Source organism: Streptomyces sp. NPDC008163 (assembly GCF_042956885.1).
GTDB classification, from domain to species: Bacteria; Actinomycetota; Actinomycetes; order Streptomycetales; family Streptomycetaceae; genus Streptomyces; species Streptomyces drozdowiczii_A.
Genome location: NZ_JBIBHG010000004.1, coordinates 228144 through 458829 on the forward strand (window position 1 = coordinate 228144; position 230686 = coordinate 458829).

A 230686-nucleotide genomic window follows, 5' to 3' on the forward strand; every position below is an offset into this window, starting at 1 on the left:
CGGCCGCCCCGTCGACGTCACCCGCAGCGCCGCCCACCGCTTCGTCGGCTACGCCCAGACCCACGACCAGATCGGCAACCGGGCCCTCGGCGACCGGCTCGCCGCCTCCCTCTCCCCCGGGCTGCTGGCCTGCGCGGCGGCCCTCGTGCTGACCGGGCCCTTCACGCCGATGCTGTTCATGGGCGAGGAGTGGGGCGCCCGCACACCGTGGCAGTTCTTCACCGACCACACGGACCCGGAGCTGGCGGAGGCCGTACGCACGGGCAGGCGGCGGGAGTTCGGGGCGCACGGCTGGGCGGAGGAGGACATCCCGGACCCGCAGGACCCGGCCACCCGGGCCCGCTCCTGCCTGGACTGGGACGAGCTCCACCGCGAGCCGCACGCCCGGCTGTGCGCCTGGTACCGCGAGCTGATCGCCCTGCGCCGCACCCTGCCGGACCTGCGCGACCCGGACCTGGGAAGCGTCAAGGCCGCGTACGACGACGGGGCGCGGTGGCTCGCGGTGCGCCGGGGCGACCTGAGGATCGCGGTCAACCTCGGCGGGGGGCCCGCCGCGATCCCGCTGGGCAACGGGCGGCACCGGGGCGGTCCGGGGCGGGTGCTGGCCGCGTGGCTGCCGGTGGACCCGCCGGGCCCGGACGGGACGCTGCACCTGCCGCCGGAGTCCTGCGTGGTGCTGGCCGACGACTGACCGGCGTCACTCCACGATCGCGAGTTCGCGGGCGGTGGCGTTGAGCCGGCGCCCGCCGTCCTCGGTGACGGTCACGATGTCCTCGATGCGGACGCCGAACCGGCCCGGCAGATAGATGCCGGGCTCCACCGAGAAGCACATGCCGGGCACCAGCGGCTGCTCCTCGCCCTCGATCATGTAAGGCGGTTCGTGGGTGGTGACGCCGATGCCGTGGCCGGTGCGGTGGATGAAGCGTTCCCCGTAGCCGAACTCGGTGATGACGGCGCGGGCGGCCCGGTCGATCTCCTGGCAGGCGGCGCCGGGGCGCACCGCCGCGCAGCCGGCCTGCTGCGCCTCGCGCACGATGTCGTGGACCCGCTGCTCCTCGGCGGTGGGCTCGCCGACGTGGACGGTACGGGAGGTGTCGGAGCCGTAGCCGTGCTTGAGACCGCCGAAGTCGAGGACGATCATGTCGCCGTGCTCGATGGTGCGCTCCCCCGCCTCGTGGTGCGGGTTGGCGCCGTTGGGGCCTGAGCCGACGACGGTGAAGTCCACCTGGGAGTGCCCGTGCTCGGTGAGCAGCCGGGCCAGGTCGGCGGCGACCTCGGTCTCCTTCCGGCCGGAGAAGCGGACCTTCAGGATCTCCTCGTAGGCTGCGTCGGCGGCGGCCCCGGCGGCGGCGAGCCGTTCCAGCTCATGGGCGTCCTTCACCGCGCGCAGCATCGGCAGCGCCTGGGTGAGCGAGGCGTACGAGGTGCCGGGCAGCCGCTGCTGGAGGCCGAGCAGGTGCATCGCCCAGGCGTTGTCGCTGATCCCGAAGCGGCCCTGCCCGTCCAGCAGCGGGGCGGTGACCTCGTACGGGTCCTTGCCGTCCGTCCAGTCGCGCAGGGTCAGGGCGGGGGCGCCGACGGCCTTCTCCGCGTCCGGTGCCTCCAGGGTCGGTACGACGAGGACGGGGTCCCGGTCCGCCGCGAGGACGAGGAGGGTGAGGCGTTCGGTGTCGGCGGGCGGCGCGTAGCCCGTCAGGTAGACCATGTCGGGCCCCGGTGCGACGAGCACCCCGGCGAGCCCGGCCCCGGCAGCGCTCTCGGCAGCCCTCGCCATCCTGGCCCGGTAGTCGTCGGCGGTGAACGGCACGGGCTGGCTGGTGCTGGACATGCGGGTCCTCCTGACGGCACGGGACGGCCCTCCCCATCCTGCCCGGCCCCCGGTGCGTGCGCGAGCGGGTTAGCGGACGACGAGGTCGGCCAGGTCGCGGCCGGCCGCGACGAGCCGGGCGTTGGCCTCGTCGGACCGCGCCACCCAGCGCTCGGCCTCGGCCCGGCCCTTCCCGTACCGCACATGGCGCGCGACGAGCCGGGGCACGCGCACCGCGTCGTCGGGGTCCAGGTACCACGCCTCGTCCAGCAGCCCGCGCACCGGGGCCCAGGGCCCTTCCCCGTACAGCAGGTAGTTGCCCTCGGTGACGACGAGCGGGACGTCCGGGGATACGGGGATCGCCCCGGCGACCGGTTCCTCCAGGGCCCTGTCGAAGGCGGGGGCGTAGACGACGGTCCCGGGCTCGGGGGCGCGCAGCCGGCGCAGGAGGGCGGCGTATCCGGCGGCGTCGAAGGTGTCGGGCGCGCCCTTGCGGTCCGCCCGGCCGAGCCGTTCCAGCTCCGCCCGGGCCAGGTGGAAGCCGTCCATGGGCACGAGGGCGGCGAGCGGGCCGAGCGCGTCGGCGATCCGCCCGGCCAGGGTCGACTTGCCGGCTCCGGGCGGCCCTGCGATGCCGAGGACGCGCCGGCCGCCGGTGCGGGCGAGGCGGTGCGCGCGGGCGGTGAGGTCGGGGAGGTCCATGCGGCTAGTGTCGCGCCCGGGGCCGGCGCCCCGCCGCCCTGCCGCACCACGAGGAGTTCCATGCCGCACATCGCCCTGGTCACGCTGGTCGTCCGCGACTACGACGAGGCCCTTTCCTTCTACACCGGCGCCCTCGGCTTCGACCTGGTCGAGGACACCGACCGGGGCGACGGCTCGCGCTGGGTGGTGGTGCGGCCCCGGGGCGCCGAGGGCACCGGGCTGCTGCTGGCCCGCGCCAGGGACGAGGCGCAGGCGGCGAGCGTCGGCGCCCAGACGGGCGGCCGGGTCGGCTTCTTCCTGCACACCGAGGACTTCGCGGCCGACCACGCCCGGATGACGGCGGCCGGGGTGCGCTTCCTGGAGGAGCCGCGCCACGAGGTCTACGGCTCGGTCGCGGTCTTCGAGGACCTGTACGGCAACCGCTGGGACCTGCTCCAGCCGGCGTGACGGGGGGGGACGCCGGGCGGCGGGGGCGGGAGGCGGGGCAGCGCCGCTCAGCCCGCCGCGCCCGCCAGCGCTTCCAGGACCGGTGCGATCAGCGGGTGGGCCTCCGCGCCCCGGCGGACCGCCGCGAAGACCCGGCGGGTGGGGGCGGTCCCGCGCACCGGGCGGACCACCACACCGGTCAGCGGCATGCCGCGCAGGGCGGTGCGCGGCACCAGGGCCACTCCGGCCCCCGCTCCGGCGAGGGCGACGACCGCGTGGAAGTCGTCCGAGGAGTGTTCGAGGTTCGGGGCGAATCCGGCGTACTCGCAGGCCAGGACCACCACGTCGTGGCAGGGGTTGCCGGGGTAGGGCCCGATCCAGGCGTCCTTGGCCAGCTCGGCGACAGCCACCTGCTCCTGGCCGGCCAGCCGGTGCTCCACCGGGAGCACGGCGTCGAACGGCTCCGAGTAGAGCGGTACGCGGGTGAGCCGGCGGTCGTCCTCGCCGGGGGCGCCCCGGTACTCGACGGCGACGGCGACGTCGACCTGGCGGTCCAGGACCATGGGGACGCTCGCGTCGCCCTCGGCGTCCTGGACGCGGACCTTGATGCCGGGGGCGGTCCGGCTCAGCGCGGCGATGGCGGGGGCGAGCACCAGGCCGATGCCGGTGGCGAACGCGGCGACCGTGACCGTACCGGCCTCGCCCGAGCCGTACGCGGCGAGCTCGGCCTCCGCCCGTTCCAGCTGGGCCAGGACCGCATTGGTGTGGGTGAGCAGGATCTCGCCGGCCGGGGTGAGCCTGGCGCCCCGGGAGCCGCGTTCCACGAGCCGGTGGCCGGTCTCCTGCTCCAGGGCGGCGAGCTGCTGGGAGACGGCGGACGGGGTCAGGTACAGGGCGGCGGCCGCGGCGGTCACCGTGCCGTGGTCCGCCACGGCACGCAGCACGCGCAGCCGCCGGGCATCGATCATGTGACCCATTGTCCCAGGTCGCGGGGGCGCCCTGACCGCCCCCGCGACCGCTCGGGGACCGCCCCTCAGCCCTCCAGCTCGGCGCGCGCCGCGACGAACGCGTCGACCGCGCGGTTCACGTCCGCCGTGGAGTGCGCCGCGGAGAGCTGGACGCGGATGCGGGCCGCGCCCTGGGGGACGACCGGGTACGAGAACCCGATCACGTACACACCGCGCTCCAGGAGCAGCTCCGCCATCCGGCCTGCCTTCGCCGCGTCCCCGATCATGACGGGGGCGATGGCGTGGTCGCCGGGCAGGATGTCGAAGCCCTCCTCGGTCATCCGGGTGCGGAAGAGCGCGGTGTTGGCGTTGAGCCGCTCGCGCAGCTCGCCGGCGGACTCCAGCAGGTCGATGACCTTGAGGGAGGCGGCGGCGATGACCGGGGCGAGCGAGTTCGAGAAGAGGTACGGGCGCGAGCGCTGGCGCAGCAGGGCGACGATCTCGGCGCGGGCCGCGACGTAACCGCCGGAGGCACCGCCGAGCGCCTTGCCGAGGGTGCCGGTGATGATGTCGACGCGGTCCATGACCCCGTGCAGCTCCGGCGTACCGCGGCCGCCGGCGCCGACGAAGCCGACGGCGTGCGAGTCGTCCACCATGACCATGGCGTCGTAGCGCTCGGCCAGGTCGCAGATCTCGCGCAGCGGCGCGACGTAACCGTCCATGGAGAAGACGCCGTCAGTGACGATCAGCCGGCGCCGGGCCCCGGACGCCTCCTTGAGCTGGGTCTCCAGGTCGGCCATGTCGCGGTTGGCGTAGCGGAAGCGCTTGGCCTTGGACAGGCGGATGCCGTCGATGATCGAGGCGTGGTTGAGGGCGTCGGAGATGACCGCGTCCTCGGCGCCGAGGATCGTCTCGAACACGCCGCCGTTGGCGTCGAAGCAGGAGGAGTAGAGGATCGTGTCCTCCTGGCCCAGGAAGGAGGAGAGCCGCTGCTCCAGCTCCTTGTGGACCTCCTGGGTGCCGCAGATGAAGCGGACCGAGGCCATGCCATAGCCCCAGCGGTCCAGCGCCGCGTGCGCGGCGGCGATCACCTCGGGGTGGTCGGCGAGGCCCAGGTAGTTGTTGGCGCAGAAGTTCAGCACCTCGCCGGGGCGGCCCCCCGCGGTGACGGCCACGGTCGCGGACTGCGGGGTGCCGATGACGCGCTCGGGCTTGTGCAGCCCGGCCGCCTCGATCTCTTCGAGGGTGGTGCGCAGGTCGTCGCGTACGGAGTCGAACATGCCGGATTCCTTAAAGAGGTGAGGAGGTCAGACGGTCCAGTCGAGGATGACCTTGCCGCCGCGCCCGCTCGCCGCGTCGTCGAAGGCCGCCTCGAAGTCGCGGTAGCCGTACCGGCCGGTGATCACGGGGGCGAGGTCGAGGCCGCCCTCCAGCAGCACGGACATGGCGTACCAGGTCTCGTACATCTCGCGGCCGTAGATGCCCTTGACCGTGATCATCGAGGTGACGATCCGGGCCCAGTCCACGGCGAACTCCTCGGAGGGGAGTCCGAGCATGGCGATCCGGCCGCCGTGCGTCATGTTCGCGATCATGTCGCGCATCGCCTCGGGGCGGCCGGACATCTCCAGGCCGATGTCGAAGCCCTCGCGCAGGCCCAGCTCCTTCTGGCCGTCCGCGATGGTCGAGTCGGCGACGTTGAGCGCCAGGCTGACGCCGACCTTGCGGGCCAGTTCGAGGCGGGCCTCGCTGACGTCGGTGATGACGACGTTGCGGGCGCCGGCGTGCTTGGCGACGGCGGCGGCCATGATGCCGATCGGGCCCGCACCGGTGATCAGGACGTCCTCGCCGACCAGCGGGAAGGACAGCGCGGTGTGCACGGCGTTGCCGAACGGGTCGAAGATCGCGGCGACGTCGAGGTCGACGGGGACCCGGTGCACCCACACGTTGGAGGCGGGCAGCGCGACGTACTCGGCGAAGGCACCGTCGCGGCCGACGCCCAGGCCCAGCGTGGAGCGGCAGAGGTGGCGGCGGCCGGCCAGGCAGTTGCGGCACTTGCCGCAGACGAGGTGGCCCTCGCCGCTGACCAGGTCGCCGACGGCGATGTCGGCCACGTCCGGGCCGATCGCGGCGACCTCGCCGACGAACTCGTGGCCGAGGACGAGCGGGGTGGTGATGGCCTGCTGCGCCCAGCCGTCGTAGTTGCGGATGTGCAGGTCGGTCCCGCAGATGCCGGTGCGCAGGACCTTGATCAGTACGTCGCCGGGGCCGGTCTCGGGCTCGGGGACGTCCATCAGCCAGAGCCCGGGCTCGGCCTTCTGCTTCACGAGTGCCTTCACGGCTGCGGCTCCCTGTACGGCGTTGAGCTCCCCGGGCCGGGGGCATGCCTGAGGAAGCCTGCGGCCCGGGGAAGGATGAGAGGGACGGCATGGCAGCGCGCTCGCACCGGCTGCCGCGCACCATCCTCCGCCGTCACGGAGAAATCTGCCGTACCCCGCGCCCCAGGTCCATCGAGGTTTTCTTAAGCGGGACCGCAGCTCCGCTTCACGCCGCGCACGCGCCCCGCCGTACGGCTCAGTCGCGCGGCCACGGCCGCCCGTCCAGGCGTTCGATGTCGCGGTTGAGGCGGGCCAGGTCGTCCGCGAAGCGGGCGGCCTCCTCCGGGGTCCACTCGGCGAGGACCCGCTGCAGCCCCTCGCGGTTCTCGGCCCGGTCCTTGTCGAGGCGGCGTTCGCCCTCGTCCGTGATGACGAACTTGCGCGCGATCCCGCCGTCCGGGTCGGCGATGCGGTCGACCACACCGGCCCGGAGCATCGCGGCGGTCTGCCGGTTCAGGGTCGAGGTGTCGAGGCCGAACGCGTCGTGCAGTTGGCCGATGGACATCGGGCCCTGGACCCGGATGCGGCTGAGGAGGATGTACGCGCTCCGGTCGAGCCGGCCGCCGCCGCGCGAGGTGAGCAGGCTCATGTGCCGGCCGAGCAGCATCGTCTCGAACTCGATCCGGTCCACAGGCATGTCCACGCAAGGCTCCCTACGACTGCGGCACACCTCCCCCACCGGGACGGCGACCTCTCTGTACACATATACCACGGAATGTGTGCACGATGCACGTATCATGCATGATGCACAACGAGCATCGCGCGGCCGGGAGCGGCCGGGAGGTTTGAACGGCGACCGCCACTCGAAACGGTTGTCCTGCCCGCCCGGGGGGCCGGACAATCCGCTTCTCCGGGAACCGTTCGCACGCCCGGCCGTAGACTCGCCGGATGGCGAAGTATTTCGACGTACACCCCGAAAATCCCCAGCAGCGCACCATCACCAACGTGGCCGAAAGCATCCGCTCCGGGTCGCTCGTCGCGTATCCGACGGACTCCTGCTACGCACTCGGGTGTCAGCTCGGCAACCGGGACGGCCTGTCCCGCATCCGGGCGATCCGCGACCTCGACGACCGCCACCATTTCACGCTGATGTGCCAGAACTTCGCCCAGCTCGGGCAGTTCGTGCACATCGACAACGACGTGTTCCGTACGGTCAAGGCGTCGACGCCCGGCCAGTACACCTTCATCCTGCCGGCCACGAAGGAGGTGCCGCGCCAGCTGCTGCACCCCAAGAAGAAGACCGTCGGCGTGCGCATCCCGGACCACCCGGTCGTGCAGGCGCTCCTGGCCGAGCTGGGCGAACCGCTGCTCTCCAGCACGCTGTTGCTGCCCGACGAGGCCGAACCCCTCACCCAGGGCTGGGAGATCAAGGAGCGCCTGGACCACGAGGTGGACATCGTCATCGACTCCGGCGACTGCGGTACGGAGCCGACGACGGTCATCGACTTCTCGGGCGGCGAGCTGGAGATCGTACGCAAGGGAGCCGGCGACATCTCGCGCTTCGAGTAGCCCGGCCGCGCCCACCACCCCGGCTGCAGCGCCTCGCCGCGTCGGCGGGACGCCCGCAGACATCGAGTATGCGGGCGTCCCGGTCCGACCGGCGCGGGCCTAACCGGGCCCACTGGCGACGAGGTCCGTGTCCCCGTCGCCGACCAGCGACCAGGGAGCGGAGCGCAGATGCGCGACGCTGCGCCGGTCGCGGAGTGCTGAAGGCCCATCCGCCGCCTTGCCCACCGCCACCATGGAAACGATCGCCCAACCCGGGTCCGGGTTCAGCTCTGTGGCGAGCCCTTCCAGGTCGAAGGCCCGGAACTGGTGCGCGGCGAGTCCCATGGCCTGGGCCTGAACCGTCATATGGGCGACGGCTTGGCCAAGGTCGTAGTCCGCGAATTCGGAGTAGACCACCTGCGAGTCCTCGACGTATCGGCGCGTCAGCGTCACGATGAGGAGGCTCGCCTCCTTCGCCCAGGAGGCCGAGCTCGGCGCGAGGTAGGGCAGCACCCGGTCATGCTCCGGCTCACCGTGCCTGCCGGTGAAGAAGCCCCAAGGCTGGGAGTTCCCCGCCGACGGTGCCCACCGCGCGGCTTCCAGCAGCAGCTCGAGGGCGCGGTCGTCGACGACTGCCGACCGGTCGAACCGATAGGGGCTGAAGCGCCTTGCGAGGAGTGGGTGTATGCCGGTGTCGGACTCTCGAAGATCATGCACGCTCTGCGCCAACCGGCGGCCATGAGTCCGTATTCCGGCCGGTGCGAGCGCTCGCCGCGCCGGCGAACCGTCCGCCCGATTCCGCGCGGCCCGGAACGGGCTGTGGTGGTGCGGCTATTGCCATACGACTGCCACGACCGCCGCAGCTGCTGTGAAGGTCGCGACGGCGTAGAAGGCCCATGCTTGTCTGTTGCGCATGCCTATCAGCGCCGCCACCGCCACCAGGAGGTCCAGGGCCAGTTTCACGCCCATCTTGGCGTGCGGCACGGGCAGGTCCATGGATGTGCGGGTCCAGATCAACCCGGCGCCCGTGACGAGCTGGATGACCGCGCTGGTCACCATGTAGCTGCCGGCCACCGGGTCCTTTCCCCGTACCTGGTAGAAGATGCCGCCCAGGAGCGCCGCGAATCCGAAGAGGTGGAAGACGAGGAACGTGTAGCGGAGGGATTCCATGAAATGACCTTTCGTAGAGGCAGATCGGTGTATTACTGGCAGTTCATCGCAGGGTGAGCGGGGTCTCGGACGTGATGCGGGACAGCTTCTCCGGGTTGCGGACGACGTAGAGACCGGTGATGCGGCCGTCCTCCGCACGAGCCGCGATGACGGCGTCCAGCTCTCCGTCCAGGTGGATCGTCAGCGCCGGGCCGCCGTTGACCACCGTGGGGCCGAAGACAGGCGGGACGCTGCTCCTGCCCAGGCTGCCGGCCAACAGGCGCGCCACCTTGTCCGCTCCGACGATCGGCCTCAACGCGGCGTGCTTCACACCCCCGCCGTCACCCATGTAGACGACTTCGGGCGCGAGCACGTCGAGCAGGCCCTGCAGGTCCCCGCCTTCCAGGGCCCGCAGGAACGACTCCAGAGCCGCCTGGGTCTCGCTCCGGGAAACCACCGTGCGCGGGCGCCGGGCATCGACGTGACGACGGGCCCGGTGTGCGATCTGGCGGACGGCCGCCGGGGTCTTGTCGACTGCTGCGGCGATCTCGTCGTAACCGACGTCGAAGACCTCGCGCAGCACAAAAACGGCCCGCTCGGTCGGCGACAGCGTCTCCAGGACCAGCATCACCGCCATCGACACGCTCTCGGCGAGCTCGGCGTCCTCAGCCACGTCGGGCGTGGTCAGCAGGGGATCCGGCAGCCACGGGCCGATGTACGACTCCTTGCGCCGGGACATCGCGCGCAGCCGGTTGAGCGCCTGCCGAGTCGTGATCCGGACCAGGTACGCGCGCTGGTCGCGCACCTGCTCCAACTCGACGTCGACCCACCGCAACCAGGTCTCCTGCAGGACATCCTCGGCATCGGCGGCCGAGCCCAGCATCTCGTACGCGACAGTGAAGAGCAGGTTGCGATGCGCGACGAATATCCCGGTCGCCCGGTCTACGGCGTGATCATCATTCATGCCGTGATCATCTTCCCCCGGGCCCGCCCGCGTCTAGGAATTCCGTTCGCCCACACCCACGTTGGGCACTTCGGCCCTCAGGGTCTCCAGCGCCCGCCGGCGCCCCGAACCGCCCTTCATGCGGTGCAGGGTGTAACCGCCGGGCTTGTGCGCCTCGTCGGCCAGGTGCTTCACGATGCCCTTGCACACCCCCTCCTTCATCTTTGCGCCGAGGCGGCCGTCGATGTGGTCGTAGCCGATCCGGCCTCCGTTCCCCAGCTCCACACCGCGCCCGGCCGCGTCGATCCTCGTCACGCTGTCGACCACCAACCGCACCCCCTGCGCCAGGACCTCCTGGTACTCGACGACGGCGGCGTCGGTCCCGCCCACCAACTGGTGCAGGCGGACTCGGTGGACGAAGGCCGGTCGCGGATTGATCAACGTCACGTTCACGTCGCCTCGCAGGGTCAGGCGGTTCGCCGCCATGACGCCGGCGTAACCGCCGCCGATCACTACCGCCTCGGTGCTCTCAGCCATGGTGTCTCCCTCGATTCGAGCGTTCCGCGCACAAGACACCGCGTGACAGGCCCCTGTGACAGCATGTGAGTCAGATCACCAGGCAGATCGATGAGGGGTGGCGGCGACCGAAGGATCGGCCGGCCGCCGGCGTACGCCGCGGTTTCGGAAGGCGGTGCAGGGGCAACCGGCGTTCATGGACGCCAATGAGGGAAGTGCGGAAGTGGTTCCTACGCAGGGGGACGAGCACCATGTCGTCCTCAGCGCCGACACCAACGGGGACGGTAAGCCCGACGTCTGGATGACGGACACCACCGGTGACGGCAAAGCCGACCTCTACCAATTCGACACCACCGGCGACGGGGTGATCGATGTGACCGTGGTCGAGGGGGCAGAGGCTCCCGGCACCGACCGGCTCGTGGTCGAGGGCGACGGAGGCCATCCGCAGCCCGTCTGAACCGGAGTCACCACCGGTCGGTGACCGGACAGGGGTAACCGCCCGGTGCGCGGCCCCGGATGAATTCCGGGGCCGCGCACCGGGCGGTCCGCTGTCGGATTCAGCGACGGCCTCCGACGACGTCTAGTCGTAGAAGAAGAGCTTGAGGTCCTCGATGGATCCGGGCCCGTTGAAGAATGCCTCGGCTTTCGACACCTCGTACTCCGGGGGCAGTTCGCCCGCCAGGAGCCGGCCCATCCAGATCTCCCCCTGCTCGGCCACCACGTAGATGCCGGACAGCAACGCGGTCATTCCGGCACGGGGCGGCGGGTTGCGCCCGGCGACCGGTTGGAGCACCCAGCCGCCCGCCCGCGCCGCGAGCCGCAGCACTCCGGCCCAGTTCGCGATCCTCCCCAGGCGCATGTGCCACGAGTCCTCCGTGAACGGGGCCGCCCGCCCACCGTGAAGTGGGTTGGTGGCGGCGCCGATGTCCAGGATCACCTGCCGCTCCACGGCGTCACGGACCCACCGCCCCTGCTGTGCCTCTTCGACGGCTGCGTCCCACCATGCCCACCCGGCGTCCAGTCGGTCTGCGAACGTGTCCATGGGCAGATGCTTCCAGTCACGCTGCGGCAGATGGCCGGAGGGGCAGGGCTTCGCGCGCGTGGAGGTGGCCTGCGACGGAACCCTCCGGGTGTCGCGTGCGTCGGTCCAGGGCATGAACGATCAATTGCCTGCGCTTCCCGAGAGCCATGCCGAACTCGCATCCGATCTGAGCGGGATCGTCTGTGACTATCCCTCCGTCGATCCGGCGGAGGCACTGACGGCCCTCGCAGCGGACGCTGCTGAGGCCCTCGGCCGGCGCGACACACCCGCGGGGCTCCGAGAGGTGTCCGGCTTCACCGTGCTCCTTCTCGCCACGTCCTGGTACGCCGCGTCCGGCCGCGTCCTCGACCGTCGTCTTCTCGACACCTACGCCGATGTGCTGGACAGCATCCGGGTGACTCTCGCCCCGGCCGTGTGCCACTGCCCGGAAGGCCATCCGGACGACGTTCTCGGCGACGACCCCGAGCACTTGGTCGAGTACGGCGTGAGCCTGCTGACCGAGGCCGGAAGGCAACTCCTGGCCGAGGACTACGAAATCGAGGACGCCGAACTGGCCGTTCTGGACTGCCCGGCCTTCCTGACCGATCTCGCCGACCAGGCCGCCGGGACCGTCCACATGGGCGCCAGGAGGCTCTTCGGTGAGATCGATGTCTCCGGCCTCGATACCGCGTTCCTCGACGACGGCCGCATCGACTTCCCCGCCGTCCAGGACGCGCTCGCCCGTACCTGGGAGGACAACGCCGGTCCGGTAGGGCTGTGGTGCGCCCGGCGCTGGCTGGCCGGACAGGTCGCGGAGGACGAACGGATCGGCGTGATGCTGTGCCTGCGCATGGTCGTCCAGAACTCGTACGAAGGGCTGCCGCCCTCCTACGCGCACGCCATGCAGGCCGCCTTGGAGACCATCGACCTCGACGCCTCGTGCGACCACCGCATCCACCCATGGTCCGCGGTCGCGGACCGCCGCGCCGCGGTTCTGCACCTCTACGCGCCCGCGGACCACCCGGAACCGGTGGTCCCCCCGGAGCTCGCCGGACGTGAACTGTGGGAGTGTCCGGGGCAGTACGCCGAGCTGGCGCGGGCGGGCCTGCGCACGATCGCCCGGTGGCACTCCGCGACGAATTCCGCAGGTGGTGACGGAGCGCGCTGAGGCGCTGCCGGAGCGGCGGAAGCATGCCGCTGCACGAACGCCTCGATGCTCAGCGGAAGTTCCCCCTTGCGGAAGCCGTCGCGAGGTCGACGCCCCGGACCGAAGCCATGAAGCGGCAGGCTTCCCACCGGATCCCCACGTGGGCCCGATTCAGCCACGCGTCCGGCGGCCCGGCGGCGGTCCCGTGCCCCCGGGCTTCCGGCCCACAGGGGCACCAGGGCGTGTCGCTCCTTGATAGCGTCGCCCCAGCGACTGCGGAGCACTCCCCGCCGGGGTCGCCGCTCTCTGCCGGGACGGCGCTGCCACCGCGAGGGCGGGTGCGGGTGGCAGGGGATCTTCAGGCAGGGACGAAGAGAGCCGACGCATGAGCCTCGCGCAGTTGCACTACACCTCCGCGGACGGGGACGGAACCGGCGAGGACGGGCCGACCGCCGCCCGGTTCACGTCGGTTGACGCCTCGATACCCGCGTCCGTGCTGACCGAGGCCGGACCGCTGCTGGCGTACGAGGCGCCCCGCGGCACACCGGACCGGCTCACGGACACCGCCCTGCGCGCCCTGCCCGAGGCGTACAGCTTCAGCGTGCTCTCCGACGGCAGCGGGCTGCTGGCCCGGACCGTCGCGGTGCGCTCCCCCCGGACCTCCGCCGTGGGCTTCCACGCCCACGCGGTCCACCTGCCCCCCGGTGCCCGGCTCCCCGAGGGGACGTTGCCGCTCACCGCCTGCCGGTCCGCCCGCTGGGCCGCCGCGACGCCGGACCGCCCGCTGCCGGGACCGCTCGCCGCGCTGCCCGCCCAGCCCGGCCACGAAGCCCGCGAGCGCGAGGCGCTCAACGACTTCGCCGTCTCACGCGGCCCCTGGCTCGCCGCTGTGCTGTCCGACCTGCGCCGCCTGCACGGCCCCGACGGACCGGAGCGGGTCGTCCTGGCCGAGCGGCAGAGCGCGGACGTCGCCCGGTGGATCGCGCTGGCCGGGCTCGCGCTGCCGGACGGGCTCGCCGGGCAGCTGACCTTCACCACGTACACCCGCCGCCCCCGTGAGGCGGCGCAGCGGGTGGTCGGGGTGCTGCCCGAGGACGCCGAGGAACTGGCCGACTCCGGGCTCCGTGTGCATGTGTGCGCCGGTCCGCGCCCGGAAGGGCCGGTGGGCGACACCTGGGCCGAGACGGCGGCCCGGGTCTGGCGCGGCCGGGCGCCGGAGCTGTTCGGGGAGGCGGCCGCGCTGCCCGGGGAGCCGTTCGCGGCGGGCCCGCTGGCGGTGACGGCCCTGTGCGCCGGCATACCGCTCGGCACCGAGGAGCGCGCGGCGGCCGCCGACTGGGCCGCCGAGCGGCCGTACGCCCTGGACGGGACCCGGACCCGCCGGCTGGTCGAGGCGCTGACCGCGCCCGGGACGGACCACCGCTCCGGTCCCGAGTTCGACGCCGCCGGGCGGCTCTTCGCGGCACTCGACGGCCGCTCCCCCGCGACGACCACCGCCCCGCTCGCCGCGATGCTGGTGACCGAGGCGGTGCGCGGCGGCAACGGCTCGCTGGAGCTGCCCGGCCGCACCGCCTTCAGCGGCCCGGAGGGCGCGGCCGTCGCCGGGGTGCTCGGGCCGGAGATAGTGACCGAGCTGAGCGGCGCCGGGGTGGGCCTGGACGTGGCCCGTACGGTGCAGCTGCTGCGGGTGGCCCGGCTGCTCGGGGTGGACTGCGCCGGGCTGCTGCCCTCCGTGGTCGACCGGCTCGCGCCCGCGCTGCTGACGGGCGGCGAGGAGGACGCCCCGGGCTGGGCGCCCGCGCTCCTTGAGCTGATGGACGAGCAGTTCGATGTGCGTACGGCGCTGCTCGGCGCGCTCGACCGGATCGCGCCGGACCGTCCGGCCGACGTGGCACGGCTGCTGAGCCGGGTGCCGTTGCCGTTCACCGGCACGCAGGCGCTGCCGCATCTGCGGATGTGCGCCGGGGCGCCGGAGGCCAGGGCCGGCTGCGGCGACGACCGGGTCGCGACGCTCCAGCGGATCCTGCGGGCCGGCGGGGTCTCCCCGTTCGCGGAGCCGCTCGTGCTGCGGACGGCGGCGGGCCTGGTCTGGGACGAGGGGGCGCCGACGGCCGCCGAGGCCTGGCAGCTCCTTGAGGCGGCGACGTCGGACGCGCACCGGGCGGCCGGCACCTGGTCGCTGCTGGTGGCCGCCGCCCTCGCGGCCGGCCCCGACGACGGGGCGGCCCCGGAGCTGGCCCACGACCTGCTGCGCGGCTTCCCGCAGGAGACCGGGGGCCGGGTGCGCGCGGCGCTCCAGCTCCTGGAGTTCGCCGGCGAGGTGCGCTCGGGCGCGGCGGAGCCGGACTGGGCCGAACGGGTGCGGGCGCTGCGCGCGGAGGCGGAGCCCGTGGAGCCGGGGGTGCTCGGGCAGGCGTGCGACGCGGTCGCCGGGCGGCTGCTGGCGCCGGAGCGGCCCGACGAGGAGCTGTACGCCCTGGTGCAGAGCGGGGACGCGGACCTGATCGCCGCCTACGCCCGGACCGCGCGCGGTGACGGCGTCCGGGCCCGGCTGGCCGCCGACCCGGCCTACGCGGCCGACTGCTTCACCGTGTGGACGGCCCACCCGCACGCCGGCGCCACGTGGACCGGGGCGGCGACCGGGCTCCTCGACGAGGTGCTGCGGCCCGTGGTGCGGGCGCTGCCCGCGGACCGGGTGGCGGCGGTCGAGGACGCGGTCGGCCGGTCGGGCAGCAGCGGCCGGGCGGACGCCTTCCGCGACTGGAACCGCCGCGAGCGCGGCACCCTGGGCCGCCTGGGCCGCCGCATCGCGGGGCGGGTGCGGCGGGGCTGAGAGGCCTTACGGAGCCGGGCGGGCCGGCTCCGTGACGCGGGAGGGATCAGGCGTCCGGCGTCAGCCGCAGCGAGATCGAGTTGATGCAGTAGCGCTGGTCCGTCGGGGTCGGGTAGCCCTCGCCCTCGAAGACGTGGCCCAGGTGGGAGCCGCAGCGGGCGCAGCGCACCTCGGTGCGGACCATGCCGTGGCTGCGGTCCTGGATCAGCTCGACCGCGTCGGTGTCCTTCGGGTCGTAGAAGGACGGCCAGCCGCAGTGCGACTCGAACTTCGTGTCGGAGCGGAACAGCTCCGCGCCGCAGGCCCGGCAGGAGTAGACGCCCTCGGTCTTGGTGTCCGTGTACTCACCGACGAACGCGGGTTCGGTGCCGGCCTTGCGCAGCACCGCGTACTCGGCGGGGGTGAGCTCCTCCCGCCACTGTTCGTCCGGCTTCTCGACGTCGTACGTCACGGTGGCTCCTTCAGCTCGACAGGTGGTCCAGGATCCGCGGGCCGAGGTCGGTGACGTCGCCCGCTCCCATGGTGAGAACGAGGTCCCCGGGCTTCGCCATTCCCGCGACGACCTCGGGGACCCGGTCCTTGTCGTGGACGGCGGTGACGTCGGCGCCGGCGGCGGTCGCGGCGTCGATGATCAGGGCGCTGGTGACGCCGGGTACCGGGTCCTCGCGGGCCGGGTAGATGTCCAGGACCACGGAGGCGTCGGCGAGCGCGAGGGCCTGGCCCATCTCGGTGCCGAGCTCCTGGGTACGGGAGAACAGGTGCGGCTGGAAGACGACGAGGAGGCGGGCGTCGGAGGCGGCGCCGCGCATGGCCTCCAGGTCGGCGGTCATCTCCGTGGGGTGGTGCGCGTAGCTGTCGATGACCTGGACGCCGGCTGCCTCGCCCTTGAGCTGGAGGCGGCGCTTGACCCCGGTGTACTTGCCGAGGGCCGAGGCGAGGTTGTGAGCGGGAATGCCGAGGGCGATCCCGGCGGCGAGGGCGGCGACCGCGTTGAGCGCGTAGTGGCGGCCGGGCACGGACACCGTGAAGGTGAGGAACTTGCCGCCCAGGATCACCGTGACCTCGCTGGCCAGGCCGCGCGGGGTGATCTTGTGGACGCGCACGTCGGCGGTCTCGGACTCGCCGTAGGTGACGACGGTGAGCGCGGGCAGGGCCTCGCTGACCCGGCGGGTCAGCTCGACGGCGCCGGACTGGTCGGCGGAGACGACGAGGGTGCCCTCGGGGACGATCTTCCCGGCGAAGGTCTCGAAGGACTCGTAGATCTCGTCCATCGACGCGTAGTTCGCGTGGTGGTCCAGCTCGACGTTGAGGACGATCGCGACGTCGGGGTCGTACTTCTGGAAGCTGCGGTCGCTCTCGTCGGCCTCGGCGACGAAGATGTCGCCCTCGCCGTGCGTGGCGTTGGTGCCGGGCCCGGCCAGGTCGCCGCCGATGGCGTACGAGGGGTCGAGGTCCAGCTCGCTCAGGGCCACGGCCAGCATCGAGGTGGTGGTGGTCTTGCCGTGGGTGCCGGCCACCGCGATGGAGCGGAGCCCGCCCATCAGCGAGGCGAGGGCGTCGGAGCGGTGCACGACGGGGACGGACAGCTCCCCGGCGCGCACCAGCTCCGGATTGTCGGCGCGGATGGCGCTGGAGACGACCACACAGCTGGCGTCGTCGGCCAGGTGTCCGGCGGCGTGCCCGATGTGGACGGTCGCCCCCAGCGCGCGCAGCGCCTCGGCCGTCGGGGACTCCTTGGCGTCACTGCCCGCGACCTTCGCGCCGCGCTGGGCGAGGATCTTGGCGATGCCCGACATTCCGGCGCCGCCGATGCCGATGAAGTGCGGTCGTTCCATGGCGGCGGGGATGCCGGGTGCCATACGTGTCTCTCCCAGGTGCGTACGGGTAGGGGCTCCCAGCCTATTCGCTGTGCGCGAAGAGCTTGAGCACCGGGACGCCGACCTTGTGCCGGGCGCGGGACGCCCAGTCGCGGTGGAAGAACTCCTCGACGTAGTGGGGCGCGGTCAGGACGATGACCTCGTCGGCCCCGGACTCCTCGACCACCGAGGTGAGCTTGTCCAGGGGGTGGCTCTCGATCACCTGGCCGACGGCCTCGGAGCCCGCCTGGCGCAGGGCCTCCAGGGACACTTCGAGGGCGAGCCCGGCCGACTCCCTGGCGCTCCTGCCCTCGGGCTCCTCGCTCTCGCGGGCCGCTTCCTTCAGTTCGCCCATCGCCAGGTCGTCGATGGCCCGCAGCAGGACGTCCGCCTGGTCGCCGCGCGGCTGCATGAGGACGACGAAGGAGGTGCGCTCCTCCCCGTGCAGGGTGGTGACGAATTCGACGTCCCCGGAGGTGAGGGCCTTCTCGATCATCAAAACGCTGGTGAACACCACGGAGCCCTTCTCTTCAGCGGCCGTTCGCCGGTCGCTGCCGAAACCATCCTTCCCCGCGCTCGCACGGGGTCTGCGAGATCCATTCTGCCCACGGAACGCTAACCGGAACATGATATTCCGCTCATTGCCACCGCATGGGGCGGTACGGGGAGGGCTCTGGGGCGTACGGGGGCCGCGGGGTCTCAGGACCGGCGGTAACGGGTGAAGAGGAAGCCGTCCTCCTCCAGCAGCGCGGCCAGGGCGAATCGTTTCGGCACCTCAACGGCGGGCCCGCCCGCGATCCGCTGGGCGTCACCGGCCGTGAGCATCGGCGCGACGGTCAGGCACAGCTCGTCCAGCACCCCTTCCGCCACGAACTGGCCGAGCAGCCGGGGACCGCCCTCCGTGAGCAGCCGCCGGTGCCCCCGGTCGGCCAGCTCCCGCACGGCGCGCGCGGGGTCGACTCGCGCCCCCTCCCCCGCGATCACCACCTCGGCGCCCGCCTTCCGGGCCGTCGCGATCCGGTCCGGGGGCGCGCCCGCACCGGTCAGCACCAGCGTCGGGACCAGCGGCGAGACGAAGAGCGGGAGCGAGAAGTCCAGGTCCAGGCTGCCGCTGACCACGGCGACGGCCGGGGCCGGGGTCTGGCCGTCCGCCGCCCGCCGCGCCGCGAAGGCGTCCCGCGCCCTGGCCGGCCGGTAACCCTCCTGGCGCACCGTCTCGGCACCCGCGATCACCACGTCGGCCAGGCCGCGCAGGGTGCCGAAGATCCGCATGTCGCTCTCGCAGGAGATCGGCTGGGAGCGGCCGTCGTGCTGGGCGGCCCCGTCCAGCGTGGACACCATGTTGGCGCGCAGCCACGGGCCGTCCGCGGCGGGGTAGGCGTAGGCGTCGGCGAGGCGGTCCAGGCTCCATTCGCCGGAGGTGTCGGCCGCTGTCAGGTCGGTCACAGGGAACAGGCGTCGCATGTCCGGCAGTCTGACACGGGCCGTAAGCTTGACGGTTGTGTCGTCCTCCCACGCCGTGCCGGGGTCCAGCCCCATAGCCGAAGCGGCCCCGCTGTCCCTGTGCGCCCGCGAGCCGCACGTCCCCGCCGACCGTCTGGTCGCCGAGATGGTGCCGCCGCCGCGCTTCGACTCGGTGCGCTTCGATACGTACGTGCCCGATCCGAACCAGCCGAGCCAGACCGAGGCGGTCCGGGTGCTGAGCGACTTCGCCGCCGGGCTCGGAGGGGCGCACGCGATGGGGGCGGGCAAGCGGAAGTGGTTCGGCCGGAAGGCGGCTGCCGCGCCCTCAGGCCCGCGCGGGGTGTATCTCGACGGCGGGTACGGGGTCGGCAAGACCCATCTGCTCGCCTCGCTCTGGCACGCCACCCCGGCCGCGCCCTCGCTGAAAGCTTTCGGCACCTTCGTGGAGCTGACGAACCTGGTGGGCGCGCTGGGCTTCCAGCAGACCGTGCGGACGCTGAGCGGGCACCGGCTGCTGTGCATCGACGAGTTCGAGCTGGACGACCCGGGCGACACCGTGCTGGTCTCCTCGCTGCTCAGCCGACTGGTCGAGGAGGGCGTGGCGCTGGCCGCGACCTCCAACACGCTGCCCGGCAAGCTCGGTGAGGGCCGGTTCGCCGCCGCCGACTTCCTGCGCGAGATCCAGGGCCTGTCCGCGCACTTCCGCCCGCTGCGCATCGACGGCGAGGACTACCGCCACCGCGGTCTGCCCGAGGCCCCGGCGCCGTTCTCGGACGAGCAGGTCACCAGGGCCGCGTACGCCACGCCGGGCGCCAGCCTGGACGACTTCCCGGCGCTCCTCGACCACCTGGCCCGCGTCCACCCCAGCCGGTACGGGGCGCTGACGGACGGGCTGAAGGCGGTGTGCCTGACCGAGGTGCGGGCGGTGCCCGACCAGTCGACCGCGCTGCGGCTCGTGGTGCTCGCCGACCGGCTGTACGACCGGGAGGTGCCGGTCCTCGCGGCCGGGCTGCCCTTCGACCGGCTGTTCAGCGAGGAGATGCTGAACGGCGGGTACCGGAAGAAGTACTTCCGGGCAATCTCCCGTCTCACAGCGCTGGCGCGTGACGCGAAGGGGCTGGTGGCGCAGTAGGTTCGGGGGCGTAAGGACGTACCACCGGCGGCGCACGACGCGGTGTCCCGCCGTCCCCGTACCACCGCGCATCCGTTCGAAGGGAACCAGCATGGCTACCACGCGTCAGGCTCACACGGTCTGGGCAGGCAATCTGGCCGAGGGCTCGGGCGTCGTCACGTTCGACTCCTCCGGGATCGGCGACTACCCGGTCTCCTGGCCGTCCCGCGCCGAGCAGGCGAACGGGAAGACCAGCCCGGAGGAGCTGATCGCCGCGGCCCACTCCAGCTGCTTCTCGATGGCGCTCTCGCACGGCCTGAGCGGCGCCGGCACCCCGCCGGCCCGGCTGGAGACCAAGGCCGACGTCACCTTCCAGCCGGGCACCGGCATCACCGGCATCCACCTCACCGTCGTTGGCGAGGTGCCGGGTCTCGACGAGGCCGGCTTCGTCAAGGCGGCCGAGGACGCGAAGGCCAACTGCCCGGTCAGCCAGGCGCTTTCCGGCACCACGATCACCCTGAGCGCGTCGCTCGGCTGATCGCTCTTCCGCTGTGTCCCCGGGCCGCCGGTCCGGGGACACAGCTGTTTCGCACCGGCCGCGGTCTCCGTCCGGCCCTACCCCGGAGCGTCGGCGCGGGTCCGTAAAGCGTGGCGTGACAACGTTCACGGATGGCCTCGGATGGGCAAGGCTGCTTTTGACGATGCCATGCCACCTGTCCCCCACGCAGGGAGTTGCCCATGTCTGTCGCACCTCGCCCCACCGCCTCCCGACGAAACGTTCTTGCCGCGGGCGCCGCCGTCTCGATCGCCTTCACCGGCGCGTTCACCGAACTCTTCGCGGGCAGCTCCGCCGCACGCGGTCACGACGCCTACGGCCCGCTCGTGCCGGACCCGGACGGCCTGCTCGACCTGCCGAAAGGCTTCCACTACCGGGTGCTGTCCCGGGAGGGCGACCGGCTCCGCTCCGGCGAGGGGCAGGTGCCCAGCCACTGCGACGGCATGGCCGCGTTCGCCGCCCGGGGCGGGCACGTACGGCTGGTCCGCAACCACGAGAACCGGGTGGACGCCGCGATTCCGGTGCCGCTGGTCGAGGGGCTGACGTACGACCCGATGGGCAAGGGCGGCTGTACGGCCCTGGAGCTCGACGGCCACAACCGCGTGCTGTCCGAGCGCGTCGCCATCGCCGGTACGGCGGTGAACTGCGCGGGTGGGCGCACCCCCTGGAACACCTGGCTGACCTGTGAGGAGACCGAGGACAAGGCCGGCACCAACGGCTACACCAAGGACCACGGCTTCATCTTCGAGGTGGACGGCGCCGATCCGCGCCGCACGGGCGCCGTGCCGTTGACCGCGATGGGCCGCTTCCAGCACGAGGCCGTCGCGATCGACCCGCGCGACGGGACGGTGTACGAGACGGAGGACGCGTTCGAAAAGCCCTTCGGACTGTTCTACCGCTTCCTGCCGAAGAAGCCGCTGGGCGGTACGGGTTCGCTGCGTGCGGGCGGCCGGCTGGAGGCCATGCGGGTGCCGGGAGTGCCCGACCTCTCGGCCGTGCGGGAGACCGGGACGGTCTTCGAGGGCGTCGAGTGGCTGCCCGTGCCGGACCCGCAGGCCGCCGAAACCCCCATCCGCTTCCAGGACTTCGGCCGGAAGGGCATCACCCACGGCCAGAAGCTGGAGGGCTGCTACTGGGGCGGTTCGTGCGTCTACTTCGTCTCCAGCTTCGCGCACAGCGCGGAGGGCTCGGCGGCGGACCACTACGGGCAGGTCTGGCGCTACGACCCGCACCGCCGCCGGCTCACCCTGGTCGTCGTCTTCGGCCCGGACACCGACCTCCAGCTCCCCGGCGAGTCCCCCGACAACATCACCCTGGCCCCCGACGGCGGCCTGATGGTCTGTGAGGACGGCGGCGGCGCCCAGCACGTGTTCGGTCTCACCCGGCGCGGCGAGGTGTACGCGATGGCGCGCGGCCGGCAGAACACCGGGACGCCCGAGGAACCGGAGTGGGGCGAGTTCGCGGGCGTCACGTTCGCACCGGATTACGGGACGATGTACGTGAACGTCTACACGCCGGGCACCACGTTCGCGGTCACGGGTCCGTGGCGCTGACGTACTGAGCGGAACCGCGGCGCACCCCGCCGCGTCTTTGCATACCGCAACATGGGGTTTGATCCATCCGGGTGTGCCGGGGCAGGATGACAGGGTGTGCTTCGGTGCGCCCGCGCTTCGGCGCGTCGGGCGCCCGGACGCTCAGTGGAAGCGATTCTTGACGGGGGGGGGGCACCGTGACCAAGTGGGACATCGACCCGAACGGCGTTCGTCGGGTCCTGAAGAATACCGCCGAGGTCGGCGGGGAGTTCGAGAAGGAGTTCACCTCCTACAACGACCACCTGGTGGGGTCGGCGACCTCGGCGGGCACGATGGTGCTGGGCGGGACCGAGATCCCGAAGGGGGGCGCGTTCGGGCCGGTGGCCCAGGCGTTGCAGGAGTTCCAGGAGCACACGCTCGACGACCTCAAGTTCCTTCCGGTGCGGGCGGCGAAGTCCATGACGGGGGCGCGGCTCGCCACTGAGGCGTATCTCGCGGGCGACCTGGACATGGCGAAGAACAAGCAGGAGCAGTACTCCAAGGCGCCGACCCCGGAGGAGCTGAAGGGGAAGGGTCCCAAGAAGTGATCGACCTCGCGAAGATCCCCTTCTACACCGGCAATCTGGAGGCCCTGGAGAAGCACGCGGCCACGCTGAAGACGACCGCCTCCGACATCCGGACCACGGGCAAGGACGCCCACACGGCCTTCCAGGCGCTGGACCCGGTCTATGACGCCCCGGAGCAGGAGGAGTTGCTCGACTCCACGATTCCGGTACGCGACAAGGCGGACGCGTTCGCGGACAAGCTGGAGTCGGTGAGCGGGGCGCTCTCGGGTTTCGCGACGGCGGCCCGGCCGCTGGTGGCCCGGATGAACCGGCTCCGGGAGGACGCGGCGCGGTTCGTCGCGGAGAACAGGGACGACGACGACTGGCAGCAGGACCAGGACAAGATCGACGAGAACGCCCGCCTGGTCCACGAGGTCGGCACGACGTGGGTGGCCTTCCAGGGCGCCGAGCGCGACGCGGCCAACAAGATCACGGCGCTGGTGGGCGGGACGCACTTCGTCGTGGACGACGGTTCGCACAAGGCCGGGATGTACGGCTTCAAGGCGGACGACGTCAAGGACGCCGGTGAGACGCCGTGGGGCACGGTGGACGAGCGCGAGTACACGGGGCTGCGGGCCGCGTGGGAGTGGACGAAGAAGAACGTCGGCGGTGCGCTGAAGGGCTTCTTCGTGGACGGGGTCTGGGGCACGATCAAGGGCCTCGGCAGCATGGTCAACGTCTTCGACTGGGACAACTTCAAGAAGACCTGGTCGGGCATCGGTGACGTCTTCGGCGGCATCAGCGCGTACATCATGACGCCGTACGACTGGGCGATGGACAAGATGTTCGGTCCGGTGGACCACAGCGACACGGACCGCCAGAAGGCGGCCCTGCGCAACTTCGGCAAGTCGCTGGTCGCCTGGGACGAGTGGGGCCACGACCCGTCACGCGCCTTCGGTTCGGTGCTGTTCAACGTGGTGACCATCGGTTCCGGTTCTCTGTTGAAGCTGGGCAAGGCCGGCAAGCTGGGCGTGGTCGCGGACGCGGCGTCGGTGGCGGGCAAGGCGGGTGCGCTGGTCGACCCGATGAGCTACCTCGGCAAGGCGGCGGGCGTCACCAAGATCAAGGTCGGCGACCTGATGGAGAGCCTGAGGACGGGCTCCGCGGGCGTGGACGACATGGCCCGTACGGCTCCGACCGGCACGGCCCCGCACCCGACGACCGAGACCCCCGGCTTCCACTACACCGACCACAACGGCAACCCGCGCGTGGTCGGCGACGACGCGGTCATCCGCGACGAGCACGGCAACCCCGTACCGGACACCGAGCCGGTCCCGGAGCCCCACAAGAACGAACTCCCGGACACGCACGAGCGCGTCCCGGACCACGAGAAGGTCCTGGAGGGCGCGGGGGGCCCGAGCCACGTGGAGAACTCGGCGAAGCCGCCGCACTCCTCGCCGGAGGGCACGACGCACCACACGACCCCGTCGACGGGCGGGCATGTGACGGAGCATCCGACGGGGTCGGGCGGAGGCGAGTCCGGAACGGGGTCGCACACCGAGACCGGTGGCGGCAGCAGCGGCGGCGGTTCCGACACCAACACGCCGGGCGGTGGCGGTGGCCACGGCGACGGAAACGACGGCCCCGGCGGCGACGGCCACTCGGACGGCACGCACGGGGGCGGCGAGCGCCCGAACGAACCGCTGCCCGCGTTCACACCGGAGGAACGGGCAGCCCACTGGGGCCACCTGGACGAGGTGGAACAGCGGGCCCCGGAGGAGTTCGACCATTTGAAGCACGACCCCGATCACAAGGGCCAGGTCGACGACAAGTCGATGGATGAAGCCCGCGTCGGTCTCGACCTCCGGGAGAGCGGGCGCCTGCCGGAGGATATCCGGCGACCGGACGGTGCGGACAAGGGTGAGTTCTACTCCGAGACCACCGGTGAGTACTATGACATCAAGGGTGTCCACTCCGACTATCCACCCTTCAATAACGTGCGCGACAAGTCGCAACCGTTCAAGGGCGCGTACGACCCCGCCAACAATGGCGCCTGGGTCAAGAAGCAGCTGGCGAAGCAGATCGAAGTCCGAGGCCGCATCGTCATCATCGATGTCCGTAACGCAAATCAAGCAGCGATAGACAGCGTCAAGGCAGCCGTCGAAAGCAATGGTTGGGGAGACCGTGTCATCTGGTATCCGTAAGAACTGGAAGCCTGCCGCGCTCCCCGCCGACCCTGCGGCCGCAGAGCAGCTCCGTGAGTGGCTCGCCTCGGAGGAATACAACCTCAACGGGATGGGGCGGGACTTCCGGGGCGCGGACCTCTCGGGTGGGGATTTCTCGAATTGCTGGTTCACCGACGCCGTAATGGTCGATGTACGGCTCGTCGGAGCTTCCTTCTACCGTGCCGATCTCCAGTCGGCGGACCTGACGCGCGCGGACCTGACGGCAGCGGACCTGGTGAAGGCGAACCTGGATGAGGCCGTTCTCCGGTCGGCGGTTCTCGACGGGGCGGACATGGTCGGGGCCTCGTTGTCCGACGCGGACGCGAGGGGAGCCAGTTTTCGCGGAACACACTTCGTCGGCGCGGAGTTGCTCGACACCGATATGCGGGGCAGCGATTTGTCCGATGCCGTGGTCGAGGAGAACTACTTCGAGATCAAGGTGGACGACACCACGGTCCTTCGCGGCTTGCGGGGCACGGTCTTCGGCCCGATCACCGTTGTCGGCGACGGTTCCTCGCGCGAAGTGGGCGGCGCGGAACTCGAGGAGTGGATCAGTGCGCGGGGCGGGCAGGTTCAGGTGATCCCGCCGCGCCGACCGGCAGTGGGTAGGCCTTGAGCAAGCCCATTCAGACCGACCCGGATTTCACGAACTTCTTCCGCGTGCATCTCGACCTTGAGTGCGGATATGAAATCCTGGGCGACTTGAGGCCCACATTGTGGAGCTTCAGCGATTCCTACGTTGACTTGATCCGCTCCGGATTCGAGCAGATCATGGCAGATGGGAATTTCGGGCCTGCCGAGTACGAGCGGCTGACCGACATCGAATTCCCTGACAAGGAGACACTGCACGCCTATCTCCGAGACATGTACGACTACCTGTTCGGCGATGCGCCGGAACAGCCGATTCCCCCGGGTTAGTTCGAGGAAGAGGACCGCTTGGATCAGGAACGCGACCGCGTCGCCGCGCTCATCCGTGTGATGAACGATCCCGGCGCCCCGGCTATGGAGCGGTTTCTGGCGTGCCGGGATCTGACGGAAGCGGGCGAGGCGGCCGGGTTCGAGGCGGTGATCCGGGCGGCCGGTGACCCGGAGGGCACCCCGTGGTACGAGTTCTCGATCGACCGGAAGTTCTCCGTGGACAGCACGTTCTCGCAACTGGCGCTGGCCGTGGACGTGAGCCACTACCAGGTCGAGGAGAAGGGCACGGCGGCGCTGCGCGAAGAGGCGTTCCGGGCGCTCGTGCGGCTCGCCGACACCCAGTACTTCGAGGACCGGCTCGGCGAGCTGATCGACAGCGCCACCGTCAGGGCAGCGCTCGGTGAGATCAGGGAAGCCATCGGCCGTGGCGTGCGCGCCCTGGCCGCCGGCGAGAAGCAGCGGTTCGACCTGGCCACCCAGCTGGTGGACCTGGCGTGCGCCGTCGCCCCCGTCGACGGACCCATGTCGGTCGAGCTGGCCATGAGCGTGCTGCGGGTCACCGCCTCACCCCGCACGCTGGAGCACGCCGTCATCCTCGTCTACCGGGCCGAGGGGCCGGAGATCCGGGAATTCGGCGGCTACCTCACGACGGTCGGCAACGACCGCGTCCGGAGGAAAGTCCGCGAAGCGTTCGAGGGCGCGCGGTGACGGAGACGCCGTTCATGGAACCGGCCCCGTGGCAGCCGACCGCGTTCCCCGCAGACCCTGCGGCGGCGCACCAGCTGAGGGAATGGCTCGGTGACACGAGCTACGCCCTCTACGGCGTCGGGCACGATTTCCGGGGTGCCGGTCTCGCGAACGGCGACTTCTCCGGCGCGTGGCTCAACGAGGCGGTGCTTACGGGCGTGGAGCTCGGGAGTGCCTGCCTCTACCGTGCGGACCTCAGCGGGGCGGACCTGACCGGGGCGAATCTGGCCGGCGCCGACCTCGTCCGGGCGAAGCTCGACCGGGCCGTGCTCCGGTCCGCCCGGCTCGACCGGGCCGACATGGTCAAGGCGTCACTGCACGACGTCGACGCGTCGGGAGCGAGCCTGCGCGGGACGCGCATCATGGGCGCCTCGCTGTACGACGTGGACCTGCGGGGCGCGGACCTGACGGACGCCGTCCTGTTCCAGAACACGTTCAAGGTCACCGTGGACGACACCACCCTCGTACGCGGCCTCACCGGCACGGTCTTCGGGCCGGTCACGGTGGTCGGCGACGAGGGCCCCCGGCAGCTCACCGGCCCCGGCATCGAGGCTTGGATCGCCGAGCGCGGCGGCCAGGTCCGCGTCATCGAACCCCACCACACCCGAAGGACCCCCGCATGACCCAGGACGTCGTCGCACTCACCCGGCGCATGCCCGACTCGCTCAGTGTGCTGGCCGGGTTGCTCGCCGGCGGGCCCGACCTGCGGGTGGGGACCACCGGGGACGGGGCCGTCGTGCAGTTGTGCGACGACGAGGGGCGGCCGCTCGTGTCCGTGGAGGTGCCGCTGTTGATCCAGGTACCCGGGGAAGCCGTTCGGCTGCTCGGGGCGGAGGCCGCGCCGGAGGGGGACGGGCCCTGGTGGTGGGTCGAGGCGCGGGCCGCCGCCGGGGTGGACCGCGCCGAGGAACTGGCCGGGGCCTTCGCCGCGCGGCTCACGCTGCTGCTCGGCGGCAGGGTCTGGCCGGCCGACGCCCCCGGCACCACCGGCGCCGCCCGCCCCCTGGACGTCTCGGGCATCACGGCCGTGCCCTCTCCCGCCGCCGCGCAGCCCGCCGTCGACATGCTCACCGACAAGGCGGCCGTCGTCATCCAGGACCGCCCGGTCGTCCCCATGACCAGCTGGATGACGGAGGCGCTGCGGGCGACCGTGGAGAGCGAGCGGTCGCTCCAGATCGTCACCCCGCCGCGCTGCACGCTCTCGCTGCCGACCCGGCTGCTGCTCCAGTCCACCTCCTCCCGCTGGGTCGTCCAGGACGAGCGCTGCGGCTACTACGACGGGCTGACCGGCGCCGTACTCCGCTGGCAGGACGACGCGTTCGCACCGGACCGGCGCGAGGACGGGCAGACCCCGGTCGCCGAGGCGTTCACCGAGGCGGAGCCCACCGGTGAGCGGCAGCTCGTCGTGTCGCTCCGGACCGTGCACCGCCCCACCGCCGACCTCGTGCTCGGCGGCGCCCTGGAAGCCGCCTGGGAGGCGCTGACCGGCGCGCCCCCGGCCGGCTGGGGGACCTCGGAGCCCGCAGGGCTCACCTGGTCGCGGCGGCGGCTGACCGACCTGGCGTACGAGCGCGCGCCCCGGCCCACCTGGCTGGTGGCCGTGGGCAGCCCGGACCGCCCCGCCGTCGCCACGCTCCAGGTGAGCCGCACCCCGGACGGGGTGGAGGAGGAGATCACCCTCGTCCTCGGCTACGGCCCCGACGAGGCGCCCGCCCTGGACGCGCTGCCGGGGCTCGCCGACGAGCTGGTGACCCGGCACGGGCTGCGGACCATGCTCTGCCAGCTGGGCCACGGCCGCCGCGACCTGAACGCCCCGCCCCGCTTCGAACGCCCCCCGCTCCCGTACTCCTTCGCGCTCGGCTCCCCCGAGGTGACCGAGGTGGGCCTCGACACCGCCTCCCGGACCCCGCTCAAGGAGGCGCCGGTGCGGCTGGGCCCGGGCGGCCGGCCCGGGTACTACTACCCGCTCGGCGACGGCGAGACCGCCGAGGGCTGGGCGGCCCTGGAACAGCTGATGCGCCATCTGCGTGGGGCGCCGCCGGTCTAGCGCGCCAGCCCGGGACCGGTTCCGGACGATCGGTTAGCGTCCGAAAATGATCAGATTTACGCACAAAATGACCGTTCTGGGGGTGCTGGGTGCGGTCCTCGTCGGCTGCGGCCAGGCACAGCCGACGCGTACCGCCGTCGAGCGGCCGCCCGCCCCTCATGTCACAAAAGGGCCCCCCGTCATGGCCCCCGGCCCCGGCGGCCGGACCCCCGTCTTCACGCGCGGGCCGCAGCGCGCCGCGAAGGTCGTCGCGCTCAGCTTCGACGCCGACATGACGGCCGACGAGGGGCCGCGAGCGGCGGCCGGTGAGCACTTCGACAACCCGGAACTGATCGCCCTGCTGCGCCGCCTGAAGGTGCCCGCGACGGTGTTCATGACCGGGCGCTGGGCCGAGGAGTATCCGGACCAGGCGCGTTCCATCGGCACCGATCCCCTTTTCGAGATCGGCAACCACTCCTACAGCCACTACGCGTTCACCACGCCCTGCTACGGGCTGCCGACGGTGGAGGAGGGCGCGGTGCGCGAGGAGGTCCGGCGGGCCTTCGGGGCGATCCGGGCGGCCGGCGCCCGCAATGTGGTGCCGTACTTCCGCTTCCCCGGCGGCTGTTACGACGACGCCACGCTGCGCGCCCTCGGGCCGGAGAAGGTGACCGCCGTGCAGTGGGACGTCGTCAGCGGGGACGCCTTCGCGACGGACGCGGACGCCGTCGCCGAGCAGGTGCTCGACGGGGTGCGGTCCGGTTCGCTCGTCGTCATGCACTGCACCCGCAGCGCGGCGCCGGTCACCGCCGACGCGGTCCGCCAGGTCGTGCCGGAGCTACGGAGGCGCGGCTACCGCTTCGTCAAGGTGTCCGAGCTGATGGGCGGCTGAGGCGCCTCAGCCGGAGCAGGCCGTGCGCTGGGCCTCCTGCCACTCGCACACCGGGCACAGCGTGATCCCCTTGACCGACTCCGCGTACTCGGTCGGCTTCCGGCACAGCACGCACTCGGCGTACGGCGGCCCCTCGGCCCGCTCCGGCGACTCGGCGGGCGGCGTCTCGCAGTAGGGCCCCGGTTCCTCACTCATACGTACGAGCCTACTCAGCCCCGTACCGAAGTGAGCCGGCAGACGAGCGCGAACGCGGCGGCCGTCACGGCGGCGGCGCCGAGCAGCGGGAGCACCGGTACGTGGACCGTGCCGGTCAGCGAGCCGGTGACCAGGCCCGTCACCGCGTACTTCGCGGGCGATCCGGCGGTGACCAGCGCCAGCAGCGCCGCGAGCACCGTCGCCGCGAGGGACCAGCCGCGCCCGCGCAGCAGCGGCCGGCCGCACAGCGCGCCCGCCGCCGCGCCCAGCAGCACGCAGCACGCGGTGGCGAGAATTCCGGCGGCTCCGGCGAGCGGCAGGGGCACCCGCACCGAGTGGCCCGTGCTGGCCGGGTCGCTGATCGCCAGGACCACGGCGGTGGCGGCGGTGCCGAGCAGCGCGGCGCCGCCAAGACCGGTGAGCAGGGCCGCCAGATGGGCCCGGGGCTGCCCGCCGGCCGCCGCCGCGACGACCGCCCGGGCGGCAGGCGGCTCCTGGGTGAGGCAGACGCGCACCAGCCAAGCGGTGACCGGGAGCATCCCGGCGGCGGTGTAGCCGAGCGAGTCGAGAACGGGCTGCCCGGAGCGGATGCCGACGGCGAGGAAGGCCAGGTAGAGCAGGACCGGGGCCAGCCAGCGCTGGGACCGCACGAGCAGGTCGGCCTGGTAGCGGATGAGCGCGGTCATGAGGCGGGGTCCCCGTCCGGGGTGGGTGAGCGGTGCGGTGCGGGTTCCGGTTCGGAGCGGGGGCGCGTACGGGCCTCGCCCCCGCCGCCCGCATCCGGCCCCCGCACCGGCCCCACCCGCCCGATGTGCCATTGCGGCCGGGCCGACAGCAGCGCGCCGAGCAGGGCGTCGGAGTGCGCCGCCGAGACCGTGAGGCGGGCCGTTCCGTCGCCGGTCAGGGTGTACGCGGGAGCCCCGGGCAGTCCGGACGGGAGCGGGGTCCCCGGCGGGGCCGTGGCCTCGATGCGTACGCGGGGCTCAAGGTCCGTCGCGAGCGGGGCGGCGGTCAGGCCCAGCCCCTCGACCCGGAACGCCGCGTCGACCGCGCCCGCCAGCCGGCGCGGGTCGTGGTCGACGTACACCACCGTCGCCCCGGCCGCGACGCGTTCCGCCACGGCCCGGTCCAGCACCTCGCGCGCCTCGGTGTCGAGGCCGGTCCACGCCTCGTCCAGGACCAGAAGTTCCGGTTCGGCGAGGAGCGCCTGGGCGACGGCGACCTTCTGGCTGGTGCCCTTGGAGAGTTCGGCAAGGGGCGTCCGGGCGTGCGCGGCGGCGCCGAACCGGGTGAGCCAGTGGTCCGCCCGGTCGGCCGCCCCAGTGGCGCGCAGCCCGTGGACGCGGCCCAGGTGGACGAGATACCCGGCGGCCGTGAACGGCAGGGCCGCCGGGAACCGCTCGGGGACGTACGCGGTGCGCGGGCGGCCCGTGATCCGGCCCTCGGAGGGGGCGTCGATCCGGGCCAGCAGCCGCAACAGGGTCGACTTGCCGGTGCCGTTGGCGCCCTCCACGCGGACCAGGGCGCGCGTGGGCAGGGCGAGGTCGACCCCGCGCAGCACCCAGGGGCCGGTGAGCCCGTACCGCCGGCCGACTCCCCGCAGCCGCAGGACCTCCGTACCGGTGCTCAGTGGGACGACGCCTTCTCGGGCTTCAGCTCGCTGGGCCGTACGATCACGAATCCCTGCCCGTCCAGGCGCAGTTGGACGGCCTCCCCCGAACCGCCCCGGATCATCGAGCCGAGGCTCTGCGAGCGGTGCAGCGAGGTGTTCAGCTGGGCGCTCCAGCCGACGACGGCGTCCGTGTCCACGAAGACCGGCTGCTGCGGGGTGACGGGGATGACGATGGGATATCCGTCGCACATCAGGCCCAGCTTGCCGTAGCCGGTGAAGACGCTGTTGAAGAGGCCGCCGCCGGTCATCCCGGCGCCCTTGACGGTCTTTATCTCGTACGAGAGCGACGCGTCGAAGCACAGCACGTTGCGGCCGTTGATGGTGAGGGCGTCGCCCTGCTCCATCTCCACGATGAAGCAGTTCGCGGCCTCGTGCGCGAACCACGCCTCCCCCTGGCCGCGCACCGCCATCAGCGGCAGCCCCTCGCCGGTGACCGCCCGCTTGAGGAGGCCGCCGATGCCCTGGCTCTTGTGCTCGAACTGGAGGTTCCCGCGGAAGGCGACCATCGATCCCTGGCGGGCGTGCATCTCCCCGTTGACCGCGTATTTGATGGACTTGGCGTTCTGCAGCGTCATCCCGGGGACGGTCGCCTGCTCGGCCATGTGCTCGCTGGAAAAGAGATCGCTCTTCATGGACGGCATCCTCGCCCGGAGCCTTCCATTCCGCCAAGAACGGTGTCCGGGGCGGCTGGCAGACTGGGCGGGTGAGCAGCAACGACATCCCCGCGTCCCCGTCCGCCGAGCCGGCCCCCGAGCCCGTGGACAGCCCCTTCCGGCCCGAGCGGACGGACCGGGACGAAGCACCCCAGTACGTACTGCCGTTGGTGGTGCACATCGAGAAGGCCGCGCCGCCGGCCCGCACCGACGCCCTGCGCACGGCCGCCCGCGCGGTCCTCGTGATGCTGTCCGACGAGCGGTCGGTGGGCGAGGGCGAGTGGGCGCGGGTGATGCGGGACTGGCAGGACGCCCGCATCCGCAAGGTGGTCCGGCGGGCCCGGGGCGCGGAGTGGCGCAAGGCCTCGGCCCTGCCCGGGATCACGGTGACGGGCGAGGAGGCGGAGGTGCGGGTCTTCCCGCCGGTGCCCCTGGACGGCTGGCCGAAGGAGCTGGCCAAGCTCCAGGTCTCCGGGACCGACCTGGACGACCCGGAGCCGCCGGCCGCGCCCGACCCGGCGCACCCGGTGCTCTGGCTCAACCCGGAGCTCGGCATGTCGGCGGGCAAGGAGATGGCGCAGGTCGGGCACGGGGCGCAGCTCGCCTGGTGGGAGCTGACGGAGACCGAGCGCAAGGCGTGGCGCGAGGCCGGGTTCCCGCTCTCGGTGGCCACGGCGGAGCCGGGCCGCTGGGCGGAGCTGACGGTGAGCGGGCTGCCGGTCGTACGGGACGCGGGGTTCACGGAGATCGCCCCGGGCTCGTGCACGGTGGTCGCCGACCACCCGGCGCTGCGGCGACGTCGCTGAGAGAACAGGGACCGGCGGAACCTCAAATGAAGCTCTGAACGTCCTCCCTTGCGGATTCAGGGCCGCGCTCCGGGGCCATCACCCCTGCACGGAACGAGGGGGAAGCGACATGGGGGACGGTATGAGGCTGGGCATCGGGATCGGCTGGCGGCCGGAGATCGCCGGCGAGGTGGAGGCGCTGGAGGGGATCGACTGGGTGGAGGCGGTCGCGGAGAACCTCTGCGCCGACCACCTGCCGGACTCCCTGGTACGGCTGCGGGAGCGCGGGGTCACGGTGGTGCCGCACGGCGTCTCGCTGGGTCTCGGGGGCGCCGACCGCCCCGACCCCGCCAAGCTCGCGGACCTCGCCGCCCGGGCCACGCTGCTCGGCGCGCCGCTGGTGACCGAGCACATCGCCTTCGTACGGGCGGGCGGGCCGCGCACCGGTTCGCCGGTCCTGGAGGCGGGCCATCTGCTGCCGGTGCCGCGCACCCGGGCGGCGCTGGACGTGCTGTGCGAGAACGTGCGCATCGCGCAGGACGCGCTGCCGGTGCCGCTGGCCCTGGAGAACATCGCGGCGCTGGTCTCCTGGCCGGACGAGGAGCTGACCGAGGGGCGGTTCCTGGCGGAGCTGGTCGAGCGGACCGGGGTGCGGCTGCTGATCGACGTGGCCAATCTGCACACCAACCACGTGAACCGGGGCGAGGACCCGGTGGCCGCGCTGGACGGGCTGCCGGTGGAGGCCATCGCGTACGTGCACGTGGCGGGCGGGGTCGAGAAGGACGGCGTGTGGCACGACACGCACGCCCACCCGGTGACCGCCCCGGTGCTCGACGTGCTGGCGGAGCTGCGCTCCCGGGTAAACCCGCCGGGGGTGCTGCTGGAGCGGGACGAGGCGTTCCCGCCGGCCGGTGAGCTGGCGGGCGAGCTGGACGCGATCCGGGGGGTGCTGGCGAAGGGCGGGGGCGCCACGGCCGCTTGGGTCCCCCCGGAGGTCCCGGCCGCCCCGCCGGTCACGGAGGCCGTACGGGACGGGGTCGCCGTGGCCCAGGCCGCCCTGCTGTCCGCCCTGGTCGCCGGCACGCCCGCGCCGCAGGGGTTCGACCCGGCCCGGCTCCGGGTGCAGAGCCGCGCCCTCGCCGCGAAGCGCGCCGACGTCGTGGCCAAGGTGGCGCCCGAGCTGCCGGAGATCCTGGGCGACGGCTACCGGGCCGCGTTCCTCGCGTACGCCGGGGCGCGGCCCATGACGGCGGGGTACCGGCGCGACGCGCTGGACTTCGCCGAGCACCTGCTCATCGCGGGCCGCCCGGAGGACGACGCGGCCCGGCACCGGCTGACGCGGTGGTGGCGGGACCGGGCCGCGCCACGGCCGCCCGGCCGCGCGACCCGCCTGGCCCGGGCGGCCCGCTCCGTCCTGGTGGGGCGGTGACCGGCGTGGACGGGATGCTGGTGTTCCTCACGCTCGCGGTGATCGCCTCCTCCACCGCGCTGATCGTCGGCCTGGCCCGCTCCCGCCGAGGGGTGGGCGGTCCGGCGCACGACCTGTCCGAGGTGGCGTTCCTGAACGGCGGGCCGGGCCGGGTGGCCGACACCGCGCTGGCGGCCATGCACGCGGACGGCCGGCTGGCCATCGGCGGTCCCGGCATCGTCGCCGTGCTCCGGCCGGTCGCCTATGACCCGGTGGAGCGGGCGGTGCTCCATGAGCTGGCCGCCGCGCCGAGCGGGGCGCTGCCGGCGCTGCGGGCGGCCGTGATGCGGCATCCGGCGGTGCAGGAGACCGGCGACGGCCTCGCCGCGCGGGGACTGCTGGCCCCGCCCCGCGCGAGTGCCGGGTGGCGCATCTGGGGTCTGTTGCAGATGCTGTTGTGCCTCGCGTCCGGCCCGGTCACCATCGGCCTGGCCATCGCCCGGTTCATGGAGGGCGACGACGGCGCCGGCTGGAGCTACCCGTTCGCGGTGGCGATGATCCCGGCCGTCGTCGTCGGCTTCGTCTCCGGCCTGGTCTGCGCGGGGGTGGCCCGGTCCCGGGTCACCCGGGCGGGGCGCAGGGCGGCGGCGGAGTTCGGGACCGCGCACGCCCACCGCACCGACCCGGGGTTCCTGGTGGCGACCCGGGGGCTGCGCGGCGTCCCGGACCCGGAGCTGCGGACGCACCTGATCGCGGCGGCCAGGACCCGGCCCACCGCCTCCTCGTACACCCCGTACGGCTCCTCGGCGGTGCTGGTGGCGCCGGCCGTGTGGTGCGCGGGGGCGAGCCCGGGCGGCGGCTGCGGCAGCTCCTCGGGCAGCAGCTGCGGCGGAGGCGGCGGATCGGGCTGCGGGGGCGGCGGATCGGGCTGCGGTGGCGGCAGCGGCTGTGGGGGCGGCGGGTCGAGTTGCGGGGGTGGCAGCAGCTGCGGCGGCGGTTCCAGCTGCGGCGGCGGATCGAGCTGCGGCAGCAGTTCCTGAGACGGCCGTCCACTTACTGGACGAGCTATGGCGCCACCGGCGGTGCTGGCATAGAACACCGGCATGGTGCCGTTTCTGTTGCTGCTGGTCGCGTGGGGTGCGGCGGGTCTTTCCTGCGCCCGGCTCTGTCTCTCGGCGGCCCGCGCGGCCCGTCGGCCGGTGAGCGGGGCCGGCGGGCGCGGGCGGCAACTCACGCTGTACGAGGCGGCGTTCCTGGCGGGCGGACCCGGCCGGGTCGCCGACCTGGCGCTGGTCTCCATGCATCTGCGGCGCCGGCTGCTGCTGGCCCACACCGGCTGGGCGACGGTCGTGGACCCCGAGGGCCGCGACGAGGTGGAACGTACGGTGATCCGCGCCATAGGGCCGGAGGGCCAGTCGCCGATAGCGCCGGTACGCGCGTCGGCCGCCGCTGCCGACGCCGTGCGCGCGGTGGCCGACCGGCTCGTCGCGGCCGGTCTGGCGGTCCCGCGCGGGGCGGACGTCGCCTCGGCGGTGCGGGGGGTGCGCGGGGCGGCGCTGCTGGTGGCCGCGCTGGGCGCCGCCGCCCTGCTCGCGCCCGGCGACGGGGGCGCGGCCCCGATGCCGGTGTGGTTCGCGCTGCCGCTCGCCCTGACCCTGGGGTGCCTGGCCTTGGCCCGGATCGAGGCGCACCCCTACGGTGCGTGGGCCTCCCCGGACGGGCAACGGCTGCTGGCGGCGTGTGCGGTGCCGGGGGACGGCGCGACGGGCGACACGCTGGTGACGGTCGCGGTGCGCGGGGTGGACGCGGTGGACGACCCGGCACTGCGGGCGGCGCTGACGGGCCGGTCGGGCGTACGGAAGCTGCTGGGCAGCCACGAATGACGAACGGTGCGGCGCGCCCGAAGCGCGCCGCACCGCTGAGCCGAACCCGGTGTCGCTGGACCAGCGGACGGCACGAGGTGCCGTGGGCCCGCCGTCTGATCTTCCGGGTTGGGGTGGTCGGAAGCCCGCTCGCTACGCGAGCCCCGCCACCAGGTCCGCGACCGACTTGCGCCGGCCGGTGTAGAAGGGGACCTCCTCGCGGACGTGCATCCGCGCCTCGGAGGCCCTGAGGTGACGCATCAGGTCCACGATGCGGTACAGCTCGTCCGCCTCGAAGGCCAGCATCCACTCGTAGTCGCCGAGCGAGAAGGAGGCGACGGTGTTGGCGCGCACGTCCGGGTAGCCGCGGGCCATCTTGCCGTGGTCGGCGAGCATGCGGCGACGGTCCTCGTCGGGCAGCAGGTACCAGTCGTACGAGCGCACGAAGGGGTAGACGCTGACGTAGTTGCGCGGCGTCTCGTCGGCGAGGAACGCCGGGATGTGCGACTTGTTGAACTCGGCGGGGCGGTGCAGCGCCATGTTCGACCAGACCGGCTCCAGGTGGCGGCCGAGCCGGGTGCGACGGAAGAGGTTGTACGCCTCCTGGAGCTCGTCCGCGGTCTCCGCGTGCCACCAGATCATGAGGTCCGCGTCGGCGCGCAGGCCCGAGACGTCGTACGTGCCGCGGATGGTGATGTCCTTCGCGGCGAGCTGGTCGAACAGCTCCTGGACCTCACCGGAGACGGCCGCGCGGTCCGTGTCGGCGGGCAGGACGTCGCGCAGCTTGAAGACGGACCACAGCGTGTAGCGGATGACGTCGTTGAGGTCCTTGGCCTTCTTGCCGGCGTTCGGAACCTTGCTTGATGTCGCAGTCTCAGGAGCACTCATACGGCTATTGTCCCGCCTCGCTCCGAGTGCCCTGAACCAGGGTCGGCGTGGCGATGATCTCCCCGCCGAGATCCCCGGCGATCTCGTCCGCCGCCCGGTGGGCGCTCGCCACGCAGGCCGGGATGCCGACCCCGTCGTACACCGCGCCGCAGACCCGCAGCGCGGGCAGCTTGGCGACCTCGTCCCGGATGCGGGCGACCCGGGTGAGGTGCCCCACCGGGTACTGCGGCAGTCCGCCGATCCACCGGGTGACCTCGGTCGCCACGGGCCGGGCGGAGAGCCCGGTCGCGGCGGCCAGGTCGCGCAGCGAGACGCCGACGAGCTCGACGTCCTCGCGGTGCAGGTGCTCCTCCTCGCCGTACCGGCCGACCGAGGTCCGCAGCACGAAGAGGTCCGGGGCCGCTTCGGCGACCCACTGCCACTTGTGCGTGGAGAAGGTGGCGGCCTTGATGGTGTGCCCGTCGACCGGCGGTACGAGGAAGCCGGAGCGCCCGTCGAAGGCCGTACCGGTCACGTCGGAGCGCCGGAACGCCATGGTGACCAGCGCCATCGACGCGTATTCGACGCCCGCCAGTTCGGCGGAGGCCCCCGGTGACTCGGCGGCCAGCAGCGTGGCGGCGGACCAGGCGGGCACCGCGAGCACGAGGCCGTCGGCGGAGACGACCCCGGTGTCGGTGCGGACGTCCCAGCCGTCGGCGTTACGGGTCAGGCCCAGCACGGGGGTCTCGGTGAGGATCGCGCCGCCCCCGGCCCGTACGGCGTCGGCGACGGCCCCCGGAAGGGTGCCGATGCCTCCCTCGATGCCCTGGAAGACGGGTCCGGTCTGCTGCCGGGCGGCGGCCCGCTCCTGGAGCCGGGTGACCCCGTCGAGCAGGGAGCCGCCTTCCCGGGCGGCCTCGAAGAGCTGCGGTACGGCGGCGCGCATCGAGATCCGGTAGGCGTCGCCCGCGTACACCCCGCCGAGCAGCGGCTCCACCAGCCGGTCCACGACCTCGCGGCCCAGCCGCTCCGCCACGTACGCGCCGACCGCGACGTCCTCGCCGACCGTCGCCGGGGGCAGTGCGCGGTCCTCGGCGATCCGGGCCAGCCCCTCGGCCGACAGCACCTCGCCCAGGACGGACGGGTCGCCCGGGACACCCATGACATGGCCCTTGGGCATCGGGCGCAGCGCGTCACGCGTCCACAGCGCGGCGGTGGCCGTGGCCGGCGGCTGGAGGCGGTCGCCGAGGCCCACGGCGCGGGCCAGGGAGACGGCCCCCGGGCGGCGGGCGAGCATGGACTCGGCGCCGAGGTCGACCCGGACACCGGCGACCTCTCCGGTCATGAGCTTGCCGCCGAGCCGGTCGGTCGCCTCCAGGACGGTGACCCTCAGCCCGGCGCCGACGAGCCGGTGGGCGGCCGCGAGTCCGGCGATGCCGCCGCCGATGACGACGACATGACGGGGGGCCCGGTCCGCGCGGTGTGTGGATGGCTGCATGGCTCCACTCTCTCAAACCGGTTCCGAGTCCCGACCGTGACCGGTTCGAAACCGGATTTCCGGGTCCGTCCGCGCACCTCGCCACGTCCCACCGCCGACATCAATCACCCGTCCTGGGGGGACAGTTATGCGAGGAACACCTTTCGTACGCACCGGCAGGCGCGTGTCCGGACCGGCCGCCGTGCTGCTGGCAGCCGTGCTCGCGCTGAGCGGCTGCGGCGCGGCCGGCGAGGATTCGAGTGCGAGCGCCGACCGGGGCGTCGCCGGGGCGCAGCAGCAGAAGAGCGGCAAGGCCGGTGCGCCGGCGGCCGACGCGGAGCGGCCGGAGCAGCCGCGTAAGAACCCGACACCGTCAGCGACCCACGTCATCCGCACCGCCACGCTCTCCGTCGAGGTGAAGGACACGTCGAAGGCGGCCGCGAACGCCCGGGCGACGGCGCAGGACGCGGGCGGGCTGGTCGAGAAGGAGACCACCGAGCGGATCGACGGCACCAGGGAATCCTCGAACCTGGTCCTGCGCGTACCGCAGGAGTCCTACGACGAGGTGCTGCGGGAGCTGTCCGGGGCGGGGAAGCTGGTCTCCCGCACCTCGGCGGCCAAGGACGTCACCGACCAGGTCGTGGACACCGACAGCCGGATCGCCACCCAGCGGGCGAGCGTGGCGCGGGTCCGCAAGCTGATGGACCGGGCCGGCAAGCTGGCCGATGTGGTCACGCTGGAGGGCGAACTGAGCAGCCGTCAGGCCGAGCTGGAGTCGCTGCTCGCCCAGCAGGCGTCGCTGAAGGACCGGACGACGCTGGCGACCATCACGCTCGATCTGGTGGAGCCGGAGACGGCGGCCGAGGGGGCCGACGACGACCCCGGCTTCGCGGACGCCGTCGCCGGGGGCTGGCACGCCTTCGTGACGATGCTGCGCTGGCTGGCGATGGCGGTCGGCGCCGCGGCCCCGTTCCTCGGCGTGGCGGCCGTTCTGGCCGTGCTGTGGCGGCTGCTGCACCGCCGTCGCCGGGGCGCGAAGGGCGAGTGAGTACGCCACCGGCGCGGCCCGCGCCGTAGCGTGGGTCCTTTCGGAGACGTTCGGAGGGACCGGCATGGCGGCGGAACGACTGGTGGTCATCGGCGGGGACGCGGCGGGCATGTCCGCCGCGTCCCAGGCACGGCGGCTCAAGGGCCCGGACGAGCTGAGCATCACCGCCTTCGAGCGGGGCCACTTCACCTCGTACTCCGCGTGCGGCATCCCGTACTGGGTCAGCGGCGACGTCTCCGACCGGGACGACCTGATCGCCCGCACGCCCGAGGAGCACCGGTCCCGCGACATCGATCTGCGCACCCGCACCGAGGTGACGGAGATCGATGTGGCGGGGCAGCGGGTGCGCGCCCTGGACCGGGAGTCCGGCGAGACGTACTGGACCGGGTTCGACAAGCTCGTGATCGCCACCGGGGCCCGCCCGGTCCGCCCGGAGCTGCCCGGCATGGACGCGGCCGGGGTGCACGGGGTGCAGACCCTGGACGACGGGCAGGCCCTGCTGGACAGCCTGGACCGCACGGAGGGCCGGCGCGCGGTCGTCGTCGGTGCGGGGTACATCGGCGTCGAGATGGCCGAGGCGATGCTGAAGCGCGGCTTCGAGGTGACCGTCCTCAACCGGGGCGCGCAGCCGATGGCCACGCTCGACCCGGACATGGGGCGCCTGGTCCACGAGGCGATGGACGGGCTCGGGATCACCACGGTGAACGGGGCGGCGGTCACCGCGATCCGGACCGGCGACGACGGCCGCGTCACCGAGGTCGTCACGGACGACGCGTCCTACCCGGCGGACATCGTGGTCCTCGGCATCGGCGTCGAGCCGGAGACGGCCCTCGCCCGGGAGGCCGGGCTGCCGCTCGCGCCGCACGGCGGGCTGCTCACCGATCTGGCGATGCGGGTCCAGGGCCACGAGAACATCTGGGCGGGCGGCGACTGCGTGGAGGTCCTGGACCTGGTGGCGGGCCACACCCGGCACATCGCGCTCGGCACGCACGCCAACAAGCACGGCCAGGTCATCGGCTCCAACGTCGGCGGCGGCTACGGCACGTTCCCCGGTGTGGTGGGTACGGCGGTGAGCAAGGTGTGCGACCTGGAGATCGCCCGGACCGGGCTGCGCGAGAAGGACGCCCGGGCGGTGGGGTTGCGGTACGTCACGGCGACGATCGAGTCGACGAGCCGGGCGGGCTACTACCCGGACGCAGGGCTCATGACGGTGAAGATGCTCGCGGAGTACCGCACGGGGCGGCTGCTCGGCGTGCAGATCGTGGGCCGCGAGGGCGCGGGGAAGCGGGTGGACGTGGCGGCGGTGGCGCTCACCGCCCGGATGACGGTCGAGCAGATGACCGCCCTGGACCTGGGCTACGCCCCGCCGTTCTCGCCGGTCTGGGACCCGGTCCTGGTCGCGGCCCGCAAGACGGTGTCGGTGCTGCGGAAGGCGGGCACCGACTGAGCGGCGCCCGCCTGCGCGGGGTTCAGCGTGCGGTGCTGGTGTGGACGTACTCGACGAGGCGGGAGAGCGCGTCCGGGTCCATGTTCGGCATGACGCCGTGGCCCAGGTTGAAGATGTGGCCCTCCAGACCGGCGGCCGCGTCCAGCACCTCCCGGGTCTTGGCCTCCACCGCGGAGGTCGGCGCGAAGAGCACCGCCGGGTCGAGGTTGCCCTGGAGTGCCTTGCCGGGGCCGACGCGGCGGGCGGCCTCGTCCAGCGGCACCCGCCAGTCGACGCCGACGACGTCCGCCCCGGCCTCGCCCATCAGGCCGAGCAGTTCGCCGGTGCCGACGCCGAAGTGGATGCGGGGGACGCCGTACCCGGCGACGGCGTCGAAGACCTTCGCGGAGGCGGGCAGCACGGAGCGCCGGTAGTCGGCGGGGGCCAGGGCGCCGACCCAGGAGTCGAAGAGCTGGACGGCCGAGGCGCCGGCCTCGATCTGGACCTTGAGGAAGGCGCCGGTGATCTCGGCGAGCCGGTCGAGCAGGTCGGCCCAGAGCTCCGGGTCGCCGTACATCATGGCCTTGGTGTGCTCGTGGTTGCGGGAGGGCCCGCCCTCCACGAGGTAGCTCGCGAGGGTGAACGGCGCGCCCGCGAAGCCGATCAGCGGGGTCTCCCCCAGCTCGGCGGTGAGCAGCCGGACGGCCTCGGTGACGTAGGGGACGTCCTCGGGGGTCAGGTCGCGCAGCCGGGCGAGGTCGGCACGGGTGCGGATCGGCTCGGCGATGACGGGGCCGACGCCGGGCTTGATGTCGAGGTCGACGCCGATGGCCTTCAGCGGGACGACGATGTCGCTGTAGTAGACGGCGGCGTCGACCTTGTGGCGGCGGACGGGCTGCATGGTGATCTCGGCGACGAGCTCCGGCATCGTGCAGGATTCGAGCATCGGGATGCCTTCGCGCACCTTCAGGTACTCGGGCAGCGAACGCCCCGCCTGGCGCATGAACCAGACCGGCGTGTGCGGGACCGGCTCGCGCCGGCACGCCTTGAGGAACGCCGAGTCGTAGGTGGCGGAAGTCTTCGTCTGCGGCCCGGAGGGGCGGTCGTTGGCACTCACGCACAGAATCTTCGCACGCGTGGGCAACGAGCCCGGCCCCGCACGGGTGTCCTTCCGCGCGCGGAGCTCCCGTTCCGCCTACTCTTCCCCGCATGGCTGCGGCTCAGGGACACATCTCCGGTCAATCCGATGGCGCTGACGGCACGGACGGTGCGGAGGGTGGTGCCGTCCCGTCCGCGTTCCGTTCGGCGGTGGACGCGCTGCGCGCGGCGCGGCTGCGTCCCGAGCTGGAGGTGGAGCCGACCCGGCCGCCGAAGCGGCTCGCCCCGCACGCGTACGCGCTGGAGGCGGCGGTCGTCGACGGCGAGGACGACCTCGCGGACGGGCGGCTCGTCCTGCTGCACGACCCGGCCGGCCACGAGGCGTGGCAGGGCGCCTTCCGGCTCGTCACCCTGGTCCGCGCCGAGCTGGAGCCGGAGATGGCCGCCGACCCGCTGCTCCCCGAGGTCTGCTGGTCCTGGCTGACCGGCGCCCTGGAGGCCCGCGGCCTGTTCTACGGGGAAGCGGGCGGCACCGTCACGATGGCGGGCTCGCACTACTTCGGCGCGCTGGAGACCCGGCGCCCCGCGACGCAGATCGAGATCCGGGCCTCCTGGACGCCGCGCGAGGGCCTGGGCGGGGCACCGGACGCGGCGGCGCACCTGGTCGCGTGGGGCGACCTGCTCTGCCAGATCGCGGGCCTGCCGCCGTCGGGCCCTCTCGACGCGGCGGTGGTCACGCTTCCACAGCGCCGGGGCCCGCAGGGGCCGTAGTCCCTGCCGTGAGCGGGACGAGCGGGGCGGCCTCCGGGCCGCCCCGTTTTCCGTGCCGTCGGGTCGTGCGATTTTCCGTGACACCGCGTCATGCGATCACTTTCGGCCAGCGGAAAACGCTCTCAGGAATCGATCGAGAACCCCATTTGCCCGAATTGTTACTCAACAAATCGTGATCTTCCCCTAAAGGAGCAGGGGTCTGCTGCCGAAGGAGTCAATGACCCTTCAAGCACGGTTCGCCCCGGCTTCATCCCCGAGCCGGCCCGTCCCGCCACTCCCCAGGAGGCCTGGTGTCCGTTCTCCTCGAGCAGCCCGCAAGCCTGGTCGCCTACCGCCCGAACAAGCCGACGGCCATGGTCGTCGTGGCCGACCCGCGCGTCCGTTCCACCGTGACCCGTCATCTGTGGGCCCTCGGAGTTCGTGACGTCATCGAGGCGTCGTCCATCGCGGAGGCCCGTCCCCGCGTCGGCAACCCGCGCGACATCTGCGTAGCCGACGTCCACCTGCCCGATGGTTCCGGGCTGACCCTGCTGTCCGAAACCCGAGCCGCCGGCTGGCCCAACGGTCTCGCCCTGTCCGCCGCCGACGACATCGGTGCCGTGCGCAACGCCCTCGCGGGCGGCGTCAAGGGCTACGTCGTGACCGGCACCCGTACCAACATCGGCCACCCGGCCCGTCCCGGCGTCGCCCCCATCGGCGCCACCGCCGCCCGTATGCACCGCCGGCCCCCCGGCACCCCGAGCCACCCGGGCGGCTACCGCGAACTGTCCGGCCGCGAGGTGGAGGTCCTGCGGCTCGTCGCCGAGGGCCAGTCCAACAAGGCCATCGGCGTCTCCATGGGGCTGTCCGCCCTGACCGTGAAGAGCCACCTCGCCCGCATCGCCCGCAAGCTGGGCACCGGCGACCGCGCCGGCATGGTCGCGGTGGCCCTGCGGACGGGCATCATCCACTGACCCCCCGCCCCGGCCGGTGCCCTGCGTACGGAACCGGCTGGATTACGTGCATCGGCGGCTGCCGACGGAACGTTCCGTCGGCAGCCGCCGCGCACACACAGATACCCTTGACACGTGACCGACGCCCAAGAGACCGCAGCAGACACATCACTGCGAACCACCGGGGGCGCTCCCCCGGACGACGTCGCCCCGGCGCCGATCCCCTTGCTGGAACCGCGCGAGGGCATTCCGCCGGTGGTGGCGTCCGACGACGCCCTGGCCGGGGTGATCGCCGCATTCGCCGCGGGCTCGGGCCCGGTGGCCGTGGACGCCGAGCGGGCGTCCGGCTACCGCTACGGCCAGCGCGCCTACCTCGTGCAGCTGCGCCGTGACGGGGCGGGCAGCGCGCTCGTCGACCCCGTCGGCTGCCCCGACCTGTCCGGGCTCGGCGAGGCCCTGCGCGGCACCGAGTGGATCCTGCACGCGGCGACGCAGGACCTGCCCTGCCTGCGCGAGATAGGGATGACACCGACCGGGCTCTTCGACACCGAGCTCGCCGGACGGCTGGCCGGCTTCCCCCGCGTCGGCCTCGGGGCCATGGTCGAGAGCGTCCTCGGCTACTCGCTGGAGAAGGGCCACTCCGCCGTCGACTGGTCCACCCGCCCGCTGCCCGAGCCCTGGCTGCGCTACGCCGCGCTCGACGTCGAGCTCCTCATCGACCTGCGCGACGCGCTGGAGGACGAGCTCGACCGGCAGGGCAAGCTGGAATGGGCCCAGGAGGAGTTCTCCGCCATCGCCTCGGCGCCCCCCGCTCCGCCGCGGCAGGACCCGTGGCGCCGCACCTCCGGGATGCACAAGGTCCGCCGCCGCCGCCAGATGGCGGTCGTCCGGGAGCTGTGGAACGCCCGGGACCAGATCGCCCGGCGGCGCGACATCTCGCCCGGCAAGGTGCTCGGCGACGGGGCGATCATCGAGGCCGCGCTCGCGCTGCCGGCCAACACCCAGGCGCTGACCGCCCTGCCCGGCTTCGGTCCGCGCATGGGCCGGCGCCAGCTGGAGCAGTGGCAGGCGGCCGTGGACCGGGCCAAGGCGCTGCCCGACACGGAGCTGCCGCAGCCCGGCCAGGCCCTCGCGGGTCCGCCGCCGCCGCGCGCCTGGGCCGACAAGGACCCGGCCGCCGCCGCCCGGCTCTCGGCGGCCCGCACCGCGGTCTCCGCGCTCGCGGAGCGGCTGCACCTGCCGCAGGAGAACCTGATCACGCCGGACACGGTGCGCCGGGTCTGCTGGGAGCCGCCAAAGAACCCGACGCCGGAGACGGTGGAGTCGGCGCTCGCCGGGTACGGCGCCCGGCACTGGCAGATCGAGCAGGTGGCCCCGCTGCTGTACCAGGCGCTCACGCAGCCCTCGTAGCGGCACGGCGACCCTCGTTGCGGCATAGGACAGGGGCGTAATCACGCCAGGTTCCGCGCCGCCCCGCGCGCCTCGCGAATGGCCCGGACGGACTCGAAAACGAGTCCGTCCGGGCCATTCGCCGTGTGCGGAGGGGTGCTCTCCGGGCAGTTTCCGCGTGTGACCTTCGCCGCTCCGGCACCAGGGGGTGGGCAGTCTGGTTACCCGCAAGTAGCATGACCGGAGCGGCGTGCCTCCGGGCGCGCCCCGCAGCAGTGCCATCCCGCAGCTTGGAGGAGAGCCATCGTGCCTCGTACCATCCGGGACGTCGTCTTCGTAGACGGCGTCCGCACCCCGTTCGGCAAGGCGGGCCCGAAGGGCATCTACCACGAGACCCGCGCCGACGATCTCGTCGTGAAGGCCATCCGGGAGCTGCTGCGCCGCAACCCGGACCTGGACCCCAAGAAGATCGACGAGGTCGCCATCGCCGCGACCACGCAGATCGGCGACCAGGGTCTGACCCTCGGCCGCACCGCCGGCATCCTGGCGGGTCTGCCGCAGTCCGTCCCGGGCTACTCCATCGACCGCATGTGTGCGGGCGCCCTGACCGCCGTCACCTCGACGGCCGGCTCCATCGCCTTCGGCGCGTACGACGTCGTCGTCGCCGGCGGTGTCGAGCACATGGGCCGCCACCCGATGGGCGAGGGCGTGGACCCGAACCCGCGGTTCGTGTCGGAGAAGCTGGTCGACGAGTCCGCCCTGTTCATGGGCATGACTGCGGAGAACCTGCACGACCGGTACCCCACGATCACCAAGGAGCGCGCCGACGCCTACGCGGTGCGGTCGCAGGAGAAGGCCGCCAAGGCGTACGCCAACGGCAAGATCCAGCAGGACCTGGTGCCCGTCTCGGTGCGCCGGACCAACGCCGAGGCCGGTGAGACCGGCTGGGGCCTGGTCACCGCCGACGAGCCGATGCGCCCGGGCACCACCATGGAGTCCCTGGCCAACCTGAAGACCCCGTTCCGCGCCCACGGCCGCGTCACGGCCGGTAACGCCGCGGGGCTCAACGACGGCGCCACCGCCTCGCTGCTCGCCGCCGAGGACGTCGCCCGCGAGCTGGGCCTCCCGGTCAGGATGCGCCTCGTCTCGTACGCCTTCGCGGGCGTCGAGCCGGAGGTCATGGGCTACGGGCCGATCCCGGCCACCGAGAAGGCTCTCGCCCAGGCCGGTCTTTCCATCTCGGACATCGGCCTCTTCGAGATCAACGAGGCGTTCGCCGTACAGGTGCTGGCCTTCCTGGAGCACTACGGCATCGCCGACGACGACGCCCGCGTCAACCAGTACGGCGGCGCGATCGCCTACGGTCACCCGCTGGCCTCCTCCGGCGTCCGGCTGATGACGCAGCTGGCCCGCCAGTTCGAGGAGCACCCCGAGGTCCGCTACGGCCTCACGACCATGTGCGTCGGCTTCGGCATGGGCGCCACGGTCGTCTGGGAGAACCCGCACTTCGAGAACGCCGGAGGCGACAAGTGAGCACCACCACCGAGCTTCTGAAGGGTGCGGCCGAGCTGTTCCCGGACGAGGTCGTCACCCAGGCGCACGTACGCCACCTGGACCTGCCGGCCGGTGCGGGGCGCTTCGCCCTCATCACGCTGGACAACGGCCTGGATCACACCAAGCCGACCACCTTCGGACCGCAGTCGCTGGCGAACCTCGACGCCGCGATCGACCAGGTCGAGAAGGAGGCCGCCGACGGCGCGATCACCGGCGTCGGCATCACCGGCAAGCCGTTCATCTTCGCGGTCGGCGCCGACCTCAAGGGCGTCGAGCTGCTCAAGGAGCACAAGGACGCGCTGGCCATCGGCAAGGGCGGCCACGACGTCTTCCGCCGGCTCTCCGGTCTCGCGGTGCCCACGTTCGCGTACTACAACGGCGCGGCGATGGGCGGCGGTGTCGAGGTCGGGCTGCACTGCTCGTACCGCACCGTGTCCAAGGCGCTGCCGGCGTTCTCGCTGCCCGAGGTCTTCCTCGGTCTGGTCCCCGGCTGGGGCGGCTGCGTGCTGCTGCCGAACCTGATCGGCGCCGACCGCGCGGTCTCGGTGATCATCGAGAACTCGCTGAACCAGAACCGCCAGCTCAAGGGCAAGCAGGTCTTCGAGCTCGGCATCGCGGACGCGCTCTTCGAGGGCGCGGACTTCCTGGAGCGGTCCCTCGTCTGGACCGCCGACGTGCTCAACGGAACGGTCACGGTCGAGCGCCCGGAGATCGACCGCGGAGACGCCTGGGACCAGGCCGTCGCACGCGGCCGGGCCATCGCCGACTCCAAGGTGCACGGTGCGGCCCCGGCCGCGTACCGCGCGCTGGAGATCGTCGCCGCGGCCAAGGACGGCGACCTGTCCGCCGGCTTCGACCGCGAGGACCAGGCCCTGGCGGACCTGATCATGGGCGGCGAGCTGCGGTCCGGGATCTACTCCTTCAACCTCGTCCAGAAGCGCGCCAAGCGCCCGGCCGGGGCCCCGGACAAGAACCTGGCGCGCCCGGTCACCAAGGTCGGCGTGGTGGGCGCGGGCCTGATGGCCAGCCAGCTCGCCCTGCTCTTCCTGCGCCGCCTGGAGGTGCCGGTCGTGCTGACCGACATTGACCAGGAGCGCGTCGACAAGGGTGTGGGCTACGTCCACGCCGAGATCGAGAAGCTGCTCGGCAAGGGCCGCATCAACCAGGACAAGGCCAACCGCCTGAAGGCCCTGGTCTCCGGTGTGCTGGACAAGGCGGAGGGCTTCTCCGACGCCGACTTCATCATCGAGGCGGTCTTCGAGGAGATCGGCGTCAAGCAGCAGGTGTTCGCGGAGGTCGAGGCGGTCGCCCCGGCGCACGCGATCCTCGCCACCAACACCTCGTCCCTCTCGGTCACCGAGATGGCGTCGAAGCTCAAGAACCCCGAGCGGGTCGTCGGCTTCCACTTCTTCAACCCGGTCGCGATCCTCCCGCTCCTGGAGATCGTGCGCGGCGAGCAGACCGACGACGCCTCGCTGGCCACCGCCTTCGGTGTGGCCCGCAAGCTGAAGAAGACCGCGGTGCTGGTGAAGGACGCCCCGGCGTTCGTCGTCAACCGCATCCTCACCCGCTTCATGGGCGAGATCCAGAACGTCATCGACGAGGGCACCCCGGTCGAGACCGCGGAGAAGGCCATCGAGCCGCTCGGTCTGCCGATGTCCCCGCTGGTGCTCCTTGAGCTCGTCGGCCCGGCGATCGGCCTGCACGTCTCCGAGACTCTGAACCGCGCCTTCCCGGAGCGCTTCACCGTCTCCGAGAACCTGGCGGCGGTCGTGAAGGCCGGCAAGCGCGGCTTCTACGTCTACGACTCCGGGAAGCCGGAGCTGGACCCGGAGGTCGCCGCCCTCCTCAAGCAGGGCGACACCGTCCTGACCGAGGAGCAGGTCCGCGACCGCGTCCTGGACGCGGTGGCGCAGGAGATCGGCCTGATGCTGGACGAGGGCGTCGTGGCCGAGGCCCAGGACATCGACCTCTGCCTGATCACGGGCGCCGGCTGGCCCTTCCACCTGGGCGGCATCACGCCGTACCTGGACCGCGAGGGCGTCTCGGAGCGCGTGAACGGGAAGAAGTTCCTGGCGGCGGGCGTGGCGAGCGTTCCGGCGTAACCGGGGAATCGCCTCAGGGGCGGCGGGCCGTACGGGATCGATCCGTACGGCCCGCCGCACTGTCCGGTCCCGGAGGTATGACAAGATCTCCTTCTCCGCCTGAGGCGGGAACATCCGGACGTGCCATGTGGCGGACGCGGGGAGCGGAACGGCCCATGGAGCGGCAGCGGGAGTACTCGCGCAGGAGAGTGCTGTGGGCGGCCGGTGCGGGGGCCGCGGGCGTGGCGCTGGCGGCGGCGACGGGCAGGGCGTGCACACGCCGCCCGGCCCTGCTGCGGGCCGGGGACTTCGATCTCGCCGACGCGGCGGAAATCCTCGCCCCCAGCCCCCTGTACCACAGGACGGTCGCCCAGTCGTTCGCCTTCGACGACGAGCGGGGCGAGATCTACACCGTGCAGATCGTCCAGGGAGGCGTACGGCTGCCCGGTGAGGCGCGGGCCGTCACGAGCGCGTCCCGCAGCGCGAACGGCGATCTGTGTGTGACGAGACTGGCGGCCGACGGTCGTCGTACGGGCCACATGTACCTGCGCGGCTTCGGCCACGGTGTCTCGATCGGCGTCGAACCGCACGGCTCCGGCGTCCTGTTGTGGACCGAGTCCCAGGCTCATCCGAACACCGGTTACGGACGGGCCGTCGCGCGCTTCCCCTTCCGCGGTGGCACGGTGCTCGACACCACCGACTCCCGGCTCCGCCACCACCGCCCGGTGCCCGGCTCCCTGGTGAACCAGCCGTCGCTCGACCTCGTCCGGCGCCGTGTGCTGGTCGGCCACTGGGCGGCGACCGGCAAGGGGTACGAGCAGCGCTACGCGGTCTACGGCCTGGACGACTTCGTACGCGGCCGCTACGAACCACTGCACCTCGTGCGGCCGGCCCAGCTGGGACCGGACGAGACCTACCAGGGCTGTGCGCTCCATGGCGACCACCTCTACCAGCTGACGGGCGACCCCTACTCGGGCCCGTCCGGCAGCAATCCGCCGTCGTCGGGCGGCAACGTCCGCGTGCGGGCCATCCGCCTGGCCGACGGCCGGACCACCGAGGACGTACGGGTCACGGTCGCGTCCGACCTGGCGTACCGGGAGCCCGAGGGCCTTGCCGTCCGGCTGGCAGGCGGTCCGCGGCTGTGCACGGGGTTCGCCACCGGCGCGGCGGGCGACCGTCAGCTGGCGATCCACGCGTTCGCCTCGGTGCGTCGATGACGCAGGGCGCGTGACGCGTCGGCGCCCCGTCAGGCCCCGGGCAGCGGGCGGCGCTCGGACACCTCAAGGGTCAGGTTGCCGGCCTTCGTGGCGTAGAGGTGGCAGACCCGCTCCAGGCCGGACGCGTCGGTGGGAGCCACGACGACGCCCTGCTTCGTGCGGTCCTGGAGGGTCTGGGCCCGGCTGCCGCCCAGGCGGACCTCCTTGCCCACGCCCTGGTAGCAGATGTAGAGGTACATGTCCCACAGGCCGGGTCCGATCGGCCGGTGGCCGTCGGCCGCCGAGAGTTCCAGCTTCGCCTCGAAACCCGCCTGGGACCGGTCGATGCGGGTGGCGGCGTTCAGCTTCGGTGACGGGGTGGAGAACACCCGGAAGCGGTGCTCGGCACCGGTGCGGCGCTCGCGGAGGACGACCTTGACGCCGGGCACCTTGGTGCTGAGCTGTTCGAAGTACCCATGCCCGCCCAGTTGCAGGAGGGTGCCGCTCCAACTGGCCTTGTTCAGCCGGTGCTTGGCCCGGAGGGTGTGCGTGATCTCGTAGACCTCGTCGGCGAGGCCCACCTCCGGGTCCCGGAAGAAGGGGTAGCGCCGGTAGACGCGTCCCCCCTCGACGAGCATCTCCGCCTTCTCCTTGTCCACCTCGAACGAGATCAGACGCTCCGCCTCGGCGAACCGGCCCAGCCTGATCAGCTCCATGCGGACGGAGAGCGGCCGGGGCAGCCTGGCGATCACACCGGGGGTCACGTAGGCGTCCAGCACCTCGCGGGCCTCGGTCAGGATGCGGTGACGCTGCTCCGGGTCCTCGCACTTGAGGTACGCGGCTCCGGTGGCCTTGCCGAGTTCCAGCTCGACGTGGCGGGCCATCAGGTGGTCGCGTTCGGCGCCCGGCCGGACCCGCTCGGCGACCATGGCGGTCATCTGCCGGGTCAGCAGCATGCGTTCCACGGCCGAGCCCGCGTACCGGGAGTGGTTCACGCCGGCGATCCTGCGCGCCTGCAGCACGCACTCCTGGTCGGCGACGACGGCGATCCGGTCCGCGTAGAGGTAGCCGAGCGCTGTGAAGACCTGGTCCTCGCCGACCCTCCAGTCGGTGGGGAAGCGCAGGAAGCAACGCTCGACGAGAGAGCGCCGGAACAGCTTGTCCGGGCTGAGCGACCAGTAGACGCGCGAGGTGTAGACGTCGGCGTCGGCCGCGTTGCGGGCGAACATCGACGTGCCGACCTTCTGCCCGTCGAGTCCGGCCACCTTGCCGAGCACGACGTCCGCCTCCTCGGTCTCGGCCGTCTCGGTCATCCGCCGCAACGCGCCCGGGACGAGCCGGTCCGTGCCGTTCAGGAACAGGAGGAAGCGGCCCGATGACTGCTCGATGCCCGCGTTGCGCGCCTCGGCGGGTGTGTCGGACGGGGCGACCACTCCGCAGCGCAGTTCGGCGGGGCGGCCGGCGGCCCACTGCTCCAGGGTCTCCCGGGTGCCGTCGCGCGACCCCCGGTCGAAGGCGAGCACCTCGACGCGGAAGCCGTCCTCGTTCTGGGACAGCACCGATTCGAGGCAGGCCCCGATGGATTCGGCCGAGTTCAGCGCGTCGACGATCACGCTGACGTCGGGCTGTTCCTTGGGGTGGCGGGCGGAGGGGTTCACGGCGCTGGTCACCAGACTTCGTTGCGTACGGGGGACGGTCCGGACGTCAGCCGGAGAGGGAGGCCGCCGGCCAGGGCAGCGGTCCGGAGACGCTGGTCCGGGACCACGAGGCGTGGACGGTGGTCCCGGAGCCGTCGGGCCGGGGCGGCGTCAGGAGTCCCGGGGCCGCGGACAGATCACCGATGTGGACGACGACCCGGCCCTCGGCCCGTTCGCCGCCGGGTGCCTGGACCGTGTATCCGAAGTGGTCGTAGCCCATGGCTCCGGGGGCCGCCTCGAACAGCAGGGCACCCTCGGCGGTCACCGAGACCCGGCCGTTGCGCGGCTGGCCGTGCCCGATGAGGGCGGTGCCCGCCGGGAGCCCGGCGCACACGTCGATCAGCGCCGGCGTGTGTGCCGAGTGGGGCGCGATGGCCAGGGCTCGTCCGGGTGCGAAGAAGCCGCGGATGCGGACGCCTTCCTGGGCCTGCGGCTCGGCACGCAGCAGCTTGCGCGGGTCCCGGCCCGGGATCGCCGCCCCGATCGCCGGGCGGAGCGCGGGCTCGGTCGTACCGGGGCGGACGAGCAGCGTCAGGACGGCCGTGGTGGCAGCGCCCGCGTCGGCACGCACCCGGTAGCGGCGCAGGGTCGCGGAGTACTCGGCTCCCTCGACCGCCACGACGTCGGCGGCGGCCACGACGGAGTCCTCGTCGAGGTAGCCGTACGCGTGCCGGGCGCCCTGGTCGGCCTGCACGGTCAGCGCGACCCGTACGTGCCGGCCGGGCATGACGAAGCCACGGGGATGGGCCTCGCAGTGGAGTGCGGCGCGGGCCGCGTTGTCGGGGGCGCCGGACTCCTGGACCCTGACGACGGTCAGCAGGTACGTCACGTGTCCGCTCCGATCCGTGCCGACTCGGGCACCGGGGCCACCCGTTCCTTGGTCAGCCGGTTGAAGGTGCCGGTGTCCAGCCAGCCGATCTCGTCGGTGGTGAACTCCATCCGCTCCAGGCTGTGCACCCAGTGGGCGGGCACGATCTGCTGGTCCCTGAGCGCGCGGACGATGAAGCGGGCGAACTCGACCGCGGCCTCGGCCCTGCAGTGCGTGTCGTCCCAGCCCTTGAGGTTCGCGACCGGGTTCTCGTCCGGCTTCAGGTAGGCGAAGAGCTCCCGGGTGGCCTCGGGGCCGAGGCTGTCCCACCATTCCAGGCTCTGCGCGTACAGGTCGACCAGCGGGGCGCAGGTCTCCTCCGCGATCTCCCGCATGGCCATGGGGTACACGTGCAGAAAGCGCTGCACGTTGTCGTACGCGTCGAACTTGCGCCGCTCGTGGGTGAGTACGAGGACGGGGTGGGCCTGGGCCTCCCTGGTCAGGCGCACCATCTGCCGCAGATAGTCCTGGTACTCCCCGAAGGGCTCGGTGAACAGGCCCTTCTCCGGCTCCCAGTCGACCTGGCCGAAGCTGATGATCACGTAGTCGCCGGGCCGCACGTTGTCCATGATCCACTGGAAGCGGCCGCGGTCGTAGTAGCTCTTCGAGCTGGCCCTGGCCCGCGCGCAGTTGACGATCTCCACCTCCGGGCCGAGGAACAGGTTCAGCACCTGTCCCCACCCGGCCATGGGCAGGTAGTCCACCGAGCGCGTGACGACGGTGGAGTCACCCGTCACGAACATCCGCCTGCGCGGCGGGCCGTCCCCGTACACAGCCGTCACCGCCGTCAGATCTCGTCTTCGGCGGGCAGCACGGCCGCGATGGCCGCCGGGTCGGACACGGACTTGAACGGATCCTGGCGGCGGACGTCGATGACGTGTCCGGTCAGCCGCGAGATGAGCACGTCCACCGAGGTACGGGCCACCGCTTCCGAGGTGAGCAGGGTCTCGGCGGGCTCCAGACCGAACGCCTTGGTCCGCATCGGCGTGGCGGTGCGCTCGGGGTTGATGCAGTTCACCCGGATGCCGTCGGCCGCCCACTCGTCGGCGAGCGCCTGGGTGAGGTTGACCGTGGCGGCCTTGGCCGAGGAGTAGAGGCTGTAGCCGGACCGGCCGCGGGTGTAGCTGCTGGAGGTGTAGAGGAGCAGCTGGCCCTGGGACTCGGCGAGGTACCGGTGGGCGGCGCGGGCCATGTGGACCGGGGCGAGGTAGTTGACCAGGGTGGCGTTCTCGATGGTCGCGCTGTCCGTCTCGGCCAGCTTGCCGGTGTGCAGGACGCCGGCGGTGTTGACGACGTAGTCGATGCGCCCGGCGGCGGTGTACGCCTCGGCCAGCGCCTTGTCGATGTGCTCCGGCACCTCCACGTGGGTACCGGTGCCGGACCTGCTGTAGCGGAAGACCCGGGCCCCGTAGGACTCGGCCATGTCGGCGATGTCGGCGCCGATGCCGTAACTCGCCCCGAAGACGACGACCGACTTGCCCTCCAGCGCGGACCGGTAGCCGGCCTCGTCCGCCGCGGCCGGGGCGGTGTGGTGGGCGAGCTGGAAGAGCTTGTCGGCGATGAAGATGTCGACGGGGTGCGTCACCTTCATGTTGTGCTCCTCGCCGTGCACGACGTACACCGGTACGTCCGGCAGGTAGCGCAGGACCACCGAGCAGTCGTCCGTGGCCTCGAAGTTCGGGTCGCCGGCGGCGACCGCGTAGGCCCGGCGGATCGTGGACAGCAGGAACGCCTGGGGCGTCTGGCCGCGGCGCAGCCTGGAGCGGTCGGGGATGTCCGTGATGAACTCGCCGTCGTCACCGTGCGTACGGGTGACGATGATGGTGTCGGCGGACGGGATCGCCACGTCGACGGCCTCGAACCTGTCCAGTGCGCGCACACAGTCGTCGATGACGCGCTGCGAGAGCAGCGGGCGGACGGCGTCGTGGAAGAGGACCTTGGGGTCCGCCTCTCCCTCGGCGAGGCCGGCGGAGATGGCCTCGATGGCCCGGCAGGTCGTCTCGTTCCGGGTGGAGCCGCCCGCGATGACGTCCGTCACCTTCGCGAGGCCCGCGGCGGAGATGATTGCGCGGACCTCCTCGATGTGGTCCGGGTGCATGACGACCAGGACCTCGTCGACGGAGGCGGTCGCCTCGAAGACCTCGAGCGTGTGCTCCAGGATCGTCCGGCCGGCGATCTTCACCAGTTGCTTGGGTATCGGCAGGCCGACCCTCTGGCCTGTTCCGCCTGCGAGAACGACAGCGACGGTACGGGGGCTGCGGGACAAGTCGGTTCCTCCAGGAAAAAGGCGGGCGCGAAGTACGGGTGCGGTCGCCGGGCGGATCAGAAGTACTGGTTCATCGACTGCTGCGGACCGAGTTGCTGTCTCATCCAGCCGAGGTGACGGATCTGCATGGTCGCGTCCGTCTCCTGCCCGGGGGCGGCCGCCTGGGTGAAGGGGTTCGCCAGGATCGGCTCCGCGGTGTCTCCCGGCGGGAACTCCTCCATGCCCTTGGCGAACAGGGCGTTCACCGCGTCGTTGAACCGGACCATGGAGTCCCCGTCGCCGAGCAGGTAGCGCTTCAGGATCTCCCGGTGCTGCGCCAGGCGGTCCCGGCCTCCCGACCGGGCCGCGTCCACGCAGAGCGGGAGCTCCTCGCACGACGGGCCGAGGATGTAGGCGGCGGAGGCCGCCGGGTTGAGCTGCTTGAACAGCTCCGGGTCCATGTCCGACGGGTTGGAGACCGCGTACGGCTTCTCGCTCGCGACGAAGTCCGACACCACACTGGAGATGTCGCTGATCAGCAGGTCGGCCTCGTTGAAGCAGCTGTACAGGGAGGGGAGCTGGCCGGTGACCACCTGGTGGCGTTCGCCGCCCCTGGACTCCCAGAACGTCTCGTGCCACTGGGCCTGGAGGTCCTCCCAGGACTCCTTCGGCGGCCGGGCGAGCGCCGCCCGGTCCTTGTCCCAGACGCCGTAGACGCCGACCACGGTCCAGGCCTTCAGCCGGCCCATCCGGGACTCCAGGTCGGCGAGCCGCTTGTCGCCCTGGGCGAGCGCCGAGCGGGCGCCGCGGCTGTCCTGGCGGTCGCGTTTGGCGTTGTCCGCCTCCAGCATCGCGACGATGCGCCGGTGCACCCGGGTCGCCTCCGCCGACCGCTTCCCGGTCAGCGGGTGCGGCTTGTAGAGGATGCGGACCGGCTCCGACTGGTTGAGCAGCATCCGCATGATCTTCTCGCCCATCAGGATGAGCGAGGTGTGGTACGGGTCCGCGGTCCACCCTTCCCAGGTGGGCGCGTACAGCACGGTGGGCATCCGCTCGGGCGGCCGGACGGTCACCGACTCGACGGCGCTGAGCTGCGGCCGGCCCACGGGCACGATCGCCGAGCCGGGGATGGTGCCGCGCAGCCGCTGGTAGCGGTCCTCACCGCCCTTGCCCGCCGTCCATATCTCGTCGAACACCTTGCTGACCCGGTTGCTGCTGGCCAGCTTGTCGCTGTCGCCGTGGCCGATGAAGACGTGCTTGGCCTCGGCGACGCGCAGCATGTGCACGTTCTTGCCGGCGTTGGCGGGATACAGGATGACGCGGACCTCGGGCAGGTCCAGCAGGCTCAGGTCGTCCGCCTTGGGAAGGCAGACCACGGGCAGCGGGGTGTACGCCAGGAAGCGCAGGGTGGTCACTTCGCGGAGCACGATCAGAGGCCGGCGGCCCAGCCTGGAGAGAGTGTCCAGCCACATGTTGACCTGGTACGCGGAGTCGCGTGCCCCGGCCGCGTAGCTGAAGTAGAGGACGACCTCGGGGCGGTACTCGGCGACCTGCTTGTTCAGGATGCGGAAGGTGCGCTCGTGGCTGGGCACCCGGCGGCACTGGTTGATGGTCGGCAGCAGGATGACCATGCCGAGGAGCGCCAGGGTGATGGCCACCGCGCCGCCCAGGACGCTGAAGCCGACGAGCCCGGTGTAGTCGGAGGCGAGCGCGCCGACGATGATCGACGTGTCGAGGTACAGGAGCTTGCGCTCGTGGGCCCGGAAGGCGATGGGCGGGGGCGGCTCGGGCATCCGCAGGGAGCTCAGGTCGAGATTGCGCACACGCACGGGGAGCGCTCGGCGGCGCTTGATGAACATGCAGAGGAACGTGTAGAGGAGCCGCAGGGCGTGCACGGCGACGAAGCCGAGGAAGACCACCGTGAACATGTCCCGGTCGCCGCCGGCGATGTCCCGCATGAGCACCAGGACGGCCAGTTCCCGCGTCAGGACGCGGATGCTCAGCCCCCACTTGAGCTTGCCCAGGAAGCGGATGAGGTCCGGCTCGGTACGGTGCAGGTAGAGGTCGGTCGCGTAGCTCAGGACCAACGAGCCGGCGAAGGCCCAGAAGACGTCGAAGACGCCCGCGACCAGCATCCCCAGGTAACTGGCCATCAGCAGGAAGAGAACGAGGACGTTCTTACCCTTGCTGATCTCCGCATGGCGGATCAGAGCGGCGATCAAACTCGTCTTCTTTCTTCGTGAGCGCACCGCTCACGAAGGAACGACGTCCCCCGTGCGCGCGCCTCTCCCCAGCCCGGAATGGCCCAACAGCCTCGGCTTGAGCCCGAGCACGGTGGCGGGGTGGCGACGAGGTCCCCCCGGACATCGCGCGTACGGACCCACTCGGGTCCCGCCCCCTGACAGGAAGAAGCCGCGCCCACACCGGCGTGGGTCACGGCGCCACTGTGACGGCCAAGCACTCAGGATCCACTCAGAACCTTCACCTGAGCTTTACCTGAAGTAATGATATTACCCGCCCGGATGTCACAGCCAAGACACAGTGAGATCACACCCTGCGCACTTCACGCATGAATGCTTGCCGCCGTGATCGGTGTCGACCGGTCAGGACCGGGCGCGGACCCTAGTGCGTGCCCGAAAAGTCCCACGGTTCGAGCATGAGACCGCGCTCGCCTTCGGCACGGCGCGTCGTGGTCAGCCGGGCCGACCCGTCGAGGGCGGCGACCGTGACCCGGCCGTGGCGGTCCGGCGCCACGGCCGGCGGCACCAGGCACCACTGATCCGTCGCCGTCCACCACACGCCCGAGTCGTGGCGGCCCTCCACGTGGAAGCCGATCAGGCAGCACCCCCGCCGGTCCGTCGACGCGAGCACCGTGCAGAGCCAGCCATCCAGGTCGACGCCCGTCATGCCCCCGACCCGCGCCGCAACGTCCGGGCCGTGCAGGGCCGTCGGACCGTAGGCGCCCCACTGCCACTGACACAGCTCACCCGTCTCGGCGTACGTGTAGCGCAGCGCGCCCGCCTCGGGCGCGGCGGCCAGCGTCCCCGGGTAGGCGTGCACGTTCGGGCTCAGGTCCTCCGCCCAGGCGTTCTTCGCGGTGCGGCTCCAGCGGGCGACTCCGGGGGCGTCCCGGAGGCGGGCGAAGAGTTCCGCCGTACCGTCGGGGGCCCGCATGGCCACCATCTCGTCGGCGGTCTTGGCGCCCCTCAGGTGCCGCCACGGCGACCAGACTCCGTCGTCTCCCTGATGACGCGTGTTCACGGTGTGCTCGTCGTTGCGGACGAAGACGTGCACGGTGCCGTCGTCGTCGAACGCCGCCACCGGCAGGGCGACGAACCGGCCCCGCTCGGGCTCGGCGCGGTGCGGATTGCCCAGCTCGTGCCAGGGGCTGAGCGGCCGCCCGGTCTGGTACTGGGTGGCGCAGACGATCTCCGTGGCCACCGTGCCGTCACCCCTCTCGGTGCGACGCAGTCCGACGAGCCGCACATAACCGTCCGGACCCTGGGCCACGGTGAGCGCGGGCAACAGGCCGGGCACGTCGAGCAGTTCGGGGCCCGTCCAGCCGCCGTCCACCCGCTCGGTCCAGCGCAGCACCGCCCCGGCCGTCGGAAGGTAGGCGGACAGCCTGCCGTCGTTCCCCCGGACCAGCCAGTTCGCCGGGAAGCGGTAGCGGGGCCGGGTGCCGGATCCGTCCGTCGCGCGGGGGTCCAGGACCCGGCAGTCGACGAAGACCGGCCGGCCCGACTCCCGGTGGTACGCCTCGACCGCGCGGAACACGGCCAGTGCGGCGGCTTCGTGCGACCCGTCCGGGTCTGCCGGACCCTGGTCCGCACCGGTGGTCAGGATCCGCCCCGGGCCCAGGGCGCGTACCTCGGCCAGGACCGCCGAGGCGGCGTCGCCCCCGGAGGGAAGGACGCGCACCTCGTCGTCGGCCCTGCCGCCCTGACGTCCCACCGCGGCCACGGCACGGGCGAAGGCCGCCCGCCCCTCGCCGTCACCGCCGGTGAGGCACAGCGCGCCGACCCGGACGGCGCCTCGCGCCTCGGCCATGAGCAGGGCGGCTTCCGCGGGTGAGGGTGCGACGATCAGGACCCGCGGCCGGCCGGAGTCAGCGGCCCCGGCCTCACGGAGACGGCTGCCTCTGGGCGCGCCGGTACGACGTCCGGTTGATGCCACCATGATCCGTTCGACCCCTCTCACCGCTGAAATCGCGGCCCCACCCCGCGCTGTCGAGCACGATAGACGTACACTCGTTCGCCAAACACATTTGCCTATATGCTCTGATGTCAATCGAAACCGGCGGCAACGACGCCCCCCATTTGCGCTGTCGCACGCGGCTGACCGCCAGTCCCCTCCTAGGTGCGGTCGTCAATATCTCACAACCGCCGATTCTCGGGATCAGAGGACAAATACGGCATGACTCAGGCCACCACCGCGCCTACCCGTTCGCGCAGAGCTCCGCGCAAGGCCCGTAAGCACAAGGGTCTCAAGATCACGCTCATCGTCATTCTCGTGCTGTTGCTCGCCGCGGGCGGTACCGCGTGGTGGTTCTGGAGCCACCTCAACGGCAACATCAAGGGCGTCGACATCAACAAGGCGCTCGGTGAGGACCGTCCCGAGAAGCTGCCCACCAGCGGGCAGAACCTGCTGGTCCTCGGGTCCGACTCGCGGGCCGGCGCGGAGAACAAGAAGCTGGGCGGCGCGGTCGGAGTCAGCGGGGCCCGCTCCGACACGGCGCTCGTCGTGCACATCCCGGAGGGCCGTGACAAGGCCGTCGCCGTGTCCATACCGCGCGACACCCTGGTGACCCGGCCCGACTGCACCAAGGGCGACGGCTCCACGGTGGCGGGCAGGGACCGTGTGATGTTCAACTCGGTGTACTCGCAGGTCGGTCCGGCGTGTGTGGTCAAGACCGTCGAGAAGATGTCCGGGGTGCGCATCGACCACTACCTGGAGATCAACTTCGCCGGCTTCAAGGGCCTCGTGGACGCCATCGGCGGCGTGAACATCGACGTCAAGGAGCCGATCCACGACAAGAAGACCGGGCTGGACGTCGACGCCGGACCGCACAAGTTCGACGGCACCGAGTCCCTGAAGTTCGTCCGGACCCGGTACAGCCTCAGCGACGGCACCGACCTCAGCCGGATCGGCCTCCAGCAGCAGTTCCTCATGGCGCTGCTCAAGGAGGTCAAGAGCCAGGACCTCCTCGGCAGCCCGACGAGCGCCTACAAGATCGCCAACTCCGCGACGGCGGCCCTGACCACCGATGACGAGCTTGCCTCGCTCACCTCGCTCGCGAAGTTCGCCCGGTCCATGAACGGGGTCGACCCGGACACGATGGAGACGGTCATGCTCCCCGTCGAGTACGACAAGATCGACCACAACCGCGTCGTGGCCGTGAAGTCGCGGGCGGACGCGCTGTGGAAGGCGATCCGCGAGGACACCCCGATCCCCGAGTCCGCCAAGAAGTCCCCGGCGCTCGGGCAGGGCTGAGCACCTCATGGCGTACGGCCCCGGGAGCGGTCCCGGGGCCGTAGTGGTTCACACCCGCTGCGCCGGTCCCAGCGCGAGCCCGGGCTCGTCGTTCTGGCGGGCCACGTACAGCCCGCCGCGCTCGCCGATCAGCGCGAGCACCACGCGCCCCTGGCCGTCGAGCGCCAACGCCGGGGGCGCCGAGGTGCGTTCGCCCGTCGCCGCCCACCACAGGCCGCCCGCCTCGTTCTCCGTACCGCAGGCCGCGAGCAGCACGCGGCCGTCGCGGGTGCGGTGGGCGAGCACCGTGCAGTCGTAGTCGTCCAGCTCGGCGCGGAGCACCGCGACCGGGCCCTCGGCCGGGGTGTCCCCGATCGTGATGGGCGGGGTGTCCAGGCGGTGGGCGACCAGGGAGCCGGTGGTGGCGTCGGTCCAGTAGAAGGTGTTGCGGTCGGGCGCGGTCTCCAGCACGCTCACCGCGCCGCCGGCGATCTTGACGGTGAGGTTGTCGCCCTTCTGGAAGGCGCCGCCCGGCTCGGCCTGGGCCCACCGCATGGCCTTGTTGGTGCCGGGGACCAGGAGCTCCATGCGGCCCGACTCGGCGACCGCGACGGCCATCGTCTCCTTGCCGAGGGTGCCCCTGAGGTCCTTCCACCCCTCCCACTTGCCGTTCTTCGCCTCGCGGCGCAGCATCATGCCGCCGTTGGCGTTGCGGACGAAGACGTGGACCATGCCGGTCGGGGCGACGGCGGCGGCCGGCGGGCCGATGCGGGCGGCGCGCTCGTCGCCGTCCTTGTACGGATTGCCCACGGTCCGCCACGCGGTGACCGGACGGCCGGTCTGGTACTGGATGGCGTGCACGAGGTCGACCTGCGGCTCGTCCTCGTCGCCGTGGACCGCGCGGCGGCCGATGAAGTGGACGTAGCCGTCCGGGCCCTGGGCGAGGCCGAGGTGGGTCAGGTCGGCGACCGGGAAGAATTCGGGGCCCTCCCAGCCGGGACCGCCGGGGCGCTCCTCGGTCCAGCGCAGGAGCCCGTCCTCGTTGCGGGCGTAGGCGGTGAGCCTGCCGTCCTTGCCACGTACGAGCCAGTGTCCGTCGACCGGGGTCTCGCCGGTCCCACGGGTGCTTTCGACGTCTCGCAGGGCATCGTCGCCCTTGCCCGAGGCGCTCCCCTGGGCACGTCTCGACCTGACTCGCATGTCGTGGCGTCTTCCTTCCGTGATGGTCCGCCCCCGATCTGCGGCTTTGTGTCACGACCGGCATCCGGAAGGCGGGGAGCACCCATCATAGAATCACCGTTCGAACCCTTGGAATCACCGCGTCCGCACCGCTTGCGCGGCACTTCGGCACACCCCCGACATGACAGGGTGGCCCCATGTCGAATCAGCTGCCCCTGGTGATCGTCGACGCCGCCAATGTCGTCGGGTCCGTCCCGGACGGCTGGTGGCGGGACCGGCGGGGCGCGGCCGAGCGGCTGCGCGACTCGCTGGTGCCCTACGCCTCCGACGGCCTGCCCGGCACGCCCGGCCCCGTCGATCTGGTGCTGGTGGTGGAGGGGCGGGCCCGGGACGTCGCGCCAGTGCCCGGCGTCCGGGTGGAGGCGGCCCCGGGCAGCGGTGACGACCTGATCGCCGAGCTGGCGGCACGGGCCGCACCGCGCCCCTGCGTCGTCGTCACCGCCGACCGGGAACTGCGCCGCCGGGTCGAGGCGCACGGGGCGCGGTGCGCGGGGCCGCGTACGGTGCGGCCCGTCGCCTGAGGGTCAGACCCGTTCGCGGTTCACCCGGCTGTGCGAGCGGCCGTACGCGAAGTAGATGACGATCCCGATGACCATCCAGACCGCGAACCGCAGCCAGGTCTCGGCCGGCAGGTTGAGCATCAGCCAGACCGAGGCGGCCACCGACGCGATCGGGACCAGCGGCACCCACGGCGTGCGGAAGGCGCGGTGCAGGTCCGGGCGGGTGCGGCGGAGCACGATGACGCCGAGGGCGACGACCACGAAGGCGAAGAGGGTGCCGATGTTCACCAGCGTGGCGAGCTCGTTGATGCTGGTCACCCCGGCGACGACGGCGATGATCACGCCGAGCAGGATGGTCGGGCGGTACGGGGTGTGGAAGCGCGGGTGCGTTTTGGAGAAGAACCTCGGGAGCAGGCCGTCGCGGCTCATCGCGAAGAAGACCCGGGTCTGGCCGAGCAGCAGGATCATGCAGACCGTGGTGAGGCCGACGGCCGCGCCGAAGCTGATGACGCCCGCGTAGAAGGGATGCCCGACGGCCTTGAAGGCGTCGGCGAGCGGGGCGCTGACGGACAGTTCGGTGTAGTGCTGCATGCCGGTGACGACGATCGACACGGCGACGTAGAGCACGGTGCAGATGAAGAGCGACGCCAGGATGCCGCGCGGCATGTCGCGCTGCGGGAGCTTCGTCTCCTCGGCCGCGGTGGCGACGACGTCGAAGCCGATGAAGGCGAAGAAGACGATGGAGGCGGCGGTGAAGATGCCCATGACGCCGAAGTTCGTCGGGGCGTAGCCGAAGATCAGCTGGACCAGCGGGGCATCGAATCCGGACCCGGAGGGCTGCGGCTCGGCGTCCGGGATGAACGGCGAATAGTTGCTGGTGTCGATGAAGAACAGGCCCGCGATGATGACGATCAGGACGACGGCGACCTTGACGGCGACCACCACCGTGGTGACCCGGGCGGAGAGCTTCATGCCCAGCACCAGGATCACGGTCAGGACCAGCACCAGGGCGAAGGCCAGGATGTCGAAGCCGAAGCCGTCCGCCACGTCCGGCCCGGACAGCACGTCCGGCAGGTGCCAGCCCGCGTTGTCCAGCAGCGAGCGGACGTAGCCGGACCAGCCGACCGCGACCACCGCCGTACCCAGCGCGAACTCCAGCACCAGGTCCCAGCCGATGATCCAGGCGACCAGCTCGCCGAGCGAGGCGTACGAGAAGGTGTACGCGGACCCGGCGACCGGCACGGTGGACGCGAACTCCGCGTAGCACAGGGCGGCGAGCGCGCAGACGACGCCCGCGACGACGAAGGCGAGAGCGGTAGCGGGGCCCGCCGTCTCCTTGGCGACCTTGCCGGTGAGGACGAAGATGCCGGTGCCGATGACGACGCCGACCCCGAAGACCGTGAGGTCGAGGGCGGAGAGTGACTTCTTGAGGGCGTGCTCCGGCTCCTCGGTGTCGCGGATGGACTGCTCGACCGTCTTGGTCCTGAACAGCCCGTTCCCGCTCGGGGGCAGGTCCTGCTGCGTGCTCACCGGCGTACCTCCACGCACTCGTCGTGCGTGCCATGTTGCGGACCCGGACCCACCACCCGTTCGCGGCACGCCTGTCGCGGCCGGATTTCACGCGAACGGGCCGGTCGGACCACTCGTTACGGGTGGTCCGACCGGCCCGTTCGGCCGAAACGGGCTGCGCGTCAGTCCCGGACGCGCTCCGTGGCGCGGTTCTCCGCGTCCGTCCCGTAGCGCCCGTCCAGCTTGGCGACCAGGCCGGTGACCTGGCGGGCGATGTCCGGGGCGGTCAGCCCGATCTCGGCCATGACCTCCTTGCGGGAGGCGTGGTCGAGGAAGACCGGCGGGATGCCGAAGTCGCGCAGCGGTACGTCGACGTCCGCGTCGCGCAGCGCCTGGGAGACCGCGGAGCCGACGCCGCCGGCCCTGCTGTTGTCCTCGACGGTGACGACGACGCGGTGCCGCGCGGCGAGCGGGGCCAGGGCCTCGTCGACGGGCTTCACCCAGCGGGGGTCCACGACGGTCGTGGAGATGCCCTGGGCGTCGAGCAGGTCGGCGATCTCCAGGCACATCGGGGCCAGCGCGCCGATGGAGACGAGGAGCACGTCGGGCCGGTCGGTGCCGGGCTCGCGGAGCACGTCCATGCCGCCCACCGTGCCGACAGCCTTCACCGACGGGCCGACGGCGCCCTTGGAGAAGCGGACGACCGTGGGTGCGTCGTCCACCTCGACGGCCTCGCGCAGCTGGGCGCGGACCTGGTCGGCGTCGCGCGGGGCGGCGATCCGCAGCCCGGGCACGACCTGGAGGATCGACATGTCCCACATGCCGTTGTGGGAGGCGCCGTCCGTACCGGTGACGCCGGCCCGGTCCAGGACGAAGGTGACCCCGCACTTGTGCAGGGCGACGTCCATCAGGACCTGGTCGAAGGCGCGGTTGAGGAAGGTGGCGTACACCGCGAAGACCGGGTGGAGGCCGCCGGTGGCGAGGCCGGCCGCGGAGACCGCGCCGTGCTGCTCGGCGATGCCGACGTCGTAGATCCGGTCCGGGAACTCCTTCTCGAAGCCGGTCAGGCCGACCGGCTGGAGCATGGCCGCGGTGATCGCGACGATGTCCTCGCGCTCGTGGCCGAGCTTGACCATCTCCTCGCCGAACACCGAGGTCCAGTCGAGGCCGGAGGTGGCGACGGGCAGGCCGGTGTCGGGGTGGATCTTGCCGACGGCGTGGAAGCGGTCGGCCTCGTCCTGGAGGGCGGGGGTGTAGCCGCGGCCCTTCTCGGTGAGGCAGTGCACGATGACCGGGCCGCCGAAGCGCTTGGCGCGCTGGAGGGCGGACTCCAGGGCCTCGATGTCGTGGCCGTCGATGGGGCCGACGTACTTGAGGCCGAGGTCCTCGAACATGCCCTGCGGGGCGATGAAGTCCTTGAGGCCCTTCTTGGCGCCGTGCAGCGTCTCGTAGAGCGGCTTGCCGACGACGGGGGTGCGCTCCAGGAGGTCCTTGCCGCGGGCCAGGAAGCGCTCGTAGCCGTCGGTGGTGCGCAGGGTGGCCAGGTGGTTGGCGAGGCCGCCGATGGTGGGCGCGTAGGAGCGCTCGTTGTCGTTGACGACGATGACGAGGGGGCGGTCCTTGGCGGCGGCGATGTTGTTCAGCGCCTCCCAGGCCATGCCGCCGGTGAGGGCGCCGTCGCCGATGACCGCGACGACGTGGTCGTCCTTGCCCCGGACCTCGTTGGCCTTGGCGAGGCCGTCGGCCCAGCCGAGGACGGTCGAGGCGTGCGAGTTCTCGATGACGTCGTGGTCGGACTCGGCGCGCGAGGGGTAGCCGGAGAGGCCGCCCTTGCTCTTGAGTCTGCTGAAGTCCTGGCGGCCGGTGAGGAGCTTGTGCACGTAGCTCTGGTGGCCGGTGTCGAAGAGGACCTTGTCCTTCGGCGAGTCGAAGACCCGGTGCAGGGCGATGGTGAGCTCGACCACGCCGAGGTTGGGTCCGAGGTGTCCGCCGGTCTTGGAGACCGCGTCGACCAGGAAGGTCCGGATCTCCTCGGCGAGCTGCTCCAGCTGCTCGGGAGTGAGCCGGTCGAGGTCACGCGGTCCGCCGATGCGGGTCAGCAGATCCCATCCGTCGCCCACCACCGCCCGTGCGTGACGCGCTTCGCGCGGCTGAGTCACCGTGCCTCCTTGCGATTGTGCTGGTCGAGCATGCCGATCCGATGAGTCTAACGGCCTCCCCCCGAAGCGGGAGGCGGGGCGTGCTGCCCCTTCCGTGCCGGTACGTGCCGGAGCCCGGCGCCCTCCGTGGGGGCGCCGGGCTCCGGCGGGTACTGCGTACGGCGCGCGGCCTGCGGTGTTGCGTGTCGCGGCCGGGTCGCTAGGGGGTGTCTTGCCGATATGGCCGGATCCGACCCTGATCGACAAGTCACCCCCTAGGCGCGCCCTGCGGTCTTCTGCGTCTTGCGGGAGACCGAGTCGATGATCACAGCGATGAGGAGGACCGCACCGGTGATCATGTACTGGATCGCGTTGGACGACAGGTTCATCTGGTTGAGGCCCTGGACGATCGACTGGATGACCAGGATGCCGAGGAGCGCGGACCAGACCTTGCCGCGTCCGCCGAACAGGGACGTACCACCGATGACGGCGGCGGCGATGCACATCATCAGCTGGTTGCCGCCACCGAGCGAGCGGTCGGCGCCGCCGGTCGCGGAGGCCAGGAAGAGACCGCCGACCGCACCGAGCGTGCCGGAGATCATGAACACCGAGATGCGGATCCAGGACACGTTGATACCGGCGCGGCGCGCGGCCTCGACGCCACCGCCGACCGCGAAGACCTGACGGCCGTACGTGGTCCGGCGCAGCACGAAGTCGGTGATGACCAGGATCGCGAGGAAGATCACCAGGGAGAGCGGGAGGCCCTGCTCCTGGTTGAACGCGTACGCGGCGAGGAGCGACAGGACGGCGAGCAGCGCGGTGCGCAGGATGATCTCGCTCTGCGGGCGGGCCGGGAGCTCGGCGGCCTTGCGGCGCCGGGCGTCGCGCAGCTGCGTGAGGTAGAAGGCGACGATCACGACGATGGCGAGGCCGTAGGCGGCGGCGACATCCTCGAAGTAGTAGCTGGTCAGGTCGCGGACGAAGCTGCCGAGCGGGGTGGTGATGGTGGACTTCTCGCCCATCACCCAGGTCTGCATGCCGGCCCAGCCCAGGAAGCCCGCCAGGGTCACGACGAACGCGGGCACGCCGATCTTGGCGAAGACGATGCCGTGGAAGGCACCGATGACCGTGCCGGACAGGATGCCGACCAGAATGGCGAGGCCGTCGGGCATGTCCGAGCCGAGGACGGCCCAGACCGCGCCCGCGAGACCGGCGACGGAGCCGACCGCGAGGTCGATCTCGCCGAGCAGCAGGACGAAGACGATGCCGACGGCCATGATGCCGGGGCCCGCCGCGTACAGCGTGATCTGGTCGAGGTTGTACGAGGTGAGGAAGTTGCCGGTCTCGGCCTGGAAGACGATGCCGATGATGATCAGGCCCACCACGACGGGCAGCGAGCCGATCTCGCCCGAGCGCACCTTGCGCTTGAACTCGGTCCAGTAGCCCTTGAAGCCCTGCTCGCGGACGAGCAGCCGGGGGTCGACGACCCGCACCGCGCCCTCGGCCGCCGCGGGGGCCTCGGTGGTCTCGGGGGCCTCGGTGGTCTCCGCCTGGGCCGGGATCTTGGCCGAGGTCTCGTTGGTGTTGCTCACTTGGATGCCTCCGCGCTGCGCGACTTGCGGCGGGTCACGGCGTTGTCCGTGGCGCCCGTGATCGCGGCGATGATTTCTTCGTGGCTGGTCGTGGCCACGGGGAAGACGCCGTTGTTGTGGCCGAGTCGCAGCACGGCGACCTTGTCGGCCACGGCCTTCACATCGGCCATGTTGTGGCTGATGAGGATGACGCCGAGGTTCTGCTCGCGCAGCCGCTCCACCAGGTCGAGGACCTGGGCGGTCTGCTCGACGCCGAGGGCCGCGGTGGGCTCGTCCAGGATCACGATCTTGGGGTTGCCGACCAGGGCGCGGGCGATGGCGACGACCTGGCGCTGACCACCGGAGAGCGCGGCGACCGGGATGCGGACGCTGGGGATGCGGATGGAGAGGGTGGACAGGAGGTCCTGGGCCCGCTTCTCCATGGCGACCTCGTCGAGGACGCCGCCCTTCTTGATCTCGCGCCCGAGGAAGAGGTTGGCGACGACGTCGAGGTTGTCGCAGAGCGCGAGGTCCTGGTAGACGGTCGCGACGCCGAGGTTCTGGGCGTCGTGCGGACGGCTGATGTCCACCTTCGCGCCCTCCCACTCGATGACGCCCTCATCGATGGGGTGCACGCCGGCGATCGTCTTGACCAGCGTGGACTTTCCGGCACCGTTGTCGCCGACGAGGGCGACCACTTCTCCGGCGTGGACTTCGAGATCGACACCGGAGAGGACCTGGACCGCTCCGAATCGCTTGAAGACTCCACGCAACGCCAGCACGGGCGTCTGTGACACGTGAACCATCTCCTTCGCCGCCTGACCGGCGGGGATGTGCCGCCTGACCGGCGGAGACGCCGCGCCGCGAGGGCAGCGTCGACATACGGGAAGCACTGGGGGGGGGTGAAGAGTGTCCGGCACCCGGCCGGAAGCGGGGTGTGAGCCGGCCGGGGCCGGACAGTCATGGGGGCGGGGTGGTTCCGCCGTGCGGGGCGGAACGGACCCGCACGCGCCAGGGCCGGCCGGCCCTGGCGCGAGGAGGGACTACTTGATGCCCAGCGCGGTGCACTTGGCGGCGATGTCCTTGACGCAGACGTCGGCGACCTTGTAGATGCCGTCCTTGATCACGGTGGACTGGATGTTGTCCTTGTTCACCACGGTCGGCTCCAGCAGCGTGGACGGAACGCCGTCCGTCTCGCCCTGGGCGCCGATGTCCTTGCCCTTGAGCAGGTTGACGGCGAACTGGGCGGCCGCGGGGGCCAGCTGCTTCGGCGACTTGTAGATCGTGAAGGTCTGCGTACCGGCGATGATCCGCTGGATGCCGGGCAGCTCGGCGTCCTGGCCGCCGACCGGGATGTCCTTGATGCCGGCGTTGCTCAGCGAGGTGATGATGCCGCCCGCCATGCCGTCGTTGGCGGAGTAGACGGCGTCGATCTTGCCCTTGCCGACCGAGGAGATGGCGGCGGTCATCTTCTCGCCGGCGATCTTCGGGTCCCACTCGCCGGACGCCTCGTAGGCGATCTTGATCTTGCCGTCGAGGGACGCGTGGGCGCCCTTCTTGAACAGACCGGCGTTCGGGTCCTTCTCGTCACCGTTGATCATGACGAGGTTCGCCTTGGCGGCCTTGGCGCCGAGGGCGTCGAGGACGGCCTGGCCCTGGAGGCGGCCGATCTTCTCGTTGTCGTGGCTGACGTAGGCGTCGGCACCGGCGATGGCGCGGTCGTACGCGACGACCTTGACGCCCTTCTTGTGCGCGGCTTCGACCCAGGCGGCGGACTTCTCGGCGTCGACCGAGGAGATCGCGATGACCTTGATGCCGTCGGCGATCTGCTGCTCGAACTGCTGCTTCTGCTGGCCGACGTCACCGGCCGCGTTGTTGTAGACGACCTCGCAGTCGGCGCAGTCCTTCTTGACCGCCTCGATGAACAGCGGCTTGTCCAGCGTCTCGTAGCGGGCGGTCTTGTTCTCCGGGAGCAGCAGACCGATCTTGGTCTTGCTGCCCGAGTCCGCCGAGTCCTTCTTGTCGTCGCCGGCCTTGCCGCAAGCGGCGAGGGAGACGGCCATCGAAACGGCGGCCGTGCCTATGACGATGCGTCGCGTCATTGCGTTCATTGGGGGTTTGCCTCCCTGACGAGGCCGCAACGTCGCGGCCGAGGTGGCTGGAAGTCAACTCGGCCGCGAGGGCGGCGTCAAGGAGTAAATCCTTAACGAGATGACAACGGTGCCATTCGTTATCTAAGTGAAGGCAGGAGTGGCCGCGGGGAGGGTGCTCTCCAAAAGGGTCGAATCCCCCATCTCGCTCAGGACGAGCGCCAGCGCGCCCAGCACCTCCGCGCGGCCCCCCAGGGCCCCCGGAAGCACGGACAGCTGCCGGGCCGCGCTGGGGATGGCGTAACGCGACACGGAGTCCCTGATGGGCCCCAGGACCAGCTCCCCGGCCTCCGCCAGCGAGCCGCCCAGCACCACGCGGCTCGGGTTCAGCAGATTGCAGAGGTTGGCCACCCCGCTGCCGATGTGGCGCCCGACGTCGCCGATCACCCGCCGGCACCCCGGATCGCCCTCGCGGGCCAGCTGGACCACCCGCTCCATGGTGAGATCGTGGCCGTGGCTGGGCTGGAGCAGGGGCAGGACGTAGCGGGCGGCCGTGAAGGTCTCCAGGCAGCCGCGGTTGCCGCAGCGGCAGACCGGGCCCGATTCGTCCAGGGTGATGTGGCCGATCTCGCCGGCCGTGCCGCCCGGGCCCCGGTAGATGTGCCCGTCGATCACCAGACCGGCGCCGACACCGCTGGCGACCTTGATGTACGCGAGGTCCCGGACCCCCCGGCCGCTCCCCCACACCAGCTCGCCCAGGGCCCCGAGGTTGGCGTCATTGTCCACGTAGACCGGCACGCCGAGGCGCGAGGACAGCTCCTCGCTGGGGTTGATGCCCGTCCACCCCGGCAGGATCGACGTGGAGCCCAGGGTGCCGGACTCGACGTCGATCGGGCCGGGTACACCGAGACCCACCCCGATGACCTTGCCGGGGCTGATCCCGGTGGTCTCGATCAGCCGGTTGACCAGCTGTTCCGCCCGTCCGAAGCCCTCGGCGGAGGAGGCGTCGACGTCCAGCGGCTCGGACTCCTCGGCGAGCACCTGGTGGGCCAGGTTGCCGACGGCCACGCGCAGGTGGGTGTGGCCGAAGTCGACGCCGATCACGATGCCCGCGTCGCCGCTGAGCGAGACGCTGCGGGCCCGGCGGCCGCCCGCCGAGGTGGGGGTCACCTCGACCGTGCCGCTGTCCTTCAGTTCGCGAACGATATTGGAGACGGTGGCCGCGGAGAGACCCGTACTCCTGGCGATCTCCGCCTGGGTGAGCGAACCAGCCATGCGTACGGCGCGCACGACCCGCTCAAGGTTGGCGCGATGCAGAGACGTCTGCGACCCCGGAGTCTCCATCGACTCTCTCACTCCTGCCATATTCTCCAACATGTGAACTCTAAGCTGACCGTTTTCCGGCGTGCCCCGTCAAGACCTTGAGCAGTCGGAGCCACCGATGAGCACCGCTCCTCCACCCCGCGCCCCGGGCGAACTCCCCCGTACGCAGACGAACCGCCCGCCGGCTGGGGTGCCGGCGGGCGGTCCGCTTGTTCGTGAAGTGCGTTCAGGGTGTACGGGGCGTTACTTCACCGCTCCCGCGGTCAGCCCCGCCACGACCTGGCGCTGGAAGATGATGTAGGCCGCGAGGACCGGCAGCATCGCCATCACCAGACCGGCGAAGAGTCCGGACCAGTCGCCCTTGTAGCCCTGGCTGTTGGCCAGTTCGACCAGCCCCTGGGAGAGCACCCGGTAGTTCGGGTCCGTGTTCAGCACCGTGGGCAGCATGTACTGGTTCCACTGGCCCAGGAAGTTGAAGATGCCGACGCTGATCAGGCCGGGCTTGGCCATCGGCAGCATGACCTGGAAGAACGTCCGGGTGTGCGAGGCCCCGTCGATCATCGCCGCTTCCGCCACCGACCCCGGTAGCGTCCGGAAGAACGAGGTGAGGAAGAAGACGGTGAAGGGCAGCGAGTACGCGATGTAGACCAGGATCAGCCCGTGCCGCGTGTTCAGCATCCCCATGTTGTTCATCACGAAGAACAGCGGGACCAGCGCCAGGATGATCGGGAAGCTCATCCCGCCGATGAACAGGTAGTAGATGAAGCGGTTGCCCGGGAAGTCGAAGCGGGCCAGCACATAGGCCGCCATCGAGCCGAGCAGCAGCGTCCCGATCAGCGAACAGCCCACGACGACGATCGTGTTGAAGAAGTAATCGCTCATGTGCGCCTGGCTCCAGGCGCGCGACCAGTTGTCGAAGTGGAGCTTGTCCGGCAGCTTCCACGGCGTCGACAGGATCGAGTCGTCGGTCTTGAACGAGGACATGATCGCCCAGAGCAGCGGCAGTACCACCAGGATCGCCCAGATGATCAGCACGCCGTGCGAGAAGACGTTGAGGACCTTGCCCTCGCTGCCCTTCTCGGCCTTCTTGCCGCCCGGGGCGGGCGACTTGGACACGGGGGCCGGATCCGTCGCCGCGACCGCGGGAGGGGTTTCAGTGGCCTTCACGCGTGCTCACCTCGTACTACTGTCGAGCCGGCCGCCGCGGCCGGGCTGTCTTGCCTGCTGGGGGTCCGGGGAACGCGTCCCGGGAAGCGCGGCATCAGAACTCCAGCCGCTCGCGCCGGCCCAGCCGCATCACGACGGCGGCGAACGCCATGGTGACGATGAGGAGTCCGACACCGATCGTCGTCGCGTAGCCGGCCTGACCGTCGCGGAAGGCGGTCTGGTAGACGTACAGCGGCAGGATCGTGGTCGAGTAGTCGGGACCGCCGGGGCCGACCGTCATGACCTGGACGGCCGTGAACGCCTCGACGCCGAGGGCCAGGATGCCCATGTACACCCAGCCCGACTGGATGGTGTCCCAGAGCAGCGGCACCGTGATCTTGAAGAACGTCGTGATGCGGCTGGCCCCGTCCAGGAGCGCCGCCTCGTAGAAGTCCTTGGGAATGGACGCCATTCCGGCCGAGAAGAGGACGACGAAGAAGCCGACCGTCGACCAGACCAGCACCACCATGACGCAGATCAGCGCCAGATTCGGATCACCCAGCCACTCCGGCTGCACGGAGTCCAGGCCGATCCCCTTCAGCGCCGAATTCAGCATGCCCGAACGCGGGTTGAAGGCGAACTGGAACAGCAGGGCGACGATGACGATCGACAGGACCTGCGGGAAGAAATAGGCGATCTTGTAGAAGCCCGATCCCCGCACGCCGGAGACAGCGGCGTTCTTCCGCCGACGGCCTCCGACGTTGAGCATGAAGGCGAAGAAGAGCGCGAGGCCCAGCGTCACCAGCGGCAGCACCAGCACGAGAATCACGCTGTGCTGGAGCGACTTCCAGAAGATCTCGTCCTTCAGCATCCTGGAGTAGTTGCCGAAGCCGACCATCTTGAAGTCGGGGCTCAGTCCGGTCCAGTCCGTGAAGGAATAGTAGATGGCCTGGATGAACGGCCAGATGACGAAGACCGCATACAACACCAAGGGGACTACCAGGAACCCCACAATGAACCGGTACTTGCCGTGCTGCATCGTTTACCGACCCCGATCTTTCCGCGGGTGCCGCCGCTGGTGACGGTTGCTCACTGGTGCTTGTAGTGCTTGATGGACTGGTCCTTGGCCGCGGCGTCCGCGTAGGCCTGGATCTTCTTGATGGCCTCGGCGGGCGTCAGACGCCCGGCCATCATCTCGCCGAGGCCGGCGCCGATCTGCTCCTTCTGGAGCTTCACGTACCAGTCCTGCATGCGCGGGTTCACCACGTTGTCGCCGGCCTTCTTCAGCGCGTCGACGCCGGCCTGCATGGCCGTGGAGAGGGTCAGACCGTCGGTGCCGCCGTTGTAGGCGCTCAGCGACTTGACCTGCTTGGTGAAGTTCTTCGAGGACTCCTCGGAGAGCATGATGCGGAGCTGCTCCATGCCGCCCTGCGGGTTGGCCGCCTTGGCCGGGACGACGAAGGGCTCACCGCCGGAGGCCCAGATGGTGCCGAAGGGCATCTTGTCGGACGAGTCCAGGCTGGACGGGGCCGAGACCATCATCTTGAAGTCCTTGGGCGTGGTCGGCGCCGCCTCGTTCTCCACCCACGAACCATTCGGGAGGAAGAGCGCCCTGCCCTTGGTCCACTCGGTCTGCGACTGGATGTGGGTCAGGCCCGTGGTGCCGCTGAGGATGTAGCCCTTCTGCTTCAGCTCGTAGTACGCCTCGAAGGCGGCCTTGACGGCCGGGTCCTTCCAGGCGTTCGGCTCCAGGTTGTCGATCTTGTCGAGGACTTCCCGGCCGCCGATCTTGGCGATGAACGGGTAGAGGGAGAACGGCAGGTAGTACGGGTACTTACCGGCGTACGTCCAGCCCGCGATGCCCTTCTTCTTCGCCTTGGCGCAGAGGGCGAGCATGTCGTCCCAGTTCTCCGGGTACTCCGCGTCCAGCTTCTCCAGGTTGGTCTGCGAGTACCACACGCCGTACACGGTGTACGCGTAGTACATGATCCAGACCGGGTCGCCGTCGAACTGGCCCATCTCCAGAACGCCCGGACGCAGCGTGTCACGGACCTTCTTGTTCGGGTCGTCGTAGGACGGGGCGTCCATCAGCGGGGTCAGGTCCAGCAGCTGCTTCTTGCCGACGAGGACACCCATGTCCATCTGCTCGGCGCCCGAGTTGTCGATCAGGTCCGGCGGGGTGCCGCCGTTGAAGCGCGGCTGCAGCTGCGACTGGATCTTCTGCGTCGCGGTGTGCTTGACCTTGGCCTTGGGGAAGGCCGTGGAGTACACCTTCTCGGCGTCCTTCGCGTACTGCTCGCCGAAGCCGCCGTTGAAGATGACCACGTCGAGCGCGGCGCTCTCGTTGACGCCCAGCGGGTTCTTCGCGCTGGTCTTGCCCTTCTTGACGGGCTCGTCGCCGCCGCTGTCGCCGCTCGCGCAGGCGGACAGGAAGCTCATGGTCGGAACGGTGATCAGACCGAGTGCGGCAGAACGCTTGATCACATCGCGACGGCCAAGGCCCTCATTGTTGTGGGCGGAGGTGGATCCCATGCTCAAGTCCTCGCCTTCTCCAGGACTCAGGCGGTGTGTACCGGTCGCCCCGTCGTAATTCGCCTCAGCGAAGGGCCCCGCCACCGCGGTCAGTTGCGCTTGGGTGGTACAGATTTCAGGCTAACGATTGCCGTGGGGGGCGCCGGGGGACCGAACAGGCGACACACCTGCGGCGTCGCGTTGTCCTGCCCCCGTGTCCCCCAGCCGCACAACCGGTGAACCAGCTGTGCGGACGCCGACAGGTATAGTCCACTTGCCGCCAACTGAGCAAGATCGAAAGCAAGGTTGCGCAGCAGTCTTTCCCGAGTTGAGACCTCGCGGATACCTCGACACTCCGGACCCTCCTTCGGATGTAACGATTTCCGCATTCCGGTCGATTCGGTGGCGGGCCGCGATCCAACTCCCTTGACACCATCAGCCACTTGCCTCCCTACTTGTTCCTGCGCATCTTCTGACAACGTTGTCCAAGCGCACACTTCCCCGGGAGGAATGGCTCGGCATGCACCCCCGACACCGTTCTCGCACGAGACGAAGCAGCACGGCAGCGCTGATCGCGGCCTCTTTGGTCCTGGTCGTGACAGCCCCCACGGCGGCCGCCGCTCAATCGGCCGGGTCTGGCCCGAGAGGCCAAAGGCCCACGGGTGAACGAACGTTCAGCACGTCCTTCGAAGAAGACGAAAAGCAGCCGGACTGGCGCAATTCAGTGGAAGAGGGCCCTGACGGAAAGAAACGGTCATCGGGTGTCGATGGCGGATTCTCCTCCGGAATACCGGGCAATGTGACCGACCGGGTCACCGACGTCCGCGCCAGCGACGAGAACACCGGCGGCGGCGAGGTGAAGGAAAACCTCGTGGACGGCGAATCCGGTACGAAGTGGCTGTCGTTCGAGCCCACCGCCTGGCTGGAGTTCGACCTCACCGAGCCGGTGAAGGTCGTGACGTACGCGCTCACCTCCGCCGACGACCACGACGAACGCGACCCCAAGGACTGGACGCTCCAGGGCTCCGACGACGGCAAGACCTGGACGGACCTGGACACCCGGACGGGCCAGACCTTCAGCGAGCGCTTCCAGACCAAGTCGTACGACTTCGAGATGGACAAGGCGTACCAGCACTTCCGGCTGAACATCACCAAGAACAACGGCGCCACCGACGCCACCCAGCTCGCCGACGTCCAGTTCTCCGACGGCGACACCTCCGCCCCCGCGCCCTCCGACATGCTCACGCAGCTCAGCAACGGCCCCTCCGGTTCCCCCACCGCAAAGGCCGGCGCGGGCTTCACGGGCAAGAAGGCGCTGCGGTACGCGGGCACCCACAAGGCGGACGGCCGGGCGTACTCGTACAACAAGGTGTTCGACGTCAACACGCGCGTCGAACGGGACACCGAGCTGTCCTACCTGGTCTACCCGCAGATGGGCGAGACGGACCTGGCCTACCCGGCCACGCACGTCGCGGTGGACCTGGCCTTCACCGACGGCACCTACCTCAGCGACCTGCACGCCACCGACACCCACGGCGGGCTGCTGACACCGCAGGGCCAGGCGGACGCCAAGCGGCTCTACGTCAACCAGTGGAACAAGGTCGAGGCCGGGATCGGCTCGGTCGCCGCGGGCAAGACGATCGACCGCATCCTGGTCGCGTACGACTCCCCCAAGGGCACGGCCAAGTTCCAGGGCTGGATCGACGACCTGAAGATCGCGCCCACGAAGCCGGAGAAGCGCAAGGCGCACCTCTCCGACTACGCGTCCACCATCCGGGGCACCAACTCCAGCGGCTCCTTCTCGCGCGGCAACAACTTCCCCGCGACGGCCGTCCCCAATGGGTTCAACTTCTGGACGCCGGTCACCAACGCCGGCTCGACCAGCTGGCTCTACGACTACGCCCGGGGCAACAACGAGGACAACCTGCCCACGCTCCAGGCGTTCGCCGCGAGCCACGAACCCAGCCCCTGGATGGGTGACCGGCAGACCTTCCAGCTGATGCCCTCGGCGGCCTCCGGCACCCCGGACGCCTCGCGCACGGCCCGCGCGCTGCCGTTCAGGCACGAGAACGAGACGGCGCGGCCGCACTACTACGGCGTGACGTTCGAGAACGGCCTCAAGGCCGAGATGACGCCGACCGACCACGCGGCGCGGATGAAGTTCACGTATCCGGGCAAGGACGCGAGCATCGTCTTCGACAACGTCTCCAACGACGGCGGACTCACCCTGGACCCGGCGACCAGCTCGTTCACGGGCTTCTCGGACGTGAAGAGCGGCGGCTCCACCGGGGCGACGCGGCTGTTCGTGTACGGCGTCTTCGACGCGCCGGTCACCGCGAGCGGCAAGCTCTCGGGCGGCGGCGGTGACGACGTCACCGGCTACCTGCGCTTCGACGCGGGCAAGGACCGCACGGTGAACCTGCGCCTGGCGACCTCGCTGATCAGCATCGACCAGGCGAAGAAGAACCTGGCCGCCGAGATCCCCGCCTCGCGCTCCTTCGGCCGGGTCGAGGACAAGGCCCAGGACGCCTGGGACGAGCTGCTCGGCAAGGTCGAGGTCGAGGGCGCCACCGCCGACCAGCTGACCACGCTGTACTCCAGCCTGTACCGGCTCTACCTCTACCCGAACTCGGGCTTCGAGAAGGTCGACGGCAAGGACAAGTACGCCTCCCCGTTCTCCCCGCAGACCGGCTCGGACACCCCGACGCACACCGGCGCGAAGATCGTGGACGGCAAGGTGTACGTCAACAACGGCTTCTGGGACACCTACCGGACGACCTGGCCGGCCTACTCGCTGCTGACGCCCGAGAAGGCCGGTGAGATGGTCGACGGCTTCGTGCAGCAGTACAAGGACGGCGGCTGGATCTCCCGCTGGTCCTCGCCGGGGTACGCCGACCTGATGACCGGCACCTCCTCGGACGTGGCGTTCGCCGACGCGTACGTCAAGGGCGTGGACTTCGACGCGAAGGCGGCGTACGACGCGGCCGTGAAGAACGCGACGGTCGTCCCGCCGTCCTCGGGCGTGGGCCGCAAGGGCATGGAGACGTCCCCGTTCACCGGGTACGCCGACACCACGACCCACGAGGGCATGTCCTGGTCGATGGAGGGCTACGTCAACGACTACGGCATCGCCAAGATGGGCGAGGCGCTTTACAGGAAGACGCATGAGCAGCGCTACAAGGACGAGTCCGAGTACTTCATGAACCGGGCCCGCGACTACGTGGAGCTGTTCGACGACAAGGCCGGCTTCTTCCAGGGCAAGGACGCCAAGGGCGACTGGCGGCTCCCGTCGGGCCTCTACGACCCGCGCGTCTGGGGCTACGACTACACGGAGACCAACGGCTGGGGCTACGCCTTCACCGCTCCGCAGGACAGCAAGGGCCTGGCCAACCTGTACGGCGGCCGCGACGGCCTCGCCAAGAAGCTGGACACGTACTTCGCCACCCCGGAGACCGGCACCCCGGAGTTCGCGGGCAGCTACGGCGGGGTCATCCACGAGATGACGGAGGCCCGAGACGTACGGATGGGCCAGTACGGGCACAGCAACCAGGTCGCCCACCACGTCACGTACATGTACGACGCGGCCTCGCAGCCGTACAAGACCCAGGAGAAGGTCCGCGAGGTCCTGGGCCGGCTGTACACAGGCAGCGAGATCGGGCAGGGCTACCACGGCGACGAGGACAACGGCGAGCAGTCGGCCTGGTTCCTCTTCTCCTCGCTCGGCTTCTACCCGCTGGTCATGGGCAGTGGCGAGTACGCGATCGGCTCGCCGCTCTTCACCAAGGCCACCGTGCACCTGGAGAACGGCCGCACGCTGGTCGTGAAGGCGCCGAAGAACAGCGCGAAGAACATCTACGTCCAGGGCCTGCGGGTCAACGGCAAGAAGTGGACCGCCACCTCGCTGCCGCACGACCTGCTCGCCAAGGGCGGCACGCTGGACTTCGACATGGGCCCGAAGCCGTCCGCCTGGGGCACCGGCAAGGACGCCGCGCCGGTCTCCATCACCAAGGACGACCAGGTGCCGTCCCCGCGCAAGGACGTACTGAAGGGCGAGGGCCCGCTGTTCGACAACACCTCGGCCACCACCGGCGCCGCCGCCACGGTCGAGCTGCCCGTCCCGTCCGCCGCCAAGGGCGTCCAGTACACGCTGACCTCGGCCGCCAGGGCGACGGCGCCGAAGGGCTGGGTGCTCCAGGGCTCGTCGGACGGCAAGAGCTGGAAGGACCTCGACCGGCGGTCCGGCCAGTCCTTCGCCTGGGACAAGCAGACGCGGGCCTTCTCCGTGAAGTCCCCCGGCTCGTACGCGCACTACCGGCTGGTGTTCGACGGTGAGGCGTCGCTCGCGGAGGTGGAACTGATCGCCTGAACCCGCCCCGCGCGAGCGGACGGCCGGCAGCTCCCCGTGGGCTGCCGGCCGTCCGCGTTTCTCAGGCGTGCTCCGGCTTCTCCGGGACCGCCGCCGGGAACAGGCTCTCCGGCAGCGTGACGTTCCACGCGGTGATGACCGGGTTGCCGTGTTCCCGGCCCAGCCGGGACACGGCGCCGGTGGCCAGCTGGAAGAGGGTCCCCTCGGCCGGGGTCAGGCGCAGGTAGCGGGCGGTCAGGACGCGCAGGAAGTGGGAGTGGGCGACGAGCACGACGTCCTCGTCACCGGCGCGCCCGGCCGCCTCCGCCACCTCGGCCAGCACCCGGTCGGCCCGGGCCCCGACCTCGGCAGGGGTCTCGCCGGGGTGGGCCTCCGGGCCGGCGCCGACCCCGTCGGTCCAGAGGTTCCAGTCGGGCCGGGTGCGGCGGATCTCGTCCGTGGTGATGCCCTCGTAGCCGCCGTAGTCCCACTCGCGCAGCTCCGGTGCGATGCGGGGCGCGGCGAGCCCGGCGAGTTCGGCGGTGCGCCGGGCCCGGACCAGGGGGCTGACCAGGGTGAGCCCGATGGACCGGTCGGCGAGCAGGGGGGCCAGGGCGCGGGCCTGGCGCTCGCCGAGGGGGGTCAGGGGCAGATCGGTGTAGCTCGTGTGCCGCCCGTTGCGGGACCACTCGGTCTCGCCGTGCCGGATCAGGATCAGCTCGCCCATGTGAAGGCCATCCGCTCTCAGTGCTGTTCACGTTCTGTACTGGCGCCAACCCGCCGACCCACGATCGCATTCCTGCCGGGGCGGCGAGAGCGGGCGCGCCCGTAGGTGGGACGAAAGAGCCTACGGTCGGCGTCGGCCGACGCCTCGGCGAAGGCGGGGATCAGCGGGGTCTCCGTCGCGGTGCGCCGGGCCTGGGCCCGGGGTGGCGCGCCGAGATCGACGCGGACCTCGCCGAGGGGCTGCGGCGCCGGCCGCCGTGGCTCCGCGTCCTGTTCGTGCCGGTCGGTCACCGGAACAGCCAGTCGCTGCCGCTCCTGAGGCGGGTGATCGCCTGGGCGAGGGAGCACGCCCATGAGTACGGTGCCGACGCTGTTCGTGACAGGCCGTTCGGCGGGCGGCCACACGGGCGCGATCGCCGCGCTGACCCCTGTACCCCTCGCTCCGCTTCGACGCGGTGGTGGACGCGGTCGAGGCGTACACGGCCTGGGTGAGGTCGCGGGAGCGCCCGTCCCGCCCGTGACCTCCACCGCCTCCTACGGCCGGTCCGGGCCGGCGGTGGCCGGGTCCGACGGACGACATGACGGACGCCCGGCCCGGCCGCTTCTCGCGGCCGGGCCGGGCGTCCGTCATGTCGTGCCGGGGGTCAGGCGCGTCGTCGGGCCCACACCGGGCTGATGAAGGCGATGAGCACGGCGGCCACACCGATCTGGAAGATGTGGCGGATCCAGTCGATGCCGCCGGTGTCACGCACGCCGAAGGCGGTGGCGAGGGCGTTGCCGGCGAGGCCGCCGACGATGCCGAGCAGCACGGTCAGCCACAGGGGAATGGGCTGACGGCCGGGAACGACCAGCTTGGCCAGCAGGCCGATGATGAGTCCCGCGATGATGGCCCAGAGAAATGACACGACAACTCCTCTTCTACCGCTGTCCGACTGGTTTCGGGAAGCTGACTTCCGCCTGCCCGGCATGCACCGGGGTACGCATGCCGCCGCGGGCAAAGGACGGCCGGAGCCCCTGCGGTGTCCGCATACCGGGGCGAAGTCCGTGCGTCGGCCTCATTTCGACAAACCCTTGGAGACGTGAGGGAGTCGTGAAAGGATCACCCTCAATTCCGTGGCGTGTCCCCGTATCCCGCGGCGCGTCACGCCTCGTCCCACCATCCATGGAGAACACACGTGGCCAAGATCTCTGGCCGTCGGCCCGGACGGGCAGTCACCCGTCTCGCCGCCGCCGCGATAACCGCGGCCCTCGTCGCCACCGGCGCTGCCGCCACTTCCGCCTCCGCCGCCGAGGTCGGCGACGCGCCCCTGTTCGGCCTTCAGGGCATCGACAGCTCCGGCAACGCCTACACCTACGCGCCCCAGGGCGACGGCACGCTCTCGTCGCGTGTCGCGTTCGACACCGGCATGACGGGCCTCGCGTTCGTCGGCCAGGTCGACCACGACGCGGACAACCTCGCGGACGGCCGCTGGCAGCTCGGCACCTCGGGCAACATCTGGTATTACGCCGCCGACAACTCCGCCGCGGTGAAGGTCGGTTACGGCTGGGACACCTACAACACCGTTGTCTCGGTGGGCCAGTTCGGCGGCGCCGAGGCCGGCGACCTGCTCGCCCGCGACAACAAGGGCGACCTCTACCTGTACCTCGGCTACGGCGACGGCACGCTCACCAAGCGCCTCAAGGTCGGCTACGGCTGGGACACCTACACCCAGATCGCGGGCAACGGTGACCTCGACGGCGACGGCAAGGGCGACCTGGTCGCGCGCGACAAGGCGGGCGTCCTGTGGCTGTACAAGGGCACCGGCGACCAGAAGGCCCCGTACGCCAAGCGCTCCAAGATCGGCAGCGGCTGGAACCAGTACAACACCCTCTTCGCCGCCGGTGACCTGAACATGGACGGCCGGACCGACCTGGTCGCCCGCAACGCCAAGGGCGAGCTGTACCTGTACGCGGGCACCGGCAACGGAGCCGCCCCGTACAAGGCGAAGGCCCTCATCGGGACCTCGGGCTGGAACACGTACCGCCTCTTCTTCTGAGCCGGTCACCGTCACGGTGGTTACACACTCATGACGAAACGTGAAGGATTCACGCACGAAATCGTGACACGATTTCCGTGAATCGGTGGCCCGTCGCCAACGTGCGGCGGGCCACTCCCACTTCACGATCCATGGAGTACTTGTGGCCAAAACCACTGGCCGGCAGCACATGCGCATAGCCGCTCGCGCGGCAGCCGCGGCGCTCACCGCCGCCCTCGTCGCCACCGGCACCTCCGCCGTGGCCGCCGACGCCCCGCAGCCGTCGCTCGGTGCCTCGGCAGACCAGCCGGCAGCGGCTCCGGCCGCCGCGGCCGCCGCCGCCAACCCGCACTTCTCGCTCTACGCGGTCAACTCCGCGGGCATCGCGTACGCCTACGGCCCGAACGGCAAGGGCGGACTCACCGCCCGCAAGCAGTACGGTCAGGGCTGGACCGGCGTCACCTCGATGATGCAGGTCGACCACCAGAACGACGGTGACAGCGACGGCCTCTGGTTCCGTGAGAGCAACGGAGACCTGGGCTGGCTGCCGTTCGACTCGTCGGCCGTCAAGGTCGGCTACGGCTACAACACCTACAGCAAGCTCGTCTCCCCCGGCCAGATCGGCGGAGCCGCCGCCGGTGACATCCTCGCCGTCGACACCAAGGGCGACCTGTACGTCTACCTCGGCTACGGCAACGGCAAGGTCACCAAGCGCATCAAGGCCGGTTACGGCTGGAACATCTACAGCGAGATCGCCGGCAACGGCGACCTCAACGGCGACGGCAAGAACGACGTCGTCGCGCGCGACAAGTCGGGCGTCCTGTGGCTGTACAAGGGCACCGGCAACCAGAACGCGCCGTTCGCCAAGCGCACCGAGATCGGCAGCGGCTGGAACCAGTACAACCGTCTGATCTCCACGGGTGACATCGACCTGGACGGCAAGACCGACCTGATCGCCCGCAAGGGCGGCGCGCTGTACCTGTACAGCGGCACCGGCAACGCCTCGGCCCCGTACAAGGCGAAGAAGCAGATCGGCACGAGCGGCTGGGACAGCTACAAGTTCCTGTTCTGATCAGGCCGTGAGAGACAGAGAGGGCCGCACCCCCGTCGCCGGGGGTGCGGCCCTCTCGCCGTACTGCGGCTGATCCCTACTTGCGGATCAGGCTGCGGAGCACGTACTGCAGGATGCCGCCGTTGCGGTAGTAGTCCGCCTCACCGGGGGTGTCGATGCGGACGACGCCGTCGAACTCCACACCGGTGTCGGTGGTGACCTTGACCGTACGCGGGGTCGTGCCGTCGTTCAGCTCGGTGACACCGGTGACGGAGAAGGTCTCCTCGCCCGTCAGGCCCAGCGTCGCGGCGGTCTGGCCCTCCGGGAACTGGAGCGGCAGGACGCCCATGCCGATGAGGTTCGAGCGGTGGATGCGCTCGTAGGACTCGGCGACGACGGCCTTGACGCCGAGGAGCGCGGTGCCCTTGGCCGCCCAGTCGCGGGACGAGCCGGAGCCGTACTCCTTGCCGGCCAGGATGACCAGCGGGGTGCCGGCGGCCTGGTAGTTCTGCGAGGCGTCGTAGATGAACGACACCGGACCGCCGTCCTTGGTGAAGTCGCGGGTGAAGCCGCCCTCGGTGCCCGGCGCGATCTGGTTGCGCAGGCGGATGTTGGCGAACGTGCCGCGGATCATGACCTCGTGGTTGCCACGGCGCGAACCGTAGGAGTTGAAGTCACGGCGCTCGATGCCGTGCTCCGTGAGGTACTGACCGGCCGGGGTGTCGGCCTTGATCGCACCGGCCGGGGAGATGTGGTCGGTGGTGACCGAGTCGCCCAGCTTGGCCAGGACCCGGGCGCCGGTGATGTCCTCGACCGGCGAGGTCTCCATGGTCATGCCCTCGAAGTACGGGGGCTTGCGCACGTAGGTGGACTCGGCGTCCCACTCGAAGGTGTTGCCGGTCGGGATGGACAGCGCCTGCCACTGGGCGTCGCCCGCGAAGACGTCCTGGTAGGACTTGTTGAACATGTCCTCGCCGATGGCGTTCGCCACGACGTCGTTGACCTCGGCCTCGGAGGGCCAGATGTCCTCCAGGTGGACGGGCTTGCCGTCCTGGTCGACGCCGAGCGCGTCCTTGGTGATGTCGACCTTCATCGAACCGGCGATGGCGTACGCGACGACCAGCGGCGGGGACGCCAGGTAGTTCATCTTGACGTCGGGGTTGATCCGGCCCTCGAAGTTGCGGTTGCCGGAGAGCACCGAGGTGACGGCCAGGTCGTGGTCGTTGACCGCCTTGGAGACCTCCTCCGGCAGCGGGCCGGAGTTGCCGATGCAGGTGGTGCAGCCGTAGCCGACGAGGTTGAAGCCGACCTTGTCGAGGTACGGGGTCAGGCCCGCCTTGTCGAAGTAGTCGGTGACGACCTTGGAACCCGGGGCGAGGGTGGTCTTGACCCACGGCTTGCGGGTCAGGCCCTTCTCGACGGCCTTCTTCGCCACGAGCGCCGCGGCGACCATGACGTACGGGTTCGAGGTGTTGGTGCAGGAGGTGATCGCGGCGACGGTGACGGCGCCGTGGTCCAGCTCGTACGTGGTGCCGTCGGGGGCGGTGACGGTGACCGGGTTCGACGGAACGCCGTTGGTGGCGGCCGGCGAGTCGGAGGCCGGGAAGGACTCCTTGCCCGCCTCCTCGTCGTCGTCGACGTAGTTGCGGACGTCCTGGGCGAACTGGGCCTTGGCGTTGGCGAGGACGATGCGGTCCTGCGGGCGCTTCGGGCCGGCGATGGACGGGACGACCGTGGAGAGGTCGAGCTCCAGCTTCTCGGAGAAGTCCGGCTCGGCGGCCGGGTCCAGCCAGAGGCCCTGCTCCTTGGCGTACGCCTCGACGAGGGCGACCTGCTGGGCGTCGCGGCCGGTCAGGCGCAGGTAGTTGAGGGTCTCGTCGTCGATCGGGAAGATCGCGGCGGTGGAGCCGAACTCCGGCGACATGTTGCCGATGGTGGCGCGGTTGGCGAGCGAGGTGGCGGCCACGCCCTCACCGTAGAACTCCACGAACTTGCCGACGACGCCGTGCTTGCGGAGCATCTCGGTGATGGTCAGCACGAGGTCGGTGGCGGTGGTGCCGGCCGGCAGCTCGCCGGTCAGCTTGAAGCCGACGACGCGCGGGATGAGCATGGAGACCGGCTGGCCGAGCATCGCGGCCTCGGCCTCGATGCCGCCGACGCCCCAGCCCAGCACGCCGAGGCCGTTGACCATGGTGGTGTGCGAGTCGGTGCCGACGAGGGTGTCGGGGTACGCCTGGCCGTTGCGGACCATGACCGTACGGGCCAGGTGCTCGATGTTGACCTGGTGGACGATGCCGGTGCCGGGCGGGACGACCTTGAACTCGCTGAACGCGGTCTGGCCCCAGCGCAGGAACTGGTAGCGCTCCTTGTTGCGGCCGTACTCCAGCTCGACGTTCTGGCCGAAGGCGTCCTTCGTACCGAACTTGTCGGCGATGACGGAGTGGTCGATGACCAGCTCGGCCGGGGCGAGCGGGTTGATGCGCTCCGGGTCGCCGCCGAGCTCCTTGACGGCCTCACGCATGGTCGCGAGGTCCACGACGCAGGGCACACCGGTGAAGTCCTGCATGATCACGCGGGCCGGCGTGAACTGGATCTCCTGGCTGGGCTGCGCCTGGGAGTCCCAGCCGCCGAGCGCGCGGATGTGGTCGGCGGTGATGTTCGCGCCGTCCTCCGTGCGGAGCAGGTTCTCCAGCAGGACCTTCAGGCTGTAAGGGAGGCGCGCGGAGCCCTCGACCTTGTCCAGCTTGAAGATCTCGTACGACTCGTCGCCCACGCGCAGCGTGCTGCGGGCGTCGAAGCTGTTCGCCGACACGACAGTCTCCTTCATCAATGTGCGCGTAACTCCGCGCCGCGCCTCACCACGGCGGGCGCCGCGTGGTGCCGCCTCGGACCACCGGACCATCCGCTAAGGTAAGGCTTAGTTAGGTAACCCTTACCTGGGGCGGCCCGCTGTGCGCCTTCGGCATATATCTCGATGTCGAGATAACTCTAGTACATGACCGCGGAAGGGTCATGTCCGGGCGCCCCGTGTCCCCTCCCGGCGCGGACAGCGGCCGGTACACCGTCGAGCCGCCGGCCGCCCTCCTGACGGGCACGGGCGGTCACGGTGCGGTGCGGCGGCGGACGGCCTCCTTCGTCTCGTCGGGCAGCGCGTCGGCGACGAGGAGGCCCGGCAGCAGCTCCGGCTCCAGCGTCGTGGCCCGGAACTCCAGCGCGACGGTCACCTCGTGAGCGGGCCGGTGCACGATCTCCAGGCGGTCGCCGGACCGGATCTCGCCGGGCTCGATCACCCGGAGGTACGCGCCGGGCAGGGCGGCCCGGGTGAACCGCTTGATCCAGCCGTCCCGCTCCAGCCAGCCCTGGAACGTCCCGCACGGGATCCGCGCGCACGACACCTCCAGGACGACGTCCGGCCCGATCCGCCAGCACTCCCCGATCAGGGCGCCGTTGACATCCACGCCGACGGTGGTCAGGTTCTCGCCGAACACCCCGTTGGCGAGCGGCCGGCCGAGCTCGGCCTCCCAGCCGTCCAGGTCCTCGCGCGCGTAGGCGTAGACGGCCTGGTCGGTGCCGCCGTGGTGCTTCACGTCGTAGACCCGGTCGCCGGCCAGGCCGACGGCGCCGGTGCCCTTGGACCCGGGGGCGGTCACCGCGACCGGCCCGTCGACGGGCCGCTTGTCGATGCCCGTCGCGCTGATCCCCTTCCAGGGATTGGGACGGGGACGGCCGATGTTGACGGAGAGCACGTGCGTGCCGCGGGCATCATCCATGGGGCGGGACCCTACGAGCCACCGGGCGCGGACGCGAGGGAGTTTCGCCCATCACCCTGCACTCCGCCGTCCCCTCCGGCACACCACTCTCACCCGAACGGCACACCCCCACGCGAGTGCAATCTCATATCTGAGATAGCCTTTCGGCATGTCAGATGACTACCTCGTACGTATCGGCAAGCTCATCCGTGACGCCCGCCAGCACCGGGGCTGGACGCAGAGCCAGCTCGCCGAGGCGCTCGGCACCAGCCAGAGCGCGGTCAACCGCATCGAGCGCGGCAATCAAAACATCAGCCTTGAGATGATCGCCCGTATCGGTGAAGCACTCGACAGCGAGATCGTCTCGCTCGGCTACGCCGGTCCCATGCATCTGCGCGTGGTCGGCGGGCGCCGCCTCTCCGGCGCCATCGACGTGAAGACCAGCAAGAACGCCTGCGTGGCGCTGCTGTGCGCCTCGCTGCTCAACAAGGGCCGTACGGTGCTGCGCCGCGTGGCCAGGATCGAGGAGGTCTACCGCCTCCTCGAAGTACTCAACTCCATCGGCGTGCGCGCCCGCTGGATCAACGACGGCACCGACCTGGAGATCGTGCCGCCGGCCCGGCTCGACATGGACGCGATCGACGCGGACGCCGCCCGCCGCACCCGCTCCATCATCATGTTCCTCGGCCCGCTGCTGCACCGCATGGACGCGTTCAAGCTGCCGTACGCGGGCGGCTGCGACCTCGGCACGCGGACGATCGAGCCGCACATGATCGCCCTGCGCCGCTTCGGCCTGGACATCGCCGCCACCGAGGGCATCTACCACGCCCGGGTGGACCACTCCGTCACGCCCGGCCGCCCGATCGTGCTGACCGAGCGCGGCGACACGGTGACCGAGAACGCCCTGCTGGCCGCCGCCCGCCACGACGGCACCACGGTCATCCGGAACGCCTCGTCCAACTACATGGTCCAGGACCTCTGCTTCTTCCTGGAGGCGCTGGGCGTACGCGTGGACGGCGTCGGCACGACGACCCTCACGGTGCACGGCGTGCCCGAGATCGACGTGGACGTGGACTACTCGCCGTCCGAGGACCCGGTCGAGGCGATGAGCCTGCTGGCCGCCGCCGTCGTCACGGAGTCCGAGCTGACGATCCGCCGGGTGCCCATCGAGTTCCTGGAGATCGAGCTCGCGGTCCTGGAGGAGATGGGCGTCGACTGCGACCGCACCGCGGAGTACGCGGCGGACAACGGCCGCACCAGGCTGGTCGACCTGACGGTCCGTCCCTCCAAGCTGGAGGCGCCGATCGACAAGATCCACCCGATGCCGTTCCCCGGCCTCAACATCGACAACGTCCCCTTCTTCGCGGCCATCGCGGCCTCGGCGCACGGCCAGACCCTGATCCACGACTGGGTCTACGACAACCGCGCCATCTACCTCACCGACCTCAACCGCCTGGGCGGCCGCCTCCAGCTCCTGGACCCGCACCGCGTCCTGGTCGAGGGCCCCACCCGCTGGCGCGCCGCCGAGATGATGTGCCCGCCGGCCCTGCGCCCGGCGGTGGTCGTCCTCCTCGCGATGATGGCGGCGGAGGGCACGTCGGTGCTGCGCAACGTGTACGTGATCAACCGCGGCTACGAGGAACTGGCGGAGCGGCTGAACTCGGTGGGGGCGCAGATCGAGATCTTCCGGGACATCTGATACATCGAGGCCGGCGCGCCCCTCCCCGAGGGGTGCGCCGGCCCAGGTGGTTCAGTGCTGGGTCAGTTCCCTGAGCGCGGTGTTGAGTTCCAGGACGTTCACGCGGGGTTCGCCCATGAAGCCGAGGAGCCGGTCGGTGGTGTGGTTCCGGACGAGGCCCTCGACCTGCTTGACGTCGAGTCCGTTCTTCTCCGCGACCCGGTGGACCTGGAGCTTCGCGTACGCAGGTGAGATGTCCGGGTCCAGGCCGGAGCCGGAGGACGTGACGGCGTCGGCGGGTACGTCCCGGGGCTTCACCCGGTACGTGGGCGTGGAGTTGTCCTTGACCACGGCCGCCTTGGCGTCCTTCACCCACCGGATCAGCTCCGCGTTGTCGCCGGAGCGGTTGGTGGCGCCGGAGAGGATCAGCGAGTAGCGGGTGTTGACGCTGTTGGTCCCGAGGCCGTTGGAGGGGCGGGGCTGGAACCACTTCAGGTCGGGGGCGGGGGTCTCCTCACCCTTCTTCAGGGGGAGGTCGTACCGCTGTCCGATGAGGGAGGAGCCGACGACACGCCCCTTCGTGTCCTTGATCTCGGAGCCGTTGGCCCGGTCGTTGAAGAGGGCCTGGGCGACGCCGGTGACGGCGAGGGGGTAGATGACCCCGCAGACCAGGGTGAGGACGAGCAGGGCCCGCAGTCCGGCCCCGAGCACGCGCGCGGTGGTGCTGACGGTGTTGTTGGTCATGGCGGATCAGCCGATTCCGGGGATGAGGGAGAGGAGCAGATCGATGAGCTTGATGCCGATGAACGGGGCCACGATGCCGCCGAGTCCGTAGACCGCGAGGTTGCGGCGCAGCATCCTGTCCGCACTGGCGGGCCGGTAGCCGACGCCCTTGAGTGCGAGCGGCACCAGGGCCACGATGATCAGCGCGTTGAAGATGACGGCGGAGAGGATCGCGGACTCGGGCGAGGTCAGGCCCATGATGTTGAGCTCGTCCAGCGACGGGTACGCCACGGCGAACATGGCGGGGATGATCGCGAAGTACTTCGCGACGTCGTTGGCGATGGAGAAGGTGGTGAGGGCTCCCCGGGTGATGAGGAGCTGTTTGCCGATCTCGACGATCTCGATGAGTTTGGTGGGGTTGGAGTCGAGGTCCACCATGTTCCCGGCCTCCTTGGCGGCCGAGGTTCCGGTGTTCATCGCGACGCCGACGTCGGCCTGGGCCAGGGCGGGGGCGTCGTTGGTGCCGTCACCGGTCATCGCGACCAGCTTGCCGCCCGCCTGTTCCCGCTTGATGAGGGCCATCTTGTCCTCGGGCGTCGCCTCGGCCAGGAAGTCGTCGACCCCCGCCTCCTCGGCGATCGCCTTCGCGGTCAGCGGGTTGTCGCCCGTGATCATGACCGTCCTGATGCCCATCCGGCGCAGCTCGTCGAACCGCTCCCGCATGCCCTCCTTCACCACGTCCTTGAGATGGATCAGCCCCAGGACCCGCGCGCCGCGAGCATCTTCCACAGCCACCAGCAGCGGCGTGCCACCAGCCTGGGCAATCCGCTCGCTGAGCGCCTGCGCGTCCTCGGAGGCACTCCCGCCCCGCTCCTTCACCCATGCCTCGACGGAACCGGTGGCGCCCTTGCGGACCTTGCGGCCCGCCAGGTCGACGCCCGACATCCGGGTCTGCGCGGTGAACTCCACCCACGCGGCGCCCGCCAGCTCGCCCTGGTCCCTCTCCCGCAGCCCGTACTTCTCCTTGGCCAGCACCACGATCGACCGGCCCTCGGGCGTCTCGTCGGCGAGCGAGGAGAGCTGGGCGGCGTCGGCGAGTTCCGCCTCCCCCACACCCTCGACCGGGACGAGTGCGGCCGCCTGCCGGTTGCCGAGGGTGATCGTGCCGGTCTTGTCGAGGAGCAGCGTCGACACGTCACCGGCCGCCTCCACGGCGCGGCCCGACATGGCCAGGACGTTGCGCTGGACGAGCCGGTCCATCCCGGCGATCCCGATCGCGGACAGCAGCGCCCCGATCGTGGTGGGGATGAGGCAGACCAGCAGGGCCGCGAGCACGATCAGCGAGGTCTGGCCGTCGGCTCCCGCGTAGATCGCGAACGGCTTCAGGGTGACGACGGCGAGCAGGAAGACGATCGTGAGGGACGCCAGGAGGATGTTCAGGGCGATCTCGTTGGGGGTCTTCTGCCGGGCGGCGCCCTCGACCAGGGCGATCATCCGGTCGATGAAGGTCTCGCCCGGTTTGGTGGTGATCCTGATGACGACGCGGTCGGACAGCACCTTCGTGCCGCCGGTGACGGCCGAGCGGTCGCCGCCGGACTCGCGGATGACCGGAGCCGATTCCCCGGTGATCGCGGACTCGTCGACGGAGGCGACGCCCTCGACCACGTCCCCGTCGCCGGGGACGACGTCGCCGGCCTCGCAGACCACCAGGTCGCCGATGCGCAGGTCCGTCCCGGCGACCCGCTCCTCCTTGCCGCCGACGATGCGACGGGCGACGGTGTCGGTCTTGGCCTTGCGCAGGGTGTCGGCCTGGGCCTTGCCCCGGCCCTCGGCGACCGCCTCGGCGAGGTTGGCGAAGACCGTGGTCAGCCAGAGCCAGGCGGTGATCGCCCAGCCGAACCAGTCGGCCGGGTCGGTGACCGCCAGCGCGGTCGTGACCACCGAGCCGATCAGCACGACGAACATGACCGGTGACTTGATCATCACGCGCGGGTCCAGCTTGCGCAGCGCGTCCGGGAACGACTTCAGGAGCTGCTTCGGGTCGAAGAGCCCGCTGCCGACCCGGCCGGCGGTCCCATGGCCGCCGGTCGGCGGGATGTCTCCGTGCGGAGCTCGGGTGGAGGTGGCGGTGCTCATGAGGCGAGCCCTTCGGCGAGCGGACCCAGCGCCAGGGCCGGGAAGTAGGTGAGTCCGGTGATGATGAGGATCGTGCCGACGAGCAGCCCCGCGTAGAGGGGTTTGTCGGTGCGCAGCGTGCCCGCGGTCTCGGGTACCGGTTTCTGTTCGGCGAGCGAACCGGCCAGGGCGAGGACGAACACCACCGGCACGAACCGGCCGAGCAGCATCGCGATACCGATGGTGGTGTTGAACCACTGGGTGTCGGCGTTGAGCCCGGCGAAGGCGGAGCCGTTGTTGTTGGCGCCGGAGGTGTAGGCGTAAAGGATCTCGGAGAAGCCGTGCGCGCCGGAGTTCGTCATCGAGTGGGCGGGGGTCGGCAGAGCCATGGCGACCGCGGTGAAGCCGAGCACGAGCGCGGGGGTGACGAGGATGTAGCAGGCGGCGAGTTTGATCTCGCGGGTGCCGATCTTCTTGCCGAGGTATTCGGGGGTGCGGCCCACCATCAGCCCGGCGATGAACACGGCGATGACCGCCATGATCAGCATGCCGTAGAGGCCGGAGCCGACACCGCCGGGAGCGATCTCGCCGAGCTGCATCCCGAGCATCGTGATGCCGCCGCCGAAGCCGGTGTACGAGGAGTGGAAGGAGTTCACCGCGCCGGTCGAGGTCAGCGTCGTGGCGACCGCGAAGAGGGACGATCCGGCGATCCCGAAGCGGGTCTCCTTGCCCTCCATGGCGCCGCCGGCGATCTCGAACGCCGGACCGCGGTGGGCGGACTCGGTCCACATCATCAGGGCCGTGAAGCCGATCCAGATGACGGCCATCGCACCGAGGATCGCGTACCCCTGGCGCAGCGATCCGACCATGCGGCCGAAAGTCCGCGTCAGCGCGAACGGGATCAGCAGGATGAGGAAGATCTCGAAGAGGTTGGAGAGGGGGTTCGGGTTCTCGAAGGGGTGGGCGGAGTTGGCGTTGAAGTAGCCGCCACCGTTGGTGCCGAGCTCCTTGATGGCCTCCTGGGAGGCCACCGCGCCGCCGTTCCACTCCTGCGTGCCGCCCATGAACTGGCCGACCTGGTGGATGCCGGAGAAGTTCTGGATCGCCCCGCAGGCGACGAGGACGAGCGCGCCGATCACCGAGATCGGAACGAGGATGCGGACGGTGCCGCGGACGAGGTCGGCCCAGAAGTTGCCGAGTTCGCCGGTACGGGAGCGGGCGAAGCCCCGCACGAGGGCCACCGCCACGGCCATGCCGACCGCCGCGGACAGGAAGTTCTGCACCGCGAGGCCGCCGGTCTGCACGACGTGGCCCATGGCCTGCTCGCCGTAGTACGACTGCCAGTTGGTATTGGCGACGAAGGATGCGGCGGTGTTGAACGCCTGGTCCGGATCGATCGAGGAAAAGCCGAGCGAGCCCGGCAGCGATCCCTGTATCCGTTGCATCAGATACAGAAAGAGAACGCTCACCGCCGAAAAGGCGAGCACCCCGCGCAGATAGGAGGGCCAGCGCATTTCGGCGGCCGGATTGGCGCCGATGGCCTTGTATATCCACTTCTCCGGCCGGTAGTGCCTCTCGGAGGAGTAGACCTTGGCCATGTAGTCGCCCAGCGGGCGGTAGGACAGGCCGAGCGCGACGATCAGCGCCATGAGCTGGAGCGCACCAGCGATCTGGGGACTCATATCAGAACTCAGAACCTCTCCGGATACAGGAGAGCGAGGATGAGATATCCGAGCAGGGACACGGCCACGACGATTCCGACGATGTTTTCTGCGGTCACAGCTTGGTCACCCCCCGGGCGATGAGAGCCACCAGCGCGAATATCGCGACCATGGTGACGACGAAGGCCAGATCGGCCATCGCGAACTCCTGATTGGCGTGAGGAAGGGAATTGGCCTTTTGGCCGATACGAGCAAACCTCGGTTTCCCCCCGGGGATGAGCCACCTTGACGGGGCCCATACGAGGAGCGTGAACCCTTTGACGCCGGCCTGACGCCGTCGGCCGCCCCGCACCACGAAAAGCACCTGCCGCCTCACCCGGAGTGACGGCACCGGCCGGGGGGAGATCCCGACGGGCAGGTCGACCGATGCCAGGAGATCGGTGGGGACAGTTCGTTCGCGCGGCAACCCCCCGCGTCGTGAGCAGGCCGGGCGCGGCGTCGGCACCGATCAGCAGCGGGGAAGAAGTACGGCGACGCCAAGGGCCGAGCGGGCGCTGCCGGCCCGCTCCCGGTTCTCGGTACGGGCCGGCACCCGTGAAGCGCTCACTGTTCCTGCTCCCGCGCCATGAGCGGCAGGCGCCACGCCGTGCGGCGTGCCGAGGCCAGTTCGGCTTCGAGGGGATGCGGAGGGACGGCGAGTACGGGGCAGGGCGCGTGTGCCAGGCAGTACCGGGCCACCGGTGTCCGTAGTCCGGGAAACCGCCGGCCCCGTGATCCCATGCCGACGACCAGGAGATCGTCGGCCGACCGGACCGCGTCGACGAGCACCGCTCGCGGATCGCCGCGCACCGCGAATCCGGACAGGGCGATGCCCGGTCTCTCGACGGCGAACGCCATGTCCAGGGCCGCGCACAACTCCGCCCGCGCCGCCGCACGGCACTCCCTGAACGTCTCGGCGCCGAGGCCGCCGGTACGGCTGCCGAGCCCTCCCCCGGGCAGCTGCCAGGCCAGCACGGCACACAGCTCCGCACCGCGCTCCCTCGCCTCCGACACGGCCTGGTGCAGAGCCGTCAGGCTCCCCAGCGAACCGCTCACGCCCACCACGACCCGCTGCCGCATCGGGTGCCCTCCTGACCGTCCTGTTCCGGACTTCCATTGAAGGGCGGCCCCGGGGCTCCGCATATCAGCAGTCCGTATGGACTGGGCGCCGGCCGTCAAGGTTGCGTCAGCCGGCAGGGCTCGCGCCGGGGAGGCGGGCATAGCTTCGGCGTCATGCGTCGGCGAGAGTGCCGGTCGCGACTCCCCCGGAGGAAAACCCATGTGCCTCTTCCTGTACGACGACGAACCGGACCCCGACGAACAGGTCCCGGCGGGGCTCCTTCACGTGCCCGTCCACCGGCAGGCGACGGGCTTCGTGCTGCGGACCTTCCGCACCCCGCTGGGTGAACGCACCGCGGTCGCCTTCACCGGCCGCGCCCGGCTGGCCGCGACCCTCGGCGCCGGTCAGGCCTCCATCAGGCTCGCCGAGCCCGCCCTGCGCGCCCTCGCGTCACCGCTCGGCATCGGCCGGCTCGTGCTCGACCCCGCCCTCTCGGCGCCTGCCGTCACCACGGAGCCGGTGCGTTCCGAAGCGCCCGTCGGCACGCTGTGACCCGCCCGCTGCCCTTCGCCCGTCGAGGAGACGTCCCCGTGTCCGCTCCCTCCCCCACCCGCCCGGCGGGCCTGGACGACCTCTCGGTCTGGCCCGCCTCCACCACCCGCCTGCCGCATGGGCAACTGGCCGTGGGCGGGGTGCCGCTCGCCGACGTCGCCGCCCGGTTCGACACCCCCGCGTACGTCCTGGACGAGGACGAGGTACGGACGCGCTGCCGGACCTACCGTGCGGCGTTCCCCGACGCCGACGTGCTGTACGCGGCCAAGGCGTTCCTCTCCCGGGGCATGGCGCGCTGGATCGAGGAGGAGGGGCTGGGGCTCGACGTCTGTTCCGCCGGCGAACTCGAACTCGCCCACGCCGCCGGGTTCCCGCCGGCACGTGTGGTGCTGCACGGCAACGCGAAGTCCCCGCGCGACCTTGAGACCGCGCTGCGCCTCGGGGTCGGGCGAATCGTCGTCGACAGCCCCTCGGAGATTGCCCGGATCGCCGCGCTGGCCGGGCCCGAGCGGCGGCAGAAGGTCATGGTCCGGGTGGTTCCGGGCGTCTCCGCAGGTGGTCACGAGAAGATCCGGACCGGTACGGACGACCAGAAGTTCGGCCTGTCGTCGACCGACGGGTCCGCCCAGCACGCCGTCGCCCGCGTGCTCGGCCAGTCGCGGCTCGAACTGACGGGCCTGCACTGCCACATCGGCTCCCAGATAGCGGAGGTCAAGCCGTATCTGGTGGCCGTCCGCCGGATGGTGGGGCTGATGGCCCGGATCAAGGAGAGCCACGGCGTCACGCTCGCCGAACTCGACATGGGCGGCGGCCACGGCGTCGCCTACCGGCCCGGAGACCCCGCGCTGGACCTGACCGCCCTGGCTCGTCGGCTGAACGCCGAACTCACCGCGGGCTGCGCGGCGGCCGGACTGCCCGTGCCCCGGCTCGTCATCGAACCGGGGCGGGCGATCGCGGGTCCGGCCGGTGTGGCGCTGTACCGGGTGCTCGCCGTCAAGCACACCGGGGAGAAGGTGTTCGTGGCCGTCGACGGCGGCATGAGCGACAACCCCCGGCCGGCTCTGTACGGGGCCCGCTACGCGCCGCGCCTGATCAGCCCCCGGCCGGCCGCCGAGCCCGTGGTGGCCACGGTCGTGGGCCGGCACTGCGAGGCCGGCGACGTCCTCGCGGCCGATGTCCCGCTGCCCGGCGACGTACGCCCCGGCGATCTGCTCGCCGTACCCGTGGCGGGCGCCTACCAGCTGTCCAGGGCGTCGGGCTACAACCTGGTCGGCCGGCCGCCGGTCGTCGCGGTGCGCGCGGGCGCCGCACGTCTGCTGGTGCGGCGCGAGACCCTGCAGGACCTGCGAGGCCGTGACGTCGGGGACTGACCGGGGACTAACTCGGGTCGGGACGCGGCTGCTCCAGCTCCAGGGCGGCGCGTGACGCGGTGGTGGCCTTCGCGCGTTCGCGGGCCGCCTGCTCGGGGTGGCGGCGGCGCCAGTAGGGGTTGTCGTGGGAGAGCTTGCTGGACACCCGGCCGTACATCCCGAACGTGGCGATGACCAGCCCCATGACGAAGCTGAAGATCACGTTGCTCATGCCGAAGTCGAGGATGTTGGCGGAACGGTCCAGCACGAAGATGTGCGCGAAGCCGCTGAGGACGAAGAGCCCGCCGACCGTCATGTTCAGGACGGAGGCGAAGTTGCCGCCGATCACCGCGCCGGCGAGCAGCGCGAGGCCGACGACCGTGGAGATGACGCTGAGGGCGACGTTGGTGGTCATGCCCGCGATCGTGTCGCCGGCCGTGTCGAGGGGGCTCAGCGCGTCGGCGAAGCCGAGCCCCGCGAACGCCAGCAGGATGAGGCCGCAGACACCCGCGCCGTAGCGGTAGACGGTGGCCAGATGGTGGTCGAGAGGCAGTTCGTCCTTGAGGTTCATGACAGTGATTCGGCCCGTCCGCCCGCTTTGGATGCATACGGGATGATCCGGGTCGCGACGAGCGCGGTGGCGCCGGGGGCGCCATGATCGGTCGGTAGGGGGGCGGGCCCGCCCGCTCGGGCCCGCCCGCCTCGGCCCGCCCGCCGCCGCGACTGAGGAGACACCGCTGTGCACTGGCTCTTCGGCGACCAGCTCGGCCCGCACTTCCTCACTCCCGGCGGGGACGGGGACGGGCCCGGGCGCGACACGCCCCTGCTGATGATCGAGGCCCGTTCCGTGTTCCGGCGGCGCCGGTTCCACCGGGCCAAGGCCCACCTGGTCCTGTCCGCGATGCGTCACCGCGCGGCCGAACTCGGCGACCGGGTCACCTATGTGCGTGCCGACACCTACCGCGAGGGCCTGGACCGGGCCGCCCGCGGGCGTGCCGTCGGCGTCCATCACCCCACCTCGCACGCCGCTCTCCGCCTGGTGCGGGACCTGCCGGGGGTGACGGTGGGCCCGGCGCGGGGGTTTCTCGTACCGATGGCCGAGTTCACCGCGTGGGCGGACGGCCACGGCGGGAAGAAGCTGCGGCAGGAGGACTTCTACCGCTGGGTCCGCCGCGGCCACGACCTGCTGATGGACGGCGACCGGCCGGCCGGGGACCGCTGGAACCTGGACCACGACAACCGGGAGGCCCCGCCCCGCGACACCCCCGCCCTCCAGGCCGGCCGTCCGTACCGGCCGCGCGAGGACGACATCGACGCGGAGGTCCGCCGCGACCTCGACCGCTGGGAGCGCGACGGGGACGTCTCCTTCGTCGGCCGGGACGGGCCCCGCCTGTTCCCCGCGACCCGGGCGGAGGCGCTGCGGGCCCTGCGGCGCTTCGTGGAGCACCGGCTCACCCTGTTCGGGCCGTACGAGGACGCGATGCTGGCCGCCGACCCGGTCATGAGCCACAGCCTGCTCTCCTCCTCGCTCAACCTCGGTCTGCTCGATCCCGCCGAGTGCGTCGAGGAGGCGGAGAAGGCGTGGCGCGCGGGGCGGGCGCCCCTGAACAGCGTGGAGGGCTTCGTACGCCAGATCGCCGGCTGGCGCGAGTACGTCTGGCAGCTCTACTGGCACTTCGGCGAGGGCTACCGGCGCTCCAACGAGCTGCGGCACACCGCTCCCCTGCCCGACTGGTGGAACGATCTGGACGCGGACGCGGTCCGGGCCAACTGCCTGCGTACGGTCCTGGCCCAGGTACGGGACACGGGGTGGACGCACCACATCCCCCGGCTGATGGTCCTCGGCAGCCACGCGCTCCAGCGCGGCTGGGACCCCGCGGCCGTCACGGACTGGTTCCACCGCTGCTTCGTGGACGGCTACGACTGGGTGATGCTCCCCAATGTCATCGGCATGTCCCAGTACGCCGACGGCGGGCGCATGACGACCAAGCCGTACACCTCGGGCGGCGCCTACATCCACCGGATGAGCGACCTGTGCGGCCCCTGCGCCTACCGGCCGGGCGACCGCACCGGGGAGCACGCGTGCCCGTACACCGCGGGCTACTGGGCCTTCCTCGACCGGCACCGGGAGCGGCTGGCCGGCAACCAGCGGGTCGCCCGGCCGGTCCGGCAGCTGGACCGGCTCGCCGACCTCGCGGACGTCCGCGAACAGGAGCGCGCCCGGGGCGACGCGCCACCGTGACGCGTCACGGCCCGTCCGGTGCCAGCGCGGCGACCGCCTCGGCCAGCCCCGGCGGCCGCGCGAGACCGGCCACCGCCTGCCCCGCCCAGCCCGGGCCCAGGGTCAGGACGGCCGGACTGCGGCGGGCCCCGCGCACCCCCCACTCCATGGCGGCCACGTGCTGGGCCAGCGGCCGGCTGGCGGTGGCGCGGGACTGCGCCCACAGGGCGACGGCGGCGGGCCCGGTCCTGCGCACCGCGGCGAGCAGCGGATCGACGGGCAGGGCGCCGCCGAACATGCGCACCGGGACGCCCCGCTCCGTCAGCGCGGCGGACAGCACCTCCAGCGGCAGCGTGTGGGTCTCCCCCGGTGTGCAGGCGAGCACCACGGTGGACCCGGGCCGGTCCGGGACGGTCCGGGGCGCGGCCTGCCGCAGCGCGCCGGAGACGTGCCAGGACAGGAAGTGCTCGACCTCGACGTACTTCTCGCCCGAGTTCTCCCATTTGCGGCCCACGGCCTGGAGCGTCGGCACGATCACCTCGGTCCAGGCGGCCACCAGCCCGTGTCCGGCGATCGCGGCGGTCAGCAGCTCGTCCAGGGCCGCCGCGTCCAGCCGCAGTGCCGCACGGGCCACTCCCCGGCACTCCTGCCGTACGTCGCCGAGCCGCAGGCCGCTCCCCGTCCGGCTGCGGCGCCCGGCCGGAGCGGGCCCGGGGCCGTCGGCACGTACGGAGTCCGCCGCCGGTGGCCCGGCGCCGCGCGCGAGGCGGGCCGCCTCGGCCGGGGGCAGCCCGGTCGCGGTCAGGGCGCACATCCGCTCCAGCTTCGCCACGTCCGCCGGGGTCCAGCGCCTGTGCCGGCCGCCCGTGTGCGCTTCCGGGCCGAGTCCGTACCGGCGGTCCCAGGTGCGGACCGTGGTGGGAGCGACCCCGAGGCGTCGGGCCACGTCGCCGGTGGTCAGCCCTGCGGCCGGGGGGCCGCCGGAGCCGTCCCGGTCCTCACCGCTTCGTCCGTGTGCGCTCACCTTTCCCACCTTACGACGCATGAACGACGCATGTTGCCTGCGTCGTTTGTGCGTCCAAGACTGGAGGCCAGGCAGGAGGCACGGCCATGGACACCGATGCGCGACCGACCACCACCGTCGTCCCGCACGTGCGGGAGACGCGGTACGAGGAGGATCTGGCCGACGGTCTCCTGCGCGCCGACGAGGAGACCTTCGCGGCCATCTACCGGCGCTGGGGCTCGCTGGTGCACACCATGGCGACCCGGTCCCTCGGTGACACGCACGAGGCGGAGGACGTCACCCAGCAGGTGTTCATCGGCGTCTGGCGCGGCCGGCACGGCTTCCGGCCCGAGCGCGGCACGCTCGGCGCCTGGCTGGTGGGCATCACCCGCCGCAAGATCGTGGACGCGCTGGCCGCCCGGGGCCGGCGGCTCGCCCTGGTCGAGTCGGCCGCCCGGGACGCCGCACCCGCCCGGCCCGACCGGCAGGCTCCGGAGGAGGTGCTCGACCGGGTCCTGCTCGTCGAGGCCCTGTCCAGGCTGCCGCACGCCCAGCGCGAGGTGCTGTGCATGGCGTTCTACGAGGACCTGACGCAAGCCCAGATCGCGGAGCGCACCGGGGTCCCCCTGGGCACGGTCAAGAGCCACACACGCCGTGGCCTGCACCGGTTGCGCACCGTGGTCGACCTGGGCGGCGCACACCACCCGGGCGGCTGAGCGGACCGGGAAGGCGCGACCCGGGTGCATCCGCCGCGCCGCCGCCCCGCGAAGCAGGAGTGAGAGACCCAGCACACCGGACTCCCCCCGAAGGGATGATCCCCATGACTTACCGGACCACCATCGCCGCCGCCGCTTCGGCCGGGGCCTGCGCCCTGGTCCTCGGCGCCGCAGCCCCGGCCGCCATGGCCGCTCCCGAACGGGCGCAGGACAAGGGAATGGTGTCCGTGTTCCACGGCATCCCCGGAATGACGGTCGACGTGTACGCCGACGGTGACCCGCTGCTCAGCGACTTCAAGCCCGGCACGGTGACCGAACCGCAGGCGCTCGACGCCGGTACGCACGACATCAAGGTCTTCGAGGCCGGCAAGAGCCCCGACGGCACACCCGCCCTGGAGAAGCAGGTGAAGGTGACCGAAGGCGGCAACGCCACGGTGGCCGCCCACCTCTCCGCCGACGGCGACCCGCAGCTCACGGCCTACGCCAACGACGTCTCCGCCGTGAAGTCCGGCGAAGCGCGCCTGACGGTCCGCCATGTGGCGGCCGCGCCCGCCGTGGACGTACGCGCCGGAGGCCAGCCCGTCTTCAAGGACCTGACCAACCCCAAGGAGGACACCACCTCCGTCAAGGCCGGCACGGTGAACGCCGATGTCGTCCTGGCCGGGACGGACACCGTGGCCGTCGGACCGGCCGACCTGAACCTCAAGCAGGGCACGAGCAACGTCGTCTACGCCTGGGGCAGCGCCAAGGACAAGAGCCTCGCGCTGGCCACCCAGACGTTCGACACCAAGGACATGAAGAGCGGCGCGGCACACGCCGGTATCGCGCCGAACTCCTCCGCCGGGTGGCTGAACTGGGTCGCTGCGGCCGGAGCGGTCACGCTGACGGGCGTCGTGGGGGCCCGCCTGGCCGCCGGACGGCGCGACTGACCTCGCGCCGCCACCCGGGTGGCCGTCCGCACAGCCACCGTCGGCCGGGGTGAGGTGCCCGGCCGACGGTTCCCCGTACGCGCGTCAGACCAGGCGCAGGCTGCCGCGGGCCGTCGCCGCCGAGCTGGTGCCCGTGTAGACGTCGATACGGCCGCGCTCCAGGACGTACGTGCCCGACGGGTCGTTGGTCCAGAAGCCGAGGTCCTCCGCGCCCAGAGTGAAACGCAGCCGGCGCTCCTCGCCCGGGGCGAGGGTGACGCGCTCGAAGGCGCGCAGCCTGCGGACCGGCTGGACGACGGACGCCGCGACGTCGTGGATGTAGAGCTGGACGACCTCGTCGCCGGTGCGGTCGCCGGTGTTGGCGACGGAGACCGTGACCTCGACGGTCTCGCCGCGTTCCAGGGCGTCCACCGCGATCTCGGTGCGGCTGAGCTCCGGTGCGCCGGTCGCGAAGGTGGTGTAGCTCAGCCCGTGGCCGAAGACGAACTGCGGGCCGTCCGGCAGGTCCAGGTACTTGGAGACGTACTTCTCCGCCTCGTCGTACGGGCGGCCCGTCGACTCGCGGTTGTAGTAGACCGGGATCTGGCCGACCGTCCGGGGGAAGGAGACCGGCAGCTTGCCGCCCGGATTGACCGCGCCGAACAGGATGTCCGCGACCGCGTTCCCCGCCTCGATGCCCGCGTGCCACGCCTCCAGGACGGCCGGTGCGCGGTCCGCCCAGCCGCCGATGGTGAGCGGGCGGCCGTTGACGAGGACGACGACGAAGGGCTTGCCGGTGGCCGCGACGGCCTCGATCAGCTGCTGCTGGCCCGCGGGGAGGTCGATCTCGCTGCGCGACGCGGCCTCGCCGCTGATCGCGGAGTCCTCGCCGGCCACGACGACGGTGACGTCGGCCGCCCAGGCGGCTGCGGCGGCCATCGCCGGGTCGCCGCCGGAGTGCCGGACGTCGGCGCCCGGGGCGGCGGCGCGTACCGCGTCGAGCACGCTCACCGTGTCGAACACCAGCCGGCCGGGGCCCGCCCAGGTGCCGTGCTGGTCCGTGGAGTCGGCGTGCGGGCCGACCACGGCGATCGTGCCGCCCGGTTTCAGCGGCAGGACACCGCCCTCGTTCTTCAGGAGCACCATCGACCGGGCCGCGGCCTCCCGCGCGGCGGCCCGCGCCTCGGTGGTGGGGCCGGCGATCTCCGCCGCCTCGTCGGTGTACGGGGCGTCGAAGAGGCCGAGGGCGTACTTCAGGCGCAGGATGCGGGTGACGGCGTCGTCCAGGCGTTCCATGCTGATGCGGCCCGCGTCGAGCAGGTCAGCGCCGTGGTCCGCGATGTGCGTGGACACCATCTCCATGTCCAGGCCGTGCGTGAGCGCGAGCTCCGCCGCGTGCGCCGCGTCCTCGGCGTAACCGTGCGCGACCAGTTCCATGACGCCCGTGTAGTCGCTGACCACGAAGCCGTCGAAGTCCCACTCGCCCTTGAGGATGCTGTTCATGGTGTGGCTGTTGGCGTGCGCGGGGACGCCGCCGACGGTGTTGAACGCGGCCATCACCGTCGCCGCGCCCGCGTCCAGCGCGGCCTTGAACGGCGGCAGGTAGTGGTTGCGCAGCCGCTGCTCGGAGAGGTCCACGGTGTTGTAGTCCCGGCCGCCCTCGGCTCCGCCGTAGGCCACGAAGTGCTTGGCGCAGGCCGCGACGTGCTCCCCGGACCGGAGCCCCGAGCCGTCGGCCGGTCCCTGGTAGCCGCGCACCTTCGCGACGGCCAGGACCGCGTTCAGGTACGGGTCCTCGCCGCTCGATTCGGCGATCCGGCCCCAGCGCGGCTCGTTCGTCACGTCCATCATCGGCGAGAACGTCCAGCGCACGCCCTGCGAGCGGGTCTCGGCGGCGGACACCCGGGCGTCGGTCTCGGCCACGGCCGGGTCGAAGGCGGACGCCTGCGCGAGCGGGATCGGGAAGGTCGTCCAGAAGCCGTGGATGACGTCGAAGCCGAAGAGCAGCGGGATGCCGAGCCGGGACTCCTCCACGGCCAGCCGCTGGAGGTCGTTGGTCCACTTCGCACCGTGCAGGTTCAGCACCGAACCGAGCCGCCCGGCCCGGGCCAGCGCCTCGATCTCCTTGGTCTGGCCGCCGCCGGGACCCGTGTCCCCGGTCCAGGTCAGCTGCTGGACCTGGCCGAGCTTCTCCTCGGTCGTCATCCGGCCGAGGAGTTCCTTGACCTTGTCGTCGTGCGATCGGAGCATGTCGGGTCCTTCGTGGCGGAAAGCGGGAGGTGAGCGGGCCCTTGCCGGACGGAACAGCTGGGGCTAACGTCGCTCGCAGCAAGAAATGTAAGCGCATTCAGACGAGGGGGCAAGGAGTCATGGCCCCTCGTGACAGAATCGATGAGTCAGCACGGGAGGCATCCATGGCCAACAGCGCGTCGGCCCTGCGCGTCATGAGCTTCAACCTCCATGTGGACTGGGACGGTTCGCCCCGTCCCTGGTCCGGGCGCCGGGACGCGGTGGCGGCGGTCCTGCGGGCGGAACGGCCCCGGCTGCTCGGCACCCAGGAGGGCCGCCCGCACCAGATCGCGGACGTGCTCGCCGCCCTCGGGCCGGGTTACGCGAGGACCGGCGGGGACCGCGACGGCGACGGGACCGGCGAGCACACGGCCCTCTTCCACGACCGCGACCGCCTCGACGCCCTGGACCACGGCGACTTCTGGCTCTCGGACACGCCCGAGGCGCCCGCCTCCGAGACCTGGGGCGGCGCCTGCCCGCGCATGGCGACCTGGGTCCGCTTCCGCGACCTGGCCACCGGGGGCGCCTTCCTCGCCGTGAACACCCACCTCGACCATGTCAGCGCTTACGCCCGCACCCGGGCGGCAGGGCTGCTCGTGGAACGGTCCGCCGCGCTCGCGCCCGGCCTGCCGGTCGTCGTCACCGGTGACTTCAACACCCCGGCCGGGGACCCCGAGGTGCACGGGGTGCTGCTCGCCGAGGGCGGCCTCGACGACACCTGGGACCGGGCCGCGGAGCGCGGTGCCTCCTACGGCACCTTCCACGACTACCGCGCACCGGTCGCGGGCGGACCGCGCATCGACTGGATCCTCGCCTCGCGCGGCACCCGCGTGCGGGAGGCGTCCGCCGTGCTGCCGGGCCCCGTCGCGCCGAGCGACCACCTGCCCGTGCGCGCCCTGATCGAGCTGCCGTCCGCACCCGTGGGGCGCTGAGCCCGCACTCCCGCTACACCCTTACCGGAGGAATCCGCATGTCATCCCCCCGCCCGGCGACCGAATGGCTCGCCGACGCCGTCCTCTACCAGATCTACCCGCAGTCCTTCGCCGACTCCAACGGCGACGGGATCGGGGACTTCGCGGGGATCGAGGCGAGGCTCGACCATCTCCAGTGGCTCGGGGTGAACACCGTGTGGTTCAACCCGTGCTTCGTCTCGCCCTTCGACGACGCCGGTTACGACGTGGCCGACTACCTCAACGTCGCCCCGCGCTACGGCACCAACGAGGACCTGGCCCGGCTCACCGAGGCCGCCGGCCGGCGCGGCATCCGGGTGCTGCTCGACCTGGTCGCCGGGCACACCTCCGACCAGCACCCCTGGTTCCAGGCGTCCGCGAACGACCCGGCCGACCAGCGGTTCATCTGGGCCGACACCGAGCAGGCGCCGCCCGGTTTCGTCGCCTCGCCCGGCAGCCGGCCCGGGTTCTACCAGCCGAACTTCTTCGAGTCGCAGCCCGCGCTCAACTTCGGCCACGCGCGCAAGGACCCGGCGGAGCCCTGGCGGCTGCCCGTCGACGCCGAGGGGCCCCGCGCCAACCGGCAGGCGCTGCGCGAGATCATGGACCACTGGCTGGGCCTCGGCCTGTCCGGCTTCCGGGTCGACATGGCCGCCTCGCTGGTCAAGGACGACCCGGGGCACGCCGAGACCGCGAAGCTCTGGACCGAGCTGCGCGGCTGGCTGGACCGGGCGCACCCGGGGGCGGCGCTGCTCTCCGAGTGGGGCGACCCGCAGGTCTCGGTCCCTGCCGGGTTCCACGCGGACTTCTTCCTGCAGTTCGGTCCACGCGGTGACGGGCTGCCGCTGCGGTCGCTCTGGAACAACTGGGAGGGCACGGTCAGCGAGCCGTGGGAGCCGCTGGAGCCGTATTTCGGGGCCCGGGGCGAGGGCGGGTTCGCCACCTTCCTCGACGCCTGGCGCGAGGCGACGGGGATCATCGGCGACGCCGGGTTCATCTCGCTCCCCACGTCCAACCACGACTTCTCGCGCCTCGCCACGGGCCCCCGCACGGCCGAACAGCTGCCCGCCGCCTTCGCGTTCCAGCTGACCTGGCCGACGCTCCCCGCGATCTACTACGGGGACGAGATCGGCATGCGGTACGTGCCCGGCACGCCCACCCGCGAGGGCAGCCGGCTGGGTCCACGGTACGACCGGTCCGGGTCCCGTACGCCCATGCAGTGGGACGACTCGCCGAACGCGGGCTTCTCCACCGCGCCCGCCGACGCCCTGTACCTGCCGGTCGACCCCGACCCGGCCCGTCCGACGGTCGCCGCCCAGCGCGCCGACGAGGGCTCCCTCCTCCACCTGGTCCGGCGCCTGATCGCGCTCCGCGGGGCCACCCCGGAGCTGGGCGCCGGGGGCTCCACGGAGGTGCTGCACGACGGCTATCCGCTGGTGTACGTCCGGGGCGGGCGCTACCTCGTCGTGGTCAACCCGCGCTCCGAGGCCGCCGAGACCGCCGCGCCCGCCGGGCGGGCCACCGCCGTGGAGGCGCGCGGGGTCACCGTCGCGGAGGGCCGCATCCGGGCCGAGGGCTTCGGCTTCGGGATCTTCGCGCTCGACGCGGGCTGAGCGGTTGCGGGATGCGGCTTCGCCCCCGCCCGGGGTCCGGGCGGGGGCGAAGCCGTACGTCAGCCGGGGGTGTCCCCGTAATGCGCTTGCAGCGCCGCCAGTTCGGCGGTCAGCTCGGCGACGAGGTCCTGGTACGCCGGGTCCTCGTACCGGTTGTGCATCTCGTCCGGGTCGGCGACCAGGTCGAACAGCTCCCACTCGGGGGCGCGGGCCTCGTCCTTGGCGCCCGGCTGGCCGGAGCCGTGGCCCGGGTAGTGGATCAGTTTGTGGGTGTGCGTACGGACGCCGTAGCTGGCCTGGACGTTGTGGCAGACGTCCAGGTGCTCGAAGTACCGGTAGTACACCGACTGCCGCCAGTCGTCCGGCCGTTCGCCCCTGAGCAGCGGGACGAGGCTGCGGCCCTGCATCCGTGGATGCGCTTCCACTCCGGCGAGGTCCAGGATCGTCTGGGCGTAGTCGACGTTGATCACGAGCTCGTCGCAGCTGCTGCCCGGCGGGGTGACGCCCGGCCACCGCACCACCAGCGGGATGCGCAGCGAGGGCTCGTACATGAACCGCTTGTCGAACCAGCCGTGTTCGCCCAGGTAGAAGCCGTGGTCGGAGGTGTACGCGACGGCCGTGGACCGGTCCAGGCCGGTGATGTCGAGGTAGTGCAGGACCCGGCCGACGTTCTCGTCCAGGGCCGCGATCACGCGTAGGTACTCCTTGATGTAGCGCTGGTAGCGCCACTCGCGTTCCTCGCGCTCGTCCAGACCTTCGGGGACGGGTGCCTTGAGGTCCTGCGGGAGCAGGTCCCGCATCCGCATCTCCGCCTCGGCGGCGGCGCCCGCCCGGTGGCTGTAGTCGTCGTGGAGGGTGCCGGGCACCGGGATGTCCACGTCCTCGTACAGGTGCCGGTGGCGTTCGGCGGGTTCGAAGGCGCGGTGCGGGGCCTTGTGCTGGATGAACAGCGCGAAGGGCTTCTCGCGGTCGCGTCGGTCGAGCCAGTTGAGCGCGAGGTCGGTGATGAGGTCGGTGACGTAACCGGTGTGCTGCCGCTCCCCGTCGCGGGTGACGAACGCCGGGTCGTGGTAGACGCCGTGTTCCGGCAGCACCTCCCAGTGGTCGAAGCCGACCGGGTCGGAGCAGCCGCCGTGGCCCAGGTGCCACTTGCCGATGATCGCGGTCTGGTAGCCGGCCTCCTGGAGCATGCGCGGGAAGGAGGGCTGGGTGGCGTCGAATTTCTGGCCCTCCTGTTCGAGCGTCGTCATGCCGTTGACGTGGCTGTAGGTGCCGGTCAGGAGGGACGCGCGGGCGGGCGAGCAGATGGAGTTGGTGCAGAAGGCGTTGTCGAAGCGCATGCCCTCGGCGGCCAGCCGGTCGACGGCGGGCGTCCTGTTGATGACGCTGCCGTAGGCGCCGATCGCGGGCACGGCGTGGTCGTCGGTCATGAAGAAGACGAGGCTGGGGCGCTCGGTGCCGGTGGTGCTCATGGCCCGGGGTCCTCCTTGGCTGGGTGCGGGCGGTTCCGGTCCGGGGCGAGCCGCAGCGTGCGGCTGCCCGGCATGGGCAGGTCGAGCGTGGTGCGTACGAGACCGTCCGGGCCGGTGTGCGCGAGGGCTTCGGGGCCGGTGTCACCGGCGGGGCGCAGCCGGTAGCGGGCGCCCGGGTCGAGCCCGGCGACCTCCACGGTGACGCGGCGGCCGAGCGCCGGTACCGGTGTCGCGCAGGGCCGGTCGGCGGCGGCGTTGACCACGCGCACCTCGACCGTGCCGTCGCGCGCGGTGGCCGTCGCGGTCACCAGTGCGCGGGCTCCGTCGCCGGTGAGGTGCGCGGGGTGGTGCGGGGCGTCGGCGTCGATCCGGACGCGGACGCCGGGGGGTGCGCTGCCCGGGGCGAGCGCGCAGCCGCGCACGGGGCCGGGCAGCGGTGGCTGGGGGCCCTCGGGCGTCCTGGGCGCGATCCGGTACCAGTAGCCTCGGCCGGGCTCGGCGTGCGTGTCCGCGTACGGCGGGAGGACCGGGCCGGTGTGCAGGGGGGCGTACGGGCCCTCGTAGTGGTCGGAACGGTGTACGACGTAGCCGGCCGTCCCCGGCGCCGGCACCCAGTCGAGCAGCACATGGCCGATGCCGTCCGTGGAGAGCAGTGCCGTGCCGGGCGGGGGCAGGACGGCCGCCGGGGCGAGGCCGGGGCGCCCGTTCACTTCAGGCCGGAGGTCGCGATGCCCTGGGTGAAGTGCCGCTGGAGGGCGATGAAGACGGCGACGACCGGGAGCACCACGAGGAAGGCGCCGGCCATCAGCACACCGTTGGAGCCGGCGGCCTTGGTGGGGTCGGTGGCGAAGGTGGCCAGGGCGACGGGCAGCGTGTACTTGTCGGGGTCGTTGGTCGCGACGAGCGGCCACAGGAAGTTGTTCCACGAGCCGAGGAACACGAAGATCGTCAGCGTGGCGAGGGCGGGCTTGACCAGCGGAATCACGATCCGCCAGAAGATGTACCACTCACCGGCGCCGTCGATGCGGGCCGCTTCGAGGAGTTCGTCGGGGATCGCCGCCATGAACTGCCGCATCAGGAAGACCCCGAACGCCCCTGCCGCGAAGGGCAGGATGAGCCCCGCGTAGCTGTCGAGCAGCCCCATCTTGCTCATCATCACGAACTGGGGCAGCAGCATCAGGTTGCCCGGCACCATGAGGGCGCCCAGCACGATCGCGAGCACGCCCCGCTTGCCGAAGAAGTTCAGCTTGGCGAGCGCGTACCCCAGCATCGAGCAGAACACCAGGTTGCACAGGGTCACGACGACGGCGACCACCGCGGAGTTGAGGAAGTTCCGCGCGATGTCCATCAGGTCGAGCAGTTCGCGGAAGTTCGCGAGGGTCCACTCGGTGGGGATCCAGACCGGCGGGCTGGCACCCAGGTCCTGCGGGGTCTTGAAGGCGGAGACCGCCATCCACAGGAAGGGCGCGGCCATCACGATCAGGCCCAGGGCGAGCAGCGTGTACGTGAGGGCCGAGGTGCCCGGCCTGCGCGAGGTGGCGGTGCGCCGCCTGCCCGGGGCGCTCGTGGTGGGGAGGTCGGTGGCGCTCATCAGGTCTTGTCCTTCAGCAGGCGGAACTGGAGCAGCGTGACGGCCAGGACGATCGTGAAGAGGACGTAGGCCATGGCGCTCGCGGAGCCCATGTGGAAGAAGCTGAATCCTTCCTTGTACATGTCCAGCGACACGGTGAGGGTGCTGTCGCCGGGTCCGCCGTCGGTCATCACGAAGGGTTCCTCGAAGACGTTGAGGAAGCCGATGGTGGTCATCACCGCGACGTACAGCATGGTGGGCCGCAGCAGGGGGACCGTGATCCGGCGGAACTCCTGGAAGGCGCCGGCGCCGTCCAGCTTGGCGGCCTCGCGGACCTCGACCGGGATGGCCTGGAGTCCGGCGAGGAAGAGGACCATCGCGGTGCCCATGTTGCGCCAGACGGCCATGACGATCAGGGACGGCATGGCGAGCGCCTTGGAGGCGAGGAAGTCCGGCGTGGAGAAGCCGAGCTGCGCGCCGAGTCCGGCGATCAGGCCCTCCGAGGGGTCGAGTACGAACCGCCAGATGACGGCCACCGCGACGATGGCGGTGACCACGGGGACGTAGAAGCCGACCCGGAAGAAGGTCCGGAAGCGGTCGATGCCGGAGTTGAGGAGCACGGCGGCGACCAGTCCGCTGCCGATGGTCAGCGGGACGCCCAGCACCACGAAGTAGCAGGTGTTGAAGAGCGCGCGCATGAACTTCGGGTCGTCGAACAGCGCGGTGTAGTTGTCGAAACCGACGAAGTTCGCGTCGAGCGGGTGCGTGACGTTGCGCAGGCCGAAGTCGGTGAAGCTCATGAGGAGCGTCGCGACGATCGGGAACGCCATGAAGGTCAGGAAGAGGACCAGGAAGGGCGTCGAGTACAGCCAGCCCGCGAGGTTCTGCCGGGAGAGCCGGTCGGGGCGGAGCGCCCGGCCCGCCGGATCCTGCTGTCCGGAAGGGCCGCCGGCCTGGGCCGGGGCGCGGTCCAGGCCGGCTCCGGCCCGGGTGGCGGCGGTCTTCACCGGGAGATCAGCCCCTCCGTGGTGGCCTGGAGCTTCTTGGCCTCGGCGGCCGGGTCCCCGCCCTGCGCGATCTTCTCCAGGGTGCCCTCGATGGCGGCGGCGATCTCGTTCCACTTCTCCAGGGCTGGGATCTCCTTGCCGGTGTCCAGGGCCTGGCGGAAGACCTTCAGGCTGTCGGCCTCGGCGCTGTCCTTGATCTCCGGGAGGTCGTAGGCGGCCTTGTTCGCGGGCAGCGACTTGGTCGCGCCGTACCAGGCGGCCTGGGTCCCGGGGGTGGTCAGGTACTGGGTGAACTTCTCGGCGGCGGCCTTGTGCTCGCTGTCCTTGAAGGTCACGAGCGAGGCGCCGCCGACCCAGGAGACGGAGCCCTTCGGGCCTGCGGGCAGCGGGGCGGTCTTCCACTTGCCCTTCAGCTGGGGCTGCTGCTCGTTGAGGTTCTGGACCATCCAGGGGCCGGACATGAACGTCGGCTCCTCGCCCTTGGCGAAGGTCTTGGCCACGTCCGCGCCGGGCACGAAGTTCTTCTTGGCGAGCCCGTCCTTGAAGTAGCTGCCCCACGTCTCGAACGCCTTCACGGCCTCCGGGGAGTCGAGCGCGGCCTTGCCGTCCGCGTCGACCAGGCTGCCGCCCTCGGAGTACAGGAACTGCAGCCAGCTCTGCCAGGCGCCGGTGTTGCCGGGCTGGAGCGCGGTGCCGTACTGGGCGCCGTGCTTCTGGTACGCCTCGGCGAGCTTGTGGTGGTCGTCCCAGGTGACGGGGGCCTTGTCGATGCCGGCCTGCTTCGCGAGGTCGGTGCGGTAGTAGAGGCCGCGTACGTCGGCGTACCACGGGACGCCGTAGGCGGTGCCGTCCACGACGTTGCTGTTCCAGGTGGCGGGGAAGAAGTCCGCCTTCTTGAAGGTCTTGGTGTTCACCGGCTCCAGCACGTCGAGCGCGATGTACTGCCCCATCATCGTGGAGCCCATCTGCGCCATGTCGGGGAGCTTCCCGGCAGCGGCGGCGGCGGTCATCTTCTGGCCGACGACGTCCCAGCCGATGGGGGTCACCTTGACGGTGATGTTCGGGTTGTCCTTCTCGAAGTCCTTGGCGACCGTGGCGAGCCGCTTGGCCTCCTCGCCCATGCCCCAGACGGTCAGGGTCTGCTTGGCGTCGGCGGACTGCTGCGCGCCGCCGCCACCGCCGCAGGCGGTGAGCGACAGCGCGGCGGCCACTGCGACGGAGATACCTGTGACGGTCTTGGCGGGGCGTGCCATGGAGCTCCTCCTCGAGCTGTGTATGCGCTATCTGAAAGCGCATACAGGACTCTGCAATACGGGTCAGGATCGCTCAAGAGGGATGGGGTAACGCTTGGATAACGTAAGGGGTGGTGGGGTTGACCGGGGTGTACGTGAGGGGGTTCACACCGCGGGTACGAAAATGGGCGCGCTGGGTCCGCGTACGCCCCTGACCTGGGCGTACGGGCTCGCGTCCCGCCCCTACGCCGACGCGCCCTCCGGGCAGCCGCAGCTGCGGCGCAGCACTGCCGAGACGGGCAGGAGCCGCTCCTGCGGGGGTCTGTCGCGCTCGGAGAGCCGGGCCACGAGCAGTTCGACGGCCTCCACGCCCAGCAGGCCCATGGGCTGCCGGACCGTCGTGAGCGTCGGCCGTACGAGCCGGCTGAGCGGGATGCCGTCGAAGCCGGTCACGGCGATGTCCCCGGGCACGTCGATGCCGCGCGCCTCCAGGGCGTGCAGCGCGCCGACGGCCATCTGGTCGTTGGCGAACACCAGGCCCTGGGGCCGGGGGCCCTCCCCGGTCGCCCCGAACAGCGTCTCCACCGCCTGGCGTCCGGCGGCCTGGGTGAGGTCGCCCCGCAGGTCGGGGGCCTTGGGCAGCGGGAGACCGGCTTCGAGGTGGGCGGCCTGGTAGCCGAGGAACCGGGCCTCGCCGTCCGGGGAGTCCTCGGGCCCGCCGACGAACGCGAGCCGCCGCAGCCGGTGCGGGCCGAGCAGGTGCCTGGTGATCTGCAACTGCCCGTCGAAGTTGGCCACCTTCACGTGGTCGATGCCGTCGTACGGCTCCCCCGCGAGCAGCACGACCGGGACGCGCCGGGCCACCATCTCCAGGGTCTCGTCGGGCACCGCCTGGGCGAGGACGGCGAGCCCGTCCACCCGGCCCGCGACCTCGGTGAGCCGGGCGCCCGCGTCGTCGGCGTGCGAGGAGGCGATGAGCAGCGCGTAGCCGTGGCGCCGCGCGGCGCGCTCCATCCCCCTTATGACCTCGTCGGAGTAGAGGGTGACTTCGCCCGGGTCGGCGGCGGGCGCGCTGTCGGCCTCCGCGTCGTGGAAGTCCGGGTAGCACAGGCCCAGGACCCCGGTGGAGCGGCTGGCGAGGCCGCGGGCGCTGCCGCTGGGCACGTACCCGAGTTCGCGGGCGCTGGCCAGTACGCGTTCGCGGGTCTCCCCGCGCACCGATTCGGGGCTGCGGTACACCCGCGACACCGTGGCGATGGAGACCCCCGCCCGCTCGGCTACGTCGTACACCGTCGGAGTACTCATCGCGCCGCGTCACCTCTCTTCCGCTGTGGTGGAGAGATGTTCCCACATGCGGGGCAGGTGTATGGAAGCGCATTCACACACCCGGCCGCCGAGGTGCCGGGCACGCAGAATTCGCCCGGCGTTCCCGCACCGTCCTTCCGGGGGACGGCGTTCCGTTCGGCCGGGGCCGAGAACGTCGGGCCGCCCGCCTCCTCACGACCTCAGGATGGATTCCGTGACCGCACGACTCCCCCGCCGACGGCCCCGCGCCCTCGCCCGCTTCCTCGTCGCCGCGCCGCTGCTGGCCGCCGGTGCGCTCACCGGTGTTCCGGCGGCGCACGCGGCCCCGGCCGACGACGTGCGTATCAACGAGGTGGTGACCACCGGCGATGTGAACGACTCCGTCGAGCTGTACAACAAGGGCGGCTCGTCGGTCGACGTGTCGGGCTGGGTCCTGAAGGACGACGACAACAGCCACACGTACACGATCCCCTCGGGGACGACGCTGGCGCCGGGCGGCTTCCGGGCGTTCGACGTCAGTGGCGCGTTCGGGCTGGGCTCGGCGGACCAGGCCCGGTTGTACCTGGCGGACGGCAGTACGCAGGTGGACGGCTTCTCGTGGAGCAAGCACTCCGGCCCGTCCTGGTCCCGCTGCCCCGACGGCACCGGCGCCTTCAAGCAGGCGGCGTCGGTGACGCTGGGCGCCGCGAACGCCTGCGGCACTGGCGGGGGCTCGACGACCCCCGTGGCGTGGCCGGGCGGCAGCGCGGTCGCCACGGCGGACGGTTCGAATGTCTTCGGCGAGGACCTGAGCGGCCTCTACCAGGACGGCAGCGTGCTGTGGGCGGCGCAGAACAGCGGCAAGCTGTGGCGCCTGGTGCGGGACGGGTCGGGCGGCTGGAAGCCGGACACCGCGAACGGCTGGTCCTCGGGCAAGACCCTGCGCTTCCCGGGCGGCTCCGGCAGCCCGGACGGTGAGGGCGTCACCGCGACGGGCGGCGCGGTCTTCGTCGCGAGCGAGCGTAACGGGGACGCTTCGGGCACGAGCCGCCTGTCGGTGCTGCGGTACGACGTGAGCGGTTCCGGTTCGTCGCTGACGGCCGCCAAGGAGTGGAACCTCACCTCGGACCTCCCGTCGACGGGCTCCAACCTCGGCCTGGAAGCGGTCACTTGGATTCCGGACAGCGCGCTGACGGCGGCCGGCTTCAAGGACGCGTCGACGGGCGCGGCGTACGACCCGTCCCACTACGCAGCCCACGGCAACGGCGTCTTCCTCGTCGGCGTCGAGGGCACGGGCATGGTCTACGGATACGTCCTGGCCGACTCCGGCTCGTACACCCGGATCGCCTCCTTCAGCAGCGGCCTGTCCGGCGTGATGGAGCTCCAGTGGGAGCCCCAGGCATCCCGGCTCTGGGCGGTCTGCGACGACACCTGCGACGGCCGCCACCAGACCCTCACGGTCAACGCGGCAGGCGCGTTCGCCGTGACCGGCGCGTACAACCGCCCGTCCGGCATGCCGAATTACAACAACGAGGGCTTCGCGCTGTCCGGCGCCGACGAGTGCGTGTCGGGCTCGAAGCCGGTGTACTGGTCGGACGACGCGAATGACGGCGGGCACGCGCTGCGGAGGGGCAGCGTCAGCTGCTGAGGGGCGCGGGTGCGCACCCGGTGATGCCGCGCTGGTCCGCCAGCCGTTCCCGCAGGCGTCGGGCGGCGAACTCGATGAAGGGGCGGCTCTCCATCAGGCGGCACTCGGCGGCACCGATCACACCGACGCGCACCAGCCCCGCGTCCTCCGCCTCCGCGCCGACCCCGGGAAAGTGCCGGCCGTTGTCGTCCCCCACGTCCGGCACTTCCACCCAGACCCGTTCGCCGTCGACGACGTACGGGAAGCGGCGCAGCTTGCGGCGGTGGTCGGGGATCAGGGACTCGGCGTAGTGCAGGAACGAGTTGCGGTTGTGGCCCACGCCCAGCAGGAGGATGTGGGCGCCGAGTTCGTGCAGCCGGTCGAACGGCGAGCCGCGCCCCACCGCATAGGCCAGCGGCTGCCGGGCGGTGATGTCCCGGGCCAGCGGCCCCAGCGCGGCGACGGACACCTGCGGGTGGGAACTGCGCAGCCGCTGGGGGTCGGCGAGCACGGCGGTGGGCACCGCGCCCATGAGAGTGGGCAGCCGGTCGTGGAACAGCGGCACGCCCGAGCGGTCCGCGTCGGCTCCCGCTCCCGGGTGCGGGTCCCGTACCGCGTCACCGGTGAACGCGGGCACCACCACGGTGCCCTGTGGACCGAGGTGCTCACGCAGCGCGCCGAGGACCGTCGCGACACCGCCGTCGACACGGCCGAAGGCGGACAGGGAGGCGTGCACGATGACCGTCGCGCCGACGGGAAGGCCGAGCGCCTCGAATCCGGCGCGCAGGTCGTTTCCGGTAACGCTCTCGGTGGCGTCATGGTGGGGGCGGTACGGGGGCAAGCGCTGCTCCTCGGGGGCGAGTGCCGGATGCGGCGGACGGGAGAGGGGGAGGCGGACTACAGGCCGAAGGGGTGCTTGGAGAGCCAGTTCTGATGGGCGGCTCTCAGCGCATCCCTGGTCGCGCTGTCGGGTGCGACGACGTCCCCGCCGCCGTCGTAGGGGTGGTAGAGCCAGCGAAGGTCGAACGGAGCGAGGGTGACTCCAGCGACGACGTCGTCAGCGACCAGTCGCAGCAGAGGATCCAACGCGCTCCTCGTGCGTGGTCGGCGGTTGACGTATTCATGCTCGTAGACGATGTCGTCGGGGAACTCGTCGTCGTGGACGTGGCTGCCCCAGTGCTCCGCGCCGGGATCGGCGGCCTCCAGTTCGCGCCGGCGGGCGGCCGGAGCCGGAACTCCGCTCCACTCCCGGGTGACCACATAGAGCTCCTCGTCGTCCGGCCCCAGTTCGCTCAGCAGCGTGTGATGCCGCTCAAGAATCACGGCGTACTCGGCCTCGTCGTCGGCATAGCGTTTGGACTCGGGCAGGCTGTGGAAACGCACCCACCGGTCCGCATACGCGTGACGCATCCGAGGGTCGCCCACCTGCGCCGGCCACTGCCGCGACCACCGCTCTGCCAGGGCGTCGAGATCGATTCTGCTCACCGCGTCACTATCCGGCACGAGGGACGACACCGTCGAACGGTTTGCGCACGGCTTCCCGCTCCCCCGTCCTCAGGTGCCTCGCGCAAGTCGCCTGGACCTCCTTCGCCTCGCAGCGCGGTGTCCAGCGCGGTCATGAGCTGCGCGGTACGGCGCCTGCCGGTAAGCGCAGGCGGATACCGGCGGAGGACGTCGGTCAGGGCGGGGGCGGCTGGGGGGCATTCAAGTGCCCGGTCCGCCGCCCCGGGGTCCTCGATCTCAGCGGTGCGGGCCGCGTCGGCCGCCGCGCGCAGGATGCGGGCGACCTGGTGAGCCTTCGACGCCGGTCAGCAGCGCGTGGACGCGACGCCACGCGTCGGCTGCCGTGGCCGGATCGGCCTGCAGGAAGCCGTGCCCCGTGTCGGGGTAGACGACCACCTCATGGGGTACTCCCGCCTTGAGCAGTGCGTCCTCGATCTCGCGCCGCTGGGCGGGCGGGACGACGTGATCGTCCTCGCCGACGAGGAAAAGCACACGCCCGGTGATCTTCGGAGTCAGCGACAGGGTCGGCTCGGGCCGGCTGATCGGGATGTCGGTGCTCGGCAGCCAGCCACCGTAGAAGACGGCGACCGCGGCGAGGTCGAACTCGGTGGCCGCGAGGTAGGCGATGTGACCGCCCAGGCTCAGCCCCACCATGCTGACGTGTTCGCTGCCGCCCGCGCGAAGGTGGTCGATGCCGGCGCCCACGTCGCTGAGCACGGTGGTGCGCGTCATCAACCCCAGCAGATCGAAGCCTCGTTGCCTTCCCTCGGGGTCGCGGGGCAGTTCGCTGCCCGGGGCGGTGCGGTGGTGGAAGTCCGGTGCGAGAGCCACGAACCCGAGCCGGGCAAGGCGGTCGCAGACCTCGCGGACACCGGCATCGACGCCGAAGAGTTCCATGCCCACCAGGACGCCCGGGAACGGGCCGGAAACCCTTGGCCGGGCGGCGTAGGCCCCCATCGGCGGCCCGTCGCCCACCGGGATGCCGACGTGTTCCGTTCGGATGGCATACGGCCCGGCAGCCGTAAGAGAATTCGCGTTCATGGCCTTCATGGCGCCAACGTAGCCACGGCCTAGAGTGGTATCCACAGGATGTTTTTCCTAGTAATGGAAGTACCTGGATGCCTCAGTCCACGCCACGGGCCAAGGAACTCGGAGAGCTGCTGCGTTCCCGCCGCGAGCGGCTCCAGCCCGCCGATGTCGGTCTGCCCACGGGGGCTCGACGCCGGACCCGGGGTCTGCGCCGGGAGGAGGTGGCCCAGCTGGCGGCCATTTCCTCGACGTACTACGCGTACTTGGAGCAGGGCCGCGACATCCGTCCCTCCCGTCAGGTGCTCGACTCCCTCTCGGCGGCCCTGCGGCTCGACGCCGCCGAGCGCAGCCACATCCACGAACTCATCCACGGTGCCCCACCCGCCGAGAAGCCCGCCGCCGCTGAGAGCCTCGCCCCTGCCGTCGTCGCGCTCGTCGACCGGCTCGACCCGTGCCCGGCGTATGTCACCGGCCGGTGCTGGGATGTCCTGGCCGCCAACCGGGCCGCCCGCACTCTGTGGACCGACTGGCCGACCCGGGCGCCGGATGCCCGCAACCTGCTCTGGTGGATGTTCACCGACCCCGGCGCCCGCCAGGTGATGGTCGACTGGCCTGCCGAAGCATCCGCGCTGCTCGGCCGATTCCGTTCCGCCGCGGCACGGCATCCCGGTGATCCGGACTTCAGCACGCTGCTCGAACGCCTGCGAGCGGCCAGCCCGGAGGTACGCGCGTGGTGGCCGCAGCACAGGGTCGTCCCACTGGGCTCCGGCACCAAGCGACTGCGTCATCCGGTTCTCGGAATACTGGAGTTGGAGCACGTCGTACTCCAGCTAGCCGACGATCCGGAACAGAAGCTCGTCACCTTCAACGCCGCCGCCGAGGACCAGGCACGGATCTCCCGGCTGATGCGGATGAGTCCCGCAGACGCCGATCACGTTGCCTGAGCGTCACCCACCGAACCCGCGGAGGACGGCATCCAGCGCGGTCATGAGCTGCGCGGATCGGCTCCTGCCGGTGGGCGCGGGCGGATACCGGCGGAGGACGTCGATCAGGGCGGGGGCGGCTCGGTCGCGGGCGCATTCAAGTGCCCGGTCCGCCGCCCCGGGGGCCTCGATCTCCGCGATGCGGGCCGCGTTGGCCGCCGCGCGCAGGATGTGGGCGACCTGGTGGGCCTTCGCGATCGGGTGCAGGTAGGCGGCGGAAGCGGCGTCGCCGGCTGCCTGGGCGGCGAGGCGGGCGGCCTCCGTGGCCGCGTCCTTCGCGGCGCGGTGGGCGTCCATCGAGGTGACGCGCTGGAGCCGGGTCCTGGGCGCGCCGCCGATGAACTCCCGGGCGGCCTCGATGGCGGCCCGGGGCCGGTCATCGCCGGGGTGTGCGGCCTCGAACACCGGCAGAACCCCCTCCGCCGCCTCGGTGGCGTACCGCGCGACGACGCGCAGCTCACTCATGGACAGCTCGAAATCCCCGCTCACACCGGTCATTCGAGCGATCGTCGCACATGCCCCAGGTGTGGGCTTACGGCTCCGAGGGGCCGCCCCGTCCGCCGGGGCGGCCCCGTCCGTGCTCAGGTGAGGTGTCCGGCGGTGTACGCCTCGATGGCATCGCGCTGGAACGCGGCGAGGCCGGGGGCGACGGCCTCGTAGGCCGCGCGCCATTCGGGGTTGTCCACGACGGAGCGGCCCATGGCCAGGTGCTCGTCGGCGGTGACGGGGCGCAGGGCGGAGAGCAGCTGGTAGTGGGCGTCGATCTCGGCCTGGACGGGGGCGGAGTCGGCCGCGTGGCCGGCGGCCCGGAGTTCGGCGAGGCGGATCATCCTGGCCGTACGGTCGCGCTGCCCGGCCTCGATCTCCTCGGGGCTCATTCCGTCGACATGCTCGGCGACCCGCTCGGCGTGGGCGGGGAAGTCGCGCAGGCTCTCCTGGTACTGGTCCGGCTGTACGCCCTCGAAAAGGTTCTCCGGTCGGTTGATGGTCATGGGTGCGTCGTCCTTCCTGGACTGTTCGAGTTCGGCGATCGTGCGCGAGACGGTGGCGGCCAGCGTGTCGAGCCGGTCCCGTTCGGTCAGGAGCCGCCGGTGGTGGCCGCGCAGGGCCTCCACCGCGTCGACCTGCTCGGCCAGGACGCGCCCGATGTCCCCCAGCCCGAGCCCCAGCTCCCGCAGGACGAGGATCTGCTGAAGCCGCAGGAGCTGGCGCTCGCCGTAGTACCGGAGCCCGCCCGCCCCTGTCCGGGCGGGCGGCAACAGCCCGATCGCGTCGTAATGCCGCAGCGTCCGGGCGGTCACCCCGGACATCCGCACCACTTCGGCGGTCGGCCACTCCATCCCCTGTCACCCCGCGCTCTCGCCGTACCGGGCCGGTGTCTCCGGCCCTGTCCCATGAACGTAGAAGCTGCCGTTGCGTCAGCCGCAAGGCGCTCATATCACTGTGCTCTAGGATTCCGGGATGAGTGACGAGCCTCTTCGCCTCACGGTCCTGGGCTGCGCGACGCCCTATCCGAGCGTGGACAATCCCTGCTCCGGCTATCTGGTATCGAGCGGGAACACTCGCATCTGGGTGGACGCGGGCAGCGGGACGCTCGGCCCACTCCAGCGGCATGTACGGCTGGATGAGCTCGATGCGATCTGGATCTCGCATCTGCACGCCGATCACAGCGCGGACCTGCTCACGGCGTACTACGGAGCCCTGTACGCGGACATCCGCCTCGCAGCGCCCATCCCTCTCTACGGTCCGCCCGGAATCGCCGACCGGCTGGCCGGCTTCCTCACCAACACTCCGGCCCGCAGCCCGATCGAATCCGCCTTCGCCGTCAACGAGTTGCACGACGGGCATCAGGCAGCCATCGGCTCGCTCCGGCTGACCAGCCGGGCGGTGTCGCACGGCATGCCGGCCTTCGCCGTGCGCATCGAGGCGGCGGGCAGATCGCTGGTGTACTCCGGGGACACGGCACCGTGCCCCAGCCTCACGGAACTGGCCGAGGGATGCGACGCGCTGCTGTGCGAAGCCGAGAGTGCACAGGCACCGGTGGAGGGCGAACAGGTGCACCACACACCCGAGGACACCGGCGAGACGGCGAGCGCGGCCAGGGCGGGCCGCCTGATCGTCACGCACGTCGGCCGCTTCCTCACGCCGCAGCAAGCGGTGGCGCGCGCCTCGGCACGGTTCAGCGGTCCCGTCGATTACGCCGCACCCGGCGCCACCTTCCCGATCGGCTGAGCGCGGTGGAAATGGGTGTGCGGACTAGGGGGACGCCCCCTAGGGGCTCTCGCACGGGCGGTGAACCGCACCATCGTTCGTGAGGGCGAAGCCCAGCAGGGGGATCTCGTCCGGTCTGTGCCGGTGGCGGGTCGTAGCGCCCAGCTTTCCGGGCTCCGTCGCAGGCTTGCGCTGTAGTTCCGCCGCCGTCTTCGCGGCGGGCCTGGGCGTCGTCATGCCCCAGGCCAATGCGATCTCGGCAGGCCGTCGTTGCCCATGTGGGTGCGCCGCCACAGCCCCGTCCAGTTGTACGGGGTCTGCGGGACGACCGGGTGCCGCTGCCCGCACGGGCAGGGCGCCAGCACCCATGAGCACCCGGGGCACAGCTCCACCCAGCCGTGCCCGGACGAGTGGGAAACCGGTGGTCGCTCGTCCCCGCAGGCGGGGCAGCCGGGCAGGTCGGCGCCGTCCAGCAGCGCGTTCTGGCGCCGGACGTACTCGGGCAGCCGCAGCGGCGGATGGCGAAACGGGTCCTCGTACCAGCCGCGGTTCGGGCTCTCCGACCAGCTCCGCAGCCACCACGGTCGCGGGCTCGCCACGGCCCGGCGCCCCGCCCGCTTCTCCGCCCGGCGCTGCGCGGCGTACTCCTCCGTCCGCGCGAGCCACAGCACCCGCGCCTCGTGCAGTTCCTCCACCGCCCGCACGAGGGCGTCCAGGTCCGCCTCCAGCCGCCGGGGGATCGCGGCGCTGAGGGTGAGGTGGTGGTACGTCGCCCGGAAGCCGTACGGAGCGAAGACGGTGAGGCAGGTGCGCAGTGCGTTGTGGCGGCGGTGGACCGGGAGACCGGCATCGTGCACGTGCGCTCGGTGGGTCAGGAAGCTGGTCATCGTGTGCCCACCAGGCCCCGGGCGACCTCGCCGTTCACGTACGCCGACTGTGTCGTCTTCGCTCCCATGCCCCCACGCTAATCCGCGCCGCCGACCGTCAGGTCGTACTCCGCCCACACCGTCTTCCCCGGTGCCTGCGTCCTCGGGTACCAGCCCCAGCGTGTGGCCAGGCCCTCGACCAACAGCAGGCCGCGGCCGTCGTCCGCGAGGCCCGCCGCCGGGAGCTTGCCCGGGCGGGGCGGGACGCGTTCGCCCCGGGTGTCGGTCACTTCGATCCGCGCGGTCGGACCGGGGCGCTCAACGACGCGCAGCAGCAGGTGGAAGTCCCTGCCCTCTACGTGGCCGTGGCGCACCGCGTTCGCCGTCAGTTCCGCAGCGATCAGGACAACCGCTTCGTGCGTCTCCGTCCCGTACGGCAGACCCCAGGCGTCCAGCCGGACCGCCGACAGGCGGCGAGCCAGCCTGGCGCCCCGGGGCGTGGAAGTGAACCGCATGTCGAAACTCGGGGTGCCCAAGTGGGGGAAGTTGAGGATGCGTTGCATGGGGCGGCGGGGGCTGTCGATGTTGCTCGTCATGACCACGAGACTCCTCGCCGTGGCGTAGCGTGACCAGTGGTGACGCACCGACGCGATCTCCTTGTACGCGCGCTGTCGGCACCGGTACGCGGACACGGCGCGATCGAGCGAGGCAGGGTGCGATGACGGCTGAGCGGGTGGACCCCGGAGAGATGGAAGGCCCTTACGCGCCGGACAAGGCGGGTCAGGGAGTTATCTTCGCGTTCGGGCAGAGCCTGAAGACCTTACGGCTGCGGGCCGGCATCGAGCGGGAGGAACTGGGCCGTCGGCTGGGCTACTCCGCGTCGACCATCGCCTCATTCGAGCAAGGGCGCCGGATTCCTCCGCCGCGAGCGATCGACCGTGCGGACCTGGAAGTGGATGCGGGCGGCCTGCTGGTCCTGTGGAAGGAGCAGGTCGAGAAGGCGCAGTACCCGGTGTTCTTCCAGGGGATGGCGCAGCTGGAGAAGCAGGCGATCGAGCTGCTGTGCTACGACACGCTCGCCGTCAACGGCCTTCTTCAGACTGAGGGGTACATGCGCGCAGTGCTCGCCATGCGGCGCCCCGCTCTGGACACGGAGGTCATTGAACAGCGCGTCACGGCCCGACTGACCCGCCAGGCGATCTTCGATCGCCGTCCGGCGCCCCTGCTGAGCTTCGTCATGTGCGAGTCGGTCCTGCGTCGCAGATTCGGCGGCGACGACGTGCTGCGAGGCCAGTTGGAACACCTCCTCCTCATCGGGCAGCGGAGCAACGTGGAGTTGCAGGTCATGCCGCTCAGCTCGGAGGAGAACTCGGGTGTGGACGGACCGTTCACCGTCGTCACTCGCGAGGACGGCAAGAAGTTCCTGTACGTCGAAGCCCAGGGCACGAGCTCTCTGGAGACCGACCCGAGGCAGACGGTTCTGGCCGCAGCACGCTATGGGATCATCCGTTCACAGGCTCTCAGCCCGCGAGAGTCGCTGGCGTTCATCGAGAAGTTGCTGGGAGAACTATGAACAACACCGAACCCCTCGCATGGTTCAAGAGCAGCTACAGCGGAGCCGAGGGCGGCCAGTGCATCGAGGTCGCAGCCAGCGCCGGAGCCGTGCACGTGCGTGACTCCAAGGACGTCGCCGGGCCCGTCCTCCACCTGTCGCACGACGCCTGGGCCGGGTTCGTCGGACTCGCCACGGCGGAGTAGTACAGGCCGCGTCTGTACGCATCAGAGCCCCGCCGGACCGCAATGGACCGGCGGGGCTCTCGCCTGTGGGGACCAGGCCTGGGACGCTCCGATGAAGCGATCTGTCGGCGGCGCGCATCGCGGCCGCGCACCGCATCTCCGTACGGCATCCGTACGCCGTGCTGTCCCCGGGGATGTCGCCCCGGGCCTGGCGCGATCGGCATCACCGCTGCGGGTGAGTCCGGTCGCGCCGGACCGGGGCGTCGGGTGTTACGCCAGCGTCCAGGACTGGTTGGCCGTGCCGCCGCACGTCCAGATCTGGAGCTGGTTGCCGTCCGTGGTGCTCCAGTCCGTGACGTCCAGGCACTTGCCCGAACCGGAGTTCACCAGGCTGCCGTTGGCACCGGTCGTCCATGACTGGGCTGCGGAGCCGTTGCAGTCGTAGAGCTGGACCTTCGTGCCGTTGGCGGTGCCCGCCGCCGTGACGTCCAGGCACTTGCCGAGGGCGCGGAAGGTGTTGCCGTTGCGGGTCCACTGCTGGGCCGACGTGCCGTTGCAGGTGTAGAGGTCGACCTTGGTGCCGTTGGCGCTGCCGGCTCCCGCGACGTCGACGCACTTGCCGCCGTAGCCCTTGATGGCGGTCGTGCCGGCCGGTGGGTCGACGGGGCCGCCGCCGCCCGTGATGGCCTTGAAGGTGTTGGTGAACTGCCAGGTGCTCTGCGGGGTGCCGCTCTGGCCCTGGTTGTCGCGGCCGAGGGACCAGAAGGTGAGTTCCTGGATGCCCTTGCTCGCGGCGAAGGCTTCGAGTTCCTGGGCGTCCTGGACGGTGAAGACCTCGGCGGCGGTGTCGTTGATCCCGATCATCGGGCAGTTGCCCTCCATCGCCCAGAGCTGGGCGGAGGACTTGTCGGTCCAGATCTGGCCGAGCTGGGTGTGCAGCCCGTTCGCGGCGCTGATCGCGGCCTGGCCCATGTCCATGGCGGGGCCGTAGTCCATGGTCATGATGTTGACCAGGTTGACGTTGAGGTTGTGGCTCTTGGCGTTCTTCAGGAGCGCGATGCCGTTGGACTCCAGGCCGCTGGGGCTGACCGGGAGGGTGAAGTCGACGTCCAGCTTCCGGCCCTGGGCCGCGTAGTCCTTCTGGAGGTTGGCCAGCGCCTGGTTGCGGCGGTCGTTGGCGGCGGTGTTGTCGAGGGTGCTGCCCTCGATGTCCAGGTCGATGCGGGTCAGGTTGAACTGGTCGATGACCTTCTTGTACTGGGCCTGCATCGCGGACACCGAGCTGCAGGAGGCGAGTTCGCTGCCGCTCGCGCCGCCGAAGGACGCGATGACGTCGCCGCCGACCGCGCGGAGGCTGTTGATCGCGTTGTTCCAGCCGGAGTCGGTGACCGGGGTGTCACCGTTGATGGTGGCGTTGCAGGTGCCCTGGCTGACGATGAAGGCGAGCGTGTAGTACTTGTTGCCGGTCGCGTTGTACGCGTTCATCAGGCTGGACGGGCTGTTCCACATCTCCGCGTACGGGGCCGCGTAGTGCGCGGGGAAGCCGGGGCCGGGGTTGGCGGCGGCGGAGGCGGGGGCGGCGGCCGTGGCGACCAGGCCGGCGGCGGCCAGGGGCAGCGCGCCGATCAGGGCGGTGAGCCATCTGCTGCGGGATCTGGGCATGGGGGGTCCCTCCGGTTTACGGGTAGGTGGTGAGGTACGCGACGTTGCTGCTGGGCGTGACCGCCGCCCCGGTGCTGTTGATGATGTGGCTGATCGTTCCGGCGCCGCCGAGGACGACGGTCACCATGTCGTGGAACTTCACGCCGGAGGTCTGCGGCACCTCGAAGGAGTGGTCCTCGACCACGGACGGGTTGACGTTGAAGTACGCGTAGCTGCCGAGGCCCCACGCTTCGTGGCTGGTCACGGACGCGCCGACCTTGTACGCCGGGTAGCCGTTGGTGTTCCCGTTCTTCCAGGCGCTCTGGTTGGGCGGGTCGTACGGCAGCTCGTTCTGGAAGAAGTACGTGCGCCCGCCGTTGCCGTTCCAGATGACCTGGGTCTTCTGGTAGTGCTCCACGAACAGCCCGTACGCGGTGACGTTCTGGCCGTTGACGACGAGCCCGGTGTCGGCGGTGTTGGTGTTCCAGCCGACCGTGCCCCCGTTGCCGTGGTCGGCGCGCCAGATCCAGGTGTGGTCGATGATCGTGTTGCTGGTGTTGACGACCAGCGACTGGGTGGCCTTGCCCACGGTCGCGCCGCCGATGCGGAAGAACACGTCGTTGAGCGTGACGGGGTTGGCGGCGTGGTTCGCCGACGAGCCGTCGGGCCCGATCCGCATCAGCGTCTGGGAGTTGGTCGTACCGGCGTCGACCAGGACGCCCGCGATCTTGATGCCGTCGACGTCGGCCGTGGTCAGCGCGGTGATGCCGTTGTCCGGGATGAGCGTGGCGAGGCCCATGCCGAGGACGACGGTGTCGGGGCGGGTGACGTTGAGTGTCTGGTTGAGGTGGTAGACGCCGGGGGTGACGAGGAGGTTCTTGCCGGCGGCCAGGGCGGCGTTCATGTCGGCCGCGCTCGCGCCGGGCTTGGCGATGTAGAAGTCGTCCAGCGGCAGCGAGGAGCCCGCCTGGGTCTTGCCGCTCCAGGTGGTGGCCGAGGCGTTGGTCTGGGCGGCGGGGACGAACACCTTCCAGGCGCCCGCGTCGTCCACGTACAGGAAGGGCTTCTCCCGGTTGACCGGGGCGGAGGCGACCGTGGTGTAGGTCGGGAAGGACTGGGCGGGGGCGCCCTGGTCGCCGACGAAGACCATGTTCCAGTTGGAGCCGGACCAGGAGCCCATCCTGGTGTTCTTGGTCAGGAACTGCTGCTGGCTGCCCGACTGGATCTGCCCGTCGATCTTCGAGTCGGAGATGAAGCCGCCGCTGGACCAGCCGCCGTCGTCCAGCTTGAGGTTCCCGCGCACGTGCATGCGCCGGTACGGTGCCGCCTGCGAGACGGCCCAGCGGTCGCTGCCGCCGTTGGGCGTGACGGAAAGGTTCTCGGCGTCGCGCCAGAAGTTCTGGGTGGCGTTGCCCTGGAACCAGTCGGCCTCCGCGTGGACGGCGCCGTTGATGTTCACCGCGTCCGGGGAGAGTCCGAGGCCGGCGACCTGGGTGTAGAAGCCGACGTTGACATCCGCGCTGTACGTGCCCGGCTTGAACAGGACCGCGTAGCGTTGGGAGCCGAACTGGTTGGACTGCTGCTGGTTGAAGATGCTGTTCAGCCTGGACTGGATGGACGAGGCCGACATCGACGGGTCGAAGATCACCGTGTTCGGGCCGAGGTCCGGGTTGTTCCCCGTGGGCGGGTCCGTGGGGTCGGTCGGGTCCACCGCGCCGGAGAAGCTCCACTTCTGGTTGCCGGTGCCCGCGCAGTCCCAGATCTGGAGGCGGGCGCCGTCCGCGTTGCTGTTGTCCTTGATGTCCAGGCACTTGTTCGCGGCGGTGTTGACCAGGTCACCGGCGGAGGACAGCCGCCACTTCTGGCTGGCGACGCTCCCGTAGCAGGTCCACAGGTGGACGGCGGTGCCGTTGGCCGTGCCGTTGGCGGCCAGGTCCAGGCACTTGCCCTTCGCGGTCAGCGAGCCGTCGCTGTTCAGGGTCCAGCTCTGGTTCTGGCTGCCGGGGTAGCACGTCCACATCTGGGCGGGCGTGCCGTCGGCGGTCGAACCGTCGGTGACGTCGAGGCACTTGCCGTTGCCGGTGTTCGTGAGGGCGCCGGGGGTCGCGGCTCCGGCGGTCCCCGAGCCGAGGGCGACGAGGGCACCGGCTGCGGCCAGCGAGGCGGACAGCGCCATGGCCAGGGGTGCGGTTCGCCGTCTGCGGCGATGGGGTGAACGAGGCATGGGGAGCCTTCCTGTGGTGGGGGTGATGGATCAGGTGCATGACAGGAACTCGGCCGGCGCCTTATTTCAAGCCGTGAAGCTAGAGGCGGCGTCGACCGCCCGTCAACCCCCTTGCATGACCCGGTTATTCACCTTCTGTAGGCACTCTGTCCACGATCACGGGAAACCGCAGGACCCTCATACGCCTTCTGAAGTCGCAGGTCAGCTGCGCTGACATGCAGTGTTCGAGTTGTGCGCGATTTTCTGCCAGGAAAGTTTCCTGACAGATGTCTTGACGGGCTGTCGTGTCCACGCGCAGACTCCGGTCTGCTCGGCCGCTGCGCTCCTCCGCCCACCTCGGGAGTCCCCCATGCGCGTCAGACACGGCACCGCCCTCCTGCTCCGGCTCCTCGCCCTCGCCGCGCTCGTACTCGGCTTGCAGGCGGCTCCGGCCCATTCCGCCCCCGCCGCCGGCACCTTCCGCGTGCTGGCCTTCTACGACGGCACGTACGACGCCGCGCACATCAGCTTCGACCACGAGGCGAACACCTGGTTCGCCCAGCAGGGCGCCGCCCACGGCTTCACGTACACCGCCACGACCGACTGGAGCCGGCTCAACAGCAGTGAGCTGGCCGGCTACCAGGTGGTGATGTTCCTCGACAACTACCCGCACACCGCCTCGCAGCGCTCCGCCTTCCAGTCGTACGTGCAGAACGGCGGCGGGTTCGTCGGCTTCCACGTGTCCGCGTTCAACACGGACACCAGCGACTGGCCCTGGTACCACAACACCTTCCTCGGCACCGGCACGTTCCGGTCCAACACCTGGGGCCCCACGCAGGAGACGCTGCGCGTGGACGACCCGGGGCACCCGGCGACGGCGGGGCTCCCCGCCACCATCACCTCGTCGGTCAGCGAGTGGTACAGCTGGCAGAACGACCTGCGGAAGAACCCCGCGATCGACGTCCTGGCCTCGATGGCGCCCTCGACGTTCCCCATCGGAACCGACCCCAACCAGACCTGGTACAGCGGGGATTACCCGATCGTGTGGTCGAACCGCGACTACCGGATGGTCTACAACAACTTCGGCCACAACGCGATGGACTACGCGACGAACACCGCCCTCTCCTCCACCTTCGCGAGCGACCGGCAGAACCAACTCCTGCTCCAGGAGATCGCCTGGGCCGCCGGGCAGGACGGCGGCCCGGTCACCCCGCCCGAGGGCACCACCGGCCGGATCACCGGCTACGGCGGCAAGTGCGTCGACGTGGCGGGCGCGAGCTCCGCCAACGGCACGGCGGTCCAGCTCTACGACTGCAACGGCTCGGGGGCCCAGCGCTGGACGGCCGGGACCGACGGCACGCTGCGGGCGCTCGGCAAGTGCCTGGACGTCGCCTCGGCCGGGACCGCGAACGGCACGAAGGTCCAGCTCTACGACTGCAACGGCTCCGGGGCGCAGGTCTGGCAGCACCGGAGCACCGGCGAGCTGGTGAATCCCGCGTCCGGGAAGTGCCTGGACGCGACCGGGCCCAGCTCGGCCAACGGCACCCGGCTCCAGCTCTGGACCTGCTACGGCAGCGGCAACCAGCTCTGGACCGGCCCGGCCTGACCGGGGTGGGCGGGGGCGGTCGCGGCGAGGGGGCGGACCCCGCCGCGGCCGCCCCTCCGTCCGGGTGGCTCCGTCCCGCCGCCCGGCGCAACGCCTCGTGTCGCGCGCGCGGAGCGGGGGCCCGGACCGCCCAGGATGCCGGTATGAAACCCATGCCCGAACGCCTCGCCGCGCTGCGCTCCCGCGTCCGCGCCACGGGTGCGGCCTGCGCCGTCCTGGCGACCGTCGTCCCCGTCTTCTCCCTCGGCCTCGGCGCCACCACGGCCGCCGCCGCCCCCCTCCCCGGCGGGCTCGGGCCCTGTGTGCCGGGCGACTGCCCGGACCCGTTCCCGCCGGTCAACAACGGGGACATCGCCGGCCGGGACGACGCGATCAACATCTTCGTGGGCGACGACTTCCTCGTCCGGGGGCGTGCGGCGGAGGCCGAGGGCCGGGTCGTGGTGCTCGACGACTTCGACCAGAACAAGGACGCGGCGGCGGGCGGGCTGTACAACCTCGGGATCGTCGGGGTCGGCTCGCGCGTCGCGCCGCCCGTCGACTCGGACTTCCTGGCCGCCGGCGGGAACGTGACCATCGCGCCGGGGCAGACCCTGGACACGACGGGCGGTCTCGTCGACGAGGTGGGCACCGTGCGCTACGCGGGCACGCTGACCGGGACCGTCACCGGGACGACGGTCCAGGACGACGACGCGACGGCCCCGTACGTGGGCCTGCGCGACGAGCTGACAGCGGCCAGCCAGTGCTACGCGCGCCCGGACGGCACGGCCCGGACGCCCACCGGGACCGCGGTCAACGAGGGCTACCGGACGCTGTTCACCGGCGACGGAACGTCTCAGCTCCAGGTGTTCAACGTCGACTTCGACCTGGTCAACCCGAACTCCCCCAACGGAAGCCAGTCCATCGAGTTCGCGGGCATCCCCGACGACGCGACGATCCTGGTCAACGTGGTCGGCGAGAACCGGGTCATCAACACCACCAGCGGGAGCGACACGCTGGGCCAGTACCGCGAGCGGCTGCTGTGGAACCTGCCCGACGCCACCACGGCGTCCTTCCAGGGGTCCGGGCAGTTCCAGGGCAGCGTCCTGGTGGGCGAGCAGGCGTCCATGACCACGGTGAGCCTGCCCGGGATGAACGGCAGGTTCTTCACCACCGGCTCGCTCACCCACACCAGCGAGAACGCCGGCGTCGAGTTCCACGCCTACCCGTTCGACGGTGACCTCCCGGACTGCGCCGGTCCGCAGCCGGTGACGGGTGCGGTGAGCGTGCTGAAGACCGACGCCGAGACCGGTGACCCGCTGCCGGGGGCCGACTTCGAGCTGTGGCGCGAGACCAACGACGTACCCGGCCTCCAGACCGACGGCGCCGACCCCGACACCCACGTCTCGGACTGCACCACCCCCGCGAACGGCGTCTGCTCCGACACCACGACCGCGGGCACGTACTACTGGCGCGAGACCTCGGCCCCGGACGGCTACGACCTGCCCGACCCCAACGTCTTCGGACCGCTCGTCCTCACCGAGGACAACGCGGACCAGGGCGTCCAGGTCGAGGCCGTCAACAGCCGGACGCCCGTCCCGCCGGTGACCGGCGAGGTCCGCGTACGCAAGACGGACGCCGACACGGGGGCCCCGCTCGCCGGGGCCGACTTCGAGCTGTGGCGCGAGACCAACAACACCCCGGGTCTCCAGACGATCGGCATCAACCCCGACACCCACGTCACCGACTGCACCACCCCGGCAAGCGGCGTCTGCACGGCGACCACCGTCCCGGGCACCTACTACTGGCGCGAGACCCAGGCCCCGGACGGCTACGAGCTGCCCGACCCGAACGTCTTCGGGCCGCTGACCCTCACCGAGGACGACGCGGAGGACGGCGTCCAGGCCGAGGCCGTCAACACCAAGGAGCCGGTGCCGCCGGTGACCGGTTCGCTGACGCTGGACAAGACGGACGCGAAGAACGGGGAGCCGCTGCCCGGGGCCGTCTTCGAGCTGTGGCGCGAGAGCAACGACGTGCCCGGCCTCCAGACGGGCGGGGCGAACCCGGACACCCTCGCGGACGCGGGCTGCTCCACCGACCAGGACGGGCAGTGCACCTTCGACGACCTGCCGCTCGGTGAGTACTACCTCCGCGAGATCGCCGTCCCGGAGGGCTACGTCCTGCCGGCGAACCCCGTCTCGGGTCCGTACGAGGTGACGGAGGAGAACAGCGGGGAGGGCGTCACCGTGGAGCTGGCCAACGACCGCGGTGAACCGTGCAAGGGCAAGGACTGCAAGGACGACACGCACAGGGCCGCTCGCGGCTGACACGGTCACCCGCCCGGCCGCCCACTCGTGGGCGGCCGGGCGGTACGTACGGCCCCCGTTGATCCCGTAGGAGGTCCCGTCTTGTCCCATCCCCACCGTTTCGCCGGTGCCGCCGCCGCGGCCATGGCGCTGCTGTGCACCGCGGTCCCCTCGGCCGCGTCCGCCGGCCGCGACGCCGCGTGCACCGCCCCGGCCGGTCCGTATCAGCGGCAGTTGGAGACCCACCTCGGGCTGCCCGTGGACGGCCGTCAGTCCGACGCCGACTGCCGGGCGATCCGGGCCTTCCAGACCGACCGGGGCCGCCCGCACCCGGACGGGTTCGCCGACCTCGGTACATACCGCGCGATGCTCGTCGTCGAGGCCACCCCGCATCCGAACGCCGCCGGGAACTGCCCCGTCGAGACCGGGCGGGTGACCTGCGTCGACATGGACCGCCAGCTGCTGTGGGTGCAGAAGGGGAAGGACGTCGTGTTCGGACCCGTGCCCATCCGTACGGGCCGCGACGCGGAGGAGACGCGGCCCGGCCGTCACACCATCTACTGGCGCGACCGCGACCACGTCTCCGACATCTACGACGACGCCCCCATGCCGTACTCGCAGTTCTTCGACGGCGGCCAGGCGCTCCACGGGCACCCGGGCGACCTGTACGACGGGGGCGGGTCGGCGGGCTGCGTCAACCTCACGGTGGACGACGCGGCGAAGCTGTGGGATCTGCTCGCGCTCGACGACGTCGTGTACGTGTGGGGCGTGAAGCCCGGGACCGCCGATTAGGGCTTTCCGGTCGCTTCCCTCACAGCCCGTGCGCACACCGGTGCCCGGTGGCTCAAGCCACCGGGCACCGGCGCGTCACTGGTCTCGTGGTCTGCTCACGAGGGCGTCATCAGCAGCCCGCCGTGCACGAGCCGTCGGTCCAGGTTCTGTTCCTCGTGGTCTGCCAGGGACTGGGCATGGAATCCAGACCGTTCGTGCTGGCCATCAGGTCCGTCGCGATCACCCGGGGTGCCTGGTTCTTGCGGTACTGCACGACCTCCATGTCGGGATAGGCGTCGCCGTTCCTGGTGACCGTGACCGAGTCACCCTTGGCCTTGATGGTCACCTCGTTGTCCACCGCGAAGAGGGGGGCGAGGCTGTTCACTCCGTGCACACCGAGATCCAGCTCCTCGGACGAGACGTGGTTCCTGTCGAGGATGTTGTTGCGGCCCAGAGTGTCACCGGGGAACGCGTCCAGCTTGAACGGGTTCGCGGGGATCATCGTGGGCGGCGTGTCCTGCAGGCCGAATCGCGCCTTCGCGAGCTTGTTGTACGTGTGTCCGGGCTTGTGCGACGGCGCGATGGTGAAGGTGACCTGTCCCGTCTTGGTGTTCCAGAACAGGTTCATCCGGAACAGCGCGGTCGGATCCGTGGACCAGGAGCGGTTGTCGCCCAGCAGCATGCCGATCATGGCCCTCTTCGTGTGGATGAAGAACCGCATCATGATGACGCCACGGTCCTTGCCCGCCCCCACGTTGAAGGAACCCCGGCTCTCGCCCCTGCCGGCGGCTCCGAAGCCCTGCTGGAGTGCGACGTAGTAGCTCTTCAGCTCCTCCGCCTGGCGTATGGCCTCTCGGAGAGCCCGGTCCCTCTCCTTTTCTATGGCCTTCTCGAAGTCCGACAGGGCGTCCATGCCCGACGGGTCACTGAACATGATCGGGTTGTTCATCGAGTAGGTGTACGCGCTCAGGTTCTGCGGCTTGTACGGGGTGGTCAACTCGTCGCCCGAAAGGAAGCGGCCCAGCGCGGCGTCGTACATGCGGGCGCCGAGCATCGAGAGTCCCGTACTGTCGTCCTCCGGCTTGCCGAGGAAACCCCGGTCGGAGCTTGCGGGAAGGTTTCCGCTGCGCTGCTTGCCGAAGGGTGTGTATCTGCGGCGCGTGACGACTCCCGCCATCGTGATCGTCAGCTGGGTCGAAGCCTGCGAGTCACTGAGCAGCCAGGTCAGGGTGCCATTGGCAGAGGAGGAGGCGTCAGCCGTGCGCGTGGCGATCTCGGTGCCGTTCGCCGTGTAGTGCCGCGTCACCGTCAGGGCCGTACCGGCCTTGTGGAGTTCGTGGCCTTCCACGTACAGCACGGCCTCCGCCTTCGAGGTGCGCAGCAGTGTGTTGCCCTCGGCGTCGTAGACGTAGGTGGACACCTCGTCGCCGGTGCTCTTTTTCTGGGTGACCTTGCTGAGCCGGTTCTGCGCGTTCCACTCGAGGGAGGACGCCACTCCGTCGACCGTGCGGGACGTCATCTGGCCGGCGTCGTTGTAGCCGAAGCTGTCGCTGCCCGCCTTGGTGACGGCGTGCGGCCTGGGCTGGTCGGGAGTGTAGGTCTGCTCGTCGGCGCTGTACCCGGGATAGGTGTAGTCCCGGGTCTTGGAGCCGGTCGCGGTGGTGTCCGTGACCGCCTGGATGTTGCCGATCCGGTCGTAGGAGTACTTCGTCTGGTAGGGATCAGGACCCGTGAAGTCCGACTTGGGGGTTGTGCCGCAGGTGGTGGACGCGATGGTCCACGCGTCGGTGAGACGGTCCAGATCGTCGTAGACGTAGCACTGCTGCTGGTTCGCGGTGTTCTCACGTGCCGCCGTGATCTGACCCGCCGCGTCGCGGGTGAACGTGTCGTCCTGGACCTTCTTGGCCACTCCTCCCACCAGGGTGTTGGTGACGACGTTCTTGAGCCAGCCGGTGCCGTTGGTGTCCTCGTAGCCGAACGTACGGGTCACCTGGGTGCCACTGCCGCTGTTGCCGAGCGAACGGGACAGCAGTCGGCCCCGGTCGTCGTACCCGGTGTCGGCGAGGTAGGTGCCCAGCGTGCCCGTCAGTGACGTGAGCCGGCCCTGGCCCGAGTATCCGGTGGTCACGGTCTCGGCGGGCAGTTTGCCCACGGCGGGGTAGGCGACCGACGTGAGGTGGTCGGCCATGTCGTAGCCGTAGCCGAAGGTGTACGTGCCGTTGAGCCCGGAGCCGTCGTCCGGGATCACCAGCTGCCTACCCTTCAGCCGGCCCCGGGTGTCGTACCCCGTCATCTTCTGGACGTACGCCCTGCCTCCCGCGTAGGTGGTGGATGTCGCCGGCTGCCCCTTGCCGCCGGGAGCCGAATCGTAGGTCTTCTGGGTGAGGGTCGTGCTGCCCTGCTTGGTGCTGATGAGCCGGTTCGCGTCGTCGTACGTGTGGGTGAGTGTGCCGGACGGACCGGTCACGGTCTCGACCTCGCCGTTGGCGTTGTAGCCGGTGGTCGTGGACCCGGTGTCGGGGTCCTCGGCCAGCACCCGGTCACCGGCCCAGTTGTAGGCGTAGTGCGTGGTGTTGTCGCGTGAGTCGTGGATGTACTTCAGCTTGGCGCTGCGCGTGTATTCGTAGCGCGTGGTGTACGACTCGGCACCCTGGTGCTCGACGACGCGTTCGGTCTGGCCGTACACGTCCGTGTAGGTGTCGCTCGGGCTGCCGGTTGCCGGGAACACCTGTGCCAGGTCCGCTCCGCCGTAGCGGTTGACGGTCTTTCCGGCCGCCTGGGCGACGCCCTTGGCCTGGATCTGCGCGAGCGTGGTGCGTCCCGCCCAGTCCACCTGGAGATCGTTGTACGACGGGATGTCCGCGACCGCCGGGTTGACCGGACCCGAGCCCGGCGTACCGGAGTTGTAGAAGGCTCCCGACGTCCCCGCGACGTTGCCCGACGAATCGTAGCGGGTCACCGTCACGATGCGTCCGGTACCGGACGGTGCCGGTTCCTGGTTCTCCCGGGTCCTTCCGAGGCCGTCGAGATACGTCACTGACTTGACGTATGTGGAGCCCGACTGGAGCGTCTCCGACGAGACCCGCAGCGCCGCTCCGGTGGCCACGTTGGGCACACCCGTTTCGGACGGGGCGACCGGGATGGTGTAACTGAATCTCAGGGACGGGTTGCCGTCCGGGTAGTTGGCGCTCTCGGTGGGCCGGAACACCTGGGAGATGCGCCCCACCGCGTCGTAGACCACGCGCGTAGTGTTTCCGTTGGCGTCCACCGTCTTCCAGGGTTCACCGAAGAAGCGCGACGGGTAGACCGTGGAGATCAGCGAGGTGCCCGCACCTGAACCGTCCGGGTCGGGGCCGGTGGTGGTGACACCGCTGACCGGCCAGGAAGTGGTCGGCTGATAGGCCGTGGTCGTCAGCTTGTCCTTGCCGTCCCAGGCCTTGATGACGCGGCCTGCGGCGTCGTAGTCATTGCGCGCCGAGCGGTAGGCGGTCTGGTCCGTATAGACGCGGGTCTGCGTCGGATTGCCGTCGGTCAGCTTGGTGTCGTTCTCCGTGAACGAGGTCGCCCCGTCGAAGAACGTCACCGTCCGCCTGTCCTGGTGCAGGGTGTCGTTGCCCGCGGCCTGGTCCTCGGCCTGGGCGGTGCAGGAGACGCTGTAGTGCCGCTCGTCGTCCTGGGCGACCATCCAGCGCTGCGTGCCGGTTCCGTCGAGCTCGCTCGTGTTGTACGCGCGCCCGTACTCGGTGCACTGGTTGTCCGAGACGTCCGTCTCACCCCAGTCGTCGACCCGCATGGGCAGACCGAACGTGGTACTGGCCGCCTCGGTGTCCTCGTACTCGTTCTGCACGACGTGCTCGCGCCAGGTCGAGAGGTCGGCATCGGTGGAGTCGTGGACCTTCTCCAGGGTGCGGACCTCGGACTCGCGGACGAAACGGGCGTCGGGGAGGCCGGTGTACTGAGCGGTGTTGTGGGACCAGTACTTGTGCCACTCACGCTTCTGCGACTTGCCCGCCTCGTCGCGGACCGAGGTCTCCAGGGTCTTGCCGGCCAGCCACGCGTAGTCGGTCGACTCGACGTCCTCGGAGTCCTTGACCTTCACCGAGCGGGTCGCGGCCGGGTCGGTCTTGGAGGTGCGGTCGCCGTCCAGGCCGCGGTAGAGCCAGTGGTACGTGGAGTGCTTGTTGCTGCTCGCGCCGGTGGTCACCAACACCTTGCCGTAGCCCCGCCACTCGGACCAGGACTCGTCCTTGTCCGGGACCATCGGGTCTGCGGTGTAGCGCCAGCCCGGTGCGCCGTCGTACTCGTACGTCGTGGTCATCGCGGGGTTGCCCTCGGACAGGTCACCGGGATCCACCACCACCTGCTTGACGACGAACTTCTTGAACCATCCTGTCTTCTCCGTCTCCGAACCTTCCGGCTGCCACTTCTGCCAGAAGCATTCATAGGCATTGCTCGACTCGGACGGCAGGTGGGCGGCGTCGCACTGTCGGCTGACCGTGCCGCCCTCGTCCGTGGCGTGGCCATAGGTGACCGCGACGGTGGAGCCGGTGTCGGTGAACACCTTGTTGATCCGGCGGAAGTTCATCGCGCCGTCGCCGACCTTGTTGTCCTGCCACTCCCCGTTGAAGTTGATGGTCGGCATGTCGATGTCATCGCCGGAGTAGCCGCGTCGCTGGATGTAGTCCAGCCAGAGCTGGTCGCCCACCGAACCCTCGGGGTTCATCAGCGCGTACTTCATCTGGTACTGGCGGACGGTGTCCCAGGCGGCGGTGTTGTTGTCGCGCACCTTCACGTTGATGTCCCACAGCATGCCGCGCAGGAAGAACGTCGGGTGGTACGTCTTGCCCCGGCAGCTCTCACCGTCCTCCGGGCCGTCGCAGATCAGGTCCACCGGTACGTCGGGATACGATTCGGGCTTCGCGTCGATCGTCGGGCAGTCCGGCGTGGCTTCGTTCAGCGGGTCCTTCTCCGCCATGTGTTCGACGCAGCGGTTGACATGCTGGAAGTCCACCTGGGCGGGAAGTTGCGCGCCGGGCAGCTGGGACGACCAGCCGTAGTCGATGCGCTCCAGGTATGAGCCCGCGTCGTAGGAACGGGCCTTGTCCGCGGCGGCCACCGAGCGGTAGTAGTTCTGCTCCTTCTTGTAGAAGTAGGCGTTCTCCACCTCGTTGGGCGTCACCACCCGGTCGAGGTTCCAGCGCCACGCCTGCTTGCAGGGGTTGGGGAACGACGAGAAGCAGGGCTCTCCGGCGTCATCGCCGATCACCGGCACGGTGAGGACCGAGTTGGTCTTCTCGTGCTCGTTGTCGTTGTTGAGCCGCTCGGTGCGGCCCCACCCGAAGTAGTGCCGGGTGCCGTCCTGTTCGGTGACGACCCAGAACTCGTCCGTGTTGTCGGAGCCGTAGCCGCCGTTGAGCTTCTGCACCCGCCAGCCGGGATCGTCCTTCAGGTGGAAGGCACCGGTGCCGGTGTTGTCCTGGACCAGCTCGGACGTGACCCCGTTGAGGTTGATCACGTAGTTCGCGCCCTTGGCGTCCTTCTCCGAGTTGGGCGAGTCCCAGCACAGGTCACCGAAGGTCGGATGGCCGTCCTGGCTGCAGTTCTTGTAGCGGCGCTCGATGTAGCCGACGTTCAGGTCCCACCCCATGCCGACCCACGACGCCTGGTTGTTGGTCGCCGAGGTGCGGCCGTCCACGGCCTGGGAGTTGTAGCTCAGGGCCAGGTCGGGTGCCTCGCCCATGGGCGGCTTCGGCACGTCGATCGGGATCGAGTAGGTGAAGGCTCCCGAGCCGAGCGACACGTCCCACTTGCCGGTCGGCGACAGGGTACTGGCCCGGTAGTCGCCCTTGTCGGACGAGGAACCGGACGTGAGTGCGTACACAGCGGGCTGGGCGATCGGGGCCATCCCCGAGATCTGCTCCACCTGTGGAGCCGCCTCGACTGTGGCGGTCAAGGTCCCGGAGGAGGGATCGTTGTGCACATCCGCCGGGTCGACGTACGTGCCGCCCTGGCACTGCGTGGCGTGCGGTGTGGTCGCCGCACAGGCGGGGAGCCGGATCAGGCGCAGGCGGGACGCGAAGTCGCCGCCGTACGCGTGCGCGAACCCCGAGTAGTCGATGGTGATGTCCACGGGACCGGCCGTGACGCCACCGTCCTTTCGGGCGACCCGGACGCCGAGTCCGAGCCCGCCGGCCTCCTCCACCTGCGCACGGTCCAGGACTTGGACGTCCACCTTCGTCGGGCCCCTGTCGGCGGGTCCGCCGCTCACGCGGGACGGGGTCTTGCTCCCCGCGCCGGCCTGCGGCTCGGCCCCCCGCACGGTGACCACAGAGATCCGGGCGGGATTCGACGACGTCAAGTCGACTCCCTCGTGAGCCCGTTGCGGCCACTTCACCGCAGGCGCCCGGGTCGAGGTCGGCTCGGTGGCCTGCGGCACCGGGCTGTCGAGCCGTTGGGACGGGACGCTGGCCATGGTGCCGTCCGGCACCGCCAAGGCCACCGCCGGCTGCGTCAGAACGGCGGAGGAAAGCAGCCCGCCCACCAGCCCCTTCGCCAAGAGCGCGGCTATGCCACGCGAACGCAAGGATTTCACGGAAATACCCCCCACTGGGTCATTTGCTCTGCTCCGAGAGCGCCCGGGTCCCACGCCGGGCGCTGCGTAATACCGGCCGTGAAGATCGCCGGTGTGTCGGCAGAGGATAGAACAGCACCCCATCCGGCCGTCCAGATTTCTGCGGCAAGGTCCTACGTGCTGGACTTTGCCTTTGCTGTGCGTGGCCTTTTCGCGGACTATGTGCCAAGATCGCCCATCGGTCGACGAATTGAAGGCCGATGAGGAAGAGATGCGGACATTGACACCCAGCCGGGTGCGTGTCCGGCAGAGGGGGGAAAGTGGATCAGATATTCGGATTCAGGCCACGAACGGGGCTTCCGCGCCGATCCGCACTCGCACTGAGTGCGCTACTGCTCGCTGTCTGTCTCGGCTGGGGAACAGCACCCGTCGCGTCGGCCGCCGTGATCGAGGGCCCGGTCTTCAACAAGCCGACCGGCACCGCCGCGGAGCAGTACGCCATCCGTGACCGGCTGCTCGCTTACATAGGCTCCGCCGCGCCGCAGTCCGACGTCAAGGTCGCGATGTACCACCTGTGGGACGAGGGGGTCGCCCAGGCGCTGGCCGACGCACACACGGAGCGGCAGGTGAACGTACAGGTCATGCTGGACTCCACAAGTGCGGCCGCAACCACCGACTCTTCGTACGCGATCCTTCGGGCAGCGCTCGGCACGGACCGCTCGCAGCAGTCCTTCGTCGGCACGTGTCCGACGGGCCGGTCGTGCCTCGGAGACCCCGACGCGCTTTCCAGTGCGGGAATCAACCACAACAAGTTCTGGCTTTTCTCGCAGGTCGACGGAGCCTCCGACCTGGTAGTCCAGTCGTCATCCAACATGACGCCTTCCGCGTATACGCGAATGTGGAACGACGCCTACGTGATGCCCTACAACGTGTCGATGTACACGGCTTATGCGAATTATTTCGAAAAGCTGACGAAGATGGACTGGGCCAACTGGAAGTACACCAGCGTGACGGCCAGTCCGTTCAAGGCGTATTTCTTTCCCTACCCAGGTTCAGGTAATTCCAAAGACACCATCTGGAATATTCTGGACGGTGTGACGTGCACGTACAAGAGCGGCACGGCGACCCTGAAGACGAAGGTCAGGGTCGCGGTGCTCAAGCTGACCAGGCAGGGCGTCGCCGAGAAGCTGACGGCGCTCCAGAAGGCGGGCTGCGCGGTGGAGGTCGTCTACGCGGAGACGGACAGTCTCGCCGGGTCGGGTACGGCGGGCACGTGGGAGGCGCTGCATGCTTCCGGGGGTCCGAGCGTGCGCTGCTACAACCACGACGAGGACGGAGACCCGGACACGACCAACTCCGTGGTCCACTCCAAGTACCTGCTGATCGACGGCATGTACAGCGGGGCGGTCAACAAGGTTCTGTGGACCGGTAGTCACAACTACTCGGGCCCCGCGCTGCGTGAAAACGATGAAGCGCTCCTGAAGGTGGACAGCTCGACAGCCCATGACGCCTACGTTGCGACTTTCAACTCCCTCAAGAGCGCTGCCATTCCCGGGACCGCCGACACCACCGACGAGTGCAAGGGGGTGAAGCACACAGAGGACTGATCGCGGGATCGAACCACCGCCGTGTGTCTCCCGCGAAATGAATCAGTGTGGGAATGGTGCTGATTCCGAACGGTCCTCGCACGATTCCGTGCCCCTCAAGTCGCTTGACGCGTACGACGTGAGGGGCACTCGGGCGCCCGCAATCCAGCGCGAGGGCTGGGGAGCCGTTCCAGCGGGTGGCTGGACATGCTCCCGGACGATCGCTTACTCCTCGCCCTCCAGGTTTCCCTCCGTCTCCAGGAACACCTGGCGCAGCGCCTCCAGCACCGCCGGGTCGGGCTTGGCCCACATGCCGCGCGACTCCGCTTCCAGAAGGCGTTCCGCGATGCCGTGCAGGGCCCACGGGTTGGCCTGTTCCAGGAAGGCGCGGTTGGCCGGGTCCAGGACGTAGGTCTCGGTCAGCTTGTCGTACATCCAGTCCGCGACGACGCCCGTCGTGGCGTCGTAGCCGAAGAGGTAGTCGACGGTCGCCGCCAGCTCGAAGGCTCCCTTGTAGCCGTGGCGGCGCATCGCCTCGATCCACTTGGGGTTGACGACGCGGGCGCGGAAGACGCGCGAGGTCTCCTCGGTCAGCGTCCGCGTGCGGACCGTCTCGGGGCGGGTCGAGTCCCCGATGTACGCCTCCGGGGCGGTCCCCTTCAGCGCGCGGACCGTGGCGACCATCCCCCCGTGGTACTGGAAGTAGTCGTCGGAGTCCGCGATGTCGTGCTCGCGGGTGTCGGTGTTCTTCGCGGCGACCGCGATGCGCTTGTACGCGGTCTCCATCTCCTCGCGGGCCGGGCAGCCGTCCAGGTCGCGGCCGTAGGCGTAGCCGCCCCACGTCGTGTAGACCTCGGCGAGGTCGGCGTCGGTGCGCCAGTCGCGGGAGTCGATGAGCTGGAGCAGCCCGGCGCCGTACGTGCCGGGGCGCGAGCCGAAGATACGGGTGGTGGCCCGGCGCTCGTCCCCGTGCTCGGCCAGGTCCGCCTGCGTGTGCGCCCGTACGTGGTTGAGCTCGGCGGGTTCGTCGAGTGAGGCGGCCAGGCGTACGGCGTCGTCCAGGAGGCCGATCGTGTGCGGGAACGCGTCGCGGAAGAAGCCGCTGATGCGGAGGGTGACGTCGATGCGGGGGCGGCCCAGCTCCTCGGCCGGGATCGCCTCCAGGCCGGTGACGCGGCGCGAGGCGTCGTCCCAGACCGGGCGCACGCCGAGCAGGGCGAACGCCTCCGCGATGTCGTCGCCTGCGGTGCGCATGGCGCTCGTGCCCCAGAGGGACAGGCCCACGGACACCGGCCAGTCGCCGTTGTCCTCGCGGTAGCGGTTGAGGAGCGAGTCGGCGAGGGCCTGCCCGGTCTCCCAGGCGAGGCGGGAGGGGACGGCCTTGGGGTCGACGGAGTAGAAGTTCCGGCCCGTCGGGAGCACGTTGACCAGGCCCCGGAGGGGTGAGCCGGAGGGGCCTGCGGGGACGAAGCCGCCCTGGAGGGCGTGGACGCAGTGGGTGAGTTCGTCCTCGGTGCGGGCCAGGCGGGGGACGACCTCCTGGGCCGCGAAGTCGAGGATGGCCGCCACGTCCGGGGCCAGGTCGTGGAGCGGTGTGCGGGTCGTGGGCTCGGGGCTCTGCCCCGGACCCCGCTGCTCAATCGCCGCAGGGGCTTGATTGGGCTGATCGCCCGCCGTAGGCGCTTGAAGTGCTGCCGGGTCCCAGCCCGCGTCCTCCATCGCCTGGACCAACGCCCGCGCCCGGTCCTCCACCGCGTCCGCGTCCGTGCGGGTCGCCGCCGACTCGTCCAGGCCCAGCGCCTCGCGCAGACCCGGCAGGGAGGTCGTGCCGCCCCAGATCTGGCGGGACCGGAGGATGGCCAGAATCAGGTTGACGCGGGCGGCCCCGGTCGGCGCGGCGCCCAGGACGTGGAGGCCGTCGCGGATCTGGACGTCCTTGATCTCACAGAGCCAGCCGTCCAGATGCATGATGAAGTCGTCGAAGCCCTCGTCCTCCGGGCGGTCCTCGACCCCCAGGTCGTGGTCGAGCTTCGCGGCCTGGATCAGGGTCCAGATCTGGGCCCGGATGGCAGGCAGCTTGGCCGGGTCCATGGCGGCGATCTGGGCGTGCTCGTCCAGGAGTTGTTCGAGGCGGGCGATGTCCCCGTAGCTGTCGGCCCGGGCCATCGGCGGCACCAGGTGGTCCACGAGCGTGGCGTGCACCCGGCGCTTGGCCTGGGTGCCCTCGCCCGGATCGTTGACGAGGAACGGGTAGATCAGCGGGAGGTCGCCCAGCGCCGCGTCCGGGCCGCAGGCGGCGGACAGGCCCGCGTTCTTGCCGGGCAGCCACTCCAGGTTGCCGTGCTTGCCGAGGTGGATCATCGCGTCGGCGCCGAAGCCGTTGTCGTCGGCGCGGGCGGCGATCCAGCGGTAGGCGGCCAGGTAGTGGTGCGAGGGCGGCAGGTCCGGGTCGTGGTAGATCGCGATCGGGTTCTCGCCGAACCCGCGCGGAGGCTGGATGAGGATGAGGAGGTTGCCCCGGCGCAGGGCGGCCAGGACGATGTCGCCCTCCGGGTTGCGCGAGCGGTCCACGAACATCTCGCCCGGCGGCGGGCCCCAGTGCTCCTCGACGGCCTCGCGGAGTTCGGCGGGGAGCGTGGCGTACCAGCGGCGGTAGTCGGCGGCGGGGATGCGGACCGGGTTGCGGGCGAGTTGTTCCTCCGTGAGCCATTCCTGGTCGTGGCCGCCCGCCTCGATGAGGGCGTAGATCAGCTCGTCGCCGTCGCCGGAGGCGAGACCGGGGACCTCCTCCGTACCGAAGTCGTAGCCCTCCGCGCGCAGTCGGCGCAGCAGGGCGACCGCGCTGGCGGGGGTGTCGAGTCCGACGGCGTTGCCGATACGGGAGTGCTTGGTCGGGTACGCGGACAGGACGAGCGCGACGCGCTTCTCGGCGTTCGGGATGTGGCGCAGCCGGGCGTGGCGGACGGCGATACCGGCGACGCGGGAAGCTCGCTCGTCGTCGGCGACGTAGGCGGGGAGGCCGTCCTCGTCGATCTCCTTGAAGGAGAACGGGACGGTGATCAGGCGGCCGTCGAACTCGGGGACGGCGATCTGGCCGGCAGCGTCCAGCGGGGAGACGCCCTCGTCGTTGCCCTCCCAGTCGGCGCGGGAGCCGGTGAGGCAGAGCGCCTGGAGGATCGGCACGTCGAGAGCGGTGAGCGCGCCCGCGTCCCAGGACTCGTCGTCACCGCCGGCCGACGCGTCGGCGGGCCGGGTGCCACCCGCCGCGAGGACTGTGGTGACGATCGCGTCGGCGGCGCGCAGGGTCTCGATGAGTTCGGGTTCGGGGGCGCGCAGCGAGGCGACGTACAGCGGGAGGGCCTTCGCGCCCTCGGCCTCGACGGCCCGGCACAGGGTCTCGATGAACGCGGTGTTGCCGCTCATGTGGTGGGCGCGGTAGTAGAGCACCGCGACCGCGGGGGCACCGTCCGGGGTGTCCCGGGGGGTGCGGTCCAGCGGGCCCCAGGAGGGTGCGGCGGCGGGCGGTTCGAAGCCATGGCCGGTGAGCAGGACCGTGTCGGAGAGGAAGCGGGCGAGCTGGTCCAGGTTGGCGGGGCCACCGTGCGCGAGGTAGGCGTGGGCCTCCGCGGCGATCCCGATCGGAACGGTGGAGGCGGCCATCAGCTGGGCGTCGGGGGCCTGTTCGCCGGTGAGGACGACGACGGGGCGGCCGGTGGCGAGCAGGTGGTCGAGGCCGTCCTGCCAGGCGCGGACACCGCCGAGGAGGCGTACGACGACAAGGTCGGCGCCGTCCAGGAGGGCGGGCAGGTCCTGGAGCGGGAGGCGGGAGGGGTTCGCGTACCGGTAGCGGACGGGTCCGTCGGAGGCGCGGGCGCTGAGCAGGTCGGTGTCGGACGTCGACAGGAGCAGGATCATGCGGCGTCTGGCCTTCCTCGGGGTGTCCACGCCCCGGGCGGTGTCGAGAGCTCCCCTGCTCGGACCTGCCGAACGTGCGGGGAAGGGAGTTCCTGACTCGCCCGGCCTGGTGGGGCCGGGCTCACAGTGGCGGGACCGCGCCGGAATCGCACCGGGCTTCCTCCCCTGTCGCCGTCTGTGGCGACGACGGACCCGGAGGTCCGCCGGGGTCCGTCCGCGAAGACGGGCCCCGCAGGCATAGTACGGGCCGGGGTGCCCGACCGGTCATACGGATCGGAAGACGGGTCATACGGATCGGATGAGATGGTCGGTATGCTCGCCGCCATGCCTCCCCCAGCCCCCCTTTTCGCCCAGCCCGACGACGCCCGTTTCCGGTCGCGCGGCGACGCCTGCCCCGGTGCGCTGCGGCTGCACCGGGCGGACGACGGGGCGTTGGCGCGGGTCCGGGTGCCCGGTGGTGTGCTCGCCGTGGAGCAGGCGGACGGGCTGCGGGAGTTGGCCGGCGAGCTGGGCGATGGTGAGCTGTATCTCACTTCGCGCGGCAATGTTCAGCTGCGCGGGCTGGACGCGGAGTGCGGGGGCGAACTGGCGTCACGCATGTACGAACTGGGACTTTTGCCCTCCGAGCGGCATGAGCGGGTCCGCAATGTGGTGGCCTCTCCGCTGTCCGGGCTCGACGGGCTCGGCGCGCGCGACGTCCGCCCGTGGCTGATCGCGCTGGACGCGCTGGTGTGCGCGAGCGAGGAGGCGGCCGGGCTGTCGGGGCGGTTCCTGTTCGCCCTGGACGACGGGCGCGGCGACGTGGACGCGCTGGGCGCGGATGTGGCGCTGCGGGCGCGGGCGGACGGGGACGCGGAGCTGCGGATCGGGGCGCTGGATTCGGTGGCCCGGATTCCGGCGGAGGGGGCGCCGCGCGCCGCGCTGCTCGCGGCGACGGTGTTCCTGTCCGCGGCGGCCGGGTCCGGTGCGTGGCGGGTGGCCGACCTGCCCGGGGGCGCCGGTCCGTTGTTCGACGAGGTGGTACGGGGGCTGGGTGCCGCCGGGCTGCCCGTCGCCCTCGGGACCGTACCGGTGCCGGACGGGACTCCCCCGGCGCTCGGCGTGGTGGCGGGGTCCGGGGACACGGACGCACTGTCCGTCGGGCTGCCGCTCGGGCGGGCGGACGCGGTGCGGTGGCGGGCGCTGACGGACCTCGCCCGGGACCACGGCGCCGGCGAACTGCGGCTCACTCCGTGGCGCGGAGTCGTCGTGCCCGTTGTCCGGCGGGAGCGGGCGTCCGAGGCGCTCGACGCGTTGGAGGCCGTGGGCCTCGTCACCGGGGACCGCTCACCGTGGTCCGGCGTGGGGGCGTGCATCGGGCGGCCCGGGTGCGCGAAGTCCCTGGCAGACGTACGGGGTGACGCGGCGTCAGCTCTGGGCGCCGGGTCGCCGGACCGCGCCCTGCCCGTCCACTGGTCCGGGTGCGAGCGGCGGTGCGGGCACCCGCGCGGTGCGTGGGTCGACGTCGTCGCGGGACCGGACGGCGGCTACCGGGTGTCCGTCGTGCGGGACGACGGGCGTCGCGCGGAGCCGGTCCGCGTGACCGACGGTCCCACTGCGCTGGCCGACGCCGTGGCGGCGGCCCGTCACCCTCACACCTGATCCCCCTCCCCACACTTTTCCGACCGACCCCCCGCCCTGAGAAGAGAGCGACACCACTGTGTACGAGTACGAGAAGGACGGACCGGCCATCTATCGCCAGTCCTTCGCCACCATCCGGGCGGAGGCGGACCTCGCCGGGCTGCCCGCGGACGTGAGCCAGGTCGCGGTCCGGATGATCCACGCCTGCGGCATGGTCGACCTCGTACGCGACCTCGGCTACACGCCCGGCGCGGTCGCCCGCGCCCGCGCCGCGCTGCGGGCGGGCGCGCCCATCCTGTGCGACGTGGCCATGGTCGCCAGCGGGGTCACCCGCAGGCGGCTGCCCGCGGACAACGAGGTGGTGTGCACCCTGTCCGACCCTGCCGTGCCCGGGCTCGCGGCGGAGCTGGGCACGACCCGCTCGGCGGCCGCCCTGGAGCTGTGGCGGGACCGGCTCGACGGGGCCGTCGTGGCCGTCGGGAACGCGCCGACCGCCCTGTTCCGGCTGCTCGAAATGATCGAGGAGGGGGCCCCGCGCCCCGCCGCCGTCATCGGGGTCCCGGTCGGGTTCGTCGGGGCCGCCGAGTCCAAGGACGCCCTGGCCGCCCATCCGTCGGGGCTCGACCACCTGATCGTGCGCGGCCGGCGCGGCGGGAGCGCCATCGCGGCCGCCGCGCTCAACGCCATCGCCAGCGAGGAAGAGTGACCGTGAGCGAGCAGCAGACGGGACGGCCGGGCGAGCGGCGGACGGGACGGCTGTACGGGGTCGGGCTGGGCCCCGGCGATCCGAGCCTGATGACCCTGCGGGCGGTGGAGGTCATCGCGGATGCGGACGTCGTCGCCTATCACAGCGCCCGGCACGGCCGGTCCATCGCCCGGTCCATCGCCGCGAAGCACCTGCGCGCCGACCACATCGAGGAGGCCCTGGTCTACCCCGTCACGACGGAGACCACGGACCACCCGGGCGGCTACCGGGGGGCGATGGAGGACTTCTACGCCGAAGCGGCGGCCCGGCTCGCGGTGCACCTGGACGCGGGGCGCACGGTCGCCGTGCTCGCCGAGGGCGACCCAATGTTCTACGGCTCGTACATGCACATGCACAAGCGGCTGGCCGACCGCTATCCGACCGAGGTGATCCCCGGGGTGACCTCGGTCAGCGCTGCCGCCGCCCGGCTCGGGGCCCCGCTCGCGGAGGGCGAGGAGGTCCTGACGATCCTGCCCGGCACCCTGCCGGAGGAGGAGCTGACCGCCCGGCTGGCGGCGACCGACGCGGCGGTGGTGATGAAGCTGGGCCGCACCTTCCCCGCCGTGCGCCGCGCGTTCGAGGCGTCGGGGCGGCTGCCCGAGGCCCGCTATGTGGAGCGCGCCACGATGGCCGGCGAGCGGCTGGGCGAACTCGCGGACACGGACGCCGACTCGGTGCCGTACTTCGCGGTCGCCGTCCTGCCGAGCCGGATCGACGCCCGTCCGGATCGCGCCCCGGGCGACGGTGAGGTGACCGTCGTGGGCACGGGTCCGGCCGGTCCGCTGTGGCTGACGCCCGAGACGCGCGGGGCGCTGGCCGCCGCCGACGACCTCGTCGGCTACACGACCTACCTGGACCGGGTGCCGGTCCGGCCGGGTCAGACACGGCACGGCTCGGACAACAAGGTGGAGTCGGAGCGGGCGGAGTTCGCGCTCGACCTGGCCCGGCGCGGGCGGCGGGTCGCCGTGGTCTCGGGCGGGGACCCGGGGGTCTTCGCCATGGCGACTGCGGTGCTCGAAGCCGCGTCGCAGGAGGAGTACGCGGACGTGCCGGTGCGGGTGCTGCCCGGGGTGACGGCGGCGAACGCGGCGGCGGCCCGGGCGGGTGCGCCGCTGGGCCACGACTACGCGACGATCTCGCTGTCGGACCGGCTCAAGCCGTGGGAGGTCATCGCGCGCCGGCTGTCGGCCGCCGCCTCGGCGGACCTGGTGCTCGCGCTGTACAACCCCGGTTCCCGGAGCCGGACCTGGCAGGTCGGCAAGGCCCGGGACCTGCTCCTGGAACACCGCTCGCCGGACACGCCCGTGGTCCTGGGCCGGGACGTCGGCGGGCCGGGCGAGCGCGTTCGGACCGTGCGCCTCGGGGACCTCGATCCGGCCGAGGTGGACATGCGGACGATCCTGATCGTCGGGTCCTCGCAGACCCGGTGGGGGCGGCGGGGCGACGGCACGCCCATCGTGTGGACGCCGCGCCGCTACCCGGAGGACTGATCCGTCAGCCAGACCAGGGCCTCCCGCGGGGTGCCGGCCACCGCGCCCCCCTCGGGGACCGGTGGCCGGCGGACCACGACCACGGGGATGCCGGCCTCGCGGGCGGCGGTCAGCTTGGGGGCGGTCGCGGCGCCGCCGCTGTCCTTGGTGACGAGGACGTCGACGCGGTGGCGGCGGATCAGCTCGCGCTCGCCCTCCAGGGTGAAGGGGCCCCGGTCGAGCAGGGTCTCCATCCGCGCCGGGTACGGCGGTTCCGGGGCGTCCACGGACCGCATCAGGAACCACAGCCCGTCCAGGCCCGCGAAGGCGGCGAGCCCCATCCGGCCCGTGGTGAGGAAGACCCGCCGCCCCAGCGCGGGCAGCGCGTCGGCCGCCTCGGCCAGGGAGGAGACCGGGTGCCAGTCGTCGCCGGCCCCGGGCACCCAGCCGGGGCGGCGCAGCATGAGCAGGGGAACATGGGCGGCGGCGGCCGCGGCGGCCGCGTTGAAGGTGATCGTCCCGGCGAAAGGATGGGTGGCGTCGATGAGCGCGTGCACCCGGTGCGAGCGGAGCCAGTCCGCGAGCCCGTCGGCCCCGCCGAAGCCCCCGATCCTGACCTCTCCCGGCGGCAGCTTCGGCCGGGCCACCCGGCCGGCCAGGGAGCTGGTGACCCGGCTCCCGGCGGGCAGCTCCGCCACCAGCAGCTCGGCGAGGCGGCGGGCCTCCGTCGTCCCGCCCAGAATCAGTACGTGCACAGGGACCATCCATGAGTGAGGCGAAAGGCGGGCGCGGCGCCCAACTCAAGCACACCGGTCTGCGGCCGGGCTGGACGACCGGGGCGTGTGCCACGGCCGCCGCGACGGCCGCTTACACGGCGCTGCTGAGCGGGGACTTCCCGGACCCGGTGACCATCACCCTGCCCAGGGGCCAGACCCCGGCGTTCGCGCTCGCCGTGGAGGAGCTGGGCGACGGGCGGGCGACGGCGGGCGTGGTGAAGGACGCGGGTGACGACCCCGATGTGACGCACGGCGCCCTGGTGCGGGTGGGCGTGCGGGCGCTGCCGCCGGGCTCGGGGGTGGTGTTCCGGGCCGGACCCGGCGTCGGCACGGTGACGCTGCCGGGGCTGCCGCTGGACGTCGGCGAACCCGCGGTGAACCCGGTGCCGCGCCGGATGATCCGGGACCACATCGCGCGGGTCGCGGCGGCGCACGGCGGGTCCGGGGACGTCGAGGTGACGGTCGGCGTGGACCACGGCGAGGAGATCGCCCGCTCCACCTGGAACCCGCGCCTGGGCATCCTGGGCGGGCTCTCGGTCCTCGGCACGACGGGGGTGGTGGTGCCGTACTCCTGCTCGGCGTGGATCGACTCGATCCGGCGCGGGGTGGACGTGGCGCGCGCGGCCGGGCACACCCATGTCGCCGGGTGTACGGGGTCCACCTCGGAGAAGACGGTGGTCGCCGAGTACGGGCTGCCGGAGATCGCGCTGCTGGACATGGGCGACTTCGCGGGCGCGGTGCTGAAGTACGTACGCCGCCACCCGGTGGACCGGCTCACGATCTGCGGCGGGTTCGCCAAGCTGTCGAAGCTCGCCGCCGGCCATCTGGACCTCCACTCGGGCCGCTCCCAGGTCGACAAGGCGTACCTGGCGGAGCTGGCCCGGCGCGGCGGTGCCGACGAGGCCCTGGCCGCCGGGATCGCCGTCGCCAACACCGGTCTCGCCGCACTGCAGTTGTGCCAGGCGCAGGGGGTGCCGCTGGGTGATCTGGTGGCCGTGGCGGCGCGGGACGAGGCACTGTCGGTGCTGCGGGGCGCGCCGGTGGCCGTGGACGTGATCTGCGTCGACCGGGCGGGGACCGTGGTGGGGCGCAGCTCCGTACGCTGACCCGCCCGGACACCCCCTAGCAGGTGTGGCGGTCGCGGGCCGGTGAGTAGAGGTGGCTGTCGTGGAACTGCTCGGCGCCCAGGGTGCGGCCGACCATGATGACGGCCGTACGGATGACTCCCGCGGCCTTCACCTGTGCGGCGATGTCGTCCAGGGTGCCGCGCAGGACGAGTTCGTCGGGGCGTGAGGCCATCGCGACGACGGCGGCCGGGCAGTCCGCCCCGTAGTGCGGCAGGAGTTCCTCGACGACGCGGTCCACGTAACGGGCCGCGAGGTGCAGGACGATCAGGGCGCCGCTGCGGCCGAGCGTCGCCAGGTCCTCGCCCTCGGGCATGGCGGTGGCGCGCTGGGCGATCCTGGTCAGGATGACGGTCTGGCCCACGGTCGGCACGGTCAGCTCGCGCTTGAGGGCGGCGGCCGCGGCCGCGAACGCGGGCACGCCCGGGACCACTTCGTACGGCACGCCCGCCTCGTCCAGGCGGCGCATCTGCTCATTGACCGCGCTGAACACCGAGGGGTCGCCGGAGTGCAGCCGCGCCACGTCGTGGCCGGCCCGGTGCGCGGCGACCAGCTCGGCGGTGATCGCGTCGATGTCGAGCTGCGCGGTGTCCACCAGACGGGCGTCGTCCGGGCACTCGGCCAGGAGTTCGCGGGGCACCAGGCTGCCCGCGTACAGGCACACCCGGCAGGCGGCGAGCGTGCGCGCGCCGCGCACCGTGATCAGGTCGGCGGCGCCGGGGCCCGCACCGATGAAGTACACGGTCATCTGTCGTCTCCTGAGGGTTGTGCGGGGTCCGTGGTGGGCTTGCGTACGGACCACTGGGTGACGGGCATGGCCTGGCGCCAGCCGGTGAACGTGCCGACCGGCACCGCGTGCGAGACGGCGAGGCGGGTCAGCTCCCCACCGTGCGCCTTGTGCCGGTCGGCGAGCAGCGCCTCGGACTCCAGGGTCACCGTGTTGGCGACCAGCCGGCCGCCGGGCGGGAGCGCGGCGAGGCAGGTGTCGAGGAGGCCCGGTGCGGTGAGGCCGCCGCCGATGAACACCGCGTCCGGAGCGGGCAGTCGGTCCAGGCAGTCGGGGGCGCGGCCGGTGACGACGCGGAGGCCGGGCACGCCGAGCCGGTCGGCGTTCTCCGCGATGCGCGCCGCGCGCACGGGGTCGCGTTCGACGGTGACGGCCCGGCAGGAGGGGTGGACGCGCATCCACTCGATCGCGATGGAGCCGGAGCCGCCGCCGATGTCCCAGAGGAGTTCGCCGGGGGCGGGGGCGAGCACGCCGAGCGTGGCGGCGCGGACGTGACGTTTCGTCAACTGGCCGTCGTGCGCGTACGCCTCGTCCGGCAGGCCCGGTACGGCGCCGAGGCGCAGCGCCCCGGGCACCCTGCGGCACTCCACGGCGACGATGTTGAGCGGGTCCCCCGCCGGGTGGTCCCAGGCGTCCGCCGTGCCCTCGGCGCACGCCTCGTCCTCGCCGCCGAGCTGTTCCAGGACCCGCATGCGGCTGGGCCCGAAGCCGTGGTCGCGCAGGAGTGCGGCGACCGTGGCCGGGGTGGTGGCGTCGGCGCTGAGGACGAGGATCCGGCGCCCTTCGTGGAGGGCGGCGGCCAGCCGGGCGGCCGGGCGGCCGACGAGGGTGACGACCTCGGTGTCCTCCAGCGGCCAGCCGACGCGGGCGCAGGCGTAGGAGACGGACGAGGGGTGCGGCAGGACGTGCAGCCGGTCCGGGCCCAGGACCTCGGTGAGCGCGCGGCCGATCCCGTAGAACATGGGGTCGCCGCTGGCCAGGACGGCGATGCGGCTCCCCGCGTGCGCGGCGAGCAGGCCGGGGACGGCGGGGCGCAGGGGCGAGGGCCAGGGGACGCGGGTGCCCGCGCACCGGGGCGGCAGGAGGGCGAGTTGGCGCTCGGCGCCGATGAGGACCTGGGCGTCGGCCAGGGCCGCGCGCGCCGGTCCGGTGAGCCCGGCCCATCCGTCGGCTCCGATCCCGGCCACGGTGACTGCGGGCGGGCGGGGGTGCTCGGGGGTCACGGACGGTACCTCGGGTCTCGGGGGCTGGCGCACCCGCACTCTACTGGCCGCCCGGGGGCGGCCCCGAGGCGGCTAGGAGCTTCCTCCAGGGAGCACCGCAGCTGCCATGTGTTTTCCCATGGAAAGCTGTAAATGCGATGTGATCACCCATAGTCTTTGGCACATGCTGCTCTCCATGACCTCTGCTTCCACTCAGCGCGCCGCCGCGGCCCTCGTCGTCGTGGGCCTGCTCACGCCCCTCACCGCGTGCGGCAGCGACGACGACACGAAGGACGCGGCCACCGGCTCCAGCGCCTCCGCGTCCGCCTCCGGCGCGCCCGCCGCCGATCTGACCGTCCTCGCCGCCGCCTCCCTCACCGATGTGTTCAAGGAGGCGGGTGCGGCGTACGAGAAGGAGCACCCGGGCACGAAGGTGACGTTCTCCTTCGCCGGGTCCCAGGAGCTGGCCGCGCAGGTCAAGCAGGGCGCTCCCGCCGACGCGCTGGTCACCGCCGACACGAAGACGATGGACGGCCTGAGGTCGGACACCGGCACGCCCACGGTCATCGCGAAGAACCGCCTGGTCATCGCGACCGGCAAGGGCAACCCGGAGAAGGTCGGGAACCTCAAGGACCTGGCCGACACCAAGCTGAAGGTCGTCCTCGCCGCGCCCGAGGTGCCGGTGGGCCGCTACAGCAAGCAGATCCTGGACGCCCGGAAGATCACCGTGAAGCCGGTCTCGCAGGAGGCCAACGTGCGCGCGGTGCTCAGCAAGGTGCAGCTGGGCGAGGCGGACGCCGGGCTCGTGTACAAGACGGACGTCTCCGCCGCCGCGGGCAAGGTCGACTCGGTCGACATCCCGGACGAGCAGAACGCGGTCGCCTCGTACCCGGCGGCGACCCTGAAGAGCAGCAAGCACAGCGCGGCGGCCGAGGCGTTCGTAAAGTGGCTGTCCTCGCCCGAGGCACGGAAGATCCTGACCGGCGCGGGCTTCCAGCAGCCGTAGCGTGGACAAGGAACACCGATGAACCGACCCCGCGGCCGCGCGCCGGTCGTGCTGGCCCTCCCCGCGCTCCTGGCGGTCGCGTTCCTGCTGCTGCCGCTGGCCGGCATCCTGGCCCGCACCTCCTGGGGCGAGCTGGGCACCCACCTCACCAGCGAGGGCACCACCCAGGCGCTGACGCTGTCGCTGATCGTCTCCGGCTGGGCGCTGCTCCTCTCCCTCGTCCTGGGGGTGCCGCTGGCCTGGCTGCTGGCCCGGGTCGACTTCCCGGGCAAGGTCCTCGTCCGCTCGCTGGTGCTGCTGCCGATGGTGCTGCCGCCCACGGTCGGCGGTGTGGCGCTGCTCCTCGGCTTCGGCCGCCGGGGGCTGCTGGGGCCGTGGCTGGAGGACTGGTTCGGCATCACACTGCCCTTCCACACCTCGGGCGCGGTGCTCGCGGCGACCTTCGTCGCCATGCCGTTCCTGGTGATCAGCCTGGAGGGCGCGCTGGGCGGGCTGCGCCCCCGTTACGAGGAGACCGCGGCCTCCCTGGGGGCTTCGCCGGTACGGGTGTTCTTCACGGTCACCCTGCCGATGGTGGCACCCGGTCTTGCCGCGGGGGCGGCGCTGACCTGGGCGCGGGCGCTCGGTGAGTTCGGGGCGACCATCACCTTCGCGGGCAATCTCCCCGGCACCACCCAGACCCTGCCCCTCCAGGTCTACCTGCTACTCCAGGACAGCCCGGAGGCCGCGACCTCGGTGTCGCTGCTGCTGCTGGTCATCGCCATGGTGGTACTGCTGGCGCTGCGGGGGCGGTGGACGGGGACGCCGCAGGCGCGTACGCGGACGCGGGAGGTCATCGACGAGGAGCCCGGGACGACCGTCGCTTCGGGGGACGCTCCCCGGGTCGTACGGGAGGACTGGCCGCTGCACGCCGAGGTCACCGGCTTCAACGAGCTGACCCTCGACGCGGAGGCCGGGACCACCATCGCCGTCGTCGGCCCCAACGGCGCCGGCAAGACGACCCTGCTGCGCGCCCTGCTCGGCCTCACCCCGCGCGCCCACGCCCGGCTCCTGCTGGGCGACACCGATGTCACCGCCCTGCCCGCCCACCGCCGGGGGGTCGCCTGGGTCCCGCAGGACGGCGCGCTGTTCCCGCACCTGAGCGCCCTCGCCAACACCGCCTACGGGCTGCGCGCGAAGGGCGTACCGCGCGCCGAGGCCCGGCGCAGCGCGCAGGAGTGGCTGGACCGGCTCGGGGTCGGGCATCTGGCCTCCCGGAAGCCCGCCCAGGTCTCCGGCGGCCAGGCGCAGCGCGTCGCGCTGGCCCGCGCGCTGGCCGCCCGTCCGCGCCTGCTGCTGCTCGACGAACCGCTCGCCGCGCTCGACCAGACGACCCGGTCCCAGGTCCGGCACACCCTGCGCCGTCACCTCGACGGGTTCGGCGGCGTCTGCCTCATCGTCACGCACGACCCGGTGGAGGCCGTCGCGCTCGCCGACCGGGTCCTCGTCCTGGAGGACGGCCGCACGCTCCAGGACGCCCCGCCCGCCGACGTCACCCGGCACCCGCGCTCCCCCTGGGTCGCCCGGATGCTCGGCCGCAACGCCTGGCCCGGCACCGCCACCGGCGACGGCCTGGAGCCCTCGGACGGCGGTCGTCTCGTCGCGGCCGACCCGCTGCCGGCCGGGGCACCGGCGCTCGCGGTCATCGCGCCCGAAGCCGTCTCCGTACACCGGGAGAAGCCGGCCGGGAGCCCGCGCAACGTGTGGCCGGGGACGGTGCGCGAGATCACGGCGGGCGGCAGCCGGCTCCGGGTGCTGGTGGAGTCGGACCAGGCACCGGACCTGGTCGCCGAGATCACCCCGCAGGCGGCGGCCGAGCTGTCCCTCGCGGACGGGGCGCGGGTGTGGACCAGCGTCAAGGCCACCGAAGTGACGCTCGTGGCGCTCTGAACCTCAGTAGACGTCCCGCACGTACCGCTTGTCGGCGGCGAGCTGCTTCACGTACAGCGCGGCGGCCTCCGGGTCGAGCCCTCCGTGGGCGACGGCGATGTCGCGCAGCGCCCGGTCGACGTCCTTCGCCATCCGGGCCGCGTCGCCGCACACATAGAAGTGGGCGCCGTCGCGCAGCCAGGACCACAGCTTGGCGCCGTGCTCGCGCATCCGGTCCTGTACGTAGACCTTGGCGCGCTGGTCCCGGGAGAAGGCGGTGTCCAGGCGGGTGAGGGTGCCGTCGGCGAGGAAGGACGTCAGCTCCTCCTCGTAGAAGAAGTCGGTGGCCCGGTGCTGCTCCCCGAAGAACAGCCAGTTGGGGCCAGGGTCGCGGCGGGCGCGGCGCTCCTCCAGGAAGCCGATGAAGGGGGCGACGCCGGTCCCGGGACCGACCATGACCATCGGTGCGTCGGGGCGGGACGGGGGCCGGAAGTGCGGGGCGCGGCGGACGAACACCGGGACGCGGGTGTCGGGTTCGGCGTCCGCGAGGAAGGGCGAGCAGACCCCGGCGCGGGGGCGGCCGTGGGTGTTCTCGTAGCGGACGACCGAGACCGTCAGGGAGAGGCGGTCGGGGTCGGTGAGCGGGCTCGACGATATCGAGTACAGGCGGGGCTGGAGGGGTTTGAGGAGCCCGGCCCACTCCTCGGGGGTGGCCTTGACCGGGTATGCGGCGAGGACGTCGACCGCCTGGCGGCCCCAGGACCAGCGGGCCAGCTCGCCCTTGTTGTCGGGCCGCAGCATCTTCTTCAGCTCCCGGTCGCCGGTGCGTTCGGTGACGAAGCCGAGCAGGGCGGGGGTGAGGCGGGTGATGTCCAGCCGGGTGCGGAGCGCGTCGCCGAGCCGGAGGCCGCCGAGTCCGGAGAGCTCGATCCCGGCGTCGGCGTCGAGGCCGGTGACGGAGAGCCATTCGGCCACCAGGTCCGGGTGGTTGGCGGCGTGGACACCGAGCGCGTCCCCGGCTGCGTACTCCAGGGCGGACCCGGTGCCGCTGGTGTCGAAGGTGAAGCGGCGGACCTCCTTGCCGGAACCGGGCAGCCCGAGCAGCCGGTTGCCGGCCAGCCGGGCGGTGACGGGCGCGGGCTTCGGGGTGCGGACCGGGGCGGCCGCGGGCGGGGGCGCGGGGGCCGCTTCGGCGGGCGGGGCGGTGAGCCCGGCGAGGACCTGGTCGAGCCAGCTCAGCGCCGACGGTTCGTAGTCGGGTTCGCAGTCGGTACGCGGGGCGAGGCGGACGGCCCCCAGCTCGTCCAGGCGCCGGTCGAGCCGCCGCCCGTGTCCGCAGAAGTCGTCGTAGGAGGAGTCACCGAAGGCCAGTACGGCGTACCGCCGGCCGTCCAGGGGCGGGAGGTCGGCGGCGGTCAGGGCCTCCCAGAAGCCGGAGCCGTTGTCGGGCGCGTCGCCGTCCCCGAAGGTGCTGGTGATCAGGAGGAGGTCGGCGGCGGGCGGCAGGGCGCGCGGGTCCGCCTGGTCCATGCCGAGGAGCCGGGTGCGGTGGCCCGTGGCGGTGAGCCGGTCGGCGGTGGCGACGGCGAACTCCTCGGCGTTGCCGGTCTGCGAGGCCCACAGCACGACGACTTCGCGGCCGGGGGCCCCGGTGGCGGCGGGGACGGGCGCGGGGGCTTCGGCGGGCGGCCCGGTGCGCGAGTACATCCCGGCCAGGACGCCGTTGACCCAGCGGGCGTGCTCGGCGCTGAAGGGGGCGCCGGGCGGGAGGACGGGGACGCCGGGGGCGCCGAGGGGCAGCCCGGCGAGGAAGCCGACGAGGTACTGGCGCTCGTGCTCCGCGAGGACCGGGGGCGGGGTGGTCTCCAGGCCGAAGACGGCGGCGGTTTCGGGCTCGGCCGGTGCGGGGAGCGGCACGGGCGCCGCCGCCACCTTCGTCAGCGTCACCGCGCACACCTTGAACTCCGGCTGGTAGGAGACCGGGTCCACCGCGTCGGCGGTCACCGCGTTGACGCTGAGGTATTCGCCGAACAGGTCGTTCCAGTGGAAGGGCGCGAAGCAGCAGCCCGGGGCCACCCGGTCGGTGACCACGGCGGGCAGCACGGCCCGCCCGCGCCGGGACTCGACCTCCACCGAGTCGCCCTCCGCGAGCCCGAGGCGGGCCGCGTCCTCGGGGTGCACCTCCACGAACGGTCCGGGGTTGAGCCGGTTGAGCTTGGCGACCTTGCCGGTCTTGGTGAGGGTGTGCCACTGGTGCTGGACCCGGCCGGTGTTGAGCAGGAAGGGGTAGTCGTCATCCGGCATCTCCGCCGCCGGGATGTGGGGGCGGCCGAAGAAGCGGGCGCGTCCGGTCGGGGTCGGGAAGACCGGGCCGCCGCCGTCCGGGGCGAGATAGCGGACGGGGTTGCGGTCTGGCCCGTCGGCGGTGGGCGCGGGCCACTGGACGGGGGCGGTGCGCAGTCGTTCGTACGTCACGCCCCTCAGGTCGTAGCCGGTGCGGGGGTTCGCCGCCCGCTTGATCTCCTCGAAGACCTCCTCGGCGCTGTCGTAGGTGAAGGCGTCCTCGTACCCCATCGCGCAGGCGATACGGGCGATGATCCGCCAGTCCGCGAGGGCTTCGCCGGGCGGCTCGACGGCCGGGCGGGCGAGGGTGAGGTTGCGTTCGCTGTTGACGAGGACGCCCTCCGCCTCGCTCCACAGGGCGCCGGGCAGCACGACGTCGGCGTAGGCGTTGGTCTCGGTGTCGGCGAACACGTCCTGGGTGATGACCAGTTCGGCGGCCTCCAGGGCCTCGATGACGGTGCGGCGGTTGGCGACGGAGGCGACCGGGTTGGTGCAGATGATCCAGCACGCCTTGATGTCACCGGCCGCCATCCGCTCGAACATCTCGACCGTCCCCCGGCCGCACTCGTCCTTGCGCAGGCTGCCGGGGGCCAGGCCCCACAGTTCCTCGGTGAAGGCACGGTCCTCGTCGTCCAGGAGTGACCGCTGCCCGGGGAGCCCCGGGCCCATGTAGCCCATCTCGCGCCCGCCCATGGCGTTGGGCTGGCCGGTGAGCGAGAGGGGGCCGCTGCCGGGGCGGCAGATCGCGCCGGTAGCCAGGTGGAGGTTGAGCAGTGCGTTGGTGTTCCAGGTGCCGTGCGTGGACTGGTTGAGCCCCATGGTCCAGCAGCTCGTCCACTCCCCCGCCTCGCCGATCCACCGCGCGGCGCGGCGGATGTCCTCCTCCGGTATGCCGGTGATCGCGGCGACGGCCTCGGGCGCGTAGTCCGCGAGGAATTCCGGCATCTCCTCCCAGCCCTCGGTGTGCGCGGCGATGAACGCGGGGTCGGTGTGCCCGTTCACGTGGAGGAGGTGCAGGAGGCCGTTGAGGAGGGCCAGGTCGGTGCCGGGGCCGACGCGCAGGAAGAGGTCGGCTTTGTCGGCGGTGGCGGTGCGCCGGGGGTCCACGACGATCAGCTTGGCGCCCGCCTTGACGCGGTCCAGGAGGCGCAGGAAGAGGATCGGGTGGCAGTCGGCCATGTTGGACCCGATGACGAGGAAGACGTCCGCGCGGTCCAGGTCGTCGTAGGAGCCGGGCGGCCCGTCGGCGCCGAGCGACAGCTTGTAGCCGCTGCCCGCGCTCGCCATGCACAGCCGCGAGTTGGACTCGATCCGGTTGGTGCGGACGAACCCCTTGGCCAGCTTGTTCGCGAGGTACTGCGCCTCCAGGCTCATCTGCCCGGACACGTAGAACGCGACGGCGTCCGGTCCGTGCGTGTCGATGACCGCCCGCAGCCGCCGCGCGGTGGCCGCGACCGCCTCGTCCACGCCCACCGGCACGGGCTCCGCGCCGCGCTCCGGCCGCATGAGCGCGGTGGTCAGCCGGCCGGGCGCCGCGAGCATGTCGGCGGTGGTCGCGCCCTTGGTGCAGAGCCGCCCCGCGTTGGCGGGGTGGGCCTTGTCGCCCGACGCCTTGAGGACCGTGCGCCGCCCGTCGGGCCCGGCCGCGATGTCGAGGACCATGCCGCAGCCCACCCCGCAGTACGAGCAGACCGTACGGACCTGAGTGGCGTCGGCCGACGAGCTCTGTGGGGGCACCGGGAGACCTTCCGTGAATCGGATCGTGCCCCGACGGTAGGAAAGCGCCGTTACGCCGGTGTGGCACCGGCGGATCATGGGCGGTAACGCTCGTCGCACACCGGGCGGACCGCGGGTGTGAGAAGACCGGCCGCTCAGGTCTCCTCGGTGAGCTGTTCGTCCAGGTCGTCGAAGAGCAGTTCCGCGTGGTCGACCTGGCCCGTGCGGTACGCCGAGCGGGCGACGAGGTGGGCGGCGACCGGGCCGGTCATCAGCTGGAAGAAGCCGATCAGCGCCAGCGTCGCCAGGTCCATGCCGCTGCGCAGCCGCAGCGCCACCCCGGCGAGCACGATGAGCATGCCGAGCGCCTGCGGTTTGGTCGCGGCGTGGCTGCGGGACAGGACGTCCGGCAGCCGCAGCATGCCGATGACGCCGAGCAGGCAGATGGCGGCGCCGATGAGCACCAGCGCCGCGCCCGCCGTGTCCAGGATCTGGAGCCAGACGCTCATGGGGTTCCGCCGCCGTTCCGCTGTCCGCCGGGATGATGCGGATGGCCCGGCGGCCGGTCGCGTACGGCGATGAAGCGCGCGATGCCGACCGAGCCGGTGAAGCCGAGGAAGGCCAGGACCAGCATGATCGGGAAGTAGAAGGGGTCGCGCGCGAAGGCGGACTTGGCGCCGAGCCCGGCGATGATGAGCGCGGCGCAGACATCGAGCGCGATGGCCCGGTCGAGCATCGAGGGCCCGCGCCAGACGCGCGCGAGCAGCAGCGCGCCGGCGACGAGGATGAGGACGACGGCTGCCACGAGCAGCACCCGGTCCACGGTCTGGGGCGCGCTCATGGCCGCTCCTCCTGGTCTCCCGGCCGTGCGCCGGTGTGCGGGGTGTCCGGGGGCGGGGCGGCGACCCGCTCGATCTCGTCGCGGGTGCCGAAGGCGCGTACGGTCAGCTCCTCCAGGCGCCACACGGAGCGCCGGGCGGCTTCCAGTTCGGCCGGGTCGCCGGCGTCCAGGACGTGCAGGAAGACGGTGGCGGTGGCGCGGCGGACCTCGACCACGGAGCCGTCGGGCACGTTCGACACGGTGACGGCGGTCGCGGTGAGCATCAGGTCGGAGCGGCAGCGGAGCGGTACGGCGATGACGGCCGCCCGGCGCGGCTGCCGTCCGTGGATCTGCCGGGTGACCTTCACACCGGAGGTGTACATGTCGTACAGCAGATAGCCGGCGAGCCGCAGGATGCCCCAGGGGTGCAGCCGCAGCCCCAGGTCGACCTTGGGCAGCGGGAAGGCCAGGCAGACCACCACCGCGACCACGGCCCCGGTCAGCAGGTTCGCCCAGTTCAGGCTGGACCACAGGAGCACCCAGATGACGGTGAGCCAGGCGATCAGCGGGAGGTCGAGCACCCGCCGGTGCCGGGCGCCGAACGCGGCGCTGAACGGCGGCAGGTCCTTGTTCCGGAAGGAGAAGGTGACGATGCGTTTCACCGGCCCAGCACCTCCTGGGTGTACGGCGTGCGGGCGATGAGTTCGGTGGCGGCGCGGTCGGTGTACGAGGTGAGCGGCCCGGCGAACACGGTGAAGGCGAGGCCGAGTCCGACGGCGGCGGCGGTCGCCCAGGTCATCGGGCGGGGCAGCACGCTGGTGGTGGTGACGGCGTGGCCGTGGAGCGTGGCGGCGACGGCGAGCCCGGCCGGCTGGTGGCGGATGCGGACGCCCTCGTCGCCGGTGCCGGCCATCCGGTCGGGGCCCTCGTCGGCATCGTCGTCGTCGCTGTCGTCGTCGGACTCCAGGACCGTACCGGTGGCGGCCTGGCCCGGGGGCGCCGCCCGCCAGAAGGCGAGGTTCCAGACCTTGGCCATCACGTACAGCGTGAGCAGGCTCGTCACGGTCGCCCCGACGACGAGGATCCAGGCCCACACCCCGCCGTCGGCGACACCGGCGCGCATCAGGCCCAGCTTGCCGATGAAGCCGGACAGCGGCGGGATTCCGGCGAGGTTCATCGCGGGCACGAAGAAGAGGACGGCGAGGGCGGGGGCGGCCCGGGCGATGCCCCCGATCCGGGTGAGTTCGGTGGTGCCGGTCCGGCGTTCGATGAGCCCGGCGACCAGGAACAGCGTGGTCTGGACGGTGATGTGGTGGACGACGTAGACGATCGCGCCGCCGTACGCGTCCCGGGTGGCGAGGCCGATCCCGAAGACCATGTAGCCGATGTGGCTGATCAGGGTGAAGGAGAGCAGCCGCTTGAGGTCGGTCTGCGCCACGGCCCCCAGGATGCCGACGATCATCGAGGCGAGGGCCGCCGCCATCAGCAGGTCGCCGAGCCGGTTACCGGGGAAGAGCAGGGTCTCGGTGCGCAGCATGCAGTAGACGCCGACCTTGGTGAGCAGTCCGGCGAAGACGGCGGTGACGGGGGCGGGCGCGGTCGGGTAGGAGTCGGGCAGCCAGGCGGCGAGCGGGAAGACGGCCGCCTTGATCGCGAAGACGGTCAGCAGCATGGCCTGGATGAGGGTCTGGACGCCCAGCGGAAGCGTGCCCAGGCGCTCCGCGAGCTGGGCGAAGTTGGCGGTGCCGGTCGCCGCGTACGTCATGGCGATGGCGGTCAGGAAGAGCATCGAGGAGAACAGCGAGATGATCACGTACGTGGAGCCCGCCCGGATGCGCGGGCCGGTGCCGCCGAGCGTCAGCAGGACGAAGCTCGCGACGAGCATGATCTCGAAGCCGACGTAGAGGTTGACCAGGTCTCCGGCGAGGAAGGTGCACGAGACCCCGGCGACCAGGATCAGATACGCCGGGTGGAAGACGGCGACGGGCGTCTCCTCGTCCCGGTCCGCCATGCCCTGGCCCAGGGAGTAGACGAGGACGCACAGCGTGACGGCGGAGGAGATGGTCAGCATCAGCCCGGAGAGCCGGTCGGCGACCAGGGTGATGCCGAGCGGCGGCGCGAAGTCCCCGAGGTGCACGGAGAGCGGCCCGTCCGTGTCGGCGGCGATCATCAGGGCGATCGAGAGGCCGAGTACGGCGGTGAGCACGGCGACGCTGACGAGGCGCTGGATCTGCTTGAGCCGGGTGCCGAAGGCGAGGCTCAGGCCGGTCGCGCAGAGCGGCAGCAGCACCGGCAGCGGGACGAGGGCGTTCATCCGGTGCCTCCCGGTTTGTCGGAGTCGGGTCGTTCCCCGGCTTGCGGGTCCCCGGCGCGCTTCGCGTAGTCCTCCGGGTCCGCGCCCAGGACGTCGTGCCACAGGTCGCCGGTGGCGTCGCGGCCCCGGGCCTGGAGGGCGCGGTCGGCGCGCAGCCGGGCCCGCAGGCGGCGGCGTTCGTCGCGGTAGGCGCGGCGGGCCTCGGCGCTGCGGTCGCCGTCTTCGCGGAAGCGGGCGCGCAGTTCGTCGCGCTCGTCCAGCACTTCGGCGCGCAGCACGATACGGCGGTCCTCCAGGTCGTCGTGGACCTCGTCGGTGCCGGTGAGCTGGTGGCCGCGGTAGGCCATGGCGAGCAGGAACGCGGTGGTGGCCAGGGTGATGACGATCGCGGTGAGCGCGATGGCCTGGGGCAGCGGGTCGGTGACCCGGCCGAGGTCGACGCCGTACAGCAGCGGTTCGCGGCCGGCCCGGCCGGTGGCGGACAGGATGAACAGGTTGATGCCGTTGCCCGCGATGACCGCGCCGAGCAGGATGCGGGTCAGGGGGCGGGTCAGCATGAGGATGCCGCCGACCGCGCAGAGGACCGCCGCGGTGGCGAGGAGCGAGGCGCTGACGGTCATGGGGTGGCCTCCCCGGTCTCCGGTCCGGCCTCGCGGGCGGCGGCCTTCTCGGCGGCGGCGCGTTCGATCTGCCGGTCGATCTTGGCGCCGAGGGCCCGCACGATGTCGAGGACGACGCCGAGGACCAGCAGATAGACCCCGCAGTCGAAGATGACCGGGGTGCCGAACTCGAAGTCGCCGACGAGCGGCCAGTGGCCGTGGTACGTCCAGGCGTGCAGGACCGTTCCGTCCGAGAGGCCGATCAGGGCGACCCCGGTGGAGATGAACAGGCCGAGCCCGGTGAAGAGGCCGGGCTGCAGGGGCGCGGCCTCGGCGAGTTCGAAGCGGCCGCCCGCGAGGTAACGGGTGATCAGGGCGAGGCCCGCGACCAGGCCGCCGACGAAACCGCCGCCCGGCATGTTCTCGGCGCAGAACAGCAGGTAGACCGAGAGCACCAGGATCGGGTGGAACAGCAGCCGCGTCACCACTTCGAAGACCACGGACCGGTGCTCGGGCGCCAGCGTGGAGCCCGCCGCCAGCCAGCCGCGCTCGGGCGCACCCTCGTCGCCCTGCGGCACCCCGGTCAGCGGCTCGGCGGTCACGGACCAGGCGGTGTGCCCGCGTACCTCGGCGGGGGCGGCCGTCCCCTCGGCGCGGCGGTGCAGATAGATGAGGCTGGTGACACCGATCGCGGCGGCGGCGAGTACGGCGGACTCCCCCATGGTGTCCCAGGCGCGGAGGTCGACGAGGATGGTGGCGACGACGTCCTTGAGGCCGTGGTGCGCGGTTTCCTCGACCATGGCGGCGCCCGCCGGGGACGCGGTGCGCGCGGCGGCGGCGACCCAGACGACCACGCCGAGTGTCGCGGCGGCGGCCAGGGCGACCGGGATGCGCACGGCCCGCCGCCAGGGGCTCACCGACTCCTGGAAGTGCACCGGCATCCGCCGCAGGACCAGCACGAACACGATCATGGACACGGTTTCGACGCAGAACTGGGTGAGCGCCAGGTCCGGGCCGCCCTGGACGACGAACAGCAGCGCGGTTCCGTAACCGGTCAGTCCGGCCAGCACCACGGCCTTCATACGGCGTCTGACGGTGAGGCAGAGCAGGGCCGCCGCACAGGTCAGGGCGGCTACCGCGCCCTGGAGCGGGACGTCCCAGAGCCGGGGCGCCGAAGCCCCTTCCCAGGGCCGGTCCACGACGAACACGGAGAGCTGTCCGGCGAGCATCACCAGCAGGGTCGTCGCGAGGTACACGGAGAGGGAACCGCGCTGGACGAAGCCGGTGGCCTGGAGGGAGAGCCGTTCCAGGCCCAGGAGGAGCTGGCCGAAGACGCCGTCGGCGGTGGGCCAGGCGATGCGCCGGGACAGCCGGGCGATCCGGTCCCGCGCGGCGAAGAGGACCGCGCCGCCCAGCGTGGCGACGGCGGAGAGGAGGAGGGCGGTGCCCCAGCCGTGCCAGAGCGCGAGGTGGTACGGGTGGGCGGGGGCCGGGAAGGCGTCGGCGTAGGCGCTGAGCAGCCGGTCGGTCCAGCCGACGCCGGGGCCGAGGACGAGCCCGCAGAGGGCGAGCGCGGCGGGCGCGGCGAGGAAGGCGGGGCCGACCCGGTGCACGGGGGTGTCGGCGACCCCGGGTTTGCGGAAGAAGCCGCCCCAGATGAACCGGGCGGTGTACGCCACGGTGAGCGCAGAGCCCGCGACCGTGATGCCGAGCGCCCAGCGGTCCGCCGTGTCGCCGTGCAGCAGCGCCTCGAACGCCGACTCCTTCGCGGCGAAGCCGAGCATCGGGGGCAGGGCGGCCATGGAGAGGGCGGCGAGCACGGCGACGGCGCAGACGTGGGGCAGGGCGCGTCCGACGCCGGAGAGCTTGCGCAGGTCACGGGTGCCGGTGGCGTGGTCCACGATGCCGGTGACGAGGAAGAGCGGTGCCTTGAAGAGGGCGTGACCGAGGATCATGACGGCGGCGGCCAGGGCGGCGTCGCGGTTGCCGACGCCCGCGAGGAGGGTGAGGAAGCCGAGCTGGCTGACGGTGCCGTACGCCAGGACGATCTTCAGGTCGTTGAGCCTGAGGGCGCGCCAGCCGCCGAGGAGCATCGTCGCGGCGCCGAAGACGATCACGACGGGCCGCCAGCCGGGCACGTCGGCGAAGGCCGGGGCGAGCCGGGCGACCAGATAGACCCCGGCCTTCACCATCGCGGCGGCGTGCAGATAGGCGCTGACGGGGGTGGGCGCGGCCATGGCGTTGGGCAGCCAGAGGCTGAACGGCCAGACCGCCGACTTGGACAGGGCCCCGCACAGGATGAGCAGGACGGCGACCTGGACGGCGGTGGTCGCCGGGGGTGGGTCGGCCAGGATCGCGGAGATGCGGTACGTCCCGGTCTGCTGACCGACGATCAGGAAGCCGACCAGCATGGCGAGCCCGCCGAGCGTGGTGACGGTCAGCGCCTGGAGGGCGGAGCGTCTGCTGTGGCGCTGCTCGCTGTCGTAGCCGATGAGCAGGTACGAGAAGACGGTGGTGAGCTCCCAGAAGACGTAGAGGGAGATCAGGTCGTCGCTGAGGACGAGGGCGAGCATCGCGCCGGCGAACGCGAGGAGGTTCCCGGCGAAGCCGGCGAGCCGGGGGGTCCTGTCGCCGAAGTAGGAGGCGCAGTACAGCAGGACGAGCGTGCCGACGCCGGACGCGAGAAGCACCATGAGTTCGGCGAGCGCGTCGAGGCGCAGGTCCACGGAGACGCCGTAGTCGGGCATCCAGGCCCAGGACCAGTTCACCGATGAGCCGGAGGCGGCCGTCTCCCACCGGGTGAACGCCCAGCAGGTGGTGGCGGCGGGCGGCAGTGCGAGGACGAGGAAGGCGCGCGCGCCCAGCTGTCGCACCAGCGGGCGCGCGAAGGCCGCGAGGACGAAGTGGGCGGCGATGAGCGCGGTCATACGGCGGGGCGGCGGGGTGCGGCGGCGGGCGGCGGGGTGTGCGGGGCTACCGAACGGACAGAGAGCACTAAATACAGATATATCCCCGGCGCCACTTCACCGGTCCGACCCGCCGCACCCTGCGCGGCCGGTCAGATCGGAAGGGGCGCCACCGTTTCATGGTGATCATGTGCGTGCCAGATGTTGAACATGTGATCCCACTTCCATTTCTTTTTTGCACTGTGACTACTATCTATCCGTCCTGGTTCTCAACGGATTTGACCGACCGTGAGGTCGGTACCACGTCAAGGAGCATGCCCTGCGCACGCGCGCGTCACGGCGGAGCAGCTCGACCACAATGGCGCTGCGGACGGCCCTTCTCGTACTGGCAGTCGTCCCCGGTGTTGCCCTGGCCGCCCTCTGGGCCGTCACCAGTGGTCAGACTCTGCTCGACTTCCAGAAGCAAGCGGCTCAAGGGCAGTTGGCCCAGAAGGCCGGCCAGCCGTCCAACATCGTGTACTACAACCTCCAGGAGGAGCGGCGGCTCAGCGCCGAGGTGCTGGCCCGCAAGGGAGGCGCCACCGACGCCCTGCGCGAGCAGCGCAGGCTGACGGACAAGGCGATCACCAGCTTCCAGTCGCTGTCCGACACCGACACCGCGGACGCCCCCGGCGAGGTACGCGACGCGGTCGGCGAAGCCCGTACGGCGATCACCCAACTCCCAGCACAGCGGGCACTCGTGGACGAGGGCGACAACGACCAGCAGAAGGCCGTGTACCGCTACTACACGGACCTGATCGCCGTCGACCTGCGGCTCTTCACCGCCCTCAGCCATGTGGACAACGGCCGGATCACCACGCTCTCGCAGCCGTTGGTGGACCTGTTCTGGGCCAAGGAGATGATCTCCCGCTCGGACGCGCTGCTCGCCCGTGGCTGGATGAAGGGCAGGCTGAGCACCGCGGAGCTCCAGGAGGTCCGACAGGCCGTCTCCGCCCAGTCGTTCCAGTACACGACGAAGGTCGTCCCCTATCTCCCGGCGGACGAGAAGGCCAAGTGGCAGGAGGTCTTCGGCTCCGCCGCCTGGAAGGCCAAGACCCGGGTGGAGACCCAGGTGCTGCGCCCGGCCGGCCCGGACTCCGCCGGCTCCGTCGCCCTCGGCGCGAAGGAGGCGGACTGGCGCGGCGCGATGGACGAGCTCACGCCGCAGCTGGTCGAGCTGATGGAGGCCCGCACCGACGTGGTGGTCGCGGAGGGCAAGGACAGTGTCGTCTCCCTCCTGATCAAGGTGGTCCTGACCACGGTCGTCGGGCTCGCCGCCGTCGTCGCGGTCATCTGGTTCACCTGGCGGCTCTCCCGCAATCTGCGCCGCCGGATCAGCCGGCTCCAGGAGCGGGCCGAGGAGCTGGAGAAGGCGCTGCCCGAGGTGGTCGAACGGCTCGGCAGGGGCGAGCGCATCGATGTCGAGGCCGAGGCCCGGGCCATCGGGGACGGCGGCGATCCCGGCGCGAAGGACGAACTGTCCCAGCTCGGCCACGCGCTCGACCTGGCCCGCACCAGCGCCCTGCGCGCCGCCGTCGACCAGGCCGACCAGCACCGGGGCTTCGAGCGGCTGCTCCAGCGCATCGCCCGCCGCACTCAGCAGCTCATCGGCCAGCAGCTGAAGAAACTGGATCAGCTGGAGCACGAGCACGAGGACCCGGAACTCCTGGAGGGTCTCTTCGACCTCGACCACCTCACCGCGCGCCTGCGGCGGTACGAGGAGAACCTGGTGATCCTCGCGGGCGGCTCCCCGCACCGGCGCTGGCGCAAGCCCGTACCGCTGCTGGACGTCATGCGGTCCGCCCAGGGCGAGGTGCAGGACTACCAGCGCGTGGTGCTGGACCTGGACGGGTCCCCGTGGCTCGCGGCGCGGGCCGTGGGACCGGTCTCCCATGTGCTGGCGGAGCTGATCGAGAACGCCCTCACCTTCTCCCGGCCGCCCAGCCCCGTCGAGGTCAGGGCCGCCCAGGTGAGCCGGGGCCTGGCCGTCGAGGTCGAGGACCGCGGGCTCGGCATGGACGAGGCGCAGCTCGCGGCGGCCAACGAGCTGATGAGCCGGCCACCGCGGATGGACGTGCTGGCCCACGCCGACGACATCCGCCTCGGCCTGTACGTGATCGCGCGCCTCGCCGACCAGCACGGGCTGCGGGTGGAGTTCCGCCCTTCGGCGTACGGCGGTACCCGCGTCGTCGTGCTGGTCCCGGACGCGCTCACCGTCCCCGGCCCGCACGCCGGTCCGGTGGCCGTTCCCGCCGCCGGGGCGCAGGAGCCCGCCCGGCCCACCGCCCCGCTCCGGGACTCCGACGCGCTGCCCAGCCGGGGCCGGGGCAGGGCCCTCGCCGGGGTCACCGCCCTGCACGCGCCGGACGCGCCGGACGCACCCGAGCCCGGGCCCCCGTACGCCGGTACGGACGGGCACGCGTACGGGCAGCGGGACGACGTGTACGGAGGCGCCGCCGCCCGGCAGGACGAGGCGGCGCACCACGGCGGGTACGCGGACGCCGGGCAGCCGTACATGACCGCCGAGGGGCAGTACCCGGTCGCCCACCAGGCGTATCCGGAGCCCTCGGAGCCGTACGGCGCTCCGCGGCAGCCCTACCCGGACACCTATCTGACGGGCGAGCTGGACGCGGACGGCTTCCCGGTGTCCCTGCCCCCGCAGCCGGAACCTGCCGTGCATGCCGGGCCGCCTGCGGGGGCAGGGGCGCCCGTGCACGCCGGGCCACCCGTACACGCCGGGCCGGCCGCCCAGGCCATGCAGCCCGCGCCGGGCCGGGGGGCGGGTCTTCCCGCCGCGCCGCCCGGGGCGCCCCTCGGGGATCCGCCGTTGCCGCGCCGGGTGCGTCAGGCCAGCCTCGCCGACGAGTTGCGGGTCGACCCGGCCGCGCCGGCCGCCGCGGCCCGGCCGCAGGCCAGGGCCGAGGACCCGCCGCCCCGGACCGCCCCGCACCGCGCGGGTGCGGCGATCGGAGCCTTCCAGCGCCGGTCCCGCGCCGCCCGCGCCACCGACGAGCCGCCGACGCAGCCCGACCTCACGAGAGAAGAACGGACATGACACGCACTACCGCCACTCGCCAGGACCTCGACTGGCTCCTCGACGGTCTGGTCGACTCGGTGGCCGAGACCATCAACGCCGTCCTGCTGTCGGACGACGGGCTGGTGGTGAGCCACTCGCGCACCATCGAGCGGCCCGACGCCGAGCGCCTGGCCGCGATCTGCACCGGTCAGCAGAGTCTGGCCCGAGGTGTGGGCCAGCTCTTCGACGGCGGCGGCGTCCACCAGGTGATCGTGGAGCTGGCGGATCTGTGGCTCTTCATCATCTCGGCGGGCCAGGGCACCCACCTGGCCGTCATCGCCTCGCAGGAGGTGGACGCCGAGATCATGTCGCTCGCCATGCACAACCTCGTCCTCCAGGTCGGCCAGAAGCTCAGTACCCCGGCGCGGGACGACTTCGACGCCTTCGGCGCCGGGGACAGGCCGCGGGCGTGACCGGCCACTGGCCTTACGGGCAGGGGGACTTCGAGGACGACGGCGAGGACGCCGCGGGAACGATGGTGCGCCCGTACACCATCACCCGCGGCAGGACGGCCCCCGACCGGGACGACCTCACCCTCATCACCGTGCTCACCACCGCGCACGATCCGCGGGACGAGCACGGCGCGGCGGCCCGCCCGGGCCGGCTCCAGCCGGAGCACCGGCTGATCCTGGAGCGCTGCCGCCGGCCCGCGGCGGTCGCCGAGGTCGCCTCGGACCTCGGTCTGCCGATCTCGGTGACCAAGATCCTGCTGGCGGACCTGGTCGCCACCGGCCTCCTGGCCGCCCGGGCCCCGCTCTCGGTGGCCCGGGCGTCCGGCGGCGCCGACATGGGCGTACTGGCCGCTGTTCGCGACGGACTCCGGAGACTCTGACCCAACATGACCACCAGTCAGGCGGCGCCCGCCGCCGTCAAGATCCTGATAGCCGGCGGTTTCGGCGTCGGCAAGACCACCCTCGTGGGTGCCGTCAGCGAGGTCGCCCCGCTGCGCACCGAGGAGCTTCTGACCACGGCCAGCATCGGCGTGGACGACCTGGCCGGCGTCGGCCAGAAGGACACCACGACCGTGGCCCTGGACTTCGGCCGGATCACGGTCAGCCAGGACCTGGTCGTCTACCTGTTCGGCACACCGGGCCAGGAGCGCTTCTGGTTCATGTGGAACGACCTGGTCAACGGGGCCCTCGGCGGGGTCGTGATCGCCGACACCCGGCGGCTGGAGAGCAGCTTCGCCTCGATCGACTTCTTCGAGAGCCGGGACATCCCGTTCGTCGTCGCGATCAACTGCTTCTTCGGGCACAACACCCGCACCGCGGACGAGATCAGGGCCGCCCTGGACCTGGACCCGCATGTGCCGCTGCTGGTCGGCGACGTGCGCGAGCGGCCGTTCGGCCGGGATGTGCTGCTGGCCCTCGTGGACCACCTGATGAGCCTGCCCGTCGCGGTGGGCTGACCCTTCCCTCTCAACTTCCTCGCTCTGGAGAGATCCGACATGGCAACACCTCTGCGCGTCCTGATCCACGGCGGCGGCATCGGCGGGCTGACGCTCGCCACCGCCCTGGCCCGGCGGGGCCACACCGTCGAGGTGGCCGAGCTCCGCGACGAGCTCGACGCCCTCGGCGTCGGCATCATCCAGCCGTCCAACGCCCTGCACGTGATGCGGGAGATCGGGGTCCTCGCGGAGTGCCTGGAGGCGGGATTCGAGTGGGAGGTGCTGACCATCGCGGACCCGGCCGGCAACACCCTGGCCGAGATACCGCAGCCGCGCATGGGCGACGCCCCCTCCAACAACGGCATCCCCCGCCCCGCCCTCGCCCGGGTGCTGAACGCGGCGGCCACCTCGGCCGGTGCGAAGATCCGGTTCGGCGCGACCGTCACCGAGCTCACCGACGACGGCGGCGGCGTGGACGTCACCCTGTCCGACGGCTCGTCCGCCCGCTGGGACCTCGTCGTCGGCTTCGACGGCATCGGCTCGCCGCTGCGCACCCGGCTGTACGGGGACCGCTACGCCCCCCAGTACACCGGCTTCGCCAACTGGCGCGTCACCGTGCCCCGTCAGAAGCAGGTGCGGGGGGTCGTGATGGGCACCGCGGGCCAGGCCGCGAAGGCGCTGCTCACCCCGATCACCGAGGAGCTGATGTACCTGGGCTCGGTCTTCGCGGAGGCCGAGGACTTCCGGCCGGACCCGGAAGAGGCGCACGAGCAGCTGAAGGAGCGGCTGGCGATGTTCTCGGGGCCGGTCGCCGAGGCACTGGCCGAGGTCACCGGTCCGGATGCGGTCGTCTACTCGCGGATCTCCCAGGTGACGGTCGAGGAGCCGTGGCACGTGGGCCGGGTGGTCCTGGCCGGTGACGCGGCGCACGCGAGCACCCCGCACATCGCGCAGGGCGCGGCGATGGCCGTGGAGGACGCGCTGGTGCTCGCCGAGTCACTGGACGCCGAGGCGGACGTCGACGCGGCGCTGGACGTGTGGGAGGCCCGTCGCCGTCCGCGCGCCATGTGGGTGCAGGCGATGTCGCGCGCCGTGCTGAAGCAGGAGACGGGCGGCGAGACGACGCCGGAGGAGGACGAACTGCTGAAGATCGGCATCCCGGGCGCCGCCCATGTGCTGGTGCAGCCGTACTGAGGCAGGGCGGCACGTTACGCCCCCGCCGGGCCCGGTTTCCGGGCCCGGCGGGGGCGTTCGTCGTTCAGGGCAGGACCGCGATGCCGTCGATCTCGACCAGGGCCTGTTCGTCCCAGAGCCGGGCCGCGCCGATGACCGCCACGGCCGGGTAGTCGCGGCCCGCGATCCGGCGCCAGATCCGGCCCAGTTCCGGGGCGTGGGCCCGGTAGTCGGCGACGTCGGTGGGGTACACCGTGACCCGGGCGAGGTCCGCCGGGGAACCGCCCGCCGCGCGCAGGGCGGTGAGGAGGTTGCCGAGGGCGGTCGCGAACTGCTCGGGCAGGGTGTCGCCCACGACCTTGCCGTGCTGGTCCAGGGCGGTCTGTCCGGCCAGGAAGACGAGCCGGCCGCCGGTCGCGGTGACCGCGTGCGAGAAGCCGGAGGCGGGTGAGAGTTCGTGCGGGTTGATGCGGTGGATCGGGCTCATGCGGTCGGCTCCCGGTTCGCGTACAGCTCCTTGGCGATGATCGTGCGCTGGACCTCGCTGGCGCCCTCGTAGATGCGCGGGGCGCGTACCTCGCGGTAGAGGTGTTCGAGCAGATGGCCGCGGCGCAGGGCGCGGGCGCCGTGCAGCTGGACAGCGGTGTCCACGACGAACTGCGCGGTCTCCGTGGCGTACAGCTTCGCCATCGCAGCCCGGCGCGGCACCCCGGGCTCCCCGGCGTCGTGGGCGGCGGCGGCCGCGTAGACCAGCAGCCGGGCGGCCTCGGTGCGGGTGGCCATCTCGGCGACCTGGTGCGACACCGCCTGGAGGGCGGAGAGGGGCGCGCCGAAGGCGGTCCGGGTCGCGGTGTGCTCGACGGCGGCGTCGAGGGCGGCGCGGGCCATGCCGAGGGCGAACGCGCCGACGCTGGGGCGGAAGAGGTTCAGGGTGTCCATGGCGACCGCGAAGCCGCGGTCCGGCTCGCCGAGCAGGTCGTCGGGCGTGACGCGGACCCCGTCGAAGGCGAGGGCCCCGATCGGGTGCGGGGAGAGCATGTCCAGGGCGGTGCCGGTCAGCCCGGCGCGGTCGGCGGGGACGAGGAAAGCGGTGACGCCACGGGCCCGGGCGCCCGGCGTGGTGCGGGCGAAGACCGTGTAGAAGTCGGCCTCCGGCGCGTTGGAGATCCAGCACTTCTCGCCGGTCAGCCGCCAGCCGCCGGAGTCCGGGGCGGCGTCGAGCGCGAGGGCGCCCGCGTCGGAGCCCGCGCCGGGCTCGCTGAGCGCGAACGCGGCGACGTGGCGGCCTGCGCGGACCCCGGGCAGCCATCGTTCGCGCTGGGCGGGGGTGCCGGACCGGAGCACGGGGAAGGCGCCGAGGCCCTGGAGCGCGAGGGCGGTCTCGGCCTCGGTGCAGCCCCGGGCGAGCGATTCGCGCAGCAGGCAGAGGTCCAGGGCGCCCGAGCCGAACAGCCGGTCGAGGAGGCCGAGCTCGCCGAGGGCGGCCAGCAGCGGGCGGTTGACGTGCCCCGGCGCGCCCTCGGCGGCGAGCGGGGCGAGCCGGTCACGGGCCAGGGTGCGCAGCTCCTCGCACCAGGCGGTCTGTGCCGGATCGAGCGAGAATGCCGTCATACCGGCGCCTCTCTGGTCGAATCTGGTCGAATCTGATCGAATCGATTGCACCTGAGCATCTTTATCGCGGACCGTTGACTACCGTCACCCAAACGATACGCTCCAAGGGCGACAAGGGAGCGATGCTTCATGGACCCGAACACCATGGACCCGAAAACCTCAGCGCACATCGACGGCTTCGCCAGGGAGCATCTGCCCCCCATGGAGCAGTGGCCGGAACTGCTCTTCGACCTGCCCGAGCTGCATTACCCGGACCGGCTCAACTGCGCCACCGAGCTCCTGGACCGCACGGCCGACCGCCTCGGCCCCGACCGCCCCGCCTTCCGCACGCCGGACGGCGGGGTGCTGAGCTACGGGGAGCTGCGGGACCTCGTCGACCGGATCGCCCATGTCCTCACCTCGGACCTGGGGGTCGTCCCCGGTAACCGCGTCCTGCTGCGCGGCCCCACCACGCCCCGGCTGGCCGCCTGCTGGCTGGCGGTGCTGAAGGCGGGCGCGGTAGCCGTCACCGTACTGGCGCAGCAGCGGGCGTCCGAGCTGGCCACGATCTGCTCGATCGCCCGGGTGAGCCACGCCCTGTGCGACGCGCGGTCGGTCGAGGACCTGGCGCGGGCGGAGGTGCCCGGGCTGCGGATCACGGCGTACGGGGGTGGGGCACCGGACGACCTGCTGCGGCTGGCGGCCGCCCGGCCGGGCCCGTACCGGGCGGTGGACACGGCGTCGGACGACGTGGCGCTGATCGCGTTCACCTCGGGGACCACCGGCCGGCCCAAGGGCTGCATGCATCTGCACCGCGATGTGCTGGCCATCGCCGACACCTTCTCGCGGCACGTCCTGCGGCCCGGGCCCGACGACGTGTTCGCGGGCAGTCCGCCGCTCGGTTTCACCTTCGGGCTCGGGGGTCTGGTGGTGTTCCCGCTGCGGGTGGGCGCGTCCGCGCTGCTGCTCGAACAGGCGGGCCCGAAGCAGCTGCTGCCCGCCCTGGCGGAGCACCGGGTCTCGGTGCTGTTCACCGCGCCGACCGCGTACCGGGTGATGCTGGACCATCTCGACGGGCACGACCTGTCGGCGCTGCGCCGCTGTGTCTCGGCGGGCGAGAACCTGCCGGAGGCGACCTGGCACGCCTGGCACGAGCGGACCGGGCTGCGGATCATCAACGGCATCGGCGCGACCGAGCTGCTGCACATCTTCGTCTCGGCCGCCGACGACGCGATCCGCCCCGGCACCACGGGCGTCCCTGTCCCCGGCTGGCAGGCACGCGTGGTGGACTCCGGCGGGGTGCCGGTGCCGGACGGGGAGCCGGGCCTGCTCGCCGTGCGCGGCCCGGTCGGCTGCCGCTACCTCGCGGACGAGCGGCAGCGCGACTACGTACGGCACGGCTGGAACATCACCGGCGACACCTATGTGCGCGACGCGGACGGCTACTTCCGCTACGTGGCCCGCGCCGACGACATGATCATCTCCTCCGGGTACAACATCGCGGGCCCCGAGGTCGAGGAGGCCCTGCTGCGCCACCCGGACGTGGCGGAGGCGGCGGTGGTGGGCCAGGAGGACGAGCTGCGCGGCCGGATCGTGGCGGCGTACGTGGTGCTGCGGGAGGGCGCGGAGCTGACGGCGGACCAGCTGCGCACGTTCATGCGGGCGGAGCTGGCCCCGCACAAGTGCCCCCGCAGCATCACGTTCCTGCCGGATCTCCCCCGCACCGCCACGGGAAAACTGCAACGGTTCAGGCTCCGCGCGGGCGAACCCGGTGCGGCCGGGCCCGCGCCGGACCGAGAATGATCACATGGTCGAACCGCACACCCCCCGTTCACTGATCGTCACCCTGTACGGGGCGTACGGCCGCACCCCCGGCGACGGGCCGATGCCGGTGGCCGGTCTGGTCCGGCTGCTCGGCGCCGTCGGCGTGGACGCGCCCGCCGTACGCTCGTCCGTCTCCCGGCTGAAGCGGCGCGGGCTGCTCGTCGCGGAGCGCACAGCGGACGGGGCGGCCGGATACGCCCTGTCGGCGGACGCCCGCCAGCTGCTCGACGACGGCGACCGGCGCATCTACCGCCACCCGGACCCGCCGCTGGCGGACGGCTGGGTACTGGCGGTGTTCTCGGTGCCCGAGGCGGAGCGCCACAAGCGGCACCTGCTGCGCTCGCGGCTGTCCCGGCTCGGCTTCGGCACCGCCGCCCCCGGTGTCTGGATCGCCCCGGCGGGGCTGTACGACGAGACCCGGCACACCCTGGAACGGCTGGAACTCGCCCCGTACGTCGATCTGTTCCGGGGCGACCACCTGAGCTTCTCCGCGACCCGCGAGGCCGTGGCCCGCTGGTGGGACCTGGACGCGGTGGCCCGGCTCCACCACGGCTTCCTGGAACGCCACGAGCCGGTGCTCAGGGCCTGGGAGGCACGCGGCGACGCGGCGGCGGACCCGGAGGCGGCCTACCGGGACTACCTCACCGCACTGGACTCCTGGCGCCGGGTGCCCTACGCCGACCCGGGGCTGCCCGGGGAACTGCTGCCCGACGCGTGGCCGGGGGCCCGGTCGGCCGAGGTGTTCCGGGCGCTGCACGAGCGGTTGCGGGACGCGGGGGCGGAGTTCGCGCACCGGAAATAGGACTGTCGGGCCGGGACCGGGGGCGGCAGAATGCGGGTCCATGAGCCGGACCTTCACCGACGACCCCGGCGTCTTCCTCGACGCGGCCGGCGCCTGGCCCGCCGCCCGCCCGGCGGAGCCGGACCATGACTGAGGCGCCCGAGCCGCGCTGGCTGGTCGCGGCGAACGTCGTGCGGTGGCGGCGGTACGGGGAGCTGGGCCAGGAGTTCCGCTCCGGCACCAAGGCGTTCCGGGCGGGCGCGAAGGTCCATGTCATCGACACCTATCCCGGGATGGGCAACGAGCAGCTGACGGCGGTGGGCCACGGCCGGCACACCGGTCACTGGATCACCATCGACACCGGCACGCGCCACCTGCACACCTTCCGGGCCCAGTTGGTGTACTCCCCCGCCGTGCTCCGGCGCTGCGAGGGCCGGCTCGTGTGGTCGAGGGAGGAGGCGGTGGAATGGGCGGAGTTCCTGGAGCGCGTCGCGCGCCTGGGGCGCAACACCCACCATGCGGCCCCGCACCCGGACCCGTGCCTGTGCCACGAGTGCCTGCAGGTCAGCCCAGAGTGAGGCGCGGCTTCGGGGCGTCGGTGCGCCCCGTGGGCGGGATGCGGCTGCCCGCGCGGTACGGGAGGGGCCAGGGGGCGCCGGGGCCGGGGTAGCCCTGCTCGGCGGCCGCGTGGAGCGTCCAGTGCGGGTCGTAGAGGTGAGGGCGGGCCAGGGCGCAGAGGTCGGCGCGGCCCGCGAGGAGCAGCGAGTTGACGTCGTCCCAGGAGGAGATCGCGCCGACCGCGATCACCGGCACGCACAGGGTGTTGCGGATGCGGTCCGCGTACGGGGTCTGGTACGACCGCCCGTACTCGGGCCGCTCGCCGGGCACCACCTGGCCGGTGGAGACGTCGATGGCGTCGGCCCCGTGCGCGACGAACGCACGGGCGATCTCCACGGCGTCCTCGGCGGTGGTGCCGCCCTCCGCCCAGTCGGTGGCGGAGATCCGGACGGTCATCGGCCGGTCGTCGGGCCACAGCTCGCGAAGCGTGTCGAAGACCTCCAGCGGGAAGCGGAGGCGGTGGGCGAGCGGTCCGCCGTAGGCGTCGGTGCGCTGGTTGGTGAGCGGCGAGAGGAATCCGGAGAGCAGATAGCCGTGCGCGCAGTGCAGTTCGAGGAGGTCGAAGCCGCAGGCTTCGGCGCGCCGGGCGGCGGCGGCGAACTGCTCGCGGACCTCGTCCAGACCGGCCCGGTCCAGGGCGTGCGGGACCTGGTTGACCCCGGGCGCGTACGGCAGTGGCGAGGCTGCGGTGACCGGCCAGTTGCCGTGGTCCAGGGGCTGGTCGATGCCCTCCCACATGAGCTTGGTGGAACCCTTGCGGCCGGAGTGGCCGAGCTGGACGCCGATGGCCGTGCCGGGGGACGCGGTGTGCACGAAGTCGGTGACCCGGGTCCAGGCCGCTGCCTGTTCGTCGGAGTAGAGGCCGGTGCAGCCGGGGGTGATGCGGCCCTCGGGGCTGACGCAGACCATCTCCGTCATGACGAGCCCGGCGCCGCCGAGCGCCCTGGCGCCGAGGTGGACGAGGTGGAAGTCGCCCGGGACGCCGTCGGCGGCCGAGTACATGTCCATCGGCGAGACGACGACGCGATTACGCAGTTCCAGGCCGCGCAGCCGTAGCGGGGTGAACATCGGCGGGGTGCCCGGCAGGCAGCCGAACTCCTCCTCCACCCCGGCCGTGAACGCCGGATCGCGCAGCCGGAGGTTGTCGTGGGTGACGCGGCGGCTGCGGGTGAGGAGGTTGAACGCGAACTGCCGGGGCGGCTGGTCCACGTACGTACCCAGCTCCTCGAACCAGCGCAGGCTGGCGGCCGCCGCGCGCTGCGTGGACTCCACGACCGGCCGCCGCTCGCTCTCGTACGCGGCGAGCGCGGCGGGCAGCGAGGGCTGCTCCTCGACGCAGGCGGCGAGCGCGAGGGCGTCCTCCACGGCCAGCTTGGTGCCGGAGCCGATGGAGAAGTGCGCGGTGTGCGCGGCGTCCCCGATGAGGACGGTGTTCCCGTGCGACCAGTGCGCGTTGACGACGGTACGGAAGGTGAGCCAGGCGGAGTTGTTGGAGCGCAGCGGCCGGTGACCGAGGGCGTTCGCGAAGATCCTGGCGCACTCGCGGATGGATTCGGCCGGGTCGGGTACGTCGAATCCGGCCGCCCGCCACACCTCCTCGCGCATCTCCACGATCACGGTGGAGGCGCCCGCGCCCTCCGGGGACGGGGACCGCGAGAACGGGTAGGCGTGCAGCTGCATCACGCCGTAACCGGTCTCGGCGATCTCGAAGCGGAAGGCGTCCAGGGCGAAGTCGGCGGCGAGCCAGATGTAGCGGCAGCGGTGTCCGGTGATCCGGGGCCGGAAGCTCTCCGCGTGCGCGTCGCGGGTGGCGCTGTGCACGCCGTCGGCGGCGATGACCAGGTCGTGCGTGCCGGCGAGTTCGGCGGCGGGCGGGGCCTGCGTGCGGAAGCGGAGGTCGACGCCGAGCCCGGCGCAGCGTTCGTGCAGGATCTCCAGGAGGCGGCGGCGGCCGAGGGCGGCGAAGCCGTGGCCGCCGGAGGTCTGGGTGTGGCCCCGGTGCACGATGTCGATGTCGTCCCAGCGGACGAACTCGCGCTGGAGGGCGCGGTGCACGACCGGGTCGGCGTGCTCGATGCCGCCCAGGGTCTCGTCGGAGAGGACGACGCCGAAGCCGAAGGTGTCGTCGGGGGCGTTGCGCTCCCAGAGGGTGATCTCGCGGTCGGGGCCGAGGCGTTTGAGCAGGGCCGCGGCATAGAGCCCGCCGGGGCCGCCGCCGATGACCGCGATCCGGTGCGGGCCGGCGGCCGGGGCGGTCATTTGCCGCGCCAGGCGGGCGGCCGCTTCTCGCTGAACGCGGCGTGGAATTCGGCGTAGTCCTCGCCGTGCATCAGGAGGGCCTGGGTCGCGGCGTCCATCTCGACGGCGGCGGCCAGCGGCATGTCCAGCTCGGCGGTGAGCAGCGCCTTGGTCTGGGCGAGGGCGAGCGCGGGACCGTCCGCGAGGCGGCGGGCGAGCGCTGCGGCGGCCTTGTCCGCGTCGCCCTCGTCGGTGAGCTCGCTGACCAGGCCGATCCGCTCGGCCTCGGGGGCGCGGACCGGCTCGCCGAGCATCAGGAGCCGGGTGGCGTGACCGAGGCCGACGACCCGGGGCAGCAGATAGGCCGCGCCCATGTCGCCGCCGGAGAGCCCGACCCGGGTGAAGAGGAAGGCGAACCGGGCGGTGGGGTCGGCGACGCGGAAGTCGGCGGCGAGGGCGAGGACGGCGCCGGCCCCGGCTGCCACCCCGTGCACCGAGGCGATGACGGGGAAGGGGCACTCGCGGACCGCGCGGACGACCTGGCCGGTCATCCGGTTGAAGTCGAGGAGCTGGGCGGTGTCCATCGCGAGCGTCGCGCCGATGATCTCGTCGACGTCGCCGCCGGAGCAGAAGCCGCGTCCCTCACCGGCGAGCACCAGGGCCCGCACGGAGCGCTCCCGGGCCAGCTCGGCCAGCAGGTCGCGGAGGTCGGCGTAGGCGCCGAAGGTCAGGGCGTTGAGCTTCTCGGGCCGGGCGAGGGTGACGTGCGCGACGCCGTCCTCGACGGTGACCCGCAGATGGCGCCAGTGCTGCGTACGCGGTGCGGAGCCGGTGAACGGGCTCATGGCGGGGCATCCCCTTCGGCCGTCGCTGCTGCCTGACCCCGAATTTATCACCGTTACGTGACTGCCGTCACGAGTACGCGATACATCGGCGGGCGGGTCCAGTGACGAACGTCCCCTCTGTGCCGGACCGCAGGCCCTTGTCGCCGTCGCCCCGCTTCGTAAGGTTGGACCCAAGAAGTCTTGAGCGCGGAACCGTCTGAGCCCAGGACCCTCCGCGCTCACCCGAACGGAAACCTCGTGCCCCCCGACGGACCGCCACCCCCCTCCTGGCGCATCACCCTGCCGCACACCGCCGCCGCCGTGCCGATCGCCCGCGCGCTGATCCGCTCGGTGCTGACGGACATCGACGCGCCCGCCGACAGCGACACCGCCGAACTGCTCACCGCCGAGCTGGTCGCGAACGCGGTGGAGCACACCCCGGGCGACGAGCCCATAGAGCTGGTGGTGGAGCTCCTCCCGGCCGGCTGCCAGGTGGAGGTGCACGACGGCGACCCGGCCCCGCCCGGCGATCTGTCCCGCCCGGAGCCCGACGACGTACCGGACCCGTGGCAGGAGCACGGCCGGGGGCTGCTGCTGATCCGCACGCTCAGCTCGTCCTGCGGCCACCGCCCGACCGAGCGCGGCAAGGCGGTCTGGTTCCGGCTGCCGCCCCTTTAGGCCTCCGCCAGCCGTGAGCGGCGGTGGCCGTAGACCGCGTAGACGAGCGCGCCGGCCGCGAGGAACACGGCGAACTGGACCCAGGTCGTCCAGCCGGTGCCGTACATCAGATAGACGCAGAAGCCGATGCCGATGAGCGGGCTCAGCGGGTAGAGCGGGACCCGGAAGGAGCCGCGCACCTCGGGGTTGCGGCGGCGCAGCACGAGGACGGCTGCGTTGACGGCGACCATGGTGGCGAGCGTGCCGATGGTGGTCAGGTTCACCACCATGTCGAGCGAGGAGAAGGCCGCAGGGACCGCGAAGACGACGGCGACGATCCAGGTGTTGGCGACCGGCGTCGCGGTGCGCGGCGAGACCCGCTCGAAGACCCTCGGGACCAGGCCGTCGCGGGACATCGACATGAGGATGCGGGTCTGCCCGTACATCACCGCGAGGACCACCGAGGCGATGGCGACGACCGCGCCGAAGGCGATGACGCCGCCGCCCACGGACGAGCCGGTGACCTGGTCGACGATGAGCGAGAGCGCGGCGGGCTTGTCCGAGACGGCGTCCGGGCCGAGCGCGCCGATCGCGGCGAGGGCGACCGCGCAGTAGAGCAGGGTGACCAGGCCGATGCAGATCATGATCGCGAGCGGGATGTTGCGCCGGGGGTTCTTGACCTCCTCGCCCGCCGTGGTGATCGCGTCGAAGCCGATGTACGAGAAGAACGCCAGCGACGCGCCCGCCGTGACGCCGCCCGCGCCGTGGGCGGCGAACGGGGCGAGGTTGCCGCGCTCGAACGCGGTGAACGCGATGACGCAGAACAGGGCCAGGACGACCAGCTTGAGGACGGCCATCGCGGCGGTGGCCGTCGCGCTCTCCCGTACGCCCCGCACCAGCAGCGTCGCGGCCATCATGACCACGATCACGGCCGGCAGGTTGATCGCACCGCCGTCCGACGGTCCGGCGGAGAGCGCGGCGGGCAGCTGGTGGCCGAAGAGGCTGTCGAGGAGTTCGTTGACGTACTGGCTCCAGCCGACCGCGACGGCGGAGACCGAGACGCCGTACTCCAGGAGCAGGCACCAGCCGACGAGGAAGGCGAGGCGTTCGCCGAGCGTGGCGTAGGCGAAGGAGTACGAGCTTCCGGACACCGGGATCGCACTGCCCAGCTCGGCGAACGAGAACGCCGTGAAGACGCAGGTCACGGCCGCGAGGACGAAGGAGACCACGACGGCGGGCCCGGCCTCCGCCACGCTGTCGGACAGGCCCACGAAGATGCCGGTCCCGACGACGGCTCCGACCCCGAAGCACACCAGCTGGAACAGGCCCATGGTGCGCCTGAGGCCGTGCCCCTCCAGGTCGGCGCCGGATTCGGCGATCAGCCGGTGCGGGTCCTTGACGCGGTGCGGGGGGCCGGGGAGGCGCAGGGGGCTCACGGCGGTGTCTCATTTCGGTGGTACGCGTGGGGGGAAAGCGGCTCGGGCGGTGGGGGCCGTCGCGCGCACGAAAAGGGGGTTCGAGCGTGCGAGCTCGAACCCCACCAATCGGCACCATCATAGACACCTGTCCGCATATTCACCCAATTGGATGTATGAACATGCGGAGCACCGGGCTGCTAGGCGGCCATCGTCGCCACCAGCACGGCCTTGATCGTGTGCATGCGGTTCTCCGCCTCGTCGAAGACGACGGAGTGCTCGGACTCGAACACCTCGTCGCTGACCTCCAGCTCGCTCAGCCCGTGCCGCTCGTGGATCTCGCGCGCGACCCCGGTGCCGAGGTCGTGGTACGCGGGCAGGCAGTGCATGAACTTCACCCCGGCGTTCCCGGTCGCCCGCAGGACGTCCATCGTGACGGCGTACGGCACGAGGGCCGCGATGCGGGCGTCCCAGACCTCCTTGGGCTCGCCCATCGAGACCCAGACGTCGGTGGCGACGAAGTCCGCGCCGCGCACCCCCTCGGCCACGTCCTCCGTGAGCGTGACCCGGGCGCCGGACTTCTCGGCGAGCGCACGGGCCTCGGCGACGACCGTCTCGGCCGGCCAGTACGCCTTGGGCGCGACGATGCGCACGTCCATGCCGAGCAGGGCGCCGGTGACCAGGTAGGAGTTGCCCATGTTGAAGCGGGCGTCGCCGAGGTAGGCGAACGCGATCTCCTCCAGCGGCTTCTCGCTGTGCTCGGTCATCGTCAGCACGTCGGCGAGCATCTGGGTCGGGTGCCAGTCGTCGGTCAGCCCGTTGAAGACCGGCACCCCGGCGTACGCGGCCAGCTCCTCGACGGCCGCCTGGCTGTCGCCCCGGTACTCGATCCCGTCGAACATCCGGCCGAGGACGCGTGCGGTGTCCTTGACCGACTCCTTGTGCCCCATCTGGGAGCCGGAGGGGTCGAGATACGTGGTCGAGGCGCCCTGGTCGGCGGCGGCGACCTCGAACGCGCACCGGGTGCGGGTCGACGTCTTCTCGAAGATCAGCGCGAGGTTCCGGCCACGCAGCCGCTGCGTCTCCGTGCCCGACTTCTTGGCGGCCTTGAGCTCGGCGGCCAGCTCGATCAGGCCGCGGAACTCCGCGGCCGTGAAGTCCAGCTCCTTGAGGAAGTGGCGGCCTGCGAGGTCTATGGCCATGGTGACTGCTCCTGGGTCGGACGGGGGACGCATACCGTAACGCTGGAACCCTATACGACGCAATGCATCGCTATACAGAGCCGTCTCGCGGTACGGATCCCCCGCCGCCCGTCACACCGCGTCCCGCACGACCGGGCAGCTCATGCAGCGCGGCCCGCCCCGGCCTCGGCCCAGCTCGCTGCCCCGGATCTCGATGACCTCGATGCCCTGCCGGCGCAGATGCGTGTTGGTGGTGGCGTTGCGCTCGTACGCGACGACCACACCGGGCTCGACGGCCAGCACGTTGCAGCCGTCGTCCCACTGCTCGCGCTCGGCCGCGTGCACGTCCTGGGTGGCGGTGAGCACCCGGATCGAGCCGAGACCGAGCGCTTCGGCGATGGCCGTGTGCATCTGCTCGGGCGGATGGTCGGTGACCTTGAGATCGCGCGGCCCGTCGCCGGGTTCGATCGTGTACGAGCGGAGCATGCCGAGGCCCGCGTACTTGGTGAAGGTGTCCCCGTCGACCATGGTCATCACGGTGTCGAGGTGCATGAATGCCCGGCTCTTGGGCATGTCCAGCGCCACGATGGTCCGGGCCGAGCCGGCGTCGAAGAGCCCCCGGGCGAGCATCTCGACGGCCTGCGGGGTGGTGCGCTCGCTCATGCCGATGAGCACGGCACCGTTGCCGATGACGAGGACGTCGCCGCCCTCGATGGTGGAGGGGTAGTCGTCCTGCCCCTCGGACCAGTGGTGGAAGGCGCCCGCCTCGGGGCCGGTGAAGAGCGGGTGGTGGCGGTAGATCGCCTCGAAGTGGACCGTCTCGCGCTGCCGGGCGGGCCAGCGCATGGCGTTGATCGAGACGCCGTCGTAGATCCACGCCGAGGTGTCCCGGGTGAAGAGGTGGTTGGGGAGCGGGCCGAGCAGGAAGTCGTCCAGGTCCATGACGTGGAAGCGCACCGAGACCGGCTCCTTGTGCCGGTCCAGGAACTCCCGCTTGGTCATCCCGCCGACCAGCGCCTCGCACAGCTCGGCCGCGGTCAACTCCTCGAAGGCGGCACGCAGATGCTCGGTGGCGAGCGGGCCGTACTCCTTCTCGGCGAAGACCCGGTCCAGCACGAGGCGCCGGGCGACCGGGATCTCCAGCGCCTCGCGCAGCAGGTCGCCGAAGAGGTGCACCTCGACGCCCCGGTCGCGCAGCACGTCGGCGAAGCCGTCGTGCTCCTGACGGGCCCGGCGCACCCAGAGCACGTCGTCGAAGAGGAGCGCGTCCTTGTTGCTCGGCGTGAGCCGTTTCAGTTCCAGATCGGGGCGGTGCAGGATGACGCGGCGCAGCCGCCCGGCCTCGGAGTCGACATGGAATCCCATGCCCACATCCTCACCGCGCGGCGCACCGTTCACCCGGCGAATCGCCAGCCTGTTCTGCCGCCCCGGCCCGGCGTGCCATCAGAGCCGGGGGTCCACCGGCTCCGACTCCAGCGCCAGGACGGCGAACACCGCTTCGTGGACCCGCCACAGCGCCTCGCCGTCCGCGAGCCGGTCCAGGGCCTCCAGGCCGAGGGCGTACTCGCGCAGGGCCAGCGAGCGCTTGTGGCCGAGGAAGCGGCCGCGGAGCCGGTCCAGGTTGTCCGGGCGGGTGTACTCGGGGCCGTAGATGATCCGCAGGTACTCCCGGCCGCGCACCTTGATGCCGGGCTGCACCAGGCGTCCCTTGGCGTCCCGGACGAGCGCGCCGAGCGGCTTGACGACCATGCCCTCGCCACCCCGGCCGGTCATCTCCAGCCACCAGTCGGTGCCCGCGCGGACGGACGCCTCGTCGGCGGTGTCCACGACGAGCCGCCGGGTGACCTGGAGCAGCCCGGTGGGGTCGTGCTCGACCAGCCGGTCCAGCCAGGCCAGCTGCTCGTCGTGCGGTACGGAGGCGAGGGAGCGGCCCTGTACGGCGAGGATCTGGAACGGCGCGAGGCGCACGCCGTCCAGCCCGTCGGTGCCCCAGCAGTAACGCCGGTACGCCTCCGTGAACGCCGCCGCGTCCTCGGCCCGCTCCCGCTGCCGGTCCGCGAGCGCGCCCACCTCGACGCCGCGCGCGGCGGCCGCCGCGAGGGCCCCGGTGGCGGCGGGGAACACCGCGCCGGAGGCGGCACCCACGGCCGCGTACTGCGAGCGGAGCAGGCCGCGTGCCTTCAGGGACCAGGGCATCAGCTCGGCGTCGAGCAGCACCCAGTCGGTGCCCCACTCCTCCCACAGCCCGGCCGCGGTCACGGCCGCGCGCAGCCGCCCGAGCACCGTCTCGGTGAGCGCGGTCTCGTCCAGGAACGGGCGTCCGGTGCGGGTGTACAGCGCGCCGGTGGGCCCGCCGTCCGCGGTGCCGAAGCGCTCGCGGGCCGCGGCGGCGTCCTTGCAGACCAGGGCCACGGCGCGGGAGCCCATGTGCTTCTCCTCGCACACCACCTTCGCCACGCCGGCGGCCCGGTACTCGCCGAACGCCTCGGCCGGGTGCTCCAGGTAGCCGTCCTCGCGCGAGGTGGCGGTGGGCGCCATGGTCGGCGGCAGGTAGGGCAGCAGCCGGGGGTCGACCGCGAACCGGCTCATGACCTCCAGGGCGGCGGCCGCGTTCTCCTCGCGGACGGCGAGGCGGCCCATGTGCCGGGTCTCCACGATCCGGCGGCCCTGCACGTCGTCCAGGTCCAGCGGCCGGCCCTCCCGGCCGCCGGGCGCCTCCGTCTCCAGCGGCTTCACCGGCTCGTACCAGACCTGCTCCGCCGGTACGTCGACGAGCTCGCGCTCCGGCCAGCGCAGCGCGGTCATCTTCCCGCCGAAGACGGCACCGGTGTCCAGGCAGATGGTGTTGTTGATCCACGAGGTGTTGGGCACGGGCGTGTGGCCGTAGACCACGGCGGCGCTGCCCCGGTAGTCCTCGGCCCACGGGTAACGCACGGGCAGCCCGAACTCGTCGGTCTCGCCGGTGGTCTCCCCGTACAGCGCGTGCGAGCGGACCCGGCCTGAGGTACGGCCGTGGTACTTCTCGGGCAGCCCGGCGTGGCAGACGACGAGCCGGCCGCCGTCCAGTACGTAGTGGCTGACGAGCCCGTCGATGAACGCAGCGGCCTTCTCGCGGAACTCGGGGTCCTTCGCGTCCTCCCGCTCCAACTGCTCGACGGTCTCGGCGAGGCCGTGGGTGAGCTGGACCTTGCGGCCCTTGAGGTAGCGGCCGAGCTTGTTCTCGTGGTTGCCGGGGACGCAGAGCGCGTTGCCGCCGGCCACCATCGACATCACGCGGCGCAGGACGCCGGGGCTGTCGGGGCCGCGGTCCACGAGGTCGCCGACGAAGACCGCGGTGCGGCCCTCGGGGTGGGCGCCGTCCACGTACCCCAGCTTGCCGAGGAGGGTGTCCAGCTCGGAGCGGCAGCCGTGGATGTCCCCGATGATGTCGAACGGTCCGGTGAGGTGGCGCAGGTCGTTGTAGCGGCGCTCCAGGACCACTTCGGCCTGCTCGACCTCGTCCTCGGAGCGCAGGATGTGCACCTTGCGGAAGCCCTCGCGCTCCAGGCCGCGCAGCGAGCGGCGCAGCTCGCGGCGGTGGCGCTGGATGACGTGGCGGGGCATGTCGGCACGGTCCGGGCGGGCGGCGTTGCGGGCGAGGCAGACCTCTTCGGGCAGGTCGAGCACGACGGCGATGGGCAGCACGTCGTACTCCCGGGCCACCCGGACGAGCTGGCGCCGGGCCTCCGGCTGCACGTTCGTGGCGTCCACGACGGTCAGCCGGCCGGCGGCGAGGCGCTTGCCCGCGATGTAGTGCAGGACGTCGAAGGCGTCCTTGCTGGCACTCTGGTCGTTCTCGTCGTCGGCGACGAGGCCGCGGCAGAAGTCCGAGGAGATGACCTCGGTCGGCTTGAAGTGGCGCCGCGCGAACGTGGACTTGCCGGACCCGCTGGCGCCGATGAGCACGACGAGGGAGAGGTCGGTGACGGGGAGGGTGCGCGGGGCGCGCCCGGTGTCGTGGGTGGTCATGCGGCTTTCGCCTCCTTCTGGGTCTCGTCGGTGGCGGCGGTGCCGAGGGAGAACACGGCCATCTGGGTGGGCGGGCCGACCTCGGGGTCGTCCGGGCCGATGGGCACGTACTCCACGTCGTACCCGTGCCGTCCGGCCACCGCCTCGGCCCAGGCCCGGAATTCGGCCCGGGTCCACTCGAAGCGGTGGTCGCCGTGGCGGGTGTGACCGGCCGGCAGGGTCTCCCAGCGGACGTTGTACTCGACGTTGGGCGTGGTCACGAGCACCGTGCGGGGGCGCGCGGAGCCGAACACGGCGAACTCCAGGGCGGGCAGCCGCTCCGGGTCCAGGTGTTCGATGACCTCGCTGAGCACCGCGGCGTCGTACCCCTTGAGCCGCTTGTCCGTGTAGGTCAGGGACCCCTGGCGCAGCGTCACACGGGACGCCTGCCGCTCCCCCATCCGGTCCAGCTTCAGCCGGCGCGAGGCGATCGTCAGGGCGCGCACGGACACGTCGAGGCCGACGATCTCCGTGAAGCGCGCGTCCTTCAGCAGCGCCTGCACCAACTGCCCCTGTCCGCAGCCGAGGTCGAGGACCCGCCCGGCGCCCGCGGCGGTGAGCGCGGCGAGGATCGCGTCGCGGCGGTGCACGGCCAGCGGCACCGGACGCTCCTCGGTGTCGGAGCCCTCGTCCACGGCGTTGTCTACGCTCTCGACGTCGAGGTCGTCCGCCTCCGCGAGCCGCACCAGCTCCAGCCGCTCCATCGCCTGCCGGGTCAGCCCCCAGCGCCGTGCCAGGTAGCGGCTGGTGATGAGCTTGTGCTCGGGGTGCTCCGCCAGCCACCCCTCGCCCGCGCGCAGCAGCTTGTCGACCTCGTCGGGCGCCACCCAGTAGTGCTTGGCGTCGTCGAGGACCGGCAGCAGCACGTACAGCTGGCGCAGCGCGTCGGCGAGCCGCAGCTCACCTTCGAGCACCAGCCGTACGTACCGCGAGTCGCCCCACTCCGGGAACGTCTCGTCCAGCGGTACGGCCTCCGCCTCCACCCGCGTCCATCCGAGCGGACCGAAGAGCTTGCGCACCAGCTCGGCACCACCACGGGCCGGCAGGGCGGGCACTTCGATCCGCAGCTCCATGGGGGCCGCCGCCCGCTCGGGCATCGCCTTGCAGGCACCGCTCAGCGCGGACTTGAAGACGGTGCTCATCGCGACGGACAGCAGCGAGGATGCCGCGTAGGGGCGGTCGTTGACGTACTGCGCGAGCGCCGCGTCGGGCGCCCCGCCCCGGCCCTTGCCCTTTCCCTTGCGCACCAGGGCGATGGGATCGACCTCCAGCAGCAGGGCCGCCGTGCACCGCTCCGCCGACGCCTCGGGATAGAAGACGTGCGCGGTGCCGTGGGAGGTGGAGAACGCCTGCGCCCGCTCGGGATGCTTGTGCAGCAGAAACCCGAGGTCGGTGGCGGGACGTTCCGGGGAGCCGGTTGTACTGATCGTCAGGAACACGTGTTTGAGTATGATCTGCCCGCCCCTCCCCCACCAGGCATTTTCCCGGGACTCACGCATGGCCCCATGTCACTCGGACGCCCGGCCGCGCACCGCCCGCGCCAGCTCCGTGATCGCCTCCGGTCCCACCCGGCAGCACCCGCCGATCAGCCGGGCGCCCGCCGCCTCCCAGGAGGCCGCCCGGTCCGGGGTGAACGTGGCCGCCCCGGTCCACGCGCCGGTCCCCGCGTCCCAGTCCTCGCCGCTGTTCGGGTAGACCACGGCCGGCTTGCCCGTCGCCTCCACCGCCGTCCGCGCGGCGGCCGCCGCCTCGGCGGGGTCGCAGCAGTTGACCCCGACCGCGATCACCTCGTCGTGGCCCCGGGCCAGGGCGAACGCCTCGTCCAGCGGCTGCCCGGCCCGCGTCCGGCCCCCGGCGACGGTGTAGGAGAGCCACACCGGCAGCCCGTACTCCCCCGCCACCCGCAGCAGCGCCCGCGCCTCGTCCAGGTCCGGCACCGTCTCCAGGGCCAGCGCGTCGGGCCCGGCGGCGGCCAGCGCCTCGACGCGGGGGCGGTGGAAGCGCTCCAGCTCCCGGACGGTGAGCCCGTAGCGGCCCCGGTACTCGGCGCCGTCCGCCGTCACCGCCCCGTACGGGCCGACCGAGGCCGCGACCCAGACGTCCCGGTCCACCGCTCCGGCCGCCCGGCGGGCCAGCTCCACGCTGCGGGCGAAGAGCCCTGCCGCCTCGTCCCGCCCGATTCCGTGCTGCTCGAACCCCTCGTAGCTCGCCTGATAGCTGGCCGTGATGAGCACCTGGGCCCCGGCCCGCACGTACGCCGTGTGGGCGGCCTCGATCTGCCCGGGTCCGTCGGCGAGCAGCCGGGCGGACCACAGCGCGTCGGACAGATCGCAGCCCCGCGCCTCCAACTCGTTGGAGAGCCCGCCGTCGAGCAGGACCGTGCCCTCGGCCAGTGCGGCGGCCAGCGGGCGCCCGGGCCCCGGTGTCATCGCGGCCCGCTCTCAGCCCAGCTGGGACTGGACCTGGGAGGCGATCAGGTCCAGGTGGTCCAGGTCGTCCAGGTCGAGGACCTGGAGATAGATCCGCGATGCCCCGATCGCCGCGAACCGCCCGATCTTGTCGACCACCTCGGCGGGCGACCCCGCGAGCCCGTTGGCCTTCAGCTCGGCCACGTCCCGGCCGATGACGGCGGCCCGGCGCGCCACCTCCGCGTCGTCCCGGCCGACGCAGACGACCAGCGCGTTGGAGTACACCAGGTCGTCGGGGGTGCGGCCCGCCGCCGCGGCCGCCTCCCGGACCCGGCCGAACTGCTTCTCGCTGTCCTCCAGCGAGGCGAACGGGATGTTGAACTCGTCCGCGTACTGGGCGGCGAGGCGCGGGGTGCGCTTCGCGCCGTGCCCGCCGATCAGCACCGGGATCCTGGACTGGGCGGGCTTGGGCAGCGCGGGCGAGTCCGTGAGCTGGTAATACGTGCCGTCATAGCTGAACGTCTTGCCGACCTCGGTCGCCCACAGCCCCGTGACGATCGCGAGCTGCTCCTCCAGGCGGCCGAACTTCTCCTTCGGGAACGGGATGCCGTACGCCTTGTGCTCGTCCTCGAACCAGCCTGCTCCCAGGCCCAGTTCGACCCGGCCGCCGGACATCTGGTCGACCTGCGCCACCTGGATGGCGAGGACGCCGGGGAGCCGGAAGGTGCCCGCCGTCATCAGGGTGCCGAGGCGGATGCGCTTGGTCTCGCGGGCCAGCCCGGCCAGCGTGATCCAGGCGTCCGTGGGGCCGGGCAGGCCGTCGCCCTGCCCCATGCGCAGGTAGTGGTCGGACCGGTAGAAGGCGTCGAAGCCGAGGTCCTCGGTGGCCTTGGCGACGGTCAGGAGGGTGTCGTAGCTCGCGCCCTGCTGGGGCTCGGTGAAGATGCGGAGATCCATGCCTCCATCCTGCACCCGCGCGCGCCGCGGGCCCTTCTCCGGGGCACGGTCCGCGTGGAGTCGCGGTCCCGGAGGCTTACGGAGGACGTATCGGAGGGCGTACCGCTCACTGAAGGCCGGTCACCGGGCCCACCGGGCCGTGCAGCACCCCGTGCGGGCCGTCCCGCTCCCGGCCGCGCTCCAGCTCCTCCCGCCGCTCGCGCTCCCGCTCGTCCAGGAGCCGGAGCATGGAGCGGACCCGGTCGGTCGACTCGTCCGCGGCGTCGATCGCCTCCATGCACTGCCAGTACAGGCCCTGCTCATCGGTCTCGCAGGCCACCCCGACCAGGGCCATACCGACCTCCCCGAGCAGCGCGGCGAGGCCCGTCAGGGCCGCGCGGGGATCGGCGACCTCGGTCAGCCGCGCCGCGCGGGCCACCCCGGCGCGGGCCGCCGGGTGGTCGAGGGCGCCGCTCGTGCCGCCCCCGATCTCGCTGAGAGCGCCCGCCTCGGCCCGCAGCTCCTTGGGGCCGCCCGCCGCCAGCCGGCTGCCGACCGCCTGGGCCAGGGCCTGCGCCTGCCACGCCTCGGCGATGATGTCCGGTGTGCCCCGGCTCTGCGCCAGCGCCTGCCTGATGACCGCTACCAGCCGTTCCGCTTCCATCGACTTCCCCCGTCCGATGCGAAAACCCGCTCGTCGCCGCGGAAAACCCGCTCACCACGTTCATTACCCACAGTGAGGGCGACCGCACCGAAACGCCAGAGGATTTCGGAAATCTGTGGACACTCAATCGAATGTGAACAAGTCGATCACTCCGAAGAGTGACGATCTTGGTCGCCCGTTGCCCCCGGGACCGGAAAGCGCGACTCATTCCGTTCGATCTTGGCCGCGAGCGCAGCGAGGGCGTCGATTCCCAGCGCCTCGCAGAACTGCAGAAGATACGCGAGCACGTCCGCGACCTCGTCCGCGACGCGGGGCGCCGTCTCCGGATCCTCCATGACCCGCGCCGACTGTTCGGGCGTCAGCCACTGGAAGATTTCGAGGAGTTCGGCGGCCTCCACGCTCAGCGCCGCAGCCAGGTTCTTCGGGGTGTGGTACTGCCCCCAGTCGCGCGCGTCCGCGAAGGCGGCCAGCCGCCGCTGGAGGGCCGGTACGTCGAGTTCGGTCACCTGCTGTCCCTAAGCCCCCGGCACCCCGGCCGCCGTGACGCCCTCGACCTCCATGCCGGCGGGTGACAGCAGGAAGACATTGCGGTCCACGCGGTGCATGCCACTGCCGAGCCCGAAGACGACACCGCTGGCGAAGTCCAGGATGCGCTTGGCCACATCGGCTTCCGCGCTGGTCAGGTCGAGCAGCACGGGCACCTGCGCGACCAGGTACTCCGCGACCTCGCGGGCGTCGGCGAACACCTGGACCCGCAGCACGACCATGCGCCGCTGCTCGGCGGGTTCCGGCTCGTCCCGGACGGAGCGGTGGTCCACCCGGGAGGGCCACTCGTTGCGGCTGCGCAGCGGTACGACCTGGGCCAGCCCCTCCCACTGCTCGTCCGTGACGTCGTACCTGTCGTACCTGCTCACCGGACCACCCCGTCCGCACATCGGTCGGCGTTGTGCCGGCTGCGCTCACTGTTCATCGGGCGATTGTCCCCTCCCTCACCCGTTCGGCCTACGAGCGACACGGCTCAGGTGTCGATTGCCGCCGCCGGAATCACGTCCGAGGGCTCCGCGACGGTGATGGCGCCGCTCGGCGCGGCGGTGGTGTCCAGCGGGGTGAAGCGGATCGGGAGGTGGGCCAGCGCGCGGTGGAACGGGCCCGGGCGCCAGAGCAGTTCGCCGGGCGGAACGGCGAGCCGCGCGTCGCACAGGAGGCTGGTGAGCTGTTCGATGGCGGTCATCGCGATGAGTAGGGCCGGCTGCTTGGCGGGGCAGCGGTGGGGCCCGGCCGACCAGGCGAGGTGGGCACTGGCCCCGGACCGGAGCCCGTCGTCGGTGACGGGCGGCGGGGACTGCGAGTTGGCGGCGGCGTAGGAGACCAGGACGAGCTGTCCGGCGCGCAATCGGACACCGTGGAACTCGGTGTCGTGGCGCGGGTAGTGGGCCGCCAGGTTGGCGATCGGCGGGTCGCGCCACAGCACCTCGTTGATCGCCTCGTGGGCGGTCATCGCGCCACCGTGCAGGGAGCCCGCATAGCGTTCGTCGGTGAGCATGTGGAGCGTGGCGTTGCCGATGAGGTTGGTCATCGGGTCGTTGCCCGCGCTCATCACCAGGGTGATCTGACGCACCGTCTCGTCGTTGTCGAGCCCCGCCGGGTGGGCGAGGAAGTACGAGGTCAGGTCGCGGCGCGGCCGGGCGCGCCGGTCGGCGACGAGACGGGTGACGACGTCGACCAGGTCGGCGTACGCGGCGGCGGCGTCGGCCGCCGAGTTCATCATCCCGGCGATCCCGTCCACGATGCGTTCCCCGTCCTTGGGGTCGGCGCCGAACCAGGTGACGAAGACGTGCATGGGGAGGCGGCGGGCGTACTGGGCGATGAGGTCGCCGCTGCCGGTGGCGGCGAACCGGCCGATGAGCTGCCGGGCGACCCGGGCCACCTCGGCGCGCAGGACATGCGGTTCGATCAGCGCGAGGCTGTCGTTGATCGCCTCGCGGTAGCGCGCGTGCACCGCTCCGTCGCTGAACAGGGCGGTGGGGCGGTGCCCGAGCACGGGCAGCACCGGCGAGTCCGGCGGAACGGTCGCCTGCCAGGCGCGGGGGTCCTTGCTGAAGGTGTGCGTGTCGCGGAGCAGGTCGATGGCGGCCTGGTAGTCCGTGACGAGCAGCGCCTCCACGTCGGGCGCGATCCGCACCGGTGCGAGCGGACCGTGCTCGCGCAGGGCGCGGTAGTGGCCCTGCGGGTCGGCCGCGAAGGCCGGGCCGAACAGCGCGAGGGGCTGCGGTGGTGGCGCGTACGTGGTCATGAGGCGTCCTCGGGCTGCGGCATGCGGGTCAGCACGTGTTCGGCGAGTGCGATCAGGGCGTCGACGCTGCCGCGCCGTTCCCGCGCGTCGCACTGGACGAGCGGGGTGGTGTCGTCCAGGTCGAGATGCTTGCGCAGGACCTCGTCGCTGTGTGCGGGGGCGTCGGGGAAACGGTTCACCGCGACGGCGTACGGCAGTCCCTGCTCCTCGACCATGTCCATCACGGCGAAGGAGTCGGCGAGCCGCCGGGTGTCCACGAGGACGAGAGCGCCGAGGGCGCCGCGCGCGATGTCCTCCCACAGCGGCAGGAAGCGCTCCTGGCCGGGGGTGCCGAACATGTAGAGCACGAGGTCGTCGGGAACGGTGAGGCGGCCGAAGTCGATGGCGACCGTGGTGGTGGTCTTGTCGGGGAGTCCGGCGGTGGAGTCGACGCGGGTGCTGGACTGGGTCATCGCCTCCTCGGTGTGGAGGGTGGCGATCTCCGAGAGGGTGCGGATCAGGGTGGTCTTGCCCACGCCGAAGGGACCCGTGACGACGAGTTTCATCAGGGTCCGGGCGGCGTCCGGCAGATAGCCGACGCCGGTCCGGTCAGGGGAGGGAGCGGAGTCCATCGAGCAGCCTCTCGACAAGCGACCTGTCGATCTGCCCGGCACTGGGTATCGGCGGTCGGGTGAGCAGTAGTCCGGTGGCCGCGAGGTCCGTGGCCAGGAAGACGGTGGCACTGACCGGCAGGTCCAGGTGGGCCGCGCACTCGACGACGGTGAGGGCACCCGGTGCCAGCAGGTCGCAGAGTCTGCGGGCCTGGGTTCCGGCGTCGTCGGGCACGGGCGCGTCGGTGCGTACGAGGACGGCGAGCCGGTCGAGGGCGGGGCCGGCGGGGCGGGACCGGCCGCCGGTGACCAGATAGGCGGGGATCAGACGGCGTGCTGGGCCGGGGGTCATGGCCGGGCGGCGGTGTCCGATTGGCGGGCGGGTGCGTGCATCGCCCGGGTGAGCGCGGTGACCTGGACCTGCATCTGGTAGGCGATGTCGCCGAGCTTGGCGCCGGGTTCGGCGAACAGGGCGAGGGTGGTGTTGCGCCCGGCCGGTACGACGATGGCGAAGCCCAGGTCCGATTCCACGACGGTCTGCGCCAGTTGCGGGGCCTCGGCGTCGGTGAAGGCGGTCGTGAAGGCGCGGGCGGCGGCGTGCAGGGTGGCGGTCATCGCGGCGACCCGTTCGCCGGAGGCGCGGTCGAGGCCGGGGGACGCGCCCTCGACCAGGCCGTCGCCGGTGGCGACCACCGCGTGCTGGACTCCGGGCAGCTCAAGCAGCGGGGTCAGCACCCATGCGAGGTCGCCTGAGGTGGGGCTGGGGGCGCTCACTTCTCGTCGTCTCCTTGGTCGTCCTGGTGGTCGGGGGCGCCGGGGTCCGGTGCGGGGGTCCGCCCGGTGACGCTCCTGCCGTTGAGGGTGCCCTGTTGGAGGGCCGCCCAGGAAGCCCCTGCCGCCTCCGGGGTACGGGACGGCTGCGCGGCGGACGGCTCGGCGGCCCGCGCGGCGGTGGCCGTGGCGGGGGTGCGGCGCGGTGCACGGCGGCGCCGGCTGGGCAGTCCCGAGGGCTCGGCGGCGTCGGGTGCGGGGGTGTCCGTTCCGGCCGGTGCGGGCTGAGCGGTGGCGGCGGTCACGGGTGCGGGGGCGAGGGCGGAGAGGTTCCGGTCCTCGTCGAGCACGGTGAGCAGGTGGGCCGGGACGCGCAGGATCGTCCGCATGCCGCCGAACGGGGACGCCTCGATGTGGCACTCGAAGCCGTACTGCACGACGAGCCGGCCGACCACCGCGAAGCCGGTCTGCGGCGGGTCGCCGAGCTCTGTGAGCAGCACCTCGGCGGGTCCGGCCAGCAGGGCGCGGGCTCGTTCGAGGGCGTCCTCGTCCATGCCGATACCGGCGTCGTCCACGACAAGGAACGCGCCCCGGCCGCCGCTCTGCTGGACGGTGACCTGGACGTCGGTGTCGGGGTGGGAGTACGCGGTGGCGTTGGCGAGGAGTTCGGCCAGGGCGATGGCGAGGGGTTCGGCGGCCCGGGCGGCGAGCGCGAGGCGTTCGTCGCGCAGGTGGTTGGAGACCTTGATCCGCTCGTAGCCGGCGACGCGGGACTGGGCGCCGAGGACGATCTCGACCAGCGGCGAGTTCTGGCGGGCGAGTCCGGGCCAGGCGTCGCACAGGACGGCGGTGGACTGGGTGCGGCGCAGCGCGAGTTCGTTGCGGAAGTCGAGCTGGAGGATGCGCGGGTCGTCGTACTCGTGCTGGAGCTCGTGCAGCAGCTGCTGGGACTGGTTCAGCAGGGACTGGATCTTGGCGGAGGTGCCGCGCATCGCGGCGCGGGCCGCCGCGTCGACGCGTCCGCGCTCTTCGAGGACGGCGGTCCGCGCGGCCTGGACGGCCTCGGTGAGCAGGAGGGCGGCGCCGCCGTCGACCTCGGCCGCCTCGCGCAGTCCGGGGACGGTGGCGCTGGGGTGGGAGAGGGCGAGGGCGGCGGCGGGTATCCGTCGGCGCGCGAGCTGCCGGATCTCGTCCAGGAGGGCGGCGGTGCGGGCCTCGGCGGCCTTGGCCTGGCGTTCGGCGAGTTCGGCGCGGGTGACGGCCTGCTGCTCCAGGAGGCCGGTCCGGTAGGCACGCGAGAAGCCCGCCACCGCGGCGACGACGGCGATCAGTGCGACGATCCATGCCATGCCGTTACCGCGTTTCTCTCGTCGGGTCGGTCCGCCGGTGCGCGCGGGGCTGGACCGCGCGGTCAGCCCGCGCTGCCTGCCGGCTCACTGACCTGCTCCACTTCGTGTGCGACCGTGGCGACGTCGGTCATGACCTGGACGACGCTGCGCCGCTCCGAGCCGTCGAGCTGCCGGTATTCGCTGGCGATGGTGACCACCAGCCGCTCGGGCAGGCCGAGTCCGGGGTAGCGGCCCTCGGCGATGACCCGGCGTGCGGCGTCGATGGAGGGGACACCGGCGGCGTGCAGGGCGTGGGCGCGCTCCTGGATGTACGCGAGGTACGCGATGTGCTCGCGGACCCCGGCCCGGTCGAGGACGGGTCCGTGGCCGGGGACGATCGTTTCGGCACCGGTGGCCAGCACCTGTTCGCAGGCGCCGATGATGTTGCTCAGCGGGCCTTCCCAGTGGATCGGGTGGTCGCCGGGCTGCTCGGCGGACGAGGAGAAGATGATGTCGCCGCTGAACACGGTGGACTGGGCGGGCAGGTGGACCATCAGGTCGCCGGTGGTGTGCGCGGGGGCGAGCGAGGTGATCTGCACCGGGTAGTCGCCGAGGCTCAGTTCGAGCTCGCCCGTGAAGTAGGTGGTGGGCCGGACGGGCTCGGTCTGCGACCAGTCGAACGGGCCGAAGTGGCGGGCGAGGTAGGCCCCGAGCGGGGTGGCCGGGTCGCCGCCGGTGACGAGCGCGTGCTGCTGCTGCGGCGAGGGCTCGTAGTGGATGTGTTCCCTGGCCTCGCGGGTCACGATGATCTCGGCGTCCGGGAGCACGCCCGCGCCCCAGAAGTGGTCGCCGTTGGCGTGCGTGACGATCACCCGGTCGATGGTGACGCCGTCGGGCAGCCGCTTGGTGGACTCGGCGAGGAACTGGCCGGCGAGCACCGGGTCGTACGGCGTGTCGATCCACAGCGCACCGCGGGGCGAGACGAGCAGCCCGCAGTTGGCCAGCCCCCAGCCACGCTTCGGCGGGAGCCAGGCGTACAGGCCCCTGCCAAGGTCAACGACATCCCCACCCGTGATCGACATGGACGCGATTATGCCGACCGGTTTCCGGTCGCGCGTTCGAGCCCGGCCAGATAGGCACGCGATTGGCTCGAAATGGACCTTGCGCAGCTGCGCGGACGGCAGGGCGGTGACCGTACGAGACCACTTCGGACCGGCTTCGTCACCATTACGGGATACGGCGCCGCCAAACCGGAAGAGACCGATTACCCGCTGAGCATGGCCGAAAAGAGATGCCGAAGGGTCCCCGGCGCGACCACTGGGAGCGGTGCGCCGGGGACCCGTGGGCCACCCGTCAGGAACGGACCTGGCCGCGTTCGAAGTACGCGATCAGCTCCGGGTCGAGCGGCGGCACCTCGTGGGGTGCGCCGCCCTCGCGCAGGGAGCGGGTCGCGAGGACACCGGCGGCGACGCTCATCCGGGCGGCGACCGGGGAGGTGTCGGTGGCTCCGCCGTCGCGCGCGAACCGGACGAACTCCTGCATGATCCGGCTGTCGCCGCCGCCGTGGGAGCCCTTGGCCTCGGGCACCCGGTAGGTGATGTCGGCGTCGGCTCGATAGCCGCTGGGGCCGGTGTTCCAGACCTTGACCTCGTCGCCGGGGCCGTCGCCGAAGTTCTCCAGCCGGCCCTCGGTGCCGATGACCGTGTAGTTGCGCCAGTAGTCGGGGGTGAAGTGGCACTGCTGGTAGGCGGCCACGACGCCGTTGTCCAGCTGCATGTTCATCACCGAGACGTCCTCGACGTCCACGATGTGGTGCAGGTCCTTGCGGGCGGTCGGCGGCCAGTCGAACTCGCGCAGCCAGTTGTCGGGGCGCGGGGTGTCCGGCTCGCGGCGCGGCAGGCTGCCGTAGACGAGCAGGTCGCCGAGGGCGTTGACGCGCTGCGTGTAGCCGCCGGCCAGCCAGTGCAGCACGTCGATGTCGTGGGCGGCCTTCTGGAGGAGCAGACCGGTGGTGCGGGTGCGGTCGGCGTGCCAGTCCTTGAAGTAGTAGTCACCGCCGTAGCCCACGAAGTGGCGCACCCAGACGGCCTTGGGCTCGCCGATGTCGCCGCGCGCGATGATGTCGCGCATCAGCCGGACGACGCCCATGTGGCGCATGTTGTGGCCGACGTAGAGCCGGGTGCCGGTCTCGTACGCGGCGCGCAGGATGTTGTCGCAGCTCTCGACGGAGATGCCGAGCGGCTTCTCCACGAAGACCGCCTTGCCGGCCCTCAGGGCGTCGATGGCGATGGTCTCGTGGGTGTCGTCCGGGGTCGCGACGATGATCGCGTCCAGGTCGTCCCGGCCGAGGAGCAACTTGTAGTCCTCGACCGCGATCTCGGCGCCGAAACGCTCGGCCTCGCGGCTGCGCACCTCCGGGTCGAGGTCGCAGACGGCGGTGATCGCCGATCCCTTGCCGGGGTGGTGGGCCGACATCGCGATGGACCGGCGCAGGCCGAGCCCGATGACGCCGAGTCGCAGGTCTGACACGGGAGTCCCTTCAGTTGGTGCGGGTCGTGCGGGCGGACGTTACTTGCCGGCGAGCGACGCCTCGAACTCGGCGCGCATCTTGTCGCCGCCGCCGGAGCGCCACTTGCGCAGCTCGTCCTGGAAGGCGGAGATCGGCTTGCGGCCGGCGACGATGTCCAGCTGGATGTCGCTCATGGCGGTGGTGAGCGACGGGCTCTTGCTGGTGGACGTGTCCGAGAAGTGGCCGCTCGTCGGGTTGGTCTGGGCGATCTTGAGCAGGTCCTCCTGCCAGCCGTGGATCTTGCCCGCCAGCTCGCCCCGGCCCGGCAGGTAGATGTACTCGGGTCCGGCGGCGAGGAAGGCCAGCGGCATCGCGGTGGTCACGGCCTCGGAGTTCCCCTTGGGGGTGAGCTTGACGTCCCCGTCGGAGGTGCGGTTCCAGTGCTTGCCCTCGATGCCGTTGTCGAGGAAGAGCCGCTCCTCCGTACCGAAGGGGGCGGCCAGGTAGTCCAGGACGCGCAGCAGCATCTTGACGCGCTTGTCGTCGGCCTTCTTGTTGATCGCGGTGTAACCGACGGAGCCGTAGCCCATGTTGTAGTGCGGCGTGGCGCCTTCCTTGGCGGCGAACGGCACGATGACGCCGAACGGGAAGTCGTACGTCTTGGCGTCGACGAGGAAGCTGGGGAAGGACTGGACGTAGGCGCCGAGGGAGCCCTGGGCCATCTTCTCCATGGTGGTGCTGAGGTTGGGGTCCGGCCAGAAGAGCTTGGCCTTGGCGCACTTGACGGCGAAGGCCAGGGCCTCCTGGTACTCCTCCGTCTCGTACTGGTGCGTCAGCTTGCCGCCTTCGAGCCGCCAGGCACTGGGGGCGCCGAACCACTGGGCGAACTGGGCGATGTGGTTCACGTACGCCGGCTCCAGGACGTACTTGTTGCGCTTGACGTCCAGCAGCTCCTTGCCCTTGGCGAGGAAGTCCTCGGCGCTGGTGAACTCGGCGCCGCCGACCGGCTTCCAGAAGTCCTGGTTGACGACGTACACCTGGCCCATGGAGCCGTAGGCGACGGTGACGCCGCGGATCTTGCCGTTGACGACGGCGGTCTTCCAGGCGGTGGTCGGCAGGTTGGCCAGGTTCGGGTAGGCCTTGACCGCGTCGCCCGACAGATAGGGGGTGAGGTCGTGGAACTTGGCGTCGAGGAGCTCGGGCACGCGCTGGATGCCCTGGTTCGGCGGGAACCAGACCAGGTCGGGTATGTCGCCGCCGGCCATCATCGCGTTGAACTTGGTGAGGTACGCGTCGACGCCCTGGTCCACGACGATCGTCATGTCGAACCGGGCGCCGAGGCGCTTGTTCAGCTCCTGCCAGTAGCCGTTCTTGGCCTGCGGCGGGGCGGGGGTGGTGAAGGTCTCGGTGAGGGCGGTGATGCGGCTGCCGTCACCGGGGGTCTTCGCGACGGACTTGGTGAGCTTCTTGGGGTAGCGCAGATAGGTCGCGTCGAGGCCCGCCGCGTTGCCCGCGAGGTCGGCGGGGGCGGTCTGGGCCGCCACGTACGTCGGGAGCTTGAGCTTGGCCGACGCCTTGGCGCCGCCCTTGCTGACCGAGGCGCCGCTGCCGCAGGCGCTCAGGGTCGTCAGACCCGCGACGGTGAGGCCGGCGATTCCCGCGGCGCCCATGAAACCGCGTCGGGACAGGTGGGTGGACATGGGGCTCCTTGAAGTGGGTGGCGTACGGGGCGGTGGTGCGGGGCGGGCGGGTCAGCCCTTGATCGCCCCGGTGAGGACGCCCTTGACGAAGAACTTCTGCAGGAAGGGATAGACGCAGAAGATGGGCACGATCGCGATGATCAGTACGGCCATCTGCAGCGAGGTCGCGGGCGGGATGGAGTGGACGCCCATCGCGGAGGCGTTGATGCTCTGCCCGTTGAGGACGTAGCTCCGCAGGATCACCTGGATGGGGAACTTGCTGGAGTCGTTGAGGTACAGCACCGCGTTGAAGAAGCTGTTCCAATACCCGACGGCGTAGAACAGGCCGACCACGGCGAGGACCGCCTTCGACAGCGGGAGCACGATCCGGAAGAGGACGGTGACCTCATTTGCGCCGTCGATACGCGCCGCGTCGTACAGCTCTTCCGGAATGGACTGGAAGAACGAGCGGACGACGACGATGTTGAAGGCGTTCAGCAGCACCGGAAGGACCAGTGAGGCGTACGTATCCAGCATGTGGAACTGCTGGACGGCGAGGTACGTCGGGATGATGCCGGGTGCGAAGAGGAACGTCCCGAGCACCAGCAGCAGGATCGGCTTGGCGAGGACCGTGCCCGGCCGCGAGGTGCCGTACGCGATCATCACCGTGCAGGCCAGGCTGAGCGCGGTCCCGATCAGCGTGATGAAGATGGACACCACCGCGGCCCGGGTGACCACGCCCCCGGACAGGATGACGCGGTACGCCTCCAGCGTCGGGTGGTGCGGGATCAGCACGTAGCCGCCGTTGGCGTTCAGCTCCTCGCGGCCCGCGAGACTGGTGCCGATGGCCAGGACGAACGGGTAGAGCACGATCACGGTGAGCACGATGAGGGCGAGGCCCTTGGCGCCCTGCCCGTACCAGTGCGGGCGCTCCATCCACGGCGGGCGGCCGTTGGACTTGCGGGGGCGGGGCGTGGCCCCGGACCGGGCGGCGCGCAGCCGGGTCGCGACGGACTGACTCATCGGTACACTCCCTGCTCGCCGAAGCGGTGGGCCAGCTTGTTGGCGGCGAGGATGAGGGCGAATCCGATGACGCCCTTCATCAGTCCGGCGGCGGTGCTCATGCCCCAGTCGCCGTCCACGACTCCGTGGAAGTAGACGTAGGTGTCCATGACCTCGGCGGCGTCCGGGCCGACGGCGTCGCGCTGGAGCAGGATCTGCTCGAAGCCGACCGAGAGGATGTCGCCGAGCCGCAGGATGAGCAGCATCAGGATGACCGGCCGGATGCCGGGCAGGGTGATGTGCCAGATCCGGCGCATCCAGCCGGCGCCGTCCATCGCGGCGGACTCGTACTGCCCCATGTCGATCGAGGCGATGGACGCCAGGAAGATGATCGTGCCCCAGCCGCAGTCCTTCCAGATGGCCTGCGCGGTGATGAGGAACTTGAAGGTCCCCGGGTCGGTCATCACGTTGCCGATGCTGACCCCGTGCTCCATGAGGAGCGTGGTGACCGATCCGGCGCCGCCGAGCACCTGCTTGAACATCGCGACGACGACGACCCAGGACAGGAAGTGCGGCAGGTAGACGACGGTCTGGATGAACCGCTTGATCTTCTCGCTGATGAGCGAGTTGAGCAGCAGGGCCAGGGCGATCGGCGCCGGGAAGTACAGGAGGAGCTGGATCGCCGTGATCTGGAGGGTGTTGGACACCGCGCTCCAGAACTCGGGCTCGGCCAGCAGCGCGGTGAAGTTCGCCATCCCGACGAACGGGCTCTGCTTGAAGCCCAGGAACGGCTGGTAGTCCTGGAAGGCGATGACGTTGCCCGCGAGCGGCAGATAGAAGAAGAGGACGAAGTACAGCACTCCGGGCAGACAGAAGAGCAGGAGCGCCTTGTCCCGCTTGAGTCGCTGCCGGAGCGGCTGCCGTATTCGGTTCTTCTTGCCCTTCCTCCCCGCGGGGCGTTCCGCGTCTTCCGGGTCGCGGGGCTGCGGCACGGGCGGCCGCGCAGCTGTGACCGGCGTGTTTGCCATCGTCACAGGCACCTCCAGGGCTGATGGAGCGAGAGGACGTCCCGCATACGTGGACAGCGGCGCACGCTTCGGGGAAGCGCGGCCGCTGCTCCTTCGCGGCGACAGGCACATAGTTCACGACCGTGCGCCCGTATGGCAAGAGTTGTTCATTTCGCAGAGGTAACGAACATCTATGGGCAGGCAAAAGTCGCTCCATGCCGCACTACAGGGCGTCACAGGCCCGGCAATAGCCACATAAGGGGCACCTGGCGCCTGTGAATCACGAACGGAATGCACTGTTCCTCCGTCAGAACCGGCCATCGCGTGCGTGGTTGTGATTGATCGCGCACACTTCACGCACGCCCCGGCACCCTGAACCGGTTTGGGCGCGCATGGAAAAGCGGGCCGTCGCGCGGCGTGCGCGCGACGGCCCGCTGGGGGTACGGCGAGGGGTCAGACGGCGATGACCGTGACGCCGGCCTCGGTGAAGCGGGCGGACGCCTCGGGGGCGATCCCCCGGTCGGTGACCAGGAAGTCGACCAGGGAGAGGTCGCAGACCCGGGCGAAGGCGCGCTTGCCGATCTTCGAGGAGTCGGCGGCGACCACCACGCGCTGGGCCTGCTGGGCGAGCAGCCGGTTGATGCTGGCCTCGCCCTCGTGGTGCACGTAGGCGCCGCGTTCGGTGTCGATGGCGTTGACGCCGAGCACGGCCACGTCCAGCGTTATCTCGCCGAGCACCCCACTGGCCAGCGGGCCGGTCAGCTCGTACGACTGGGGCCTGGCGACCCCACCGGTGACGACCATCTTGATCTGCGGGCGGATCACCAGTTCGTTGGCGATGTTGAGGGCGTTGGTCACCACGGTCAGCGTGGGCTGCCCCACCGCGCCGCCGGCCCCGTCACCCACCAGGTCCGCGCGGACGGCGAGCGAGCGGGCCACCTCGGTGATGGTGGTGCCGCCGGTGAGGCCGACGACCTCGCCGACCGCGACGAGGTCGGCGACGGCGCGGCCGATGGCCTGCTTCTCCGGGGCGTTGCGCCCCGTTTTGTAGCGGAGGGCCAGCTCGTAACTGACGCCGTGGGCGATCGCGCCGCCCCTGGTGCGGGTGAGCAGCTGCTGCTCGGCGAGCTGGTCCAGGTCGCGCCGGATGGTCGCGGCCGAGACGTCCAGCGTCTTCGCGGCGTCCTCGACGTCCACCCGGCCGTGCTTACCTACGAGTTCCAGCAGTGCGTTCCACCGGGCATCCCTGGACAAGACGGTTCTCCTCACAGGTCCGGGCTGCGGGCGCCCATCCCCTTGGGCGCGATCACCGGACAGGGCGCAAGCGTCGCACAAGGCTCCGGCGAGTCAAGCCCCGTGCACGCAGAATGCTTGATAATGCTCGCTCATCGCGGGTAGCGTGCGCAAACGAGCATCCCACCACCACCACGGAGTGCAAAAGTGTCATTTGTCGAGATCGAGATCGCCAGTCAGCCGGAGTGCTGGCGCCGCGCAGCGCAGCTGGCACCGAGTCACTCCGCCGCGCTGCCCGCGCCGGGCGAGCGCGTCGCCGTCGTCGGCTGCGGCACCTCGTTCTACATGGCTCAGGCATACGCCTCGCTCCGTGAGGAGTCCGGGCAGGGCGAGACCGATGCCTTCGCCGCGTCCGAGTTCCCCGCCCGCCGCCGCTACGACCGGGTCGTCGCGCTCACCCGCTCCGGCACCACGACCGAGGTCCTCGAACTCCTCGGCCGGCTGAGCGGCACCACCCCCACCGTCGCCATCACCGCCGACCCGCAGACCCCGGTGATGACGGCCGCCGACGCTGTCGTCGTCCTCGACTTCGCGGACGAACAGTCCGTCGTCCAGACCCGGTTCGCCACCACGCTGCTCACGCTGCTGCGCGCGCACCTCGGTCTGCACACCGACGCCGTGGTCCGGGACGCGGAGCGGGCGCTCGCCGAGCCGCTGCCGGAGGGCCTGGTGGACTGCACGCAGTTCACGTTCCTCGGGCGCGGCTGGACGGCCGGGCTCGCCAACGAGGCGGCGCTCAAGATGAAGGAGGCGTCGCTCTCCTGGACCGAGTCGTACGCCGCGATGGAGTACCGCCACGGCCCGATCTCCATCGCCACCGACACGACCGCCACCTGGATGTTCGGTGCCGCCCCCGAGGGCCTGCGCGAACAGCTCCTGGAGACCGGTGCCCGCTGGGTGGAGAGCGGCCTGGACCCGCTGGCCGACCTGGTCCGCGTCCAGCGCCTGGCCGTGGCCCGCGCCACCGCGCGCGGCCTCGACCCGGACGCCCCCCGCCACCTGACCCGCTCGGTGGTCCTGGCGGACGCCTGATCCGGCGCAGCACCTCGAATGCCGGACGGGCTGGAATTCAGCCGGTCCGGCATCCGGGGACTGGGGGCTCGGGGGCGGCGCCCCCGGTCAGGACTCCTCGAAGTGGGTGTCCAGGACCGCGTCGAAGCCCTCGGTCCACTCCTTGAGGCTGCTGCGCGACGGCGCCTCGACCTCGCCGTTGAACCAGCGCTTGGACGACAGGTGGACGGTCACGGTGAACCGGCGGCCGAACCGGGCCGGCTTCAGTTCGACCGCGCCGATCTCGTCCCAGCCGAAGTCCGCCTGCTGATCGTCCAGCGTGAACCGGACTCCCTCGGGTCCGGCCGAGATCGATCCGCGCCAGTCGCTCACCTCGAACGAGGGTCCTTCGGCGGCCTCTTCGTCGGTTTCCTCCTGCTCCTGCTCGTCCTCCTCCTGCGCCACGGGCGCCTCGTCGGCCGGCTCGGGGACAGCGTCCGCGGCGGCGGGCTCCTCGGTGGTCTCGTTCTCCGGCTCCTCCTCCACCGCTTCCGCGGGTCGGGGGGCCGTGAGACCGGGGATGTACGCCGGGTCGGTCCCTGCGGCGTACGCGGGCTGGGTCTTCGGGTCTATGCGCTGCTCCACGGCGGGCAGTATGGCCGACGAACCTGTACGGGGCCAGTAAGACCGTGCCGGAGGACGGGCCCGGGCCGCCCGGCCCGCCCCCCGGCGCGGGGCCCCGCGCCCCGCGTCAGCCGGTGGCGCAGACCTCCCCACCCAGCGAGAAGGCGTCCGGTGCGGTGTTGCCGCCGGTCAGCGTGCCCGTGAAACCGAAGCCCGCGGACGCGCCCGGTGCCACCCGGCCGTTCCAGGAGACGTTGGTGGCCGTCACCTTCGCCCCGTCCTGAGCGGCGGTCGCGTTCCACATCTGGCCGACCTTCTGCCCGTCGGGGAAGGTCCAGGCGAGCTTCCAGCCGTTCAGCTCCGTGCTGCCCGTGTTGGTGAGCGTCACATCGGCCTGGAAGCCGCCGGACCACTGGTTGGTGACCTTGTACGTCACCGAACAGGCCGCGCCACCGGGGTCGGTGCCGGGATCCGTGCCGGGGTCGGTGCCCGGGTCCGTACCGGGGTCGGTGCCGTCGCCGTCCGAGGAGTCCCCGTACATGATTCCGCGGCCGTTGGTGGACACGTACACCCGGCCGAAGACGCGCGGGTCGCCCGTGATCGCGGCGCCGGTCCAACCCCACTGGTGGGCGTCGTCGTTGATGCGCGTCCAGGTCGTGCCCGCGTCGGTGGACCGGAAGATGCCGCGTACCCCGCCGATCTTCGCCGAGACGAAGAGCGTCCGGTACGAGACGCCCGCCGCCGCCTTGCCGAAACCGACGGAGTCCGCCTCGCCGACGCCGCTCAGCCTGGTGAACGTCGCGCCCGAGTCGGTCGAGTGCCACAGGCCGTACGCGCCCGTCGTGGCGCCGCCCGCCAGCCAGATGTCGCCCTCGGTGCCGGGGACCGCCTTGAAGCGGACGTTGCCCTCGGTGGGCAGGCCGCTCGACGCCTTCGCCGTGAAGGTCGCGCCGCCGTCCGTGGAGACGTAGAAGGTGCCGGCCTTGAACCCGTAGAACTTCTTCGGGTTCTTCCGGTCCGACTCGACCGTCGCGCCCTGCGGTATCCCGGTCGACGCCGACCACGAACTCCCGTACCCGGTGGCGTGATACACCCCGGTGCCCTCGGGGCTCCAGACGAAGCCGCTCGCGTCGGCCGCCGCCGCGACCGTGCCGCCGCCGGTCACCCCGGACGGCTCGGAGCCCTGGAACCAGTTGGCGCCGTTGTCCGTCGAGAAGCCGATGTGCGGCGCGGCGTCGGCGCTGCCGACCCGGACCACCGTGTTCGGGCTGCTCTCGGCGAAGTCGATGCTCGTGGTGGAGGTGAGGCTGGGCGAGGTGAACATCATGTCCGGCACGGCGTCGAGATCGGTGTGCCGGAAGCCCCCGATGTCACCGAGCGCGCTGAGCAGCGGCGCCCCGGACGGCGGGCTGGCCAGGTCGTTGACGGCGGTCTCCTCCAGGCCCTTCACCATCGGTGTGATCCTGAACCGGCTGCCGGAGTCCCAGTCGGTGAGGTTCTCGGTGCCGTAGATCGTCGCGCCGGTCCCGTACATCATGCGGTCGGAGTCGAAGGGGTCGATCTCCAGCGCCTCCGTCATCCAGCCCAGCTTCGGCGTGGTCTCCGGCGGCGTCGGGTTGGCGCCCCAGGTGAGCCACGGCACCGAGGAGACGTCCTGGGTGAAGCGGTTGGAGCGGTTGGGGTAGCTGGTGTAGTCCCACGCCTGGGTCCAGGTCGCCCCGCTGTCCGTGGACCGGAAGATCTGGGTGTCCGGCCACCAGGAGCTGTACGCGGTCGCCATCACCGTGCCGGGGTGCTGCCGGTCCACGGTGAGCCCGCTGAAGCCGTAGTAGGTGTCCGCCTCGGCGACCGGGCTGACGTCCTTCCACTCCCCCGTGGCGGTGGCGTACCGCCAGATCCGGCCCTTGCCGCCGTCGTACGGGCCGCCGGTGTCGCTGAGGGTCAGATACAGGTAGCCGTGGTCGGAGTCGAGTACGCCCTTGTGCGCCAGGTATCCGGTCGGCTGCCCGGCGATCCGCGACCAGGTGGTCCCGCCGTCCGTGGAGCGGTAGACGGTGTTCTCCTTGTCGGCGACCCCGACGTAGATGTCCTGGGTGGCGCTGCCCGCGCTGCCGGTGCGCTCGTCGAAGGTCACCCAGACGATGCCCTGGTTGTCGTTGCCGTAGCCGCTGGTGTCGGTCGGGTCCTGGGCGTAGTTGCCCGGGTTGGGGAAGGCCGTCACCTCGGACCAGGTGGCGCCCGAATCGGTGGACCGCCACAGGCCCTTGCCGCTGGGCGCGCCGAGGTAGAGGACGGAGTTCTTGTTCGGGTCGACCGCCAGGCGTTCGCCCATGCCCCGGCCCGGCATGTTGCCGCCGAGCTTGAAGGGCAGGGTGCTCGCCTTCCAGGTCGCGCCCCGGTCCGACGAGCGCAGCACCGCGCCGTTGGTGGGGTCCCAGTCGTTGGTGTACGTGCCCACGGCGGCGTACACCTTGTCCGGGTCGACGGAGTCCGAGGCGAGGCTCACCACCCCCGTCCAGCCCCAGTGGTCCCAGTCCACCCAGTCCAGCAGCGGCTTCCACTGCTTGCCCGCCTGGTCCCAGCGGTAGGCGCCGCCGATGTCGGTGCGGGCGTAGGCGAGGTTCTTCTCGGACCGGTTGAAGACGATCCCGGGGACGAAACCGCCGCCGTCGATGCGGACGTTCTTCCAATCGTACGTGTCCGCCGCGAGGGACACATCGGATGCCTGGGCGGACGCGGAGGCATCGCTGTCGCGCGCCGACGCCGGCGCACCGGCGGCGAAGAGCCCGGCGGTGAGAGTGAGGGCCGCCACCAGGGCAGCGAAGGGTCTTGCGCTTCTGCGCACGGAAACGTCTCCTCCGAACAGGGCCGCCGACAAAGGCGGTAAGGGTGTGAACGGATGTGGGAGCGCTCCCATTTCGCGTCCCGATGGTAGCGGCGCCGCCCCTCCGGGAGAAGGGCGGGCGCGAAGCTCATCGGATGACTTCCGGGCGCGTCAGTACCAGCCGGACCCCGGCGGGTCGCAGACCTCAAGGACGACCTCACCGGACACGGAGGTGCGGCCGCCGACCGGGCGCACCCGGTCGCCGACGTTCACCAGGTGCGGGGCCGCGCCGACGATCCGGCAGCGGTAGACGAAGCCTTCGGGGAAGCGGACCAGGGACTCGTTGCGCATGATGCGCGAGTAGCGGTTGACGACGTTCGAGCGGATGACCACGCCGTGGCCGTCGCTGTGCTCGGATTCGAGGTCGCTCGACGCGCAGACGGGGCACAGGAGTTTGCGGAAGGAGGCGGTGTGGCACCAGCGGCACACCTGATAGACGAGCCCTTCCTGGCTGGTGTGCGCTTCCGTCGCCTCACGGGTCGGCCGCCCCATCACGTCGGTTCCGGTACTGAACACGTTCCGCCTCCCGCGCTCGACTCGGTGCGCCGCAGCTTCGGCGACGGCACACCGGCACCGTATGGCACTTAGTTCCAGTAGTAAAGGCACTGAGTGCCGCGAACTCCTGAAGCCGCCCTCCCGGGTCCTTACGCGGTGCCGAGCGCGGACTCGATGTGCTGCACCACGCGCCACATCGGGGCACCCTTGCGCGCGACCATGACGATGACCTCGTCGTCGCTCACGGAGGAGGAGACGGCGGCGGGGTCCGGCTCCGGCTCCGGCGCGGGTGCGACGGGCCGCGTCCGCGCCCCGCCCCACACCGTGCGGACCAGTTCGAGGGCCCGGTCCACCTCGGCCCCCGCGTCGCCCTTGCCGCCCGAACGCAGCCAGGACCGCAGCCCGTTGTTGTGCGCGGCGACGACCGAGGCGGCGATCACCTCGGCGCGCAGCGCGAAGTCGGGCCCGGCGTCCGGGTCGTCGGCCCAGCGCCGCTCCAGGTAGCCGGCGAGGGTCCGCTCGTAACGGCGCACCACGGAGAGCTCGTACGTGCGGAGGCCGGGCACCTCGCGGGTGAGCCGGTAGCGCTGTACGGAGAACTCGGGCTTCTCCGCGTACATCCGCAGCACCAGCCGGGCCCCGTCGCACACCGTGGCGACCGGGTCCGCGCCGTCGGCGTCCGCCAGGAAGGCGGTCATGTCCGCCAGGCACCCCTCGTGGTCGGGGAAGACCGCGTCCTCCTTGGAGGGGAAGTAGCGGAAGAAGGACCGCCGCCCCACCCCGGCCCGCGCCACGATGTCGTCCACCGTGGTCCGCTCGAACCCGCGCTCCAGGAAGAGCGCGAAGGCCGCCTCGGCGAGCACGTCACGCATGGGGGGCTTCTTGGCCGGCCGGCGGTCTTCGGTCATGCCGGAAACGTAACACCGAAACCGGCCGTCCGGCACTGGGTACCTTTACGAAGGGTACTGAGTGCCATAAGATTCCCGCAGGACACCACCAGGTACAGGGAGAGCCGGCGTGAGCTTGAGGATCGTTGTCACTGTGAAGTACGTGCCCGACGCGACCGGTGACCGGCATTTCGCCGATGACCTGACGTTGGACCGTGAGGACGTCGACGGTCTGCTGTCGGAGCTGGACGAGTATGCGGTCGAGCAGGCGTTGCAGATCGCGGACGCGGCGGACGATGCGGAGGTCACCGTGTTGACGGTGGGTCCGGAGGATGCCAAGGACGCGTTGCGCAAGGCGTTGTCGATGGGTGCGGACAAGGCGGTTCACGTCGAGGACGACGATCTGCACGGTACGGACGCGCTGGGTACCTCGCTGGTGCTGGCGAAGGCGATCGAGGAGACCGGGTACGACCTGGTGATCTCCGGGATGGCGTCGACGGACGGCACGATGGGTGTGGTTCCGGCGCTGCTGGCGGAGCGGCTGGGTGTGCCGCAGGTGACGCTGCTGTCGCAGGTGTCGGTCGAGGGCGGTGTCGTGCGCGGCCGTCGCGACGGGGACAGTGCGTCGGAGGAGCTGGAGGCGTCGCTTCCGGCGGTGGTGTCGGTGACCGACCAGTCCGGCGAGGCGCGTTACCCGTCGTTCAAGGGGATCATGGCGGCGAAGAAGAAGCCGGTGAAGTCCCTGGACCTGGACGACCTGGGCATCGACGCGGACGAGGTCGGCCTCGCGGGTGCGTGGTCGGTCGTGGACGAGGCCACGCAGCGTCCGGCGCGGACGGCGGGCACGATCGTGAAGGACGAGGGCGAGGGCGGCAAGCAACTGGCCGAGTTCCTGGCCGGTCAGAAGTTCATCTAGACCCCGTTGGTCTGTGTTCCGTCGTTCGTTTTCGCTGATGTGCAGGAGTAGGTCTGATGGCTGAAGTTCTCGTCTTTGTCGATCATGTGGACGGTGCCGTCCGTAAGCCGACGCTGGAGCTGCTGACGCTCGCGCGCCGGATCGGTGACCCGGTCGCGGTCGCGGTGGGTGCCGGTGCGGCGGGCACGGCGGATGTGCTCGCCGAGCACGGCGCGGTCAAGGTCCTGACCTCGGAGGCGCCGGAGTACGGCGACTACCTGGTCGTGCCTAAGGTGGACGCGCTCCAGGCCGCCCACCAGGCGGTATCGCCCGCCGCCGTGCTGCTGTCCTCCTCCGCCGAGGCCAAGGAGATCGCCGCGCGCCTCGCGGTGCGGATCGGGTCGGGCATCATCACCGACGCGGTCGACCTGGAAGCCGGTGACGAGGGCCCGGTCGCCACGCAGTCGGTGTTCGCGGCCTCGTTCACCACGAAGTCCCGGATCACGCACGGCACCCCGGTCATCACGGTGAAGCCGAACTCGGCACCCGTCGAGCAGGTCGCCGGTGCGGGGGCGGTGGAGGAGCTGGCGGTGGAGTTCTCCGCCGCCGCCACGGGTACGAAGGTGCTGTCGCGCACCCCGCGTGAGTCGACGGGCCGTCCGGAGCTGACGGAGGCCGCGATCGTGGTCTCCGGGGGCCGCGGCGTCAACGGCGCGGAGAACTTCGCGGTCATCGAGGCCCTCGCCGACTCGCTGGGTGCCGCGGTGGGCGCCTCGCGCGCCGCGGTGGACGCCGGCTGGTACCCGCACACCAACCAGGTCGGCCAGACCGGCAAGTCCGTCTCCCCGCAGCTCTACATCGCCAACGGCATCTCCGGCGCGATCCAGCACCGGGCCGGCATGCAGACCTCGAAGACCATCGTCGCGGTCAACAAGGACGCCGAGGCCCCGATCTTCGACCTCGTGGACTACGGCGTCGTCGGCGACCTCTTCGACGTCGTCCCCCAGCTCACCGAGGAGATCAACACCCGCAAGGGCTGACACCCCCTCACCTGTGGTGCCCGGCCGGGGCGGTGAGCGCGGACCATGCGCTCACCGCCCCGGCCGGTCCCGTTTCAGCCGAGCAGTTCCTCCACCAGGTCGGCGGCGCGCGGGGTGCCGCCCTCCGTCCGGGCGTCCTCGCGCAGCCGCGCCGACCGCCGGGCGACCTCGGGGTCGTCGACGAGCGCGGTGAGCGCGTCGCGCAGGGCCTCCGGGGTGGCGTCGTCGGTGTCGACGCGGCGGGCGACCCCGAGCTCGACGAGCTTGTCGGCGTTCATGAACTGGTCGACGCCCTGCGGCACGGCGATCATCGGCACCCCGCTGTACAGCCCCTCGGAGCTGCCGCCCATCCCGGCGTGCGTGACGAAGGCGTCCGCCTGCCGGAGGATGGCCAGCTGCGGCACCCACCGGTGCACCTCGACATTGCCGGGTACGGTGCCCAGCTCCGCCAGGTCCGTCTGCCTGCCGACCTGGAGCACGACGTGCCAGCCGGGCAGGTCGCCGTAGGCCGCCAGGCAGTTGCGGTAGAACTCCGGGCGGTTGGTGTACGCGGAGCCCAGCGAGATCAGCAGCACCTTCTCCGCCCCGGCGGGCCGGGTCCAGCTCTGCTCCTCGCCGCGCCCGGCGAAGCACGGCCCGACGAACGTGACGGTGTCCATGTCCACGTCGTCCGCGTGCGGCTGCATCGCGCGCGGGATCAGGGCGAGGGTGTCGTCGGGGCGCCCGACGAACGTGTCCATGTCCCGCGAGGTCGCGCCGTTCCCGGCCAGCCACTCGGTGAACCGCGCCCGGTACGCGTCGGCCCCGGGCAGCGTCCACAGCTGGGCCGCGACGTCCTTCTCGTAACTCCGCCAGCCGACGAAGGTCGGGTAGAGCTGCATCAGCGGGCGGTTCTGCGACTCGGCCAGAACCCGGGCGGGGTACGCGCCGATGTCGTACAGGTACAGGTCGGCCGGGTCCTCGTCGTAGACGGCGCGCAGCTGCGGCAGGGCCTGGACGGCGTCGTCCAGGAAGAGGCCCATGGCGGCGATCGGGTCGTCGGGCCAGACGTTCTCACCGACGGGGAGCACGGAGTCGTACGGCACGAAGGTGGCGCCGGTGGCCTCGATGCGCTCGGCCATCACGGGGTCGTTGGCGTAGGTGACGCGGTGGCCCCGGGCCACCAGTTCGCGGATGACCTCGATGCTCGGCAGCACATGGCTCACGACGGAGGTGCCGATCATGGCGATATGGGCAGGGCGGCGTGACATACGGAATCACTCGTTTCAGTTCTGCGGCGGAAGTGGACACGGCAGACCGGCGCGTCGCCACCCCGGCGAGGGCCGGGCGGTGGGCGCGTGGATGCGGTGTGCCGGACGGGGTCGGGGACGGGCCCCGGCCGCGTCAGCCGTAGAGCTGCACGATGTTCATGCCGCGACTCTAGCGGCCGCCCGGTCCGCGCGCACAGGGTTTTCCGTGGGCGCGGACCGGGCGGCGGGGCCGTCACGCGCCGGGCGCGGCCGCTTCGAGGTCGTCCACCGTGCCGGACATCAGGGTCCGGATGTGGGCGGTGATGTGCTCGGCCGGCCAGTCCCACCAGGCCAGCGCGAGGAGGCGGGCGACATCCTTCTCCTCGTAACGGGGGCGCAGCAGCCGGGCCGGGTTGCCGCCGACGATCCCGTAGTCCGGCACGTCCTTGGTGACCACCGCGCCGCTGCCGATGATCGCGCCGTGCCCGATCCGCACGCCGGGCAGCACGGTCGTCCCGTGGCCGAACCAGACGTCGTTGCCGACGACCGTGTCGCCCCGGTTCGGCAGCCCCGCGAGCAGGTCGAAGTGGTCGGCCCAGGAGCCGCCCAGGGTGGGGAACGGGAAGGTGGACGGGCCGTCCATGCGGTGGTTGGCGCCGTTCATCAGGAAGCGCACGCCCGTGCCGAGCGCGCAGAACCTGCCGATGACCAGCTTCTCCGGGCCGTAGTGGTACAGCACGTTGCGGGTTTCGAACGCGGTGGCGTCGTCCGGGTCGTCGTAGTACGAGTACTCCCCCACCTCGATCAGCGGCGAGGTCACCAGCGGCTTGAGCTGCACCACCCTGGGCTGGCCGGGCATCGGATGGAGCACGGTCGGGTCTGCGGGTACGGGCAGCGGCATGAGGTCCTCACGGTCGCGGGTCGGGTCCGCCGACCATGATCGCCGCGCCGTGGCCCGTACGACAGCGGATTTACGGGCAAGGCCCGCCCCGGGCGGACCGGGACGGGCGGGTTCGGGCGGCGGATCAGGGCTGGATCGGCATCGACCAGCAGTTGGAGGCGGTGCGCTTGCCCGCCAGGCGGTCGGTCAGCCAGGAGATGGCGTCGCCCTGGTCGGTGATGAGCGGGACCATGTGGTTGGTGAGGATCTTGTCGCCGAGGTTGGGCAGGATGACGGCGTCGTAGGTGACGTCACCGCCCTTGCGGCACCAGTCGACGGCGAGCTGACGCGCCTGGCCGTGCGGCACGATGTCGTCCTGGATGCCGGTCGCCACCCGCACCGGGCCGGACGGCTTGAGGGTGCCGATGCGCTGCTTGTCGAGCGCGGCCTGCGCCTTGGGCTCGGCGGCGATGATCTCGCCGAGGGACTTGCCGGTGGTGGTCCACTTGGAACTCTTCGCGAAGCCGTAGCCGAGGATCGCGTCGCCGACGCACATGGTCGAGGCGTTCTTCAGCGCGGCCCGCCCGGCGTCGTTGATGTTGGCCTCCACGACGTCCCGCAGATCGGCGTCGGACTGCGCGAAGCCGTTGATCGACCAGGCGAGGGCGCCGGCCAGGGCGCTGCCGTCGATGCCCTTCATGGTCGCGGTCAGGTCGGCGGGCGGCGCCCCGGCATAGGTCCCGGCGAGCTGGATCTCGGGGGCGTACGAGGGCTGGAGTTCGGCGGCCGACGCGCTGGCCCCGCCGCCCTGGCTGTAGCCGTACAGGCCCGTCCGGGACGCGGCGGTCAGCGAGGTGGCGGGCAGTTGGTGCGCGGCGCGGACCGCGTCGAGCAGCGCGTGGCCCTCGTCCACCCGGTTGACGTAGGTGTGGAGGCGGTCGGTGGTGCCGAGGCCCACGTAGTCGGTGACGACGACAGCGGCACCGGCGGCCAGCAGCCGGTAGACCGACAGGGTCTCGTAGCCGATCGACACGGACTCGGGGGTGACGGCCAGCGGGTGCTGGAGGGCCAGCGAGGGCGCGCACTGGTCGCCCTGGCCCATGGTGCCCGAGGCCAGCGCGACCAGCGGGCGGGCGCCGCCGCCCTTCCAGGCGGCCGAGGGCTCGATGTAGGCGCCGGTGACCGCGGCCGGCTGCCCGTTGGAGTCGGTCGTGCGGTACATGAGGCGGGTGGCGGTGCCCGGCATCGGGCGGCCGTCCAGCCCCGGCAGGCTCAGGGCGAGCGGCAGGGGCTCGGTCCGGATCAGCGCCCCGTTGGCGGCGGGCAGTTGGGCGGGCGGGTCGTAGAAGGCGGGGATGGTCACGCCCCGGGACACGACGGGCTCGGTGCCGTCGGCGGCGGACGCGGGCGCGGCGTACGCGGCCACGCAGGCCGCCGCGGTCACGGCGACGGCCGCGGCGCGGAAGGGACGGACGCGGCGTGGGGGAAAGGTGGAACGCGAACGGTCCTTGCGGCTCAAGGCTCACTCCTCGCTCTGCTCCGGAAGTACGGGTGAGCGCAAGCTAACAGCGGGGCTTACCGGTGGTAACCCATGAGTAAGTTACGCATTGGTAACTGTCGTCGGCGGCCGAACTCTCCCTGCTCGGCGGCCGAGTTGCTTAAGGTGGGCCCGAGCTGATCATCCGCAGCACCTCCCGCACCCTGGAGTTGGCCATGTCCCGACCGGAGAACGACCCCACCGCCCCGCTCATCGACACCAGCAAGCCGCATCCCGCGCGGATGTACGACTGGTTCCTCGGCGGCAAGGACAACTACCCGGTGGACGAGGCCATGGGCCGTCAGATGCTGGCCGTCGAGCCGAACGTCCCGGTGATGGCGAAGATCAACCGCGCCTTCATGCACCGTGCGACGCGCTGGCTCTCCACCCAGGGCGTCCGCCAGTTCCTCGACATCGGCACCGGGATACCCACCGAGCCCAACCTCCACCAGGTCGCCCAGGCGGCCGCCCCCGCCACCCGGGTCGTCTACTGCGACAACGACCCGATCGTCCTGGCCCACGCCGAGGCGCTGCTCAAGGGCACGCCCGAGGGTGTCATCGACTATGTGCAGGCGGACGCGCGGAACGTCGACACCATCCTCGAACACGCGGGCAAGACACTGGACTTCGGCAAGCCGGTCGCGCTGTCGATGATCGCGCTGCTCCACTTCGTGAGCGACGAGGACGGCGCGTACGAGCTGGTGCGGCGGCTGACCGACGTGCTCGCCCCCGGCAGCTACATGGTCATCTCGCAGATCACCGCCGACTTCCACCCGGAGGAGGCGCGCGAGGTGGACAAGATGTACAAGGCCAACACCCTGACGCTGGCGCCGCGCACCCGCGACCAGTTCGCCTCGTTCTTCGACGGCCTGGAGATCGTGGAGCCCGGCATCGTCGCCGCCGAGGCCTGGCACCCCGAGCTCGGCGAGCCGGTCCCCGGCACGGGCGAGATCGTCACCCCGGGTTACGTGGCGGTCGGCCGCAAGCCGTAACACGCGGAGCCCGACCACGGCAGCCCGGTGCGCACTTCGGTGTCACCGGGCTGTGTGATGATACGGAAAACGGATCAGCGGGGGCGCAGCGTGGACACGGACGGGTCATCCATACCGGACGAGGAGTGGGAGCGCTTCCTGCGGGAGGCGGAGGCCCGGACCCCCGGCGCCCCCGAAGAGCCGTCCGCCCGGGCCCGGATGGTGGCCCAGCGGCTGCGCGAGGAGACCGGCCCGCCCCCGGGATGGCGCACCCATCAGCCGCCCCGGCGACGCGGACGGGTCTGGTACGTGGTGGGCCTGGTGGTCGTCGTCGCGCTGCTCATCGTGGCTTTGGTCCCGGGCCGGGCGGCCGGCTGGCTCGGCTTCGGCGACGGGGGCGGCTCCACGGCGCCGACGCCCGGGGCGCCCACACTGGACGATCCGTTCAAGGGGTCACCGGCGGAGCACTGGGCCGCCGGGACGGCCGGGATCACGATGCCCTCGGCGCGGGCGGCCGGGTGGATGAGCGAGAAGCAGGTGTCGGACGCGCTCGACAGGAGCCTGGCCTTCCTCTCCGACTCCGGCCTCGATCCGGCGGTGCTGCGCGGGGAACGGCCGGCGAAGGCCATCGGGGCCCTCAACACGAAGCAGCCCGGCATCAAGGAGTACCTGGCGAACGCGTTCGACTCCCCGACCCGGGAGGACGACCCGCTGACGCTGTTCAGCCGCTTCGACCCCGCGTACGCGCGCCCAGCCGGTGACGTGGTCAAGACGCGCGGCGAGCTCACCTACCGGGAGGGCGAACGGGGCGCGGTCGAGGTCACCGCCGATGTCACCTTCGTCTACGCCCTCGTGCGGGCCTCCGGGGACGGCGACGAGGTCGCCCGGACGATCGCCCGCCGGGAGATCGTGATGAGCTGGGACGACCCCGGCAAGGTGATCACGGTGCCGGGGACCTTCTCGCTGAAGTCGTACCGGCTGGACTCCGCCAACGGGGGCTGCGAGAACACCACCGGCTACTTCCGCCCCGATTTCGAGAAGGAGCCCGGGCCCTCGGACGGCGCCACGGAAGTCGACCCGTACGAGCGGAGCACCTCGATGGACGAGCGCATGAAGGGCCGGGACACCGCGGACTGCGACACGGCCACCCGCACCTGAGGCCGCGGCACGATACCCGGGCGGGGCGCTCCCCCACGTCGTACGCTTCGGGCGTGACGAGCAAACCCGACACGGGGCAGAACCTGCGCGACCTGGCGCGGCTGCGCCGGGTCCGCGACCGGATCGACCGCGACTACGCGCAGCCGCTGAACGTCGAGGCGCTGGCGCGCGGCGCGCACATGTCGGCGGGGCACCTCAGCCGTGAGTTCAAGCGGGCCTACGGGGAATCCCCGTACGGCTATCTCATGACCCGGCGCATCGAGCGCGCGATGACGCTGCTGCGCCGGGGGGACATGAGCGTCACCGAGGTGTGCTTCGCGGTCGGCTGCTCCTCGCTCGGCACGTTCAGCACGCGCTTCACGGAGCTGGTCGGGATGCCGCCGAGCGTCTACCGGCAGGACGCCGCGCAGGCGACCGAGGGCATGCCGTCCTGCGTCGCGAAGCAGGTGACGCGGCCGGTCAGGAATCGAGAAGCCCCGCTGCCGGGGACGCCGCTAGCGTGAGGGCTTGAACGGGGAAGGCCGCCGCGGGGCCGGCGGCGACGACGGGGCTGCGCGACGGCTCCGCCAATCCAGGGAGACACCATGAGCAGGGCCACAGGTACGCGGCCGCACGCCGCCGACAGCCACGATCTGATCCGTGTGCACGGGGCGCGGGTGAACAATCTCAAGGACGTCAGCATCGAGATCCCGAAGCGCCGGCTGACGGTGTTCACGGGCGTCTCCGGGTCCGGCAAGAGCTCGTTGGTGTTCAACACCATCGCCGCCGAGTCGCAGCGGCTGATCAACGAGACGTACAGCGCCTTCGTGCAGGGGTTCATGCCCACCCTGGCCCGGCCCGAGGTGGACGTCCTGGAGGGGCTGACCACCGCGATCATCGTGGACCAGCAGCGGATGGGCGGCGACACCCGCTCGACCGTCGGCACGGCGACCGACGCCAACGCCATGCTGCGCATCCTCTTCAGCCGCCTGGGCACCCCGCACATCGGCCCGCCGAGCGCGTACTCCTTCAACACCGCGTCGGTGAGGGCGAGCGGTGCGATCACCGTCGAGCGCGGCAACAAGAAGACCGTGAAGGCGACCTTCCAGCGGACCGGTGGCATGTGCACCGAGTGCGAGGGCCGGGGCACCGTCTCGGACATCGACCTCACCCAGCTCTACGACGACTCCAAGTCCCTGGCCGAGGGCGCGTTCACGATCCCCGGCTGGAAGTCCGACAGCTTCTGGACCGTCCGGGTCTACGCCGAGTCCGGCTTCCTGGACCCGGACAAGCCGATCGCGGAGTTCACCAAGAAGGAGATGCAGGACTTCCTGTACCGGGAGCCCACCAAGGTCAAGGTGGAGGGCGTCAACCTCACGTACGAGGGACTGATCCCCAAGATCCAGAAGTCGTTCCTGTCCAAGGACAAGGACTCGCTCCAGCCGCACATCCGGGCGTTCGTGGAGCGCGCGGTCACCTTCACCACCTGTCCGGCCTGCGACGGCACCCGGCTCAGCGAGGGCGCCAGGTCCTCGAAGATCGCCGGCATCAGCATCGCGGACGCCTGCGCGATGCAGACCAGCGACCTGGCCGCCTGGATCCGTGACCTGGACGAGCCCTCGGTGGCGCCGCTGCTCACCGCGCTCGGGGAGACCCTCGACTCGTTCGTGGAGATCGGCCTCGGCTATCTGGCGCTCGACCGCCCCGCCGGCACGCTGTCCGGCGGCGAGGCGCAGCGCGTCAAGATGATCCGCCACCTCGGCTCCTCGCTCACCGACACCACGTACGTCTTCGACGAGCCCACCGCCGGGCTGCATCCGCACGACATCCAGCGGATGAACAACCTGCTGCTGCGCCTGCGCGACAAGGGCAACACCGTGCTGGTGGTGGAGCACAAGCCGGAGACGATCGCGGTCGCCGACCACGTCGTGGATCTCGGTCCGGGCGCCGGTACGGCCGGCGGCACCGTCTGCTTCGAGGGCACCGTCGACGGGCTGCGCGCCTCGGGCACCGTCACCGGGCGCCACTTCGACGACCGTTCCACGCTCAAGGCGGACACCCGGAAGCCCACCGGCGCGCTGGAGGTGCGGGGCGCGTCGGCGAACAACCTGCGCGACGTCGACGTGGACATCCCGCTCGGCGTGCTGACCGTCGTCACGGGCGTCGCCGGGTCCGGGAAGAGCTCGCTGATCCACGGCTCGGTGGCCGGGCGGGAGGGCGTGATCACGGTCGACCAGAGCGCGATCCGGGGTTCGCGGCGCAGCAACCCGGCCACGTACACCGGGCTGCTCGACCCGATCCGCAAGGCGTTCGCCAAGGCCAACGACGTGAAGCCGGGGCTGTTCAGCGCCAACTCCGAGGGGGCCTGCCCGACCTGCAACGGCGCGGGCGTCGTCTTCACGGACCTCGCGATGATGGCGGGCGTCGCCACGGTCTGCGAGGAGTGCGAGGGCAAGCGGTTCCAGGCTTCGGTGCTCGAATACCGGTTCGGCGGGCGGGACATCAGCGAGGTGCTCGCGATGTCGGTCGCCGAGGCCGAGGAGTTCTTCGGCTCCGGTGACGCGCGTACACCGGCCGCGCACCGCGTCCTCGAACGGCTGGTGGACGTCGGGCTCGGCTACCTCAGCCTCGGCCAGCCGCTGACCACGCTCTCCGGCGGTGAGCGGCAACGGCTGAAGCTCGCCACGCACATGGGCGAGAAGGGCGGCGTCTACGTGCTGGACGAGCCGACCACCGGACTGCACCTCGCGGACGTGGAGCAGCTGCTCGGGCTGCTCGACCGGCTGGTGGACTCCGGCAAGTCGGTCGTCGTCATCGAGCACCACCAGGCCGTGATGGCGCACGCCGACTGGATCATCGACCTGGGCCCCGGCGCCGGGCACGACGGCGGCACCCTGGTCTTCGAGGGCACCCCCGCCGACCTGGTCGCCGCGCGCTCCACCCTGACGGGCGAGCACCTGGCGGAGTACGTCGGCGCCTGAGCGGGCCCCCGCGCCCGCCCGGTCCGTGGTGACCGGGCGGGCGCTGTCATGAGCGCCCCCGGAGACGGGCTCGGGTGGCAGCGGGACCGCTTGACGGGCAGTCAGGTCAAGGCGGCATGCCGTGAAGGTCATGTGCCTCTTCAGGATGGCCTGTTCACTGCGGTGCAGGGGCGGTGAGGAATCGTCGCCTTCGCTAATCGGACGCAACTTCTCCCGACATGGCGCACCTGTGTGGAGCCCGTCGAGCCGCGCACACTGGGGCTAATCAGACGGCCAGCGGCCGCACTTGACCGAATCCGACCGCTTTCGCGCAGCGAACTGACCGCAAATTTTCGGCGCTGCACGCATCCGACGTTGTGCACTAGGCATAGGATCAAGCCGCGCAATGCGAGCCCCATCCACCCCACCCGTCCCATCCGTAACTGTGCGCACGATGTACGAGCGTCCCTACCGACACCCCACAACCCGTTAACAGGTATCTGCGTGTCACCGATACTCAAGCCCGGTTCCGGCGACGGAGCCGCGCAGTGAAAATCAATCGCCGCCTCGTCCTGCTGGTCACCGCTCCCCTCACCGTCGCGGTCACGTTCTCGGCCCTGGCCCTCGCACCCGCCACCAACCAGGCACTCCAGGCGAACCGGCTGGCCGACATGGTCGACGTCGCCGCCGGCGCAGCCGATTTAACGCACCAGCTGCAGCGTGAGCGCGCCGCAGCCACCGCCCTGGTCTCCGATCAGGGGGACTCGTCCGCCTTCCAGGCGAGCTCCGACGCGACCGACAAGAGCATCGACGCCTTCAAGAGCCGCACCGGCGGACTCTCCGAGGTGCCCGGAAGCGCCCAGGAGGCACTGGACCGCATCGACCGCTTCATCGATGAACTCCCCGCCCTGCGCGCCCAGGTGCGCTCGGGCAGCACCACCATCTCGGCGCTCGCCTTCGGCTACCGGATCGTGATCGCGGACCTCAACGGTTACCGCGACGGCATCGCCCAGGCCGACGGTGTCGACGCCGACATCGCCGACCGCATCCGCGCCGCCGCGGCGCTGTCCGAGGCCGCCGAGCACACCGCGCAGCAGCAGATCACCGTCATGAGGGCGCAGGCCGCCGGTGGTTTCACCGCGGCGTCCCAGCGCACCTTCGACGCGAGCCGGCTCGGCTACACCGAGTCGACAAGCGTGATGTTCGGCCTCGGCCCGAGCGAGTGGCGGTCCTGGCTGGAGCGCACCCTCTCCGGCCCGAAGGCCCTGGAGTCCCGCAAGCTGGAAGACCGGATCGGCCGCACGGACACCAGCAAGCCGATCGGCGTCACCCCGAAGGAGTGGCAGAAGGCGTCGGCCGACCGGCAGACCCTGCTGCACCAGGTCGAGGAGCGGATCGACGACTCGGTCGCCGCCACCGTCGACGCCGAGCGCACCAGGCTGCTGTGGACCGCGGGCGCCGAGGTCGCCCTCGTGCTGCTCACCCTCGTCGGTGTCGTCCTCGTCGCCGTCCGCCTCGGCCGGGTCATGATCCGCCGGCTGCGCGACCTGCGCAACGCCGCGCACGAGGTGGCCCACACCCGGCTGCCCGCCGTCATGAGCGAGCTGTCCCAGCCCGGCGCGCTGAGCGGGGCCACGCCCGAGCAGGTCGCCGAACGCACCGGAAACCCCGTCGAGACCACGAGCGGGGACGAGATCGGTGAGGTCGGCGAGGCGTTCAACGCCGTCCACCACGAGGCCGTACGCCTCGCGGCCGAACAGGCCCGGGTGCACGAGCAGTTCGCCGAGACCCTGGTCCGGGTCGCCCGCCGGGGCGCCCAGCTGACCAGCGTCATGGTGTCCGAGCTGGACACGGTGCAGCGCGACGAGGCCGACCCGGAGCGCATGAAGACGCTCTTCGCGCTGGACCACCTCGCGATCCGCATGGAGCGCAACACCAACAACCTCCTGGTGCTGGGCGGTTACGGCAACGCCCGGGTGCGCTCCGCCGACATCGGCTGCTCCACCGTCATCGTGGCGGCGGCCCAGCAGATCGAGCGCTTCGACCGGGTGTCCCTCGGCGCGATCGAGGCCGGCATCGGCATCGCCGCCCGCGCCGTGCACGACGTCGCGCACATCCTGGCGGAACTCCTCGACAACGCGACCCGTTTCTCCCCGCCCGATGCCCAGGTCGGGGTCGCCGTCTGGCGGCTCTGGGACCGGGCCGTCGTCCAGATCGTCGACGAGGGCGTGGGGATCTCGGCGGACCGCCGGGCCGTGCTCAACGCCGGGCTGCGCGAGCCGAAGGCGGGCATCGGGGACGTGCGGTCCATGGGTCTGCACGTGGTGGCGCGCCTCGCCGCCCGGCACGGCATCGTTGTCGAACTGCGCGACTCCTCGGGCCCGGGCACCATCGCCGAGGTCACCCTCCCCAAGGAGGTGCTGGCCGAGGTGTCCGAGGAACCGGCACCGCCGGCGGCGAACGGCTTCGAGTCGCCCCGTACGGTCGTCACCCGCCGGAAGCAGGACACCGTACGCGGGCGGGTCGGCCGCCCGGTCGGCGCGGGCGCCCGGGCGGGCGCCCCGACGGCCCCCGGCACGCGTGAGGAGCACGAGGCCCCGGCCCGTACCGAGGTCACCGACGCACCCGCCCCGCACCCCGTGCACGACGAGCCGGCCTCGCGCATCGCGGGCGTCAGCGCCTCCGGGCTTCCGGTCCGCAAGCGCACCGCGCCCCAGCAGTGGCCCGCACGGGAGAAGCGGGCCGCCACCGAGCAGCGGTCCGGCGCCGGTGCGCCGCGGCCGACCCCCCGCCGCCGGGACTCCCGGCAGGTATCCGACGTCCTGGCGGCCTACGCCCAGGGCATCAGCCGGAGCACGAACCCCCGCGGGCGTCCCGCCAACAATGACGACACCGAACGGACCAAGAAATGACCTCACCCACCGACCTGAGCTGGATCCTGAGCGACTTCGCCGGACGCATCCCGGAGGTCACCCAGGCGATAGCCGTGTCCGTGGACGGACTCGCGCTCGCCTACACCGGCGTGGAGCGCGACGACGCCGACCGGCTGGCCGCAATCGCCTCCGGCGTCGTGAACCTGCTGTCCGCGGCCGCCCAGCTCACCGACACCGACCCGGTGGAGCACAGCCTCACCGCGATGGAGGGCGGCTACATGTTCTCCATGGCCGTCTCCAGCGGCGCCTCGCTCCTGGTGATGACCACCAGGGACGCGGACATCGGCGAGGTCAGCTACATGATGTCCGAGCTGATCAACCAGGTCGGCGACTCGCTGTCCCCCCAGGTCCGTTCCCCGCACACCTCCCCCACACGCTGACCCGACCGTCCCCCACGGTCGAACCGACCCGTCCGCGGAGCCGACTCCGCGGTCGGGTCACACCGTTGTCCGACACTCCCCCGATGAGAGCACTCATGTTCTTCGACATACCCCGTCGCAGCCGCCACCGCAGATTCGTCCGGCCCGTCGGCGCCGCCGCCCTCGCCCTCGGCCTGGCCGCCGTCACCGGATGCAGCAGCGACAGCGGCTCCGGCGACAAGACCGTCAAGGTCGGCCTGGTCGCCTCGCTTTCCGGCACCTACAAGCCGGTCGGCACCGACCTGCGCGACGGCTTCCAGCTGTATCTGAAGACGCACGACAACAAGCTGGGCGGGTACAAGGTCGATCTCATCGTGGCCGACGAGGGCGACGGTCCTCCGACCGCCGTTCCGGCCGCCACCAAGCTGGTCAAGAAGGACAAGGTCGACGTGCTGACCGGCCTGGTCAGCGGTGGCTCGGTCAACGCGGTGCTGCCGCTGGTCGGCCAGGCGAAGATCCCCTTCCTCGGCTCCAACGCCCGTCCCGAGGTCAAGGACCCCGAGTACGTGTGGACGACGAGCTTCATGTCCGACGAGCCGGGCAAGGCCATCGCCCCGTACGTCAAGGAGAAGGTGGACGGCCCGGTCTACGCGATCGGACCGGACTACCAGGGCGGCTACGACGAACTGCGCGGTTTCACCGACGAGTTCAAGCGCATCGGCGGCAAGCTCGCCAACCCCGACGGCAAGACCAAGTGGACGCCGTTCCCGAAGACGACCAACTTCATGCCGTACTTCGCGGAGATCGCCAAGACCGACGCCAAGGCGGTCTACTGCTTCTACGCCGGCAAGGCCGCGATCGACTTCGCCAAGCAGTACGCGCAGTCCGACGTCGCCGACCTGCCGCTGTACACCGCCTTCGTCACCGAGGGCAGCGTGCTCCAGGCCGAGGGCCAGGCAGCCAAGGGCATCTACTCCGTCCTGAACTACGCGCCGGACCTCGACAACGCGGCCAACCGCAAGTTCGCCGCCGACTGGACCGCCGAGCACGACACCCAGCCGACCACGTACGCCATGTCGTCCTACGACGCCGCGGCCGTGCTCGACAAGGCCATCGCGGACGCCGCGAAGAAGGGTGACGTGACGCCGCAGACGATCAACAAGGCCATCGCGAGCCTGGGCCAGATCGACAGTCCGCGCGGCAACTGGGAGTTCAGCGAGAAGGCCCACGCCCCGGTGCAGACGTGGTACCTGCGCCAGGTGCGCCCGGACGGCAACCAGCTGTCCAACGTCATGGTCCAGGACCTGGCGACGCTCGGCGGCTGACATGGATCTGCTCGATGCCCACCTCGTGCCGGCGGTCGACGGCGTGGCCTACGGGCTGCTGCTGTTCGTGGTCGCCGCCGGCCTGAGTCTCGCGTTCGGCACGGCCGGCGTACTGAACCTCTCGCACGGCATGCTGTACGCGATCGGCGCCTACACCGGCGCCGAGCTGAGCGACGGAACGTGGGGCGGCCTCGTCCTCGGGCTCGCGGCCGGAACGGCTGCCGCGGCCCTCGCCGGGGCGGGGCTCTCCGCCGCCACGGTTCCGCTCGCCCGGCGTGGGCATCTCGCACAGGCCCTGCTGACGTTCGGGATCGCCCTCGTCGGCGGGGACCTGCTGATCCAGTTCTTCGGGGCCGACGAACTGCCGGTGCGCGTCCCCGGCGCGCTCGACTCCTCGGTCCACCTGCTGGGCCACCGCTACCCCGCCTACCGGCTCTGCTTCATCGCCATGGCCGTCGCCCTGGCGGCCTTCGGTACGTGGATACTCACCCGGACCCGGGTGGGTGCGGCGGTACGCGCGTCGGCGGACGACCCCCAGATGCTCGCCGCCACCGGCCACAACCCCCGTGCCGTGCACACCGGTGTGCTCGCCGCGGCGGGCGCGCTGGCCGGGGCGGCGGGCGTGCTCGGGGCGCCGATCATCGGCCCCGGGCCCGGCACCTCCGAGAACGTGCTGATGCTGTCCCTCGTGGTCGTCGTCCTCGGCGGGCTGCGCTCGCTGTGGGCGACGTTCGCCGCGGCGGTCGCCGTGGGCGAGGTCCAGACCCTGGGCGTCTCGGTGCTGCCGGACCTGGCGCCGTACCTGCTGTTCGCCGCGATGGCGGCGGTCCTGGTGTTCCGCTCCCGCTTCACGGAGCCGGAGGCGCACGAGGAGCGGGGCCCGTCCTCCGACCCGGTCTCCCGGCTGCGCCGGCTCCTCGCCGCCCGCTGGGAGAACCAGACGCGCGGGGCGGCGCCCGTTCCGGCCGCCCCCGCCCGGCTCGGCGCCTGGCTGCACTCGGCCGGGTGGCGGCAGGCCGTCCCGCTGCTCGTGCTGCTCGCCGTGCTCTTCGCGCTCCCTGGGATGCTCGACTCGTACAGCATCTCGCTCGCCGGGTCCGCCCTGGCGCTCGGGCTGCTCGCGGTCAGCGTCACCGTGCTGACCGGGTACGCCGGTCTGCCCACGCTCGGGCAGACCGCCCCGTTCGCCGTGGGCGCGTACGCCACCGCCAACCTGGCCGACGCCGGGTGGACGGTGGGCCCGGTCCAGATCGTCCTGTCGGCCCTCGCGGCCGCCGTGTTCTCGGCGGTGACCGGACCGGCGGTGATCCGCGCCCGGGGGACGACGGTGCTGATGATCACGCTGGCGGTGGGCGAGCTGACCAGTGCGGTGATCAACCAGGTCAAGTCCGTCACCGGCGGCGCCGACGGGCTGGTCGGCTTCCCGGCCACCCGGGCGCTGTGGGGCGGCGAGGGCATGACCGAGGAGCGCGAACTGTACGTGTACGCGGCGGTCGTCGCGGTCGTCGCCGTCGCCCTCACCCTGCTGGTGCTGCGCTCCCCGGCCGGCAAGCTGCTCACCGGGACCCGGGGCGCCGAGGCGCGGATGCGCGCGTCCGGCCACCCCGTGGGGCGCTATCTGCTGGTGGCCCACATCTGCGCCGGTGCGCTGGCCGGGGTGGGCGGCTCGCTGATGGTCACCGTGCAGCAGTACCTCTCCCCCGCCGACGTCGGCTTCGAGATCGCCGCGTTCGCGCTGCTCGCGGTCGTCATCGGCGGTACGACGTCGGTCATCGGCGCCCTGCTCGGCGCCGGGCTGATCGTGTTCACCCGGGACTGGGTCGCCGGCTCCTGGCCGGGTCACGGGCCGCTGCTGCTCGGGGCGCTGTTCATCGCCGCCGTGTATCTGCTGCCGCGCGGCCTGGCCGGTCTGCGTGTCGTCGCCGGCCGCCCGGCTCCCGCCGTCTCCCCCGGGAAGGTCGCCCCATGACGCCCGAAGCCGCGCAGCCGGTCCCCGTGCTGGACCTCGACCACCTCACGCGCAGGTACGGCAGCCTCACCGCCGTGGACGACGTCGCGCTGCGGCTGCCCCCGGGCGCCCGGCACGCCGTCATCGGCCCCAACGGCGCGGGCAAGACGACCCTGCTCAACCTCATCGCCGGGACCGACCGGCCCGACCGGGGCACGATCGCGCTGAACGGTGCGGACGTCACCCGGGCGTCCACCGCGAAGCGCAGCCGGCTGGGCATCGCGCGCAGCTTCCAGCAGCCCTCCGTCATCGGTGAGTTGACGGTGCTGGACAACATCGTGCTGGCCGGCTGGGCGCACCACCCGAAGCGCCGGGGCGCCTGGCGCAGCCCGTCCCGCTACCGGCTGCACACCGAGTCAGCGGGGCAGCACCTGGAGACCGTCGGCCTCGCGCACCTGGCGCACCGGCCGGCCTCCGAGCTCTCGCACGGGCAGCGCCGCATGCTGGACCTGGCCGCGGCCCTGGCGGGCGATCCGCGGCTGCTGCTCCTGGACGAGCCGGCGGCCGGGCTGACCGACGGCGACATCGGCCGGCTGCTCGCCATCCTCGGGGCGCTGCCCGCGAGCGTGGCGGTCGTCCTGGTCGAGCACCACGTCGAGGTCGTCGCCCAGGTCGCCACGTCGGTGACCGTGCTGACGGCGGGGCGGGTGCTGGTGACCGGGCCGACCGCGGAGGCGCTCGCCCACCCGGAGGTCCGCGACGCGTACCAGAACACCGTGCCGGTGTCCGGTGAGGCGCCGGACCTCGTCACCGGATCCACCGAAGCGAGAGGATGACCGACCCCCGATGCTCGAAATCACGGGCCTGACCGCGGGCTACCACGGCGGCACGGTCCTCCACGGCCTCGACCTGTCCGTGCCCGCCGGGACGGTGCACGCCGTCGTCGGCCACAACGGCGCGGGCAAGACGACGCTCGTCCACACCGTCGCCGGTCTGATGCGCCCGGACGCGGGCACGGTACGGCTGGCCGGCCGGGACGTCACGGGGCAGCCCGCGCACCGGATCGCCCGGGCCGGCGTCGGTCTCGTACCGCAGGGCCGCCGGGTGTTCGCCAACCTCAGCGTCGCCGAGCACCTGCGGCTCTCGTACCGTCCGCCGCGCCGGGGCGACGCCGCGCGGCCGAGTGTGTGGACGCCCGAGCGGGTGCTGGAGCTGCTGCCGAGGCTGGGCGAGCGCCGGGGCAACCGGGGCACGGACCTGTCGGGCGGGGAGCAGCAGATGCTGGCCCTGGCCCGGGCGCTGCTCGGTTCGCCGAGCGTGCTGCTGCTCGACGAACCGACGGAGGGCCTGGCGCCCGCCCTGGTCCGTCAGGTGCACGACCTGGTGGTGACGCTGGCCGGCGACGGCATCGCCGTACTCCTGGTGTCGCCCAGTCCGGCGACGGCGGCCGGGTGCGCGGACACGCTGACGGTCCTGACGTCGGGCCGGGTGGCGCTGCGGCTGGACGGTGCCGAGGCCCGCGAGGACCCGACGGCGCTGCTCGCGGCGCTGGAGCTGGCGCCCGCGGCGTCCTGACGGGCGCGAGGGGGCGGTGAGGCCCCCTCGCGCTCCTCGCTACTTCACCTTCAGGCTGTGGCCGCCGAAGCCGCTGCTGCGGTCGGAGCCGCTGTTCTGGTCCTGCCACCAGGCGTCGAACCCAGGCTGCCGCATGGCCGCCCAGTCCGGGGTGTTCTCGACCTGGGTGCTGCCCATGCGGCGGGCCAGGGCCACCATGGCGGAGCCGACCGGGCCGCGCCCGGCGTCGTAGCGCTCCAGCACGTCCTTCCAGCTGTCCCCGGCGATCCAGGCGGCTTCCAGGGCGGTCGCGTCCTGGAGCGCCTTCACGCTGCCGGCGCCGACGTGCGGGCGGGCGACGCTGGCGGCGTCGCCGACGAGCGCCATGCGGCCCGAGGTGTAGTGCGGGACGACCAGGTCGTAGATGGGCTGGATGAAGGTGGTCTCGGCGGGCGTGCCGAGCACCTTGGCCGCCCAGAACGGCGGGAAGTGGTCGGCGACCAGGGCGCGCAGCCAGTCGGTCAGCTCGGAGTTGAGGCGGCCGGGCGGGAGCGAGGTGGGGGTGCGCAGGTCCGGGTGGAGGCCGTCGGTCTGCGGGGGCGTGGTGTAGAGCACCCAGTTGAGGCGGTGGCCACCGGTGCCGTCCGGGATGCGGTAGATCATGCAGTGGCCGTTGGGGAAGACGATGTTGTGCGCGTCGAGCCCGTCCGAGGGCAGCCCCTCGACATCCTCCGACGCGCCGCGCCAGCCGATGTAGCCGGCGTATTCGGGGCTGATGCCGGGGAACATGGCGTCGCGGACCACGGAGCGGTAGCCGTCGGCGCCGATGACGAGGTCGAACCGCTCCTCGTGGCCGTCGGCGAGCCGCAGGGTCACCCCGTCGTCGGCCGGTTCCACGGCGGTGACGACGGCGCCGGAGCGGTAGTCGACGCCCTCGGGCACTCGGCTGCGCAACTCGCTCCAGAGCGAACCCCAGTTGTAGGCGCGGAACGGGAACGGCTGCTGCCCGAAGCCCCGGCCGTGCGGCGCGTCTCCGTCCCGTACGCTCCACACCCGCCGGGTCAGGGGCGCCCAGGGCATCTCGGGGGCTACGTATCCGGCCTCTCTCAGCTCCTCGTAGCGGTCGCTCTGGAGGGCGATTCCGACGCCCCGGTCCCGGAGTTCGGCGTCGGCGCGCTCGAAGACGGTGACGCGGTCCGCTCCGGCGCGCGACGCGGCCAGGGCCGTGGCACACCCCGCTATGCTCCCGCCGACCACGGCGATGCTGCCTCCACGCATGACTGGCTCTCCACTCACTTGATGTCCCGGCCGTCCGCCCGGCGGCTCTCCCGCCGGGGCGCCGGGGCGGTATGACGCTTGCTCGGGCGCTGGCCGGCCGCGCCTTCGCGGTCGCGGCCCGCACCGAATCCTAGCGAGGGGCCTACGGCGCCCGAGCGGCCAGGTTGTTGCCTTTTTCAGCCACCGATACATCGTCAATAGTCGTCCGGTGTGCGTTCCTTGGTCATTTCTGATTAGTGTTCTGTCATGTCCCCCTCGCCGGTGAACCGCTCAACCCCCCACCCGGCGGCCGGCTTCGGCAGCGGGTTGACCGGCTGCGGCGGACCGTGGACCGGCCCGCCCCCCGGTGCCCGCGCGGCCGGCGGAACCGTCCCCCTCATTTCCGCGAGGACCCCATGACCGAACCGATATTGATCCTGCTCGCGCTGGCGGCGGGGGCCTGTGTCTCGCTGTGGTTCCTGATCCGAGCCCGCGCCGAGAAGCGGCGGGCGGAAGAATTCCGGCAGCAGCGTGAGCAGTTGGCGCAGCAGATCCGGGCCGCCGAGCAGTACGTGGCACATATCGCCCAGAGCGTCGTCCAGGCGGCCGCGTCGGAGGCGCAGACCGGCCGCCCCTACCAACTGGATTCGGCCATCCCGCCCCAGCTGGCCCATACCCAGCTCGCCAACGCGCTCACCGCCCTGGCGAACCAGGTGCGCTCCGCGATCACCATGACGGGCCGCCTCGCGCAGAACGCCGCCGAGGAACAGCTCACCCAGGTCTGGGCGGAGACGGAGCGCCAGGTCGCGCAGGCCCGCCAGGAGTCGGTGGACACGGCCCGGGCGGCGGTACGCGCCTTCGCGTCCAGCACCGTGCACCGCGCGGCGAAGCTGAGCAGCACGATCAGCGCGGGGGTGCGGCGCCATGTGTCGGACGACGCGTACGCGACCCTGGTCGAGATGGACCACCTGGCCCAGCAGATGCTGCTCACCGCGTCCGGCTACGGCGTCCTGGCCGGTGACAAGCTGTCGCGGCGCTGGCCCGCCACCACCCTGACCGATGTGGTCCGCACCGCCATGGGCCGGGTCGAGGGCTATCAGCGCGTCCAGCACACGGACCTGGAGTCCTTCGCGGTGCGCAGCCGGTCCGTCGAGGCGGTCGTCCACACCCTGGCGGTGCTCCTGGACAACGCCCTGCGCTACTCGCCGCCCAACGCCCTGGTGCACGTCTCCCTGGAGCACGGGGCGAACGCGGCGTTCCTCGTCGTGGACGACGCCGGTCTGCGGATGGAGGACGAGCGGCTGACCTGGGCCCGCGAGGTGATGTCCGGCGAGCAGCGCGACGACATCACCCGGCTGGGCGCCTATCCGCAGACGGGTCTGCGGGTGGCCTCGGTCCTGGCCGCCCAGTACGGCTTCCGCGTCGAGCTGACCGCGCCGAACCTGTACGGGGGGACCCGCGCGATCATCGTGCTCCCGCAGGAGCTGCTGACCACACCGGGTCCTTCCCGGCCGGTGCCCGCGCAGTCGCTGCCCACGGCCCGGAAGGCCACCGTCCCGCCGGCCCACCGGCCGGCCCCGCTCCCGGAGGCCCCGCCCATGACCGGGTCCGCGCCCGAGCCCGCCGCACCCCAGCCCGCCGCGCCCACGCCTGCCGCCGCCCCCGCCGCAGCCGCCCCGCCCGCGCCGGCCCCCGTGTCCCCGCCCGCCCCGCCCGCCGAGGAGCCCGCGTCCGGTCCGGCGCAGGCGACCACGGCCAGTGGGCTCACCGTCCGCCGGCGCGGGACGCGGCCCGCCGCCGGGCGGTCCGGGCCGGAACCGGAGGTCGAGCCGGGCAGGCCCGCGGTGGCCGCCGCGTGGATGGCGGGCAGCCGCCGCAGCCGGGACAACCAGAACACCCCTCGTACGGACGAAGGACGTTGATCATGTCGGACACGCACGCGAACACCCTGGGCTGGCTGCTCGACGAGCAGCTCGGATCGGTGGAGGGCGTCCGGTACGCCGTGCTGATGAGCGGCGACGGGCTGCTGAAGGCGCGGACGCGCACCATCAGCCAGGAGGACGGCGAGAAGCTGGCCGCCCTGACCGCGTCGCTGCGCGCGTCGGGCCGCGCCTGGGACGAGTTCACCGGCGGCCAGGGCGTCCGCCAGCAGCTGATCGAGTCCGTGTCGACGATCGGACTGACCACCGCCGCCGGGCACCACACCATGCTGTCCGTCGTCACCACGGGCCCGCACGCCGACGTCGGCCTGATCAGCCACCACATGGCCCTGCTCGTCGTCCGCCTGGGCGAGCAGCTGGGCACCAGGGAGCGCACCCCGGTGCTCCAGCCGGACGGGGGCCCCGCCGCATGAGCGGCCCACGGCACGATCCGGACATGGTCCGGCCCTACGTCCGTACGGGCGGGCGGGTCCGCCCGGACCGGGATGTGCGCCTGGAGAGCGTGGTCGTCGCCGCGCCGGGCCCGGCGGGTGAGCTGGGGCCCGACGCGCGGCGGGTGATGAGCCTGTTCGCGGTGGGCCGGGGCGGTCTGGCCGTCGCCGACATCGCGGCCGCGCTCCAGCTGCCGCCCTCCACCGTCCGGATCATCGTGTCCTCCCTGATGGACAGCGGCCATCTGGCCAGCCCGGCCCCGGCCGCCGGGGACCAGCCCCGAAACGACATCCTCCAGAAGGTGCTCGATGGACTCCGAGAACTGGTCTGACGCCTCGAACGGCGTCTCGTACGTACCGGCGACGGTGACCCAGTCCGCCAAGATCGTGATCGCCGGTGGCTTCGGCGTCGGCAAGACGACCTTCATCGGCAGCGTCTCGGAGGTCCGGCCGCTGCGGATGGAGGAGCCGATCACCGAGGACAGCGTCGGCGTGGACGACCTGCGCGGGGTGCCGGACAAGACCACGACGACCGTGGGCATGGACTTCGGCCGCATCCACCTGGCCGGCGGCGCCCTCGCCCTCTATCTGTTCGGCCTGCCCGGCCAGGTGCGGTTCCAGCCGGTGTGGGAGGACCTGGCCCACGGCGCGCTCGGCTGCCTGGTGCTGGCCGACACGCGGGACCTGGACGCGAGCCACGAGGCGCTGGGGCTCCTGGAGGACCAGGGCATTCCGTACGCGGTCGCGATCAACATGTTCCCGGACGCGCCCGGATACGGCCTCGCCGAGATCCGCGAGGCCCTCGCCCTGGACCCGGAGACGCCCCTGACCACCTGTGACGCCCGGGACCGTACCTCCTGCGTGTACGCCCTGATCACGCTCACGGAATATCTCGCCGCACAACGATCGGCCCTCTCCCTGGAGCCCACGCCATGACGTCCCCCAGCACCACCCTGCCGTCGGCCCCGTCGGGCCGGGTCGCCCTCTACGACCCGGAGTACGCCGCCGACCCGCATGCCGCGTACGAGCGGATGCGGGCGGTGTACGGACCGCTGGTGCCCGTCGAGCTGTCCCCGGGCATCCCGGCCACCCTGGTGATCGGATACTTCCAGGCCCGTCGCATCCTCAACGACCCCCTGTACTTCCCGCACGACCCGCGCGTCTGGCAGGAGCAGGTGCCGGCCTCCTGCCCGGTGCGGCCGATGATGGAGTGGCGGCCCAACGCCCTGCGCAGCAGCGGCACCGCGCACGCCCGCTACCGGTCCGCCAACACCACCGCGATCGACGCCGTGGACCAGCACGAGCTGCGGGCCCGGGTGGAGCAGCTGGCCGAGGCCGCCATCGCGGACTTCATCACGGCGGGCCGGGCCGATGTGCTCACCCAGTACGCCTGGCCCATCGCCTTCCGCGTGCTGAGCTCCCTGCTCGGCTGCCCCGACGAGATCGGGGCGCGCATCGCCGACGGGATGTCCCGGATCTTCGAGGCCACGGACGCCCAGCGGGGCAACGAGATCCTGGGCCAGGCGGTCGCCGACCTCGTCGAACTGCGCCGGCGCCACCCCGCCGACGACATCACCTCCCGGCTGCTCGGCCACGCGGCGCAGCTGACCGACGAGGAGATGAGCCACCAGCTGGTCACGCTGTACGGGGCGGGCATCGAGCCGCTGACCAATCTCATCGCCAACACCCAGCTGAAGATCCTCACCGACGAGGAGTTCTCCGCCGGGCTGCACGCCGGGCACTCCACCGTGCGGGACGCGCTCGACACCGTCCTCTACACCGACCCGCCGATGGCGAACTACTGCATCACCTACCCGCCCTATCCGGCGGACATCGACGGGGTGCTGCTCCCCGCCCACCAGCCGATCCTGATCTCGATGGCCGGCTGCAACAACGACCCGGCGATCAGCCAGGCGTCCGGCGGCATCGCGGGC

General features: G+C 71.6%; 194 protein-coding genes, 1 pseudogene and 1 riboswitch (2 of these 196 only partly in view). Of the genes and pseudogenes, 84 read left to right on the forward strand and 111 right to left on the reverse strand.

The window, feature by feature from the left end:
* Positions 1 to 691, forward strand: partial view of a malto-oligosyltrehalose trehalohydrolase gene (gene treZ / locus ACFZAT_RS11520; protein WP_391263145.1) — the 3' end only. 1070 nt of this gene lie to the left of the window's left edge; only the last 691 of its 1761 coding nucleotides appear in the window; the start codon falls outside the window, past its left edge; the stop codon is at positions 689 to 691.
* A 6-nt stretch (positions 692 to 697) separates the two neighbouring features.
* Here treZ and ACFZAT_RS11525 read toward each other — a convergent pair whose 3' ends face one another.
* Positions 698 to 1828: a M24 family metallopeptidase gene (locus tag ACFZAT_RS11525; protein WP_391263147.1), complete on the reverse strand. Its 1131-nt coding sequence runs from the start codon at positions 1826 to 1828 to the stop codon at positions 698 to 700.
* A 69-nt stretch (positions 1829 to 1897) separates the two neighbouring features.
* Positions 1898 to 2509, reverse strand: a complete 612-nt coding sequence (locus tag ACFZAT_RS11530; RefSeq protein WP_391263149.1) for a nucleoside/nucleotide kinase family protein — start codon at positions 2507 to 2509, stop codon at positions 1898 to 1900.
* 60 nt (positions 2510 to 2569) lie between these two features.
* Between ACFZAT_RS11530 and ACFZAT_RS11535 the strand changes: the two genes are divergently transcribed.
* Positions 2570 to 2956, forward strand: coding sequence for a VOC family protein (locus tag ACFZAT_RS11535; protein WP_391263151.1), 387 nt, complete (start codon positions 2570 to 2572; stop codon positions 2954 to 2956).
* 47 nt (positions 2957 to 3003) lie between these two features.
* On the opposite strand, the gene ACFZAT_RS11540 is transcribed toward ACFZAT_RS11535, so the two are convergent.
* From ACFZAT_RS11540 to ACFZAT_RS11555, 4 genes are all read right to left on the reverse strand, one after another.
* Positions 3004 to 3903: a LysR substrate-binding domain-containing protein gene (locus ACFZAT_RS11540; RefSeq protein WP_391263154.1), complete on the reverse strand. Its 900-nt coding sequence runs from the start codon at positions 3901 to 3903 to the stop codon at positions 3004 to 3006.
* 65 nt (positions 3904 to 3968) lie between these two features.
* A complete protein-coding gene (locus ACFZAT_RS11545) occupies positions 3969 to 5162 on the reverse strand; it encodes a glycine C-acetyltransferase (RefSeq protein ID WP_391263156.1) in 1194 nt (397 codons plus the stop codon).
* 27 nt (positions 5163 to 5189) lie between these two features.
* Positions 5190 to 6218, reverse strand: coding sequence for an L-threonine 3-dehydrogenase (gene tdh / locus ACFZAT_RS11550; protein ID WP_391263158.1), 1029 nt, complete (start codon positions 6216 to 6218; stop codon positions 5190 to 5192).
* Between the two features lie 235 nt (positions 6219 to 6453).
* Complete coding sequence (locus ACFZAT_RS11555) at positions 6454 to 6900, reverse strand: MarR family winged helix-turn-helix transcriptional regulator (protein WP_265539748.1); 447 nt, start codon at positions 6898 to 6900, stop codon at positions 6454 to 6456.
* A gap of 245 nt (positions 6901 to 7145) precedes the next feature.
* Between ACFZAT_RS11555 and ACFZAT_RS11560 the strand changes: the two genes are divergently transcribed.
* Positions 7146 to 7766, forward strand: a complete 621-nt coding sequence (locus tag ACFZAT_RS11560) for an L-threonylcarbamoyladenylate synthase (protein ID WP_391263160.1) — start codon at positions 7146 to 7148, stop codon at positions 7764 to 7766.
* A gap of 99 nt (positions 7767 to 7865) precedes the next feature.
* On the opposite strand, the gene ACFZAT_RS11565 is transcribed toward ACFZAT_RS11560, so the two are convergent.
* The 4 genes and pseudogenes from ACFZAT_RS11565 to ACFZAT_RS11580 form a co-directional block, all read right to left on the reverse strand.
* Entirely contained in the window at positions 7866 to 8474 is a 609-nt protein-coding gene (locus ACFZAT_RS11565) for a nitroreductase family protein (RefSeq protein ID WP_391263162.1), read from the reverse strand.
* Between the two features lie 102 nt (positions 8475 to 8576).
* On the reverse strand, positions 8577 to 8915 hold the full coding sequence (locus ACFZAT_RS11570; RefSeq protein WP_391263164.1) for a hypothetical protein: 339 nt from the start codon (positions 8913 to 8915) through the stop codon (positions 8577 to 8579).
* 43 nt (positions 8916 to 8958) lie between these two features.
* Positions 8959 to 9858 carry an RNA polymerase sigma-70 factor gene (locus ACFZAT_RS11575; RefSeq protein ID WP_391263167.1) on the reverse strand — a complete coding sequence of 300 codons (900 nt, stop codon included), beginning with the start codon at positions 9856 to 9858 and terminating at the stop codon, positions 8959 to 8961.
* Positions 9859 to 10062: 204 nt separating this feature from the next.
* Positions 10063 to 10374: pseudogene (locus ACFZAT_RS11580) on the reverse strand (FAD-dependent oxidoreductase); the annotation flags it as partial.
* 175 nt (positions 10375 to 10549) lie between these two features.
* Here ACFZAT_RS11580 and ACFZAT_RS11585 point away from each other — a divergent pair.
* On the forward strand, positions 10550 to 10810 hold the full coding sequence (locus ACFZAT_RS11585; RefSeq protein ID WP_391263169.1) for a hypothetical protein: 261 nt from the start codon (positions 10550 to 10552) through the stop codon (positions 10808 to 10810).
* A 123-nt stretch (positions 10811 to 10933) separates the two neighbouring features.
* Here ACFZAT_RS11585 and ACFZAT_RS11590 read toward each other — a convergent pair whose 3' ends face one another.
* Positions 10934 to 11395, reverse strand: a complete 462-nt coding sequence (locus ACFZAT_RS11590) for a hypothetical protein (protein WP_391263171.1) — start codon at positions 11393 to 11395, stop codon at positions 10934 to 10936.
* A gap of 112 nt (positions 11396 to 11507) precedes the next feature.
* On the opposite strand from ACFZAT_RS11590, the gene ACFZAT_RS11595 reads away from it, so the two are divergent.
* Together ACFZAT_RS11595 and ACFZAT_RS11600 are read left to right on the forward strand one after the other, a co-directional pair.
* Positions 11508 to 12542 carry a hypothetical protein gene (locus tag ACFZAT_RS11595; protein ID WP_391263173.1) on the forward strand — a complete coding sequence of 345 codons (1035 nt, stop codon included), beginning with the start codon at positions 11508 to 11510 and terminating at the stop codon, positions 12540 to 12542.
* A gap of 364 nt (positions 12543 to 12906) precedes the next feature.
* Positions 12907 to 15354: a GTPase-associated protein 1-related protein gene (locus tag ACFZAT_RS11600; RefSeq protein WP_391263175.1), complete on the forward strand. Its 2448-nt coding sequence runs from the start codon at positions 12907 to 12909 to the stop codon at positions 15352 to 15354.
* Between the two features lie 46 nt (positions 15355 to 15400).
* Here the strand turns inward: ACFZAT_RS11600 and msrB are convergent, their stop codons facing one another.
* From msrB to ACFZAT_RS11620, 4 genes are all read right to left on the reverse strand, one after another.
* Complete coding sequence (gene msrB / locus ACFZAT_RS11605; protein ID WP_391263177.1) at positions 15401 to 15805, reverse strand: peptide-methionine (R)-S-oxide reductase MsrB; 405 nt, start codon at positions 15803 to 15805, stop codon at positions 15401 to 15403.
* Positions 15806 to 15815: 10 nt separating this feature from the next.
* Entirely contained in the window at positions 15816 to 17213 is a 1398-nt protein-coding gene (gene murC, locus ACFZAT_RS11610) for a UDP-N-acetylmuramate--L-alanine ligase (RefSeq protein ID WP_391263178.1), read from the reverse strand.
* Positions 17214 to 17253: 40 nt separating this feature from the next.
* A complete protein-coding gene (locus ACFZAT_RS11615) occupies positions 17254 to 17706 on the reverse strand; it encodes an indole-3-glycerol phosphate synthase (RefSeq protein ID WP_391263569.1) in 453 nt (150 codons plus the stop codon).
* Positions 17707 to 17909: 203 nt separating this feature from the next.
* Positions 17910 to 18674: a dihydrofolate reductase family protein gene (locus ACFZAT_RS11620; RefSeq protein ID WP_391263180.1), complete on the reverse strand. Its 765-nt coding sequence runs from the start codon at positions 18672 to 18674 to the stop codon at positions 17910 to 17912.
* A gap of 37 nt (positions 18675 to 18711) precedes the next feature.
* Between ACFZAT_RS11620 and zapE the strand changes: the two genes are divergently transcribed.
* The 11 genes from zapE (at position 18712) to ACFZAT_RS11675 (ending at position 29226) form a co-directional block, all read left to right on the forward strand.
* Positions 18712 to 19806 (forward strand): cell division protein ZapE, encoded by a 1095-nt coding sequence (zapE, locus tag ACFZAT_RS11625; RefSeq protein ID WP_391263182.1) that lies wholly within the window; start codon positions 18712 to 18714, stop codon positions 19804 to 19806.
* Between the two features lie 91 nt (positions 19807 to 19897).
* Positions 19898 to 20323 carry an OsmC family peroxiredoxin gene (locus ACFZAT_RS11630; protein ID WP_391263184.1) on the forward strand — a complete coding sequence of 142 codons (426 nt, stop codon included), beginning with the start codon at positions 19898 to 19900 and terminating at the stop codon, positions 20321 to 20323.
* Positions 20324 to 20523: 200 nt separating this feature from the next.
* Positions 20524 to 21894, forward strand: coding sequence for an alkaline phosphatase PhoX (locus tag ACFZAT_RS11635; protein ID WP_391263186.1), 1371 nt, complete (start codon positions 20524 to 20526; stop codon positions 21892 to 21894).
* Positions 21895 to 22070: 176 nt separating this feature from the next.
* The gene (locus tag ACFZAT_RS11640) at positions 22071 to 22460 is read left to right on the forward strand and encodes a DUF6507 family protein (RefSeq protein ID WP_391263188.1); all 390 of its coding nucleotides are present in this window, start codon (positions 22071 to 22073) and stop codon (positions 22458 to 22460) included.
* Complete coding sequence (locus ACFZAT_RS11645) at positions 22457 to 24622, forward strand: hypothetical protein (RefSeq protein ID WP_391263190.1); 2166 nt, start codon at positions 22457 to 22459, stop codon at positions 24620 to 24622. The genes ACFZAT_RS11640 and ACFZAT_RS11645 overlap by 4 nt, the downstream gene beginning before the upstream one ends.
* Entirely contained in the window at positions 24603 to 25259 is a 657-nt protein-coding gene (locus tag ACFZAT_RS11650) for a pentapeptide repeat-containing protein (protein WP_391263192.1), read from the forward strand. Before ACFZAT_RS11645 ends, ACFZAT_RS11650 begins: the two co-directional genes overlap by 20 nt.
* On the forward strand, positions 25256 to 25561 hold the full coding sequence (locus ACFZAT_RS11655; RefSeq protein ID WP_391263193.1) for a hypothetical protein: 306 nt from the start codon (positions 25256 to 25258) through the stop codon (positions 25559 to 25561). Before ACFZAT_RS11650 ends, ACFZAT_RS11655 begins: the two co-directional genes overlap by 4 nt.
* A gap of 18 nt (positions 25562 to 25579) precedes the next feature.
* On the forward strand, positions 25580 to 26269 hold the full coding sequence (locus ACFZAT_RS11660; protein WP_391263195.1) for a hypothetical protein: 690 nt from the start codon (positions 25580 to 25582) through the stop codon (positions 26267 to 26269).
* 14 nt (positions 26270 to 26283) lie between these two features.
* Positions 26284 to 26931: a pentapeptide repeat-containing protein gene (locus ACFZAT_RS11665; RefSeq protein ID WP_391263196.1), complete on the forward strand. Its 648-nt coding sequence runs from the start codon at positions 26284 to 26286 to the stop codon at positions 26929 to 26931.
* Entirely contained in the window at positions 26928 to 28355 is a 1428-nt protein-coding gene (locus ACFZAT_RS11670) for a DUF6177 family protein (RefSeq protein ID WP_391263198.1), read from the forward strand. Before ACFZAT_RS11665 ends, ACFZAT_RS11670 begins: the two co-directional genes overlap by 4 nt.
* 46 nt (positions 28356 to 28401) lie before the next feature.
* On the forward strand, positions 28402 to 29226 hold the full coding sequence (locus ACFZAT_RS11675) for a polysaccharide deacetylase family protein (protein WP_391263200.1): 825 nt from the start codon (positions 28402 to 28404) through the stop codon (positions 29224 to 29226).
* A gap of 6 nt (positions 29227 to 29232) precedes the next feature.
* Here ACFZAT_RS11675 and ACFZAT_RS11680 read toward each other — a convergent pair whose 3' ends face one another.
* The 4 genes from ACFZAT_RS11680 to ACFZAT_RS11695 all read right to left on the reverse strand — a co-directional run bounded on the left by ACFZAT_RS11680 (position 29233) and on the right by ACFZAT_RS11695 (position 31725).
* Positions 29233 to 29421 (reverse strand): hypothetical protein, encoded by a 189-nt coding sequence (locus ACFZAT_RS11680; protein WP_391263201.1) that lies wholly within the window; start codon positions 29419 to 29421, stop codon positions 29233 to 29235.
* Between the two features lie 14 nt (positions 29422 to 29435).
* Complete coding sequence (locus ACFZAT_RS11685) at positions 29436 to 30107, reverse strand: ABC transporter (protein ID WP_391263203.1); 672 nt, start codon at positions 30105 to 30107, stop codon at positions 29436 to 29438.
* Positions 30104 to 30982, reverse strand: coding sequence for an ATP-binding cassette domain-containing protein (locus ACFZAT_RS11690; protein ID WP_391263205.1), 879 nt, complete (start codon positions 30980 to 30982; stop codon positions 30104 to 30106). The genes ACFZAT_RS11685 and ACFZAT_RS11690 overlap by 4 nt, the downstream gene beginning before the upstream one ends.
* A gap of 65 nt (positions 30983 to 31047) precedes the next feature.
* The gene (locus tag ACFZAT_RS11695; RefSeq protein WP_391263207.1) at positions 31048 to 31725 is read right to left on the reverse strand and encodes an AIM24 family protein; all 678 of its coding nucleotides are present in this window, start codon (positions 31723 to 31725) and stop codon (positions 31048 to 31050) included.
* A 71-nt stretch (positions 31726 to 31796) separates the two neighbouring features.
* On the opposite strand from ACFZAT_RS11695, the gene ACFZAT_RS11700 reads away from it, so the two are divergent.
* The 4 genes from ACFZAT_RS11700 to ACFZAT_RS11715 all read left to right on the forward strand — a co-directional run bounded on the left by ACFZAT_RS11700 (position 31797) and on the right by ACFZAT_RS11715 (position 35822).
* Entirely contained in the window at positions 31797 to 32552 is a 756-nt protein-coding gene (locus ACFZAT_RS11700) for a peptidyl-tRNA hydrolase (protein ID WP_391263209.1), read from the forward strand.
* Positions 32553 to 32673: 121 nt separating this feature from the next.
* Positions 32674 to 33960 (forward strand): DUF692 family multinuclear iron-containing protein, encoded by a 1287-nt coding sequence (locus ACFZAT_RS11705; protein WP_391263570.1) that lies wholly within the window; start codon positions 32674 to 32676, stop codon positions 33958 to 33960.
* Positions 33876 to 34979 (forward strand): TIGR04222 domain-containing membrane protein, encoded by a 1104-nt coding sequence (locus ACFZAT_RS11710; RefSeq protein WP_391263572.1) that lies wholly within the window; start codon positions 33876 to 33878, stop codon positions 34977 to 34979. The genes ACFZAT_RS11705 and ACFZAT_RS11710 overlap by 85 nt, the downstream gene beginning before the upstream one ends.
* A 63-nt stretch (positions 34980 to 35042) precedes the next feature.
* Positions 35043 to 35822: a TIGR04222 domain-containing membrane protein gene (locus ACFZAT_RS11715; protein ID WP_391263210.1), complete on the forward strand. Its 780-nt coding sequence runs from the start codon at positions 35043 to 35045 to the stop codon at positions 35820 to 35822.
* A gap of 132 nt (positions 35823 to 35954) precedes the next feature.
* Here ACFZAT_RS11715 and hemQ read toward each other — a convergent pair whose 3' ends face one another.
* Both hemQ and hemG read right to left on the reverse strand, forming a co-directional pair.
* Positions 35955 to 36689, reverse strand: coding sequence for a hydrogen peroxide-dependent heme synthase (gene hemQ / locus ACFZAT_RS11720; RefSeq protein WP_391263212.1), 735 nt, complete (start codon positions 36687 to 36689; stop codon positions 35955 to 35957).
* 4 nt (positions 36690 to 36693) lie between these two features.
* Positions 36694 to 38166, reverse strand: coding sequence for a protoporphyrinogen oxidase (gene hemG, locus ACFZAT_RS11725; RefSeq protein WP_391263214.1), 1473 nt, complete (start codon positions 38164 to 38166; stop codon positions 36694 to 36696).
* A 127-nt stretch (positions 38167 to 38293) separates the two neighbouring features.
* Between hemG and ACFZAT_RS11730 the strand changes: the two genes are divergently transcribed.
* Positions 38294 to 39193, forward strand: a complete 900-nt coding sequence (locus ACFZAT_RS11730) for a DUF4349 domain-containing protein (protein ID WP_391263216.1) — start codon at positions 38294 to 38296, stop codon at positions 39191 to 39193.
* 64 nt (positions 39194 to 39257) lie between these two features.
* Complete coding sequence (locus ACFZAT_RS11735) at positions 39258 to 40640, forward strand: FAD-dependent oxidoreductase (protein WP_391263218.1); 1383 nt, start codon at positions 39258 to 39260, stop codon at positions 40638 to 40640.
* Positions 40641 to 40662: 22 nt separating this feature from the next.
* Here ACFZAT_RS11735 and hemE read toward each other — a convergent pair whose 3' ends face one another.
* Positions 40663 to 41736 (reverse strand): uroporphyrinogen decarboxylase, encoded by a 1074-nt coding sequence (hemE, locus tag ACFZAT_RS11740; RefSeq protein ID WP_391263220.1) that lies wholly within the window; start codon positions 41734 to 41736, stop codon positions 40663 to 40665.
* A 92-nt stretch (positions 41737 to 41828) separates the two neighbouring features.
* On the opposite strand from hemE, the gene ACFZAT_RS11745 reads away from it, so the two are divergent.
* The 6 genes from ACFZAT_RS11745 (at position 41829) to ACFZAT_RS11770 (ending at position 49664) form a co-directional block, all read left to right on the forward strand.
* Complete coding sequence (locus tag ACFZAT_RS11745) at positions 41829 to 42488, forward strand: DUF3000 domain-containing protein (protein ID WP_265539805.1); 660 nt, start codon at positions 41829 to 41831, stop codon at positions 42486 to 42488.
* A gap of 290 nt (positions 42489 to 42778) precedes the next feature.
* On the forward strand, positions 42779 to 43441 hold the full coding sequence (locus ACFZAT_RS11750; RefSeq protein WP_018100712.1) for a response regulator transcription factor: 663 nt from the start codon (positions 42779 to 42781) through the stop codon (positions 43439 to 43441).
* A 114-nt stretch (positions 43442 to 43555) separates the two neighbouring features.
* Positions 43556 to 44830, forward strand: a complete 1275-nt coding sequence (locus ACFZAT_RS11755) for an HRDC domain-containing protein (protein ID WP_391263223.1) — start codon at positions 43556 to 43558, stop codon at positions 44828 to 44830.
* Between the two features lie 285 nt (positions 44831 to 45115).
* A complete protein-coding gene (locus ACFZAT_RS11760) occupies positions 45116 to 46342 on the forward strand; it encodes an acetyl-CoA C-acyltransferase (protein ID WP_391263226.1) in 1227 nt (408 codons plus the stop codon).
* Positions 46339 to 48468: a 3-hydroxyacyl-CoA dehydrogenase NAD-binding domain-containing protein gene (locus ACFZAT_RS11765; RefSeq protein WP_391263228.1), complete on the forward strand. Its 2130-nt coding sequence runs from the start codon at positions 46339 to 46341 to the stop codon at positions 48466 to 48468. The genes ACFZAT_RS11760 and ACFZAT_RS11765 overlap by 4 nt, the downstream gene beginning before the upstream one ends.
* 155 nt (positions 48469 to 48623) lie before the next feature.
* Positions 48624 to 49664, forward strand: coding sequence for a signaling protein (locus ACFZAT_RS11770; protein WP_391263230.1), 1041 nt, complete (start codon positions 48624 to 48626; stop codon positions 49662 to 49664).
* A 29-nt stretch (positions 49665 to 49693) separates the two neighbouring features.
* On the opposite strand, the gene ACFZAT_RS11775 is transcribed toward ACFZAT_RS11770, so the two are convergent.
* The 6 genes from ACFZAT_RS11775 to ACFZAT_RS11800 form a co-directional block, all read right to left on the reverse strand.
* A complete protein-coding gene (locus tag ACFZAT_RS11775; protein ID WP_391263232.1) occupies positions 49694 to 51313 on the reverse strand; it encodes a glycosyltransferase in 1620 nt (539 codons plus the stop codon).
* A gap of 34 nt (positions 51314 to 51347) precedes the next feature.
* Positions 51348 to 52169: a hypothetical protein gene (locus ACFZAT_RS11780; RefSeq protein WP_391263234.1), complete on the reverse strand. Its 822-nt coding sequence runs from the start codon at positions 52167 to 52169 to the stop codon at positions 51348 to 51350.
* Positions 52166 to 52990: a GDSL-type esterase/lipase family protein gene (locus ACFZAT_RS11785; RefSeq protein ID WP_391263236.1), complete on the reverse strand. Its 825-nt coding sequence runs from the start codon at positions 52988 to 52990 to the stop codon at positions 52166 to 52168. Before ACFZAT_RS11785 ends, ACFZAT_RS11780 begins: the two co-directional genes overlap by 4 nt.
* A gap of 5 nt (positions 52991 to 52995) precedes the next feature.
* On the reverse strand, positions 52996 to 54474 hold the full coding sequence (locus tag ACFZAT_RS11790) for an SDR family NAD(P)-dependent oxidoreductase (protein WP_391263237.1): 1479 nt from the start codon (positions 54472 to 54474) through the stop codon (positions 52996 to 52998).
* Between the two features lie 56 nt (positions 54475 to 54530).
* Positions 54531 to 56675 (reverse strand): hypothetical protein, encoded by a 2145-nt coding sequence (locus tag ACFZAT_RS11795; RefSeq protein WP_391263239.1) that lies wholly within the window; start codon positions 56673 to 56675, stop codon positions 54531 to 54533.
* A 400-nt stretch (positions 56676 to 57075) separates the two neighbouring features.
* Positions 57076 to 58503 carry a hypothetical protein gene (locus ACFZAT_RS11800; protein WP_391263241.1) on the reverse strand — a complete coding sequence of 476 codons (1428 nt, stop codon included), beginning with the start codon at positions 58501 to 58503 and terminating at the stop codon, positions 57076 to 57078.
* A 366-nt stretch (positions 58504 to 58869) separates the two neighbouring features.
* Here ACFZAT_RS11800 and ACFZAT_RS11805 point away from each other — a divergent pair, with 366 nt between their 5' ends.
* The gene (locus ACFZAT_RS11805) at positions 58870 to 59946 is read left to right on the forward strand and encodes an LCP family protein (protein WP_391263243.1); all 1077 of its coding nucleotides are present in this window, start codon (positions 58870 to 58872) and stop codon (positions 59944 to 59946) included.
* A gap of 48 nt (positions 59947 to 59994) precedes the next feature.
* Here the strand turns inward: ACFZAT_RS11805 and ACFZAT_RS11810 are convergent, their stop codons facing one another.
* The gene (locus ACFZAT_RS11810; protein WP_391263245.1) at positions 59995 to 61125 is read right to left on the reverse strand and encodes a hypothetical protein; all 1131 of its coding nucleotides are present in this window, start codon (positions 61123 to 61125) and stop codon (positions 59995 to 59997) included.
* A gap of 176 nt (positions 61126 to 61301) precedes the next feature.
* On the opposite strand from ACFZAT_RS11810, the gene ACFZAT_RS11815 reads away from it, so the two are divergent.
* Positions 61302 to 61685 (forward strand): NTP pyrophosphohydrolase, encoded by a 384-nt coding sequence (locus ACFZAT_RS11815; protein WP_391263246.1) that lies wholly within the window; start codon positions 61302 to 61304, stop codon positions 61683 to 61685.
* A gap of 3 nt (positions 61686 to 61688) precedes the next feature.
* Here the strand turns inward: ACFZAT_RS11815 and ACFZAT_RS11820 are convergent, their stop codons facing one another.
* The 9 genes from ACFZAT_RS11820 to ngcE all read right to left on the reverse strand — a co-directional run bounded on the left by ACFZAT_RS11820 (position 61689) and on the right by ngcE (position 73973).
* Positions 61689 to 63194 (reverse strand): amino acid permease, encoded by a 1506-nt coding sequence (locus tag ACFZAT_RS11820; protein WP_391263248.1) that lies wholly within the window; start codon positions 63192 to 63194, stop codon positions 61689 to 61691.
* 161 nt (positions 63195 to 63355) lie between these two features.
* Positions 63356 to 65332, reverse strand: a complete 1977-nt coding sequence (dxs, locus tag ACFZAT_RS11825) for a 1-deoxy-D-xylulose-5-phosphate synthase (protein WP_391263250.1) — start codon at positions 65330 to 65332, stop codon at positions 63356 to 63358.
* 254 nt (positions 65333 to 65586) lie between these two features.
* The gene (locus ACFZAT_RS11830) at positions 65587 to 66903 is read right to left on the reverse strand and encodes a sugar ABC transporter permease (RefSeq protein WP_391263252.1); all 1317 of its coding nucleotides are present in this window, start codon (positions 66901 to 66903) and stop codon (positions 65587 to 65589) included.
* Positions 66900 to 67688: an ATP-binding cassette domain-containing protein gene (locus ACFZAT_RS11835; RefSeq protein ID WP_063822575.1), complete on the reverse strand. Its 789-nt coding sequence runs from the start codon at positions 67686 to 67688 to the stop codon at positions 66900 to 66902. Before ACFZAT_RS11835 ends, ACFZAT_RS11830 begins: the two co-directional genes overlap by 4 nt.
* A gap of 237 nt (positions 67689 to 67925) precedes the next feature.
* A complete protein-coding gene (locus ACFZAT_RS11840) occupies positions 67926 to 68993 on the reverse strand; it encodes a substrate-binding domain-containing protein (RefSeq protein WP_391263255.1) in 1068 nt (355 codons plus the stop codon).
* Positions 68994 to 69116: 123 nt separating this feature from the next.
* Positions 69117 to 70316, reverse strand: coding sequence for an ROK family protein (locus ACFZAT_RS11845; protein ID WP_391263574.1), 1200 nt, complete (start codon positions 70314 to 70316; stop codon positions 69117 to 69119).
* Positions 70317 to 70538: 222 nt separating this feature from the next.
* On the reverse strand, positions 70539 to 71462 hold the full coding sequence (locus ACFZAT_RS11850) for an ABC transporter permease subunit (RefSeq protein WP_391263256.1): 924 nt from the start codon (positions 71460 to 71462) through the stop codon (positions 70539 to 70541).
* Between the two features lie 94 nt (positions 71463 to 71556).
* The gene (locus tag ACFZAT_RS11855; protein ID WP_391263257.1) at positions 71557 to 72480 is read right to left on the reverse strand and encodes an ABC transporter permease subunit; all 924 of its coding nucleotides are present in this window, start codon (positions 72478 to 72480) and stop codon (positions 71557 to 71559) included.
* Between the two features lie 50 nt (positions 72481 to 72530).
* Positions 72531 to 73973, reverse strand: coding sequence for an N-acetylglucosamine/diacetylchitobiose ABC transporter substrate-binding protein (gene ngcE, locus ACFZAT_RS11860; RefSeq protein ID WP_391263259.1), 1443 nt, complete (start codon positions 73971 to 73973; stop codon positions 72531 to 72533).
* 778 nt (positions 73974 to 74751) lie between these two features.
* Here ngcE and ACFZAT_RS11865 point away from each other — a divergent pair.
* The gene (locus ACFZAT_RS11865) at positions 74752 to 78318 is read left to right on the forward strand and encodes a GH92 family glycosyl hydrolase (RefSeq protein ID WP_391263261.1); all 3567 of its coding nucleotides are present in this window, start codon (positions 74752 to 74754) and stop codon (positions 78316 to 78318) included.
* 61 nt (positions 78319 to 78379) lie between these two features.
* Here ACFZAT_RS11865 and ACFZAT_RS11870 read toward each other — a convergent pair whose 3' ends face one another.
* Complete coding sequence (locus ACFZAT_RS11870) at positions 78380 to 79024, reverse strand: histidine phosphatase family protein (protein ID WP_391263263.1); 645 nt, start codon at positions 79022 to 79024, stop codon at positions 78380 to 78382.
* A gap of 643 nt (positions 79025 to 79667) precedes the next feature.
* On the reverse strand, positions 79668 to 79928 hold the full coding sequence (locus tag ACFZAT_RS11875; protein ID WP_391263265.1) for a GlsB/YeaQ/YmgE family stress response membrane protein: 261 nt from the start codon (positions 79926 to 79928) through the stop codon (positions 79668 to 79670).
* A gap of 270 nt (positions 79929 to 80198) precedes the next feature.
* Here ACFZAT_RS11875 and ACFZAT_RS11880 point away from each other — a divergent pair, with 270 nt between their 5' ends.
* Entirely contained in the window at positions 80199 to 81059 is an 861-nt protein-coding gene (locus ACFZAT_RS11880) for an FG-GAP-like repeat-containing protein (protein WP_391263267.1), read from the forward strand.
* A gap of 169 nt (positions 81060 to 81228) precedes the next feature.
* Complete coding sequence (locus tag ACFZAT_RS11885) at positions 81229 to 82110, forward strand: FG-GAP-like repeat-containing protein (protein ID WP_391263576.1); 882 nt, start codon at positions 81229 to 81231, stop codon at positions 82108 to 82110.
* A 76-nt stretch (positions 82111 to 82186) separates the two neighbouring features.
* On the opposite strand, the gene acnA is transcribed toward ACFZAT_RS11885, so the two are convergent.
* Together acnA and ACFZAT_RS11895 are read right to left on the reverse strand one after the other, a co-directional pair.
* On the reverse strand, positions 82187 to 84901 hold the full coding sequence (acnA, locus tag ACFZAT_RS11890) for an aconitate hydratase AcnA (protein WP_391263269.1): 2715 nt from the start codon (positions 84899 to 84901) through the stop codon (positions 82187 to 82189).
* Positions 84902 to 85190: 289 nt separating this feature from the next.
* Positions 85191 to 85859 carry an MOSC domain-containing protein gene (locus tag ACFZAT_RS11895; RefSeq protein ID WP_391263271.1) on the reverse strand — a complete coding sequence of 223 codons (669 nt, stop codon included), beginning with the start codon at positions 85857 to 85859 and terminating at the stop codon, positions 85191 to 85193.
* 148 nt (positions 85860 to 86007) lie between these two features.
* Between ACFZAT_RS11895 and ACFZAT_RS11900 the strand changes: the two genes are divergently transcribed.
* Positions 86008 to 87537 (forward strand): UDP-N-acetylglucosamine 1-carboxyvinyltransferase, encoded by a 1530-nt coding sequence (locus ACFZAT_RS11900; protein WP_018100749.1) that lies wholly within the window; start codon positions 86008 to 86010, stop codon positions 87535 to 87537.
* A gap of 51 nt (positions 87538 to 87588) precedes the next feature.
* Here the strand turns inward: ACFZAT_RS11900 and ACFZAT_RS11905 are convergent, their stop codons facing one another.
* The 6 genes from ACFZAT_RS11905 to ACFZAT_RS11930 form a co-directional block, all read right to left on the reverse strand.
* Positions 87589 to 88260 carry a potassium-transporting ATPase subunit C gene (locus ACFZAT_RS11905; protein ID WP_391263273.1) on the reverse strand — a complete coding sequence of 224 codons (672 nt, stop codon included), beginning with the start codon at positions 88258 to 88260 and terminating at the stop codon, positions 87589 to 87591.
* 6 nt (positions 88261 to 88266) lie between these two features.
* Positions 88267 to 90375 (reverse strand): potassium-transporting ATPase subunit KdpB, encoded by a 2109-nt coding sequence (gene kdpB, locus ACFZAT_RS11910; RefSeq protein ID WP_391263275.1) that lies wholly within the window; start codon positions 90373 to 90375, stop codon positions 88267 to 88269.
* Positions 90372 to 92036 carry a potassium-transporting ATPase subunit KdpA gene (gene kdpA / locus ACFZAT_RS11915; RefSeq protein ID WP_391263277.1) on the reverse strand — a complete coding sequence of 555 codons (1665 nt, stop codon included), beginning with the start codon at positions 92034 to 92036 and terminating at the stop codon, positions 90372 to 90374. The genes kdpB and kdpA overlap by 4 nt, the downstream gene beginning before the upstream one ends.
* 8 nt (positions 92037 to 92044) lie before the next feature.
* On the reverse strand, positions 92045 to 92134 hold the full coding sequence (gene kdpF, locus ACFZAT_RS11920) for a K(+)-transporting ATPase subunit F (protein WP_391263280.1): 90 nt from the start codon (positions 92132 to 92134) through the stop codon (positions 92045 to 92047).
* On the reverse strand, positions 92131 to 92379 hold the full coding sequence (locus ACFZAT_RS11925) for a hypothetical protein (RefSeq protein ID WP_391263281.1): 249 nt from the start codon (positions 92377 to 92379) through the stop codon (positions 92131 to 92133). Before ACFZAT_RS11925 ends, kdpF begins: the two co-directional genes overlap by 4 nt.
* 239 nt (positions 92380 to 92618) lie before the next feature.
* Entirely contained in the window at positions 92619 to 93134 is a 516-nt protein-coding gene (locus ACFZAT_RS11930; RefSeq protein WP_391263284.1) for a universal stress protein, read from the reverse strand.
* Positions 93135 to 93333: 199 nt separating this feature from the next.
* Here ACFZAT_RS11930 and ACFZAT_RS11935 point away from each other — a divergent pair, with 199 nt between their 5' ends.
* Positions 93334 to 93666: an SAV_915 family protein gene (locus ACFZAT_RS11935; RefSeq protein ID WP_391263286.1), complete on the forward strand. Its 333-nt coding sequence runs from the start codon at positions 93334 to 93336 to the stop codon at positions 93664 to 93666.
* 38 nt (positions 93667 to 93704) lie between these two features.
* Entirely contained in the window at positions 93705 to 95036 is a 1332-nt protein-coding gene (gene lysA, locus ACFZAT_RS11940; RefSeq protein ID WP_391263287.1) for a diaminopimelate decarboxylase, read from the forward strand.
* A 7-nt stretch (positions 95037 to 95043) separates the two neighbouring features.
* Here lysA and ACFZAT_RS11945 read toward each other — a convergent pair whose 3' ends face one another.
* Positions 95044 to 95586 carry a DUF4383 domain-containing protein gene (locus ACFZAT_RS11945; protein WP_391263289.1) on the reverse strand — a complete coding sequence of 181 codons (543 nt, stop codon included), beginning with the start codon at positions 95584 to 95586 and terminating at the stop codon, positions 95044 to 95046.
* A 168-nt stretch (positions 95587 to 95754) separates the two neighbouring features.
* On the opposite strand from ACFZAT_RS11945, the gene ACFZAT_RS11950 reads away from it, so the two are divergent.
* The gene (locus ACFZAT_RS11950; protein WP_391263290.1) at positions 95755 to 97257 is read left to right on the forward strand and encodes a cryptochrome/photolyase family protein; all 1503 of its coding nucleotides are present in this window, start codon (positions 95755 to 95757) and stop codon (positions 97255 to 97257) included.
* A gap of 4 nt (positions 97258 to 97261) precedes the next feature.
* On the opposite strand, the gene ACFZAT_RS11955 is transcribed toward ACFZAT_RS11950, so the two are convergent.
* Complete coding sequence (locus tag ACFZAT_RS11955) at positions 97262 to 98260, reverse strand: MerR family transcriptional regulator (RefSeq protein ID WP_391263292.1); 999 nt, start codon at positions 98258 to 98260, stop codon at positions 97262 to 97264.
* 86 nt (positions 98261 to 98346) lie between these two features.
* On the opposite strand from ACFZAT_RS11955, the gene ACFZAT_RS11960 reads away from it, so the two are divergent.
* On the forward strand, positions 98347 to 98955 hold the full coding sequence (locus tag ACFZAT_RS11960) for a sigma-70 family RNA polymerase sigma factor (protein ID WP_391263294.1): 609 nt from the start codon (positions 98347 to 98349) through the stop codon (positions 98953 to 98955).
* Between the two features lie 104 nt (positions 98956 to 99059).
* A complete protein-coding gene (locus ACFZAT_RS11965) occupies positions 99060 to 99884 on the forward strand; it encodes a DUF4397 domain-containing protein (RefSeq protein ID WP_391263296.1) in 825 nt (274 codons plus the stop codon).
* An 84-nt stretch (positions 99885 to 99968) separates the two neighbouring features.
* On the opposite strand, the gene ACFZAT_RS11970 is transcribed toward ACFZAT_RS11965, so the two are convergent.
* Positions 99969 to 102113, reverse strand: coding sequence for a glycoside hydrolase family 3 N-terminal domain-containing protein (locus ACFZAT_RS11970; protein WP_391263298.1), 2145 nt, complete (start codon positions 102111 to 102113; stop codon positions 99969 to 99971).
* Positions 102114 to 102277: 164 nt separating this feature from the next.
* On the opposite strand from ACFZAT_RS11970, the gene ACFZAT_RS11975 reads away from it, so the two are divergent.
* Together ACFZAT_RS11975 and ACFZAT_RS11980 are read left to right on the forward strand one after the other, a co-directional pair.
* Positions 102278 to 103084, forward strand: coding sequence for an endonuclease/exonuclease/phosphatase family protein (locus tag ACFZAT_RS11975; RefSeq protein WP_391263300.1), 807 nt, complete (start codon positions 102278 to 102280; stop codon positions 103082 to 103084).
* A 38-nt stretch (positions 103085 to 103122) separates the two neighbouring features.
* On the forward strand, positions 103123 to 104715 hold the full coding sequence (locus tag ACFZAT_RS11980) for an alpha-amylase family glycosyl hydrolase (protein WP_391263302.1): 1593 nt from the start codon (positions 103123 to 103125) through the stop codon (positions 104713 to 104715).
* Positions 104716 to 104774: 59 nt separating this feature from the next.
* On the opposite strand, the gene ACFZAT_RS11985 is transcribed toward ACFZAT_RS11980, so the two are convergent.
* From ACFZAT_RS11985 to ACFZAT_RS12010, 6 genes are all read right to left on the reverse strand, one after another.
* Entirely contained in the window at positions 104775 to 106187 is a 1413-nt protein-coding gene (locus ACFZAT_RS11985; RefSeq protein WP_391263304.1) for a sulfatase/phosphatase domain-containing protein, read from the reverse strand.
* The gene (locus tag ACFZAT_RS11990) at positions 106184 to 106897 is read right to left on the reverse strand and encodes a hypothetical protein (protein ID WP_391263306.1); all 714 of its coding nucleotides are present in this window, start codon (positions 106895 to 106897) and stop codon (positions 106184 to 106186) included. Before ACFZAT_RS11990 ends, ACFZAT_RS11985 begins: the two co-directional genes overlap by 4 nt.
* The gene (locus ACFZAT_RS11995; RefSeq protein ID WP_391263308.1) at positions 106894 to 107778 is read right to left on the reverse strand and encodes an ABC transporter permease subunit; all 885 of its coding nucleotides are present in this window, start codon (positions 107776 to 107778) and stop codon (positions 106894 to 106896) included. The genes ACFZAT_RS11990 and ACFZAT_RS11995 overlap by 4 nt, the downstream gene beginning before the upstream one ends.
* Complete coding sequence (locus tag ACFZAT_RS12000) at positions 107778 to 108764, reverse strand: ABC transporter permease subunit (protein ID WP_391263310.1); 987 nt, start codon at positions 108762 to 108764, stop codon at positions 107778 to 107780. Before ACFZAT_RS12000 ends, ACFZAT_RS11995 begins: the two co-directional genes overlap by 1 nt.
* Positions 108761 to 110017 carry an extracellular solute-binding protein gene (locus tag ACFZAT_RS12005; RefSeq protein ID WP_391263312.1) on the reverse strand — a complete coding sequence of 419 codons (1257 nt, stop codon included), beginning with the start codon at positions 110015 to 110017 and terminating at the stop codon, positions 108761 to 108763. The genes ACFZAT_RS12000 and ACFZAT_RS12005 overlap by 4 nt, the downstream gene beginning before the upstream one ends.
* 222 nt (positions 110018 to 110239) lie before the next feature.
* Positions 110240 to 111301, reverse strand: a complete 1062-nt coding sequence (locus ACFZAT_RS12010) for a substrate-binding domain-containing protein (protein WP_391263314.1) — start codon at positions 111299 to 111301, stop codon at positions 110240 to 110242.
* 214 nt (positions 111302 to 111515) lie between these two features.
* Between ACFZAT_RS12010 and ACFZAT_RS12015 the strand changes: the two genes are divergently transcribed.
* Positions 111516 to 112928 carry a lamin tail domain-containing protein gene (locus ACFZAT_RS12015; RefSeq protein WP_391263315.1) on the forward strand — a complete coding sequence of 471 codons (1413 nt, stop codon included), beginning with the start codon at positions 111516 to 111518 and terminating at the stop codon, positions 112926 to 112928.
* On the opposite strand, the gene ACFZAT_RS12020 is transcribed toward ACFZAT_RS12015, so the two are convergent.
* The 3 genes from ACFZAT_RS12020 to ACFZAT_RS12030 all read right to left on the reverse strand — a co-directional run bounded on the left by ACFZAT_RS12020 (position 112918) and on the right by ACFZAT_RS12030 (position 115460).
* Positions 112918 to 113748, reverse strand: coding sequence for an AAC(3) family N-acetyltransferase (locus ACFZAT_RS12020; RefSeq protein WP_391263317.1), 831 nt, complete (start codon positions 113746 to 113748; stop codon positions 112918 to 112920). The genes ACFZAT_RS12015 and ACFZAT_RS12020 overlap by 11 nt on opposite strands.
* Positions 113749 to 113804: 56 nt before the next feature.
* The gene (locus ACFZAT_RS12025; RefSeq protein ID WP_391263318.1) at positions 113805 to 114392 is read right to left on the reverse strand and encodes a hypothetical protein; all 588 of its coding nucleotides are present in this window, start codon (positions 114390 to 114392) and stop codon (positions 113805 to 113807) included.
* 255 nt (positions 114393 to 114647) lie between these two features.
* Complete coding sequence (locus ACFZAT_RS12030; RefSeq protein WP_391263320.1) at positions 114648 to 115460, reverse strand: dienelactone hydrolase family protein; 813 nt, start codon at positions 115458 to 115460, stop codon at positions 114648 to 114650.
* Positions 115461 to 115528: 68 nt separating this feature from the next.
* Here ACFZAT_RS12030 and ACFZAT_RS12035 point away from each other — a divergent pair, with 68 nt between their 5' ends.
* On the forward strand, positions 115529 to 116383 hold the full coding sequence (locus ACFZAT_RS12035; RefSeq protein ID WP_391263322.1) for a helix-turn-helix domain-containing protein: 855 nt from the start codon (positions 115529 to 115531) through the stop codon (positions 116381 to 116383).
* A gap of 3 nt (positions 116384 to 116386) precedes the next feature.
* Here ACFZAT_RS12035 and ACFZAT_RS12040 read toward each other — a convergent pair whose 3' ends face one another.
* Together ACFZAT_RS12040 and ACFZAT_RS12045 are read right to left on the reverse strand one after the other, a co-directional pair.
* Positions 116387 to 116920: a putative immunity protein gene (locus tag ACFZAT_RS12040; protein WP_391263324.1), complete on the reverse strand. Its 534-nt coding sequence runs from the start codon at positions 116918 to 116920 to the stop codon at positions 116387 to 116389.
* A gap of 83 nt (positions 116921 to 117003) precedes the next feature.
* Positions 117004 to 117762, reverse strand: coding sequence for a MerR family transcriptional regulator (locus tag ACFZAT_RS12045; protein WP_391263326.1), 759 nt, complete (start codon positions 117760 to 117762; stop codon positions 117004 to 117006).
* Between the two features lie 121 nt (positions 117763 to 117883).
* Here ACFZAT_RS12045 and ACFZAT_RS12050 point away from each other — a divergent pair, with 121 nt between their 5' ends.
* Positions 117884 to 118654: an MBL fold metallo-hydrolase gene (locus ACFZAT_RS12050; RefSeq protein WP_391263328.1), complete on the forward strand. Its 771-nt coding sequence runs from the start codon at positions 117884 to 117886 to the stop codon at positions 118652 to 118654.
* A gap of 212 nt (positions 118655 to 118866) precedes the next feature.
* On the opposite strand, the gene ACFZAT_RS12055 is transcribed toward ACFZAT_RS12050, so the two are convergent.
* Together ACFZAT_RS12055 and ACFZAT_RS12060 are read right to left on the reverse strand one after the other, a co-directional pair.
* Positions 118867 to 119520 carry a hypothetical protein gene (locus tag ACFZAT_RS12055; protein WP_391263330.1) on the reverse strand — a complete coding sequence of 218 codons (654 nt, stop codon included), beginning with the start codon at positions 119518 to 119520 and terminating at the stop codon, positions 118867 to 118869.
* A 77-nt stretch (positions 119521 to 119597) separates the two neighbouring features.
* Positions 119598 to 120095 carry an ATP-binding protein gene (locus tag ACFZAT_RS12060; protein ID WP_391263332.1) on the reverse strand — a complete coding sequence of 166 codons (498 nt, stop codon included), beginning with the start codon at positions 120093 to 120095 and terminating at the stop codon, positions 119598 to 119600.
* Positions 120096 to 120217: 122 nt separating this feature from the next.
* Here ACFZAT_RS12060 and ACFZAT_RS12065 point away from each other — a divergent pair, with 122 nt between their 5' ends.
* Together ACFZAT_RS12065 and ACFZAT_RS12070 are read left to right on the forward strand one after the other, a co-directional pair.
* Entirely contained in the window at positions 120218 to 121072 is an 855-nt protein-coding gene (locus ACFZAT_RS12065; protein WP_391263334.1) for a Scr1 family TA system antitoxin-like transcriptional regulator, read from the forward strand.
* On the forward strand, positions 121069 to 121257 hold the full coding sequence (locus ACFZAT_RS12070; RefSeq protein ID WP_391263336.1) for a DUF397 domain-containing protein: 189 nt from the start codon (positions 121069 to 121071) through the stop codon (positions 121255 to 121257). The genes ACFZAT_RS12065 and ACFZAT_RS12070 overlap by 4 nt, the downstream gene beginning before the upstream one ends.
* Positions 121258 to 121506: 249 nt before the next feature.
* Here ACFZAT_RS12070 and ACFZAT_RS12075 read toward each other — a convergent pair whose 3' ends face one another.
* Together ACFZAT_RS12075 and ACFZAT_RS12080 are read right to left on the reverse strand one after the other, a co-directional pair.
* Positions 121507 to 122898 carry a ricin-type beta-trefoil lectin domain protein gene (locus ACFZAT_RS12075; RefSeq protein ID WP_391263338.1) on the reverse strand — a complete coding sequence of 464 codons (1392 nt, stop codon included), beginning with the start codon at positions 122896 to 122898 and terminating at the stop codon, positions 121507 to 121509.
* 16 nt (positions 122899 to 122914) lie between these two features.
* Positions 122915 to 125053: an RICIN domain-containing protein gene (locus ACFZAT_RS12080; protein WP_391263578.1), complete on the reverse strand. Its 2139-nt coding sequence runs from the start codon at positions 125051 to 125053 to the stop codon at positions 122915 to 122917.
* A gap of 397 nt (positions 125054 to 125450) precedes the next feature.
* Between ACFZAT_RS12080 and ACFZAT_RS12085 the strand changes: the two genes are divergently transcribed.
* The 3 genes from ACFZAT_RS12085 (at position 125451) to ACFZAT_RS12095 (ending at position 129760) form a co-directional block, all read left to right on the forward strand.
* The gene (locus tag ACFZAT_RS12085; RefSeq protein WP_391263340.1) at positions 125451 to 126686 is read left to right on the forward strand and encodes a ThuA domain-containing protein; all 1236 of its coding nucleotides are present in this window, start codon (positions 125451 to 125453) and stop codon (positions 126684 to 126686) included.
* A 143-nt stretch (positions 126687 to 126829) separates the two neighbouring features.
* Positions 126830 to 128989: a choice-of-anchor A family protein gene (locus ACFZAT_RS12090; protein WP_391263343.1), complete on the forward strand. Its 2160-nt coding sequence runs from the start codon at positions 126830 to 126832 to the stop codon at positions 128987 to 128989.
* A gap of 81 nt (positions 128990 to 129070) precedes the next feature.
* Positions 129071 to 129760 carry a L,D-transpeptidase family protein gene (locus ACFZAT_RS12095; RefSeq protein WP_391263344.1) on the forward strand — a complete coding sequence of 230 codons (690 nt, stop codon included), beginning with the start codon at positions 129071 to 129073 and terminating at the stop codon, positions 129758 to 129760.
* 109 nt (positions 129761 to 129869) lie between these two features.
* Here the strand turns inward: ACFZAT_RS12095 and ACFZAT_RS12100 are convergent, their stop codons facing one another.
* A complete protein-coding gene (locus ACFZAT_RS12100) occupies positions 129870 to 136097 on the reverse strand; it encodes an RHS repeat-associated core domain-containing protein (RefSeq protein WP_391263346.1) in 6228 nt (2075 codons plus the stop codon).
* Positions 136098 to 136630: 533 nt separating this feature from the next.
* Here ACFZAT_RS12100 and ACFZAT_RS12105 point away from each other — a divergent pair.
* Complete coding sequence (locus tag ACFZAT_RS12105) at positions 136631 to 137917, forward strand: phospholipase D-like domain-containing protein (RefSeq protein WP_391263348.1); 1287 nt, start codon at positions 136631 to 136633, stop codon at positions 137915 to 137917.
* A gap of 204 nt (positions 137918 to 138121) precedes the next feature.
* On the opposite strand, the gene cobN is transcribed toward ACFZAT_RS12105, so the two are convergent.
* Positions 138122 to 141811, reverse strand: a complete 3690-nt coding sequence (gene cobN, locus ACFZAT_RS12110) for a cobaltochelatase subunit CobN (protein ID WP_391263350.1) — start codon at positions 141809 to 141811, stop codon at positions 138122 to 138124.
* A gap of 86 nt (positions 141812 to 141897) precedes the next feature.
* A riboswitch (cobalamin riboswitch) is annotated at positions 141898 to 141974 on the reverse strand.
* 140 nt (positions 141975 to 142114) lie between these two features.
* Here cobN and cobG point away from each other — a divergent pair.
* From cobG to ACFZAT_RS12125, 3 genes are read left to right on the forward strand one after another with little or no spacing between them, the layout of a single operon-like run.
* Positions 142115 to 143452, forward strand: coding sequence for a precorrin-3B synthase (cobG, locus tag ACFZAT_RS12115; RefSeq protein WP_391263352.1), 1338 nt, complete (start codon positions 142115 to 142117; stop codon positions 143450 to 143452).
* A 58-nt stretch (positions 143453 to 143510) separates the two neighbouring features.
* On the forward strand, positions 143511 to 144137 hold the full coding sequence (locus ACFZAT_RS12120) for a precorrin-8X methylmutase (RefSeq protein WP_391263354.1): 627 nt from the start codon (positions 143511 to 143513) through the stop codon (positions 144135 to 144137).
* Positions 144134 to 145666, forward strand: a complete 1533-nt coding sequence (locus tag ACFZAT_RS12125; RefSeq protein ID WP_391263356.1) for a precorrin-2 C(20)-methyltransferase — start codon at positions 144134 to 144136, stop codon at positions 145664 to 145666. Before ACFZAT_RS12120 ends, ACFZAT_RS12125 begins: the two co-directional genes overlap by 4 nt.
* Here ACFZAT_RS12125 and ACFZAT_RS12130 read toward each other — a convergent pair.
* A complete protein-coding gene (locus ACFZAT_RS12130) occupies positions 145651 to 146400 on the reverse strand; it encodes a cobalt-precorrin-6A reductase (protein WP_391263358.1) in 750 nt (249 codons plus the stop codon). The genes ACFZAT_RS12125 and ACFZAT_RS12130 overlap by 16 nt on opposite strands.
* An 11-nt stretch (positions 146401 to 146411) precedes the next feature.
* Between ACFZAT_RS12130 and ACFZAT_RS12135 the strand changes: the two genes are divergently transcribed.
* The gene (locus ACFZAT_RS12135) at positions 146412 to 147527 is read left to right on the forward strand and encodes a cobalt-precorrin-5B (C(1))-methyltransferase (protein ID WP_391263360.1); all 1116 of its coding nucleotides are present in this window, start codon (positions 146412 to 146414) and stop codon (positions 147525 to 147527) included.
* A gap of 16 nt (positions 147528 to 147543) precedes the next feature.
* On the opposite strand, the gene cobM is transcribed toward ACFZAT_RS12135, so the two are convergent.
* Both cobM and cbiE read right to left on the reverse strand, forming a co-directional pair.
* A complete protein-coding gene (cobM, locus tag ACFZAT_RS12140) occupies positions 147544 to 148293 on the reverse strand; it encodes a precorrin-4 C(11)-methyltransferase (protein ID WP_164399711.1) in 750 nt (249 codons plus the stop codon).
* The gene (cbiE, locus tag ACFZAT_RS12145) at positions 148290 to 149555 is read right to left on the reverse strand and encodes a precorrin-6y C5,15-methyltransferase (decarboxylating) subunit CbiE (RefSeq protein WP_391263362.1); all 1266 of its coding nucleotides are present in this window, start codon (positions 149553 to 149555) and stop codon (positions 148290 to 148292) included. The genes cobM and cbiE overlap by 4 nt, the downstream gene beginning before the upstream one ends.
* Before the next feature lie 175 nt (positions 149556 to 149730).
* Between cbiE and modA the strand changes: the two genes are divergently transcribed.
* Positions 149731 to 150540 carry a molybdate ABC transporter substrate-binding protein gene (gene modA / locus ACFZAT_RS12150; protein WP_391263364.1) on the forward strand — a complete coding sequence of 270 codons (810 nt, stop codon included), beginning with the start codon at positions 149731 to 149733 and terminating at the stop codon, positions 150538 to 150540.
* An 18-nt stretch (positions 150541 to 150558) separates the two neighbouring features.
* A complete protein-coding gene (locus ACFZAT_RS12155) occupies positions 150559 to 152469 on the forward strand; it encodes an ABC transporter permease (RefSeq protein WP_391263366.1) in 1911 nt (636 codons plus the stop codon).
* Positions 152470 to 152472: 3 nt separating this feature from the next.
* On the opposite strand, the gene ACFZAT_RS12160 is transcribed toward ACFZAT_RS12155, so the two are convergent.
* From ACFZAT_RS12160 to ACFZAT_RS12190, 7 genes are all read right to left on the reverse strand, one after another.
* A complete protein-coding gene (locus ACFZAT_RS12160) occupies positions 152473 to 156528 on the reverse strand; it encodes a molybdopterin-dependent oxidoreductase (RefSeq protein WP_391263368.1) in 4056 nt (1351 codons plus the stop codon).
* A gap of 134 nt (positions 156529 to 156662) precedes the next feature.
* Entirely contained in the window at positions 156663 to 157016 is a 354-nt protein-coding gene (gene mnhG / locus ACFZAT_RS12165) for a monovalent cation/H(+) antiporter subunit G (protein WP_391263370.1), read from the reverse strand.
* Entirely contained in the window at positions 157013 to 157348 is a 336-nt protein-coding gene (locus ACFZAT_RS12170) for a monovalent cation/H+ antiporter complex subunit F (protein ID WP_391263372.1), read from the reverse strand. The genes mnhG and ACFZAT_RS12170 overlap by 4 nt, the downstream gene beginning before the upstream one ends.
* Entirely contained in the window at positions 157345 to 157989 is a 645-nt protein-coding gene (locus ACFZAT_RS12175) for a Na+/H+ antiporter subunit E (protein ID WP_391263374.1), read from the reverse strand. The genes ACFZAT_RS12170 and ACFZAT_RS12175 overlap by 4 nt, the downstream gene beginning before the upstream one ends.
* Positions 157986 to 159641 (reverse strand): Na+/H+ antiporter subunit D, encoded by a 1656-nt coding sequence (locus ACFZAT_RS12180; RefSeq protein ID WP_391263376.1) that lies wholly within the window; start codon positions 159639 to 159641, stop codon positions 157986 to 157988. The genes ACFZAT_RS12175 and ACFZAT_RS12180 overlap by 4 nt, the downstream gene beginning before the upstream one ends.
* Complete coding sequence (locus tag ACFZAT_RS12185; RefSeq protein WP_391263377.1) at positions 159638 to 160261, reverse strand: Na(+)/H(+) antiporter subunit C; 624 nt, start codon at positions 160259 to 160261, stop codon at positions 159638 to 159640. Before ACFZAT_RS12185 ends, ACFZAT_RS12180 begins: the two co-directional genes overlap by 4 nt.
* The gene (locus tag ACFZAT_RS12190; RefSeq protein WP_391263378.1) at positions 160258 to 163167 is read right to left on the reverse strand and encodes a Na+/H+ antiporter subunit A; all 2910 of its coding nucleotides are present in this window, start codon (positions 163165 to 163167) and stop codon (positions 160258 to 160260) included. The genes ACFZAT_RS12185 and ACFZAT_RS12190 overlap by 4 nt, the downstream gene beginning before the upstream one ends.
* A gap of 337 nt (positions 163168 to 163504) precedes the next feature.
* On the opposite strand from ACFZAT_RS12190, the gene ACFZAT_RS12195 reads away from it, so the two are divergent.
* The 5 genes from ACFZAT_RS12195 to ACFZAT_RS12215 are packed head-to-tail and all read left to right on the forward strand — an operon-like array spanning position 163505 to position 168842.
* Positions 163505 to 166240, forward strand: coding sequence for a nitrate- and nitrite sensing domain-containing protein (locus ACFZAT_RS12195; protein ID WP_391263380.1), 2736 nt, complete (start codon positions 163505 to 163507; stop codon positions 166238 to 166240).
* Positions 166237 to 166674 (forward strand): roadblock/LC7 domain-containing protein, encoded by a 438-nt coding sequence (locus tag ACFZAT_RS12200; protein WP_073966227.1) that lies wholly within the window; start codon positions 166237 to 166239, stop codon positions 166672 to 166674. Before ACFZAT_RS12195 ends, ACFZAT_RS12200 begins: the two co-directional genes overlap by 4 nt.
* Complete coding sequence (locus ACFZAT_RS12205) at positions 166671 to 167093, forward strand: DUF742 domain-containing protein (protein ID WP_391263382.1); 423 nt, start codon at positions 166671 to 166673, stop codon at positions 167091 to 167093. Before ACFZAT_RS12200 ends, ACFZAT_RS12205 begins: the two co-directional genes overlap by 4 nt.
* A 6-nt stretch (positions 167094 to 167099) precedes the next feature.
* The gene (locus ACFZAT_RS12210; RefSeq protein ID WP_391263384.1) at positions 167100 to 167669 is read left to right on the forward strand and encodes an ATP/GTP-binding protein; all 570 of its coding nucleotides are present in this window, start codon (positions 167100 to 167102) and stop codon (positions 167667 to 167669) included.
* Between the two features lie 39 nt (positions 167670 to 167708).
* The gene (locus ACFZAT_RS12215; protein WP_391263386.1) at positions 167709 to 168842 is read left to right on the forward strand and encodes an FAD-dependent monooxygenase; all 1134 of its coding nucleotides are present in this window, start codon (positions 167709 to 167711) and stop codon (positions 168840 to 168842) included.
* Positions 168843 to 168906: 64 nt separating this feature from the next.
* Here ACFZAT_RS12215 and ACFZAT_RS12220 read toward each other — a convergent pair whose 3' ends face one another.
* Together ACFZAT_RS12220 and ACFZAT_RS12225 are read right to left on the reverse strand one after the other, a co-directional pair.
* On the reverse strand, positions 168907 to 169308 hold the full coding sequence (locus ACFZAT_RS12220) for a Rid family hydrolase (protein ID WP_391263388.1): 402 nt from the start codon (positions 169306 to 169308) through the stop codon (positions 168907 to 168909).
* Positions 169305 to 170432 carry an acyl-CoA dehydrogenase family protein gene (locus ACFZAT_RS12225; RefSeq protein ID WP_391263390.1) on the reverse strand — a complete coding sequence of 376 codons (1128 nt, stop codon included), beginning with the start codon at positions 170430 to 170432 and terminating at the stop codon, positions 169305 to 169307. The genes ACFZAT_RS12220 and ACFZAT_RS12225 overlap by 4 nt, the downstream gene beginning before the upstream one ends.
* A gap of 129 nt (positions 170433 to 170561) precedes the next feature.
* On the opposite strand from ACFZAT_RS12225, the gene ACFZAT_RS12230 reads away from it, so the two are divergent.
* The 3 genes from ACFZAT_RS12230 to ACFZAT_RS12240 all read left to right on the forward strand — a co-directional run bounded on the left by ACFZAT_RS12230 (position 170562) and on the right by ACFZAT_RS12240 (position 173594).
* On the forward strand, positions 170562 to 172214 hold the full coding sequence (locus tag ACFZAT_RS12230) for an AMP-binding protein (protein WP_391263392.1): 1653 nt from the start codon (positions 170562 to 170564) through the stop codon (positions 172212 to 172214).
* Between the two features lie 4 nt (positions 172215 to 172218).
* Positions 172219 to 173037: a PaaX family transcriptional regulator C-terminal domain-containing protein gene (locus tag ACFZAT_RS12235; protein ID WP_391263394.1), complete on the forward strand. Its 819-nt coding sequence runs from the start codon at positions 172219 to 172221 to the stop codon at positions 173035 to 173037.
* Between the two features lie 125 nt (positions 173038 to 173162).
* Positions 173163 to 173594, forward strand: a complete 432-nt coding sequence (locus tag ACFZAT_RS12240; RefSeq protein ID WP_391263396.1) for a hypothetical protein — start codon at positions 173163 to 173165, stop codon at positions 173592 to 173594.
* Here ACFZAT_RS12240 and ACFZAT_RS12245 read toward each other — a convergent pair.
* Together ACFZAT_RS12245 and ACFZAT_RS12250 are read right to left on the reverse strand one after the other, a co-directional pair.
* Positions 173581 to 175893, reverse strand: coding sequence for a bifunctional salicylyl-CoA 5-hydroxylase/oxidoreductase (locus ACFZAT_RS12245; RefSeq protein ID WP_391263398.1), 2313 nt, complete (start codon positions 175891 to 175893; stop codon positions 173581 to 173583). The genes ACFZAT_RS12240 and ACFZAT_RS12245 overlap by 14 nt on opposite strands.
* Positions 175890 to 176717 (reverse strand): enoyl-CoA hydratase family protein, encoded by an 828-nt coding sequence (locus ACFZAT_RS12250; protein ID WP_391263400.1) that lies wholly within the window; start codon positions 176715 to 176717, stop codon positions 175890 to 175892. The genes ACFZAT_RS12245 and ACFZAT_RS12250 overlap by 4 nt, the downstream gene beginning before the upstream one ends.
* 237 nt (positions 176718 to 176954) lie before the next feature.
* Between ACFZAT_RS12250 and ACFZAT_RS12255 the strand changes: the two genes are divergently transcribed.
* Positions 176955 to 177374, forward strand: a complete 420-nt coding sequence (locus ACFZAT_RS12255; protein ID WP_391263402.1) for an ATP-binding protein — start codon at positions 176955 to 176957, stop codon at positions 177372 to 177374.
* On the opposite strand, the gene ACFZAT_RS12260 is transcribed toward ACFZAT_RS12255, so the two are convergent.
* The 21 genes from ACFZAT_RS12260 to ACFZAT_RS12360 form a co-directional block, all read right to left on the reverse strand.
* Positions 177371 to 178789, reverse strand: coding sequence for an amino acid permease (locus tag ACFZAT_RS12260; protein ID WP_391263403.1), 1419 nt, complete (start codon positions 178787 to 178789; stop codon positions 177371 to 177373). The two genes, ACFZAT_RS12255 and ACFZAT_RS12260, sit on opposite strands and share 4 nt — an antisense overlap.
* Positions 178790 to 178968: 179 nt before the next feature.
* Positions 178969 to 179970, reverse strand: coding sequence for an ornithine carbamoyltransferase (gene argF, locus ACFZAT_RS12265; RefSeq protein ID WP_391263405.1), 1002 nt, complete (start codon positions 179968 to 179970; stop codon positions 178969 to 178971).
* A 111-nt stretch (positions 179971 to 180081) separates the two neighbouring features.
* Positions 180082 to 181314 (reverse strand): arginine deiminase, encoded by a 1233-nt coding sequence (locus ACFZAT_RS12270; protein WP_391263407.1) that lies wholly within the window; start codon positions 181312 to 181314, stop codon positions 180082 to 180084.
* A 78-nt stretch (positions 181315 to 181392) separates the two neighbouring features.
* Positions 181393 to 183957, reverse strand: a complete 2565-nt coding sequence (locus ACFZAT_RS12275; RefSeq protein WP_391263409.1) for a polynucleotide kinase-phosphatase — start codon at positions 183955 to 183957, stop codon at positions 181393 to 181395.
* Positions 183954 to 185435 (reverse strand): 3' terminal RNA ribose 2'-O-methyltransferase Hen1, encoded by a 1482-nt coding sequence (locus ACFZAT_RS12280; RefSeq protein ID WP_391263411.1) that lies wholly within the window; start codon positions 185433 to 185435, stop codon positions 183954 to 183956. The genes ACFZAT_RS12275 and ACFZAT_RS12280 overlap by 4 nt, the downstream gene beginning before the upstream one ends.
* Positions 185436 to 185504: 69 nt before the next feature.
* Entirely contained in the window at positions 185505 to 186425 is a 921-nt protein-coding gene (gene mmuM, locus ACFZAT_RS12285) for a homocysteine S-methyltransferase (protein WP_391263413.1), read from the reverse strand.
* 12 nt (positions 186426 to 186437) lie between these two features.
* Positions 186438 to 187361, reverse strand: a complete 924-nt coding sequence (locus ACFZAT_RS12290; RefSeq protein ID WP_391263415.1) for a TIGR03560 family F420-dependent LLM class oxidoreductase — start codon at positions 187359 to 187361, stop codon at positions 186438 to 186440.
* A 106-nt stretch (positions 187362 to 187467) separates the two neighbouring features.
* Positions 187468 to 188004, reverse strand: a complete 537-nt coding sequence (locus ACFZAT_RS12295; protein ID WP_391263417.1) for a DUF6099 family protein — start codon at positions 188002 to 188004, stop codon at positions 187468 to 187470.
* 146 nt (positions 188005 to 188150) lie between these two features.
* Positions 188151 to 188510 (reverse strand): MazG-like family protein, encoded by a 360-nt coding sequence (locus ACFZAT_RS12300; RefSeq protein ID WP_391263419.1) that lies wholly within the window; start codon positions 188508 to 188510, stop codon positions 188151 to 188153.
* Between the two features lie 9 nt (positions 188511 to 188519).
* Positions 188520 to 188918 (reverse strand): cell division protein SepF, encoded by a 399-nt coding sequence (locus tag ACFZAT_RS12305; protein ID WP_391263421.1) that lies wholly within the window; start codon positions 188916 to 188918, stop codon positions 188520 to 188522.
* A 104-nt stretch (positions 188919 to 189022) separates the two neighbouring features.
* The gene (locus ACFZAT_RS12310) at positions 189023 to 190297 is read right to left on the reverse strand and encodes a cytochrome P450 (RefSeq protein ID WP_391263423.1); all 1275 of its coding nucleotides are present in this window, start codon (positions 190295 to 190297) and stop codon (positions 189023 to 189025) included.
* Positions 190294 to 190908, reverse strand: a complete 615-nt coding sequence (locus tag ACFZAT_RS12315; RefSeq protein ID WP_391263425.1) for an ATP/GTP-binding protein — start codon at positions 190906 to 190908, stop codon at positions 190294 to 190296. The genes ACFZAT_RS12310 and ACFZAT_RS12315 overlap by 4 nt, the downstream gene beginning before the upstream one ends.
* Entirely contained in the window at positions 190886 to 191239 is a 354-nt protein-coding gene (locus ACFZAT_RS12320) for a DUF742 domain-containing protein (RefSeq protein WP_391263426.1), read from the reverse strand. Before ACFZAT_RS12320 ends, ACFZAT_RS12315 begins: the two co-directional genes overlap by 23 nt.
* A complete protein-coding gene (locus ACFZAT_RS12325; RefSeq protein WP_328902912.1) occupies positions 191236 to 191661 on the reverse strand; it encodes a roadblock/LC7 domain-containing protein in 426 nt (141 codons plus the stop codon). Before ACFZAT_RS12325 ends, ACFZAT_RS12320 begins: the two co-directional genes overlap by 4 nt.
* Entirely contained in the window at positions 191658 to 193007 is a 1350-nt protein-coding gene (locus ACFZAT_RS12330) for an ATP-binding protein (protein WP_391263429.1), read from the reverse strand. Before ACFZAT_RS12330 ends, ACFZAT_RS12325 begins: the two co-directional genes overlap by 4 nt.
* Before the next feature lie 62 nt (positions 193008 to 193069).
* Positions 193070 to 194068, reverse strand: coding sequence for an MBL fold metallo-hydrolase (locus ACFZAT_RS12335; RefSeq protein ID WP_391263431.1), 999 nt, complete (start codon positions 194066 to 194068; stop codon positions 193070 to 193072).
* A 271-nt stretch (positions 194069 to 194339) separates the two neighbouring features.
* Complete coding sequence (locus ACFZAT_RS12340; protein WP_391263433.1) at positions 194340 to 195515, reverse strand: Gfo/Idh/MocA family oxidoreductase; 1176 nt, start codon at positions 195513 to 195515, stop codon at positions 194340 to 194342.
* Between the two features lie 39 nt (positions 195516 to 195554).
* A complete protein-coding gene (locus ACFZAT_RS12345) occupies positions 195555 to 197195 on the reverse strand; it encodes a hypothetical protein (RefSeq protein WP_391263435.1) in 1641 nt (546 codons plus the stop codon).
* Between the two features lie 51 nt (positions 197196 to 197246).
* The gene (locus tag ACFZAT_RS12350) at positions 197247 to 198197 is read right to left on the reverse strand and encodes an ABC transporter permease subunit (RefSeq protein WP_391263437.1); all 951 of its coding nucleotides are present in this window, start codon (positions 198195 to 198197) and stop codon (positions 197247 to 197249) included.
* Positions 198194 to 199204, reverse strand: a complete 1011-nt coding sequence (locus tag ACFZAT_RS12355; RefSeq protein WP_276104730.1) for an ABC transporter permease subunit — start codon at positions 199202 to 199204, stop codon at positions 198194 to 198196. The genes ACFZAT_RS12350 and ACFZAT_RS12355 overlap by 4 nt, the downstream gene beginning before the upstream one ends.
* Positions 199205 to 199636: 432 nt before the next feature.
* Positions 199637 to 200437: a DeoR family transcriptional regulator gene (locus tag ACFZAT_RS12360; RefSeq protein WP_391263439.1), complete on the reverse strand. Its 801-nt coding sequence runs from the start codon at positions 200435 to 200437 to the stop codon at positions 199637 to 199639.
* A 186-nt stretch (positions 200438 to 200623) separates the two neighbouring features.
* On the opposite strand from ACFZAT_RS12360, the gene ACFZAT_RS12365 reads away from it, so the two are divergent.
* Positions 200624 to 201508: an SIS domain-containing protein gene (locus ACFZAT_RS12365; protein ID WP_391263442.1), complete on the forward strand. Its 885-nt coding sequence runs from the start codon at positions 200624 to 200626 to the stop codon at positions 201506 to 201508.
* Positions 201509 to 201595: 87 nt separating this feature from the next.
* Here ACFZAT_RS12365 and ACFZAT_RS12370 read toward each other — a convergent pair whose 3' ends face one another.
* The 4 genes from ACFZAT_RS12370 to ACFZAT_RS12385 all read right to left on the reverse strand — a co-directional run bounded on the left by ACFZAT_RS12370 (position 201596) and on the right by ACFZAT_RS12385 (position 206377).
* On the reverse strand, positions 201596 to 202111 hold the full coding sequence (locus tag ACFZAT_RS12370) for a hypothetical protein (RefSeq protein ID WP_391263444.1): 516 nt from the start codon (positions 202109 to 202111) through the stop codon (positions 201596 to 201598).
* A 106-nt stretch (positions 202112 to 202217) separates the two neighbouring features.
* Positions 202218 to 204935, reverse strand: a complete 2718-nt coding sequence (locus ACFZAT_RS12375; RefSeq protein ID WP_391263446.1) for a cellulose binding domain-containing protein — start codon at positions 204933 to 204935, stop codon at positions 202218 to 202220.
* A 150-nt stretch (positions 204936 to 205085) separates the two neighbouring features.
* A complete protein-coding gene (locus tag ACFZAT_RS12380; protein WP_391263448.1) occupies positions 205086 to 205490 on the reverse strand; it encodes a Zn-ribbon domain-containing OB-fold protein in 405 nt (134 codons plus the stop codon).
* A 128-nt stretch (positions 205491 to 205618) separates the two neighbouring features.
* Complete coding sequence (locus ACFZAT_RS12385; protein WP_391263450.1) at positions 205619 to 206377, reverse strand: TetR family transcriptional regulator; 759 nt, start codon at positions 206375 to 206377, stop codon at positions 205619 to 205621.
* 109 nt (positions 206378 to 206486) lie between these two features.
* On the opposite strand from ACFZAT_RS12385, the gene ACFZAT_RS12390 reads away from it, so the two are divergent.
* Together ACFZAT_RS12390 and ACFZAT_RS12395 are read left to right on the forward strand one after the other, a co-directional pair.
* Positions 206487 to 207272 carry an electron transfer flavoprotein subunit beta/FixA family protein gene (locus ACFZAT_RS12390; protein ID WP_391263451.1) on the forward strand — a complete coding sequence of 262 codons (786 nt, stop codon included), beginning with the start codon at positions 206487 to 206489 and terminating at the stop codon, positions 207270 to 207272.
* A gap of 56 nt (positions 207273 to 207328) precedes the next feature.
* Positions 207329 to 208291 carry an FAD-binding protein gene (locus ACFZAT_RS12395; RefSeq protein ID WP_391263453.1) on the forward strand — a complete coding sequence of 321 codons (963 nt, stop codon included), beginning with the start codon at positions 207329 to 207331 and terminating at the stop codon, positions 208289 to 208291.
* A 74-nt stretch (positions 208292 to 208365) separates the two neighbouring features.
* On the opposite strand, the gene ACFZAT_RS12400 is transcribed toward ACFZAT_RS12395, so the two are convergent.
* The 3 genes from ACFZAT_RS12400 to ACFZAT_RS12410 form a co-directional block, all read right to left on the reverse strand.
* Positions 208366 to 209541, reverse strand: a complete 1176-nt coding sequence (locus tag ACFZAT_RS12400) for a macrolide family glycosyltransferase (protein WP_391263456.1) — start codon at positions 209539 to 209541, stop codon at positions 208366 to 208368.
* Positions 209542 to 209773: 232 nt separating this feature from the next.
* Positions 209774 to 210415, reverse strand: coding sequence for a CatB-related O-acetyltransferase (locus tag ACFZAT_RS12405; protein WP_391263580.1), 642 nt, complete (start codon positions 210413 to 210415; stop codon positions 209774 to 209776).
* 130 nt (positions 210416 to 210545) lie between these two features.
* A complete protein-coding gene (locus ACFZAT_RS12410; RefSeq protein ID WP_391263458.1) occupies positions 210546 to 211919 on the reverse strand; it encodes a lipase family protein in 1374 nt (457 codons plus the stop codon).
* A 194-nt stretch (positions 211920 to 212113) separates the two neighbouring features.
* On the opposite strand from ACFZAT_RS12410, the gene ACFZAT_RS12415 reads away from it, so the two are divergent.
* From ACFZAT_RS12415 to ACFZAT_RS12460, 10 genes are all read left to right on the forward strand, one after another.
* Positions 212114 to 212929 (forward strand): SAM-dependent methyltransferase, encoded by an 816-nt coding sequence (locus ACFZAT_RS12415; RefSeq protein WP_391263460.1) that lies wholly within the window; start codon positions 212114 to 212116, stop codon positions 212927 to 212929.
* 90 nt (positions 212930 to 213019) lie between these two features.
* Entirely contained in the window at positions 213020 to 214066 is a 1047-nt protein-coding gene (locus ACFZAT_RS12420) for a hypothetical protein (RefSeq protein ID WP_391263462.1), read from the forward strand.
* Between the two features lie 53 nt (positions 214067 to 214119).
* Complete coding sequence (locus ACFZAT_RS12425; protein WP_391263464.1) at positions 214120 to 214569, forward strand: helix-turn-helix domain-containing protein; 450 nt, start codon at positions 214120 to 214122, stop codon at positions 214567 to 214569.
* Positions 214570 to 214650: 81 nt separating this feature from the next.
* On the forward strand, positions 214651 to 217026 hold the full coding sequence (locus ACFZAT_RS12430) for an ATP-binding cassette domain-containing protein (RefSeq protein ID WP_391263466.1): 2376 nt from the start codon (positions 214651 to 214653) through the stop codon (positions 217024 to 217026).
* 527 nt (positions 217027 to 217553) lie between these two features.
* Positions 217554 to 219917, forward strand: coding sequence for a nitrate- and nitrite sensing domain-containing protein (locus tag ACFZAT_RS12435; protein WP_391263468.1), 2364 nt, complete (start codon positions 217554 to 217556; stop codon positions 219915 to 219917).
* Entirely contained in the window at positions 219914 to 220318 is a 405-nt protein-coding gene (locus tag ACFZAT_RS12440; protein ID WP_391263469.1) for a roadblock/LC7 domain-containing protein, read from the forward strand. Before ACFZAT_RS12435 ends, ACFZAT_RS12440 begins: the two co-directional genes overlap by 4 nt.
* A 95-nt stretch (positions 220319 to 220413) precedes the next feature.
* Positions 220414 to 221622: an ABC transporter substrate-binding protein gene (locus tag ACFZAT_RS12445; RefSeq protein ID WP_391263583.1), complete on the forward strand. Its 1209-nt coding sequence runs from the start codon at positions 220414 to 220416 to the stop codon at positions 221620 to 221622.
* Between the two features lies 1 nt (position 221623).
* On the forward strand, positions 221624 to 223591 hold the full coding sequence (locus tag ACFZAT_RS12450) for a branched-chain amino acid ABC transporter permease (protein ID WP_391263470.1): 1968 nt from the start codon (positions 221624 to 221626) through the stop codon (positions 223589 to 223591).
* Entirely contained in the window at positions 223588 to 224406 is an 819-nt protein-coding gene (locus tag ACFZAT_RS12455; RefSeq protein WP_391263471.1) for an ATP-binding cassette domain-containing protein, read from the forward strand. Before ACFZAT_RS12450 ends, ACFZAT_RS12455 begins: the two co-directional genes overlap by 4 nt.
* Positions 224407 to 224416: 10 nt before the next feature.
* On the forward strand, positions 224417 to 225145 hold the full coding sequence (locus ACFZAT_RS12460; protein WP_391263473.1) for an ATP-binding cassette domain-containing protein: 729 nt from the start codon (positions 224417 to 224419) through the stop codon (positions 225143 to 225145).
* Between the two features lie 39 nt (positions 225146 to 225184).
* Here the strand turns inward: ACFZAT_RS12460 and ACFZAT_RS12465 are convergent, their stop codons facing one another.
* A complete protein-coding gene (locus ACFZAT_RS12465; protein WP_391263475.1) occupies positions 225185 to 226402 on the reverse strand; it encodes an FAD-dependent monooxygenase in 1218 nt (405 codons plus the stop codon).
* A 395-nt stretch (positions 226403 to 226797) separates the two neighbouring features.
* Here ACFZAT_RS12465 and ACFZAT_RS12470 point away from each other — a divergent pair, with 395 nt between their 5' ends.
* The 5 genes in view from ACFZAT_RS12470 to ACFZAT_RS12490 are tightly spaced (at most 23 nt apart) and all read left to right on the forward strand, a layout consistent with a single transcriptional unit that may run on beyond the window.
* Positions 226798 to 228303 (forward strand): ATP-binding protein, encoded by a 1506-nt coding sequence (locus ACFZAT_RS12470; protein WP_391263477.1) that lies wholly within the window; start codon positions 226798 to 226800, stop codon positions 228301 to 228303.
* Positions 228304 to 228305: 2 nt separating this feature from the next.
* Complete coding sequence (locus tag ACFZAT_RS12475; RefSeq protein ID WP_018105448.1) at positions 228306 to 228734, forward strand: roadblock/LC7 domain-containing protein; 429 nt, start codon at positions 228306 to 228308, stop codon at positions 228732 to 228734.
* 23 nt (positions 228735 to 228757) lie between these two features.
* Positions 228758 to 229084: a DUF742 domain-containing protein gene (locus ACFZAT_RS12480; RefSeq protein ID WP_391263479.1), complete on the forward strand. Its 327-nt coding sequence runs from the start codon at positions 228758 to 228760 to the stop codon at positions 229082 to 229084.
* On the forward strand, positions 229062 to 229688 hold the full coding sequence (locus ACFZAT_RS12485; protein ID WP_391263481.1) for an ATP/GTP-binding protein: 627 nt from the start codon (positions 229062 to 229064) through the stop codon (positions 229686 to 229688). The genes ACFZAT_RS12480 and ACFZAT_RS12485 overlap by 23 nt, the downstream gene beginning before the upstream one ends.
* Positions 229685 to 230686: the 5' portion of a cytochrome P450 gene (locus tag ACFZAT_RS12490; RefSeq protein ID WP_391263484.1), read on the forward strand. Its footprint extends 210 nt past the window's final position; the window shows 1002 of its 1212 coding nt (coding positions 1–1002); the start codon lies at positions 229685 to 229687; its stop codon lies beyond the right edge, outside the window. The genes ACFZAT_RS12485 and ACFZAT_RS12490 overlap by 4 nt, the downstream gene beginning before the upstream one ends.

Coding starts and splice junctions, on each gene's coding strand:
- ACFZAT_RS12005 (WP_391263312.1), bottom strand. CDS start 110,017: ATGGCACGCCCCGCCAAGACCGTCACAGGTATCTCCGTCGCAGTGGCC.
- ACFZAT_RS12275 (WP_391263409.1), bottom strand. CDS start 183,957: ATGACCACCCACGACACCGGGCGCGCCCCGCGCACCCTCCCCGTCACC.
- ACFZAT_RS12430 (WP_391263466.1), top strand. CDS start 214,651: ATGAGCAGGGCCACAGGTACGCGGCCGCACGCCGCCGACAGCCACGAT.
- ACFZAT_RS11545 (WP_391263156.1), bottom strand. CDS start 5,162: ATGTTCGACTCCGTACGCGACGACCTGCGCACCACCCTCGAAGAGATC.
- ACFZAT_RS11975 (WP_391263300.1), top strand. CDS start 102,278: ATGGCCAACAGCGCGTCGGCCCTGCGCGTCATGAGCTTCAACCTCCAT.
- ACFZAT_RS11615 (WP_391263569.1), bottom strand. CDS start 17,706: ATGATCGAGAAGGCCCTCACCTCCGGGGACGTCGAATTCGTCACCACC.
- ACFZAT_RS11670 (WP_391263198.1), top strand. CDS start 26,928: ATGACCCAGGACGTCGTCGCACTCACCCGGCGCATGCCCGACTCGCTC.
- ACFZAT_RS11960 (WP_391263294.1), top strand. CDS start 98,347: ATGGACACCGATGCGCGACCGACCACCACCGTCGTCCCGCACGTGCGG.
- ACFZAT_RS12170 (WP_391263372.1), bottom strand. CDS start 157,348: ATGAGCGCGCCCCAGACCGTGGACCGGGTGCTGCTCGTGGCAGCCGTC.
- ACFZAT_RS12480 (WP_391263479.1), top strand. CDS start 228,758: ATGGTCCGGCCCTACGTCCGTACGGGCGGGCGGGTCCGCCCGGACCGG.
- ACFZAT_RS12460 (WP_391263473.1), top strand. CDS start 224,417: ATGCTCGAAATCACGGGCCTGACCGCGGGCTACCACGGCGGCACGGTC.
- ACFZAT_RS11600 (WP_391263175.1), top strand. CDS start 12,907: ATGAGCCTCGCGCAGTTGCACTACACCTCCGCGGACGGGGACGGAACC.
- ACFZAT_RS12310 (WP_391263423.1), bottom strand. CDS start 190,297: ATGACCACGTACGCGCCACCACCGCAGCCCCTCGCGCTGTTCGGCCCG.
- ACFZAT_RS12385 (WP_391263450.1), bottom strand. CDS start 206,377: ATGACCGAAGACCGCCGGCCGGCCAAGAAGCCCCCCATGCGTGACGTG.
- ACFZAT_RS12030 (WP_391263320.1), bottom strand. CDS start 115,460: ATGAAGGCCATGAACGCGAATTCTCTTACGGCTGCCGGGCCGTATGCC.
- ACFZAT_RS11995 (WP_391263308.1), bottom strand. CDS start 107,778: ATGAGCGCCACCGACCTCCCCACCACGAGCGCCCCGGGCAGGCGGCGC.
- ACFZAT_RS12210 (WP_391263384.1), top strand. CDS start 167,100: ATGACCACCAGTCAGGCGGCGCCCGCCGCCGTCAAGATCCTGATAGCC.
- ACFZAT_RS11885 (WP_391263576.1), top strand. CDS start 81,229: ATGCGCATAGCCGCTCGCGCGGCAGCCGCGGCGCTCACCGCCGCCCTC.
- ACFZAT_RS12220 (WP_391263388.1), bottom strand. CDS start 169,308: ATGAGCCCGATCCACCGCATCAACCCGCACGAACTCTCACCCGCCTCC.
- ACFZAT_RS11695 (WP_391263207.1), bottom strand. CDS start 31,725: ATGAAGAGCGATCTCTTTTCCAGCGAGCACATGGCCGAGCAGGCGACC.
- ACFZAT_RS11530 (WP_391263149.1), bottom strand. CDS start 2,509: ATGGACCTCCCCGACCTCACCGCCCGCGCGCACCGCCTCGCCCGCACC.
- ACFZAT_RS12185 (WP_391263377.1), bottom strand. CDS start 160,261: ATGACCGTCAGCGCCTCGCTCCTCGCCACCGCGGCGGTCCTCTGCGCG.
- argF (WP_391263405.1), bottom strand. CDS start 179,970: ATGGCCATAGACCTCGCAGGCCGCCACTTCCTCAAGGAGCTGGACTTC.
- ACFZAT_RS12180 (WP_391263376.1), bottom strand. CDS start 159,641: ATGAACGCCCTCGTCCCGCTGCCGGTGCTGCTGCCGCTCTGCGCGACC.
- ACFZAT_RS11745 (WP_265539805.1), top strand. CDS start 41,829: ATGGCTGCGGCTCAGGGACACATCTCCGGTCAATCCGATGGCGCTGAC.
- hemQ (WP_391263212.1), bottom strand. CDS start 36,689: ATGAGTGCTCCTGAGACTGCGACATCAAGCAAGGTTCCGAACGCCGGC.
- ACFZAT_RS12270 (WP_391263407.1), bottom strand. CDS start 181,314: ATGGGATTCCATGTCGACTCCGAGGCCGGGCGGCTGCGCCGCGTCATC.
- ACFZAT_RS11665 (WP_391263196.1), top strand. CDS start 26,284: ATGGAACCGGCCCCGTGGCAGCCGACCGCGTTCCCCGCAGACCCTGCG.
- ACFZAT_RS11540 (WP_391263154.1), bottom strand. CDS start 3,903: ATGATCGATGCCCGGCGGCTGCGCGTGCTGCGTGCCGTGGCGGACCAC.
- ACFZAT_RS12320 (WP_391263426.1), bottom strand. CDS start 191,239: ATGACCCCCGGCCCAGCACGCCGTCTGATCCCCGCCTATCTGGTCACC.
- ACFZAT_RS12200 (WP_073966227.1), top strand. CDS start 166,237: ATGACACGCACTACCGCCACTCGCCAGGACCTCGACTGGCTCCTCGAC.
- mmuM (WP_391263413.1), bottom strand. CDS start 186,425: ATGACACCGGGGCCCGGGCGCCCGCTGGCCGCCGCACTGGCCGAGGGC.
- ACFZAT_RS12195 (WP_391263380.1), top strand. CDS start 163,505: ATGGCGCTGCGGACGGCCCTTCTCGTACTGGCAGTCGTCCCCGGTGTT.
- ACFZAT_RS11525 (WP_391263147.1), bottom strand. CDS start 1,828: ATGTCCAGCACCAGCCAGCCCGTGCCGTTCACCGCCGACGACTACCGG.
- ACFZAT_RS12335 (WP_391263431.1), bottom strand. CDS start 194,068: ATGTCGATCACGGGTGGGGATGTCGTTGACCTTGGCAGGGGCCTGTAC.
- ACFZAT_RS11680 (WP_391263201.1), bottom strand. CDS start 29,421: ATGAGTGAGGAACCGGGGCCCTACTGCGAGACGCCGCCCGCCGAGTCG.
- ACFZAT_RS12085 (WP_391263340.1), top strand. CDS start 125,451: ATGCGCGTCAGACACGGCACCGCCCTCCTGCTCCGGCTCCTCGCCCTC.
- ACFZAT_RS11895 (WP_391263271.1), bottom strand. CDS start 85,859: ATGGATGATGCCCGCGGCACGCACGTGCTCTCCGTCAACATCGGCCGT.
- ACFZAT_RS12250 (WP_391263400.1), bottom strand. CDS start 176,717: ATGAGCCCGTTCACCGGCTCCGCACCGCGTACGCAGCACTGGCGCCAT.
- ACFZAT_RS12155 (WP_391263366.1), top strand. CDS start 150,559: ATGAACCGACCCCGCGGCCGCGCGCCGGTCGTGCTGGCCCTCCCCGCG.
- ACFZAT_RS11970 (WP_391263298.1), bottom strand. CDS start 102,113: ATGCTCCGATCGCACGACGACAAGGTCAAGGAACTCCTCGGCCGGATG.
- ACFZAT_RS12465 (WP_391263475.1), bottom strand. CDS start 226,402: ATGCGTGGAGGCAGCATCGCCGTGGTCGGCGGGAGCATAGCGGGGTGT.
- ACFZAT_RS11905 (WP_391263273.1), bottom strand. CDS start 88,260: ATGACCAACAACACCGTCAGCACCACCGCGCGCGTGCTCGGGGCCGGA.
- ACFZAT_RS12295 (WP_391263417.1), bottom strand. CDS start 188,004: ATGGAAGCGGAACGGCTGGTAGCGGTCATCAGGCAGGCGCTGGCGCAG.
- ACFZAT_RS12065 (WP_391263334.1), top strand. CDS start 120,218: ATGACGGCTGAGCGGGTGGACCCCGGAGAGATGGAAGGCCCTTACGCG.
- ACFZAT_RS12215 (WP_391263386.1), top strand. CDS start 167,709: ATGGCAACACCTCTGCGCGTCCTGATCCACGGCGGCGGCATCGGCGGG.
- ACFZAT_RS11935 (WP_391263286.1), top strand. CDS start 93,334: ATGTGCCTCTTCCTGTACGACGACGAACCGGACCCCGACGAACAGGTC.
- ACFZAT_RS12455 (WP_391263471.1), top strand. CDS start 223,588: ATGACGCCCGAAGCCGCGCAGCCGGTCCCCGTGCTGGACCTCGACCAC.
- ACFZAT_RS12290 (WP_391263415.1), bottom strand. CDS start 187,361: ATGGATCTCCGCATCTTCACCGAGCCCCAGCAGGGCGCGAGCTACGAC.
- ACFZAT_RS12415 (WP_391263460.1), top strand. CDS start 212,114: ATGTCCCGACCGGAGAACGACCCCACCGCCCCGCTCATCGACACCAGC.
- ACFZAT_RS12060 (WP_391263332.1), bottom strand. CDS start 120,095: ATGACGAGCAACATCGACAGCCCCCGCCGCCCCATGCAACGCATCCTC.
- kdpB (WP_391263275.1), bottom strand. CDS start 90,375: ATGAGCACCGCCACCTCCACCCGAGCTCCGCACGGAGACATCCCGCCG.
- ACFZAT_RS12350 (WP_391263437.1), bottom strand. CDS start 198,197: ATGAGTCAGTCCGTCGCGACCCGGCTGCGCGCCGCCCGGTCCGGGGCC.
- ACFZAT_RS11575 (WP_391263167.1), bottom strand. CDS start 9,858: ATGAATGATGATCACGCCGTAGACCGGGCGACCGGGATATTCGTCGCG.
- ACFZAT_RS11570 (WP_391263164.1), bottom strand. CDS start 8,915: ATGGAATCCCTCCGCTACACGTTCCTCGTCTTCCACCTCTTCGGATTC.
- ACFZAT_RS12445 (WP_391263583.1), top strand. CDS start 220,414: ATGTTCTTCGACATACCCCGTCGCAGCCGCCACCGCAGATTCGTCCGG.
- cobN (WP_391263350.1), bottom strand. CDS start 141,811: ATGATCCTGCTCCTGTCGACGTCCGACACCGACCTGCTCAGCGCCCGC.
- ACFZAT_RS11535 (WP_391263151.1), top strand. CDS start 2,570: ATGCCGCACATCGCCCTGGTCACGCTGGTCGTCCGCGACTACGACGAG.
- ACFZAT_RS12230 (WP_391263392.1), top strand. CDS start 170,562: ATGGACCCGAACACCATGGACCCGAAAACCTCAGCGCACATCGACGGC.
- ACFZAT_RS12040 (WP_391263324.1), bottom strand. CDS start 116,920: ATGACCGGTGTGAGCGGGGATTTCGAGCTGTCCATGAGTGAGCTGCGC.
- ACFZAT_RS11770 (WP_391263230.1), top strand. CDS start 48,624: ATGGAGCGGCAGCGGGAGTACTCGCGCAGGAGAGTGCTGTGGGCGGCC.
- ACFZAT_RS12485 (WP_391263481.1), top strand. CDS start 229,062: ATGGACTCCGAGAACTGGTCTGACGCCTCGAACGGCGTCTCGTACGTA.
- ACFZAT_RS12240 (WP_391263396.1), top strand. CDS start 173,163: ATGACTGAGGCGCCCGAGCCGCGCTGGCTGGTCGCGGCGAACGTCGTG.
- ACFZAT_RS11620 (WP_391263180.1), bottom strand. CDS start 18,674: ATGCGACGCCTGTTCCCTGTGACCGACCTGACAGCGGCCGACACCTCC.
- cobG (WP_391263352.1), top strand. CDS start 142,115: ATGGTCGGTATGCTCGCCGCCATGCCTCCCCCAGCCCCCCTTTTCGCC.
- ACFZAT_RS11855 (WP_391263257.1), bottom strand. CDS start 72,480: ATGCAGCACGGCAAGTACCGGTTCATTGTGGGGTTCCTGGTAGTCCCC.
- ACFZAT_RS12190 (WP_391263378.1), bottom strand. CDS start 163,167: ATGACCGCGCTCATCGCCGCCCACTTCGTCCTCGCGGCCTTCGCGCGC.
- ACFZAT_RS12070 (WP_391263336.1), top strand. CDS start 121,069: ATGAACAACACCGAACCCCTCGCATGGTTCAAGAGCAGCTACAGCGGA.
- ACFZAT_RS11870 (WP_391263263.1), bottom strand. CDS start 79,024: ATGGGCGAGCTGATCCTGATCCGGCACGGCGAGACCGAGTGGTCCCGC.
- ACFZAT_RS11840 (WP_391263255.1), bottom strand. CDS start 68,993: ATGAACGCAATGACGCGACGCATCGTCATAGGCACGGCCGCCGTTTCG.
- ACFZAT_RS12090 (WP_391263343.1), top strand. CDS start 126,830: ATGAAACCCATGCCCGAACGCCTCGCCGCGCTGCGCTCCCGCGTCCGC.
- ACFZAT_RS12440 (WP_391263469.1), top strand. CDS start 219,914: ATGACCTCACCCACCGACCTGAGCTGGATCCTGAGCGACTTCGCCGGA.
- ACFZAT_RS11800 (WP_391263241.1), bottom strand. CDS start 58,503: ATGGCCGAGGCGCGAGGCGCCGTCCGGGTCGGCGCGCTGTGCCTCACC.
- ACFZAT_RS11735 (WP_391263218.1), top strand. CDS start 39,258: ATGGCGGCGGAACGACTGGTGGTCATCGGCGGGGACGCGGCGGGCATG.
- ACFZAT_RS12035 (WP_391263322.1), top strand. CDS start 115,529: ATGCCTCAGTCCACGCCACGGGCCAAGGAACTCGGAGAGCTGCTGCGT.
- ACFZAT_RS12080 (WP_391263578.1), bottom strand. CDS start 125,053: ATGGCGCTGTCCGCCTCGCTGGCCGCAGCCGGTGCCCTCGTCGCCCTC.
- ACFZAT_RS11945 (WP_391263289.1), bottom strand. CDS start 95,586: ATGAACCTCAAGGACGAACTGCCTCTCGACCACCATCTGGCCACCGTC.
- ACFZAT_RS11585 (WP_391263169.1), top strand. CDS start 10,550: ATGGACGCCAATGAGGGAAGTGCGGAAGTGGTTCCTACGCAGGGGGAC.
- ACFZAT_RS12475 (WP_018105448.1), top strand. CDS start 228,306: ATGTCGGACACGCACGCGAACACCCTGGGCTGGCTGCTCGACGAGCAG.
- ACFZAT_RS11675 (WP_391263200.1), top strand. CDS start 28,402: ATGATCAGATTTACGCACAAAATGACCGTTCTGGGGGTGCTGGGTGCG.
- ACFZAT_RS11730 (WP_391263216.1), top strand. CDS start 38,294: ATGCGAGGAACACCTTTCGTACGCACCGGCAGGCGCGTGTCCGGACCG.
- ACFZAT_RS12355 (WP_276104730.1), bottom strand. CDS start 199,204: ATGGCAAACACGCCGGTCACAGCTGCGCGGCCGCCCGTGCCGCAGCCC.
- ACFZAT_RS12400 (WP_391263456.1), bottom strand. CDS start 209,541: ATGTCACGCCGCCCTGCCCATATCGCCATGATCGGCACCTCCGTCGTG.
- ACFZAT_RS12010 (WP_391263314.1), bottom strand. CDS start 111,301: ATGAGTACTCCGACGGTGTACGACGTAGCCGAGCGGGCGGGGGTCTCC.
- ACFZAT_RS11930 (WP_391263284.1), bottom strand. CDS start 93,134: ATGCGGCAGCGGGTCGTGGTGGGCGTGAGCGGTTCGCTGGGGAGCCTG.
- ACFZAT_RS11965 (WP_391263296.1), top strand. CDS start 99,060: ATGACTTACCGGACCACCATCGCCGCCGCCGCTTCGGCCGGGGCCTGC.
- ACFZAT_RS12315 (WP_391263425.1), bottom strand. CDS start 190,908: ATGGACTCCGCTCCCTCCCCTGACCGGACCGGCGTCGGCTATCTGCCG.
- ngcE (WP_391263259.1), bottom strand. CDS start 73,973: ATGGGATCCACCTCCGCCCACAACAATGAGGGCCTTGGCCGTCGCGAT.
- ACFZAT_RS11980 (WP_391263302.1), top strand. CDS start 103,123: ATGTCATCCCCCCGCCCGGCGACCGAATGGCTCGCCGACGCCGTCCTC.
- ACFZAT_RS11900 (WP_018100749.1), top strand. CDS start 86,008: ATGTCAGATGACTACCTCGTACGTATCGGCAAGCTCATCCGTGACGCC.
- ACFZAT_RS11805 (WP_391263243.1), top strand. CDS start 58,870: ATGACTCAGGCCACCACCGCGCCTACCCGTTCGCGCAGAGCTCCGCGC.
- modA (WP_391263364.1), top strand. CDS start 149,731: ATGACCTCTGCTTCCACTCAGCGCGCCGCCGCGGCCCTCGTCGTCGTG.
- ACFZAT_RS12055 (WP_391263330.1), bottom strand. CDS start 119,520: ATGACCAGCTTCCTGACCCACCGAGCGCACGTGCACGATGCCGGTCTC.
- ACFZAT_RS11685 (WP_391263203.1), bottom strand. CDS start 30,107: ATGACCGCGCTCATCCGCTACCAGGCCGACCTGCTCGTGCGGTCCCAG.
- ACFZAT_RS12135 (WP_391263360.1), top strand. CDS start 146,412: ATGAGTGAGGCGAAAGGCGGGCGCGGCGCCCAACTCAAGCACACCGGT.
- ACFZAT_RS12470 (WP_391263477.1), top strand. CDS start 226,798: ATGACCGAACCGATATTGATCCTGCTCGCGCTGGCGGCGGGGGCCTGT.
- ACFZAT_RS12225 (WP_391263390.1), bottom strand. CDS start 170,432: ATGACGGCATTCTCGCTCGATCCGGCACAGACCGCCTGGTGCGAGGAG.
- ACFZAT_RS12050 (WP_391263328.1), top strand. CDS start 117,884: ATGAGTGACGAGCCTCTTCGCCTCACGGTCCTGGGCTGCGCGACGCCC.
- ACFZAT_RS12450 (WP_391263470.1), top strand. CDS start 221,624: ATGGATCTGCTCGATGCCCACCTCGTGCCGGCGGTCGACGGCGTGGCC.
- ACFZAT_RS11835 (WP_063822575.1), bottom strand. CDS start 67,688: ATGGTTCACGTGTCACAGACGCCCGTGCTGGCGTTGCGTGGAGTCTTC.
- ACFZAT_RS11705 (WP_391263570.1), top strand. CDS start 32,674: ATGAGGCTGGGCATCGGGATCGGCTGGCGGCCGGAGATCGCCGGCGAG.
- ACFZAT_RS12045 (WP_391263326.1), bottom strand. CDS start 117,762: ATGGAGTGGCCGACCGCCGAAGTGGTGCGGATGTCCGGGGTGACCGCC.
- ACFZAT_RS11560 (WP_391263160.1), top strand. CDS start 7,146: ATGGCGAAGTATTTCGACGTACACCCCGAAAATCCCCAGCAGCGCACC.
- hemG (WP_391263214.1), bottom strand. CDS start 38,166: ATGCAGCCATCCACACACCGCGCGGACCGGGCCCCCCGTCATGTCGTC.
- ACFZAT_RS11635 (WP_391263186.1), top strand. CDS start 20,524: ATGTCTGTCGCACCTCGCCCCACCGCCTCCCGACGAAACGTTCTTGCC.
- mnhG (WP_391263370.1), bottom strand. CDS start 157,016: ATGAGCGTCTGGCTCCAGATCCTGGACACGGCGGGCGCGGCGCTGGTG.
- ACFZAT_RS11630 (WP_391263184.1), top strand. CDS start 19,898: ATGGCTACCACGCGTCAGGCTCACACGGTCTGGGCAGGCAATCTGGCC.
- ACFZAT_RS11715 (WP_391263210.1), top strand. CDS start 35,043: ATGGTGCCGTTTCTGTTGCTGCTGGTCGCGTGGGGTGCGGCGGGTCTT.
- murC (WP_391263178.1), bottom strand. CDS start 17,213: ATGGCACCCGGCATCCCCGCCGCCATGGAACGACCGCACTTCATCGGC.
- ACFZAT_RS12075 (WP_391263338.1), bottom strand. CDS start 122,898: ATGCCCAGATCCCGCAGCAGATGGCTCACCGCCCTGATCGGCGCGCTG.
- ACFZAT_RS11810 (WP_391263245.1), bottom strand. CDS start 61,125: ATGCGAGTCAGGTCGAGACGTGCCCAGGGGAGCGCCTCGGGCAAGGGC.
- ACFZAT_RS11815 (WP_391263246.1), top strand. CDS start 61,302: ATGTCGAATCAGCTGCCCCTGGTGATCGTCGACGCCGCCAATGTCGTC.
- ACFZAT_RS11845 (WP_391263574.1), bottom strand. CDS start 70,316: ATGGAGACTCCGGGGTCGCAGACGTCTCTGCATCGCGCCAACCTTGAG.
- ACFZAT_RS12345 (WP_391263435.1), bottom strand. CDS start 197,195: ATGTCCACCCACCTGTCCCGACGCGGTTTCATGGGCGCCGCGGGAATC.
- ACFZAT_RS11595 (WP_391263173.1), top strand. CDS start 11,508: ATGAACGATCAATTGCCTGCGCTTCCCGAGAGCCATGCCGAACTCGCA.
- ACFZAT_RS12235 (WP_391263394.1), top strand. CDS start 172,219: ATGGTCGAACCGCACACCCCCCGTTCACTGATCGTCACCCTGTACGGG.
- ACFZAT_RS12395 (WP_391263453.1), top strand. CDS start 207,329: ATGGCTGAAGTTCTCGTCTTTGTCGATCATGTGGACGGTGCCGTCCGT.
- ACFZAT_RS12330 (WP_391263429.1), bottom strand. CDS start 193,007: ATGGCATGGATCGTCGCACTGATCGCCGTCGTCGCCGCGGTGGCGGGC.
- ACFZAT_RS11985 (WP_391263304.1), bottom strand. CDS start 106,187: ATGAGCACCACCGGCACCGAGCGCCCCAGCCTCGTCTTCTTCATGACC.
- kdpA (WP_391263277.1), bottom strand. CDS start 92,036: ATGAGTCCCCAGATCGCTGGTGCGCTCCAGCTCATGGCGCTGATCGTC.
- ACFZAT_RS11590 (WP_391263171.1), bottom strand. CDS start 11,395: ATGGACACGTTCGCAGACCGACTGGACGCCGGGTGGGCATGGTGGGAC.
- cobM (WP_164399711.1), bottom strand. CDS start 148,293: ATGACCGTGTACTTCATCGGTGCGGGCCCCGGCGCCGCCGACCTGATC.
- ACFZAT_RS12245 (WP_391263398.1), bottom strand. CDS start 175,893: ATGACCGCCCCGGCCGCCGGCCCGCACCGGATCGCGGTCATCGGCGGC.